Source organism: Streptomyces sp. NBC_01166 (assembly GCF_045039765.1).
Classification (GTDB): Bacteria; Actinomycetota; Actinomycetes; order Streptomycetales; family Streptomycetaceae; genus Streptomyces.
Map to the genome: position 1 here is coordinate 619,839 of NZ_CP108613.1, position 230,686 is coordinate 850,524.

Below are 230,686 nucleotides of genomic sequence, written 5' to 3' on the forward strand. Positions count from 1 at the left end.
CACCCGGTTGAACCAGATCATGATCTCGGTGCGGTTGACGCCGTCCGTACGGGGCGTGGGGTCGAGCCAGATGTCGTAGGCGGCGTCGTAGACCGCGTTGTCGACGTACTTGTACGTGATGCTGGTCGGCGCGCCGCTGACCGAGCTGAGCTGGGCCGGAAGCTTCGTCCCGGGTGAACAGTTCGTGTAGTGGCAGCCGTTGAAGACGGAGGGGTACGACTTCGGCGCCCCGTCGGTCGGCACCGAGCCCTCGGCCCGGGTCACCTCGAAGCCGTTCGCCGTCACGTTGACGCACTGCTCCTCGGCGATGCCCCAGCGGTTGTTCTGCACCACGTACCGGCCCTGGACGACGGCCGAACCGTACTGCTCGCAGAGCAGGGTGTCGGCGTGCGCGGGTGCGGCCGCGATGGCGAGGGCCGCGCACGAGGCCAGTGCCGCGCATGACGCGCCGGCTTTGGTGCCTACGGACCGGAGAAAGCGGATGGGGCTCTTCATGATGTCCCTTCGGTAGGGCCGAGTCGCCCGGGACGACCCGGCAGGGCCGGGCTGGGAGCGCTCCCACTCCATTCCAGCGTGGAACCTATGGGGCTGGTGTGATTCTTCGCAAGGCTCAGTCACCACCAAATGCCAACACCCTGTGCGCGCCGGAGCACCACAAGGAAACACCGCACGGCTCCCGGGCCAGGGCGGGGAGCCGTGCGGTGGCGTGGAGCTCGACGGAACGTCAGGCGGCGGGCGCCTCCACCCCGGCCGCGATCCGGATCTGTACCTGCCGGGTGACGCCGTTGACGGTCACGGCGAGCGTGACGGTGCCCGGCCGGAGGGCGGTGAGCGTGCCCGTGGAGGGATCCAGCGTCGCGATGTGGCGTCGGCGGGCGTCGTCCGCGTCCCCGACGCGGACGTTCGGCGAACCGGTCCAGTCCGCGCTGAGCGGGAAGGCCACGGGCACGGTCCGCGTGCCCTGGGTGATGTGCGCACTCACCTTCGTCCGCTCCCCCGCGACGAGCGTGGAGGGGGCGTCGAGGGTCAGCGCGTCCACGTGCGCGCGCGTCTGCGCGGAGACCCAGTCGGGCCCGCCCCGCCACGGCCGGTGGCGGACCGCCGACTGTTCGCCGGGCGAGACGCGGTCGGCACCGATCAGGGACCAGCCGGTGAAACCGCCCTCGTCCGCGGGGCCTGCCGGCGACTTGCCGGAGTTCCCGTTGACCAGGTACGGGACCCCGTCCACGTGCGAGGCGTGGAAGACCCCGACGTGGCTGCCGATGAGGGCCGCCCCCTTGCCGGTCGTACGCCGGAAGTCCGCGAGCCACCGTTCGACGAGGGCGGCTTCCTTGCGGTCGCTCAGCTGGCTTCCCTTCTGCACGGTCGGGTCGCGCGGGGGCACGTGCTCGATCAGCATCACGGATCCCACGGACCGGTCCTTCGCCGCCGCGTCCAACTGGGCGCGCACCTCCTTGATCTGGGCGAAGCCACCGCCGCGCAGGCTGAGACTCGACGTGTCGAGCGTGAGGAACCTGGTCCCCTTGTGGTCGAACGTCCGCCGGGCCGGGCCGAATTGGGCGATGAAGTTGTCGATCTTCCCGCCCATCACCTCGTGGTTGCCCGGTACGTAGTACCAGGGCAGCGAGTCGCCGAGCTCCTCGTCGAGGACCTGGCGTGCGAAGGCGAGGTCGGCGGGCGACCCCTCGTCGACGAGGTCGCCGTTGACGACCAGGAAGTCGGGCCGCGCCGCCTTGATCTCGCGCAGGGTTCGACGGGCCTGCTGGACGATGGCGCTGTCCGGCTCACGCGCGACGAACTGGGCGTCCGACATCACCGCGAACTGCCAGTCCCGGGCTTCGGTGACGGCCGCGGGGTCGATCAACGGGTCTGCCGCCCGCGGCTGCTCGGGCAGTTCGACGGTGGGCGGCACCTGGGCGGTCAGGCCGTCGATGACGATCTCGCCGGTGTACTGCCTGGCCGCGGCGGTCTCCGCCAGGTAGAAGCGGGACACGGAGAGCGGCATCGCGGCGCCGGCCGGCACGTCGAAGGTGACCTGCCGCCAGCCGGTCCAGGTGATGTACGGCCCCCGTAGCAGCTGGTCGGAGCCTGCGGCGTCCTTGAGGTGCAAGGTCGGCCAGGCGCCGTTGCCGTCTCCCTTGATCCAGAGCGTGTACGCCTGCGGCTGGCCCGGCACGACGACCGGCTGCGGCGGGGCGGCGTAGGCGGCGCGTGTCGCCGTCGAGCGGGTGAAGTCGTAGGTGAGCCGGAGGCCGGTGCCGGTGTGCCCGTCCGGCGTCGCGGCGAGCGAGCCCTCCGCGCGGGCCTGGCTGAACTTCCAGGAAGCGGCGTCCTCGAAGTCCGACACGGTCTGCTCCGTGAGACCGACGCTCACCGCGAGGACCGTGCTGACGCCCGCCACGGTGGCCCTGATCTGTCCCGCTCCGGAGCCGGTGAGTGACCTCACCGTGAAGGACCCGCGGCCGTCGTCGTCGACGGCGAACAGCGTGTGGTCGTAGTCGAGGGTGATGTCCCCCGGCTCGACGGGAGCACTCGTGCCGTGGGCGTCGAGTCCTACGATGCCGAAGACGCCTGTGGCCTCCTTGTCCGCCAGGCCTACACGCCCGGTGGTGGGACGGATCCGGGCCAGCCGGTCGAGGACGGTGAGCCGGGTCACGCCGTGGGCGCCCGCCCGTTCCGCCCGGACGTCGGTCGTGCCGCCTCGGCGTGCGGTGAACGTGCCCCGGGCGTCGACGCTGCCGACCGTCCCGTCGACGGCACGCCAGCGCGGTACACCTGCCGCGGGTCCGTACGTCTCGTCGTATCCGGCCGCGGTGAGCCGGCGGGTCAGGCCGGGGAAGACCCGCTCGGGGTGACCGCCGGCGACCGGGTCGTCGCCGGGCGCGGCGCCGGCCGGCGTACGGGTCTCGACCCAGAACCCTTCGAGCCGCCCGCTGCCGTCGGGGGCGGTCAGGGCGAGGCCGTTGGGGACGGTGCGCTCACTGCCGTCGGACGGGCTGTTCTCCACCTGGAGCGCGTCGCTGCCCGGCTCGCGGGCGACGAGCGTCGATGAACCTCCGCCGTCGAGGTTCAGAGCGCTGTACGAGCCTGCCCTGCGCATCATCTCGCCCAGCTCGGTGAGGGTGACACCGCCGCTGTCGGTCTGCCGGCCGTCGACGGTGATGACCTGCATGGTCCGGCCGTCCTCGGAGAACCCGACAGCGGTGCGGGGCGCCGCGGTGTTGTTGCCCTCGCCGTCGTGGTTCTGCGCCGCCCCGTCGACGACGAGCAGCTCCCGGCCGCCCACGGCGGTGCGTGGCACGGCTCCGCTGTCGGTGCGTGCCCGGTAGGCGATGCCGGCCGGGTCGCCGGGCTCCAGCGCGGTCAGCAGGGCGGCCCCGGCCTCACGGCCGACGAGGACCACCGTGTGCTCGGGCACGGGTCCCGATCCCGGGGTGTCCGACACCGAGACGACCTTGCCGTCACGCACGGCCACTTCGGCGACGGGCAGCGCGTCGTCGACGGTCAGCGCGCGGTCGGCGCTGCCCCAGGCGGAGGTGTAGGCACCCACGCCCTGGGCCGGTACGTTCGCGGCGTTGTACGCGGCCAGTGGGTGCGCTCCCGAGGGGAGGGTCAGCGTGCCGTCGAAGTACAGCTCCAGGATCCGGCCCGCGTTCTGCGGCCCGATACCCACCGCGCGGTTGACGCCAGGGGCCGGGGAGTGGACCGTTCGGCCGTCCTGGACCCCGGGGCCCTGGGGCGCTCCGGTCTGGTTGATGTCGAAGAAGTCCGCGTTGATCGCGGCGACGGTACGGCGGCCCGGCCCCGGATCGTGCCCGGCCGCGAGCTCGGAGACCGTACGCCGGTCCGCGACCTTGCCCGAGGAGAGGTAGTCGGCGCGCACTCCGCTGCCGTCCAGGTCGACGGAGAGGGTGTCGACCCGCAGCCACTTGTCGGACTCGAGCCGGTCGTACGAGCTCAGACGTACGCCGGGGGCGACGGGGCGGGCGGCACGGGCGGTCTCGATGCCGTCGCCGTCCACGACGGATCTCGCCTCGCCGGACGGGCCGCTCGCGGGCGGAGGCGCGACGGGTCTGAGGATCTCGGCGGTGGTGTGCGGGCGGGGGTCCGGGGTGGAGTCGGCTGCCGCGGGTGCGACGGCCCCGAGCGTCGTCGCCGCCACGGTCGCCAGCAGCACGAACGGCCGCAGGGCGCTGCGGAAGGTGCCAAGGCCCACAAATCCTCCTGGTGCAGAGCGGATTACGCGTGGAAAGCGCTGTCGGCGGACAGCATGACGGCGCTCGGTGGGACGCACCAGAGGACAACGGGGACATCAGGAGGAACAGGACGCGGCGAAGGGGTGACCCCGGGAGGCCCCGCGTCGCGCCAACGGCGGGTCTCCGGACCGGTGGCCTTCCGCCCCACCGCCCCCCACACTTGACGACATGTCGACAGTCAAGCGCAGCGCGGGACTTCTGCTCTTCCGGATCGTCGCGGGCGACGACGGCCGGCCGGACGCCGAGGTCCTGATCGGCCATATGGGCGGACCCTTCTGGGCCCGTCGCGAGTCTGCGGCCTGGTCCATCCCCAAGGGCGAGTACGAAGCCGACGAGGAACCCGCCGCTGCCGCGCGCCGGGAGTTCGAGGAGGAACTCGGACTGCCCCTCCCCGACGGCGCCTGGGTGCCGCTGGGAGAGACTCGCCAGTCCGGTGGCAAGACCGTGACCGTGTGGGCCGTGGAGGCCGAGCTGGACCCTGACGAGGCGACCCCGGGCACGTTCACCATGGAGTGGCCGAGGGGGTCCGGTGTGCTGCGGGAGTTCCCGGAGATGGACAGATTCGCCTGGTGCGCACCGGACGAGGCCCTCGAGCGGCTGGTGGCGGGCCAGCGGGTCTTCGTGGAACGGTTGCGTGCCCACGTACGCGAGGGCCGCGCCCACAGGGGCGTGACCTAGGGTCTTTCGTTTGGAGGTCTCGGTGCGCTGGACGTCGAGGCGGTCAGCGGTCCTGCTGACCGGCGGCGCGCAGGTGAGCGATGCCCGCGTCGAGGGCGGCCTCCAGGTGGGTGGAGGCACCCGTGATCATGAGGATCAGCACGCCGCCCTGGATGCCGGCCAGCAGGGCCGCTGCCTCCCGGTCGGCATCCAGGCCAGGGGCGGTCCCGCCCTCGGCCTGCAGATGGCGGATACCCGCGGCGAGCTGCCGCTGCCACCGGTCGAGCAGTTCGCCGGCCACGGCCCCGGTGGCCTCCGTGGCCCCGCCGATCTGGGCGAGGGCGGTGTGCAGGGGGCAGTCGCTGCCCTGGGTGCGGTAGCGCGCGAGGACCTTCTCGCGCCACCGGTCCCAGGCGTCCCAGGACGTGAGGGATCCGAGCTCCGGCTGCTGGTCCTCGATCACCCGGTCGGCCTCGTGCCGGGCCACGGCCAGGAGCAGGTCGTCCTTTCCACCGGGGAAGTAGTGGAAGAGCTGGCTCTTGCTGGTCGCGGTGCGGGCCATGACGTCCTCCAGCCTCACCGCGAACACCCCCTGTTCGCGGATCTGCTCGGCGGCGCCCTCGACGATGCGCTGCCTGGTCGCGGCGCCCTTGCGGGTCAACGGCACGTGTCCTCCCGGAGCGGGATCGTCGGCGACCCGTTCAAGGGCCGGTGGGGCGGTCAGGGCAGCAGCAGCAGTTTGCCCGTGGTGCGGCGCGATTCCAGGTCGGCGTGGGCGCGGGCCGCGTCGGCGAGCGGGTAGCGGCCGGTGACCAGCGGGGTGAGCCGCCCGTCCATGAGCAGGTCGAACACCTCGCCGGTACGTCGCACCAGGGCGTCACGCGTGGCAACGTGGTGATGCACGACGGGGTAGGTCAGCAGGATGCTGTTGGGCAGATCGGTGGGCCTCAGGGTCGGTACGCCCATGAAGGGACCGTAATAGGCGTGCACACCGTGCGGGCGCAGGGTGAGCTGGGAGGAGCGAAAGGTGTCCGCACCGCCGCCGTCGTACACGACGTCGGCACCGCGGCCGCCGGCCAGTTCCCGGATCCGCTTCTCGAAGCCTCCGCCGGTGTGGACCAGGACGTGGTCGGCGCCCGCTTCCTTCGCGATGGGAGCCTTGTCCTCGCGGGAGACCAGCCCGATGACGTTCCCGCCGCGCGCCTTGATCATCTGGGTGAGCAGCCGGCCGACGCCGCCCGCCGCCGCGTGCACCACGGCCGTGTCACCCGGACCGACGGGATAGGTCTCGGTGCTCAGGTGGCTGGCGGTCAAGCCCTGCATCATCACGGCTGCGGCCGTCTCGTCGTCGATGCCGTCCGGCACCTTGACCAGCGAGTGCACCGGGACGGCAAGCAACTCGGCGTAGCTGCCCGGATGGTAGAACCAGGCCACCCGGTCACCGACGGCGAACTCCCGCGCCCCCTCGCCGAGAGCCGCGACGTACCCCATCCCCTCGACGCCGAGGACCGCCGGGGCCGCCCAGCCCGGCCCGCCCTCGGCCCGGGCGCCGACGTCCATGTAGTTCACGCCGGCCGCGCCCAGGCGCACCAGCACTTCGCCGGTTCCGGGGGCCGGGTCGGGCAGTTCGGTCCAGCGCATGACCTCGGGACCGCCGTGCTCCTCGATGCGGATCGCATGCATGGGTGACACCTTCCTGTGTGGGCTCGTCGCCCGGGGGAAACACTCAGCACGTTAGGGAGCCGAAAATGGACCGGCAAGTCCAGGAACCGTCCGTGCGGACGCGAGCCCGTCGACCGAGCCAAGCGGTCACCCCCGAGGTCTGTGCCGGAACCCGCTGCTCGCGCACAGAGCCATGGCTCCGGCCGCCGGACATCCGGTTCATTGACGGGAAGTCAGGCTGTGGCTAGCTTCGAGAGCACGCGCCGACCTGACTCCCTGGCGCGCGCCCGTCTCGTCGCGCCGCCAGTCCCCCACGTCCGATCGGCTCGGGAGCCTCGATGAACCTCAGCAGAACTGCCCTCGGCGTCTTCCTCGTCGTCATGACAACGTTATCCATCGGGATGGCCGCACCGGCGCCCGCCTCGGCGGTTCCCACTGCGCTGTGCAACAAGTACTGCGACGCCCGGGATCCGGGCCTGAGCCCTCAGGACCGGCAGCCGGTAACGGCCGCACTCTCGGGCCGCTCGGTCGTGCTGCACTTCGACGACACCGACGCCATGGGCTGGGCGTCCATCGACAACGGCGCCGCGGGCGACGAGGTCTGGCTCGACCGCAGCTTCGACGGCGGCCGCACCTGGGCCGACGGCAGCCGGCTCGGCAACACGACGGTCCCGTCCGGCCGGAGCGGCTGGCGGACCCAGATGTACAACGTGGACGACTGGAACACCCAGGGCGTCGGAGCTCTGCGGGCCTGCGGGCAGGCATCCGGTGCCATCGCGTGCACACCGTGGGCGCGGACCACCTGGAACGCCGGCGACCGGCGGACCGCGGCGGCCACCGCGCTGATGATGTCGTACGACCGCACCACCAAGCTGTTCGGCGGCAACGGGTGGTGGACCGGCGCCAACGCACTGACGGCGATCATCGACAATGCCCGGATCACCGGCATGGGCAGCTACACGTACGCCATCGCCCAGACGTACGACAAGAACATCGCCGCGCAGGGCGGGCAGTTCAGGAACGAGTACCTGGACGACACCGGCTGGTGGGGCCTGGCATGGGTCGCGGCGTACGACCTGACCGGCGACAGCCGCTACCTCGACACCGCCCGCGCCGACGCCGACCACATGTGGGCCAACTGGAACGGCACCTGCGGCGGCGGAGTGCGGTGGAACACCGGCGGCAACTACAAGAACGCGATCACCAACGAGCTGTTCCTCCAGCTCACCGCCGCCCTGCACAACCGCATCCCCGGCGACACCACGTATCTGGACCGGGCGAGGAGTGAGTGGTCGTGGTTCCGGAACAGCGGCATGATCAACAGCAGCAACATGATCAACGACGGTCTCAGCGACGCGTGCGCCAACAACGGCCAGCCGACGTGGACGTACAACCAGGGCGTGGTACTCGGCGGTCTGACCGAGCTGTACCGGGCCACCGGCGACTCCACCCTGCTGACCACCGCCCGCGCCCTGGCCGACGCCTCGACCGTACGGCTGCAGACCGACGGGGTCCCGCGCGAGCCGAGCGAGAGCGACGCCTGCACCGATGACGGCGCCAGCTTCAAGGGTGCCTACGTCCGCGGACTGGGCCGGCTCAACACCCAGCTCGGCGACCACCCGTACACCGGGACCCTGACGGGCTGGGCGAACACCGCGTACTCCCGCGACCGCAACCCCCTCGACCAGTACGGACCGCACTGGGCCGGCGGCTCCGGCACCACGGGCCACGGCTGCCAGCAGAGCGCCCTCGACCTCCTCAACGCGGCCGGCTGACGGTTCGGGCCCGGCGCAGGGTGGCCGGGCTTCCGGTCATGAATCCGGCCGTGGAGAAGCTCGCGGTGGGCTCTTCTGCCCACGGCCGTGGCGTCGGCCGCCCGCTCCGTCCCCTCACCGCTCTCGCGGGGGCACGCTCATCGCCAGGAGCGCGGTGTCGTCGTCGAGCCCCTCACCGAAGGAGTCCAGCAGTGCGGTGAGCGCCCTGACGGCACCGGGCGCCGAGGTGGGTGCGAGCGACCGCGCGAAGTCCAGGAGTGCTTCGTCGCCGTAGCGTTCATCCGGGTTCCGGGTACGGGCCTCGGTCAGGCCGTCGGTGTAGAGCAACAGGGTGTCACCGGGACGCAGGTCCAGGGTGGCGGTGGTGAACTGCGCGTCCGGTACGACCCCGACCAGCTGGCCGCCCGGGGTGGGCAGGTAGTCGGCGCTGCCGTCGGACCGCAGCAGCACGGCGGGAGGGTGGCCACCGCCGGCCAGGACGACATGGAATCCGGCGTCGTTCTCCTCGGGGGTGAGCAGGCCGAAGATCACGGTGCAGAAGAGTGGTTCGTCCTCCTGGACCTGGTGGTTGAGCGCGGTGTTGAGGTTGGCCAGGACCCTGGCCGGTACGGGATCGGAGACCGCCGCGGCTCGCAGGGTGTACCGCGCCAACGACGTCACCACGGCCGCGTCCGCCCCCTTGCCGCGCACGTCCCCCATGAAGAACCCCCAGCCTCCGGCGGCGAGCGGGAACAGATCGTAGAAGTCCCCGCCCACCTCGTCGGGGGATGCGAAGTGGTAGTGCGCGGCGGCTTCCATGCCCGGGACCGGTTCGATGGCCGGCGGGATCAGGGTGCGCTGCAGGGTGGTGGCGAGACGTTGCAGGCGTTCGCGGTCGTGCTCGGCCTCCTGCCGGGCCCGCAGGAGTTCACGCTCGTAGGTACGCCTGTCCCGGGCGTCGAGGAGGGTGGTGCGGATCAGGAGCGGTTCTCCGTGGTCGTCCCGCTTGACGGTGGAGGTGACCAGGACAGGCAGCCGGGTGCCGTCCGCGGCCCTGAGTTCCAGGGCGATGCCGTTGACCTCGCCCTGCATCCGCAGCAGCGGTGAGAAGTGCGTCTCGTGGTAGAGCCTGCCGCCGATGGTCAGCAGGTCGGAGAAGTGTCTGTGGCCCACCAGGTCCTCGCGACGGTGGCCGAGCCATTTCAGGAGCGTTCCGTTGACCTTGGCGATCCGCCCGTCCATCAGCGTGGAGAGGTAGCCGCACGGCGCGTTCTCGTACAGGTCCTCCACGCTGTCCTCCAGCAGAGCGGAGAACGCCGGCGATTCCTCGTCACGGCCTGCCGCCTGCCACGATCCGTCGGTCCCGTCGCCGCCCGGGTGCACGGTCACGACCCCTGCACGAAGGCGATGATCGCCTCGGCAGTCTCCTCGGGGGCACTCAGCTGGGGGCAGTGGCCCGTCGAGTCCAGAGTGACCAGCTCGCTGCCGGGGATCTGCGCGTGGACGAAGGCGCCCACCTCACGCGGGGCGATCGTGTCGCGCGCGCTCTCGGCGACGAGGGTCGGAACGGTCACCTCGGGGAGATCCGCCCGGTTGTCGGACAGGAAGGTGGCTCTCGCGAAGACCCGGGCGATCTCGGGGTCCGTCCGGCAGAAGCTGTTGGTCAGCTCCTCCCCCAGTTCGGGGCGCTCGGGGTTTCCCATGATCACCGGTGCCATGGTCGCGGACCAGCCGAGGTAGTTGCTGTCCAGTGACTCGAGCAGTTCGTCGATGTCCTGCTCGCTGAATCCGCCCCGGTAGTCGCCGTCGTCGATGTACGACGGCGAAGGGGTGAGGAGGACCAGTTTCTCGAAGAGCCCGGGCTCCTGCACGGCGGCGAGCACACCGATCATGGAACTGACCGAATGCCCGACGAAGGTGACGGGCCCGAGGTTGAGCTCCTGGCAGATGCCGATGACGTCCTGCGCGTAGCCGTCCAGGGTGGAGTACCGCTCGGCGCTCCAGGCCGACGCATCGGAACGGCCCGCCCCCACATGATCGAACAGGACCACCTGGAAGCGCTCCTCCAGCGCCGGCGCGACGAGACGCCAGAGATTCTGATCGCAGCCGAAACCGTGGGCGAGCATCACCACCGGGCCGCTCTTCCGGCCTGTCACCCGTACCCGGTTTCTCCTGCGCACGTCCATACGGACATCCTGACACCCCCTGCACCGCACGGCCTGGTCTGCCGGGCGACCGCCGTCCACCAGCGCGGATCACGATTCCCGGTGGCGGGCAGGCGGTGTCCGTCGCGCGTCTGCGTACCTACGTGCGCGAGCGGCACGCCCCCTCCGAGGCGTGGATTCCCGGGCCCGTCACCGCGCGGCCCGACCGGAGTTCCAGGCGTTCACCGGTGAAGCGGCCGCGGAAGGCCCGGTCGTGCGACACGACCACGACCGCGCCCGCGTACCGGTCGAGCGCGGCCTCCAGCTCCTCGACCAAGTCGAGCGCGATGTGGTTCGTCGGTTCGTCCAGGACCAGCAGGTCCGCCGGTCGGGTAACGAGCCGTGCCAGGGCGAGCCTGCGCTGCTGGCCGATGGAGAGGGCTGCCACGGGCACGGTCAGGTCTTCCGGACGGAAGAGGCCGAGGGCCAGGAGTGCGTCCTCGTACTCCTCGGGGAACCCCGGCCGGCCGGCGGCGAAGGTGGCGAGCAGGGTGCGGCGGGTCGGCCGCAGGGGGAGTTCCTGCGGGAGGTAGCCGATCCTGCCCCGGCGTCGGACCGCTCCGGCGTCCGGTGCGAGGTCACCGGCCAGGACGCGCAGAAGCGTTGTCTTCCCCGCGCCGTTGGGCCCGGTGACCAGGAGCCGCCGGCCCGGCTCGACGCGCAGGGAGGGCAGGTCCAGCCGATCGCCGACGAGGACCGCCTCCAGCTCGGCCAGGGGGGACGGGTTGCCGTCCCCGTCCACCGGGGAGCCGTCCCCACCGGCGAGAGCGAGGTCGGCGGTGAAGCGCAGCGGCCTTGGTGGCGCAGGTACGGGTGAGCGTCGCAGCGATTCGAGGCGGGTCCTGGCGGACCTGACCTGGCCCGACAGCTTGGCCTCGTGCGACCTGCGGTACTTGCCGAAGCCCTGCCCGGGGTCCTTGCCTGTCCCGGCGAGGCGCTGGCCGGCCGCGCTCACGAGTTCTTCGGTACGGGCCACTTCGGCCAGCCACTCCTGGTGATCCTGGGCCCGACGGCGCCGCCCGGCAGCCTTCGCCCTGCGGTAGCCGTCCCATCCGTCGCCGTACCGGGAGACGCTCCGCAGGTCGCGGTCGACCTCCAGGATGACGGTGGTGATCCGTTCGAGGAACGCCCGGTCGTGGGTGACGGCCACCACGGTGCCCCGGTGGGCGCGCAGGTGGTCCTCCAGCCAGGCGACGGCGGCCGCGTCGAGGTGGTTGGTGGGCTCGTCGAGGAGCAGGAGTTCCGGTTCCGCGGCCAGCACGCAGGCCAGGACCAGCCGGGACTGCTCACCGCCGGACAGCGTCCCGAGCGCGCGGCCCCGGGACAGGTGGCCCAGTCCGAGGCCGTGCAGTGCGGCGTCCGTCCGGGCGTCCGCCTGGTATCCGCCGCACTCCTCGTACGCCGTCAGCAGGTCCCCGTACGCGGCGAGCTGCGCGTCGGTGGGGTTCCCTTCGGACATCTGCTCCTCCGCCGCGCGGATCAGCCGCTCGAGGGCCCGGAGACCGGCGAGGGCCGCGTCGACGGCGTCCTGGACCGTGCTGCGGGGGTCGAAGGTGAGGATCTGGGCGAGATACCCGGTGCCGCCGGGGAAGCTGACGGTGATGTCACCGCTGTCCGGGGTCTCGGCTCCGGCCATCAGACGGAGCAGGGTGGACTTCCCGGAACCGTTCTCGCCGATGACGCCGGCCTTCTCCCCCGGCCGGACGGTGAGGGACACGAGGTCGAGGACGGTCCGGTCGCCGTATGCCTTCGAGACGTCGGTCATGGCCAGTTGGGCGCGGGGGTGCTGAAGAGACATGGGTGCTTTCCCTGAGATGACAGGTCCTCGGCAGCGCGCACATCGACGTCACGGACGGAAGCGCGCATGCGGGACAGGGTGTCGGACAGCGAAAGGACTGCGGCCGATGGCGTGACCGGGTAGGTCACGCGGCGACGGTCAGCGTCGCGCGGCGGCGTCCTGGCCGGGAATCAGAGAAAGAAGTAGTACGAACCCATGGCCCCCATTGTAATCATGGCGCGGCGGCCCCCGGTGGACCCGGAACCGCGGTCCACCGGGGGCCGGGCGGGGTCAGCCCGTCGACTCGTCCGGGGTGGGGTGTTCCGGGTGGACGCCGGCGTTGCGGGCGCCGCTGCGGCCCGAGCCGGCCTCGTCGGGGTCCGGCCTTTCGGCGTCGGAACCGGCTTCGTTCTCCGTCTCGGGGCGTTCCGCACCCGGCGGAAGGATCACGTCGAGGGCGTCCTCGCCCTCCTGCGCCTGCTGGTCGGGCATGTCGGCGGGTACCGGCGGCGGGCAGCCCGTCGCCCCCGTGTAGGCGGTTCCCTGGGGCCTGCGGTCGGTCATGTCGTCGCTCCCGTCTGTATGTGCCCATGCTGGTACGGGCGGGCCGGTCTCGCACCCTCGCGTACCCCCTGCGTCCCGCCCGACGCACGCCCGGCCCACCCGTTCCCCGCAGGTCAGCCGCGGCTGATCTCGAAGTGGTCGACGCGCTCTCCCGACTCGGCGAGCGCCGTGACCTTCATCCGGGGGTGCCTGCCGGCCTCCACCTCCACCGCGAGGAAGGAGAAGCCGGTGTAGCGGACCCGGGACCACTCCACGGTCTCGGTCGCCTTTCCGCCGCCCTTGACCACGTGGTAGGTGTTCACGCTCTCGAGGTCCGAGACGTGGCCCTCGTAGCTGTCCGGTGCCGGGAAGTCGTACAGCGCCTTGCCCGCCCCGCCGGCCGTGACGTACACGATGCCGTCCCGCGTCGGGTCGGTGCGCTCCCCGATCGGGACCGCGCGCCGGACCGTGTTCCTGAGGATCGCGTCGGTGCGCTCGTAGACGTGGTTGTGGCCGTTGATGACCAGGTCCACCTGGTGCTTCTCGAAGAGCGGCACCCAGGCGTCGCGCACCCCGCCGTCCGAGGCGTGCGCGTTGGTCGTGGAGAACGCGCAGTGGTGGAAGAACACCACGACGAAGTCGATGTCGTCCCGGGCCCGCAGCTCTCCCAGGCGCCGGTCCAGCCAGCGCGTCTGCTTGCCGTCACTGATACCGAAGTTGGCCGGGATCTCGTACGAGACGTCGTTGGCGTCGAGCGCGATCACTCCCACGTTACCGTGCGTGAAGGAGTAGGCACCGGGCTGGCCGACCGGATCCGGGCCGTTGTCCGGCAGCGTCCAGCGGGCGTTCTGGCCGCCGTAGCCGTCGGGCGAGTACCAGGCCTCCATGTCGTGGTTCCCCGTGGTCACCATCCACGGCACCGTCTTGGACACCGTCTCGGTCTGGGCCAGGAACTGGTCCCAGGTGCGGGCGTCGTAGGAGTCGGTGGCCTGCCCCGAGCCCGACGGGTCGGCGTAGCAGATGTCGCCCGCGTGCAGGTGGAAGGACGGGTTCTGGCCCAGGATCAGCTGGTCGTTGCCGAGCGCGTGGTAGCTGACGCCCTGGTCGCCGAAGGCCGTGAAGGTGAAGGACTCGGCGCGCGCGGGCGCGGTGGTGAGGGTGCCCAGCGAGCCGAGGTTACGGGTGTCGGCCGGGTCGAACCCGTCGTGACCGACGCCGTAGTAGTAGGTCGTGCCGGGCTTCAGCCGCTCCAGGGCCGCGTGCACGTAGAACTGCTCGGCGGCCGCGATCTTGCCGTCGTTGAGCAGAGGCGTCGTCAGGTGCCGCATCTCCGCGTCGATCTTGCGGCTGAGCGCCCACGGCTCGAGGCCGATCCGGATGTACGGCCGCCTCACGGCGAAGGGGACCTGCCAGGCAACCGTCATCTGCGTCTTCGCGTCGGCCCCGTAGGCGAGGTGGCGGCCGAAGGGGGCCACCAGCGATCCGTCCACCTGCGTCGAGCGGGCCCGCGACGTGATCACGTCCGGAGCGGCGGCGTACGCGGGCTGGGAGGCGAGGCCCGAGGCCAGACCGGTGCCCGCCACGGCCGCGGTCGCCATGCTCGTACGGAGAACACCGCGCCGAGTGAGCCGGGCGCGCAGGTATTCGTGCTGCTCGGCCATGCTCATGCGGTCGGCGAGCTTCTCGGGGATTCCGAAACGGGGGATGTCCATGGCCGAAAACATCCACGGAATTCCTGACGGCACGCCATCGGATGAGTGAACGCTACACGTACAGAACCCCATGAGTCCCTATGGTGAACATGACGTGTCGTCGGGTGGGACGAGAGGTGGGACACCCGGCACGGTGACTGCGGTCGGCGCCCCGTGACCTCCCACCACTTTCGAGTGACATTGTGTCACGTTTCATGTACCCAGAGTTAAGGTGTTTCTGCCGGTGAGCGACGCGCGGTTGGCGCGCATGGCGCCAGGCACAGTCGATCAGCCGGTCGTCCATCGTCATGGCTCACCGTAAGGAAATCCCGTGAAGCTCTCCCTGCCCCGTTCCGCTCGTGCGGTCCTCGCACTGACGGCGAGCGCGCTCGTCGCGGCCGCGACCGTGGCGTCCGCGGCTCCGGCCTCCCCTGAATCCGCACGCGGTCCGGAGGTGCGGCAGGCCGGCTCGGCCTCTGCCGCACAGTGCGGTTTCTTCCGGTACAGCGTCCGCGAGTCCCAGTTCGCCGCGTACAACCACTGCGGTGAGACGACCGTGCTGGTCCATGTCGACGTCAGAGGGGGCGGAAGCGGGAACGACTTCCATCTCTGTGTCGGCCCCGGCCCCACCCAGCTGCCCGGTGCCGGTCCGAACTACCTCAACGCGTACTACATCGGCGGCGCCGGATGCCGGGCCGGAGTTCGGAGCGGGCACACGCCGCACTGAGCCGGATCGCGGCGGGGCCCGCCGCGGTGGGCCGGGGCCGTTCAGGCCACCTCCAGGGGGTCAGCCCAGACGAACGGGCAGCGCGCCGAATCCGTACGCGATGAACGACTCCACCTGCGCGACGGGGACGGACGGGTCGGCGAGACGCAGAGAGGGGAAGCGAGCGAAGAGCGCCGGCAGGGCGATGGCCGCCTCGAGGCGGGCCAGCGGTGCGCCGATGCAGTAGTGCACCCCGTGGCCGAAGGAGAGATGGTCCTTGTCGACCCGGGTGGGGTCGAAGTGGTGCGCGTCCCCTCCGTGGCGGCCGGGGTCGCGGCCCGCGGCGGCGTAGGTCGCGAGAATCGCGTCACCGCGGGCGATGGTGATCCCGTCGTGCAGCTCGATCTCCTCGACGGCGTACCGCAGGGGGAGGTTCGCGATCGACGGCGCCCAGCGCAGGGTCTCCTCGACGACCTCGCTCCAGGGGATGTCGCCGGCGCGCACCCGGCCGAGGTGGTCCGGGTGGGTGAGCAGGGCGTGTGCGGCATTGCCGATGAGGTTGACCGTGGTCTCGTGCCCGGCGCCGATGACGAGGAGGAGGGTGTCGACGAGTTCGTCCTCGGTGAGGCCGGAGCCCTCCTCGTCCCGGGTGGCGATGAGCACGCTGGTCAGGTCGTCGGCAGGCTGCTCCCGCTTGGCCGCGACCAGTCCCGCCAGCAGGGCGTGGACCTCCTGCCAGGTGGCGAGGGCCTGTTCGGGCGTCGCCGTGGTATCCATGACCTCGCTGACGAGCCTCGCCGTGTCCGCCCTGCTGTCCGCGGGCACGCCGAAGAGCTCGCAGATGACCTCCATGGGGAGAGGGTGCGCGTAGGCGGCCCGGAGGTCCACGGGTCCGCCGGTGGCCGACTCGGCCATCTCGTCGAGGAGACGGGCGGATATCTCCTCGATGCGAGGGGCGAGTGCGTCGGTGCGCCGCTTGGTGAAAGCGGGTGAGACGAGTTTGCGCAGACGCCGGTGGTTGGCACCGTAGGCGGTGAACATATTGGTCACGCCCACCCATGAGTTGACCCAGGTCTCCCGGAATTCGCCCTCGATCCAGGCCGGCCAGTGCTGGTTGGGGTCCTTCGACACCCGGTCGTCGGCGAGCAGCTGCTTGAGGACCTGGTGGCCGGTCGGGGCCCAGGCCGTGATTCCACCCGGCAGTTCGACCCGTGCGGCCGAGCCCTGGGCACGGAGCGTGTCCGCCTCTCCGTGGATGTCGCAGCCTGCGGGGTCGATCGCGACGGACTGCTGTCCCATGGGTAACTCCTGCGTGTGGGGGTCGGGATGGGACGAGCGTAGGGGCGCGGGAGTTCATGATCCAGACTTTGCGACGGCGTGGTCGGCGCGGTGCCGGCGGCGTGCGGTTCACGGGCCATGGCGGCGAGGCCGGCTGCTTCGCGCGGGTGTTACTCGGTGGAGCTGGTCCTCGCGGGGCCCTGGGGGGACACGGCCGCGCACCCGCCGTCCGGCGGTCTGCTCAGGATCAGCACGGCGACGTCGTCGCGCCGTACGCCGCCGGAGAAGCTCTCCAGGTCGGCCTGGAGCGCTTTGAGGACCTGATCCGGCTCACTCCCCGCCCATAGGCGGAGCCGCTCGTCGAGCGGGTAGAAGGCGCCCGCCACGTCGCGCGCTTCCGTCACCCCGTCGGTGAAGACCAGCAGGGCGGCGTCCGGCGGAAACCCGATCCACTCGGCCGCGCGCGCATCGCCGCTGAGGTCCGCCATCCCCAGCGGCACGGAGGTCCGGTGCAGGGCGACCGCCGACGCCGCCCCCTCGCACAGCAGCCGTGGCGGCAGATGGCCGCAGTTGACGGCGCGCACCCGCTCACCACCGTCGAAACCGAGCAGCAGGGCGGTGACGAAGCGTTCGTCCTCACCGGTCTCGGCGGAGAAGGCGTTGTGCCGGACGACGGCGTCCTCGACGGCGTCGGCCACGGCGGTGAGCTCGGGCTCCCTGACCGCCGCCTCCCTGAAGGCTCCGAGGGCGGCGAATCCCGCCCCGATCGCGGGCAGCCCCTTGCCCTGCACATCGCCGATGATCACGCGGGTCCCATGGGGCGACTGCACGACCTCGTAGATGTCGCCGCCGACGAAGCGGTCCTCCTCGATCGGCTCGTAGAGCCCGTGTGCACAGACCTGCCGTGTGACGACGGGGAGCGGGCGCAGGATCTGGCGCTGGAGTGCGACGGCGGCCGAGCGCAGTCTCGCCACCTCGGTGGCGTGCCGGATGCGTGCGGCACAGGCGACGACGCCCAGGGCGCTGGCGAGGGCGGTGAAGCCGATGAGGAAGACCACGTCCCAGAAGGCCCCGGTCGAGGCGATCCGGGATCCGACGACGACCAGCGTGACCCATACCGCCACGGCCGTGGTCTGGCGCACCGTACAGAAGACCGAGGCCAGCGCCGGCAGCACCACCATGAGCGGGATCAGAGGAAGGTCGTTACCGGTGAGGGCGTCGAGGAGGACGACCGCGACGGTCAGCAGGAGGAGCCACAGAGCGAGCGCCCAGTTCGCGATCCGGGTGGCGCCCGCCTCGGCCTCTCCCGGATCGACGCCGGGCAGCGGAAGGCTGCGCGCCGCCGACGGGCGCCGGAGCCCCATGACCACGGCACGCCTCCCGCCTGTTTCGTCCCTAACGCCCCACGTGTTCCAAGCTACCCGTCTCCTGGCCCCGGGTCCTGGCGTCGGCGTGCGGCTCCGCCTCCGCCGGGACGAGGGCCGAGAGGAAGGCGGTCTTGCGGCGCAGGGTGAAGCCGAGGGATTCGTAGAGCCGGACGGCGGAGGTGTTCGACGCGGCGGCGTGCAGGAAGGGTGTCTCGCCCCGCTCCCTGATGCCGTGGGCGACCGCCCTGACGAGGCGCGTCGCAAGTCCTTGGCCCCGTACGGAGCTGTCGGTGCAGACGCCACTGATCTCGGTCCAGCCGGGCGGGTGCAGCCGCTCCCCCGCCATCGCGACCAGGACTCCGGCGCGGCGGATCCCGAGATAGGTGCCGAGCTCCACGGTGCGCGGCAGGAACGGGCCCGGACGGGTGCGCTCGACCAACTCCAGCATGTCCGGCACATCGGCGGGGCCGAGCAGCACGGCCTCCGGGTCGGGGGCGGCGTCCACCGAGTCGTCCACCAGCTGGACGCCCTCGGCGTGGAAGACGATCTCCCAGTCGGCGGGCGGGGGCTCGCGGAAGGCGGTGAGGGTGACGGGCGCGCCAGGCCCCGCGAGTGCGGCGACGTCGGCCCAGTCCTGCGCGTCGGGCGCGTCCGGCAGAGCGAGCCAGGGGGTGACGTCGGGGCGGTAGCGCAGGATGCGGCCGCGCCGCTCGGCGAAGTGGGAGTGCGGGCCGGTCAGCGAGGCGCGCGCGGGGTTGTCCAGGGGGTGGGGCCCTTCGGTCTCCGCACCGGGGCCGGGCACCCTCGCCGTGGACGGGTCCGTCGTACGCGGCGTGGACGGGTCCGTGCTCCGTGACGTGGGCGGGTTCGTGAGCGGGGATGTGGCCTCGGGCATGGACTCTCTCACTCCGATGGTGTCGGCGGCCGGGGACAGGGATGGAAGGCCGGCGGGCCCGCTTCTATTCCCGGGCGGCCGGACCGTTCACACACATGCAATCAACGCGCTCACCAGGGCGTCCTGCCGCCGTGGTGTCGCAAAGGAGCCCGGCGGACCGGCGGGTGGGGCAGGGCGTACGAACACGCGGCCGGTCCGGCGAATCGCGCACCACTGCGCGGGATACGGCCCCAACGGACCTCGGCCTGTGGCACTCTGGATACGACCGCCCCACCGGGCTCCCCCGTACCGGTGGGGCGGTTCTGCGTGCCCCCCGCGGTGCTCCCGTGGAGTACGGAGCTCCGCCGTCGCGGCCCGAGGGTGACCACGGTCATTCTCGGCCAATCCGGGCATGACTGTGGCTCAAATCAACTTCCGTCGGCATGAGTTGCGGGCCATCGGGAAGGCGCATACACCTCAGGGCCCGCAATCTGAGGAGCGTGACGGGATGACCCTGCACACTGCACAGACCGCCGCTGCGGAACGGGCAGGTGCCCCGGACGGGCTCCCCTGGATCGAGGACGCCGGACAGGTCGCCCCCCGGGACGCACGGAAGCTGTCGAAGCTCTTCTTCGACGCCCTGCGGGAGATCGACGAGGGCACCGCCGAGTACCAGTACACCCGGAACACCCTCATCGAGATGAATCTCTCCCTCGTACGGTTCGCTGCCGGACGCTTCCGCAACCGGGGCAGCAGCGACATGGAGGACATCGTCCAGGTCGGCACCATCGGTCTGATCAAGGCGATCGACCGCTTCGACCTCTCCCGCGAAGTCGAGTTCACCTCTTTCGCCGTGCCCTACATCGTCGGTGAGATCAAGCGCTTCTTCCGGGACACCACCTGGTCCGTGCATGTGCCGCGGCGGCTGCAGGAGTTGCGGGTGGATCTCGCGAAGGCGAAGGAGACGCTCGCGACGGGCCTCGACCGTGATCCCACGGTGCGGGAGCTCGCCGAGTACCTCGGCCTCGACGAGGAGGAGATCACCGAGGGCCTCGTCGCGGCCAACGGCTACACGGCGGGGTCGATCGACCTGCCGGCCGACGCCGCGGAACCGGTGGGCCGCGCGTCGGGCGGGCGCACCATGGCGGACGTCCTGGGCGAGCCCGACCCCGCGATGGAGACGGTGGAGAACCTCCAGACGCTCGCCCCGCTGCTGGGTGATCTCGACGCGCGTGAGCGCCGCATCATCGACATGCGGTTCGGCCAGGAGATGACGCAGGCTCAGATCGGCGAGGAGCTCGGCATCTCGCAGATGCATGTCTCGCGGCTGCTCAGCCGCATGCTCGGCAAGCTGCGCAGCGGGATGTTCACGCAGGACTGACCCACGGCCGACGCCGGGCCGGCCCCGTCCGTGACGGGGCCGGCCCGGCGTGTCTGTTGCGGCGGCATTGCAGCTTCGTGGCCACGTGCGCGACCGGCTTCCGTCCCGGCGCGGGCGGCCTCTACGGTCCGTAACCAGTACGCCGCCGCGTCGCCACCGTGCTCGCGCGGACATCCCGAACGACCGTGCGAGGTATGACATGAGCCAGCCCGTCGACTCCGTCACCGCGGGACACACCCCTGAGGACCACGACCGGCAGGAAGCCGGGGCCGCGTGGTCCTTCGAGACGAAGCAGATCCACTCCGGCGCGGTCCCCGATCCGACGACCGGGGCCCGCGCGGTGCCGATCTACCAGTCGACCTCCTTCGTCTTCAAGGACACCAAGCACGCGGCGGACCTCTTCTCGCTGGCCGAGCCCGGCAACATCTACACCCGGATCCACAACCCCACACAGGACGTCCTGGAGCAGCGGATCGCCGCGCTCGAGGGCGGGGTCGCCGCCGTCGCGCTCGCCTCCGGCCAGGCGGCCGAGACGCTCGCGCTGCTGACGCTGGCGGGCGCCGGCGACCACATCGTCTCCTCCGCCTCCCTCTACGGCGGTACGTACAACCTGTTCCGGCACACGCTCCCCCGCTTCGGGATCGAGGTGTCGTTCGTGGAGGACCCCGACGACATCGAGGCGTGGCGTGCGGCGATCCGGCCCGGCACCAAGGCACTGTTCGCGGAGACGCTGGGCAATCCGCGGGGTGACGTCCTCGACATCCGGAGCGTGGCGGACGTGGCGCACGGCGCGGGGGTCCCGCTGATCGTCGACAACACCGTTCCCACGCCCTACCTCCTGCGTCCGCTGGAGCACGGCGCGGACATCGTGATCCACTCGGCGACGAAGTTCCTCGGGGGGCACGGCACCACGATCGGCGGGGTCGTCGTGGACGGCGGCACCTTCGACTTCGGCGCCCACGCCGGGCGCTTCGCGGACTTCCACACCCCGGACCCCAGCTACCACGGCCTGCGGTACTGGCCGGACCTCGGACACGGCGCGTTCGCCGTGAAGCTCAGGGTCCAGCTGCTGCGTGACCTCGGGCCGGCGCTCTCGCCGCACTCCGCCTTCCTCCTTCTCCAGGGCGTGGAGACGCTGAGCCTGCGTCTGGAGCGGCACACGTCCAACGCCCTGGCGCTCGCCCGCTGGCTGGAGGGCCGCGACGAGGTGTCGGCGGTGCACTACGCCGGCCTGGAGTCGAGCCCTTGGTACGAGACCGGCCGGCGCTACCTGCCACGCGGCGCCGGTGCCGTGCTCGCCTTCGAACTCCGGGACGGGGTGGAGGCCGGCAAGCGGTTCGTGGACGCGGTCGAACTGTTCAGCCACCTAGCCAACATCGGTGACGTGCGGAGCCTGATCATCCATCCGGCGTCCACGACGCACAGCCAGCTGACCGAGGAGCAGCTCGCCGCCACGGGAGCCACCGCGGGGCTGGTGCGGCTCTCCGTGGGCCTGGAGAACGTGGACGACCTCAAGGCGGATCTGGAGGCAGGGTTCCGCGCCGCCAAGGCGGCGTCCTGAACCGCGTCTTCGCGCCGCCCTCGCTCCCTCTCCCGCCGGCTTCCGGAGGCCGGCGGGAGGGGGACCCGCCCGGCCGCCGCTCGTGGGTGACGCTCGACGCTCCGTTCGGCCTCGAGTCCGGTGCCACGCTGCCCGGGGCACGGCTGGCGTACGAGACCTGGGGCCGGCTCACACCGGACGGCGCCAACGCGGTGCTGGTGCTGCACGCGCTGACCGGTGACAGTCACGCGGCGGGCCCCGCCGGGCCCGGGCATCCGTCGGCCGGCTGGTGGGACGCGCTGATCGGACCGGGCCGGGCACTGGACACCGACCGCTGGTTCGTCGTCGCGCCGAACGTCCTGGGCGGCTGCCAGGGCAGCACGGGTCCGTCCTCCCGGCGGCCCGACGGCTCCCGCTGGGGCGGGGACTTCCCCTACCTGACGGTGCGCGACCAGGTGGCGGCCGAGGCGCTGCTGGCCGATGCCCTGGGGATCGGACGGTGGGCCGCGGTGATCGGCGGTTCGATGGGCGGCATGCGGGCGCTCGAATGGGCGGTGAGCCGTCCCGGCCGTACGGGATCGCTGCTGGTGCTCGCCGCTCCCGCCGCGTCCTCGGCCGAACAGATCGCCTGGGGCTCCACGCAGATCGCCGCCATCCGGAACGACCCGGGCTGGGCGGGCGGCGGCTACCACGACGCACCACCCGGTTCGGGCCCCCACCAGGGGCTCGGGCTGGCCCGGCGGATCGCCCATGTCACGTATCGCAGCGAGGCGGAACTGGGCGCACGGTTCGGCCGGCGGCCGCAGCCCGGTGAACTGCCCTCGCAGGGAGGGCGCTACCAGGTGGAGTCGTATCTCGACCATCACGCGGCCAAGCTGGTACGCCGCTTCGACGCGGGCAGCTATGTGGTGCTCACCGAGGCGATGAACGCGCACGACGTGGGGCGGGGCCGTGGCGGTGTCGCGCGGGCACTGCGCCGGGCCGGCATGCCCGCCCTGGTCGCGGGCATCGATTCGGACCGGCTGTATCCACCGGCGCAGCAGGCGGAGCAGGCGGCGCTGCTGCCCGGGGCCGACCGGCTCCGGATCATCGAATCACCTCACGGACACGACGGGTTCCTCATCGAGACCGAGCAGGTGGGCGCTCTCGTGAGGGAGTTGCTGCCCCCGGACGGCTGAACCGGCCCGATCCCGATTCCCGCCCCGACCGACCTGACCGCAGACCTCTTCCCCTGGAGCGCCCATGAGTGCCGCACCGTCCGAAGCCGCGTACGACCGGAGGCGGCTCCGCCAATGGACCCGCGGCGGCGCGAGATCCGCGGGGATCGACCGCCGCGATCTGCTGAAGCTGGTCGCCGCGGCCTCGGTCGCGGCCCCGCTGATCCCGGCCGCCGCCTCCCCCGCGCACGCGGCGCAGTCCCTGGCGGGCGTGGTCAAGCCCCTGCCGCCCGAGCTGTTCACGGTGCGCGGCACCAACGCCGAGACGAACTTCTCGGCGCTGCGGGACACCGGGCTGCTGACCCCCGCCGACCGCTTCTTCGTCCGCAACCACACCGCGACCCCGGTCATCGACGCGGCGGACTGGAAGCTGACGGTCTGGGGCAGCGGCCTGACCGGCGGTCCGGTGGACTTCTCGTACGAGGCCCTGCGCGCCCTGCCGTCCGTCTCCCGCACCGCGTTCGTCGAGTGTGCGGGCAACGGCCGGAGCTACTTCACCTCGCAGCAGGGACAGCAGGTCAGCGGCACCGCGTGGACCCTGGGCGCGATCGGCACGGCGCGCTGGCGTGGAGTGCGGCTCGCCGATGTGCTACGCCGGGCGGGCATCGGCCGGAACGCTGTCGACGTGCTGCCGCGCGGCCTTGACGCGGAGGTCGTCAGCGACGGGACGAACCTGGGCCGGGTGCGCAGACCCCTCCCGGTGGCGAAGGCCCTGGACGACGTCCTCCTCGCGTACGAGATGAACGGCGAGCCGCTGCCGCCCGACCACGGCGCACCGGTCCGGCTGATCGTCCCGTCCTGGGTGGGCATAGCGAACATCAAGTGGGTGGGCGACATCGAGGTGAGCGCGGAGCCGCTGCTGAGCCCGTGGAACACGGGCCTGTACAGGCTCTTCGGCCCCGGGTACCCGCCCGAGGGCAGCGCGCCGCTGACCCGGCAGACGCTCAAGAGCGCGTTCGAGGTCGCACCCGGCGCGACGTTCGCCGCCCACCGCAGGCATCTGCTCACGGGCCGGTCCTGGTCGGGCGGCGCACCGGTGCGCTCGGTCGAGGTCAGCACCGACGGTGGCGTCCGGTGGCGCCGCGCACGGCTGCGCGACGAGCCCCGGGCCGGGAGCTGGGTCCGCTGGACCGCCGACTGGGTTCCGACGGCGCCCGGCCCGGGGGTGCTGCTCGCGCGGGCCACGGACCGGGCGGGACGCACCCAGCCGGAGACGACGGCCCACAACACGCAGGGCTATCTCTTCGACGCGGTGGTGAGGCACCCGGTGACCGTGGTCTGACCGACGAGGGACGTCAGGACCGGCCCGCGTAGTACGTGGCGATCATGTCCTGGCCGCCGTGTCCGGCCGCCTCCGCCCGGGTGAACCGCTCGGCGGAGGCGGCGACCAGGTCGAGCGTCACTCCGGAGGCCTCGGCCGCGTCGAGGATCAGCCGGGAGTCCTTGAGCGCGGTGGAGAGCGCGAAGCTCGGGCTGAGATCGCCGGAGAGCACCGCCGCCGACTTGCCCTGGAGATACGGCGTGTCCAGCGGGCCGCCCTTCATGGCGTCCAGGAAGAGCTGCGGGTCGAGCCCGAGTCCCTCCGCGAGGTTGAGGCACTCCGCCACGCTGTTGACCATGTTGATCACCCAGGTGTTGGCGACGAGCTTGAGCCGAGTGGCGGCCCCCGGTTCCTCACCGACCCACACGGTGCGCTGACCGATGGCCTCCAGGACGGGCAGTGCGGTGGCGCGGGCGCTCGAGGGGCCCGAGACGAACACGGTGAGCGTGCCCTGCTCCGCGGGCTGCTTCGTGCCGGAGACCGGGGCGTCCAGATAGACCAGCCCCAGCCCGGCTGCCCGGTGGGCGAGGTCGGTCGTGGCGTCGAGGCCCACGGTGGCGCTCTGAAGCCAGACCTGCCCCGGACGCAGACCGGGCGTGGCGGCGGTGAGCGTCTCCGCCACGGCTCGGCCGTCGTTCAGGGCGGTGAGGACGACGTCGGCTCCGCGTACCGCTTCCTCGGGCGTGTCCGTCACGGTGGCGCCGTGGGCCGCCAGCGGTTCGGCCCTGGACCGTGTGCGGTTCCAGACCCTGACGGGGAGTTGCTGCCTGAGCAGGCTGCCGGCCATCCCGGCTCCCATGATCCCGGTGCCGAGGACCGCGACGGTCGGCGTGCCGGGGGCGGCGTCGGCGGTGGATGCGGTGGTCATGGGGAGGTTCCCTTCGTCGGTGCGGGCTGGTCTCGGGACCGGTGGGTCTCAAGACTGCCGCAGGGCGCTCTCCAGGGCGGCGCGGTGCACGGCTCTGGCGAGTCGTGCGCCCCAGCGCGAACGCGGTCCGGCGAACGGCTCACCGGGCTGTCCTCCCGGGTCCGGCGCGGCGACGCACACCGCGTCGGTCGGGGTCCCTGAGCAGTCGAGTCCGGCGTCCACGAGCGCCTGGACCTTCGCCTCGGTGGCGGTGGCCACCGCGTTGACCAGGGCGGCATCGGAGAGCGCCACGGGGAGGGTGACGACGATGTTGACGGTTCCCGGCGGCCTCGGCCCGTCGGTGCCCTCGGCCGGGGCCGCGGCCCATCCCCGTACGCCGAGGCCGCTGGTGACGGTCGCGGTCACTCCGCCGTCGTCGGCGACGGTGTACGCGGTGACGTCGGCGGCGGTCATGAGTCCCGCGCCCGGCCCGTCGAGCGCCTCGGCCGCCGCGATCTCGGCGAGGTGCCGGTCGGGGTCGAGCCGGGGGTAGCCGCCGGGCACCTGGGCGTTCAGGATCCAGGCCCGCGGGCCGATCCCGCCGCCGAGCACGGCGCTGCTGCACACCCGCCAGCCGGGCCCCAGCCGCCAGACCAGATGGTGCAGCCCGAGGCCGTCCTCCCGCCGGGCCAGCAGCTCACCCCGCTGCCGAGGCGGACGGATGACTACGGATCCGATGACGCACCCCCGTGAGAAGCCTGCCGACCGTCGGCAGCGGCGTCGATCATACGGGCGGGCCAGGACCGCACAGCAGGCGCACCCGGGCGAGTGCTCACTCGAATGGCGTAACGCCTGCAGTGGGGCCGATAGCCGCGTGGAACGGGGCCACCGCCCCTCCCCGGTGTCCCGGGCCGCTCGCCGCCCAGGCCGGGAAGTTGCACCGTCCAACCGGGTGAGGCGCGATGGAAGCCGGACGCGCCTCCCCTGCTGGACCCAACCGCAGGACGCGCCCGGGCGAGGAGGAATCGGCCATGGGAGCCGCTGACGGTTTCACGGATTCCGGAGAACTCGACGGTCTGACCGTCTACGACAGCGACGGAGAGAAGGTCGGCACAGTGGGGCGGGTGTACGTCGACGACGACACCGGCAAGCCCGACTGGATCACGGTCAAGACCGGCATGTTCGGCATGAAGGAGAGCTTCGTTCCGCTTGCCGGAGCCCGCCGGATTGGCTCCGACCTGCACGTCTCGCATCCGAAGGACCGCGTCAAGGACGCCCCCCGGGTGGACGCGGACGCGCACCTCTCCGTATCGGAGGAGGAGGAGCTGTACCGGCACTACGGGATGACCAGGAAGGCCACCGGACGCGCCGGAGCGGGCGGCGACGCGCGCACGACGTCCGGGACCGGAACGGGAGCCATGGGTGCCGCGGGTGCGGCCGGGGCAGCCGGTGCGGCCGGCACCGCCCGCACGACCTCCGGCGGCCAGGCGAAGACCACCGGTACCACCGCCGGCATGGGCACCACCGGTGCGGGCAGGCACCGCGACACGGAGACCTCCTCCACGTCCCGCCCGCTCGCCGGAGCCGGAGCCGAGCGGTCCGCCGCGGGTGCCGGCGGCCGTGAGGAGATGGTCCGGTCCGAGGAGCAGCTCCAGGTCGGCACGGAGGAGTACGAGAGCGGAAAGGCACGCCTGCACAAGTACGTCGTGACCGAGAGCGTCACGCGGACGGTGCCGGTGTCCCACGAGGAGGTGCGCGTGGTGCGCGAGCCTCTGCAGCCGGGCGAGAAGGTCACAGGTGTGAAGGGCACGAACGACCTCGGCGAACAGGACGTCGAAGTCACCCTGCACGCCGAACGAGCCACCGTCCGCAAGGAGGCTGTCCCCGTGGAACGGGTCCGTCTCGAAACCAGCAAGGTCACCGAGCAGAAGGAAGTCTCCGCCGAGCTCCGCAAGGAGAAGATCGACTACGCGGACGGCAAGGACGACATGGGCAGCGGCAAGGACATGGGCGGCGAGTTCGGCCAGGGACGTCGTCGCTGACCCCTCACACAGCGGCGAAAGGCCGCGCGACAGAAGCGAGGGGCGGACCCGGGTGGTTCACGGGCCCGCCCTCTCGTCGCACTGCCGCCGGTGGACGGCCTCTCCCGGCAGGAACCGCACGGAGGGGCGCCCGTCGGGCCCTTCCGGCGTGACCACCGCGCGTACCCGGTAGACATCGGCGATGAGTTCCTCGGTGATCACCTCCGAGGGCGTTCCGCCGACGACCACCCGGCCTTCCTTCATGACCGTGACCCGGTCGCAGAACATGGCGGCCAGATTGAGGTCGTGCAGCGCGACCACCGCGGTGACGGGCAGCGCGGTGACCAGGGAGAGCAGCTCCAGCTGGTGCTGGATGTCCAGGTGGTTGGTGGGTTCGTCCAGCAGGAGTTCACGCGGTTGCTGGGCGAGGGCGCGGGCGATCTGCACCCGCTGCCGCTCACCACCCGAGAGGGTGTGCCAGGACTGTGCGGCACGGTCGGCGAGCCCGGTGCGCGCCAGGGCCTCGCGCACGGCGGCGTCGTCCTCGGGCCCGGGCGCGGACCAGGCCCGCCGGTGCGGGATGCGGCCGAGGCGTACGACGTCCAGCACGCTCAGGTCGACCTGCGTGACCGCGTGCTGGTCGACGACGGCCACGCGGCGGGCCACGCCTCGCCGGCCGGTCTCGGCGAGCGTGCGGCCGTCGAGGGTGACGACGCCGGCGCCGGGGGCGAGTACGCCCGCCATCACCCGCAGCAGCGTGGTCTTGCCGGAGCCGTTGGGCCCCAGGAGCCCGACGGTGGTGCCGGGCGGCGGCGCGATGCTCACTCCGTCGAGGACGAGCCGCCCGCCGGCCTCCCTGCTGACCCGGTCGGCCCGCAGGCCGTCGCCGGGGACCGCTGTCCGGTTCACGCGCTCCTCCGGGTGCGGTGGAGGATGAAGACGAAGACGGGCACCCCGATGAGGGAGGTGACCACACCGACCGGGACCTCCTGCGGGTCGAGGACGGTCCTGGCAAGGGTGTCGACCCAGACCAGGAACACGGCTCCGGCGAGGGCGGTCACCGGCAGCAGCCGCCGGTGCCCCGAACCCGTCAGCGCCCGGGCGGCGTGCGGCAGGACGAGGCCGACGAAGCCGATGGCGCCCGCCGAGCTGACCAGCGCCGCCGTCAGGAGCGCGGTGGCGCAGAGCAGCACGATCCGGGTGCGCCCCACGTGCACCCCGAGGGCGGCCGCGGCGTCCTGGCCGAAGGCGAAGGCGTCGAGCGTACGAGCGTGGCCGAGGCAGATCAGCAGCGTCACGGCCAGCACGGCCGAGCACATCCATACATCGCTCCAGCCCACCCCGCTCAGCGAGCCGAGCAGCCAGAAGAGCACGCCCCGGGTCTGCTCGGCGTCGGCGGCGGTCATCACGACGAAGGACGTGAGCGCGGAGAAGAGCTGCATGGCCGCGACCCCGGAGAGGACGACCCGGTCGGTGGATCCGCCGAGGGTGTGGCTGAGCAGCAGGACGAGGGCGAACGAGCACAGCGCCCCGACGAACGCGCCGCCGGAGACCGACACCGCTCCGCCGCCGACACCCAGGACGACGACCACGACCGCCCCGGTGGACGCCCCGGAGGAGACGCCGAGGACGAAGGGGTCCGCGAGCGGGTTGCGCAGCAGCGACTGCATCACGGTGCCGCACACCGCGAGCCCGGCCCCGCACACCGCGGCGAGCAGGGTGCGGGGCATGCGCAGGTTCCAGATGATGCCGTCCCGGATCGGGGTCAGCCGCCCGCCTCCCAGGCCGAGGTGCGAGGCCACCGCGGACCAGACGTCCGGGACGGAGATACGGGCGGGTCCGATCGTGACGGCGACCGCGACGGACAGGAGCAGCAGGGCGACCCCCGCGCTCCACAGGACGCCGTCGCGCAGGATCCGGGCTCCGGGGGCGGTCAGCGCCGCGGACGGCTGCTCCGCCCGTACGTCCGGGGCGCGTTCGGTCCTCGTCACCCCGCGAGCCCGAACGAGCGCAGCCCCGCCGCGACGCGCTCCACGCCCTCCACGGTCCGGATGGTCGGGTTCATCGCCTGGCCGCTCAGCAGGACGTACCGCTTGTGCCGGACGGCGTCCATGTTCTTCGTGGCGGGGTTGGACTCCAGGAACTCGATCTTCTTCGCTGCGCTCTCGGCCGTCTGCGACTTCCGGGTCAGGTCCCCTATGACCAGCACGTCGGGGTTCCGGTCGGCGACGGTCTCCCAGTTGATCTGAGGCCATTCCTCGTGGGTGTCGTCGAAGACGTTCTTCGCGCCGAGCTCCTCGGTGATGATGCCGGGGGCGCCGCAGCACCCGGCCAGGTACGGGGCCTCGGAGTTGGCGAACCAGTAGAGCATCGTGGTGCCGGACGCGTCGATGTCCGCGGTCGCCCTGTCGACGCGGCCGCGGAGGCTCTTCACCAGCTTCTCGCCCCGCTCCGGGACGCCGAACACCTTGGCCAGGTCGCGTACTTCGCCGTAGACGCGGTCCATGGTCAGGGGCTCGGAGCGGGAGCCGTCACTGCTGCCGGTGTTGTCCTTGCCCGCGCAGTCGGAGGGTGCGAGGTACGTGGGTACGCCGAGCTCCTCGAACTGGTCGCGGGACGCCACCCCGCCCTTGCCGAGGGTGGATTCGAACGAGGCGCTGACGAAGTCGGGTTCCTCGGCGAGGACCTTCTCGGAGGAGGGCTGGTTCTCGGCGAGGCGCTTCACCGTGGATTCGTCCTTCTCCAGACCTTTCATCACCGGGTCCGTCCAGGTCGCGGTGGCGGCCAGCCTGTCGGCGAGACCCAGGGAGAGCAGGATCTCCGTCGATCCCTGGTTGAGGGAGACGGCGTGACGCGGTGCCGCCTCGACGGTCACCGTACGGCCGCAGTTCTTGAGCGTCACGGGGAAGCCGTCGCCTGCGGCGTCCCGTGCTGCGCCGTCGGGAGTGCTCCCATCTCCGCCGCAGGCCGTCAGAAGGACAAGTCCCGCGATGAGAAGGGCTGTTCGGCGTACGGTGCTGGCTATGAGCGGCACGGAGACCTCGGCGTTCTCTGGGCTCATGCGCGGAGCCCGTACGGAGTTCCGCTCCCGGTGCGGAAGCGGTTGCCAGCAGGTCTTCGGACTCGGGTTCGTCCGGACAGGGCGCCTTCCCGGTGCACCCGAGGGTGTCCCAGTGGCTGTGGCCCCGCCCGTCCCCCTCACCGCTGCGCGTCAGCTCCGGATTCGCACCGGATTCCCTGACTCCACGTGGAGTGTGACTGGCGTCTGCAAGCTATCACGCGGCGCGGGGCGGCCTCGCGGGCCGTGGCCGGTACGGCGGGGGGCTTCTCCCTCTCCGTACCGGCCGGCCGTCAGGCGGGTCAGCCCTTGGGGCGAACCGATTCGCCGCCGTCGGCCTGCGGCTTCCCGCCGCGGCGGGCAAGCACGGACGTCGTGCCCCAGTAGGCGAGCAGGACGGCGCGCAGTCCCAGGATCTCCAGGTGCTCGCCCAGGCGGCAGCAGACAGCCCGCCCCCTGCCTCCGGCGCTCATCGGGCGTCCGCCGGGCGGGTGTTCCACGGGCCCCCGGGATCGTCGTACGCGTCCGCATAGCCGGGCCCGGCGATCGGCCAGTCGGCGAGCAGTTCCTCGGGCAGCGCGAAGGAGTCGGCCAGCTCCGGGGCGTGCGCGGCGACGGCCGTGAGGAGCTCCTCGACGGCCTCGGGCAGGGCGTCCACCTGAGCGGTGCTCAGGAGGCCGGCGGCCAGCAGGTCGCCGCTGTTGCGGGACACCCATTCGAGGGCGAACAGCCGCTCCAGCTCCCCGAGCCGGTCCTTGGCCGCCCCCTCGGGCAACGTCGCGCGGGCCTCGGCGTAGGCCTCGGCGGCCTGCCGGTACGCGTAGGCCTCGACCCCGCGCAGGGCGGGACCCGAGGCCGCGTTCCACCGGCCGAGGGTGTCCGCGTCGGGGGCCCGCAGCGCACGGACCCTGGCCCGGGCGAACCAGATGTCCTGGACCGAGGCGAGGAGCCGGCCCAGGAAGTACGGGTCGGCGAGGTCCCCGGGGTGCGGGGCCCGGTCCGGGGCGTCGTCACCGCCGGGGTCGGCGGCGAAGAGCATGTCGGCCGCCGCCTTGGCGTACAGGGCGATGTTGTCGCCCTCCGCGGTGATGGCCCCCTCCACGCCCGTGACGAGTTCGGTCATGCCGTTGTTCTCCAGCAGCGCCTGCGCGCCGCAGCGTTCACGGCTCTCGACGATGACATCGCGGGCCCGCCAGGTGATCCACGCCTTGGCGACATCGACCAGTCGCACCGCGTCCGTCCGGGCGCGCTCGTCCGTACAGGCTTCCCAGCGTTCCTGCGCCCTGCGGTACAGCAGGCTCATGGCGAAGACCATGGCCATGGCCGAGGCGAGCGGACCGTGGTGCGTCCGGTGGGCGTTCACCGGCACCGGTGGGGCGCCCCGTGAGCCGGAGATCATCCGGTGGCCGCCGTAGCGTACGGCGACCGCCAGGGTCGCGCGGGCCGAGCCCGCCGCGCAGGCGCTCATGGAGATCCGGCCGGGGGTGACCCGCCCGATGGAGGTGAGGAAGCGCCGCCGCCTGTCCCCCGGCTCCGTTCTGAACTCCTCTGGCGCGTCGCCCTCCCCGGCCGGTCCCAGCAGGGCGTCCCGTGGCACGAAGAGCCGGTCGAACGAGGTCAGGCAGTGGTCCACCGGGCTGCCCATCCGGGCCGGGAGCCGCCGCACCCGGATACCGGGCAGCGCCTGCGCGTCGTCGGTGAGCGGCACGAGGAAGAGGCGTACCCCGTGGTCGGAGCCGTCGGCCACCAGACGGGCGGCGACCAGGCCGGACTTCGCTCCGCCCGCCGGGCTGGTGTTGGGCATGAACTTCTGCGCGCCCGGGTTCGGGGTGTGCAGGACGAAGCCGTCCCGCTCACGGTCGTAGGTGGCGGTGGTCTCCATGGCCGCGGCGTTGTTGCCGTGTGCCACTTCCGTGCAGAGGAAGGTGCCGATGCGCCGCATCGACAGATAGTCCGACAGGTCGCGGCGGCCGGCGCAGTCGTGGTCGAGGAGGCTGCCGAGGAAGAGGTTGTAGTGGATGCCCGCCACGGTGGTCAGCGCGGGGTCCACCGGGCCGAGCCAGGCGTGCAGGGCGGCCAGCGCGCGGGGATCGGCGGCGAGGCGCGCTCCGCTGTCGAGGGAGAGGTTGAGGATCCGCAACCGGTCGTAGGCGAGGTCCAGTCGCTCTTCTGGCGTTCCGCCGACGGGGCGGCGGAACGGTTCTGTGCTGATCAGCCGCTGCCAGAATCCGTGCTCTCGGCGGAATTCCGGACCGAGGATGACGCCGGTCAGCAGTTCGGTGGTGGACGGTGGGGCGGTGTCGGTAAGGGTCACGGTCATAACGAAATCAACGACCGTGGTGCGGGCGAGGACACCGCTGGACGGTCTACGGCTCCGGGACCGGCACGCCGGTAAGGGCCGCTGCCAGCTCCTCCTGGTCGGGAGGCAGGGCGCCCGCCCGTCCGACGGTCACGGCGGCCGATGCCACGGCGTGGCGCAGCACGTCGCCCAGGACTGCGGCGTCCAGCGGGCGCAGCCGAGCGCGGGCCTGCCCTCCGAGCAGTCCGTGCGAGGCCAGGGCGTGCAGCGTGGCGGACATGAAGGCGTCGCCTGCGCCCACCGTGTCCGCGACCCTGACGGGTGGCGCGTCGGCGCTCACGGTCCCGCCCGGCAGGAAGGCCGTCGCCCCTCCGGCACCGCGGGTGACCAGGACGACCGCTGGCCCGGAGCGCAGCCACCGCTCGGCGGCCCGCTCCGGCGCCTCGTCCGGGTACAGCCACCGCAGGTCCTCGTCGCTGGCCTTCACGATGTCGCTGAGCGCGACCCAGCGCTCGGCGCGGCGTACGGCACGGGCGTGGTCCCCCATCAGTCCGGGCCGGACGTTGGGGTCGTAACTGACGGTCGCCGCCGCGCGGAGTGACCCGACGAGCTCCAGAACGGTGTCCGCACCGGGGTCCATGGCGGTGGCGAGGGACCCGGTGTGGACGTGCCGGGGCGGCTCCCCGGACCACGCGACCGGGCCCAGCGTCCAGCTGATCTCGAAGCTGTACGTGGCCCGGCCCGCCTCGTCGAGGTCCACCGTGGCGGCGGGAGTGGGCGCGCCGCTGCCGTCGTCGAGGACCCGTACCCCGGCCGAAGCCAGGTGCTCCTCGATCAGCCGCCCGTCGGGGTCCGGGCCGAGCTGGGTGATCAAGGTGGTGCCCCGGCCCAGTCTGGCCAGACCGTACGCGACGTTCGCGGGGCTGCCGCCGGGGTGGGTCCGGTCCGGCGCGCCCGGCAGCCGGACGATGTCGGCGACGCATTCGCCGATGACCAGCAGGTCGGGGCTGTCGGGCATGGGGGCGGGTCTCCTGGAGAACGCGGGCGGTCGTGGTGAGGGGGCGAACCGCCGCCGATTCTGCCCGGGTGCGGGGAGCCGTGGTGACCCGGGGCTCAGGAGGCGCCGTCGCGCCCCTCGTCGCCGTAGCGCCGCTCGAACTTGGCGACCTGCCCCTCGGTGTCGACCACCCTCGCCTTGCCGGTGAAGAACGGGTGGCTCTCGGCGGAGATCTCCACGTCGATGACCGGGTAGCTGTTGCCGTCGTCCCAGTCGATCGTCTGCTCGCTCGACGCGGTGGACCGGGTCAGAAAGGCGTACCCGGCGGAACGGTCACGGAAGACCACGGGACGGTACGACGGGTGCTTGTCCTGCTGCATCTCTGCTCCTGGAGGTACGGGGATCTCGCGTCCCGGCTTCGGGCCAGCGTCCCGAACGGCGGGGGCGGGCGCGATCCGGGACGTCCGTACGGAGCAGCGGATCAGCCCCCGTACCGCTCGGGGGCGGGGGCTGTCGTCGGAGCGGAGGCGGTGCGCCGGGTCCACAGCAGTGCTCCGGACAGCAGCACCACGGCACCGAGCAGCCAGGGCAGCGGCCCTGCGGGCAGTGCGCCGATGACCAGGCCGGCGGCCGCCCCCACGAGTTGCTGGGCCAGCGACTGCACGGAGAGGGCCGTCGCCCGGCCGGAGGTGTCGACGCGGTGGTGCAGGAGGTCGTTCTCGGTAGGCCCTGCGGCGCCCAGGCCCAGATAGACCAGTCCGTATCCGACGACGGCCGTGGTCAGCGCGGGCGCCCCGGTGGCGGACACGGTGACGCCGAGCGCCAGCAGACCGGCCACGCTCGCGCCGAGGCTCGCCAGGACCGCGCGTTCCGCGTCTCCCGCGAGCCGGGCGACGAGCGGCGCCAACTGGCTTCCGAGCGCCGAGCACGCGAATCCGGCGGCGGCGAGGCCTGCGAAGAGGACCGCACCGGACTCCGCGGTCCCGGTCAACGCGGCGGCGCGGCCCGGTGTGAGCAGTTCGAGGGCGGCGAGAGCCGTACCCACGGCGCCCGTGGTCATCAGGATGCGCCGGATCAGCGCGTCCCCGGCGCCGAGCCTGAGCCCCGCGGCGACAGCACCGGGAACGCCCCGCAGGACGCCGCGCAGGGTGGCCGAGGGGCGGGGCGGCTCCGTCAGGGCGGTCAGGACGTAGCCGACGAAGACGATGTCGACGACCACACCGAGGAGCATGGGTACGGAGAGCGGCAGGACCAGATCCGAGGTGAGCGCCCGCAGCCGGGCCCCCGGGTCCGGGCCGAGGCCGAGCAGCCAGGGCAGGGCCCCTCCGAGGAGGACGCCGAGCGCGGCGGCACCGGACGAGGCGGCGCTGCCACGCGCCAGCCCCGTACGGAGATCGGCGTCGGGGCCGGAACGGGCGTGCACGGTGTCGACGTACCAGGCTTCGGCGGGCCCGCTGGACAAGGCGCGGCCCGCGCCCATGAGGGCCGTGCCGAGGGCGATCACCCACGGGGTGGTGCCGAGGCCCATGAGCGTGAGGGCGCAGGCGTTGAGAAGACCGGCGCAGGCCAGGACGGTGCGGCGGCCGATGACGTCGGAGAGGCCGCCTGTGGGGAGCTCCAGAGCGGCGGCGGTCAAGGAGTGTGCGGCGAATGCGGCGGCGACGGCGGTGAGGGCCAGGCCGCGCTCGGTGAAGAGCAGCACCATCGGCGCCATGACGAGGCCTGCGGGGAGCCAGAAGAGGAAGGACACGGCGACGAACCTGCGGCGCGCCGTGCGTTCGTCGGGCGTGGCGGCGGTGGCCTTCCCGCCCCCGGGCGGCGTGGTCACCGGGCTCTTCCGGCATCGGGCGCGGCGTCGGCGTCGGGCGTGGCCGGCCCGTCCGGGGCCAGCGGGAGTCCGGCGGTGAGCAGCACGACCTGCCGGGCACGGGGGTCGTGCTCGTCGCGTGCGGTCAGCTCGGCGAGCTTCTCCGCCATCGCGTCGCGGAGTTCGCGGAGGGACTCCGGCGTCAGCCGCGGCATCAGGTCGTCGATCCCCGAGGGGTCGTGCCATTCCTCGCCGAGGCGGCCCGCGTCGATGTCCGCCTCGTGCCGCTCCATGGACTGCTGCAGGTGCTCGAGCTGACGGCGCCGGCCCAGCACCAGCATCGCCCGGCCCGCGGGTGTCGCCAGCATGGCCGCGTTGTCCGCCGAGGTGACGGAGTGCACGGCCTGCCAGCGGCGCTCACGGCCGTCGCGGTGCTCCGCCTCCGCGACGAAGGCGTACTTGGCGAGCACCCGCAGGTGGTAGCTGGTCGAGGCGGACGACTCCCCCGTGCTGACCGCAAGCTCGCTCGCGGTGGCCGGACCGTGCAGCCGCAGGAGGCCGAGCAGCCTCAGCCGCAGGGGGTGGGTGAGGGCCTTCAGGGCCGCCGGGTCCCGCTCGGGATCGAGCACACGGTGCGTCGCGTCGCTGTCCATGGCGGCAGCCTAAAGCGCGTCCAGCTTTTGCCAAATAGTTTTTGCAGAATATTTTTGGGAAACTTGCTCAGCCTCCTGACGCCCCCTCCACCGCCTCCGCGACGAGCTCGAGGAAACGCGCGTGAGCCTGTGGACTGCACAGCGGTTCGGGGTTCCACGGCACGGTCCGCGCGCCGCGCCCGGCGGCTTCCCAGGCGGGGGCGGTGATCTCGTCGAGCGGGACCGCGTTGGACCGGATGTCCGTCAGGACGATGGCGGGCTCCAGGGCCGCGGCCTCCGCCCAGTCGACGGTGGCCCAGTTGACCCCGGCTCCCGCCGGCGGGGACACCAGGCCGACCCCGAGCTCGGCCAGCACCCGCAGTTCGGGCCACATCTGGGGACGGGCGACATACGCCTGCTCCGGACCCGCGGGTGAAAGGGCCACCACCCTGGGGGCGGCGGGGTTGCGGGCAGCCGCGCGGAGCCGCTCGCGGGCAGCGTGCAGTTCGTCCGCGGCATCGGGGCCGGAGGCACCTCCGAGCGAGCGCGCGAGTGCGGCGAACCGCTCGGCGACCCGGTCCAGGGTGCGCGCCTGGCCCACGTCGATCACGACGACCGGGACGCGCTCCTCCAGGTGCTTGGCGGTGTCCGCGTCCAGTCCGTAGAGCTGGCCGTGGCCGTAGCTGACGGCGACGACCAGGTCGGGCCTGCCGCGTAACAGCGTGTCGACGTCCAGGTCGTCACCCGCGCCCCGGTAGTCCACTGAATCCAGCGGGAGCGTTCCGGTCTTCGCCCGGTCGGGCTCCGCCCCGTCGTGCCCGGAGCCGAAGATCCCCTCCGGGCGTATCCCGTGGTCCCACAGCGTCGCTCCCGCCTGGACGTACGCGAGCACCCGGGACGGCCGTCGGTCCGCCACCACCAGCCGGTCCCGGTCGTCCGCGAAACTCCACGCGTTCTGCTGCGTCATACGACTCACCCTTCCGAACCGGCGGCCCGGGCCCTCTCCCGGGCTCGCCACCCACTACCTGCCCAGCCCGTCGGCTCCACACCCTCCGTGCTGCGCCCCAGATAGGTGAGCGGCCCGGGGTCGGGTACGTCGATCACCTGGAATCCGAGCCGGTCGTAGAACGCCCTGGCAGAGGTGTTCGCCGTGAGCATGGACAGATGGGCGGCCCGGACCCCCTTCCGGTGCAGCGCACCCAGGAAGGCGCCCATCAGCTCCCTGCCGTACCCCCTGCGCCGCCACGGCGGCAACAGGTCGATGTGCAGGTGCGCGGGGTGTCCGGCCAGCTCCGGAAGGATCATGCGCTCCGGGCGGTACAGGAGGGCCGTCATCGCGTCGGTGAGCGTCTCGGGTTCACCCTCCGGCTCGGGGAAACGGTCCGTCACCAGGGGGAGCCAGACCTCCCGGAAGGCACCGGCGAACCACCGCGTGTCCGCGGTCCCCAGGACGTATCCGACCGCGCGCCCGGAGCCGTCGTCCAGGACGAAGGTCAGCTCCGGTTCCAGGTGGGCGTAGGGCTCGGCGAACAGTGCGGGCATCAGCCCCGGATCCGGATAGAGGTGCGTGCTGTCCCCGCCGTTGTCGGCCGTGCGGACACAGATGTCCGCCAGGGCCTCCCGGTCGGCGGGGCGATAGGGGCGTACGTGCGCGGTCGCGGTCATCGCCCCATCCTTCACTCCTGGGAGCGCTCCCACAAGGCCCGGAGGCGCATCAGGGCACCTCACGCTCCTCGCCGTCCGTGCGGGCGAGTTCGACGTTGAACTGGGCGCCGGTCAGGAGCGCCAGGTTGGTGAACCAGATCCAGATCAGGAAGACCACCAGGCCTGCCAGTGAGCCGTACAACCGGCTGTAGCTGGCGATGTGGGTCGCGTAGAGCGCGAAGCCGGCAGAGGCGATCAACCACAGGAGGGCCGCGAGCACCCCACCGGGAAGCGCCAGCCGCACACTTCGCGCGGAGCGCGGACCCGTGCTGAAGAGGACCAGGATGAGGCAGGCGACCAGACAGAGCAGGACGGGCCATTTCAGACCCTCCCACAGTGCCTCACCGGCCTGCGCCAGACCCGCCCGGCGTCCGAGCCAGCGCGCCAGAGGTCCGGTGAGCACGAGGACGAAGGCGCTGGCCATCAGCAGGACGAGCAGCCCGACGGCCGAGACCACGATGATGTGCGCCTGGCGCAGCGGCGGCCTGGTGTCCTTCACCCGGTGCATGGCGTGCATCGCCCTGCGGAAGACCGCCAGATAGCTGGACGCGGACCACACGGCGCTCACGCTGCCGGTGGCGACGAGCAGCCAGACGGCGGTGCGTTCCTGGGTGGCCGCCTCCAGGGGCCGGCGCAGGGCCGCTCCGGACTCGGCCGGCGCGAAGGCCGTGATGTCGGCGATCAGGGCGTTGGTGGCGCCGGGGTTGGCCAGGCCGATGACGGAGACGGTGACGAGGAGGGCCGGCAGCAGCGCCAGGATGGCGTAGTAGGTGAGGGCGGCCGCCCAGTCGGAGAGGTCGTCGTTCCACAGCGATACGGGGGTCCGGCGCAGAGCGGTGCGCCAGTGCCTCCGCGCGGTGCGCCCTGCCGGGGGTGCGGTTCGTTCCGCGACTGGGCCGTCGGTCCTGCTGGGCACGCGGTTACTCCGGGGGACGTGGGAAAGGCGGATGGCCGGGACGCCTCACGGCGGCCCGGCTGCTCCCTTTCTCTCATGCCTCGGCCCCGGGGATGTACTCCGGGCGTGGCTCAGTCGTTGACGGCGGTGAGCAGCACCACCGCGTCCTCCAGGGCCAGCAGTCCGTGCCGCTCCTGGGGGATGGGGTGCAGCCGGCCCGCCGCGAGGTCCACGTCCCCGGATCCCGCGGTGAGCCGGACCGCACCGCGCAGCACCTGGAGTGACGCGGCGGGAGGCGCGTTGTGCTCGTCGAGGGCGGACCCCTCGGTGAGCGCGATCACCGTCTGCCGCAGGGGTTCCTGGCGCAGCAGCAGGTGCGCGCTGCGCCCGTGCGCGTTGGCGCGGGCTGCGGCCAGGTGCTCGTCGGCGAGAGCGTTGAGATCATCCATACGACCACTGTGCCGCAGCCCCCGCTCCCCCGCTATCGCGTCCGGCGCAGCCAGGCCGCCGTATCGGCCGGCAGCAGGCCGGAGGGGTCCAGAGGGCCGCTGGTCAGTAGCGTCTCGTCGTGGTCGGGCAGCGGCACGGGGCTCCCCGAGAGATTGACGACGCAGATCAGGCCGTGGGTCCGCATGAAAACGAGGACGCCCGGTGACGAGGGCAGCCAGTTCAGTCTGCCGTCGGCCGTCTCACCGGGGGCGGCGGCGAAGCCCGGTTCGACGCGGCGCAGTCGCAGCGCCTCCCGGTAGAGGGTGAGCATGGAGCCGGGGTCGGTGCTCTGCCCTTCGGCTGCGTACGACGGCCAGTCCGCCGGCTGCGGGAGCCAGGGTTCGGCCGTGGACCCGAAGCCCGCGTACGGCTCCTCGGCGGACCACGGCAGGGGGACCCGGCAGCCGTCCCGTCCCGGGTCGATACCGCCGGAACGCAGGTGCATGGGGTCCTGGATCCGCTCGCGGGGGATGTCGGCCTCGGGCAGTCCGAGCTCCTCGCCCTGGTAGAGGTAGACGGCCCCCGGCAGCGCCAGGGAGAGGAGGGCGGCCGCCCGTGCCCTGCGGGTGCCGAGCTCCAGGTCGGTGGGGGTGCCGAAGACCTTCGCCGCGAAGTCGAAGCCGGTGGCCTCGCGGCCGTAGCGGGTGACCGTGCGGGTCACGTCGTGGTTGCACAGCACCCAGGTGGCGGGGGCTCCCACCGGGGCGTGCTCGGCGAGCGTGTCGTCGATCGCGGAGCGCAGCAGCCCGGCGTCCCAGGGACAGGCCAGGAAGTTGAAGTTGAACGCGGTGTGCAGCTCGTCGGGGCGGAGATAGCGGGCGAAGCGCTCGGAGTCGGGGAGCCAGACCTCGCCGACGAAGATGCCGTCGTACCCGTCGGCGATGGCACGCCATGAGCGGTAGATGTCGTGGAGTTCGTCGCGGTCGACGTACGGGTGGGGGTCGGTGTCCTTGACGAAGTCGGGCAGGGCGGGGTCCTTGGCGAGCAGGGCCGCCGAGTCGATGCGCACACCGGCGACGCCCCGGTCGAACCAGAAGCGCAGGACGTCCTCGTGCTCCTGGCGGACCGCGGGGTGCGCCCAGTTGAGGTCCGGCTGTCCCGGGGCGAACAGGTGCAGGTACCACTGACCGTCCCCGACCCTGGTCCAGGGGGTGCCGCCGAATTCGGAGACCCAGTCGTTGGGCGGGATCTCCCCCTGGGCGCCGCGTCCCTCCCGGAAGTGGAAGAGCTCGCGCTCGGGGCTGCCCGGGGCGGCGGCCAGTGCCGCCTGGAACCAGCTGTGCCGGTCGGAGACGTGGTTGGGGACGATGTCGATGATGGTGCGGATGCCCAGCTCACGGGCCTCGGCGATCAGCTTCTCCGCCTCGGCGAGATGGCCGAAGGCGGGGTCGATGGCGCGGTAGTCGGCGACGTCGTAGCCGCCGTCGGCGAGCGGGGAGAGGTACCAGGGGGTGAACCACAGCGCGTCGACGCCCAGTTCGACCAGGTAGGGCAGCCTGGCCCGTACTCCCGCGAGATCGCCGGTGCCGTCTCCGTCGCCGTCGGCGAAGCTGCGTACGTAGATCTGGTAGATGGCGGCGTCGCGCCACCACGGTGCGGTGGCCTCGGTCGGAGGGTTGGCTGCCACGTGGCGTTCCTTTCGGGCAGGAGGTACTCCGCCCCCGGCCCGTGAGCGGGGCGTGCGATGGCAGGGCCGGCGGCGGAGTGCTGGTGGGAGGCGGTGGTTCGGAGGGGCGTCGTCAGCCCTTCAGGCCGCCCGCGGTGAGGCCGCTCATGATGTTGCGCTGGAAGAGCAGGAAGATGAGCAGCGTCGGGACGGACGCGATGGTGAGCGCGGCGATGAGGACGTTCGTCGGCACGCCGTTGGACAGCGAGTAGATGCCGACGTTGAGGGTCTGCTTTCCCGGGTCGGGCAGGGTGAGCATGGGCCAGAGGAAGTCCTTCCAGACTCCGACGACCGCGAAGATGGAGACGACGCCGAGGATCGGCCGGGAGATCGGCAGGATGATGGAGCGCAGCGTGCGCAGGGGCGACGCGCCGTCGATGGCTGCCGCGTCGAGGAGTTCGCCGGGGATGGAGTCGAAGAACCGCTTCAGCAGGAAGATGTTGAAGGCGTTGGTGACCGACGGCAGCCAGATCGCCCACGGCGAGTTGAGCAGGTTGCGCTCGAAGATCGGTACGTCGAGGACCGTGAGGTACTGCGGTACGACCAGGACGGTCGCCGGGATCATCAGGGTGGCGAGCATCATGCCGAGGATGACCTTGCCGAAGATCGGACGCAGCTTGGAGAGCGAGTAGGCGGCGGCCACGTCGAGGACCAGCTGGAAGGCGAGTGCCCCGAAGGCGTAGTAGAGCGTGTTGAAGAGCAGTCGGGCCAGGTCCATCACGTTCCACGCCTGGGAGTAGTTCTCCGTGTGGACCGAGGAGGGGAAGGCGGTGGGCGGGCTCTGGACGACTTCCTGGGTGGTCTTGAGGCCGCCGGTGACCATCCAGTACAGCGGGCCGAGGAACGCGAGGGTGAAGGCCGCCGCGACCAGGGCGAAGACGATCCAGTAGACCGCCTTCCCCCGGGGCCGGCCGAGCTGGGCCGGTGAGATCAGGGTCCGCTGGCGGCCCTGGTCCGCGTCCCGGCGACGGGCCTTACGGCTGCCGGGACCGCCGGGTCCGCGCCGGGAGACAAGCGTGTTCGATGCCATCGTCGTGCTCCCGTCTAGTCTTCGCTGCTGCGGCTGAGGCGTACGTACACCGCGGAGAAGCCCGCGAGGACGACGAGCAGGAGGAGGCCGAGGGCCGCCGCTCCGCCGTAGTTGTTGAAGTTGAAGGCGTATTGGTAGATGAGGTAGACGACGGTCGTGGTGGAGCCCTCGGGGCCGGCGCCGTTGGTGAGCAGGAACGGTTCGGTGAAGACCTGCATCGTCGCGATGATCTGCATGAGCAGCAGGAGCGACAGGATCAGCCGGGTCTGCGGGATGGTGACGTGCCAGATCTTGCGCAGGAGTCCCGCGCCGTCGAGCTCGGCCGCCTCGTAGAGCTCGCCCGGGATGCCCTGGAGCGCGGCGAGGTAGATCAGCGTGGCCCCGCCCATGTTCATCCAGGTCGACGCGATGACGACGGAGAGCATGGCGGTGTCGGGGTCCTGGAGCCATTGCTGGGCGGGCAGATGGAGGAACTCCAGGATGCGGTTGAAGAGTCCGTAGCCGGGGTCGTAGAAGTACTTGAAGAGCAGCACGGAGGCGACCGGCGGCAGCATGACGGGCAGGTAGACCAGCAGGCGGAGATAGCCCTGCGCGTGCCGGAATTCGTTGAGCACGACGGCGACGACGAACGGGACCGCGAAGCCCAGCAGGAGCGCCAGCACGGTGAAGAGCAGGGTGTTGCGCCACGCCTGCCAGAACGCGGGGTCGTTGAAGACGTAGGTCAGATTGGACCAGCCGGCCCAGGTCGTCGTGCCGTCCTCGGTCTTCTGGAAGGCGAGGAGGAATTCCCTGACCATCGGATACCAGGAGAAGAAGGAGAAGCAGAGGACGGCTCCGATCAGGAAGCCGTGCGCCGAGATGTTGCGGCGCAGGGCGCGCAGGAACTCCTCGCGGGCGGAGTCCGGCCCGCTGGGGCTCTGGTGGTGGTGCCCGGGGGGCGGTGCGCTCGCCTTCCCGGTGGACAGGGTGGGGGCCGACATGGTCTCTCCTCGGTGCCGGTGCAGTCGCTCGCAGACGGACGGTCCGGATGCGGGGCCGGGCCCGCCCGGCCCGGCCTCCGTACGTCCGCTACTGGTTGGCCAGGACCTGGTTGACCTGCTGCTCGGCGGTGTCGAGCAGCTTGTCGATGTCGGCGTCCTTGTTGGTCAGGACCGCGGACATCGCGTTGTCGAGGATCTTGTAGATCTCCTGGGCCTTCGGCGGCTCGGCCTTGCCCTGGACGGGCTTGTCCATGAAGGCCTTGAAGTTCTCGACGGGCATCGTGGCGTTGGCGACACGTTCGGCGTCGTCCGTCGTCTTGCTCTCGCCGAGGAAGAAGTTGGGCTGCGGAAGCCCGACGGGGAGGTTGTCGGCCTTCCTGCGGCCCCAGTCGAACTGCCCCTTCTTCGGCGTGAGGTTCTGGAAGTTCAGCCAGGCGACGGCGGCCTTGATCTTGTCGGGCGAACTGCCCTTCTTGATCATGTAGTTGTTCCCGCCGAAGAGCGTGCCCTCGGCACCGGGGATCGGGCCCATGCCGAAGTTCTCGTACTCCGCGCCGAGCTGCTGCACCATGTACGTGATGTCGTCGGGCGCGGCGAGGAACATGCCGAGCTTGTCGGTGGCTATCTGCTTCTGCAGATCACCCCACTTCAGAAGCTGGGTCTTGCCCATGCTGTCGTCCTCCCAGCGCATGTCGTGCAGCTGCTGGAGGACCTGCTTGCCCTTGTCGTCGTTGAACGCGGCCTTCTTGCCGCTCGCGTCCACGACGTCGCCACCCAGGCCGTACTGCGTGGCGGTGAAGTGCCAGCCGCCGTTGTTGCCGGCGCTGTACTCGCCGAATCCGGCGATGCCGTTGCCCAGTGCCGCGATCTTCCTGCTCGCGGCGCGGACCTCGTCCCAGGTCGCCGGCGGGGTGTCGGGGTCCAGACCGGCCTGTGTGAACAGCTTCCGGTTGATCATGAGGCCCATGGTGTAGTTGCTGGTCGGCAGCGCGTAGAGCTTGCCGTCCTTGCGGGCCACGTCGAGCACCTGGGGCTGGATGTCCTTGAGCGCCGGGACGGACGTGTCGTTGACGTACGCGGAGATGTCCTCGGCGCCGTCGTTGTCCAGCACCTGCTGGAGGTCGGTGAAGTACGCGTAGAACACGTCAGGTTGCGACTTGCCCTTGAGCATGGCCGTGAAGCGCGGCGGCTCCAGGCACTGGCCGGGCGTCGACTTTCCGTTGATCCTGACGTTCGGGTACTTCTTGTTGAACGTCTTGACGTCCTCGTTCCACTCGCGCAGTTCCGCGGCCTTCGCGGCCGGCGGCATACAGTCGATCGACAGCGTCACCTCGGCCTTCGGGTCGAGCGGCGCGGTCGGATAGGAGGAGCCGCTGCCGGAGTCGTCGTTCCCGTCGCCGCTGCTGCTCGTGCCGCAGGAGGCAAGGGCGGTCAGGGCGAGCGCGGTGACGACGGCGGCCGCGGAGGCACGGCGGGTACGGCGAAACCCAGCACTTCTCATCGGTGGTCCCCTTCGGGCATGAGCACGGAAGGCCTCGGCCGACTGTCTGCCGGGGCGCGGCATACTCAACCACCGGCGACAAGTGAGCGCAATATCTCGCGCAGTTTTCGTAAATGTTTGACAGCGCTCCGCATGTGATGAGGCGCCGGGCAACAGCATCCCGGCGCCTCGATGGAGCACTCCTGTGCGGCCCAACCCGGACGAGCCGGGCACAGGACGCGGCTCGGCCGACCTGCGGCGTAACGACCCGTCAGGGACCGTCCGACGGTGATCCGCGAGCCGCAGTCCGCAAGAGACGGACTTATGGCTGCAAGACGTTACGCGGCTGCGGGGCGTCTCCCGGGGGCCGTTTCCGGAACCCGGGGAACGCCCCGCCCGCTTCAAACCGCCTTACGGGTTGATATTGATCTTGAACGTGGAGGTGGTGTTCTTCACGTCCTGGGCGTTGCCGCTGAACTTCAGCCCGTTGAAGGTGACCTCACCGACGGCAGGTCCCTGCCCCGCCTCCGGCATCTCGTTGGCCCACAGACCGAAGCCGGACTTCGCGTCGAACGCGTCACCGCTCTTGCGCGCGCCCGAGATCGTGATGTCGGTGAGCACGGTGTCCTTGATGGGGAACTGCGGCTGGCCTCCCACGTAGTTCGTCTGGAACATGATCCCGCTGTACGTCGGGTCGACGATGTCCACGTTCGAGATCCGTATGCCCTGGAAGACCTTGGAGGCCGAGAACAGCCAGATCCCGGGGAAGGTCTGCGTCCCCCAGAAGTGACCGCCGGCCCGCACGACCGAGACGTTCTCGATCGCCGTGGGGCCGGTCCCGAACCCGTTCATCGGGTAGCCGAAGTCCAGTGAACTCACGGTGATCCCGGAGTACACCAGGGTGTCGGCGATGTGGATGTTGCGGAAGGTGTTGTCGTAGCCCCCGTACACGGCCACTCCCGCCGCCCGCCACGTGAGGATCGACGTCAGGTTCTCGTACACGTTGTTCTTCATGTCCGCGCCGCCGGCGTCGATCGCCGAGAACAGCGCGAAGCTGTCGTCCCCGGTGGCCCGCGCCTCGTTGTTCGTGACGTGGTTGTCCGTGGAGCCGTTGGTCATGTTGATTCCGTCGGCGAACATGTTGCGGATCCGGGAGTTCTTGATGGTGACGTTGTCGGTGTTGGCCCCCCAGTAGAGGCACACCATGTGTTCGTTCCAGATGTTGTCGATCACGATGTCCGAGACGTTGGAGAAGTCGAACACCTTGCCCGGCCCGTCGATCCGGGACGTGTAGTTGCCGAAGTACGCGAAGTCGGAGAACGACGAACCCTTCGCACTCGCCTCCGCACGGAATCCGATGTCGGTGTTGTCCTGGGTGGACGGGGCGTGGAACCGGGTGAACCAGGGCCCGGCGCCTGCCACCTTCACGGCCTTGCCGTAGACCTGGAACTTGCTCGAGGTGGAGTAGTCACCGGCCGGGAGGTAGACGCCCACCAGGGTTCCGGTGGTGTCCATCCGGACCTTGTCCAGGGCGTTCTGCACGTCCTGGTGGGTGAAGCCCGCGGGGACGGCGTACCGGGCGGGATCAGGGTTCGCCTTCTGCGCGACCTGCTCCAGGCTGACGAAGTCGATCGCGTACGTGCTGGTGTTGGCCGCGTCCTTCTGCAGCCGGATCCTGCTGCCCGCCGGGACGGTCTTCCCCAGCATGACGTTCGCCTCGTCGTAGATGTGCCGGGGCGCGCCGGAGCCGGGGTCGTTGCCCGGTCCGGTCTCGTTCCCGTACAGCCAGGCGTACTTCGAGGTGAGGTCGATCGCCTTGAGGAAGGTGCCGTCCACGTAGACGTTCAGCTTCGAGTCGATGCCGCCGCCGCCCGCGGAGTCCGGGACGGAGAACCGGGTGACCAGGGTGTTGGTGGTCGCCCGCGTCGTGAACTCGACGTAGTTTCCGGTGCTGTCGAGCGTCACGGCCTTGCGGCCGGACGCCTCGCCCGCGATGTCACCGACGGTCCTGTTGGGGCCGACGACCTTGGCCCCGCCCCCGGTGACACCGTCCTCCGCCTCATACATGTCGTACGGCATGTTGGCGCCGCGCCCGACGAAGAGCGATTCGGTGCTGGTGTTGTTCGCGCGCTTCACCGGCAGTTCGTTGGCGTCGTCGGCGAGCACCACCTTGACCGTGTACGAGCCGTTGGCAGCCGTCCAGGTGCCCAGGGAGACCGGTGACGTCGTGGAACCCGCGGCGACGGCGCCGTTGTGCGCACCGGTGAGGGTCTTGACCGTCGCCCCCTTGGAGTCGATCAGGCTGAGGGTGATCCCGTGGCTGCCGCTCGCGGACGCCACGGAGCCCTGGTTCTTCACGGCGACGGAGAAGGTGACCGTGTCGCCGGCCGAGGGGCCCGACGGGGAGGTCGTGACCGCGCTCGCCACGAGGTCGGAGCTGGACACCGGCTTCACCACCAGCGGGGTGCCGCTGGTGAAGCGGTTGTTCGTCTCGTTCTGCTCGATGATCTCGCCTGCCGGGTCGACGACCGCCCCGAGCGTGTAACTGCCGGCGTCGCGGGCCCCGACGGACGCGGTGACCTGGGCGGATGCGCCTGCGGCAAGGGCACCCACCGAAGCGGTGGCGACCTTGGATCCGCCGAGCTCGAAGTCCAGCTTCCCGGCGGGAGAGGCGACCGCACCGGAGTTGCGGACGGTGGCCGACAGAGTGATGGCGTCCGATTCCACGGGGGCCGAGGGCGAGGCGGCGACCGTCGTGACCTGCAGGTCCGGGTTGGGGGCCGGAGCGCCCAGTACCTGGAACTCGGCGACCTGACCTGCGCCGGATCCGGTGTTGGAGGTGAACTTCAGCTGGACGTCGGCCACCCGGGCGGTGACCGGGATCGTCACTGTGTTGCCCGTCGCCGGGCTGAACGCGTAGTCCTTGGCGGCGGCCAGGCTCGCGAAGGAGGCGGCGTCCTGCTCCCGTCCGAGTACCTGGATGTTCTGGGTGCGCGCTCCCCAGCTGCTGTCGGGGTTCAGCTTGACGACGACGCTCTCCGTGTCCGCGTCGGCACCCAGCTTGACCGTCAGCGTGTTGGGGTAGCTACCGCCCGCGCCCTCCCAGTACGTGCTGAGGGAGTTGTCGTTGGCATTGGCCGCGACGAACGTGTGGACCACCGAGGACGCGGTGATCGGCTTCGAGACGGCGAGGTTGGAAGCGGCACTCGTGGATCCGTTGCGCGTCACGGTGTTGCTGGCGCCGGAGGCGTTGCCCGCGGCGTCCTTGGCCCGCACGACGTAGCTGACGGTCGTGGCGGCGGACTGGGTGTCGGTGTACGTGGTGACGTCCCCGGCCACGCTCCTGCGGAGCACGTTGTTGGCATAGACGTCGTAGCCCGTGACGCCCTTGTTGTCCGAGGAGGCAGTCCAGGTCAGCTTGATCTGCCCGGTCGACGGTTCCGTGAAGGCCAGACCGGACGGCGCGGTGGGCGCCTGCGTGTCCCCGGAGTCGCCGGTGCGGGTGACGGTGTTGCTGTTGCCCGACTGGTTACCCGCCGCGTCCTTGGCCCGGACGTAGTACGAGACGGTCTCGCTCGCCGGGCGGGTGTCGGTGAAGGTGGTGACGCCGCCCGCCACGCCGGTCAGCAGCGTGTTGTCGGCGTAGACGTCGTAGCCCGTGACGCCGGTGTTGTCCGAGGAGGCCGTCCAGGTCAGCTTGATCTGCCCGGTCGACGGTTCCGTGAAGGCCAGACCGGACGGCGCGGTGGGCGCCTGCGTGTCACCGGAGGCCGGGCCGTAGACCTCGAGTTCGGAGAGCTGGGCGGCCGGCTGGACGGAGTTGGCGGTGACGAGCACCCGCACGTATCGGGTCGTGGTCGCGTCGAAGGAGATCGTCGCCGACTGCCCGCCCGCGGCGTTGAAGGTGTACGCCTTGGACGCGGTCAGGTCGCTGAAGTCCGTGCCGTCGGGGCTGCCCTGGATCTTCAGCGTCTGGGTCCGCTGCTCCCAGCCGTCGGGCAGCCGGAGCACGACCCTCTCCACCCGGACCGAGGAACCCAGGTCGGCCTGGATCCACTGCGGGAGCTCGTTGTTCCTGCTCTCCCAGTAGCTGGCCCGGTTGCCGTCGTTGCCGTTGGAGGCCACATACGTCTCGGTGTGGCTGCTCGCCCTGAGCGTCCTGCCCGCGGCGAGATCGGCCGAGGACTCTCCTGCGGCCCTGACCTCCAGCTCGGACAGCTGCGCGTTCCGCCACCCCGTGTTGGCCGTGACGTTCACCCGCACGAAGCGGGCCTGCGTGGCCGGGAACGAGATCTTCACCTCGTTGGAGGTGCCGGGACCGAAGGTGTACGCCGCCGAGCTCTTCAGTGTCGAGAAGCTGGTGCCGTCGGCGCTTCCCTGGAGCGAGAGGGTCTGCTGTCTGCTCTCCCAGCCGGCGGGGAGCTTAAGGGTCACCTCGTCGACCCTGGCGGCCGAGCCGAGGTCGGTCTGCACCCACTGGGGCAGGGTGCCTCCGGCGCCCTCCCAGTACGTCGACCGGTCGCCGTCCGTCACGTTCCTGGCGACGTACTCGCCGCCGGCACTGCTCGCCGCCGCGGTCCGGCCTGCGGCGATGTTGGGGCCGTCGGCCGCCGCGGCGGTGAGCGACGGCCATCCGATCATCAGAAGACTGGTGGCGACCATGGCGGAAAGCGTCCGCCACCTCCAGCGTTGGGCTCTCATAAGTCCCCGATCTCCAGCCTCGGCGCGGGACACGCCGAGAGTGCGGCTCTGTCGGCACAGCTCTGCGGCAGTTGTTTCTGCACACGCCGAGCTGAGTTTTGCGCTTGGCGGTCAGAGAGTTGCAGAGAAATGCGAGAGCGTCCACGGTTGCGACAGAAACCGGAGCACGGCGGGGCGTTACGGGGAGACGCGCAAGCGCCTTTCGATGAGGCGCATTTCAGGAGGGCGGCATCGCAGTTCGCCCACCCCCTGACGCACCCTCAATCAACGTAAGCTTTTTGCGTAAAACTGCAAGCTGACCGAAAGTGCCTGTTCCACGGCACAGCGAAAAGCGGGGCCCGCAGGACGCGGACCCCGCTCGGTGGAGCCGGCCGGGAGTCAGAGACCGCCGACGTGGAGGAGCCGGTCGGGCGAGCCGGCACCCAGGCCGGTCAGGACGTCAGGGGTCGCCTCCGCGGCGAGCCAGTCGGAGACCTCCTGCGGCGCCGCGTCGGGGTGCTGCTCCTTGTAGAGTGCGGCGGCACCGGCGACGTGCGGACTGGCCATGGACGTTCCGCTCAGGGTCGTGGAGCCGCCGCCGAGGTTCGCGGACACGATGTCCACGCCCGGGGCGTACAGCCACACACAGGTACCCCAGTTGCTGAACGTCGCCTGCCGGTCCTGGTCGTCACTGGCCCCCACGGCGAGTACGCCGTCGGCGCGCGCCGGGGAGACGTCACAGGCGTCCTGGTTCTCGTTGCCCGCCGCGACCACCGGCAGGGTGCCCTCCGCCGCGAGTGCGTCGAACGCGTCGTCGACGGCCGACGACGCGGGTCCGCCGAGGGAGGCGTTCACGACGGCCGGCTGCTCGGCGTTCTGGGCGATCCAGTCGAGGCCGGCGATGATCCCGGCCCACGTACCCGAGCCTTCGCAGTTGAGCACCCGCACCGGCACGAGGGAGGCCGCGGGCGCGACCCCGTACGTCGTACCGGCCACGGTCCCGGCCACGTGCGTGCCGTGGCCGTTGCAGTCCTCACCGTTGCGGCCGTCACCGATCGCGTCGTACCCGGCACCCACCCGGCCGCCGAACTCGCTGTGGGCGGATTCGATGCCGGTGTCGAGGATGTACGCGGTCACGCCCTGACCCGTGCCGTCCACGTCGTACGTGCCGTCCAGCGGCAGGTTCCGCTGGTCGATGCGGTCCTGGCCCCAGCTCCCGGCGACGGCCCGCTTCCCGGCCGCCCCGGCGGCGGGCGGCGAGACGGAGGCCTCGCTGTTCTCCTCGACCGCCTGGACGCCCGTCGCGCCGCGCACCTTCTCGAGCTGCGCGGGCGTCAGCGAGGCAGCGAACCCGTGCAGGACCTTGCTGTACGTGAAGAGGGTGCTGACCCCGATCTGCTCGGCCATGGCGGCCGGCTTCTGCTCGGGTGAGACGGTGACGATGTACTGACCGGGGACGGCCCGGGCCGACCTCTGCACCGGCACGAGAGTCTCGCCGGTGTCCGCCGTGGCCGTGGTGGTGCCGATCAGGGGGGCGATCAGCAGTAGAGCGGCTGGTGCCCAGCGGGCGCGCAGGCGCATGCGTTCTCCCTTGAGGTGGAGGAGCGGATCGCGGACCTGTCAGGTCCGCGAAGTGCGAACACCTGACCTTTCGTCCACATCTCCGGCGAGCCTGAGCCGCGTCAGCCGGACAGCGCAACGATCGGCGCCGGGGCAGGCCCATTCGGCGCATCGCATGAAAGGTTTCAACTCCTCCTTGCGAGCGAAGATAGACCCGGCCCAGGAGGGCGTCAATGCCCCAGGCGGCAGGCATACAACTATCAATCCAGAAATGGCATTATCGCGAAAGAACTCTTGACAGTGAGCGGTCAAAACCCTAGCTTCACCGAAACTGAAACGATTCACCACTGCATCGTTACGGAGCCGCGTTGTGATCAGCAGAAGACGACTGCTCAGCACCACCGCCGCCACCGCCGCGCTCGCCGCGGTGTCCGCACCTCCCGCCGGTGCGTCGGGCCCCGCGCGGGCCGGGGCGGGCGGCCGGGCTCGCGTCACCGAGCCGACCGTCGAGTACGTACGCAATCCGCTGGGCCTGGACACCCCGCGTCCACGACTGAGCTGGCCGGTCGCGTCGGACAGCCCGGGCCGGAGCCAGACCGCCTACCAGGTGCGCGTGGCCACCGCCCCCGACCGTCTGGGGAAGCCCGACGTCTGGGACAGCGGCAGGGTCGAGTCCGCGCAGTCCATGCTGGTCCCGTACGCGGGCCCCGAGCCGGCGTCCCGCACGCGCTACTTCTGGTCCGTGCGGATCTGGGACGCGGACGGCCGGGCCTCCGCGTGGAGCGAGCCGTCCTGGTGGGAGACCGGTCTCATGGAGGCCTCGGACTGGTCGGCCGGGTGGATCGCCGCACCCGAGGCACTGACCGGCACGCCCGCTCTGGACGACGCCTCGTGGATATGGTTCCCGGAAGGGGATCCCGCCGTCGAGGCGCCCGCCGCCACACGGTGGTTCCGCGGCCGGGTGGAGATTCCGGAGGGCGTCACCCGCGCCCGGCTGGTCATGAGCGCCGACGACGGGTTCACCGCCAGGGTCAACGGCGTGGAGGTGGCGCACACGGAGGCCGACGGCCCCGCCGAGAACTGGAAGCGTCCTGTCCTCGTCGATGTGTCGGACCATCTCGCCCCCGGGGCCCAGGTGATCGCCGTGTCGGCGACGAACGCGGTCAGCGGCCCTGCCGGGCTGCTCGGAGTGCTGGAACTGACCACCGCCGACGGCGTGGTCACGTCCGTCACCGACGCGGGGTGGCGGGCCACCGACAAGGAACCGTCGGGAGACTGGCACTCCCCCGGCTACGACGACACCGCCTGGCCCGCCGCCAAGGCCCTCGCCCGCTGGGGCTCCGGTCCCTGGGGCGAGGTGAAGGTGGCGTACTCCCCCGCCACCCAGCTGCGCCGGGAGTTCACGCTGGGCCGCAGGCGGGTCGCGCGGGCCAGGCTCTACTCGACCGCCCTCGGCCTGTACGAGGTGTCCCTCAACGGCGAGCGCGTCGGTGAAGACCGGCTCGCCCCGGGCTGGACGGACTACGACAAGCGCGTCCAGTACCAGACGTACGACGTGACCGGTCTGCTGGCGCGGGGCGGCAACGCGCTCGGGATCACGCTCGCGGCCGGGTGGTACGCGGGGAACATCGCCTGGTTCGGGCCGCATCAGTACGGTGAACGGCCCGCCGCGCTCGCCCAGCTGGAGGTCACCTACACCGACGGGTCGACCGAGCGCGTGGTGTCGGGGAGCGACTGGCTCGCCGCGGCGGGGCCGGTCACGGGGGCGGACCTCATGGCGGGCGAGGACTACGACGCCCGGCTGGAGACCGCCGGATGGACACGTGCCGGCTTCGACGCGGCCGGCTGGCTCGCCGCCGACAGCGTCGACGGGGTGACCGCGGCGCTCGTGGCCGAGGTGGACGGCCCCTGCCGTGTGGAGCGTGAGCTGACCACCCGTGAGGTGTCCGAACCGGAGCCCGGTGTCTTCGTGTTCGACCTCGGCCAGAACATGGTGGGGACCGCGCGCCTCACGGTCTCCGGGCCGGCCGGCACCACGGTGCGGCTCCGGCATGCCGAGGTGCTGAACCCGGACGGCTCGATCTACACGGCCAACCTGCGCACCGCCCGCGCCACGGACACGTACACGCTCAAGGGAGGTGGCCGGGAGACCTACGAGCCCCGCTTCACCTTCCACGGCTTCCGCTACGTCGAGGTGACGGGATATCCCGGCACGCCGGGCCGCGACGCGATCGTGGGCCGTGTCATCCACACCTCGGCGCCGTTCACCATGGACTTCACCACCGACGTCCCCATGCTCGACCAGCTCCACCGCAACATCACCTGGGGGCAGCGCGGGAACTTCCTGTCCATTCCGACGGACACCCCGGCCCGCGACGAACGGCTCGGCTGGACCGGCGACATCAACGTGTTCGCGCCCACCGCCGCGTACACGATGGAGTCGGCGCGCTTCCTCACGAAGTGGCTCCACGACCTGCGCGACGCCCAGACCTCCGACGGCGCCTTCACCCATGTCGCCCCGGACCTCCCGGGCGTCGGCAACGGCGCGGCGGGCTGGGGCGACGCCGGGGTGACCGTGCCGTGGGCCCTGTACCAGGCGTACGGGGACGTGCGGGTGCTGGAGCAGGCCTGGTCCTCGATGACCGACTGGCTGGAATATCTGGAGGCGCACAGCACCGGGCTGCTGCGCCCTGCGGACGGGTTCGGCGACTGGCTCAACATCGAGGACGAGACACCCAAGGACGTCATCGCCACGGCCTACTTCGCCCACAGTGCCGACCTCGTGGCACGGACGGCCGAGGCGCTGGGCAAGGACCCCGCCCCGTACCGGACGCTCTTCGGCCGGGTGCGCGACGCGTTCCGCGCGGCGTACGTCTCCGCCGGCGGCCGGGTGAAGGGCGACACGCAGACGGCCTACGTGCTGGCCCTGTCCATGGACCTGCTGACGGAGAACGACCGGGGACCGGCGGCGGACCGCCTCGTGGCGCTCATCGAGGCGAAGGGCTGGCATCTGTCGACGGGGTTCCTCGGCACCCCTCGGCTCCTTCCGGTGCTCACGGACACCGGCCACACGGATGTCGCCTACCGGCTGCTGCTCCAGCGGACGTTCCCGAGCTGGGGCTACCAGATCGACCGTGGTGCCACCACGATGTGGGAGCGCTGGGACTCGATCCGGCCGGACGGTTCCTTCCAGGACGCCGGGATGAACTCCTTCAACCACTACGCGTACGGCTCGGTCGGTGAGTGGATGTACGCGAACATCGCGGGCATCGCCCCGGGCGCCCCCGGCTTCCGCAAGGTCCTCGTGCGGCCGCGGCCGGGCGGCGGGGTGACGCGGGCCGAGGGCCGGTTCGACTCACGGTACGGGCCGGTCGCCACGCGCTGGAAGAAGGACGCGGACGGCTTCGTCCTCAGCGTCACACTGCCGGCGAACACGACGGCCGAGGTGTGGGTACCGGGCAGCGACGAACGGAGTGCGGACCGGGGCCAGGCGGACTTCCTGCGGCTGGACGACGGGTGTGCGGTCTTCGCCGTGGGGTCGGGCACCCACCGGTTCACCGCCTCCGGCTGAGTACACGCGTGCCCTGTGGGACCCGTCCCACAGGGCACGCGGGGCGCTCTCCGTCAGTCGGCGGCCTCGGTGAACGGCGTGGTCCCGGCGGCCACCCTGAGCACCGCGACCCCCCGTGACGGAAGGACCAGGCCTCCGCCGGCGGCCGGCGCGGGCCCGGCCAGGATCTCTCCCGTCACCGGGGCGAACGCGACGGGCTCGTCCGTACGGTTGACGAGGAACCAGTACGCGTGGGTGCCGTCGGTCCGCACGGTCGGCTCCACCAGCCCCCGCACGTCGGAGGGAAGCTCGCTGAGCACTCCGGCGCCGGACAGCAGGGGTCCCAGCACGTCGGGCAGCCCGTGGGAGCCCAGCCGGGTGGAGACGTAGGCGGCGGAACCGCCGCCCGCCAGGGCGCGCCGGGTGACGGCGGGGCGTCCTGCCTGGTCCCCGGTCGTGTAGCGCGCCTCCACCGTGACCTCGGGGTCGGTCAGGTCGATCCGGTCGGTCCACAGCGTTCCGGTCAGGCCGTTGTCGAGCCGCACGTCCTCGCCCTCCCGCAACGGGCCGAACTCCTCGATGCGGATGCCCAGCAGATCGCGCAGCGCGCCCGGGTATCCGCCGAGGTGGACGTGGTCGTTCTCGTCGACGACACCCGAGTAGTAGGTGGTGGCGAGGTGACCGCCGCCGCGCACGTAGGAGTCCAGGCGCCCGGCGAGCTCCCGGGGGACGACGTGCAGGAGGGGGGCCGCGACGAAGTCGTAGCCGGTGAGGTCGGCCGCGGTCGTGACCACGTCCACGCGGACGCCCAGGGCCAGGAAGGCCGAGTACCAGTCGAGAGCCTCCTGCCGGTAGCGCACCAGGGAGGACGGCTGGGAGTCTCGTTCGACGGCCCACCAGGATTCCCAGTCGTACACCAGGGCGGCGCGAGCCGGCTCCCGCACGGAGCCGGTGACCGGTGTGAGGGAGTCCAGCGTCCGGCCGAGGGCGGTCACCGAGCGGAACAGCTCACTGTCCGGGCCGGCGTGGGGCACCATCGCGGAGTGGTGCTTCTCGGCGCCGGCGGCGGACTGGCGCCATTGGAAGAAGCAGACGGCGTCGGCCCCGTGGGCGACGTGGACGAGGGAGTCGCGGGCGAGTTCCCCCTGGCGCTTGGCGACGTTGACGGGCTGCCAGTTGACCGCGCTCGTCGAGTGCTCCATCAGGAACCAGGGCCTGCCCCCGGCGATGGAGTGTGTGAGGGCGGCGGAGAAGGAGAGCTCGTCCAGGCGCTGCGGACCGGGATGGGCGTAGTGGTCGTTGGAGACGAAGTCGATCTCCTTGGCCCAGTCGGGGTAGTTCATGCCCTGGGTCCCGCTCATCACCATGAAGTTGGTGGTGGCGGGGATCTCGGGGGTGATACGGCGCAGGATCTCGCGTTCGGCCCGGAGGTAGTCCTTCAGCGCGTCCGAAGAGAAGCGCTTGAAGTCGAGCTGCTGGGTCGGGTTGGCGTGGCTGGCGGCCAGTCGCGGCGGCTGGATCTGCGCCCAGTCCCCGTAGTGCTGCGACCAGAAGGAGGTGGCCCAGGCCCGGTTGAGCTCCTCCAGGGTGACGTACCGGGCGCGCAGCCAGTCACGGAAGGCCTGGGCGGCGTCGTCGGAGTAGTCGTAGATGTTGTGGCAGCCGAGCTCGTTGGAGATGTGCCAGGCGACCACGGCGGGGTGGTCCGCGTAACGGGTGGCCATGGCCTCCACCAGCCGCAGGGCGTAGCTGCGGAAGACGGGCGAGGTGGGCCGCCAGTGCTGCCGCGCGCCCTGGGAGAGGGTCTCCCCCGTGCGGGTGACCGGCAGGATCTCCGGGTGCAGGGTGGTGAGCCAGGGCGGTGGCGAGGCGGTGGCGGTGGCGAGGTCCACGTCGATGCCGTTGCTGTGCAGCAGGTCGAGCACCTCGTCCAGCCAGTCGAAGTCCCAACGGTCCTCGGCCGGCTGGAGACGGGCCCAGGAGAAGATGGCGACGGAGACGATGGTGACCCCGGCCTCGCGCATCAGCCGGACGTCTTCCTTCCACACCTCGCGCGGCCACTGCTCCGGGTTGTAGTCGGCCCCGTAGGCGAAGCGCGCGGGGCGGTCGTCGGAGGTCGGGCGCAGCCAGTGGCGCTCGGAGGCGGGGGTCATGAAGATCCTTTCGGATGCGAGGTGCGGGTACGGCACGGGGCGGCCGCCCGTCGGAGGGCGACCGCCCCGTGCCGGTTCAGCGGCCGGAGGTCACTTGTTGACGCTGAAGCCCTGATCGTTGCCGTAGGTGACGGCGGCCTTCTGCCACTGCTTCAGACCGTCGGCCAGGGTGGTGTCGGAGACGTACGCCTTGCCGACGGAGTCGTTGAAGACGGAGTTCGCGTACACCTGGAAAGGCAGGTAGGACCAGTCCTCGGGCACCTGGCTGGCGGACCGGGCGAAGATCTCGTTCGCCTTCTGGCCACCGAAGTACGGGAAGGAGGTGTCGAGGAACGACGGCGAGGACAGGTCTGCCGTGGTGGCGGGGAAGGCACCGCCCTTGAGGCGGGCCTGGACGCCCTCGGAGTGGTTGGCGTACTCGTTGAACGCGTACGCCAGGTCCTTGTTCTTGCCGGCCTTCATCACCGCGAGGGCGCTGCCGCCGTTCTCCGAGCTGACCTCCTCGCCCTTCTTCCACTGCGGGAGCGCGGCCGCGCGCCAGTCACCCGAGGCCGACTCGACGCCCGAGACGAAGTTGGCGGGCATCCAGGCGCCGGTGGAGAGGGTGGCGATGGTGCCGTCCGCCAGGCCCTTGTACCACTCGTCGCTCCAGTTGGTGACGGGCGCCAGGAGCTTCTCGTCGATGAGCTTCTGCCAGACCTTGGTGAAGGCGACGACACCCTTGTCGGCGACGAGGTCGACCGTCACGTCGGTGTCGCGGTTCTTGAACGGCGTCCCGCCGGCCTGCCAGATCATGCTGGTCGTGAACCCGGCGTCGCCGGTGTCGTTGGTTATGTAGGCCTTCGGGTCCGCGGCGTGCAGGGCGCGGGCCGCCTCGAGGTACTCGTCCCAGGTGGTGGGGACGGCGATCTGGTGCTTGTCCAGCACCTTCTTGTTGTAGAAGAGCGCCATCGGGCCGGAGTCCATGGGCAGCGCGTACACGGCCTCGTCGACGGCGACGGAGTTCCACGGTCCCGGCGAGTAGTCGTCCTTGAAGTCCCCGGCGCCGTAGCGGCTCAGGTCCTCGAGGGACTCGCCGAGGGCGAACTGTCCGACTGCGTAGTACTCGACCTGCGCGACGTCCGGCACTCCGGAGCCTGCCTGTACGGCGTTCTGCAGGGCGGTGTACTGGTCGTTGCCCGTACCGGCGTTGACCAGCTTGACCTTGACCTTCGGGTACTCCTTCTGGAAGTCGCTGACCACCTGCTTCAGCGTCGGCTCCCACGCCCACACCGTGATGGAACCGCCCTCCTTGAGGGCTGCCCGGAGCTCACCTCCCGATACGGTCTTGTCCGACGAGGCGGAATCGCCGTCGGAGGACCCGCACGCGGTGAGACTCAGCGCGGCCGCGCACAGCAGGCCGACGCCACGCATCGCGCGTCTGGTCATGGTTCTCATAATTGCTTCACTCCGTTGTGGTGAGGGTGGTGCACGAACCGTGGAACGTCCGCACGGGGGTGCGGGGCTGGAGAGGGGTGGGACGCCGCGCCGGTCGAGGGCCGGGGGGAACCGGTCCCGGAGCGCGGAGATTCGGTGGCCGAGGGGGCCCGGGTGCCGTTCACCCCTTGACGCTGCCCGCGGCCAGGCCGGACTGCCAGTAGCGCTGGAGCAGCAGGAAGGCGATGACCAGCGGCACGATGGTCAGCAGCGAACCCGTGATGACCAGGTTGAAGACCGGCTGGCCGCCGGCGGTGGACGCCTGTTCGTTCCAGGCGTTCAGGCCCAGGGTCAGCGGATACCAGTCCGGATTCTTGATCATGATCAGGGGCAGGAAGTAATTGTTCCAGGTCTGCACCATGGTGAACAGCAGGACCGTCACGATGCCCGGCGCCAGCAGCGGGAGCGCGACGCGGAAGAACGTCCGCAGCTCGCCGGAACCGTCCATCCTGGCCGCTTCCAGGAGCTCGGTGGGGACGGCCTCGGCGGCGAACACCCACATGAGGTAGAGCCCGAACGGTGAGATCAGGGACGGGATGATGACGGCCCACGGTGTGTTGGTGAGCCCCATCTTGCTGAACATCAGGAAGGTCGGCACAGCCAGCGCGGTGGCGGGCACGGCGACCGCGCCGATGACGGTGGCGAAGACGGCGCGCTTGCCCGCGAAGTCGAACTTGGCCAGGCCGTAGCCGCCGAGGACCGCGAGGAAGGTGGCTCCGCCCGCGCCCACCACCACGTACAGCAGGGTGTTGAGGAACCAGCGGACGAAGATGCCGTCGTCATAGGTGAGCGTCTGCGAGATGTTGTCCCAGAGGGCGAAGTCGCCGCTGAACCAGAGCCCGAAGGAGCCGAAGAGGCCCTTCTGCGTCTTGGTCGCGTTGACGACGAGCCAGGCCAGCGGCATGAGGGCGTAGAGCGCGGTCACGCCCATGAGCACCGTGAGCAGCACGCTGCGGCGCGGCCGGTCGGCGGAACGGCGTCTGCCCCCGGCTCGGCTCGGCGGCTGTGCACGGTGGGTGGACCGCCGGGGCGTCTGTTCGGCGGTGAAGGAAGGGGCGCTCATCGTTCACGCCTCCTTTCGCATGCCGCGCAGCTGGACCGCGTAGGCGATGATCATCGTGACGACTCCCATGACGAGGGAGACCGTGGCCGCGTAGTTCTGCTGCCGCCCGGAGAAGGACAGCGTGAAGGTGTAGAAGTTGGGCGTGAAGTAGGTGGTGATCGCGTTGGGAGCCAGGTTCTGCAGGATGCTGGGCTCGTTGAAGAGCTGGAAACTGCCGATCACCGAGAAGATCGTGGCGATCACCAGCGCACCGCGGATCGCGGGGATCTTGACCGCGGTGATGATCCGCCACTGTCCCGCTCCGTCGATCTCGGCGGCCTCGTAGAGGGACTTGGGGACGACGCGGAGCGCGGAGTAGAAGATCAGCATGTTGTAGCCGATGAACTCCCAGGTGACGATGTTGCCGATGCTCGCCAGCACCAGGGAGGGGGAGAGCGGATCGGGCAGCGACACGCCGAAGGCGTCGTTGATGTTCCCCACCAGCCCGAAGCGGGTGCCGTAGATGAAGCCCCACATCAGCGTGGCGACGACGGCGGGTACGGCGTACGGCAGGAAGACCGCGATCCGGAAGAAGCTCTTCCCGTAGATCCTGCCGCTGTCGAGGGCCAGGGCTATGAGCAGGGCGAGGCCGAGCATGACGGGCACCTGCACCGCGAGGAAGAGGGTCACCCGGCCCACGGCCGCCCAGAACTGTTCGTCCTCGAAGGCCCGTCGGAAGTTGTCCAGGCCGACGAACGACGTGCCGCCCACCAGCTGGTCCCGGAAGAAGCTCAGATACAGCGAGTAGGCGATCGGGGCGAGGAACACCAGGGCGAACACGGCCATGAAGGGCCCTACGAAGATCCAGCCGACGCGCCCACGCCGGCTGCGGGAGCTTCTGGCCGGTGGGCGGCGTCCGGTCGTGATCGGCGTAACGGCCGTCATGGGTACTCCTGTTGGTCCGGCGTTGTGCATGGCCCCGGCCGGATGGAGACACCGGACATCGTGGAGGCGCTGTGCTTGAGGAGGCCGATGTCCACGCGAACACCTGTACTGATGTTTACGTAAACATTTATCGGTGAAGTGATGTCTACACGTCTCTCACCCCATGGTCAAGGCTCGGTTTCCCTGCTACGCAGACCAGTTGGGTCCCGGCAGGTCCTCCGGCGACCCGAGCGGCAGCCTCCGCGCGTGCCCGTGTGTCGGCGCCGGGCGTCCGGAGTGGTAGAAATGCCGTTGGTCCGAGCCCTCGGTCCGCACGCGATAACGAGCCACACGCGCAGCAGAGACAGGGCCGGCCCCGATCGCAACACCCTCACGACGCGCGGCCGAGGACGGCCCCGCGCCAGAACAGCGCGCCCACACGGCGAAAGGCTCACACGACCACGACGGAGGCGGACGTAGTGCAGGGAAAGGAACAGGCCATGGACCGGCCACCCCGCAAGGAGGCCTCGATGGCCGACGTCGCACGCCTGGCCGGAGTCTCCTCGCAGACGGTCTCCCGTGTCTCCAACGGGCACACGGTGGTGTCCGAGGAGACCCGCGAACGCGTGCTGAACGCCATGAAGGAGCTGAACTACCGCCCCAACAGCGCCGCGCGCGCCCTGAAGAGCGGGAAGTTCCGCACGCTGGGCGTCATCCTGTTCACCCTGGCCACAACGGGCAACGTCCGCACCCTGGAGGCCATTTCCGCTTCCGCCGCGGACGAGGGCTACGCGATCACCCTGCTGCCCGTCGCGACGCCCACCAGCACCGGAGTCAGGGGCGCCGTGACCATGCTCGGCGAGCAGGTCGTGGACGGAATCATCGTGATCATGGAAGTCCGTCTCCTGGACGCCGCCATCTCGCTGCCGCCGCACACCCATGTGGTGGTGGCCGACTCCGACGCGGGCGACCGCTACAGCGTCGTGGACACCGACCAGTCCGGGGGCGCCAGGGCAGCCGTGCAGCATCTCCTCGACCTCGGGCACCGCAGCGTGGCGCATGTCGCCGGCCCGCCCGAGTCGTTCGCCGCACAGCGCCGCGCCCAGGCCTGGCGGCAGGCCCTGGAGGAGGCGGGACGCCCTGTCCCGCCTCCGGTGGACGGCGACTGGTCGGCGGCCTCGGGGTACGAGGCGGGCCTCGCGCTCGCGGCGGACCCGTCCTGCACCGCGGTCTTCGCCGCCAACGACCAGATGGCGCTGGGCGTCCTGCGCGCCCTCCAGGAACGGGGCAGACGCGTACCCGAGGACGTCAGCGTCGTCGGCTTCGACGACATCGCCGACTCCGCCTCCTTCCTCCCGCCGCTGACCACCGTCCACCAGGACTTCGCCGAGATCGGCCGGCGGTGCGTGGACGGCGTCCTGCGGCAGATCCGTAACGAGACGACGGAGCGGGGCACCACCCTGGTCCCGACCCACCTGGTCGTCCGGGGGAGCACGGGCCCGCCGCCTCACGGATGACCGGGCACCCCGGCGCGCGCCTGCAGGACAGAAACTGTCCTGCAGGGGTTCTGGCGTCGGTTCCATGACCTCATCGCGATCACGGGAACGGACGGAGAACGCTGTGGCCGAGGACGGGAAGGCTGCCACCGGGAAAGCGGGCGCGGAGCCTCTGTTCTTCGAACGGGTCGAGCTGCTGGAGGCCTGGCTGGAGGAGCATCACGGGGAGCGGACGGAGCTCTGGCTGAAGATCGCGAAGAAGAGCTCGGGCATCACCTCCGTCACGGCGTCCGAGGTCCTGGACGCCGCGCTCTGCTCCGGATGGATCGACGGCCGGCGGAAGTCCCTCGACGAGACGTACTACCTCCAGCGGATCTCGCCCCGCCGGCCCGGCAGCCCGTGGTCCCTCGTCAACGTACGGAAGGTGGAGGCGCTGACGGCGGCCGACCGGATGCGGGAGCCAGGACTCGCCGAGGTGCGGGCGGCGCGCGAGGACGGGCGATGGGAGACGGCGTACCCCTCGCAGAAGGAGGCCACCGTGCCCGCCGACCTCGCCGCCGCGCTGGCCGGCGCCCCACGGGCCGCGGAACGCTTCGAGCGGCTCGGCAGGACGGACCGGTACCTCGTGATCCTGCAGCTCCTCAAGGCGAGAACCCCGGGGCTCAGGGCCACCCGTCTGGAGCGCCTGGTGACGAAGCTGGTGTCGGGCGAGAAGGTCCCCTGACCGCTGCACCGCGCCTCAGGCGCCGCGGAGCCCGAGGAGCTCCGGCTTCGTGGCCGAGGCACGCTCGCGGTCCCGGCGCCGGGCAGGGGCGATCTGCGGGTGTACGTCCTCGATCTCGGCGGGAAGACGCCGCCGCGGGAAAGACCGGTGCGGCGGGCCCCTGTCCGAAGTGAGCCAGGGTGTGACGGACGCGCGGGGGCACGCGTCCGTCACACCGGCCCTGCTCTCACCGGCCGGAGTCCACCCGGCGCAGGGTGCGCAGGAGGTACTCCTTGCGGTTCAGCGGATCGCGGTCGGTCCTGGGCCTGCGCGGAACCGGTCCGTCGACCGGCCTGTAGTCCTCGAACGCCGACTCCAGCACCCCCTCGCCGCGCGTCATCCCCGGCAGCAGCTGCTGCAGCTCGTGCACCCGTGCGGCGGGGATCACCCCCTCCACCGTGCAGACGCCGTCCTGCGTCTCCGGGGGCCCGGGGACGGCGCGCAGCCGTGCGAGGACCGGCACGAGCGGGCCGAGGGCGTCGGCCGGGAGCTCGGCACGGAAGCGGTGCATGGGCTCGTAGACCGTGGTCCCGGCCTGCTTCAGCGCGTCCATCAGCACCAGTGGCGTCAGGTTGCGGAAGTCGCCCGCGGTGCTGGACATGCTCTTGTCGAACACCGCGTGCGCGTGGCTCTGCCGGGGCCAGTATCCGGAGTGGGTCATGGTGACCGTGCAGTCGGTGACCTGCCATCCGTGAATTCCCTGGCCGAGTGTTTCCAGCACGGTGTCCTCCACCGCCCGCATCAGGGAGTACGGCATGGAACCGAGCTCCACCTCCCGGCGGAATTCCACTCCGCTGCCGAAAGCGGCGGGCTCCACCCGGAGTCCGACGGTGGCGAGAAAGGGATTCGGCTCTTTGTCGATGAACTCGACGGCCTCCCCCGTCCCGGACGGCCGTTCCAGACAGATGGTCGTCGTCTCCCGGAAGCCGACCTCGATGCCGTACTCGTCCGCGAGGGTCGCCTGGATGACCTCCTTCTGCACCTCGCCGTAGAGCGACAGCGACACCTCCTGCCGGAGGTCGTCGGTGCGTACGCCGATCAGCGGGTCCTGCTCCGCCAGGTGTCCGAGCGCGATGTGCAGCACTCCCCTGTCCTGACGGCGGCGAGGGGTGACGACGGTCTCCAGGGTCGGCGGAGCGAAGTGGGCGCGCGCCGGCCGCGCGGTTCCCGGTCCGCCGATCCTGTCCCCGATCCGGACGCTGTGGAGACCTCGCAGCCTGCCGATCCGGCCGGCGGGGAGCGAGGACCCGCGGACATCCGCGCCCTGGTCGAAGACGGTGATGGCCGAGATCTTGCCCTCACGGCCCTCCTTCTCGCCGTCGCCCCGCAGCCGGACGCGTTCACGGGTGCGTACCGTCCCCGAGAACATGCGGGCGTACGCGATCTTCTCCCCCGCCGGGCCGCGTTCGACCTTGAAGACCGCTCCCGAGGCCGGGCCTTCGGTGTCCTGGTCCGTCACCGGCAGGAACTCGGCGATGCCGGCCGTCAGTTCGGCCACGCCCGCGCCGGTGGCCGCGGAGCCGAAGTAGACGGGGTGCACCAGCGCCTGCCGGGTCTGCACCGCCAGCCGGTCACGCAGCCGGTCGTACGGCAGGCCGGCCGCGCCTTCGACGTAAGCCGCGAGGAGTTCGTCGTCGTGCGTGGTGAGCAGGTCGGTCAGCGCGGTGGTGAAGCCCCGGTCCGCGGCGGTGAACGGTCTGGTGCGGGCCCGCCTGGTCCCCAGGCCGTCGGCCGGGCCCATGGCGACGACCGCGGGTGACAGCCGGCGCGCGATGTCGGACAGGACGCCTTCGTACCGGGCACCGGCGCGGTCGGTCTTGTTCACGAACACGAGCGTGGGGATCCGCAGGCGGCGCAGCGCCCTCATCAGGATCCGGGTCTGCGCCTGGACGCCCTCGACGGCGGACACGACGAGTACCGCGCCGTCGAGCACGCCTAGGACCCGTTCCACCTCGGCGATGAAGTCGGGGTGTCCGGGGGTGTCGATGAGGTTGACCGTGACGCCGGCGACGGTGAAGGACACCACGGCGGATTTGATGGTGATGCCGCGCTGCCGCTCCAGGGCGAGGGTGTCGGTCTGTGTGCTGCCGTCGTCGACGCTGCCGACCGCGTCGATGACTCCGGCGGTGTGGAGCAGCCGCTCTGTCAGGCTCGTCTTACCGGCGTCGACGTGCGCCAGAATTCCCAGGTTCAATGTGTGCACTGAGCTTCGGGTCCTCGAGATAGGTGTGAATTCCTGTCTGGGTGGACACAGAAGCTCGGCGCATGAACATCTCCCTGTTCGGTCGTTCGGTGCCGGAATTACAGCAGGGCGCCTCTCCGAGGGGCAATCGATTAATTCAGCAGGTGCGGGAATCGCAGTTCGGTGCGGCTGCGCGCGGTCTCGCCGGGGCGCAGCACGGTGGTGGGCAGGTCCGGCCGGTTGGGTGAGTCGGGCAGGTGCTGGGTCTCCAGGCAGATCGCGCCGTGCCGTTCGTGGCGGCGGCCGGTGCCGTCGGTGAAGGAGCCGTCGAGCTGGTTGGCGGTGTAGACCTGGATGCCGGGCTCCGTGGTCCACACCTCCAGGACCCTGGCCGCGTCCGGGGCGGTGAGGCGTGCGGCGCGTCGCAGGCCGCCGCCGGCGTCCCGGAGCACCCAGCAGTGGTCGAAGCCGCCCGCGGCGCGCAGCTGTGCGTCCTCGGCGCCGAGGCGTTCCCCGAGGAGCCGGGGTGCGGTGAGGTCGAACGGTGTTCCGCGGACCTCGGCCGGCGGTCCCAGCGGGATGCCGTCGTCGTCCACCGGCAGATAGGCGTCGGCGTCGACTTCGAGGTGGTGGTCGAGGATGCCGTCCTGGCCGGACAGTTCGAAGTAGGCGTGGTTGGTGAGGTTGACGACCGTGGGGCGGTCGGTGACCGAGACGTAGTCGACGGCGAGGGTGCCCGCGGTGTCGAGGGTGTACGTGACCGTGGTGTCCAGCGCCCCGGGGAAGCCCATGTCGCCGTCGGGGCTGTGCAGGGTGAGCCGTACGGACACGGTGTCGCCGGTCCGGTCCGGGGCCGCTTCCCACACCTTGGTGTGGAAGCCGTCGGGCCCGCCGTGCAGGGCGTGGCCACGGTCGTTGGCGGGGATGTGGTGTGCGGTCCCGTCCAGGACGAAGCGGCCGTGGGCGATGCGGTTGGCGTAACGGCCGACGACGGCGCCGAAGTAGGGGTGCTTGGCCGTGTAGTCGTCGAGCGTCGCGAGCGACCGGACGACGGAGGCGGCTGCGCCCGTGGTGTCCGGCACGGTGAGGCGGTGCAGGGACGCGCCGTAGGTCAGGACCTCGGCTCGGACCCCCGTACCGCTGTCGAGGGTGTACAGGTCGGTGCGGGTCCCCTGGACGGAGCCGAAGGGGGTGCGGTGCACGGTGGGGCGCGGCATCAGAGATCCTCGGTGTGGCCGGAGTCGGGGCCGGCCGTGGTGGATTCGCGGACGACGAGGCGGTAGCCGGGGCGTGGCCTGCGCGGTTCGGCGACGGGCTCCCCCGAGAGCTGTTCGACGAGGCTGTCGACGGCGAGGCCGGCGATGGCTTCCTTGTCGGGGGCGATGGTGGTGAGCGAGGTGGTGGTGTAGCGGCTCTCCTCGATGTCGTCGAAGCCGACGACGGCGATGTCGTCCGGGATCCGCAGGCCGCGTGCGGTGATGGTCCGCATCGCGCCGATGGCGATGAGGTCGTTGTACGCGAACACGGCGTCGGGCCGGTGCCCCTGGTCGAGGAGCTGCGCCATGCCGGTGGCACCGTCCTCGCGGCCGTAGCCGTCGGTGACCACGACGAGGGATTCGTCAGGTGTGATGCCTGCGGCCTCGAGTTCCTCGCGCCAGCCCCTCAGGCGCAGGTGGGCCGGCTGGCGTTCCTGGCCGGTGCGCGACCCGAGGAAGGCGATGCGCCGTTTGCCCTGGTCGACGAGGTGGCGCACGGCCTCGCGGGCCGCCGCCACGTTGTCGATGGCGATGTGTTCGTAGGGCGCCTCGTACTCGCGCTCGCCCAGCAGGACCAGTGGCGCGGTCTCGGTGCGCGCCATGAGGTCCTCGGTCTCCAGATGGATGGGGCTGAGGATGAGACCGTCGATCACATGGGACCGGAATCCCTGACTGACCAGGAGTTCCTTCTCCCTGAGGCCGGCGGTGTGGTCGACCAGGACGGTGTAGTCGTGCCGGGCGGCCGCGTCGATGACCGCTCCGGCGAGCTCCGCGAAGTACGGGTTGCCGAATTCGGGGACGGCGAGGGCGATGATGCCGGTGCGGCCCTTGCGCAGGTGGCGGGCGGTGAGGTTCGGCCGGTATCCGAGTTCGTCGATCGCCTGTTGCACCTTGGCGCGCATGGCGGGTGTGACGTGCTGATAGTTGTTCACCACGTTCGACACGGTCTTGATGGACACGCCCGCCCGTTGTGCAACGTCCTTGAGGCTGACGCCCACGGCACTCCTTGGTTCGGCTCGGCTTGGCTCTTGGTCCGGCCTCAACGGCCGGCTCGTCGTCAGGTGCTTCTGCGACTGCGCGCGAGATAGCGCTGGGCCACCACGACAACGATAAGGAAACCGCCGCTGACGACCGACTGGTAGGAGGAGTTGAGCGAGCCGATCTGGTTGATCAGGTTCTGGATGACGGCCAGCAGCAGGACGCCCCACAGGGTTCCACTGATGGATCCCGCGCCGCCGATGAGCAGGGTGCCGCCGATGACGACGGCGGAGATCGCGTCGAGTTCCATGCCCACGCCGACGATGGTGACGCCGGAGGACAGCCTGGCCGCGTTGAGGGCGCCGGCGAGTCCGGCGAGCAGGCCGCTGAGCGTGTAGACGAGGATCTTCGTGCGCGCGACGGGGAGGCCCATCAGCGTGGCGGCGTCGCTGCTGCCGCCCACGGCGAAGAGGGTCTGCCCGAACGAGGTGCGCTGCAGGACGAGTCCGCCGGCGCCGAAGAGCACCAGGGCGATGATGATCGGGTAGCCGAAGCCCCAGACGCTGCCCTGGCCGAGTTCGCCGAAGGCTGAGTCCTTGGGCACCAGATAGGTGGTGGCGCCCTCGTCGGTGAGGGCGAGCAGCAGGCCGCGGGCGCCCAGAAGCGTGGCGAGGGTGACGATGAAGGGCGCCATGTTGCCCCGGGCGATCAGGAAGCCGTTGAGCAGGCCGATCCCGCCGCAGACGACGAGGGGGAGCAGGAGCGCGGCGAGGAAACCGTACTGCGAGGCCCAGGCGGCGAGGACTCCCCCGAGGGCGAAGACCGAGCCGACGGACAGGTCGATCCCGCCGGTGATGATGACCATCGTCATGCCGAGCGCGACCACGGCGAGGAACGATGCCTGGATGGTGACACCGCGGGCGTTGTCCAGGGACGCGAACGTCGGGTAGATGAACGAGGCGGCGATCACGACGGCGAGCAGGACCGCGAGGACGCCCTGGCGTTGCAGGAGTTCCGCGGCGCGCTGCCGGCCGGTCTGCTCGGGGCCTGCGGCGGGAGGGGCCTTGGGCGCTTTCGGCGCGGCCGGGACCGGGGCGGCGGTGACGGGCTTGGTTTCGTTCATCGGGACCGACGCTCCCGGGCGACGTAGACGGCGGCGATGATGATGGCCGCCTGGGCGATCTGTGCGGTGGAGTCGGGCAGGTCGTGCTTGACGAGCGTGGCGCGCAGGAGCTGCATGAGGAGGGCGCCGGCCACGGTGCCGAGCACCCGGACGGAGCCCCCGTTGAGGGGTGTGCCGCCGACCACGACCGCCGTGATGGCGGAGAGTTCCATGAGGGTGCCGAGCGAGGACGGGTCACTCGCGGTCAGCCTGGCCGTGGCGAGGACGCCGGCGAGAGCCGCGAGCACTCCGCAGAGCACGTACACGCCGATGAGGACCCGCTTGACGGGCAGCCCGGCGAGCGCCGCGGCGGAGCGGTTCCCGCCGACGGCGACGATCTGCCGGCCGAAGGTGGTGCGCTGCACCAGGAAGGCGACGGCGAGGGCGAGTATTCCGGCGATCCAGACGACGAGTGGAATGCCGAGGAAGGAGCCGGTGCCCAGCGACAGCAGGTCGGGGTTGACGATCTGCTTGAGCTGGCCGTCGGCCATGACGAGGGCGAGCCCGCGGCCTCCGACGAAGAGTGCGAGCGTGGCCACGATGGGCTGCAGTCCGACGAGGGAGACGAGGGCGCCGTTGACGGCTCCGACGACCGCGCCTGCCAGGAGGGCGACGACGAGCGCGGGGACGAGCCCGTATCCCAGGTAGAGCGGGAGGAAGGCGGCGGCGAGCGCCATGGTCGAGCCGACGGACAGGTCGACGCCCTCGGTGCCGATGACCAGGGCCATGCCCAGGGCGACGATGATGATGGGGGCGACCTGGACGAGCTGGGTGCGGAAGTTGTCGGCGGTCATGAAGTGGTCGGTGAACAGGGCGTTGAAGAGCAGCACCACGGCCACGGCCACGTAGACGCCGTAGCGCTGGTACCAGGCGGGGTCACGCAGCCGGGCCAGTGGGCTCACGGACTTCCGGGGCTTGTCGCTCTTCGCGGGCGGGGCGACGGCGGTCTGGGTCATCGGGGGTCCTCCTGGGCGGCCGGGGCCCGGTCCGCCGGCTCCGGTGCGTGGTCGGCGAGCACTTCGAGCAGCCGGTCCTCGGCCACGTCGTCGCCCGACAGCTCACCCGCGACCGCTCCGCCGCGCAGGACGACGATCCGGTCGGCGCCTTCGATGAGCTCCTCGATGTCGGAGGAGATGAGCAGGACGGCGAGGCCTTCGCGGGCGAGGTCGTCGATGAGGCTCTGGACCTCGGCCTTGGCTCCGACGTCGATGCCCCGGGTGGGTTCGTCGAGCAGCAGGACCTTGGGCTCCAGGCAGAGCCAGCGGGCCAGCAGGACCTTCTGCTGGTTGCCGCCGGAGAGTTCCCCGACCTTCTGCTCGGGGCTCGACGCCTTGATCCGCAGGCGCTTCATGAAGATGTCGACGATCCGGTCCTGCTTGGCGCGCGAGACGACACCGGCCCGGGAGAGGCGGGGCATGGCCGCCAGGACGATGTTCTCCCGGACGGAGAGGCCGGGCACGATGCCCTCGGCCTTGCGGTCCTCGGGCAGCAGGCTGATGCCGGCGCGGATGGCGGCCGCCGGGGTGAGGCGCTTCAGCGTGGTGCCGTCGACGGTGACTTCGCCGGCGTCCAGGGGCAGGGCTCCGGACAGCGCCTTGGCCGTCTCGCTGCGGCCGGATCCGAGGAGGCCTCCGAGGCCGAGCACCTCGCCCGCGTACAGCGACACGGATATGTCGTGGAGCTGGAGACGGCTGGAGAGGCCGGTCGCGGTGAGTACGGGGGTGCGGGCCGCCTCGTGGCCCTCCGCCGCGAAGTTGGTGACGCCGGAGCGGCGCACCTCGGAGAGGTCGCGGCCGAGCATCATCGACACGAGCTGCATCCGGTCGAGGTCGGCGAGCTCGCCGGTGTGGATGTGCCGCCCGTCGCGCAGGACGGTGACGCGGTCGCAGATCCGGTAGAGCTCGTCCATGCGGTGGCTGACGTAGAGCACGGCGATGCCCTTGTCCCGCAGGTTGTCGATGACCCGGAAGAGGGTCTCCACCTCGCGTGGTTCGAGCGAGGAGGTCGGCTCGTCCATGATGACGACCTGCGCGTTGACGGACACCGCCCGTGCGAGGGCGACCATCTGCTGGGTGCCGACGCCGAGGGTGTGCAGGGGGCGCCGGGGGTCGACGCGTACGCCGAATCCGTCGAGCAGTTCGCTCGTCTCCCGGTGCATGCGGGAGAAGTCGATGAGGCCGAACCTGTTCCGCGGTTCGCGGCCCAGGAAGATGTTCCGCGCCACGCTCATCAGCGGGACGAGGTTGACCTCCTGATAGATCGTGGAGATACCCGCCTGCTGTGCTTCGAACGGCCGGGCGAACCGTACCGCTTCACCGGTCATCCGCAGTTCGCCGCCGTCCGGCCGGTACACACCGGTCAGCACCTTGATGAGGGTGGACTTGCCCGCGCCGTTCTCCCCGACGAGCGCGTGGGTCTCCCCCGCGCGCAGGGAGAAGCTGACGTCGTCGAGGGCGACGACACCGGGGAACCGTTTGCTCACCGAGCGGGCTTCGAGCACGGTGGAGGCGGTGTCTCCGGCCGCCTCCTGTGCCTGCGGTACTGCTTCGGGTGGTGCCATGGGTCTCTTGGCCTTCCGCTGTCCAAGGGTGAGGGCCCGGGAGCCGCCGGGGCCCGGTGCGAGCGCCGCGGCGGCCGGGGGCCGATGCGTTCAGGAGCGGATCAGTACGCCCCGCCGAGCGATTCCTTGGCGTTGGTCTCGTCGTAGGCGCGGTCGGTGATGATGACGTTCTCGGGGATCTCCTCGCCGCCGTAGAACTTCTGGGCGGTCGCGAAGGCCAGGGGGCCGAAGCGGGGGTTGGACTCGATGACGGCGTTGTACTCGCCGTTGACGAGGGCCTGCACCGCGTTGCGGGTGCCGTCGACCGAGACGATCTTGACGTCCTTGCCCGGCTTCTTGCCGGCGGCCTTCAGCGCCGTGACGGCGCCGAGGCCCATCTCGTCGTTCTCCGCGTACACGGCGGTGATGTCGGGCTTGGACTGGATGAGCTGCTCCATGACCTGCTGGCCCTTGTCACGGGCGAATTCGCCGGTCTGCTGGGCGACGATCTCGATACCGGGCGCCTCGGCCTTGATCTGGTCGACGAAGCCCTTGGTCCGGTCCGTGGTCACGTTGTTGCCGGAGGCGCCGAGGAGGATCGCCACCTTGCCCTTGCCGTCCGTCGCCTTGATCATCGCGTCGGCGGCCCGCTTGCCCTGCTCGACGAAGTCGGAGCCGAGGAAGGCCACATAGTCCTTGCAGGCCGTGGAGTTGACCTTGCGGTCGACGGTGAGGACGGGCACCTTCTTCGCCGCGGCCGCCTTGAGCGCCGGCTCCAGACCGTCGGAGTTCAGCGGCGCGACGATGAGGAACTGGGCGCCCTGCGAGAGCATGTCCTGGATGTCGCTGATCTGCTTGGACAACTGCGACTGCGCGTTGGTGGTGAGCAGCTTCTTGACGCCGATCTTCGCCGCCTCGTCCTTGATCGACTGGGTCTCCGCGATACGGAACGGGTTGGCCTCCTTCTCCGACTGGGAGAAGCCGACCACGGCGTTCTTGAGGTCGATCTTGGGTGCGCCGTAGCTCTGCAGCGAGCAGCCGGGGCCTGATGCGGCCTCGGGGGACTTGGCCGCCTGTGCTCCCTGGCTGCTGTCACCGCCCGCGCTGCCCGAGGTCTCCGACTTGGAGCAGCCGGAAACGGCCAGCGTGGCGGTGGCGGCGATCAGGCAGGCCGCGGCGAGGGTACGGGATCGACGCTGGATCATCATGCGCGGGACGCTCCTTGGCGAGGTGACGGCACACCGTTCGGCGTGCGGTCGGGCATGGCGGGACGATGCGTCAGCCGCTCGGCGGCGGATGACGCTGTATCCCTCACGACCCGTTCCGAGCTGCGAAAACTGCGGTCGTGAGGGCTTGTGCGGCCTCTCGGCGGCTCGGTTTACAACGTTATATAGGCGAGGCGCCGCAGGCGGCAAGAGAGTTGTCGATGCGTTTCCAAAATGTGTCGCCCCAGGGTGCGCGCCCACCCCCACCGATCGCCGGGCCGGTTCCGCGCCAGGTGCTGCGCCACCTCTGGACACCGGCTTGACCGCGTGCTGTCATACCGCCGACATCAATTTTCCAACGTTGCACATGAGGTGTCGTTCCGTCAGCTGCGGACGCGACGCCCACCTTCGCCATGCGCCGGCCTGCCCGGGCCGGTCCCCCACCCCTGTCCGGCAGAGCAGAAGCGGAGTCCCCACACCATGCCCTTGAACCGCCGACGACTCATGACCGGTGCGCTGGCCACCGTCGCCGCGACCACAGCCGCGGGCCGCTGGGCCACCACGGCGACCGCCGCCGAGGGCGTGACGGCCGCCGCACGTGGGGGTCACTACTCCCCCAACGCCGCCCCGCTGCACCCGACCGCGTTCCTGAAGCTGCCGCCGGGGCGTGTCACCGCCGAGGGCTGGCTCGCCGGCCAGCTCCGGCTCCAGCTGGACGGCCTCTGCGGCCGCTACGAGGAGTTCTCGCACTTCCTCGACTTCGAGAACTCCGGCTGGGTCCGCCCCGACCGGGGCGGCTGGGAGGAGGTCCCCTACTGGCTGCGCGGATACACGGACCTGGCGATCGTCACGGGCGACGCGAAGGCGCTGGCCGCCACACGCCGGTGGATCGACGCGATCCTCGCGACCCAGCAGTCCGACGGTTTCTTCGGCCCGAAGGCCCTGCGCACCTCGCTGAACGGCGGCCCCGACTTCTGGCCGTTCCTGCCCCTGATCCAGGCGCTGCGCTCCTGGCAGGAGTACGACGGGGACAACCGGATCATCCCGTTCCTCAGCAGGTTCTTCCGCTACATGAACGCGCAGGGCCCCGGCGCCTTCGACACCAGCTGGATCGCCCTGCGCTGGGGCGACGGTCTCGACAGCGTCTACTGGCTGTTCAACCGCACCGGCGACGCCTTCCTGCTCGATCTCGCGGACAAGATCCACCGGCACGGCGCCGACTGGGGCGACAACCTGGTCAACCCGCACAACGTCAACATCGCGCAGGGCTTCCGCGAGCCCGCCCAGTACGCCCTGCGCAGCGGCTCACCGCAGGACACTCGGGACACGTACGGGACGTACGCCAAGGCCATGGACGCGTACGGGCAGTTCCCCGGCGGCGGATTCGCCGGGGACGAGAACGCCCGGCCCGGTCACGGGGACCCCCGGCAGGGCTTCGAGACCTGCGGGATCGTCGAGTTCATGGCGAGCCACCAACTGCTCACCCGGATCACGGGCGACCCGCTCTGGGCGGACCGCTGCGAGGAGCTGGCCTTCAACTCACTGCCCGCCTCGCTGGACCCGTCGGGGAAGGCGATCCACTACGTCACCAGCGCCAACAGCGTCGACCTGGACAACGTGCCCAAGCGGGACAGGCAGTTCCAGAACGGCTTCGCCATGCAGGCCTACCTTCCGGGCGTCGACCAGTACCGCTGCTGCCCGCACAACTACGGCATGGGATGGCCCTACTTCGTCGAGGAGCTCTGGCTCGCCACCCCGGACGGCGGTCTCGCCGCGGCGATGTACGCGCCCTGCGCGGTCACCGCGAAGGTCGCGGACGGCACGGAGGTCACCTTCACCGAGGAGACGGGCTACCCGTTCACGGACACGGTCACCCTCTCCCTCGCGTCCCCGAAGGCGCTGCGCTTCCCCCTGGTCCTGCGCGTCCCCGCCTGGTGCGACGAGCCGGACATCAGGGTCAACGGGCAGCGCGTCACCGCACCCGCCGGCCCCGCGTTCACCAGGATCGAGCGGACCTGGTCCGACGGCGACCAGGTCACCCTGCGCCTGCCGCAGCGGACCACCGTGCGCACCTGGGCGGACAACCACGGCTCGGTCAGCGTGGACCACGGCCCCCTCACGTACTCCCTGCGCATCGGGGAGTCGTACGAACGCATCGGGGGCACCGACCAGTTCCCGGAGTACGCGGTCCACGCCACCACTCCCTGGAACTACGGCCTCGTCCTGGACGGCGCGCGGCCCCCCACCGCCCTGCGCCGCCGCTCCCCCGGCGCCAACCCCTTCACGCTGGAGGGCACCCCGCTCTCCATGACCGCCCGCGCCCGCCGCATCCCCGAGTGGAGCGCCGACGACGAGCACGTGGTGGAGCCGCTCCGGCCGAGCCCGGCACGCAGCACCGAGCCGGTCGAGGAGGTCACGCTCGTCCCGATGGGCGCGGCACGGCTGCGGATCACATCCTTCCCGACAGCGGGCCCGGGCGGGTCCCCGTGGCTCGCGGACCGGTGGTACCGGATGGCCAACCGGAACTCCGGCAAGGTGCTGGGCGTGGACCTCATGTCCACCGCGAACAGCGCCCACGTCGTCCAGTTCGCCGACACCGGGACCGCCGACCACCTGTGGCGGCTCGTGGCCAACGGCGACGGCTGGTACCGCATCCGCAACCGGCACTCGGGCAAGGTGCTCGGCGTGGACCTCATGTCGACGGCGAACAGCGCGCACGTCGTCCAGTTCGACGACAACGACACGGCGGACCATCTGTGGCAGCTCGTACCGGACGGGGACGGCTGGTACCACATCCGCAACCGCAACTCGGACAAGGTGCTGGGCGTGGACGGCATGTCCACCGCCGACAGCGCCCACGTCGTCCAGTACGACGACAACGGGACCGCGGACCACCTCTGGCAACTGCTCTGAGCAGCGGTACGCCGACGTGCCACCCCACGCGCCGGCCGGCGCGGGGGGCTCCTCCTCCTGAAGGAGTACCTGGAATGCGATCCGCACCCGCACCGCGCCGCAGTACCTTATGGAGACGATTGACCGCCGGCAGCGGCCTGCTGGCACTGCTCGTCACCGCGCTCGTGGGAGCCGCCACCGGCCCGGCCGCCGCCGCGCCCACGGCCTGGGCACCGAAGCCGGCGCCGATGACGACACCCTGGACCAACCAGGTGTCCGTCGACAACCCGCTCCCCGAGTATCCGCGCCCGCAGCTGACCCGCCCCGACTGGGCCAATCTCAACGGCGTCTGGGACTTCGCGGTGACCGGCCGCGACGCCGGGCAGCCCGCGGCGTTCTCCGAGCAGATCAGGGTCCCGTTCGTCGCGGAGTCCTCGCTCTCCGGCATCAAGCGCAAGATCACCGAGAACGACAAGCTCTGGTACAAGCGCACCTTCACCGTGCCGTCGGACTGGAACGGCCGCCGCACCGTACTCAACTTCGGTGCCTCCGACTGGCAGAGCACCGTCTGGGTCAACGGCACCCAGGTCGGCGCCCACAAGGGCGGCTTCGACTCGTTCTCGTACGACATCACTCCCCAGCTCAACGGCGGTACGAACACCGTCGTGGTCTCCGTGTACGACCCGACGCAGACCGGTGGCCAGGCCGTCGGCAAGCAGCGGATCAACGACGTGAACCCGCACCCGGGCGGCGGGATCTTCTACACAGCGGCCTCGGGGATCTGGCAGACGGTCTGGCTGGAGCCCGTCGCCGCGTCGCACGTCACACGCCTGGACATGACCCCGGACCTCGGGAACAGCACCCTGCGGGTGAAGGTGCAGGCGGCAGCAGCAGCCGGCCGGAGCGCGAGGGTCACCGTCTCCAGCGGTGGCACGGTCGTGGGTACGGCGACGGGTGCCCCCGGCGCGGACATCTCCGTACCGGTGCCGAACCCCCGGCTGTGGAGCCCCGACGACCCGTTCCTCTACGACGTGCGCGCCGAACTGCTCGACGGGGCGGCCGTGGTGGACACGGTGGGCGGCTACGCGGGCATGCGGTCGGTCGGAATCGCGAAGGTCGACAACATCCTGCGACCGGTCCTCAACGGGAAGTTCGTCTTCCAGACCGGGACACTCGACCAGGGCTACTGGCCCGACGGCATCTACACGGCGCCCACCGACGCCGCTCTGAAGTCCGATCTCCAGGCACACAAGGACCTCGGCTTCAACATGGTCCGCAAGCACATCAAGGTCGAACCCCAGCGCTGGTTCTACTGGGCGGACAAGCTGGGGCTCCTCGTCTGGCAGGACATGCCCGCCATGGACACCGGGAAGACCCCCGGCGCCGCGGCACGGACCCAGTGGGAGGCCGAGTACCACGCGGTCATCGACCAGCACCGCAGCTCCCCATCGGTGGTCATGTGGGTGAACCAGAACGAGGGCTGGGGCCAGTACGACCAGGCCAGGATCGCCGACGAGGTGAAGGCGTACGACCCGTCGCGGCTCGTCAACAACATGAGCGGGGTCAACTGCTGCGGTTCGGTGGACGGCGGCAACGGCGACGTGATCGACAACCACATCTACGTCGGTCCCGGGAACACCGCGCCGACCGCGACCCGGGCCGCCGTCCTCGGCGAGTTCGGCGGCCTGGGCTACAAGGTGCCGGGCCACGAGTGGTATCCGGGCGGTGGCTTCAGCTACGAGGACCAGGCGAGCCTCTCCGCCCTCGGCGACCGTTTCGTGGGCCTCCTCGACGCCATCCGAGTCGGCCAGTTGCCCGCCGGGCTCTCCGCTTCGGTCTACACGGAGATCACGGACGTCGAGAACGAGGCGAACGGGCTGCTCACCTACGACCGCCAGGTGGTCAAGGTGGACACCGCCCGGGTGAAGGCCGCCAACCAGGCCCTGATCCAGGCGTCGAGGACTCCCCCGGCGCCGGTCACCCTGCCCACCGGGAACAGGTCGCTCCGGGTCACCACTCCGGGGCACACGAACAAATACCTGCGCCATTCCCAGGAGCTCGCCTACACGGCCGTCGTCGACAGCGGCAGCACCGCGCTGCTGAAGAACGACGCCACGTGGAAGGTCGTCACCGGCCTGGCGAACAGCAACTGCTATTCGCTCGAGTCGCGCAACTACCCCGGTGAGTACCTGCGCCACCGGGACTTCCGGGTCCGCCGCGACGCGAGCGACGGCTCGGCCCTCTTCAAGGCCGACGCCACCTGGTGCGCGGTGGCGGGTCAGGGCGGCGTGCGGCTGTCGAGCGCCAATCTGCCCGGCAGCTATCTGCGCCACATCGGCTCGGAGGTGTGGCTGGCCACTCCGGGCGGCGGTCACGCCTGGGACAACGCGGCGACCTTCACCGAGGACACGACGTGGGCGGTGGACGCCCCCTGGGCACCCTGAGGTGAGGCCCCGGGCCCGGCGGGCCGGCCGCCGGGCCCGGTGGTGTCACGCATCGCCCATGACCAGGCCTTCGATGGTGTGCTTCTGCACGATGGGGGTCAGCTCCTCCACGACCGGGCAGTGCAGGTGGGCGCGGACCCGCCCGGGCAGCGACGCCCAGTATTCCCTGGTCACCGCCATGTCGTGCTGCGCGTCGTTGCCGGCCCCCGGTGCGTCGATGCCGAGCACCAGGACGGGCCGGGCGTCGGGCGAGTGGTTGGCCGTCCCCCGGTGGATCGTCAGGGCGGAACGGGCCGAGACGTCCCCACGCCTCGGGTACTTGCGCTCGGCGAGGGAGGCATAGCGCGGGTAGGAGTCCCGGGGAGGGAACATGCCGTGACCGAAGCGCGGGTCGTCGTCCCACTGGGTGCCCGGAGCGATCTCGAACGGCCCCATGTCGTCGCGCGTGTCCACGGCGGTGAGGTTGAAGGCCAGAGATGTCAGCCGGCGCCGGTTCCGGGTGGCCTCCGGCATGGGGAAGTCCCGGTGCCAGGGCTGGTTCACCGCTCCGGCCAGCGGGACGTCGAAGCCCAGCTCGACGATGCGGTAGTCGGCCCCCAGGACGGCCTCGGCCACCCCACGCACCCACGGATGGTCGACGAGGTCCACGAAGCCCCGCAGTTGCTCGGGGTGTATCTCCACGTAGAAGCGGTGCGGTCCCCGGCCGACCGCCCCGCCCTCCCGGCCGCGCGCCTCGGCGAAGGCCTTCTCGATGTCGTCCCGCATCGCGTCGGCCCACTCCGGGGTGAAGGCACCCCGGCACGCGGTGATCCCGGCCGTGTAGAGATCCTGGACGGCCGCGTCGAGGTTCGGGGCGAGGGAGGTCTCGGGCATGGCAGTGGTCCCTTTCAACGGCGGGAAGCGGGCACAACAGGCGGGCACAGGCGCGGTGTCGCTCTCCTGCGGCCCTGTCGACGCGCCCATATTGCAACGTTGCAAGCAACGTGGCAAGAGGTAGCACGCGATGTCGGAGGGCAGGCCTGTTACGGTGCACAGCGCAGAGGGCACGGTCCGCCGACCGCCCCCGCAGGCAGAGGGACGGGAGCGCACCGGCTGTGGCAGCGAGACTCAAGGATGTCGCCGCACTCGCAGGCGTGTCGGTCAGGACCGTCTCCAACGTCGTGAGCAACGCCGCGGCCGTCGCCCCGGCCACGCGCGCCCGGGTCGTGGCGGCCGTGGAGGAGCTGGGGTATCGCCCCAACCTCGCCGCCCGCAATCTCCGTCAGGGGCGTACGGGCCTCATCGGGGTCGTCGTGCCCGAGATCCACTCCCCGTACTTCGGCGCACTGACGGGCCTTCTCATCGACGCGGCGCAGGAGCGCGGCTGGACGGTTCTCCTGGAGCGGACGGGAGGGCGGGCGGATCTGGAGCGGCGGCTCCTGGACGGGTCCGAGGGCCACCAGGTCGACGGGATGATCATCAGCCCCTGGTCCACGTCTCCGGCCGGTCTCGCGTCACTCGCCGGTGGCCTGCCACTGGTCGTCCTGGGCGAGCTGGAGCCGGACGGGTCGATCGACCATGTGGCTCTGGACAACGTGGGGGCGGCGCGGGATGCCGCTCGTCATCTCGTCTCGCTGGGCCGTCGGCGTGTCGCGGCGATCGGCCTGCAGTCGGGGCTGGGCCACGGAACGGCCGAGCTGCGTGCCGAGGGCTTCCGGCAAGGGCTGCGGGAGGCCGGTCTGCGTCCGGTGGCCGAGGTGGAGGTGGCCGACCTGCACCGGGCCGAAGGGGCGCGGGCTCTGCGTGAGCTGCTGGAGGCACCCGGTTCCGTCGACGCCGTCTTCTGCTTCAGCGACGAACTGGCCCTCGGGGCGCTGCGCGTGGCGGCGGAACAGGGCGTGCGGGTGCCGGAGGATCTGGCGCTCATGGGGTTCGACGACATCGAGGACGGCCGGTTCGCCGTCCCCTCCCTCACCACGATCGCCCCGGACCGGGAGCAGATCGCCGAACGCGCGGTGCAGTGCCTGACCGAGCGTGTCCTGGGGAGGTTCGAGGCGCTGGCCGGCCGCAGGATCGTGGTCCCGCACCGCGTGGTGGTCCGGGAGAGCACCGGAGCCGCGGTCTCACCGGTGTGACCACCGCGGCGCGCCGCGCCGACAGGTTGAGCGGCGGAACCGGGGGACAGCGCGGAGCTCCCGGCAGCGCGGCCTGTGCGCACGCTGCCGGGAGCGGTTCCGCGGGGTTGCTCCCTACGGCTGTTCGCCGTCGTGGAGCGCGGTCACCTCTTGGTCGGTGAGCGCCTTGTCGTACACCTTCACCTGGTCGACGGAGCCGTTCCAGAAGTCGGTGTTGCCGCCGGACCACTTGGCGCGGCCCACGGACAGCGCGCCGCTGCTGACGTCGGCGCTGCCGGCCGCCGCGGTGGAGGCGAGCTTGCCGTCGACGTACAGCTTGATCTCGTCACCGCTGCGCACGCCGACCAGGTGGTACCACTGGCCGAGCTCGGGCTTGATCTCCAGCCGGGCGCGGTGGGCGCCCGGGGTGGAGAAGGCGAACCCGCCCTGTCCGTACTGGAGGTAGAACGGGTTCTCCTGGCGTCGGCCGTCCTGGCTGACGACGGTGCCGTAGTTGCCCGGAAGCGCGTCGAGCGACGCCCAGGCCGACACGGTGTAGTCACCGGTGGTGTCGACGACCGGGCCGTCGGTCTGCGCGTACTGGCCTTCGCCGTTGAACTTCAGCGCCGAGCCCTGCACTCCCGGTGCCCAGGACGCCCCCTCGGAGAGGGTGAGGTCCTTGTGGTTCGGGCCGCTGTCGGCGGCCTTGGTGCCCTTGTTCTCGTCGAGGGACCAGGCACCGCCGCCCTTGACCTCGTCCCGCTCGCCCGCTGCCGCGCCGGCGGCGATGACCTCCTGGTTGATCTTCCGCACCTTGGCGGCGTCGACCTTGATCTCCCGGCGGTCGTACGTCCAGAGGCCGTTGAGCTCGTTCTCCAGGTCGGTCACCTGGGTGTAGATGGAGCCGGAGAGTTCGGCGCCGGCCGCCTCCAGGTAGTACGTACGGGTGTTGTCGACGTACTTGGCGGTCAGGGCGTCCTTGTCCGCGACACCGCTGTAGATCGCGGTGGGGGCACCGGGCCACATGTGGCCGGGGATCCGCAGGGTGAAGCCGCCGTGCTCACCGTCCATCGCGGCACGCGTCTCGTCGGGGAAGGCCGGGTCGGTGTTGTTGTAGTCGTGGTGGTCGATGATGTCGCCCTTGCCGGAGTCGCCCTTGGAGTTGCAGCAGTTGACACCGCTGTGGGCGCTGACGACGCGGGAGGGGTCGGCGGCCTGGACCTTCTCGGTGATCTTGCCGGTCTCGGTACGGTCCCACTCACCCCAGCCCTCGTTGAAGACGATCCACGCACCGATCGAGGGGTAGTTGTGCAGCTGCTCCATCATCTCGGCGCCCTGGTCGAGGAAGGCCTTCTGGCCCTTCTCGCCGGTGAGGTTGCCGGAGACGAAGTCCTGCCACACCAGAAGGCCCAGCTGGTCGGCGTGGTAGTACCACCGCGCCGGCTCGACCTTGATGTGCTTGCGGACGGAGTTGAAGCCGAGGTCCTTCTGCGCCTTCAGGTCGAAGACCAGGGCGTCGTCGCTGGGCGCCGTGTTCAGACCGTCGGGGTAGAAGCCCTGGTCGAGCTGGGCGAGGGAGAAGAACGGCTTCCCGTTGAGCACCAGCTTCTGGTAGCCGCCGACCTCGGCGACGCCGAAGGAGCGCATGCCGAAGTAGCTGTCGACGGTGTCCTTGGAGCGGCCGTCCTTGAGGGTGACCTCGAGGTCGTACAGGTAGGGGTCGTCCGGGGTCCACAGGTGCTGCTCGGCGACCGGCAGGCTCAGCTCGCTGTTGGCACGGCCGGTGACGGTGCCGACGACCTTGCCCTTCTTGTCGCGGGCGACGGCCGTGACACGGGCGGACTTCGAGGCGTCCTCGGAGTTGACCGTCAGGGCGAGACGGCCCTTGTCGATGTCCGGCGTGGTCGTGAGGGAGTCGACGGCGGCCGGGGCGACGGGCTCCATCCAGACGGTCTGCCAGATACCGGAGGAGGCCGTGTAGAAGATGCCGCTGGGGTTCGAGGACTGCTTGCCCGTGGGCTGGTCGGCTCCGGTGGTGTCGGTGACCGCGACGACGATCTCCTGGGGGCCGCCGCCCTTGACGGCGTCGGTGATGTCGGCGCTGAAGGCGGTGTAGCCGCCGGTGTGCTCGGCGACCTGCTTGCCGTTGACCCAGACCCGCGCCTGGTAGTCGACGGCGCCGAAGTTGAGCTTCAGGCGGTCGTCGTCGCCCCGCTTGCCGACCGACCAGCTCTTGGGCACGGTGACGAGCTTGCGGTAGAACATGTGGTCTTCGTGGCGCTCGAGTCCGGAGAGCTGCGACTCGACCGGGTAGGGCACGGTGATCCGCTCGTCGAGCTTCTTGCCGAAGACCGGCTTCTCACCGGCGGTGGCTCCGGCGAACTCCCACTGCCCGTTGAGGTTCTTCCAGTCGTCGCGCACCTGCTGCGGGCGGGGGTACTCGGGCATCGGGTTCTTGCGGTCGACCTTGTCGCCCCACGGCGTGGTCAGCCGGTGCGTGGAGAGGTTCTTCGCCCTGCGGCTGATCTCCGGTACGGTCTCGTCGCCGTTCTTCAGGCCGCCCTCGCCGTCGTAGACGACCTTGAGCTGCTGGCCCTTCTGGACCGCGGCGCCCAGAGTGACGACGAGCGCCTTGCGGTTGTTCGACGCCTTGGCGACCGACTTCACCGGCATCGGTGTCGTGTCCGCCTCGATGGCGAGGTGGTCCTTGACGTCCTTGATGCCGCTGACCTCGTGGTCGAAGGTCGCCTGCACCTTGAGGCCGTTCTCCGCGACGGTCAGCCCGACCGGGTACACCTCGAAGTCGGACGGCGGGGTGAAGGCCGACTCCGGCACGATCTGCTTGGCGAGCTTCGCGCTCGACCAGCGCAGGAACATGTTCGCCCCGCCGGTGTCCTGGAACATCTCCAGCCGGAACGTGTGCGCCTCTCCGGCCTTCAGTGCGACCGGAGCGCTGGTCTGCTCCTTGTCCCAGTCCGGCTCCCAGTGGTCGATGACCGCCTTGTCGTCGATGAAGAGCCGGAAGCCGTTGTCACCGATGGCGGAGAAGGTGTAGTCACCCGTCTCCGGGGCCTCGATCTGTCCCGTCCAGCGGGCGGTGGTGTGCTCGGTCTGCCCCGTGGCCGACTCGAAGGCACCGGTCAGACCGGGGAAGTTGATGTCCGGGTCGAGCGCGGTCGCGCCGAGCTTCGCGAAGTCGCGGGCGCCCGGGGCGGACATGGCGAAGTACTCGCCCTTGAGACCGTGCACCTCGGTGGACGGGTCCTCCTTGGTGAACGCCGCGGCGGTGGCGGCGTCCGCCGCGGGGGCCGCGGGAGCCGCGGCGGCGGTCGGCACCAGGGTGGCCCCGAGCGGGAGCAGCAGCGCCGCCGTACAGGCGAGTGATCTGAAAAGCGTGCGGGGGCGGGCTAGTTGTCGTATCAAGGCGTCGTCCTCGTCGAAGAAGCCGGAGTGCCCCGAACCGCGGAGCACTGCACATAGTCGAACATTGAGCCACAGCCTCAAACAGCTGACAACGGTCGTGCACGCAGATTTTTCAACGATAGAAAATTGAGACCCCTCCCGCCCGCCACGGCGGGCAGGCGGAGCCCGGCGAGCGGCGTCGCGCCGCCCACCGGGCTTCGGGCCAGGGCCGGTCGGTGCGCTACCGCGGAAGTCCCGCAGGTCCGGTGGCCCAGGATGTGTTCGGCCGGTCGGCGAGCCGGTAGGTCAGCGTCCCCCCGCGGGTGACCAGCCGGGCATCCGTCCACGACCTGTCGGCAGTCCGTCCGTCGACCTTCACCGCGTCGATGTACGGATGTGTCGCATCGGCCTCCGGGGCGCTGATCCGGATGTCACCGCCCTGCGGCCGGTGCAGCACCGCGGTCGGGAACAGCGGCGCTCCCAGCAGCATGGTGGCGCTGCCGGGTGTCTGCGGGTAGAGGCCGAGGGCCGAGAAGACGTACCAGGCCGACATGGTGCCGAGGTCGTCGTTGCCGGGCAGGCCTCGCGGGCCGGTCCCGTAGACCGTGTTCACGATCTCCCGTACGGTCTCCTGGGTCTTCCACGGCTGCCCCAGCGCGTTGTAGAGCCAAGGGGCGTGGATGCCCGGCTCGTTGGTCGGGTCGTAGCGCAGCGCGTCGCCGCCCTTGACCGACCAGGAGCCGTCCGCCTTGTGGAAGAAGCCGTCCAGCCGCCCGGCCGCCACGTCCCGGCCACCCATCGCCTCGGCCAGCCCCCGCACGTCCTGCGGGACCATCCAGGTGTACGTGGCACTGGTGCCCTGTGCGAAGCCCCGGTCGCTGCCCGGGCTGAAGGGTGTCACCCAGGAGCCGTCGAGGTTGCGTGCCTGGATGTAGCCGGTGGTCCCGGCGCCGTCGCCGGCCTCGGGGTTGAAGACGTTGCGCCACCAGAGGCCGCGTTCCTCGAATGCGTCGGCCTCCTCGTCGCGCCCGAGCAGCCGGGCCCAACGGCCGAGTGCCGCGTCGGCGACCGCGTCCTCCAGCGTCTCGGCGGCACCGCCCCAGCAGTGGCAGACGTCCTGGGCCGCGTAGTGGGACTCCAGGTACTGCGCGAGATTGGGCCGCTGGCCGGTGCACTGGCCGGGGCATCCCGCGTCGGAGAGTCCGTCCGGGTGGGGCACCGTGGCCTGCCGTGCCAGGGATTCGAAGGCACCCTCGTAGTCGAAGTTGCGTACTCCCATCGCGTAGAACGTGGCGAGGGTGGCGGCCGTGGGATCGCCCGTCATCACGTGTGTGGCGCCGTTGACGTGCACCCATCGGTCCCAGACGCCGCCGTTCTGCCGGGCGAAGTTGTAGAGCGACTGCGCGAAGTCGCCCGCGATCCTCGGTTTGAGGAGGGCGAGGAGCTGGATCTGGACGCGGTACTGGTCCCAGCCGGAGAAGTTGCTGTACTGGGCCTTCTGACCGCGCGTCACGCGGTGCGGCTTGCCGTCCATGCCCGGATAGCGGCCGTCCCTGTCGCTGATCAGGTTGGGCTGCATCAGCGAGTGGTACAGCGCCGTGTAGAACGCGGTGCGCTGCGCGTCGCTGCCGCCGCCGATGCGCGCGGAGGCGAGCTCGCGGTCCCAGGCGGCGGATCCCGCGCGGGCCACGTCGTCGACGCTCGCCCTCGGGGCGATCTCCTGGCGGAGGTTGGCCTCGGCGCCCGCCTGGCTGACGTAGGAGATCCCGATCCGCATGCGGACGTCGTCGTCGGCCGCGGTGTCGAAGCCGACCCAGCCACCGGAACCGCGCCCGGCGCGGTCGGCCCCGGTGGCGTATCCCTCGCCGCCGCTCCCACCGGTGGCGCCCGGAGCGAGGGTGCCGTCGCGCCAGGTGCCCGTGGTGGAGAAGGCGCGGTCGAAGGAGGCGCTGAAGTAGAGCCGGTAGTAGCTCTTGCGGTTGTTGGTTCCGCCGTTGGCGCGCCTGCCGCAGAACGCCCCGGTGAGCACCGAACCGGTCACCTTGCGGTGGGCGGTGTCGATCTCGATCTCGGCATCCTCGCTGCCGTTCAGGGAGTTGGACACCCGGAAGAGCAGATTGGCGGGCTTGTCCGCCGGGAAGCTGAAGTCGGCCACTCCGGCACGCTCGCTGACGGCCAGGTCGGCGGTGGCTCCGGAGTCCAGTCCGACGGTGTAACGGCCGGGAACGGCACGCTCGTTATCGTGCGAGAAGCCGGACGCGTAGACGGCGTCCTTCGTGTCGGCGGACGGCGAGGAGGTGACGTCGCCGACGAACGGCATGATCGGCACGTCGCCCGCGGCGCCGGGGTTGCACCCGGCCCCGTTGACATGGGTGAGGCTCAGCCCGCGCATCCGGGTGACCCCGTACTCGTAACCGTTGGCCGCCCCGGTGCTCGTCTGGTCACCCGTGGTGCTGGTGGGGGACCAGGCGATCATGCCGTACGGACGGACCGCGCCGGGATAGGTGTTGCCGCCGTTCGCCGTACCGATCATCGGGTCCACGTGGGCGGTGGGGCGCGCGACCAGCGCCTCGGCCTCGGCGGCCGGCGGCACGACTGCGCCGGCGAGCGCGCCGGTGAGGGCGATCGCGGCGGCCCGTGCGGCGAGACGCCGGGCCGGGGTCGGTCTGGAGGGCATGTTCTCGGATACCTCCGACAGAGGGGGACAACGTTGTCAGCGCCGTTCGGACCACGGCGCCACAGCGTTGATCGATTCGCCGCCGAGCGTAGGTGCCCGCGGCGTGCCAGGGAATGCCGCGGACGGATCCGACCGGTGAACGCGTGATGAACGGGGCCCCGGGGTCACGCTTTGACACGATGGAGACTGCCGGAAGAAGCACCGAGCCGTAGCAGAGGAGCACCGTGATCCGCTGGACGTACGCCTTCATCGACCGGCCCGCAGCAGCCGCCGGTCGCGCCGCCGCCTTCTGGAGCGCGGTCACCGGCACCCAGGTCTCCACGCCGTGGGGAGAGCGGAGCGAATTCACCACCCTGCTGCCGGGCGGGGCCGACGCCTGCCTTGCGGTGCAGGCGGTGGGAGGGGAGGCAGGGGCCCATCCCGATCTGGCGGTGGACGACATGGCCGCCTTCACCGCACAGGCCCTCCGGCTGGGCGCCCTGGAGGAGACCCGGCACCCGGAGCTGACCGTCCTGCGCTCCCCCGGCGGCCAGCCGTTCTGTGTCGTGCCCTGGCGGGGCCAGCGGGCGCGGCCGCCGGTCCTCACCGGCCCCGGCGGCGCCACGAGCAGGCTGGACCAGATCTGTCTCGACGTGTCACCGGCCGTGTTCGACGCGGAGGTCGCGTTCTGGGCGGCGCTGACCGGCTGGGAGGCGCGCCCGGGCGTCCACCGGGAGTTCCATATGCTCCGCCCGTCGCAGGACCTGCCCGTCCATCTGCTCGTCCAGCGCCTGGACGAGCCCCGCCACGCCTCGGCGCATCTGGATCTCGCCTGCTCGGACCTGGCGGCCGAACGGGCGCAACACGAAGGGCAGGGCGCCGAGTTCGTGCGCGACGGCGACGGCTGGACGGTGATGCGGGACCCTGCGGGCGGGGTCTACTGCCTCACCGGGCGCGATCCCGTGACCGGCGAGTAGGGCCGGGCGGTCCCGCCCGCCGCCTCGGAGGGGAGCCGGGGTGTCCGCCCTTCACTCCACGTGAACTGTCAGGTAGCCTGACGTTTCAGTCGGAGCCGATCCCGGAGGTTCACCATGACCATGGAGTACGCCACCCAGTACCGCACCCGCTCCCACATCCCCCCGGAGCCGGGCAAGCCGTATTTCATCGAGAAGGGCATGGGCGACCGGGCCCACCTCTTCGGTGACCTCGTGACCGTCTACGCCGGTGGCGAGCAGACCGAGAACGCCTTCAACTTCTTCACCGTCGAGGGGGTGAAGGGCGACATCATCCCCGCGCACATGCACACGGACACCTACGAGGTGTTCTACATCGGCAGCGGCGCGGCCCGGCTCTTCGTCGAGGACCAGGAAGGTGAGCAGTACGAGAAGCTGCTGACCACCGGCGACTTCGGTTTCGTGCCCAAGAACTGCCCGCACGCCTACCGCATCGAGCGCCATCACAGCCAGATCATCGGGGTGGCCGCGGGGCCGGGCGGTACCTTCGAGCGCTTCTTCGAGAACCTCGGGACGCCGACCGAGGAGCTGACCCTGCCGCGCGAGCCGTACGTCCCCGAGCCGCAGAAGTTCGGCACGGTGCCGGAGCAGTTCGACGTCCGCTTCATGCCCGGCCAGCAGTGGCGCACCCGGGACTGACCGGCCGTTCGCTGCCCGCTCCCGCCCTGAGGAACGCCCGCACCCCACGAAAGTCAGGTCCATGCCGCTGCCCTCCGATCCCCCCTCCTCCCCCTTCGTGCCTCCCGCCCCGCCGGACCCGGCCACGCTTCCGCTCCCGTCCCCCTCACGCCCCGCGCCCGGCGTGAGGCTGCTGCGCGGAGCGGTCTACCAGCTGCTGGAAGGACGCAGGGCGCTGGAGCTGGACGTATGGCTGCCGGAGGACGCCGGTGCTCACGTCCCCCTCGTCGTGTTCGTGCACGGAGGCGGCTGGCACACCGGTCTGCGGGACAACCTGGGGCCCCGCTTCCGCTCCTGGCGGCCGGGGCCGTTCGCCCGTCTCGTCGAGGCCGGATTCGCCGTCGCGTGCCTCGACTACCGGCTCAGCGGCGAAGCCCACTTCCCCGCGCAACGGGACGACGTCACCGCCGCTCTGCGCTGGCTGCGCACCCGCGCGGACGAGCTGGGCGTGGACGCGTCCCGCACCGTCCTGTGGGGGGAGTCGGCGGGCGCGCACCTGGCGGCCCACGCCGCTCTCTCGGCGCCGGCCGAGGGAATCGACCCGGTCCGCGGCTGCGTGTGCTGGTACGTCCCCAGCGATCTGGTCGCCCTCGCAGAGGACCACGGGGGCGGCTACGACGCCCACGACCCGGCCACCTACGAGGCGCGCCTCCTCGGAGCGGCGGCCGGCGCCGACCCGGAGAGGGCGAGGGCTGCGAGTCCGGTGGCCCACGTCACCGCGCAGGCCCCTCCCTTCCTCCTCCTGCACGGGACGGCCGACACGGCCGTCCCCACCCGGCAGAGCGTCCGGCTGGCCGACGCGCTGCGGGAGGCGGGGACGCCCGTGGAGCTCCGCCTGATCGAGGGGGCCCAGCACCTGTGGCTGGGTGTTCCCGACGAGCGGGTCACCGAGTGTTTCGAGCGTTCGGTGGAGTTCACCCGCGCGCGTACCCGCTGATCACGGGCACGCGGGGGTGCCGGGCCGACGCGGCCGGTCGTTATGCTCGGAGCTCCGCCTGCCCATCGAGGAACCATGACCGCCGACGCCGCACCGAACATGCCCCAGCTCCTCAGCGAGGCCAAACGCTGGTTCGACGACGCCCTGCTGGCCGGCATGACGGCCGCCGGTGAGCAGCCCGTGACCGCCGCGCAGGCCGCGGTCTTCGCGACGCTCGATCCGGACGGAAACTCGATCTCCGAGCTGGCGCGGCGGATGGGCGTCACCCGTCAGACGACGCACCAGGCGGTGCACAGCCTGATCGGCCTCGGCCTGCTGGAGCAGACGCCCGATCCGTCGTCCGCCCGGTCGCGGATCGTCCGCACCACCCCGGAAGGTGCCCGGGCGCACGAGCGGGCACAGATCATGCTCTCCCGCATAGAAGCCGTCCTGGCGGAGCGCATCGGTCCGCAGGCCGGGCTGCTGCGCGACATCCTCACGCGGTCCTGGGGCGAACCGCCCCTGCTGTCGACGGGCCCCTGAACCTCGGCCGACGGGCCGTGCCCCTGGGCAGGGGCACGGCCCGCCGGTACGTCACGGCGTGGTGATGCTCGGCCGCGGCGCGGTCGCCATCCCGCTGCCGATGGCGAAGCTGGGGTGCGGCGGCTGATTGTAGGCCGTGTTCTGCCAGGCCAGCGCGGTCCGGTACATGGTGTCGTGGAGCAGAGTGGTGATCTTCGTACCGGTCTCGTGCGGCGTGGAGTAGATCCGCAGCGCGGTGTTGTTGGTGGTCGGCCAGACGACTTCCTCGCGCCAGTCGCCGAAGAGGTCGCCGGAGATCGCGGGCGTGGCCTTGGTGCCGTTGCCGGAGTGGACGGAGGCCCCGGTCAGCAGGCGGGTGTCGGCCGAGGTGCCGTACTTGTCGATGTGGGTGCCGTCGAGGAGTTCACGGGTCGTGTCGCCGTCCCACCAGGACAGGAAGTTGGAGCTGGACGGCTTACGGCTGGTGACCACGTCACCCTTCGGTCCGCGCACGCCGGAGACGGCGGAGGACCAGGACTCGGCGCCCGCGCTGCCGGACCAGATGTCACCGGACACGCCGCGTCCGTTGTCCCCGCTCGCCGGAGTGGACCAGAGGATCTGGCCGGACTTGGCGTCCGCCATCCATGAGGACGGCTTGGAGCTGTCCTCGTCGACCTTGAACTCCTCCAGGCCCGCCCTGGAGGGGTCGAGGTCCCCCACGTGCATGGCGTCGCCGTGGCCGTTCTTCGTGGTCCACAGTCCGCTCCCGTTGTCGTCCACGGCCATGGCGCCGTAGATGATCTCGTCCTTGCCGTCACCGTCGGCGTCGGCGATGGACAGCTGGTGGTTGCCCTGGCCGTCGTATCCCTTGCCGGAGTTGGTCGAGCTGTTCGTGTCGAAGGTCCAGCGCCGGGTGAAGGTGCCGCCCCGCCAGTCCCAGGCGGCGATGACGCTGCGCGTGTAGTAGCCGCGCGCCATGATCAGGGACGGCCTGGCGCCGTCCAGATAGGCCGTGCCGGCGAGGAAGCGGTCGACCCGGTTGCCGTAGGAGTCACCCCACGAGGACACCGTGCCGCGCGCGGGGACGTAGTCGACAGTGCCCATCGCCGCCCCGGTTCTCCCGTTGAACATCGTCAGGAACTCGGGGCCGGACAGGATGTATCCGGAGGAGTTGCGGTAGTCGGCGGAGGAACTGCCGATCACCCTGCCGGCACCGTCGACGCTGCCGTCGGCGGTCTTCATGGCCACCTCGGCCTGGCCGTCACCGTCGTAGTCGTACACCTGGAACTGGGTGTAGTGCGCGCCCGAGCGGATGTTGCGTCCGAGGTCGATCCGCCAGAGCCGGGTGCCGTCGAGGCGGATCCCGTCGATGACCGTGTTGCCCGTGTAGCCGGACTGGGAGTTGTCCTTGGCGTTGGTGGGCTGCCACTTCAGTACGAAGTCGAGGGCGCCGTCGCCGTCCAGGTCACCGACGGACGCGTCGTTGGCCTCGTAGGTGTAGGCGACCCCGTCGGGTGTCGTCCCGCCGGCGGGCGGGCTGATGGGCACGTCCTTGTATCCGGTGCGGAACTGGATCGCGTGCACGGAGTCGCTCTGCTCCACGCCGTCGACGACCGCGCGGACCGTGTAGTCGGCGGTGGCGGGCGCACCGGAGTGGAAGTAGTTCGTCGAGGCGGTGACCGGCGAGGCGTTGACCTTGGTGCCCGCCCGGTAGACGTTGAACGCCACGTTGTCGGGGTCGGTACCGAGCCAGCGCCAGCTGACGAGGTTTCCGCTGTCGGTGTGCACGCTGACGACGCCGCGGTCGAGCGCCTCGGCCTGCCGCGCTGTGGCGGCCTGCGAGGCGGGGCCGAGGGCTACGAGCCCGCCGGCGGCGAGCAGCCCGGCCGCCAGGGCGCCGACCAGCGCGCGGGTACGGGTGATGCGGCGTCTGCGGCGGGGGCGGGAAGCGGTGTGGGGAAGCAGAGGCTCCACGGGAGGCACCTTCCGGCAGGGGACGGCTTACGCCCCCTCAGTTGCTCCCGGGTGCCGAAAGGTTGCCGCGGGTCTCCTTCTCCGTCATGGCGGGCCGCCCCCGCACCGCACCCGCCGCGGCGTGCAGTGAGCGCAGGGCCAGCAGCAGGAACCCGATGTCGTCGAGGTAGACGGGGTCCGGCAGAAGGTCCACGGGCGACACGGTGTAGATCACCGCCGCCCAGACGAGCGCCTTGTTCCGCAGGGGGATGCCGGCGTCGATGAGGAGTCTTCTGGCCCGGATCACCCGTACCAGCAGGACGAGGGCGGCACCTGCCATGAGCAGGAGTACGAGCGCGCCGATGATGAGCCAGACCGAGGTGTCCATGGCTCATCGTCTCCCGGCCGGGCGGCCGGAGCGCGGAGGCTTCACCCGTGGCTCCTGGCCTGTTGACGGGCGCGACGGCGCTTCAGGGCACGGCGCTCGTTCTCGTCCATGCCTCCCCACACACCCGAGTCCTGTCCGTTCTCCAGCGCCCACTCCAGGCACTGTTCCCGCACGGGGCAGGTCCCGCAGACGGCCTTGGCCTCCTCGGCCTGCACGAGTGCGGGCCCGGTGCTGCCGATGGGGAAGAACAGGTCGGGGTCCTCTTCGCGGCATGCCGCGTGCATGCGCCAGTTGTCCATCTCTCTCACTCCTTCTCGCTGGGAACGGTCCGTCGGTCTCTGCTGGATCGCGCCTGGTTTTCGGGTACCGCACTGTGCGCGTGACCGTCATACGGCGATCGAAACCCCAACGGGCCCGGCCTTCAGGGGTTTCCGGAATCCGGTCCGCCTTCCGGCAGCGGCGTGCCCGGGTGCGGGGCAGCCGCGCACGCGCTGTCCAGCCGGATGCGGTAGTGCATGACGGCGGCCGGGTCGTCGATGACGTCCACCCGCGCCCCCGCGGTCTCCAGGACAGCGCGGTCACCGATCTCCGGGGCCGGTACGCGCAGCAGATGCAGCGGTGGCACACCGGTCATCGGGTGCGGTGGGGCGTCGAGGGGTACCACCTGCACCGTGAGGTGCCGGCGGTGGGCCGCCTCCTCCAGCACCGCCCGTTGTCCGGCCATCACGGAGGGTCCGCCGACCGTCGTACGGAGGGCCGCGGCGGGGAACAGGGCCCAGAGGGCCGCGCCGCGCGCCTCCAGGCGTCGCTGCCGCTCCGCCAGCAGTTCGAGGTGCCGGTCGCGCCGAGGGGGCGGATCGGCGGTCAGGCTGCGGCACAGGGCCGCCTCGTAGGCCGGGGTGCGCAGGAGCTCGGGGACCAGAGCGGGGTGCCAGGTCCGGACGAGCGCGGCGGAGGACTCGATGCCGATGACCTCCTGCTGCCACGGGTCCATCGCGTCCCGCCACGCGTGCCACCAGCCCGGCAGGTTCGCGGCCGCGATGCCGGCCATGATCGGCTCGGCCTCCTCGTCGGACACGGCGTAACGCTCCAGGAGGACCCGGACCTGATGGGCGTCGAGCCCGGTCTCGGCACGCTCGATTCGCCGGACGGTGGCGGGATGGGCACCGAGTGCCACCGAAGCCGCCTGGAGGCTGACGCCCGCTCGCTCCCGGAGCATCCGCAGGCGCGCCGCCAGGACACGGTGTTCAACGGTGGGGCCGGACCGGGGCCTCATCCACGTCCCTTCTCACAAGCTCCGACGGGCGCGGTCGCAGCGGTCCCGGCGCCGATTCGGAACCATCCTGACATTCTGCCTCTTGCAAAGTATGCACTTTGCACGGACAGTACGTACATGTCGGAAATAGTTGCGTGCGCGCGTTCCGCCCCGGAGGAATCGGGCGGGCGGAGCGCACAGAGCTGGTGGATTCCCCGCCTTCCCCGGGCCGTCCCGGTGGCGAGGCACCGCGTGCAGGAAGCCATGCGGAGCTGGGGAGAACCCGACGAACGCGTCGAGACGGCGGCCCTGGTCGTGACCGAGCTGGTGACGAACGCGGTGGAGCACACCGCGGGCCGGCGGATCCGGTGCCGTCTCCTGCGGACGCCCGGCCGGCTGCGCATCTGCGTGTGGAACCGCGGGCGGCGCCACGTGCCGAAACTCCCCGGTCCACGGGACCGGCCGCCCGGCACCCCGGCGGAGAGCCCGCACGGCGCGGAGGGCCCCGGCCCGGTGGCCTTCGGCGGGCCGGACGGCACGGACGACGGCTTCAGTCTCGCGTCGGTGCCCGAGGACGGCCGGGGCCTGATGCTCGTGGACGCGCTCGCGGCGCGATGGGGCACGCGCAGCAGCGTGTCCGGCCGACTCGTCTGGGCCGACATCTGAGGCGTCGGGACGCGGGCGGGTGGTTCACCCGTGCCGGATCGCTGTATCGGCCCGTCGGACGAGGAGCCGGGTGAGGCAGGCCGGCCCCGCAGATAAATGCCTCGACATGGGTCGCGCTGATCAGGGACGCTTCGCGCGATGACCAGAATCGATGACACACCGCCCGCATGGGACGAGCGCACCCAGCTCACCACGTTTCTCGACTACACACGTGACACCGCACGCGCCAAGTGCGAGGGCGTTTCGCCGGAGAACGCCCGCAGGGCGCTCCTGCCGGGCTCACCCCTCATGACCATGAGCGGAGTGATCAACCACCTCCGCTGGGTCGAGTACTACTGGTTCCAGGTGGTCTTCCTCGGCGAGGAGGACCGGGGGCCCTGGACCGAGGAGGACCCCGACCGCGAGATGCGTATCGCCGTCGACTTCCCGCTTGCGCAGTTGCTCGACGAGTACGCCGGACAGAGCGCCCTCCACCGCGAACTGGTCGACGGGAACGACCTGGACAAGCAGGCCCAGGGAGCCGTCCGCGACGGACTCCACGTCGATCTGCGCTGGATCCTGCACCACCTCATCGAGGAGACGGCCCGCCACAACGGCCACCTGGACATCCTGCGCGAGATGCTCGACGGCACGACCGGGGACTAGGACAGGTCCTGGAAGTCGTACACCGCGAAGTCGGCGACCGGGCGGTACCCGAGCCGCTGGTAGAGACCGTTGCCGGTGGGATTGGCCAGGTCCGCGAAGAGCAGGACGATTCCGGGGCCGCTTTCTCGACCAGCGGGCCGATCAAGGACTCGAAGACGTCGTCGACCGGCTGACCGGACTGCGTCGCCCGTCGGAGCTCGGCGCGGGCCTGCTCGTCGGCGGCGGAACGGGGCCGGTCGCCGCACCCGGCGGCATCGATGGAGGCCACCGCGTAGCCGCACGCCGCGGAGTACCGGGCCCTGGCCACCGGCCGGGGTTCGCCCTTGGGCAGGCCGTTGTTGTGGGCCATGAGGATCAGCGGAGCCGGTTCGGCGGACAGGGGCGTCCATAGAGTGCCGGGAATCCGATTAACAGCCGGTCGCCGTGGTTCGCCATCGGTTTTCGCGCGGGCTCCGTGGCCCGGATGCCACGGAGCCACTCCCCCGGCCGGGACCGCTCAGGCCGGCGCCGTCCGGCACTCCGGGTGGCCCCAGCCGTTCGGGTTCTTGGCGATCATGTCCTTGGCCGCGTACGGCTTCCCGCAGTGGCACCGGCCCGCGAATTTCGCCCTGATCGTGGCGGCGGAGCGCGCCCGGCCCGTGGAGCCGCCGGTGGACCCGCTCGTGGACCCGCCCTTGGCCGCGCCCGCCGTCCGGCTCTTCGTCGAGCGGGCGGGCGCGGGCACCGGCATGTCCGCCGTGCCGTACGCGGTCCCCGCCGCCTGCTGCGAGACGGCCACCTCGCTCGCGGCCTGGTCGGCCAGAGCGTTGAGCGGGTCGCCGTCCACCTGGTGCGCCGGCACGTAGCGGAAGGTCACCGCGCGGCTGCTCAACAGCTCGTCGATGCCGACCACCAGCTCCCGGTTGGCGACCGGCTTGCCAGCCGACGTCTTCCAGCCGTTGCGCTTCCACCCCGGCAGCCACTTGGTCACCGCGTTCATCGCGTACTGCGAGTCCATGCGCACCTCGACGGGCACGGCCGGATCGGTCGACCTCAGCAGTTCCAGCAGGGCGGTGAGCTCGGCGACGTTGTTGGTTGCGGTGCCCAGCGGGCCCGCTTCCCACCGCTGGGGGTTCCCCTGGTCATCGGCCACGACCCACGCCCAGGCGGCAGGTCCCGGATTGCCCTTCGATGCCCCGTCACACGCGGCGATGATGCGCTCGTCCATGCCCCTGATCATGCCAGCCCGGAAGCTCAGGGCACGATCGAGTCGATGTATCCGCCGTCCACCCGCATGGCCGCGCCCGTCGTGGCGGAGGCCTGGGGGGAGCTGAGGTAGACGACGAGGTTCGCGATCTCCTCGGGCTCGATCAGGCGCTGGAGGAGGGACTGCGGGCGGTGCCGGCGCATGAAGACGCGCTGGGCCTCGTCCCAGGGGAGGTCATCGCCCACCAGCTCGTGGACGAAGTCCTCGACCCCGCCGGTGTGCGTGGGCCCGGCGATCACGGAGTTCACCGTCACCCCGGTGCCCGCGGCCTCCTTGGCGAAGCCTCGGGAGACGGCGAGCAGAGCGGTCTTCGACATGCCGTAGTGGATCATCTCGGCGGGGATGACGATCGCGGAGTCGCTCGCGATGTTCTGCACCCGGCCCCACCCCCGCTCGGTCATGCCGGGCAGGTAGCGGCGGATCAGACGCACCGCGCTGAGGACGTTGGTGTCGAAGTAGGCGCGCCACTCCTCGTCGGTGATCTCCAGCGGCGGCCGGGAGCCGAAGATGCCGAGGTTGTTGACGAGGATGTCCGTCGCGGGCACGGCCTCGTGGAGCTCCGCCGCCCCCTGCTCCGTGGCGAGGTCGCAGGCGACCGTGAGGACATCGGCGTCGGGCTCGGTGCCACGCAGCGCGTCCGCCGCCGTGACGAGCCGGTCCCGGCCCCGTCCGGTCAGCACGACGCGCGCTCCGGCACCGGCCAGCCCGGTGGCGATGGCGAGCCCGATGCCCTGCGAGGAGCCGGTCACGACAGCGGTCCTGCCGGCGAGATCGATACGCACCTTGCGGTCCTTCCGTCCCATGTCGGTGTGCGGGGTCGAAGAATCACCACCCTGTCACTCCCCGGCCCGGGACGCCTTCCGGCCGCCGTGCACTCCACCGCGCCCCGTCCGGATCAGGCCGTGGCGCGGCAACGGGGCTCCCGGCCCGTGGGAACGGCCGGGAGCCCCGTCGGGTGACTCAGAGAACGCCGGACTCGGAGACGGCGATCTTCGCCTTGGTCTTGCCGGTCGAGGAGCCGTACGACTCGATCTTGCGGACGAGCTCCATGCTCGCCTCGTCGGCGACCTCGCCGAAGACGACGTGCTTGCCGTCCAGCCACGGGGTGACGACGGTGGTGATGAAGAACTGCGAACCGTTGCTGTTCGGGCCCGCGTTGGCCATCGAGAGCAGGCCCGGCTTGTTGTGCTTCAGCGTGAAGTTCTCGTCGGCGAACTTCTCGCCGTAGATGCTCTTGCCGCCGGTGCCGTTGCCGTTGGTGAAGTCACCGCCCTGGAGCATGAAGTCCGGGATGACGCGGTGGAACGGCGAGCCCGCGTAGCCGAAGCCCTGCTCACCGGTGGCCAGCGCGCGGAAGTTCTCCGCGGTCTTGGGGGCCACGTCGTCGAAGAGGTTGAACACAATCCGCCCAGCGGGCTGGTCGTCGATGGTGATGTCGAAAAACGCCTTGATGGTCATGGGTCCATCCTGACATCACCCGGCGCCTCCCGGTGCACAGGCCCCGCCCCACGACGGCCGCGCGCCGCACGCGTACGGCGTACCACGGGGGTGAGCCGTGGTACGCCGTTTCAGTCAGGGAGAACGCCGCTTCCCCCTACCGGTGCCGCTCAGCGGTTGCCGTGGTGGCCGCCGCCACGGTGGTGCCGGCCCCAGGACTCGGAGTCGACCTTGTGCCCGCGGTTGTCGCGGAGCGTGGCGGTGTCCCTGCTGTCCCACACGTAGTGGCGGCGGTCCTGGTACACGTCGTGCCGGGTGTCACGGCCGACACCGGTGTGGACGCGGACGGAGGAGCGGCCGGGCAGCCGCAGGTCGAACGTGTACGAGCGGCGGCTCTCGTCGGTGAGCGTCCAGCCGCGGAGGTTGACGGAGTGGCGGCTGGTGTTGGTCACGGTGACCCACTCGGCGTTCAGGCTCCGGTTGGAGCCGTTGTCGCGGCCGGGGCTGTCGTACTGGATCTGGCCCAGGACGACGGCCGAGCGCTGTGCCGGCCGGTCGTGGCCGTGGTCCCGGCCATCGGCCGTTGCCGGAAGGGCCGCTGCGGCGAGCAGGGCGCCGGAGGCGAGGACGGTGGCGGTGATCCGTCGTGCGGAACGGGACATGGAAACCCCTCATCATGCGGGCCCGGGATGGAACTCCGGGCGTTTTTCCGACCCCGGCGTAGTGCCGGGAACGCAAACTTTGTCCCGCTTTCGAGGTGGCCGAAAGGCGCCCTGCTTCGTGTGACGAAGTGCGGACATTTCTGTCACACACAACTGCATGCGGCACGGATTGCGGCAGTCGTAGACCTGTCAACCGTTGATCGTTGCACCGACCCTTTCGGGGGGCCGTTCACCTGGTCGTGGCGCCCTGTTCACCCCGGCCCCGCTCCCCCGGGCGCCCCTGTCGGGAGCTCATCGATCCGTGTAACAGGAGCGACAGCGCTTACCTGGACAGACGTTCCGTTACCGCCTGGAAAGGAGCTCGCGCGTTCGAGCCTTCAGCATCCATCGCGAAGGGGCGAGCCGGATCCGCTGACCTCCACCGGTGACGAAAGCGTTCACGGGTGTCATCGGATCCAGCGCCATCGTCCTGGCCATCAGGACACCGACGGCCAGCGGGAGGAGCGTCACGGCCAGCGCCGTGCCGGCGCTGGCCAGGTTCTGGATGCGGGGGCGCGTCGGCGCTTCGGGGAGCATGGTCCCCATTCGACCAGCGGGGGCACGTGCCGGGATCGGGTCACGTACTCAGACGTCCCCCTCCCCGTACTCAGTCCGGCCCGTGTCCGCGCCGGGCGGAGCGGGTTTCAGCCGTCCGGACCCCGCCGGCCCGAGGCGTCGGCCCGGCCGCCGGCCCCGAGGAGACCCGTGGCCTCGAACGGAGCCGTCCGCGCCAGTCTGGGCAGCTCGCGCTTCGATAGCGCCGTGACGACCGGAGGCATCGCGGCGCGCACCAGCTGTGTGGCGCGGAGCCACGCCGGCATGTACGCGGCGGCACTGCGGCGCTCGACCGCCCGCACCATGTGGCGCGCCACGGTCTGTGCCGGGTAGACCTTGCGCGCGGGCCTGGGCATGTGCCCTCTCAGCTCGCGCAGCACGGGGTGCTGGTCGGCATCGCGGATCATGTCGGTGTCGGTCCAGTTCAGGTAGCCGATGCCCACCCCGACGTACTCATGGGCGAGCTCGGCACGCAGCGAGTGGGCGAACGACTCCACGCCGGCCTTGGAGGCGCAGTACGCGCTCATCATGGGCGCGGCGCCGATGGAGGCCAGCGATGCGATCTGGAGGTAGTAACCCCGTGTGACGCGCAGCTGGGGCAGGAAGACCCGTGCCGTGATCGCGCTGCCGATCAGGTTCACCTCGATCACGCGCCGCCAGGTCGCCGGGTCGGACTCCGCGAAGGGGCCGCCCTCGGCCAGGCCGGCGTTGGCGACCACGACCGAGACGGGACCGAGCCGCTCCCGTACGTCGTCGGCCACCCGCGCCATTCCCGCGTCGTCGGTGACGTCGGCCTCCCAGCATCGCGCCGGGCCCGGAAGCGAGTCCCGCACCGCGGCAAGGCCGGCTTCCTCCCGGCCGATCAGGGCCAGGGTGGCGCCGCGGTCCGCCAGCTCGCGTGCGATGGCCGCACCGAGGCCCCGTGCGGCGCCGGTCACCACGGCGACGCGGCCTTCCAGAGGACCAGGGGTGCCCGTCATACGCGTCTCCTCGGAATCGACCGCGTCGGCGCCGTACCGTCGGCTCGCGGACGGTGTTCCCACCCAAGCACTCCTGTCGGCCCGGCGCTCGGCGAGACGGACCGGCCTGCCTCTTACTCCGGCGAGGAGGGCGGGCCCCAGTGGGAGAACCGGGGCAGCCACTGCACCCGGTAGTCGGGGTGGCCGGCATGCTCGGCGGCCATCTGCCGGACGACGAAGCCCAGGCCCACGGCGCGGCCCGAGGTGAAGTCCTGGGCAGGGCGGTCGGTGTCGAGGACCGCGATCTCCTCGTACTCGTCCAGGAGCACCCTGGTGGTCTCGATGCGTCGCAGGGTGCGTGCCGGGTCCTGGAAGGCGATGTGCCGGTCGTAGGCACGCGACCGTACGACGAACGCGATGCCGCTCGTGCGGTCGTGCACCTCACCGGGTGCCTCGGCCGGAGTCCGCCAGCCGTCGCCGCCCGCTTCCCGCGCGATCTGCTCCTCCTCGGCGAGGCGTGCCCGCACGAAGGCCAACAGGTCCGAGTTGTCTGCCATCTGGTTCCGAATCCTTCTCCGTCACAGACCGTGGCGGAGATCCACTCACCGCCACGGACCCGTTCTGCCCGACCAGCAGAGGATGCCTCACCCGCGTGCCGGGGGCGCAGTCGGCACGGGGCGCGTCCGCATGACGGACACCGCACGGGGCTGTGACCGGCCGGATTCAGCGGGACGGATCCCGCCGGGCGGCCATGAGCAGCGCGATGTCGTCGGGCCGGTCCTCGTCCTGCCGGGCCTGTCCGATGATGCGGTCGGCCGTCTCGGCGAGCGGCATGTGTCCCACCGCGTCCAGGGTGCTGCGCAGCCGCTCGATGCCCTCGTCGATGTCCGTGCCCGCCTTCTCCACCAGCCCGTCCGTGAAGAGGGCGAGAACGGCTCCCGGGGCGAGACGCAGTTCCGTGACGGGGTAGGAGGCCTTGGGGTCGACGCCGAGCACCACACCTCCGGGGAGGTCCAGGACCTCGGTCCTGCCGTCCGGGTGCCGCAGGACGGGCTGGGGGTGGCCGGCGCGTACGGCCCGGGTGGCACCGGTCGCGGGGTCGAGCAGCACGTAGCAGCAGCTGGCGAACTGCCCGGGGTCGAGGCCGATGAGCAGCCGGTTGGTGGCGCTCATGATCTCCTGCGGTTCGTGCCCGATGAGCGTGAAGGCCCGTACGGCGCTGCGCAGTTGCCCCATGGTGGCCGCTGCCGCGACACCGTGCCCCTGGACGTCCCCGATGACGAGGGCGAGTCCGCTGCCCGTCTCGATGACGTCGTACCAGTCGCCCCCGATCTCGATGTCCTGGGTGCCCGAGAGGTAGCGCCCGACGGTGTCGACGTGGTCGACGACGGGCAGCCGGTGGGGCAGGAGGGCGTCCTGGAGGCCCCGGGCGAGCGCGGCCTCGGTGTCGTAGCGCTGGGCGCGCTGGAGTGCCTGGGCGATGAGCCCCGCCAGCGCGGTGAGCACGGTGCGTTCCTCGGGGCTGAAGCCGCGGGCCTGGTCGAATCCGAGGATGCACGAACCCACGGGCCGGCCCGACGCGATGAGCGGCAGGAAGGCGCGGGCGCCGACGCTGGCGTCCATGGGGATGCCGGGGTAGGCCTCGGCCAGCTGCTCCATGGACTCGAAGAACAGCGGCCTGCCCGTCGTGAGCGTCTCCACCCCGGGGATGCGGGCGTCGAGACCGACTCCGTCGAACTGGTCCAGGAACCCCTTGGGGAAGCCGGTCTCCCAGGCCAGGTAGAGGCGGCGCTCGTTCTGGAGGTAGATGGCCAGCTGTCTGCCGCCGAAGGCCGGCAGCAGCTCCTCCGTGACCACGGCCGAGACCTGACGCGCCGTGACTGCCTCCGTCAGTGCGATGGCCAGGGCGACCGGCCGGTACAGGACGGCCGAGCGGTCGGCCGGGGAGCCGAGCTCCCCTCCCGGGGTGGCGCCGGACTCCGGTGTGCGGCCGGGCCGCCCCGAGGGGCTGAAGGTGACGGTGACCCCGTCACGGCCGGGGAACATCGCGACGGACAGCCAGTCCTCCGGGGTGCGCCTGGCGAGGAAGTACACGGGGTCGTCCGAGAAGAGCGCGGCCCGCCGCTGGTCCTCGTAGGCGGGGCTCGCGAGCCAGGGCAGCGCCTCGCCGAGAGGCCGGCCGGTCAGTTCGGCCCTGGTGTGGCCGAGGAGCTGCTCCGCAGGGCGGTTGACGTAGGTGATCCGTCCGAGCCGGTCGTACGTGAGCATGCCGCGCGGGATCCGGTCGGCCGCGTCCGGTACGACCGGTCCGGCCCCCTGGTCGAACAGGACACCGGTCAGCCGGCCCGTGCGGCCGTCCAGATCCCCGGTGCCGGAGAGCTCGACCAGGAGCGGACGGCCGTCGGGGCTCCAGAGCCGCATCCGGCGCACATGGGGCTCCGCCGACCGCGCGGCTCTGCTCGCCAGCGTCCACAGCCCGTACACGTCCTCGGGCAGCAGCCCGGCCGTGAGCGCCTCCATGGAGCGCGCCGGCCCGTCCGTGGGCTCATGGCCCAGGATCGCGTGCGTACGCTCGTCCGCGGTGACCGTCCCGCTTTCCATGTCCCACGCGAAGTGTCCGACGCGCATCTGCCGCGCCGTGTTCGAGGGAAGCCGCAGGGGCATGGGCTCGCCGTCCCACTCGGCCGGCCCGTCCTGCGCGGCGATCTCGGCGCCGAGCTGCCGGGCGAGTGTCTCCAGCCGACGGCGGTCCGCGCCGCCGACCGGCACGCCCCGGGTGGCGTAGCGCAGCACCACGAGCACGCCCGCGGGTGTGGTCCCGCCCGGCACGGGCACGTAGAGGGACCCGAACGGGAACGGGAGGCCGGCCATCAGCTGCGGGAACCGGCGCATGGCCTCCTCGGCGTCGCCCAGATACACCGGCCGGTTCGACCGGTAGGCCTCGGCGACCGGGAAGGGCCGGTTCACGTGCATCCGCCACCAGGGGCGCAGCAGCGGGACGGGCAGCCCCGCGAGCACTGCCATCAGGAGGAGCCCCGGGGCCCGGGAGCGCAGATAGACGCCGCCCGCGTACCCCCCGACGGCGTCGACGGCGCTCACCACGGCCCGGGCGAGCACCAGCGACAGTCCGTCGGGCGTTCGGCTGCCATCGGGGCTCCAGGTCACACAGCCAGGATGCGCACCCGTGCGCGGGTGCGCATGTCCACCCCGGCGGCGCGCCCCGTCAGATGCCGGCGGGGGCCGAGGGCTCCGTGCCCGCCCGTGCGCACACCGAGGCGGCCGTCTCGGAGGCGAACGACAGCATGTCCCTCACCTCCTCCGGATACGGCGTCGCCGTGAAGGAGCCCAGGGCCCCCATGCGGCTCAGCAGTCCCGCGGTGAACGCGTCCCCCGCACCGATCGTGTTGACCACCTCGACCGGTGTGGCCGCGACGGAGACGGGCGGTGCGGTCGCCGTGTACGCCGTGCTGCCCCGGGCGCCACGGGTGAGGACCACCAGCCGTCCTCCCGCCGCCAGTTCCCGGCAGGTCTCCTCCGGATCGGCTCCGGGCCACAGCGTCTCCAGGTCCTCGTCGCTGACCTTCACGACGTGGGCCAGTCGGCACAGTTCGCGCAGAGCCGCCGAGCCGTGGTCCGCGCCCAGGGTGCGGTCCCGGCGGACGTTGGGGTCCACGACGAGCAGGGAGTGCTCGGCGGCCGCGGCGGCGGTGGCCCGCACGGCCGATGCCGCGGGCCCGACGACGGCCGCGAGCCCGCCCGCGTACACGGCACCGAAACCGGCGGCCCGCGTGGACAGGTCCGGCAGCCGGAAGGTCGCCGTGTCCTGGAGGTGGAAGTGGTAGCCCGTTCCCTCGGCCCCCGGCTCGGCGACGGCCAGCGCCGTGGGCAGGCCGGAGCGTTCGCAGAGGGTGAGGTCCACCCCGGCCGCCCGCAGCCGCTCCTCGATCGTGCGGGCGAAGCCGTCGCCACCCAGCCCTCCGGCGAACGCCACCGGGGTGCCGAGCCCGGCCAGCCCGATGGCGACGTTGGCCGGGGCCCCGCCGAACTGCGCGGCCCGCAGACCGCCGTCCCCGGCCACGGGCACGAGGTCGACGAGGGCCTCTCCGAGTACGAGGACGGCTCCGGGTCCGCCCGTCACGGCTCGACCACGATCTTGCGGCCGATGCCCGCCTTGAAGCGGTCGATGGCCTGCGGGTACTGGTCGAGCGGCAGCCGGTCGCTGATGAAGACGGCAGGGTCGAGGACCCCGGTGGCGAAGAGCGCGGCGGCGCGTTCGTAGCTGTGCAGGACGGCCATCGAGCCGGTGATGGTGATCTCCTGGTTGTAGATGCGGTACGGCTCGATGACGGCCGTCGTCGCGTAGTCGGCGACCCCGAACTGGAGGAAGGTCCCGCCCTTGGCGACGCGTCCCAGGCCGTCCTGGATGGCGGCCGCGTTGCCCGTGGCGTCGATGACGACGTCCCAGCCGCCGGGCCGCTCGAGCTCGTCGGCCCCGGCCGCCGACCGGGAGCAGCCGAGGAGGCCGGCCGTGGCGAGACGGTCGGGGTTGACATCCAGGATGTCCACGCCCGCCGCGCCGGTGCGCTTCGCGAGCTCCAGCATCATCAGGCCCATGGTCCCGGAGCCGTAGATCAGTACCTCGGCACCGAGGGTGCTGCTCAGTACGTCGTAGCCACGGACTGCGCAGGACAGCGGTTCGATGAGGGCCGCCTCCTTCACGTCGATGTGCTCGGGCAGCCGGACGCAGTTGGCGACGGGGGCCACGGCGTACTCGGCGGCGCCGCCGGAGACGGTGACGCCGATGGCGGCCCAGCGTTCGCAGAGGTTGCCGCGTCCACTGCGGCAGTAGCGGCACTCGTGGCAGTGCAGCGAGGGGTCGACGGCGACGCGGTCGCCGATGGCGAGCTCCGTGACGTCACGTCCGACGCCCACGATCTCCCCGGCGAACTCGTGGCCCGGGACGAGCGGCAGGGAGGGCGCGAACTCGCCCTGCAGGATGTGCAGATCGGTGCCGCACAGCCCGCAGGAGGCAACGGACACGACGACCTCGCGAGGGCCGGGCGTGGGGTCGGGGACGGTGGTGACGGAGATCTTCCCGGGTGCTTCGACGATGGCTGCCCGCATTATTTCACTGCTCCGAGAGACAGGCCCTGGACGAGTTTGTCCTGGGCGGCGTAGCCGGCGGCGAGCACCGGCAGGGACACGACGACGGACGCGGCGCACAGCTGGGCCAGGAAGAGGCCCTGGCTGGTGACGAATCCGGTGAGGAAGACGGGTGCCGTCTGGGCGACGACGCCTGTGAGCACCCGGGCGAAGAGCAGCTCGTTCCAGCTGAAGATGAAGCAGATCAGCGCGGTGGCAGCGATCCCGGGGGCGGCCATCGGTGCGACGACCCGGGCCAGGACGGTCGGCAGCCTCGCGCCGTCGACCTGGGCGGCCTCGATGACCGACACCGGCACGTCCGCGAGGAAGGACTGCATCATCCAGACCGCGATCGGCAGGTTCATCGAGGTGTAGAGCAGGACGAGGAGCCAGATGTTGTCCAGCATCCCGGCGTTCTTGGCGAACAGGTAGACCGGGAGGAGCCCCGCGACGACGGGCAGCATCTTCGTGGAAAGGAAGAAGAACATCACGTCCGTCCACTTCCGCACGCGCCGGATGGAGAGGGCGTACGCCGCCGGGAGCGCCAGCAGGAGCACCAGGACCGTGGAGAAGAAGGAGGCCCCCAGGGAGTTGAGCAGGGGTGGCCATGGGGTCACACCGGTGTCGGCTCCGAAGAAGGCGCGGTATCCGTCGAGGGTGAGCGGCGCGAAGAGGGAGGGCGGGTTGGTGGCGGCGTCGGACTCCGCGTGCAGCGAGGTCAGCAGCATCCAGAGCGCGGGCAGGCAGAAGGCGAGTCCTGCCGCCCAGGCCAGCAGGCCGAGTGCGGCGGAGCGCCGTCGGGCCCGTCGCAGGACGCGTCGCGCGGACGGGGCGGGCGCGGGGACGGTGGCGGTGGTCATGCGCGGTTCGCCTCCTCACTGAAGAGGGACGAGACGGTCCGGAGCGCGAAGGTGGCGATGATGATCGTGCCGATCACCACCACGACTCCCGCTGCGGACGCCAGTCCGTATTCGTGGGCCTGGTAGAAGGTCTGGTAGATCGTGTAGGGAAGGTTGGCGGTGTCGAGTCCGCCCGCGGTGATCGTGAACACCGCGTCGAAGTTCTGCACGATGTAGACGGCCCCGAGCAGCACGCCGAGTTCGAGGTACCTGCGCAGGTGCGGCAGGGTCAGGTAGCGGAAGGTCTGCCAGGCGCTCGCCCCGTCCAGACGCGCGGCCTCGACGACCTCCGCGGGCCGGCTCTGAAGCCCCGCGAGCAGGATCAGCATCATGAACGGCGTCCACTGCCAGACCAGTGCGGCGATGACCGCGAGCAGCGGCATGTCCGCGATCCAGTCCGGTTGGCTCGGGCTCGTGTCGCCGAAGAGGTCTCCCACCCAGCTGAGCGCGCCGTTGAGGAGGCCGTACTCCGGGTTGTACAGCGCGTGCTTCCACAGGAGCGCGGCGGAGACGGGCACGATCAGGAACGGCGTGATGAGCAGGGTACGGACCATGCCCCGGCCGAAGAACGTACGGTCCAGGAGCAGCGCGAGGGCCAGTCCGATGACGACGGTGGCGAGGACGACGCCCACGGTCAGCAGGATCGTGGTGAGGACCGAGTCGCGGAGCGCGGCGTCGGTGAAGACGGACGCGTAGTTGTCGAGCCCGTTGAAGGCGCGTTTGTCGGGGCTGAGGGAGTTCCAGTCGAAGAGCGAGATCACCAAGGTCGCCACGAACGGCAGCTGGGTGACGACGATCAGGAAGACCAGTGCGGGGAGCAGCGGAGCCCTCGTGGCCCACGCCCGGGCGCCGTTCCTCCTGCGGGCCGGGGCCGCGGGTGGCCGGGGTGGTGACTGGGGTGTGGTGCCGACTGCTGTGGTCATCGGTACTCCTTGGCAACCTGTTCGGCCAGCTTCTGGGAAGCGGCCAGCGCCTTGTCGACGGACTGGCGGCCGGCGATGGCCGCGCTGATCTCCTGCGCGACCCTGGTGCCGAGATCGGTGAACTCGGGGATGCCGACGAACTGGATCCCCGGCACGGGGCGCGGCTGGGTGCCCGGGTTCTTCGGGTCGGCCCCGGAGATGGCCTGCTCGGTGACGTCCGCGAAGGCACCTGCCGCCTTGCGGTATTCGGGGTTCTCGTAGGTGGAGGCGCGTTTGCCGGCCGGCGCGTTGGACCAGCCGCTGGTCTCGCCGACGAGCGACTCGTACTCCTTGCTGGAGGCCCAGGAGACGAACTTCCACGCGTCGTCCGCCTTCTTGGACGCCTTCTGGATGCCCCAGGCCCAGGTGTAGAGCCACCCGGAGCTCTTGGTCTCCTCGACCGGCGCGGGCACGTAGCCGATCTTCCCCTTGACCGGGGAGCCCGCCGCCTCCAGCGAACCGGCGCCCGCCGTGGCGTCGTACCACATGGCGGTCTTGCCCTGCGTCATGTTGTTGAGGCACTCGGCGTATCCGGACTGGGAGGCGCCGCGCTCGCCGTGCTTGCGCACGAGGTCCACGTAGAACTGGGTGGCCTTCTTGAACTCGGGTGAGGTGAGCCGGGGTTTCCAGTCCTCGGTGAACCAGGTGCCGCCCATGGTGTTGACCACGGTGGTGAGCGGGGCGACGAGCTCGCCCCAGCCGGGCAGTCCGCGCAGGCAGATGCCCTTCATGCCGGACTCGGCGCCGTCCGCCCTCGCCGCGAGCTCCGCCACCTCGGTCCAGGTGGGGTGCGCGGGCATGGTCAGCCCCTTCGCGTCGAAGACGTCCTTGCGGTACATGAGGAAGGACGACTCGCCGTAGAAGGGTTCGGCGTAGAGCTTGCCCTCGGCGGTGAGTGACTCCCTCAGCGGTTCGAGGATGTCGTCCTGGTCGAAGGCGGTGTCCTCGGCGGCGTAGGTGTCGAGGGGGTGCAGCCACTCGTTCTTCGCGAAGAAGGGCACTTCGAAGTTGCTGATGGTGCCGACGTCGTACTGTCCCGCCTGGTTGGAGAAGTCCTGACTGATCTTGTCGCGGACGTCGTTCTCCGGGAGCACCGTGAAGTGGACCTTGATGCCGGTCTCCTCGGTGAAGTGCTCGGCGGTCAGCTTCTGCAGCTCCAGCATCTGGGGGTTGTTCACCATCAGTACGTTCAGTGCGTCACCCCCTCCGAACGCGGTACCGCCTGCTCCGGCGCACCCGGCGGCGAGGAAGGCCATCACTGCCGTGCCCGCGACCGCACGCACGCGGGTCCCACGGCGTCGTTGCTGGTGGGGCATAGATTCTCCTGATCGGTCGTAGCGGCTCACGGATCGGTGCCCGTGCCCTCCGGCTCTCCTGACGGTTCCGGGCATGGCGGGGCTGCCCTCCGTCCCCGGCCTCGCTGGGGACGGCGGGGACGGAGACGGGGGCGGTGTGACGTTGTGGGGGCGGGGGTGTTCAGACGCGGATGACGTTCGGGCCTAGCAGGGAGTAGCGCTGGGCTTCCGCCGAGGGCAGACCGGTGTCGGTGACGACGGCCTCGAAGTCTCCGACACCGGCGAAGCGGCAGAAACTCACCGCTCCGAACTTCGAGTGGACGCCGGCGAAGACACGGCGGCGGGCGCTGCGCATGGCCTGCGCCTTGACCTCGCCGACCGCCGGGTCCGGGGTGGTCAGCCCGTACTGGCGGGAGATGCCGTTCGCACCGACGTACGCCAGGTCGATGACGAAGTCGGCGAGCATACGGGTCGCCCAGTGGTCGACGGTCGCCATGGTGCTGCCGCGCACCCGCCCGCCGAGGAGGAGCACGGCGGTCTTCTCCGAGTCCGCCAGGACCGTGGCGACGGCCAGGGACGCCGTGACCACCGTCAGCGGCCGGTCGCGGGGAAGCGCTTCGGCGATGAGCTGCGGGGTGAAGCCCTCGTCGACGAAGACCGTCTCGGCGTCACCGAGCAGCTCGGCGGCGGCCGTCGCGATCCGTGACTTCTGCGGTACGTGGTGCGTGGTGCGCATCGCCAGGGTGGTTTCGAACCCGGCGCTCTCGACCGGGTACGCACCACCGTGCGTGCGCCGGACGAGCCCGTGCTCCTCCAAGGTGTGCAGATCGCGCCTGATGGTCTCCTTGGCCACCTCGAACCGTTCGGCCAGCCGGTTCACGTCGACCGAACCGTCCCGTCGGGCCGTCTCGAGAATTCCCCGGCGGCGTTCCTCGGTGCCCACGACACATCCCTGCGCTAGTGCGAATCAGCCGTGGGCCCGGCGTCCGTTCGGGCCCACGCATTGTTTGTACAAGCAGAAACGGCTGTACGACCAGCTTCTTCGCGCCTCGGCCTCTGCCCGTTCATGCCCGTTTCCCCACAGGCTCCCACGCAGGTGGTCCGCGCTCCGGCGGCGACGGGGCGCCCGCGCAACGCCTGCTTCGCCCCGCGAGGTGCCCGTTTCGTGCCCGTCAGCGGTCACACAGGTGTGGGAGCCACTAGCACAACCGTGCCGTGATCGCGGCGAGAACAGCAGAGAAATGTCTGATTGCACACCTCAAGGCACGATTTCGGCCAACATTCCGGGCCTCGGGAGCCCGCGGACAACCTCCGGCCGTGTTCGCCCTCTCTCATGGGCAAAGCGACTCCACCGCCCCGACGGGGCACCCGGACATCGGAGAACGATGAGCAGCAGAACCCCCCGCAACCGCCTGTGGCGTCCGGTTGTCGCCGCAGCCGCGGCGATCACCGTGACCGCCGGCGTCGTCGCCGCGGCGCCCGACAGCGAGCAGGCGACGTCTGTTCCCCAGCTCGGTCTGGTCGCCGCCTCGAAGTCGGTGACGCTCGACTCGTGGAAGGAGGACCCGGGCGTCTACCTGGACCTCGGGACGTATCTCACCTCTTCCGGAGCCCCGCTGGAACTGCGGGTGACCCGTAAGAGCTACAAGGACCCGGTCATCGCCACCCAGGTCATCCACGAGGGGAACAAGACCCGGACCAAGGCCCTGCCCAAGGGCCTGGTGAAGGACTTCTCGGGGCTGCCGGACTTCGTCCGGATCACGGTCCGGGACGCCGCGGGCAAGGCTGTGGTGAACCGCACGGAGTCGTTCTGCCCGAACAACGCGTCGGGCCGGATCCTGCCCGACGCCCCGTCCACGTCGAAGTATCCCGAGAGCTGCCCGACGAACCCCTTCACGCTCGGATCGGTGTGGGGCGTCGAGAAGGGCTGGGCGTCCAACACCTATGCGGGCTACTACGCGGCGCCGGTCGCCCTGCCGGCCGGGACGTACACCGCGGAGGTGGCCGTCACCCAGCGCTACCGCGATCTGTTCAAGATCGCTGACGAACCGCAGACCGTCAAGGTGACCGTGCGCGAGCGCAGTTGGGAGGAGGAGAGCCCCGCCGGCGCCGCGGGCGCCCGTTCCGCGTCGGAGCACGCGGCCCACGGGGCCGGGCACTCGGGCCACGCCGGCCACACCGCCGTGCGGACTCCCGCCCCGGTGTCGGCGACCACCGGTGCGGGTCCCTCGTACAACGTGGGCCACGGCCCCCACCCGCCGGCGCCCGCCGCCGTGCCGTGGGCGGCCAAGCGCGAAGGCCTCCGGTCGGCGCAGGGCGACGGGCCGGGGCGTACGGACGGCTCCCGGCAGGCGCCCGCGGCACAGCCGAACGCGCAGCGGCCGACGGGCCGGGCCGCCGTTCCGGACGTCCCCAAGCCCGACCTGCGCTCCCTGCCCGCCTACGGGATCACCATCGGACAGGGCGACGCGGACGCGCCGGGCAAGGACTATCTGGCCTTCAGCGCCAACGTGTGGAACGCGGGCCCCGCACAGCTGGTCGTGGACGGCTTCCGCAAGCCGGGCAACGAGCTGATGGACGCCTACCAGTACTTCTACGACGCCTCGGGCAAGCAGGTCGGCTACACCCCGACCGGCACCATGGAATGGGACCCCCGCCCGGGTCATGAGCACTGGCACTTCACCGACTTCGCCAGCTACCGGCTGCTGAAGGCGGACCAGAAGGAGACCGTGCGCAGCGGCAAGGAGGCCTTCTGCCTGGCCAACACCGACGCGGTCGACTACACGGTGAAGAACGCCAACTGGCACCCGGACAACACCGATCTGTCCACGGCGTGCGGCCAGGAGAACTCCATCTCCGTACGGGAGGTGCTCGACGTGGGTTCCGGTGACACGTACACCCAGGACCTTCCGGGCCAGTCCTTCGACATCACCGGCCTGGCGAACGGCACGTACTACATCCAGGTGCTGGCCAACCCGGAGAACCGGCTCAAGGAGACCGACCTCGGCAACAACAGCGCCCTGCGGAAGGTGGTCCTGGGCGGCAAGCCCGGTGCCCGCACGGTGACCGTACCCAAGCACGACCTGGTCGACGCGCCCTGAGACCCGGCCTGCCGCGCGGCCCCCGGGACATGCTCCCGGGGGCCGCCGTCGTCGCCCGTGCGAGGGCAACCGCTGCCTCCCACCAGCGAGTTGCTGTGGCAGACTTCGCAGGCGGAGCGGTTCACCTCATCTGCGACGGAGCGCGTCATGACGACTGGGACACCCCGGCCCCCGATCGACACCAGCAGGCCTCACTCGGCTCGCGTGTACGACTCGCTGCTCGGCGGCAAGGACAACTACCCGGTGGACCAGGCGGTGGCACAGCAGCTGCCGGCCGAGGCGAAGGCCGGTGCGTTCCAGAACCGTGCCTTCATGAACCGGGCGACGGCCTGGCTGGCCGGCGAGGGGATCAGCCAGTTCCTCGACATCGGCACGGGGATCCCGACCGCGCCGAACCTGCACCAGATCGCCCAGGAGATCGATCCGCGGTCACGGGTCGTCTACTGCGACAACGACCCGATCGTCCTGCGCCACGCGGAGGCACTCCTGATCAGCAGTCCGGAAGGGGCCACGGACTACGTCCACGCGGACGTGCTCGAACCGGCCACGATCATCGCGGCGGCGCGCAAGGTCCTGGACTTCGACCGGCCCATCGCCCTCTCGCTCCTGGGTCTTCTCCACTTCCTCCCGGACGACCAGGACCCGCGGGCCATCGTGCGCACTCTGGTTTCCGCCCTGGCACCGGGCAGTTACGTGGTGCTGTCGCAGGGCGCCTCGGACGTGAACCCCGAGCGCGGCGAACAGGGTGCGGCCGAGTACGGCAAGGGGGGTATCCGGCTCGCTCTGCGCACCCGCGCCGAGTTCGCCGGCTTCTTCGAGGGCCTGGACATCGTCGAGCCGGGTCTGGTGACGGCTCCCGAGTGGTTCCGCGGCACGTCGGCCCCCGAGCAGGAGTTCAGCGGCGTATACGTCGCGGTCGCCCGCATCCCGTAGTCACGGTCCGGAAGGGGACGTGTCCATGACCGAGGACCACCAGCACGCGGCGGCCGAGGCGTTCGACGCCATCGGGGCCGACTACGAGACGGCCTTCGCCGGCTCGGCCGCGCACCACGACTCGCTGGACCGGCTGCTGGAGCGGCTGGCGCCGCACAGCAGGATTCTGGATGTCGGCAGCGGGACGGGCCGGCCGACCGCCCACACCCTGGCGGCCGCCGGGCACGAGGTGCTGGGTGTCGATGTCTCGCCCGTCATGGTGGACCTGGCGTCCCACCGGGTCCCCGGGGCGTCGTTCCGCCGGGCGGACATCCGGGAGGTCCCCCTGGAGAAGGAGAGCTTCGACGCCGTCTGCGTCTATTTCTCGCTCCTGCAGATGTCGCGCGACGAGCAGCGCGCGCTCGTGCACCGTCTGGCGGAAGCGCTCAGGCCGGGCGGTCATCTGGTCCTGGCGACCGTGCCGCTGGACGTGGAGGGCGTCAGCACCGTCTTCATGGGCCAGGAGGTGCGGGTCACCAGCTTCGGGCCCGAGGCGCTCAGGGCGCTCGCGGCCGATGCCGGGCTGACCGTCGTGCACGAGACCGGGGCGGTCTTCACTCCGGACCGCGCCGGAGCGGTGCCGGAGCCTCATCTGTTCCTGGACTGCCGTCGGTGACCCGCCGGGTGTCGCGTCACCCCGGCCCGTCGATCTCGGGCTGCAGCAGCTGTTCCGTCCAGATGACCTTGCCGCCGTCGTCGGTGTAGCGGGTGCCCCAGCGTTCGGCCAGCTGGGCGACGAGGAAGAGGCCCCTTCCCCCCTCGTCCATGCTGGCCGCCTGGCGCAGATGGGGTGAGGTGCTGCTGCGGTCGGACACCTCGCAGATCAGCGTCCTGTCGCGGATCAGCCGTACGCCGATCGGGCCGTTGGCGTAGCGGATGGAATTGGTGACCAGTTCGCTGAGGATCAGCTCGGTCGTGAAGGCCTCCTCGACCAGATTCCACTCGTTCAGCTTGCGGGACACGTCGGAGCGCACCCGCGCGACCGCGGAGGGATCGGAGGGCACGTCCCACTCGGCCACGTTCTCGGGGGCGAGACAGCGGGTGCGTCCGACGAGCAGCGCGATGTCGTCGCGGGCCTTGGCGGGCACCAGGACACGGAGAACGGCCTGGCAGGTCTCCTCCGGTGTCCGGTCGGGGTGTCCGGACAGGGTCTCGCGCAGCATCTCCAGCCCCTCGTCGATGTCGCGCTGGCGGTCCTCGACGAGCCCGTCCGTGTAGAGCACCAGACGGCTGTTCTCCGGAAGCTCCAGGTCGAGGGTCTCGAAGGGCATGCCGCCGAGCCCCAGGGGCGGGCCGCCCGGGACGTCGGCGAACACGGCCTCGCCCTCGGGGCTGACGATCACCGGCTGGAGGTGGCCCGCGCGGGCCATGGTGCAGCGTCCGGACGCCGGGTCGTAGATCGCGTAGAGGCAGGTGGCCCCGGTGACGCCGCCGCCTCCCTCCGAGCCCTCGGCCGACTCGTCCTGGTCGATGCGGGCGACGAGCTCGTCCAGGTGCCACAGCAGCTCGTCGGGCGGCAGGTCCAGCGTGGAGAAGTTGTGGACCGCCGTGCGCAGGCGCCCCATGGTGGCCGCCGCGTGGAGTCCGTGCCCGACCACGTCCCCCACCACGAGGGCGACCCGGGCGCCGGGCAGCGGGATGATGTCGAACCAGTCGCCGCCGACACCGCCCAGCCCGCCGAGCCCGGCCTGCGCGGGGAGGTACCGGTAGGCGGCGTCGATGGCGCTCTGGTCGGGAAGCCCCTGCGGCAGCAGGCTGCGCTGCAGGGTGACCGCCACGTTGTGCTCACGGGAGTAGCGGCGCGCGTTGTCTATGCTCACCGCGGCGCGGGCGACCAGCTCCTCCGCGACGGACAGGTCCTCGTCCTCGAACGGCTCGGGGGTCTCGGCCCGCCAGAACAGGGCAGCGCCGAGAAGCACGCCCCGGGCCCGCATCGGGACGGCCATCATCGAGTGGAATCCGCTCTCCACGATGCGCGCGGCGCGTTCCGGGTTCTGCTGCTGCCAGCCGGCGCGCCGCGCCAGATCGGTGTCGAGGACGGCTTCGCCCCTGAGCAGGGCGGCCCCGATGTCCGTGGTCTCGAGGAAACGGATCACCGAGCCGAGCGGGTGGAGCCCGGTGTCGTCGCGGGGGCCGCTGAAGGCCGAGCGGCGCAGGCCGTCGGTGGTGGCCCGGGCGGTCGTGGGTTCCTCGCCGCGCAGCACGCCTTCGGCCAGGTCCACGGTGGCGTAGTCGGCGAAGCGAGCCGTGGCGAACTCCGTCAGCTCCTCGCACGTCCGTACGACATCCAGGGCGGTGCCGATCTCCGTGCCCGCGTCGTAGAGGAGCTTCAGCCTGCCGCGCGCCATGGCCGCGCTGCCCGTGAGCGCCTGCAGCTCCGTGGTGTCACGCAGGGTCGTCACGCTCCCGGGCGGCCCGCCGTGCCTGTCCGTGGCCCGCTGGCTGATGGCCAGGATGCGGTCGCCCACGGAGTGCACCTCGTCGGTCGCGCTGCGCCCCGAGGTCAGCAGTCGGGTGGTCACCGGGTCGAGCCCGAGCTCCTCGACGGGCGTGCCCTCGATGTCCGGGGGCAGGTGCAGGAGCCTCCGCGCCTCGTCGTTGGCCAGCAGGAGCCGCCCGTCGCCGCCGACGATGAGCACGCCCTCCCGCACGGCGTGCAGAACGGCGTCGTGGTGCTCGTACATCTGGGTCATCTCGGTCGGGCCGAGCCCATGGGTCTGGCGTTTCAGGCGTCTGGTGACGAGGGCGGTGCCTCCCATGGTGAGCAGCAGGATTCCCGCGGCCGAGCCGAACAGGAGGGGGAACTGGTCCTCGGCGGCCCCGCTGACGCTCTTGATGGTGATGCCCGCGGACACCAGGCCCAATACCTGGCCGTTCGCGCCCTGCACCGGCACGACGGCCTGGACGAGCGGTCCGATGGTTCCGTCGACCTTCTCGGTGACGACACGGCCCTCCAGGGCGGGCTCCACGGTGCCGACGAACTTCTTGCCGATCCTGTCGGGCAGGGGATGCGTGTAGCGGACGGAATCGAGGTTCATGACGACGATGAAGTCGACTCCGGAGCCCTTGCGCGCCGCCTCGGCCTTGGGCTGGAGTACGGCGGTGGGATCGGGGCTCCGCAGAGCCGCGTCCACGCCGGGGGCGTTCGCGAAGGTCTCGGCCACGGCGACGGAGCGATTACGGGCTTCCCGTTCGCTGTCGGCCCGGGACTGCAGCACAAGCGCGGCCACGGATGCAGCGACGAGCAGCACCACGATCGCCACCTGCAGGAGAAAGACCTGACCAGCGAGGCTTCTCATCCGGAGAAACGAACGCGGGCGGCCGTAGCGTCCGGCCATGTCCCCCTTTCTACACGGCTTCCCGCTTCCTCGCCGCCCCGCCGTACGCGCGGGCACGTGGATGAGAGAGGTGACCGTGGAACCAGGGCGGGGCGGCACCCGGAGAGGGTGGCAGGGGCGGCCGGAGCCCCGTCAGGGCCAGCGGCTACTGCAGGGCGCGCACCGCGGCGGCGAAGAGCCGGGGCATCCGGTGGGCGGCGGGCACGATCAGTCCGGCGGTCCAGGGGTGTCCCGCGGCGCCCAGCAGCGCTCCGGTGAGCAGGCGGTGCCGTCGTGTCAGCCGCGCCCACTGCGCGGGGTAGGCCTCTGGCCGGCCCGAGGCGAGGCAGTCGACGGCCGCCGAGGCGGTCGCCGCGGCCAGGGCGATGCCCTCGCCGGTGAGCGCGTCGACGTAGCCCGCCGCGTCACCCGCCAGCAGGACCCGGCCGGCCCTCGGTGCGCTCGCGCTCCGGCGCAGCGGGCCGGCGCCGCGCACGGGGCCAGCCTCAAGTCCGCGGAGCCTGCCGGCCAGGGCGGGGAAGGCGGAGAGGTGCTGCTCGTAGGAACCCTGGTGGCGGCTGAGCACGGCCACTCCCACGAGCCCCTCCCCCACCGGTGTCACATAGGCCTCGCCGAGCCGCGACCAGTGGACTTCCACGAGGTCCGTCCAGGGGGCGGTCCGGTAGTGCCGGCGCAGCCCGTATCTGCGGGGTGCGGAGCAGGGGCGTTCCAGGCCGAGCGCACGGCGCAGCGGTGAGTGCAGGCCGTCGGCGGCGATCAGCCATCGGGCGGTCAGCCCCGCCGCCGTGACGCTGTCGGGCCCCTGGCGCACCTCCGCCGCCCGGCCGGCGACGACGCGTACCCCGAGGTCCTGGGCGCGCCGGTGCAGGACGGCGTGGAGCTCTGTGCGGCGGACGCCGAGCCCGGAGCTGCCCCGGAAGGCCGCCTCGGCCTGTCGGGGGCCCTCGACGTACCGGATCCCCCGGAGTTCGCTGCCGGCCGGAGTGACCCCCAGGGCGCGCAGGGCCGCCACTCCGCTGGGCATGATTCCCTCGCCGCAGGCCTTGTCCACGGGCATGGGCCGTGGTTCGACCACGACGGCCTCCAGGCCGGCCGCGGCGGCCCGGATCGCCGCCGCGAGGCCGGCCGGTCCGCCGCCCGCCACCAGGATGTCGATCACGCGCGTGCGTCCGCTCCGACGAGGCGGGCCAGCGCGCCGTCCTCGCACCGGATGCGTACGGTCATGAGCGCCGCGTTGCCCACGGTGAACAGGACGGCGGTCACCCAGGCGCCGTGGACCAGCGGAAGGGCGGCTCCCTCGGCGGCGACCGCCACGTAGTTCGGATGGCGCAGCCACCGGTAGGGGCCGCCGGTCACCAGTGGCAGGCCGGGGACGACGATCACCCGGGTGTTCCAGCGGCGCCCCAGCGTGCGGACGCACCACCAGCGCAGTCCCTGCGCGGCGGCCACCACCGCGACCATGGCCCAGCCGGACCAGGGCACGAACGGGCGGCCGGCCAGCCATGTCTCGGCGAGACACGCGGCGAGCAGCCCGGTGTGCAGGGCCACCATCACCGGGTAGTGTCCACGCCCCGCTTCGGTGCCGCCCCGGGCCAGGCTCCAGCGGGCGTTGCGTAGCGCCACCGCGAGCTCGGCCAGGCGTTCGGCGGCGACGGCCAGCACGAGGGCCGTGTACCAGATCATGTGTTCCTCCGGACTACCAGCGCAGCAGCACCAGTTCGCAGCAGAAGCCGGGGCCCATGGCCATCAGCAGACCGGGCGTTCCGGGCTCGGGTCTCCGCTGTTCCATCGTGTCCCGCAGGACGTGCAGGACCGAGGACGACGACAGGTTGCCGACCTCGGCGAGCGAGCGCCAGGTGACGTCCAGGGCGCCCTCGGGCAGGGACAGGACGTCGGCGACGGCGTCCAGGACCTTGGGGCCGCCGGGATGGCAGACCCAGCGGGCGACGTCCTTCGGTTTCAGCCCGTGCTCCTCCAGGAAACCGCTGACGTCCTCGGCCAGATATCGGCGTACGACGTCGGGGACGGCCGGGTCGAGGACCACTCTGAAGCCGGAGCCGCGGATGTCCCAGCCCATGACGTGCCCGGTGTCCGGGTACAGGCGGCTGCGGGTGTCCACCACCTCCGGGCCGTCCACCGACGTCCGGTGGCCGTCGCCGACGAGGACCGCCGCCGCGGCGCCGTCGCCGAACAGCGCGGTGGCCACCAGGTTGGCGGGGCTCGCGTCGTCCCGCTGGAAGGTCAGGGAGCAGAGCTCGACCGAGAGCAGCACGGCCACCTGGCCCGGCCGGCCGTGCAGGTAGTCGTGCAGCCGCGCCACCCCGGCGGCTCCGGCGACGCAGCCCAGCCCGAAGACCGGAAGCCGCTTCACGTCGGGCCGAAGACCGAGACGCCCGACGAGCCGTGCGTCGATGGAGGGGGCGGCGATCCCCGTGACCGAGGTGAACAGCAGCAGGTCCACGTCGGCGGGGCGCAGTCCGGCCTTGCGCAGCGCGCCTCGGACGGCTTCGGCTCCGAGGTCGACGGCCGCTCCGATGAACACGTCGTTCGCGGCCCCGAAGCCGTCCAGTTCGCCGTAGCGCTCCAGGGGCAGCACCGTGTTCCGGTTGTGCACGCCCGCGTTGGCGTGGATCCGGTCGAGCACGCGGCGGTCGGTGCCCGCGGGCAGACAGGTGCGCGCCACCATGTCGGTGACGTCGCCCTGGGTGTGGCGGTGCGGCGGCAGGACTCCGTGCACGGCCGCGATCCGGGTCACCCTGGCCACCGCTTCGGAAAGGTCATGCCCACATCCTGCCTACAGAATGGGGCAAATCTGAGCACATGTGACGCGCGGCTGCCGTGTTCGTACGCCTCGGCGTCCTTACGATCGCCCCGTGGACACCACGGACCGGCCCTCGGCGCACGCGCCCTCCCTCCGCCTGTCCGGCCCGTGGCCGGGGCTCGCACTGTCCTGCCATCCGGGTCCGGTGGTGGCGGTGACCGCGCTCGTCACCGCGCTGGCCGTGAGCTCGGGGCCGGGGAGCGGCCGTCCGGTGCTGGTCGCCGGCGCCGTGCTCACCGGGCAGCTCTCCGTGGGGTGGTGCAACGACGCGTTCGACGCCCTGCGCGACGCCGAGGCCGCGCGGCCGGGCAAACCGGTGGCCCGGGGCGCGGTGAGCCGAAGTGCCGTGTGGGGCGCGGCGTTCACCGCGCTGTTCCTGTGCGTGGTGCTGTCGCTCGCGTGCGGTGGAGCGGCGGGTGCGGCGCATCTGGCCGGGGTCGTCGCGGCGTGGGCGTACAACCTGAGGCTCAAGGGGACGGTGGTGTCCTGGCTGCCGTACGCGATCGGCTTCGGCGCCCTTCCGTGTCTGGTCACCCTGAGCCTTCCCGGGAGCCCCTGGCCCGCGTGGTGGGCGGTGACGGCGGGTGCGCTGCTCGGCGTGGCGGCCCATCTGGGCGACGTGCTGCCGGACATCGAGGAGGATCTGCGGGCGGGTATCCGCGGTCTGCCCCAGCGGCTGGGCCCGGCCCGCACCCGGTTCCTGCTGCCCCTCCCGTTGGTGGCGGCCACCGCGGTGCTGGTCCTGGGCCCCGCGGGGCCGCCGGGCGGACTGGGTGTCGCCGTTCTCTCCGGTGTGGCTCTCTGCGCCGTGGCGGCGACGACGGTGTACGCGGGTCCACGGCCGGTCAGGGCGTGGCGCAAGACCGCGCTCGCGGGGACGGTGGCGGTGGCGGCGGCGGATGTTGCACTGCTGCTCGCCCGCGGTACGGAGATCGCCTGACGGCCCGTACGGACGTGCTGCCGTCCGTACGGGCCGTCAGCTCCGGCGTGACCGTTACTGGCCGGCGAGACCGGTGTGCGCGATACCGCGCACGATCTGCCGCTGGAAGAAGGCGAAGACGATCAGGAGCGGCATCCCGGCGATCACGAGCGAGGCCATGATCTGGGCGTACCGGACCCCGAAGGACGACTGGACGTTGACGAGGCCGACGGGCAGGGTCATGCCGCCCGGGTCGGTGGTCACGAGGAACGGCCAGAGGAAGTTGTTCCAGGTGGAGATGAAGGTGAAGATCGCCACGGCCGCCAGCACGGGCCGGGACAGCGGGATGACGATCGTCCAGAACACCCGCCAGCGGCCGGCGCCGTCGCAGAAGGCGGCCTCCTCCAACTCCCGGGGCACACCCTCGAAGAACTTCACCAGGATGAAGACCATGGCGGGCACGGCGACCTGGGGCAGGATCACACCCCAGTACGTGTCGACGAGGCCGAGCTGGACCATCTCGCGGAACAGGGGCGCGATGAGCACCTGCGGGGGCACCATGATGCCGGCGAGCACGAGCCCGTAGAGCAGTCGCCGGCCGCGGAAGTCGGTGCGGGTGAACCCGTAGGCGGCCATCGCGCACGTCACGACGGTCAGCAGCGTGGTCATGAGGGAGATGTACGCCGAGTTCATGAGCCAGACCATCAGGTCGCCGGACTCCCAGACCTTGGTGTACGCGTCGAAGGTGACGCGCGAGCCGATCCAGGAGAACGGTGTCTTCGTCGTGTCGCCCTCCGGCTTCAGGGAGGTGGCGACGGCCCAGGCGAGCGGCAGGAGCCAGGCCGCGGTGAGGAGCAGGGCGATGACGAGGAGGACGACCCTGCCGGGCGTCCAGCGCGGGCGGCGGCCCCCGGCGTCGGCGGACCGCTCCCGGCGTGGGGTGGGTCGGGTGGTGACGGTGGTGGAACCGCTCACTTCGCGGCCTCCTCAGCTCGGCGCCGGGACAGCAGCGGCTGCACCAGGGAGACGGTCAGGATCAGGGCGAAGAAGATGTACGAGACGGCGGAGGCGTAGCCGATGCGGTAGCCCGTGAAACCCTGCTGGTAGACGTACTGGAGGATCGGACGGGTGGAGTCGTCGGGGCCGCCGCCGGTCATGATGTATACCTGGTCGAAGATCTTCAGCGAGGCCAGTACCTGGAGGACCACGACCAGCCCCGTGGTGCGGCTGAGCATCGGCAGGGTGATGTGCAGGAGCCTCTTCCCGGCGCCCGCGCCGTCCAGTTCGGCGGCCTCGTACAGATGCGCCGGAATGGCCTGGAGGGCGGCGAGGTACAGCAGGAAGTTGAAGCCGACGGTCCACCAGACGGTGGTCGCCACGATGCTGAGCATGGCGTACCGCTCGTCCGTCAGCCATCCGATCTCCGGCGTCAGCCCGACGGCGGCGAGCAGCTGGTCGGCGAGGCCGAAGTCGGACGGCAGGATCATGTTCAGGAAGAGCAGGCAGACGACCCCGGACGGCAGCAGGAACGGCGCGAACCAGCTGAGCCGCCACAGCCACTGCACCACCCGCAGCTGGTGGGCGAGCAGCGCGAGCACGAGGCCGACGAGGACGAGGGGGACGGTGGACAGGACCGTGAACCAGACGGTGTTCCACAGCGAGGACCACACCTCGGGGTCGCGCACGGCTTCGGCGTAGTTGTCGAGGCCGACGAACTCACCTCCGGTGCCGGTGATGTTCTCGCTGGTGAGGCTCATGTGCAGGCCGGATATGAGCGGCCAGATGAGGAAGCCGGCGTAGACGAGGAGGAAGGGCGCGATGAACACCAGGCCGTGTTCGGTCCACTTCCTGTGCACGGCGCGGGCCGGGCGCCCGGCCGCACCCTCGGCGGGCTTCGCCACGGGTGCCGGCGCCGCCGCGGTGGTGGAGGTCATGACGCGGCTCCCGGGAGGGGGTTACGGGTGTCGAGGAGTGTCCGCAGCCGGGCCTTGGCCTCGGCCAGGGCGTTGCGCGGGCTCCTGGAGCCGGTGAGGACCCCGGAGAACACGGCTCCGAGCTCGATCCACAGCCGGGAGGCGGAGCCGGCGAACCACGCGGGTTCGTCCAGCGCCACGTCGTCGATCACAGTGCGGTACTCGGACTGCGGCTTCAGGGCGAGGTAGGCCGGATCATCGAGCACCGGCAGATAGGCGGGCACGTGCCCGCCCTCGGCCCAGGCCACGGAGTGCTTCAGCATCCAGGCGACGAGCGTGTGGGCCGCCTCGTTCGGGGCTCCCCCGCGGTCCGCCTGGTGCGGCAGGACCAAGGCGTGGCAGTCGGCCTGCGTGGCCGCGGTCCCGAAGAGCGCGGGAATGCGGGTCATGGAGAACGGCAGCCCGGTGGCCTTGAAGGTGGTGATCTCCCATTCGCCGTTGAGATGGAAGGCGGTCTTCCCGCCGTTGAAGACGCCGACGGATCCGGCGTAGTCGACGCGGCGCACCATCAGCCCTTCCTCCACGAGGCGGGCCAGGTACTCCAGCACCTGCAGCGCCTTGGCGTCGTCGAGCGCGAGGCGCTTGCCGTCCGCGGAGAGCACCGTGCCGCCGGTCTGCGCGTAGAAGCTGGAGAAGAGACGCCAGGGCGTGATGCAGTCGGGCCCGAGCGTCTCGGTCACCAGGCCCGGCTGTCCGGTCGCCTTCTTCGCGGCGCGCAGTGCGTCGGCGAAGTCGTCGGCACCGCTGATCGGCTTGAGCCGGCCGCCCGACATGAGTCCGGCCTTCTCGCAGATCTCGGTCTGGTAGTAGAGGACGAAGGGATGGGTGTCGAGCGGGACGGCGTACTGCTTGCCGCCCACCTGGCCCCGGCGCCAGATGTCCGGCGGGAAGTCCTTCTCCCGTATGCCGCGTTCGGCCAGCAGGTCGAGGTCGAACGGGTCGAGGAGCCTGCCGGGGGCGAAGCCCGCGAGCCGGGCGAGGTGGAGGGCGGCGAGCTCGGGCGCCCGCCCCCCTGCGCCGGCCATGCCGAGCTTCGTGTAGTACGGGGCGCCCCACTGCAGGGTCGAGGCTTCCAGCGCGATCTCCGGGTGCCCGGACCGGAAGCCGTCCAGCATTCCCTGCATGTTGACGCCGTCGCCGCCGCCGAACAGGTGCCAGTACCGCAGCAGGGTCTGTCCCGGACCCGCGGCGGTCGCCGGTGCTGCGCAGCCGGACAGGGAGCCCAGGGCTCCGGCGGCGGCCAGGGCGCCGGCACCGCCCGCGAGGGCTCGGCGCCGGCTGAGGAGGGGTGGTTGCATGGCGGCTCGTCTCGGCTCGTCTCTGAGGTGCGGGGACGCGTGAAGGGAGGCGGCACGTTCGATATTTCGACGCGTGACCGCTACTTCGGACGGGACCGTAGGCGCGGGAAAACGTCGCGTCAATGACTCACGCTGAAATTGCGAACAATGTTCGACACCACGAACAAGCCCCCGTCCCTGGCCCCTTGGAACCGGCGGACCGGAACGCTCACGCGAGGAGATATCGCGGGGATGCCCACACATTTCTTACTGGGGGGTAGGCCTGCCCGGCAGCCTTGCTATACCTTCCGTCTAACAAGGAGGACGGAGGGCGGCCCGGCCGGGACCGGAGCCGGTCCCTTGCTCACGGCTGCCGCCGTCTCCGGTCGGCAGCACGGGATATGACCACCCGTCACCGACATTCGCATGTGACAGCGCCAAGGAACATCACTGACGAACCGAGGAGCCGCACCATGGCAAGCAGCACTGTTCGGCCGGATGCCGAGGACCGGCCGCCCGAGGACCACCTCACCCGGCGCCTGCTCGAGTCGGCGGCCACGCTGGCGTACGACCCCGCCACCGAGGTCGACTGGGACACGCCGCTGGACAAGGACTTCCACGGTGCGAGCCCCGAGTGGAGCACTCTGTACGGCACCGCGTACTGGGGCGAGCTGACCGAGGACCAGCGCAAGGAACTGACGCGCCAGGAAGCCGCCTCGGTGGCCAGCACCGGCATCTGGTTCGAGATGATCCTCCAGCAGATGGTCCTGCGCGACGTCTACGCGAAGGACCCCACCAGCGCGGACGTCCAGTGGGCACTGACCGAGATAGCCGAGGAGTGCCGGCACTCGATCATGTTCGCCCGCGGCGCCCAGAAGCTGGGCGCCCCGCCCTACCGGCCGCACCGGCTCGCGGTGGAGCTCGGGCGGGCGTTCAAGACACTCGCGTTCGGCGAGGCGGCGTACGCGGCGATCCTCGTCGCCGAGGAGGTCCTCGACGTCATGCAGCGCGACTGGATGCGGGACGAGCGGGTCGTGCCTTTCGTCCGCACCATCAACAACATCCATGTCGTCGAGGAATCCCGGCACATGAAGTTCGCCCGCGCGGAGACCCGCAAGCACCTCAGCGGCGCGGGCCCGGTACGACGGCGGATCAACGCCCTGGTCATCGCCATCGCGTCGTACGTGATCGTCACCAGCATGGTGAACAAGGACGTGTACGCCAACGCCGGACTCGATGGGAAGCGTGCCATCGAGGAGGCGAAGGCCAACGAGCACCACAAGTCGATGATGCGCTCGAGCTGTTCGGGCCTCATGGAGTTCCTGGCCTCGGCCCGGCTGCTCACCAAGCCCGCCCTGGCGTTCTACAAGCGTGCCCATCTGATCTGAGCGGACGAGATGACCTACGCCATCACCCAGACGTGCTGCGGCGACGCCACCTGTATCTCGGTGTGTCCCGTGAACTGCATCCACCCGACCCCGGAGGAACCGGACTTCGGCCGGACGGAGATGCTGTACATCGACCCGAAGTCCTGCATCGACTGCGGTGCCTGCGCCGACGCCTGCCCGGTGGAGGCCGTCTTCCCGGTGGACAGCCTCCCCTCCTCGCAGCAGGAGTACGGCCCGCTCAACGCGGCGTACTTCGCGGACCGGGAGCCCGCGCGGGCCCCCGAGGGGCCGAACTTCCACGTGTGGGGCGAGCCGTCCTTCGACCGCAGCCTGCCGTCGGACTTCGGACCGCTCCGGGTCGCGGTCGTGGGCACGGGGCCGGCCGGGATGTACGCGGCCGAGGACCTGCTGCTGCACACGGGCGCCGAGGTGACGCTGATCGACCGGCTGCCGGTCGCGGGCGGGCTCATCCGCTACGGTGTGGCGCCCGACCACCTGTCCACGAAGAAGGCCGGAGACACGTTCGCCAGGTTCCACACGCATCCGAGGGTGCGCATGTGCCTCGGCCTCGAGGTGGGCAAGGACATCACTCCGGAGGAACTCGCCGCACACCACGACGCGGTGATCTACGCCGTCGGCGCGTCGGCCGGCCGCCGGCTCGGGATACCCGGTGAGGAGCTGCCCGGCAGCATCTGCGCGACGACGTTCGTCTCCTGGTACAACGCCCACCCCGAGGTCGCTCCGGACGCCGTGGACCTGTCCGCGGAGCGGGTCGTCGTCGTCGGCAACGGAAACGTGGCCCTCGACGCGGCGCGGATCCTGGTCTCGGACCCCGACGCGCTGGCGGCCGGGGACATCGCCGGCCACGCGCTGGAGGCCCTGCGCGCGGGCTCGGTGCGCGAGGTGGTGCTGCTCGGGCGACGGGGGCCCGAGGACGCGGCGTACACCAGGCCGGAGCTGCTCGCGCTCAAGCACCTGCCCGGCGTGGAGCTGGTGGTCGACGGCCACGACCCGAGGACCGGTGCGGCGATCGACGCGGCGGAGCCCGGTGACAGGGCCGCGCTCCTGGCGGATGTGGCCCGCGAGGAGGTGGACTGGTCGCGCCCGCCGCCGACGGGGCGCCGTATCGTGTTCCGCTTCCACTCCGCGCCGGTGGAGGCGCTCGGTGACGGCGGTGTCCGCGCGGTGCGGGTGAGCGGCGGCGACGACGGCCGGGAGATACCGGCCGGGCTGCTGTTGCGGGCCGTCGGTCAGCGTGGACTGCCGGTCGCCGGGCTGCCGTTCGACGAGGCGACGGGGACCGTTCCGCACGAGGGCGGCCGGGTGACGGGCCGGCCGGGGACGTACGTCGTGGGATGGATCAAGCGCGGCCCCTCGGGCGGCATCGGGGCCAACCGGACCTGCGCCGCCGAGACCGTGGGCACGCTGCTCGACGATGCCGTCGGAGGCTCCCTGCCCGCACCGGAGCAGGGGGCGAAGGCTTTCCGGCGCCTCGTGCGCCGCCGTAACCGGCGGATCGTGGACGCCCGCGGCCTGGCGGAGATAGAGCGTGCCGAGCTCGCCCTGGGCCGCCGCGACGGCCGCCCCCGGGTCAAGCTGGCGACGCTGCCCGAGCTGGTGGCGGCGGCGCGGGGTGGCCGACGGCGCATCCCGGGCTGAACACCCTTCCCGGCCCGTCGGGTTCACCGACGGGCCGGACGGCCGTGGAGCCGGACGGCCGTGGAGCCGGACGGCCGTGGAGCCGGCCCGCCTCAGAGCGGAGCGCCCACCCCTCCGACCGCGTCGTGAGGCCGGCCGGGCGCGTCCCTCTGCCCGCGTTCCACGACCGAGTCGAGGATCTCGCCGACCCTGATCGCGGTGTTCGACAGCAGGGATGACGTGATGCCGTGGGTGTGCTCCGTACCGCCCTGCAGATAGACGCCGCACCGCAGTCCCGGATCGGTCGCCACGCGGTAGTCGCGCTCGACACGGACCCGGCCCTGGTCGTCGAGCAGGCAGTGCTCCGCGATGTCGCCGAGCAGGCCGAGCGCGTCGGCGGGCTGGTAGCCGGTGGCGTAGACGACCACATCGGCGTCCAGCGTCGTCCGTTCCCCGGTGACCAGCGATTCGACCGTGGTGCGGACCGCGTCGGGTGTCTCGACGGCGTCGACGACCCGGGAGACGTTGAGGAAGCGCAGCCGCTCGGTTCCGAGGACCTTCTCCTGGTACGCCGTGCGGTAGAGGTCGTCGATGAGGTCGATGTCCACCACGGCGTAGTTGGTGTTGCCGTGATAGCCCATCAGTCTGCGTTTGGTCTCGTCCGGGGCGGTGAAGTACTCGTCGACCGCGTCCGGGTCGAAGATCCGGTTGGCGAAACCGCTGTCGTCGGCGGGGCTGTAGCCGTAGCGCGAGAAGACCGCGCAGACCTCGGCCTCCGGGAAGCGGCGGTGCAGATAGGCCACGTTCTCGGCCGCGCTCTGCCCCGCCCCGACGACGACGAAGCGGGACGGCGGCTCGGCCCCGTCCAGGCCGTCCACCCGGGCCAGCAGGTCGGAGGTGTGCCAGATCCGGTCCGTACGCTTGATCCCCTCGGGCATCTGCGGCCGTAGACCCGTGCCGATCACGAGGTTCCGCGCCCGGTGGACCACGGTCTCGGACCCCGAGCGGGAGGTCACGTCCACGTACTCCACGACACCGTCGTGCACCACCGGCCGGACATCGATGACCTCGTGCCCGTAGGACACCATGTCGTCCACCTGGGCGGCGGCCCATTCGAAGTAGGCGTGGAACTCGACCCGCAGCGGGAAGAGGCTCTTGCCGTTCACGAAGTCGACCAGACGCCCCTGGCTCTGCAGGTAGCAGAGGAAGCTGAACCCGCTCGACGGGTTCCGCAGCGTCACCAGGTCCTTGAGGAAGGACACCTGCATCGTGGCATCGTCGATCAGCATCCCGCGATGCCAGCCGAACCGCGGCTGCTTCTCGAAGAAGTGAGCGGTGACGGCCTGCTTCCTGCCGACGCGTTGGTTGCGCTCCGTGAGCGCTATCGCCATGGCCACATTGGACGGTCCGAAGCCGATTCCTATGAGGTCGTGGACCGGTGGTGCGTCGTCGGGTGAAGCCTGTGACATGTCACTCCCATCGTGCGGGGGCAGCCGCTTTGGCGGACGTGGGGAAAGCGGAACAGAGCACACCGACTGAGCGGCAGCCGGGGTGAAACTTAGGTAAAGCTAACCTCATCATTGCACGCTGTCGACAGGGCAATCCGGACGGATGCCCGGCAAGCCGCAGTCAACTCACCCTGAAGCGACAGACATTGCATGCTTAGGTTAGGCTTGCTTTACTAAGCATCATCGTCGTTCCGAGGAGGAACCTGTGCGGGTCGTCATGTTCGGCTATCAGACCTGGGGGCACCGGACCCTGCGAGCTCTCCTGGACTCCGCACATGACGTGGTGCTGGTGGTGACGCACCCCAGGAGCGAGCACGCGTACGAGAAGATCTGGAGCGACTCGGTCGCCGACCTCGCCGAGGAGAACGGCGTACCCGTCCTGATCCGCAACCGGCCCGACGACGAGGAGCTGCTCACCCGTCTCAAGGAGGCGGAGCCGGACATCATCGTGGCCAACAACTGGCGTACGTGGATTCCCCCGCACATCTACGGGCTCCCCCGGCACGGCACACTCAACGTCCACGATTCGCTGCTCCCGAAGTACGCGGGCTTCTCGCCCCTGATCTGGGCGCTGATCAACGGCGAGCGCGAGGTGGGCGTGACCGCGCACATGATGGACGCCGAACTCGACGCCGGCGACATCGTGGTGCAGCGCGCGGTGGAGGTCGGACCTGCCGACACGGCGACGGACCTGTTCCACAGGACCGTCGAACTCATCGCCCCCGTCACCACGGAGGCGCTCGACCTCATCGCCTCCGGACACACGGAATTCACCCGGCAGGACCGGTCCCTGGCGAGCTTCTTCCACAAGCGCGCCGAGGAGGACATCCGGATCGACTGGAACTGGCCGGCGGAGGACCTCGAGCGTCTCGTGCGCGCGCAGTCCGCCCCGTACCCCAGTGCGTTCACCCACCACAGGGGCCGGCGTCTGGAGATCGTCACGGCGGTCGTGTCCGAGGGCCGCTACGGCGGCACGCCCGGCAGGATCTTCTACCGCGAGGGTGACGGAGTGGTGATCGTCGCCGGGGCGGACGCCCGGACGGGCCGCAACCGCGGTCTGGCCGTCACCCGGGTGCGTACGGAGGACGGCCAGGAGCTGCCCGCGGCCGAGTACTTCACCTCGATGGGCGGCTACCTCACCGGCCGGCCCTGACCTCCCGGCCCCCTGCCGGCCGTCGCCACGTTAGGAAGAACCATGCACCAGCCGAGCGTGCCGGGGACGGCACCCGGGCCCCGGGCCGCGGGCGTGACGCCGGCGGGCGTGCTGAGCCTCAACGCCTATCTCATGTACGCGACGGGCAAGGCCGCACGCCGCAGGCTCACCGGCACGCTGACGGCTCACGGGCTGCGGCTGTGGCACCTGACCATCCTGGCCATGCTGGACGAGACCGGCCGGCTGTCCAAGGGCGATCTCGCCTCGCGACTGGACATGAACCAGAGCGATCTGACCAGGACCGTCACGGACCTGGACGCGGCCGGATACGTCGTGTGCGCCCGCGATCCATCGGACCGCCGCCGGATCGAGGTCGCCCTGACAGCGGCGGGCAGATGCGCTCTGGCACGTCTCGACGCCGAGGTGTCCGCCACCGAGGCGGACCTGCTCGCCCCGCTGAGCCCCGGGGAACGCGAGCTGTTCGCCTCCCTGCTGCGCCGCGTCCACTCGCACCTGGAACGGGACCGGGCGGCCGACGGCCCCACGGACACCGTCGCCGGACCGCGGGGATCGGGGCGGGACGGCGGGCACGACACGCATCCGGGCGCCCTTCGGCGCATGGAGTCCCGCCCCTCCGGATGAGGTAGACGCCCTGTTCCGGATCGAGGACGAGCGGGGCTTCGACGCGGCGCTGCCGGTGCGCACGTGACCGCAGCGGCGGTGGCGCTCGCCGCTGCGGTCACGGGGACGTACGGGCGGTCGGTCCCTCAGGCTCCGGCCGTCGACTGCGCCTCGGCCGCCGCACGGTAGAGGCGGCGCAGCCGCACCACGCCCAGGTCGTGCTGGTAGAGGTTCTCCTGCTGGTCGGCGTCCGTCGGCATGGCCTCCAGCATGACGCGGTCCTGTTCCAGGACGTCCCAGTGGCGCTGCTCGATCAGCGTCCGGTACAGGAAGCGCCAGGAGGCGCGCTGCCAGTCCTCGACCCGGCGGTAGCGCCAGAAGAAGACGCCGCTGCGCCGCTCGTCCACCGGGCAGACCATGCCGACGATGCCGAAGGGACCACCGGGACCGGCCGACGGCGGGTACGGGATCGAGAGGTCGACCCAGTCCACTCCGGTGCGGCAGAGCTCCACCCAGTCGAAGTTGACGCCGCGCTGGTCGGTCTTCTCGAAGAAGTAGCCGCGGTCGGTCTCCCGGATGCGGAACTTGGCCGTCGTGTCGCCGTCGAACATGGTGTGCGAGTCGTGGTGCAGGAATGCGCCGTGCATGGGGTCGAGCAGGTTCTCCACGGCGTACCGCCAGGGCGCGTCCCATTCCGCGTAGCAGAGGAACGCGTCCACGCCGGGGTCGGTCAGTGGCTCCGGCAGGGTCAGCTCGACGGGCTCGGGGTGCTCCTCGTCCCCGAAGTAGGCGAGGATCGCGCCCGCGACCTCGCGGACCGGCAGCGAGGTCACCAGCTTCTTGCCCTCCAGGCTGCAGCCCGGCAGCCCGGGCACGGAGGAGACGGTGCCGTCGGACTCGACCTCGACGCCGTGATACCAGCAGGCGACCCGGTCACCGAGGTGCTTGCCGAGCGAGAGCGGGGCACCGCGGTGCGGGCAGCGGTCGGCGAGCATCGACAGGGCGCCGTCGGAGCGCCGGAACAGCAGCCACTGCTCGCCGAGCGCGGTCACCTTGCGCATCGCGCCGGGGGCCACGAAGTGCGAGGGGACGACCGGGTGCCACTGGTTGCGCAGACCGGTGGCGTAGATGTGGTCCGCGGTGGCGGAGGACGACAGCGTCATGGTCAGGCTCCCAGTCGGTTCATCTCGGCGCGGAAGGATTCCTCGGTCCACGGGCTGCCGTCGGCGGCGTGGACCTGGCGGGCGTTGAGCCCGCGCACGACGTCGGCGAGCTCGTGGCCCTCGCGGGTGTAGACCTCTTCGAGGGTGGCGGCGAGTTTGTGCTCGTACGGGGTCGGCTCGTGCGTACGGGACTGGTGGACGTCCAGGTAGGGCCAGGTGTCGGTCACGGTGTCTCCTGAAAGTGCGGGGGGAAGGTGTCAGAGGTCGAGGACGAGCCGGCCGGAGGCGCACCGTGAGACGCAGATCATCATGGTGGTGTTCGCGGCCCGTTCGGCCTCGCTGAGCAGGAAGTCGCGGTGGTCCGGCGTGCCTTCGAGGACCCGGGTCTCGCAGGAACCGCAGATGCCGTCGCGGCACGAGTTGTTCACGGTGAGTCCGGCGCTCTCGGCGGCCTCCAGGACAGAGGTCCCGGCACCGACGGTGAGCGTCGTCCCGGAGGTGCGGCACTCGACCTCGAACGCCTCGTCGTCGCCGGTGCGTTCCACCGTCGGCGCGGCGAACCGCTCCAGGCGCAGCCGGTCAGCGGGGCAGCGCTGTTCGACGGCGGCGAGCAGGGGCTCGGGGCCGCAGGAGTACACCAGGGTGCCCTCGGGCAGCCCGGTGAGCGCGGAGTCCAGGTCGATGTGGCCGTGTTCGTCCTGCGGGACGAGCGTGACGTCGCCGCCCAGCGCGTCGAGTTCGCCGGTGAACGCCATGGAGGCCCTGCTCCTGCCGCCGTACACCATGCGCCACCGGGCTCCCCTGCGGGCAGCCGCCCGGGCCATCGCCAGCAGCGGGGTGATGCCGATTCCGCCGGCGACGAACACGTAGGAGTCAACGTCTTCCAGCACGAAGTGGTTACGCGGCTCGGAGACCGTGATCTCCTGGCCCGGCCGCAGCTGGGTGTGCACGAAGCGTGAACCGCCCCGCGAGGCGGGCTCGTTGAGCACGCCGATGCGGTAGACGTCCGGGGTGTGCGGGTCGCCGCACAGGCTGTACTGGCGGATCTGGCCGCCGGCGTGGACGTCGAGGTGCGCGCCGGGGGTCCAGGCGGGCAGGGGTTTGCCGTCGGGGTGGGTCAGTTCGACGGACAGGACGCCCTCGGCCTCCCAGGTCATACGACGGACGGTCAGCCGCAGCGAATCCTCGCTCATGGTCTGTTGCCTCCTTGCCGGCGGTTCGGTCGGCCGGGCTACTGGCCCGGGATCCTGACGGGCGGGGTGAACGGGTTCTTCATCGGGCCGAGGGCGTCGAGGTCGACCTCGACGAGCGTGGGGCCGGCCGAGGCGATGGCTCGGTCGAGCACCGGGCCGGCGTGTTCCTCGGCGGAGATGCGGGCGTACGGCAGGCCGCAGGCGCGGGCCAGGAGCTCGAAGTCGGGGGTGGTGAGGTCGACTCCCGAGCGGCGCTCGCTGTGGTGGTCCTGCATGTTGCGCAGGACTCCGTAGCCGCCGTCGTTGAAGACGATCAGGGTCAGACGGGGCCGTTCCTGGGCGAGGGTGAGGAGTTCGCCGAGGTGGACGGCGAGTCCGCCGTCGCCCGCGATCACGACGGTGGGCGCGTCGGGCCGCGCGAGCGCCGCGCCGATGCCCATGCCCAGTCCCTGGCCGATGCCGCCGCCGCGCGGGAAGACGTTGTCCTTCGGGTCGTACATCTCCAGGAGCCGGTTGCCCCAGCTGCTGGAGGGGATGGTGACGTCGCGGGCGACGACGGCCTCGCGGGGAAGCGCGGCGCGGATGGCGTCGCAGATCGCGGCCTGCGGTCCGATGTTGTCGTGCAGGATCGCGCGTACCTCGGTGCGTACGGCTCCGACGCGGTCCATCCAGCCGGGCTCGGCGGTCACGGCGTGCGGAAGCAGGGCCGTCAGGGCGCCTGCCGCTTCACCGTGCAGCGCGTGGGTGACCGGGTGGACCCTGCCGAGGGCAGCCGCGTCAACGTCGATCTGGATGTGGGCCCCGGGGAGTTCCAGGGTGTATTCCGCGGTCTCGTTCGACCGGAAGTGCGTGCCGATGGTCAGGAGGACGTCCGCGTCCTTGAGGAGGGCGCGCACCGCCGGTGTGGTGGCGAAGTTCCCGATGACCTGCGGGTGGTCCTCGGGGACGCTGCCCCGGCCGGAGTTCGAGGTGATCAGTCCGGCGCCGGTCGCCTCCAGCAGCCGGGCCAGCTCGCCGCGGGCGGTGTTCGCGCCGCCACCTGCCCAGACGAGCGGGCGGCGGGCGGCGGCCAGGAGGGCTCCCGCGGCGGCGAGTTCGCCCTTCGTGGGGGCCACGGGGGCGCTCTCCGCGTGCTCGGCGGCTTCGTCGGTCTGCGCGGCGTACTGGAGGTCGATCGGCCACTCCACGCTGGCGGGGCCGCCGGGCGCGGTCAGGGCCGAGCGGGCGGCCTCGCGCAGGATCCGGCCCGCCTGTGCGGCGTCCGGCACGCTCGCGGCGTACGCGGAGACGGCCTGGAGCATGCCGAGCTGGTCCTTGGTCTCGTGGATGAATCCCCGTCCGCTTCCCAGGAACTCGCTCTCCACCTGACCGGTGACGTGCAGCACGGAGCTGCCCGCGCTGAGCGCCTCGATCAGCGATCCGGCGGCGTTGCCCGCGCCGGTGCCGGTGGAGGTCAGGGCGCAGCCGAGGGAGCCCCGGGCGCGGCCGTAGGCGTCGGCGGCGTTGACGGCTGATGCCTCGTGCCGCACGGGCACGAAGCGCAGCTCGCGGTCGACGGCTTCGACGAGCGGCAGGTTGTGGACGCTGACGATGCCGAAGACGGTGTCGATGCCGAGTTCGCGCAGGACGGTGACGAGGAGATCGCCTCCGTTGTCGTGACGCATGGTGGTCTCCTCAGAGGATGGAGCGGCCGACGCCGCCGCAGACGTCGATGCTGGTGCCGGTGATGTAGGAGGCGCGGGGTGAGAGCAGGGTGACGACCGCGTACGCGACCTCCTCGGCCCGGCCGAGGCGGCCCAGTGCGATGCCCCGGTCCTCGGCCAGTTCCGTCTGCCATTCCTCGTACGACAGGCCGGAGTCCGCGGCCGCGTGGCGGCGGGTCCACTGGCCGGTGTCGACGAGTCCGAGGCATACGGAGTTGACCCGGATGCCGTCGGCGGCCAGTTCGACGGACAGGGACTTGGAGAGGTTGAGGATGCCGGCGCGTGCGGCACTCGTCGTGATCAGCCGGGTCTCGGGCTGCTTGGCCAGGACCGCGTTGATGTTGACGACGCTCGCCGCTCCGGACGCGGCCAGATGGGGGCGCGCCGCCTGGAGGGGGTTCAGCACCCCGGCGAACTTCAGCTCCAGTTCGTCGCGCCAGTCCTCGGCGGTGGAGTCGTCGAGCCCCTTCATGCGGGACTGTCCGGCGTTGTTGACCAGCCCGTCGAGCCCGCCGAACTCCTCGGCGGCGCGGCGGACGAAGCCGCGCACCGCGTCGGCGTCCCGTACGTCGCAGACGCCGGTCAGCAGGCGGCCGTTCGCGGCGCCGAGGCCGGCGGCCGCCTCGGCGAGCCGGCCGGCGTCCCGGCCGCAGGTGGCGACGCGCGCGCCCTCGTCGAGCAGGGCGCGGACCGTGGCCAGGCCGACGCCCGAGCTGCCGCCGGTGACCACGATGGTGCGGTCGGCGAGGCCCAGATCCATAACTCGTGTCTCCTGCGGTTCAGTTCATGGTGAAGCCGCCGTTGACGGCGATCACCTGTCCGGTCAGATAGCGGGATTCCTCGCCGAGCAGGAAGGAGACGATCCCGGTGAGGTCGTCCGGCTGCTGCGGGCGGGAGATGGCCCGGTTCATGCGGTAGAGGTCGTGCCGTTCGGCCGGCACGGTCTCGGTCGCCTCGCACTCGGTGAGGCCGGGGGCCACCGCGTTCACGGTGATCCCCCTGTCTCCGAGTTCGCGGGCCATGGCGCGGGTCAGCGCGATGACCGCGCCCTTGGAGGCGATGTAGTGGGCGAGCCGCGGGGAGCCGTACAGGGCGGCGTCCGAGGCGAGGTTGACGATGCGGCCCGGCTCGGTGAAGAGCGGGTACAGGGCCTTCGACACCAGCCAGGGGCTACGGGCGTTGACCGCCATCAGCCGGTCCCACACCTCGATGTCGATGTCCTGGAACTCCTTGCCGCCCACGCCGTTGGCGAGCGCCGCGTTGTTGACCAGGCCGTACAGCGGGCCGAGCTCGCGGACGGCGTCGGCGAGCGCCTCCACGGAGGCGGGGTCGGCGACGTCGCAGCGTACGAAGTGGGCGTCGATCCCCTCCGCGCGCAGCTCCGCCGCGGCGCGCTCGCCCCGCTCCCGTTCCAGTTCGGCGAGGACGACCCGGAAGCCGTCGGTGCCCGCCCGGCGGGCCATGGCCAGTCCGAGGCCACGGCCCGCTCCGGTGACGACGACGGTGCGCCGGCCTGCCGGGGGCTGGTCAGCCACGGGTGACGCCGTGCATCGGCGAGTACTCGGGGTAGGACGGCACCTGCGGCTTCTGCGTGCCGATGACGACGCAGAACAGGGCGTCGGTGTCGCCCTCGTTCTTGAGCGACCGGGTGACACCGGCGGGGACGACGATCATGTCGCGGTAGCCCAGGGTGCGGTACTCGGCCTCGTCGGCGCCGCGGTGGATGCCGACCTTGACCTCGCCCTCCAGGACGAAGAAGGCCTCCTCGACGTCGTGGTGGGTGTGGGCCGGGCCCTCGGCGCCGGGCGGCAGCAGCATGTTGGAGAAGGTGAACCCGCCGGAGGGGAGGATCCGGCTGTCGCTCTCGTGGTTGCCGGTGGCGCCGGAGCCGACGTAGCGGATCTGGCCGCGGCGGAACTGCGGGCCGGCCTTCTCCTGGAAGGACAGGGTGTCGAAGTCGGCGACCCGGGAGGCCTTGGTGGCGATGAGGGAGTCGGTGTACGCGGAGAGGTCGTCGCCGTTGTCGTACGCGTCGGTGGTCAGGGGCATGGTGGTGGCTCCTATTCGGGGATGGCCGCGGTGATGCGGAGGTGGGAGAGCACCCAGGCGTCGAAGTGGCCCGGCTGCTCCTGATTGGCCAGGTGACCGGCGTCCTTGACGATCACGTAGGCGGTCCTGTGGATGGCCCCGGCGATGGCCTGGCTCGCCTCGATGCCGGTGACCCGGTCCTGTTCGCCGCAGAGCACGAGGGTGGGGGCGGCGATCGAGGGGAGTTCGGCGCGCAGGTCGGCGGAGGCCATGGATTCGGCGGCGTGGGCGTAGCCCGGCAGGCGTACCGAGGCGGCCATGGTGTCGACGACGCGGGCCACCAGTTCGTCCGGCGCGTCGGGCGACACCAGCCGTGGGCCACGTGCTTCGGCGAAGGCGCGGGGGCCCAGCTCGGCGAGGTCGGCGGCCCTGGCGCGCATGCCGGCCGCCCTGGCCTCGTCGGTGCCCGAGCCGGGGCTGGAGTCGGCGATGATCAGTGAGGCGACGAGCTCCGGGTGGCGGGTGGCGAGGCGCAGCGCGATCACACCGCCCCAGGAGACGCCGAGGACGTGGGCGGTGGTGGCGCGCTCCCGGATGAGGGCGGCCGCCGCGTCCGCGTAGCCGTCCAGGTCGAGGGGGGCCTCGGGATCGGGCGACCTGGCGTACCCGGGGGCGTCCCAGGCCACGACCCGTACGTACGCGGAGAGTTCGGCGAGCTGCGGGGCGAAGGCGGCCGAGGACGAGCCGATGCCGTGCAGGCACAGCAGCAGCGGTCCGTGGTCGCCCGCCTCCTCGACGTGGACGTGGGCGGCGCTCACAGGATCTGCCCGGTCCGGCCGGCGAGTGCGGCGAGGCTGCGCAGCACGGCGTACGGCACCACCTGGCTGGTGGCCGGGTTGACGGGGTCGGGCAGGTGCGCGACCTCGAAGCGGTAGGAGCCGTGGCCGCCGGACGCCTCGATCACATGCCGCGTGTGCTGCGCCGCCGGGTCGGCGACGACCTGGACCCGCACAGCGTCCAGGTCGCCGACGGCCAGCGCGACCGAGGCGGCCACGTTCGTCGACTTGGGGAATTTGACCGGGACGTCGCGGGCGGTCCCGGACATGACCTCGACGGGGCCGGTCGCCGTCCGCATGCGTCCCAGCAGCTCCTCGTCCATCCAGGGCTGTTCGAGGGTGGAGGGCAGCTTGGTGGTGGTCAGCCGGACCTCGTCGAGCGGGCCGAGGGTGCGCACCGCCTGGAGCAGGTCGAGTCCGCCGACCGCGCCGCCCGTGAAGTACACCCGGCCGGGGCCGGCCGCCAGCAGCCGCTTGGTGAGCTCGTCGTCGGTCAGCGCGCCGGTGGAGGCGATGAGCAGGTCGGTGCCGGAGGCGAGGACCCGCTCGCCCCATTCTCGTACGACGCCCTGTCCTGCGGCCTCGACGACGAGGTCACAGGACTCCATCGCCTCCTCGAAGGTGGCCTGCCGCACGGGGGCGGCCTCGCCGAGCGGGCGGTTGTCGACGACGCAGACCAGCTCTGCGCCGGTCACACGCCCTTCGGCGAGCGCGGTGCCGACGACGCGGCCGATGGCGCCCCAGCCGACGACGGCGACCTTGCGTACGGTGCTCATGCGGTGGCCTCCTGGGCGTCTACGGGAACGAGCGGGCCGGGGCCCCGGTCGTCCGGGGTGGCGAGCGGGCCGGGGTCCGGGGAGCCGGCCATGCTGCAGCGGATCTCCTTCGACGGCGCGCCGGCCGTCCCCCACAGGTCGGAGAGCTCGGGGACCCGCCGCCACACCCGGGCGATCCAGGCGTCCTCGACGATCTGGGCCACCTCGGAGGTGTATTCGCAGACCAGCCCGGAGGGGTCGGTGAAGTAGGAGAAGGTGTTGTTCCCCGGGCCGTGCCGGCCGGGGCCCCACTGGGGGGTGATGCCGTGGTGGCGCAGCCGTCCGAGGCCCCGCATGAAGTGGTCGACCGAGGTCATCTCGTAGGCCACGTGGTTGAGCGAGGTCCACTCCGCCTGGTTGAAGGCGATGCAGTGGTGGTCGCTGTTGCAGCGGAGGAACGCCATCTGGTGCTCGGACCAGTCGGAGACGCGCAGCCCGAGCACGTCGCAGTAGAAGGCGACCGCGGCGTCGATGTCGGTCGTGTTGAGCACGGCGTGCGTCACCCCGACGGGGACGGCGCCGTCCCTGCCGCGCGGCACGACGGCGTCGACCTGGGCGCTGATCTCGATGAGGCGGCCCTCGGGGTCGGTGAACCGCAGTCCGTAGCCGCCGCCGGCCTGGTCCAACGGTCCGGGTCCGGTGACGGGCACCAGGGAGCGCGCTTCGAGGTGGCGCGCCGCCTCGTCGACCTCGGCGGGTGTGGCGACGGCGAAGGCGATCCTGCCGAGGCCGACCCGGTCCCGCTCGGTCAGGTGCAGGACGTGGTGCTCGTCGCTCGTGCCCCGGAGCCAGCGGGCGCCGGTGTCGGACTCGACGGTCTCGAGGCCCCAGACGTCCTCGTAGAAGTCGGCGGCCTCGGTGAAGGCCGGGGTGTGCAGCTCGACGTAGCGGAGCGAGCGGAGCCGGGCGATCGGACCGGGCGGTATCGGGTGCATGGGGTCCCTCCAGGACTGGCAGGTGTGCCGGGTCAGTTGGCCCACGGAAGCGGGTGGTCCGAGATGCCCCAGTACAGGGACTTCTGGCGCTGATAGGCGCGGATCGCGTCGCGGCCCTTCTCCGTGCCGAGGCCGCTGTCCTTCCACCCGCTGAAGGGGGTGGAGGCGCTGAACTGCTTGTAGGTGTTGATCCAGACGGTTCCGGCCTCGATCCGGCGCGCCAGCACCCCGGCGGCGCGCAGGTCGCGGGTCCAGATCCCGCAGGCCAGGCCGTAGACGGAGTCGTTGGCCTGGCGGACCAGGTCGTCCTCGTCGTCGTAGGGCAGGGCGACCAGGACCGGGCCGAAGATCTCCTCCTGACAGGTGCGCGAGGTGTTCGGGAGGCCGTCGAGGACGGTGGGCAGGTAGTACGCCCCGTCCTCGTACAGCTCTCCCTCGGGCGCCGCACCGCCGCACAGCACGCGGGCCCCTTCGGACCGGGCGAGGTCGACGTACGCGGCGACGGAGTCGCGGTGGCGGTGGTGCACCAGGGGGCCGACCTGGGTGGCCGGGTCGGTGCCGGGGCCGACGCGCAGCTTGCGTACGCGCTCGACCAGTTCACCGACGAAGGAGCCGTAGATCTCGCGTGCCACGAAGAGCCGGGACCCGGCGATGCAGGACTGGCCGCTGGACGAGAAGATCCCGAACAGCACGCCGGCCAGGGCCTGTTCGATGTCGGCGTCGGCGCGCACGATCGTCGGCGACTTGCCGCCCAGCTCCAGCGAGGCGGGGATCAGCTTCCGGGCGGCGGTCTCGGCGATGGACCGCCCCGTCTCCGTGCCCCCGGTGAACCCGATGCGGCCGACGAGAGGGTGGCGCACGAGGGCGTCCCCGACCACCCGGCCGCTGCCGGGCAGCACGGAGAGCAGTGCGGCCGGCAGCCGGAACTCGTCGAGCGCCTGGAAGACGATCCGCCCGAGCGCCAGGGAGACCAGGGGGGTCCAGGCCGCGGGCTTGAGGATCACCGCGTTGCCGGCGGCGAGCGCGGGAGCGATCTTCTGCGCGTCGCTGGCGACCGGGGAGTTCCAGGGGTTGATCGCGCCCACGACGCCGATGGGCTCGTGCGTGCTCACCGTGACGTACGGGCCCCGGGACGGGGTCACCGACTCCTCGGCCGTCTCCAGGACGGCCGCCATGTAGCGGAACGTGCCTGCCGCGCTGAGTGCGAGGGCCCTGGTCTCGGTGAGGGTCTTGCCGGTGTCGGCGGTCTGCAGGGCGGAGAGCTCGTCGGCGGCCCGCTCGGTGAGCTCGCCGATCCGGTGCAGGAGCCGCGCCCGCTCATGGGCGGGCAGGTCGCGCCAGGCCGGATCCGCCACGGCCTGCGCGGCGGCTTCGGCCGCTTCGGCGACCTCGTCCGCCGAGGCGGAGTGGACGGTGGCGAGGACGCGGCCGGTCGCCGGGTCGACCGTGTCGACGGGCTCGCCCGCACCGCGCCGCCACTGGCCCGCGATCAGGATTTGGGTGGGGAACTGCAGCACGGGTGGACCTCCGGACGAGGCGGAAAGGGGGGTGGACTCCGGGTGCGGACAGGCTCGTTGGGTTACCGCCACCGGACTGCCGAAGTGCTAGAAATCTAAGCGCTTAAGTTTCTCGACACAAGACCCTGAGGTGAAATCGTTGCCCGGGAGGTCTTGAGCACCACTTCCACGCGATCGATGATGGTGGCCGAGTCGCGGGGAGCAAGCTTCCTAAGCTCTTAACTATTGACCGCTTAGATATAGCCCCCTACTGTCTCCGCAACTCATCTGCCCGCGGAAGGACCCCCTCCATGACGACTGTGGCCGGCAAGCCCGCTCTCGGCTCGATCGCCGCGAGACTCGAACGACTGCCGCACTCGCGCTGGCACATCAAGGTCCGGTTCCTGATCGGCGCCGTCACCTTCTTCGAGGCGTTCGACCAGCTGCTGGCCGCGTCCGCACTGCCCGTCCTGATGAAGGAGTGGCACCTGTCCACCGGGCAGGCCACCTTCGCCGTCACCTCCGCCTCCATCGGCATGCTGCTCGGCGCCCTCGCGGCGGGCTGGCTGGGCGACCGCATCGGACGCGTGCGCACCGTCGCCCTGGGAGTCGGGGTCACGGGCCTCGCCAGCCTCGCCGTGGCCTTCTCCGGCAACATCGAGACGTTCTCGCTCTTCCGCTTCCTCCAGGGCCTCGGGATCGGCGGCGTCGTACCGGTCGCGGCGACGTACATCAACGAGATCGCCCGGTCCGACAAGCGGGGCCGCTTCGTCCTGCTGTACGAGATGATCTTCCCGGCCGGACTGGCGGCCGCCACCCTGCTCGCCGTCTGGGTGGTGCCGGCCTTCGGCTGGCGCGCGATGTTCCTCGTGGGCGCGCTTCCCGTGGTGATCGCCGCGCTGCTGCCGCGCCACGTCGAGGAGTCCCCGCGCTGGCTGCTGTCCCGTGGGCGTACGGCCGAGGCCGAGGCCGCGATCTCACGGATCGAGGCGGAGGTCGCCCGCGCTACCGCCGAGGAGCTCCCCGCGCCGGCTCCGTCCGTGGACACGCCGGACGGGCCCAAGGGCACCCTCATGGACCTGTTCCGGGGACGCTATCTGCGGCGCACGGCGGTCCTGTCGGGGCTGTGGTTCGTGGCGTACTACGTGAACCACGGCATCTCCACCTGGCTGCCCTCCCTCTACACGAAGGAGTTCGGCCTGGACCTCACCACGGCGCTCGTCTACACCCTGGTCAGCAACGTCACCGGCCTGCTGGGCACCTTCGTGGTGGCCATGCTGATCGACCGCATCGGCCGCAGGCCCGCCCTGATCGGCGCCTTCGTCGGCACCGTGCTCTCACTCGCCGTACTGGCGCTCGCCGGCGCGACCTCGGGAGGCCAGGTGGCCCTCTTCGCCTCGTGCACGACGTTCTTCCTGTACGCGATCAACGCGGGGCTCTACCTCTACTCCCCCGAGCTGTACCCCACGTCCAACCGGGCCAGGGGCGCGGCGTTCGGTGGCCTGTGGAACCGCTGCGGCGTCATCCTCGGCCCGGTGGCCGTCGGCGCGGTCATCGGGGCAGGCGGCGGGCTGGGGCTGGTCTTCGCGCAGCTCGCCGTCGTGGGCGCGGTGGGCGCCGTGATCGCGTGGTTCGCGGTCGAGACCAAGGGCAGGACGCTGGAGGAACTCAACGCCTGATCACGCCGGTGCGGGGCCGGTGGCCGGGAGCAGCGCTCACTGCTCCGGGCCACCGGCCCCGCGCGTCTGCGCCAGGGTCCCCAGGAGAGCCGCGAGCCGCCGGCGTTCCGCGTGCCCCAGGCCGGCCAGCAGCTCCCGCTCCCGCTCGGACCGCACGTCCGACACCCGGTCGGTCAGTTCGAGGCCCTCGGGGGTGAGGCACAGCCGGACGATCCTGCGGTCGCCGGTGTCCCGCTCCCGGCGGATCAGTCCGGCCTCCGCCAGCCGGTCGGCCTGCTGGGTGAGCCCGCCCGCCCGGGCGGAGCCCGCCGCCGCGACCTCGCCCGTCGTCAGCCGGTACGGGGCACCCGCCTCGCGCAGCGTCGCCAGGACGTCGTACGCGGGCAGGCTGATGCCGTACGCGCGCACCGCCCTGCCGACGACGAGCTGATGGCGCGCGGTGCAGTCGTTGAGCGCCCTGGTCAACGCCGGCAACGCCACCCACCGTGCCGGACTGCTGGTCCGCGAGAAGATCATCGACGCTGCCGCCCGCCGGCTGGGCGTCCCTGCCAGCCGCCTGGACCTGCGTGACGGCGTGGTGGCGGCGAAGGAGCCGGGCGGCCCGTCGATGGACCTGGCGGAGCTGGCCGGCCGGGCGCCGCTGCCCGGCGCGCCGGAACCCTCCGACGGCCGGCACGGCACCGAACTCAGCGAGACCGTGCACTTCCGGCCGCCCGGCTTCGCCGTCGCGAGCGGAGCACACGCGGCCGTCGTGGAGGTGGACGAGCACACGGGCGTCGTGGAGATCCTGCACTACGTCGTCGTCCACGACGCGGGTGTCATCGTCAACCCGATGATCGCCGAGGGCCAGGTCACGGGCGGGTCGCCCAGGGCATCGGCGGCGCCCTGTACGAGGAGATGGTCTACGGCCCCGACGGTCAGCCCAGGACCGGCACCTACATGGACTACCTGGTGCCCACCTCCTCGGAGATCCCCGACCTCGACATGGACGAACTCTTCACCGCGAGCCCGATGAACGACCTCGGGGTGAAGGGACTCGGGGAGGGCGGCGCGATCGCCCCGCAGGCGGTGCTCGCCAACGCCGTCGAGGACGCGTTGCGCCCCTTCGGCGTGGTCGTACGCCGCGGTCCGCTCTCGCCCAGCCGGGTGCGCGACCTGATCCGCACCGCGACCGCCGACGGCTGACCGGCCCCGAAGTCCGCTCCGAACCCAAGGATGGGAAAACCATGCAGCTCGACCACACCTTCACCGTTCCCGCCGGCCCCGATGACGCGTGGAAGCTCTTCCACGACCTCGCCCGGGTCGCGCCCTGTATGCCCGGTGCCGTGCTCGACACGCTCGACGGCGATTCGTTCACCGGCCGGGTCAAGGTCAAAATCGGTGCGGTGCAGATGAGTTACCGCGGCGAGGGCACCGTCACGCGCGACGAGACCGCTCGCTCGATGCACCTCGACCTCAGCGGCAGCGAGACCCGGGGCGCGGGAACCGCGTCCGCGACGGTGACCGCGCCCCTGGCCGAGGGCCCCGAAGGCACCCGGGTGCGCGTGCGGACCGACCTCGACATCACCGGACGTCCGGCGCAGTTCGGCCGCGGGATCATGACCGAGGTCGGGGACCGGCTGGTGCCGCAGTTCGCGGACCGACTCGAGGACCTCCTGCGGGCCCCGCCGGATCCGCGGACCCGGCGCCGGTCATGTCCCCGGCCGAGCCGGAGGCCGTGGACCTGGGCGCGGCGGCCCTGCCCGTGCTGCTCAGGAAGGCCGCCGTACCCGCGGCTGCCGTGCTGTTCGCCGTCGTGCTGGTCAGGGCGGTGAGGCGGCGGTCCCGCGGCTGAGTCTCCCATCACCTCAGCGGTAAGATTCTCAGTGCCGTGAGAAGCCGGGGGGACTCCGGCCGACGCCGTACGAGGGGATGAGATGGCAGCATCAAGGCCTGGGGACCAGGACGCCGTGGCGAAGGTGGTCGAGGACTGGGCGCGGGAGCGGCCGGAGCTGGACACGAGCCCGCTCGAGGTCCTCGCCCGGCTCCACCGCTCCTTCCTGCGCTACAGCACCGGACTCACCGAATCCGTCGAGCGGCACGGCCTGTCCGTCGCGGGCTTCGACGTCCTCACCGCGCTGCGCAGGTCCGGGGAGCCCTACCGGCTGACGGCCGGGCAGCTCGCCGACTCCGGGCTGGTGTCGTCGGCGGGGGTGACCCTGCGGATCGACCGTCTGGAGAAGGACGGCCTCATCGTCCGCGAGCGGGACACCCAGGACCGCAGGGTCGTCTACTCCCGGCTGACGGAGAAGGGCCTCGCGACCGTGGACACCGCGTTCACCGAGCACCTGGACAACGAGAACCGGATGCTCGGAGGACTGTCCCCCTCCGAGCGCCGGCAGCTCGCGCGGCTGCTCCGCAAGCTGGAGATCTCGATCCTCGACGCCGACGAGGAGCGGGCCGGCGCGGTGGAATGACCGCCGGGCCGGCATGGCTCCACTCCCCCGCCCTGGCAGGGGCACATCAGGATCTGAGGGGCGCGGAGAGTGCGCTCGCTCAGCGCGGAAGGCCTCGTCGGGCCACGATGAGCCGGGTCCGGCCGTCAATCGTTCGTGTGGGAGCACCGGCTGCCCTCGGCCCGCCTCGGCACCCGCATCCGGCGCATGAGGTCGCGCGTCCCGCGCCGATCGAGCGTGGTGCGCCAGACGACTCCCGGATACCGGGCCCGCAGGTGGGAGAGCGCTCTGGTGCCCAGCCCGCTGCGATGGAACTGCTTCTCGATGAGCACATCGGTGATGACCGCCTCCGCGCAGGAGGCGCAGAGGCGGAAATCCACGTGGCCCACCACCTTGCGCACGTGTACCAGGAGCAGACACTGCGTGTCACCGGCGCCCCGGCCGGGCGACTGCACCAGCTCGACCTCGCTGTAGGCGAGCATGCGCCGGTGCCAGTCGCCCTTGCGGTGCCTGAGCAGTCGGTGGCGGCCCCTGCCACCGTGGCGCGCGGGGTGTTCCACGTCGTCCGGCCCGCGGAGGGGCGCACCGTGGAGCGTGTCCGTCCTGGCCTGTGCGTAGCTTCCCTGCATGACACACGCCTGCCCCGCCTGCCGCGACCGATGCGTCCCTGCGGCCGGACGGCCTTCAGGTGCCGGGACCGGGGTCCGGCCGGACGGGCTCGGTGATACCCGCTCTGGCGGCCTCCAGCTGTGCCGCGAACGCGATCCCGAGGAACAGGACGATGCCGGTCAGGTTGGCCCACAGCAGCAGCGCCACGAATGCGGTCAGTGGCCCGTAGACAGCACCGAACGAACCACTTTTGCCCACGTAGAACGTGAGCAGCCAGGTGGCCGCGACCCACAGGACCAGATGCACGGCGGATCCGAAGACCAGCCACGTGTAGCCGGGCTGCACACGCCGGGGTGACCAGCGGAAGATCACCGCGGAGGCCAATGCGGCGCAGACCGTTCCGACCGGTATTTCGAGGACATCCCACCAGCCGAGCCAGGACCGCGACCAGCCGAGGGCCTCCACCACCGAGTCCCCGACGGCTTCGCCGGCGACCAGCACGAGGAACCCCAGCATCAGCGGCAGCCCCGCGGCGACTGCCAGCAGCAGGCCGCGACCGTACTTGGCGAGGAAGGGGCGATCGCGCTCGATGCCGTAGATGCGGTTACAGCCTCGTTCGATCTGGCCCATCGCCGAGGCGAGATTGAGCACGGCGAAGCCGAGGCCGAACCACATCGCCAGCGCCCCTGCCGTCGTGGAACCCGCGCTCCGGCGGGTGTCCCGCAACGCTCCCTGCACGAGTTCCACGCTGGCGCCGGGCACGATCCTTCCGAGCGTCAGCTCGATCACTCGGCCGATGCTCTCGGTGTGCACCGTCGTGGCCACGCCCACCAGCGCGATCACGAAGGGCACCATGCCCACGACCACCTGAAATCCGAGGGACCTCGCGAAGGAGAATCCGTCGGCATACCGGAACCGTGCGAAGGCGTCGAGGAGCAGCTTGCGCCCGCCGTAATGGCGCAGCGCGCTGAGAGCTTCGTCCCCCGAAAGCTCCTCCCCGATCATGTCCCGCGTCTGCGGCACATGGACGACTGTCCCCATGGCACCTCTCCTACGACTGTCGGTTCTGCTGTCCCGACCCGCCCGCACAGTAGTTCGTGCAGGGACAGCAGAGCCATCAGCCCCTGGACCTGCGCACCACATGGGCGGACGGCAGAGGCGGGGTGGTCATCGTCGGACGGCTCCGTGGTCCGTCCGCCGCGGGAAGAGAGGGGCCAGTTCCTCGGCCAGGGCGGTGAGCTGGGCGCGTCCGGGGTGTCCGGCGAAGGCCGCGATCTGGAGGAGGGATCCGCCCCCGCGCACGGTCAGCAGCTCGGTGTCGAGCAGCCCTGGGACGATCCGGCGGATCGCGTCGGTGGCGGCGGGTTCGGCGAGCAGCTCCGCCAGAGGCGTACGGAGACCGAGGGCCCCTTCGGGGAACTCGCCGGAACGGGCGGCCGGTTCACGGGCCGCCTCGGCACGCTCGCGCCGGCCGGCCACCAGCAGGTGGGCCTCGGTCACCTCGTCGGGGTCCTGCGTCAGGCCGAGCCGCTCGTACTGGTCGTCCGGCGCCTCGCTCGCCTTCAGCCGCTCCACCAGCAGCCCCACGCCCTTGGTGAAGCCGAACGGTTCGGCGAGGTTCGGATCGGACAGCTCTCCGGAGGTGAAGCGGCAGGCGTGAGCGGGCCGAGCCCACGGGCGGCACCGATTGCGTGATCAAAATCTGGTGCGGTTAACATATGAGCACCGCCTAGCTCGAAAGATGGACTTGTGACTGCCACCGAGGACTCGTTCACCAATTGGAAGACCCGCGAGGAGATCGCGGAGTCGATGATCCCGATCATCGGGAAGCTGCACCGGGAGCGGGACGTCACGATCCTGCTCCACAGCCGCTCCCTGGTGAACAAGTCGGTGGTCAGCATCCTCAAGACCCACCGTTTCGCCCGGCAGATAGCCGGCGAGGAGCTCTCGGTCACCGAGACGCTGCCGTTCCTGCACGCCCTCATGGCGCTCGACCTCGGCCCGTCGCAGATCGATCTGGGCATGCTCGCCTCGACGTACCGGACGGACGACCGCGGCCTGTCGGTGGGCGACTTCACCGCCGAGGCCGTCGCCGGCGCCACGGGCGCCAACAAGACGGAGCGCCGCGAGGCGCGCGACGTGGTGCTCTACGGGTTCGGCCGCATCGGCCGCCTCCTGGCCCGCCTGCTCATCGAGAAGACCGGTTCCGGCAACGGCCTGCGCCTGCGCGCCATCGTCGTACGCCAGGGCGCCGGGCAGGACATCGTGAAGCGCGCCTCGCTGCTGCGCCGGGACTCCATCCACGGTCAGTTCCAGGGCACGATCACCGTCGACGAGGCGAACAGCCGGATCATCGCCAACGGCAACGAGATCCAGGTGATCTACTCCGACGACCCGACTGCGGTGGACTACACGGCGCACGGCATCAAGGACGCCATCCTCATCGACAACACGGGCCGCTGGCGCGACCGCGAGGGGCTGTCCAAGCACCTGCGCCCCGGCATCGCGAAGGTCGTCCTGACGGCGCCCGGCAAGGGCGATGTCCCCAACATCGTGCACGGGGTGAACCACGACACGATCAAGCCGGACGAGCAGATCATCTCCTGCGCCTCCTGCACCACCAACGCGATCGTCCCGCCGCTGAAGGCGATGGCGGACGAGTACGGCGTGCTGCGCGGTCACGTGGAGACGGTCCACTCGTTCACCAACGACCAGAACCTGCTGGACAATTACCACAACTCGGACCGTCGGGGCCGCTCGGCGCCGCTCAACATGGTCATCACCGAGACGGGCGCCGCCTCCGCAGTCACCAAGGCGCTGCCCGACCTCGACGCGAAGATCACCGGCAGCTCGATCCGGGTCCCGGTGCCGGACGTCTCGATCGCGATCCTGAACCTGCAGCTCGCGCGCGGCACCGACCGCCAGGAGGTCCTCGACTACCTCCGCAACGTGTCGCTGACCTCGCCGCTCAGGCGCCAGATCGACTTCATCACCGCTCCCGACGCGGTCTCGAGCGACTTCATCGGCTCGCGCCACGCCTCGATCGTCGACGCAGGAGCCACCAAGGTCGAGGGCGACAACGCGATCCTCTACCTCTGGTACGACAACGAGTTCGGCTACTCCTCCCAGGTCGTCCGGGTCGTCCAGCACGTCTCCGGGGTCGAGTACCCGACCTACCCGGCACCGGCGGTCTGATACGGGCGGAAGACCCTACGGCTCCCGGGGCCACGAGGCGGCACCGGGAGCCTTCGCCATGGCCCGGTCAGACGGTCCCGCTGCGGACGGCGGTGACCGCCACCGTGGTGGAGGCCATCGTGAATCCGCCGCCCATCGCGTCGATCGCGGCCCCGACCTCCTTGAGCACCTTCGCCAACGGTTCCGACGGGAGCCGGGTGAGGGGACCTTGGGTCGGCAGCAGGTCCAGCCATTCGTCCCGGGTGTAGGCGCGCTCCCAGTCGAAGCGCCACCGCTCGGCGTCACCGAAGCCGCCTGCCTCACGGATCCCGTCCGCGGCCCTGTCGAGGATCGCCTCGTACGCGCCCCCGGACCGCTCGGCCGCCGGCCGGCTGAACGGTGAGTCGGGCACCTCCCGCCGGTAGGCCGTCACGAAGGCGTCGGTCACCTCGGGCGGAGGCTCGAAGACATGCCAGAACGCCGCCAGCCGCCCGCCGGGCCGCAGCACCTGCGCGACCTTGGCCGCACCGGCGACCGGGTCGATCCAGTGCCAGGCCTGCCCGGCGACGACCATGTCGAACCGGCGGTCACCCGGATCCCAGGCCTCCAGCGTGGCCACCTCGACCTCGATGCCGCTGTGCCGCGCGATGTCGGCCATCCGCGCGTCGGGGTCGACGCCGAGCACGGTGCAGCCGGCCGCCCGGAACTGCCGGGCTCCGATGCCGGTGCCGCAGCCGACATCGAGGACGCGGGTACCGGGGCAGGCGGCGATCACGGCCTGCACCAAGGCGTCGGGGTAGGGAGGACGGGCCCGGTCGTAACGCTCGGCGTCCGAGCCGAACGACTCCGCCACCTCCCGGGCCCGATGGGGCTCACCCCCGGAAGGCGCTGTCTGCTTGTTCGGTAGAGTGGGCATGCGCCCACCTTAGTGGGCACATGCCCACTCGCTCAAGAGGCCGGATGAGAAACGGGGAGCACGATGCCGACAGGGGTGCACATCCACGACGCGCGTCAACAGCTGTTCGACGCCGCGGAGCGTGTCCTGCTCCGGGACGGACCGAGCGCACTGACCAGCAGGGCGGTCACCACGGAGGCAGGGTGCGCCAAGGGCGTCCTGCACCGCCACTTCACCGACTTCGACGCCTTCCTCGCCGCACTCGTCGTGGAACGGACCGGCGAGGTGGAAACCCAGGCAGCCGCCCTGCGGGACTCCGCGGGGACGGGCACGGTCACGGGCAACCTCACCCCCGCGCTGACGGCCCTCTTCGGCTCCGTCGCCGTGGCGATCATCCCCCTCATCACCTTCCGCGACGAGCTGCGCGCCAGACTGCGCCGGACCTGGCCGTCCGGCGTCCCCGTCCTGTCGGAGGGGGTGACGATGGTCGCCTCCTACCTCTCCGCGGAGCGCGACCTGGGCCGCATCGACGCGGACGCCGACATCGGCACGCTCGCCCCCACCTTGATCGGGGCCGGGCATCTGCTGTTCGCCGACCGGGACAACCCCACGCCGGGAGCCGACGCGGTGCACAGGATGGTGGCCACGGTCCTCGCGGGCGCCATGAGTGAACCGGCATGACCGGAGCCCGGACATCCGCACGGGGTCGGTGACGGCGTGCGGCCCGTTTGCCGTCGGCCACGCCCCTCCCTCGTACGGGAACACCGGTGCGTGTCGCGGGGGCCCTTCACCAAGGGCAGCGCTGAGCCGGCACCCACGCGCGCGGCGGGCCGGTCTCAGACCGGGTCCGCCGCCTCCGCCTCCGGCAGCGGCTGTTCGGCCCAGATGGTCTTGCCGGTGCTCGTGTAGCGGGTGCCCCAGCGCTCGGTGAGACTCGCGACGAGCAGGAGGCCGCGTCCGCCTTCGTCGAAGATCCGGGCACGGCGCAGATGGGGGGCGGTACTGCTGCCGTCGAAGACCTCGCAGATGAGCGCGGTGTCCCGGATGAGGCGGAGCCGGATCGGTTCGGCGCCGTAGCGGATGGCGTTGGTGACCAGTTCGCTGACGACCAGCTCGGTGGTGAACACCGCGTCGTCCAGGCCCCACTCCGTGAGCTGGGCGGCGGCACGCTTACGGGCGTCCGAGACGACGGACGGGTCGGCGGGGAGGTCCCACGCGGCGTAGTGGCCCGCGTCGAGCCTCCGGGTACGGGCCATCAGCAGGGCGACGTCGTCGTTCGGCTGTTCGGGAACCAGCGCGTCCACGACGGTGTCGCAGGCTTCTTCGAGGGAGTACGTGGAGCGGCCGAGGAGGTCGCGGAGCTCGGCGAGGGCTTGATCGACGTCCCGGCCCGCCGTCTCGATCAGGCCGTCCGTGTACAGGGCGAGCCGGCTGCCCTCGGGCAGCTCGAACTCGGTCCCCTCGAAGGTCAGGCCGCCCACGCCGAGCGGTGGCCCGGAGGGCAGCGGCAGCTGTCTGACGGTGCCGTCCGGGGAGGCCAGCATCGGCTCGGGGTGGCCCGCCCTGGCCATGGTGCAGAGCCCTGTCGAGGGGTCGTAGACGGCGTAGAGGCAGGTGGCACCGGCTACCTGCGCGCCCTCGGAACTGTCCGTCGGCTGTTCACGGTCGAGCGTGAGCACCAGGTCGTCGAGCTGGGTGAGGAGTTCCTCGGGTGCGAGGTCGACATCGGCGAGGGTCCGTACGGCGGTGCGGAGCCTGCCCATGGTGGCCGAGGCGTGGAGACCGTGGCCGACGACGTCACCGACCACCAGCGCGACCCGCGCCCCGGAGAGCGGGATCACGTCGAACCAGTCCCCTCCGATGCCCGCCCCGGTGGTGTTCGGGAGATAGCGTGCCGTGACCTCGACCGCCTGCTGCCGGGCGGCCCGGCGCGGCAGCAGGCTGCGCTGCAGGGCGAGCGCCGTGGCCCGCTCCCGGGTGTACCGACGGGCGTTGTCCACGCATACGGCCGCACGCGAGACGAGTTCGGCGGCGAGCTGCAGATCTGCGGCGCCGAACCCGCCGGGGGTCCGGTGCCGGCAGAACATGGATGTGCCGAGAGTGATGCCACGGGCCCGCAGCGGAACCACCAGAATCGAGTGGATCCTGTTCTCACGCAGGCTCCGGGCCCGTGCGGGATCGACCATTCTCCAGCGTTGCAGCGTCTCCTCGCCGACGGTGAAGCGCACCGGCTCCCCGAGGACCAGTGTGCGGCCCACCTCGGAGTCCCGGTCGTACGCATGGGTCTCACCGAGGGGGACGACCGACTCGGGGCACCCTTCGAGCACGGACTGCTGGGCCACCCGGTGGAAGCTGATCGTGTCCCCGTGGAGCACCGAACGCGCCTCGTCGCCCGTCAGCACCTCGGAGAGCAGGTCGACGGTCACGAAGTCGGCGAAGTCCTCGACGGCGAGCTCCGCCAGCTCCTCGGCGGTGCGCCCCACATCGAGCGTGCTGCCGATGCGCCCGCTGGCCTTGCTCAGCACGGCCAGCCGCCTGCGCGCCATGAACTGCTCGGTCGTATCGAGTGTCACGACGGACACTCCCTGGACCTCGCCGGCGGCGTTCCGTACGGGCGACATCGCCGCCTGCCAGATGTGCTCGCTGCCCGCCACCACGAGATGCGTCTCGTACGGCTCGCCCTCGCCCGTCCTCAGCACCCGGTCGATGGCTTCGGTGAGCCCTTTCCCGCCTTCGAGGAACAGTCCGGGCTCGATCTCCCCGGGCAGGAGCCCGATCAGGGAGGCTTCGGTCTTGCTGACCGAAGCGGCCGCTGCCGCATTGGCCATGGCCAGCACCTGGTCCCGCCCGAAGTAGGCCACGGGCACCGGCAGCTGCTCCAGGATCTGGCGGCGCACCTCGTCGGACGGCACGCAGGCGGGCCTCTCCTCACCCACGGCCTCCGGTGTGGGCTCACCACTGCCGGCCGACGGGCCCGCTCGGCCCGTCCCGTCCATGCTCATGGGCTCATCACTCGTCCTCCCCGCCTAGGCAGGTCGCCCACGAACACCCATATGCGACCTTTGTTCAAGAATGCCTTCGCGGGTTCCCGCTCTCAACCGCCGACTCCCCCCGGCGCAGCCGATTGGCTCAGCGGACCCCGACGGCGAGCGGGCCGCCCGCGTGGAACGCCAGCTTCGCGAAGCGTTCGCCTATGCGACGGTGCGTGGCGGCGTCGGGGTGCAGGGCGTCGGGGAGCGGCAGCTCCGCGGAGTCGGCCTCGCCGTAGAGTTCGCGGCCGTCGAGGTGGTGCAGATTCGGGTCCTCGGCCGCCCGCTGCTCGACGATGCGGGCGAGTTCGTCCCTGATGATGCCCAGCGTGAGCTTGCCGGCAGCCGTTTCGGCCGGGTCACCCGCGGCGCTGAACTTCAGCTTCCCCTCGCTGAGGGCGCTGTGGTCCGGTGCGCTGGGGCCGGGGGTCTCCTCGTGGATGGGACAGAGGATGGGCGAGACGACCAGCAGCGGGGTGGTGGGGTGTCCTTCGCGGATCGTGTCGAGGAAGCCGTGGACGGCCGGGGTGAAGGCGCGCAGGCGCATCACGTCCGTGTTGACCAGGTTGATGCCGATCTTGACGCTGATCCGGTCGGCGGGTGTGTCCCGCAGGGCGCGGGCGGTGAACGGGTCGAGCAGGGCACCGCCACCGAACCCCAGGTTGACCAGCTCCACCCCGCCGTGGGCGGCGGCCAGCGCGGGCCAGGTGCCGGTGGGACTCGCGACATCGGAGCCCTGACTGATGGAGCTGCCGTGATGGAGCCAGACCGTCCGGCCCCGGTCCGGGACCGGCTCGACCGGGGCGTCGGTGCGCAGGGCCACCAGCTCGGTGGTCTCGTTGTGCGGCAGCCAGATCTCGAGTTCCTTCAGGTCCGCGGACAGACCGCTGAAGCGGAGGGTGCCCACCGGTCCCGGCCGGAACCCGGCCGATCCGGTGGCCATGTCGATGGTCAGGGTGTTGCCCCCCGTCACGGTGGCCTGGTCCGCGAGGCGGCCGTCGACCAGCAGGTCGTAGACGCCGTCCGGCCGGGGCGGGGCCCCCGCGTACGCCCTCTTGGTGGGCAGGGTGTCCAGCTCCACGACGGTCGCCCGCGTACGCACGACGAGGCGCACGCCGGAGGGCTGGGCCTCCGCCATGGCCAGCTGGCCGTCGGTGTTCCGGGCGCGCGCACGGGCGGGCAGCCGGTGCGGCAGCAGGCCGCGCTCGGTGCGCTCCAGGTCGAGGGCGCCCCGCAGGAGGTCCTCGGTGAGGGGGGTCGTGCTCAGCTGGGTGCTCATTGTTCGTACCTGTTCCGTCGTGCGTCGGCTCGGCCGGGTGGGGCCTGCCGGATTCAGGGCGCGGGCCAGTTCCGCAGCAGGGCGTCGAGGGCGTCCAGGACCCGCGACCAGGTCTCCTGCGTGCCGGGGGCGCTGTGGCTGAAGCTTCCGCCCGATTCCAGGCTGATGTAGCCGTGGAAGACGCTGCCCAGCAGCCGGACCGCATGTGTCTGGTCGGGCTCCGTGAGGTCGTAGCCGCGCAGGATCGCCCGCGTCATCTGGGCGTGCCTCGGGCCGGCACTGGCGGCGGCCGCCTCCGGGTCGAGCCTGAGCTGCGCCGCGGCGTAGCGGCCGGGGTGCTCCCGGGCGTAGTCGCGGTAGGCGTTGGCGAACGCCTCCAGCGCGTCCTTGCCGGCTCGTCCGGCCAGAGCGGCGGCGACGCGGTCGGCGAGTTCTCCCAGGGCCAGCAGGGCGATCCTCGTCCTGAGGTCCTGGGAGTTCTTCAGATGCGAGTAGAGGCTCGCGTCCTTGACGCCGAACTGCCGGGCGAGTGCCGCGACGGTCACGTTGTCGAAGCCGACCTCGTCCGCCATGTCCGCTCCGGCCTGCGTCAGGCGTTCTGCGGTCAGTCCTGCTCGTGCCATGGTCACCCTTCCTCCGCCGGATTCGATTATGCATTTACCTAGAGGCATTAGGCAAATGATCGAGGCTTCTAGGTAAGCGTTCACGGAGCCGCGCAGACGCCGTCGCCACCGCGTGCTCAGCCGCCGTGGACACGAGCCGCGGGGAGGCCGGCCAGGATCGCCGCGACCGTCTCGTCCGGTGTCTGCCGCGAGGTGTCCAGCCTGAGGCCGATGCCGGGCGTCTCCTCCCGGAGACTGTGGTCGAGCGCCTCGACCGTCCAGGCGCCGTAGCCGGTCTTCGGGCGCGCCGCTTCCCTGTCCCGCACGACCTCGGCGGAGGGAGCCAGCACGACGACGTACAGGGGGCGTGTGCGCACCCTCCCGACGTAGCGCTCCAGGTCCGCGCCGAGGACGATGTCCTGGACGATCGCGGTCCACCCGTCGCGCGCGTACTCGTCGGCCACGAGCGCGGAGAGCCGTTGGCGGAGCTCCAGTTGGGCCCTGGCCTCCGCGGTCTCCTCCGGCATCAGTTCCTCCCGGCCCGAGACGGTCATGCGGCGGAACACGTCACCTCGCACATGCGCCGCGCGGGGCAGACGCTCGGCCAGGAGCTGGGCCACGGTCGACTTCCCCGACGCCATCACACCGGTGATCAGGACGACGGCCGGGCCGGGTTCGATGTCCACACGGCTCCTCTCGCTCACATACGCCAGACGCTGACGCGAGAGCGTACCCGCGCGGGGAGCGGGGCGCGGCCCGGGATTTCGGCCGCTGAAGCCCGCCCTCGCGTACGGACCGCGTCAAGAAATGCACCCCTCCCGTATGGAGCCCGTCAACGGCGCTCAACACCCGGCAGGCCATGCGGTTTGCTTTTCTTCGGCCACACCGGCCGATTCCATTCATTCCACTTCATACAGGAGCTCACGATGGCCGATCTGGCCTTCGTCGCCACCACGATCGCGGTTTTCGCACTGGTGGCTCTCATAGCAAGGGGGGTGACGAAACTGTGACCGCCGAGACCATCGCCGGCCTGGTCGTGGCCGTCTCCCTGCTGGTGTACCTCGTCCTTGCGCTCGTGTACCCGGAGAGGTTCTGAAGCTCGATATGAGCCCTGTAACAGCTGGTGTGCTTCAGTTGCTCGCGCTGATTTCCGCGCTTGCCCTCGCATACCGTCCGCTCGGTGACTACATGGCCCGGGTCTACTCCTCGGAAAGGCATTACCGGCCGGAGAAATGGATTTACCGTGCCGTCGGAGCCGATCCGTCGGCATCGATGCGCTGGCCCGCCTATCTGCGCGGAGTACTCGCTTTCTCCGCGGTGAGCGTCCTCTTCCTCTACGCGCTTCAGCGTCTGCAGGGGGCTCTGCCCGGTTCGCTCGGCTTCGTGTCGATCGACCCGGACCAGGCGTTCAACACCGCGGCGTCCTTCGTGGCGAACACCAACTGGCAGTCGTACTACGGCGAACAGGCCATGGGCCACCTCGTACAGACCGGCGGCCTCGCGGTGCAGAACTTCGTCTCGGCCGCTGTCGGCATGGCCGTGGCCGTGGCCCTCGTACGCGGGTTCTCGCGCTCCCGCACCGGCGAGCTCGGAAACTTCTGGACGGACCTGGTGCGCGGCACCGTACGCATCCTGCTGCCGATCGCCGTGATCGGCGCCGTTGTCCTGGTGGCGTGCGGTGTCATCCAGAACTTCTCCGGCATCCACGAGGTCGGGCAGTTCACGGGCGGCGCGCAGCAGTGGAACGGGGGCGCGGTCGCCTCGCAGGAGGTCATCAAGGAGCTGGGTACGAACGGTGGCGGCTACTTCAACGCCAACTCCGCCCACCCTTTCGAGAATCCGACCCCTTTCTCCAACCTGTTCGAGATCTTCCTGATCCTCCTGATCCCGTTCGCGCTGACCCGCACCTTCGGCCGCATGGTCGGCAACCTGCGGCAGGGCTACGCGATCCTAGCCACGATGGCCACCATCTGGATCGGCTTCACGGCCCTGATGATGTGGACGGAGTTCGCCCACCACGGCCCGGCTCTCGACATCGCCGGCGGTGCCATGGAGGGCAAGGAGACACGGTTCGGCATCGGCGGATCGTCGGTATTCGCCGTGGCGACCACTCTCACTTCGACCGGTGCGGTGAACTCCTTCCACTCCTCGTACACGGGGCTGGGCGGCGGCATCACCATGCTCGGCATGCAGTTGGGGGAGATCGCGCCCGGCGGTGTCGGATCCGGTCTCTACGGCATGCTGGTCATGGCGGTCATCGCCGTGTTCATCGCCGGCCTCATGGTCGGCCGTACACCCGAGTACCTCGGGAAGAAGATCGGCACCCGGCAGATCAAGCTCGCGGCGTGCTACATCCTGATCACGCCGGCGCTGGTGCTCTGCTTCACCGCGGTGGCGATGGCGCTGCCGACTCCGGCCGACTCGATGACCAACAGCGGTGCGCACGGGTTCTCCGAGATCCTCTACGCCTACACCTCCGGCGCCAACAACAACGGCTCCGCCTTCGCCGGGCTCAACGCCGACACCCAGTGGTTCAACACCACCATCGGCATCGCGATGCTGCTCGGGCGCTTCCTGCCCATCGTGTTCGTCCTGGCACTGGCCGGCTCGCTCGCCGAGCAGCACCCCGTCCCCGCCACAGCGGGCACCCTGCGGACCGACAAGCCCCTCTACGCGGGCCTGCTGGTCGGCACGATCCTCATCCTCACCGGTCTGACCTACTTCCCGGCCCTGGCGCTGGGGCCGCTCGCCGAAGGACTCTCCTCATGAGTACCGTCACCCCCACCCGTGCCCCGCACGAAGACCTGTCCGGCGACGGCGCCGCGTCCGGGCGCGTCGGCGGGGGGCTCTTCGACCCGAAGCAGCTGCTCAGGTCCTTCCCGGACGCGGTGCGGAAGCTCGACCCGCGCGTCATGATCAAGTCCCCGGTCATGTTCGTGGTGTTGGTCGGCTCGGTGGTCACCACCCTGCTGGCACTCCAGGATCCGGGGGACTGGTTCGGCTGGGCCATCACGGCCTGGCTGTGGCTGACCACGGTCTTCGCCAACCTCGCCGAAGCCGTCGCCGAGGGACGCGGCAAGGCTCAGGCCGACACCCTGCGCAAGGCGAAGACCGACACGGTCGCCCGCCGGCTGAACGGCCGTGACGAGGTGGAGGTGCCCGGCACCGAGCTGCGCGTCGGCGATCTGGTCGTCTGCGAGGCCGGTGACATCATCCCCGGCGACGGTGATGTCGTCGAGGGCGTGGCGTCCGTGGACGAGTCGGCCGTCACCGGGGAATCCGCCCCGGTGATCCGGGAGTCGGGCGGTGACCGCAGTGCCGTCACCGGTGGCACGAAGGTGCTCTCCGACCGGATCGTCGTGAGGATCACCACCGAGCCGGGGAAGACCTTCATCGACCGGATGATCGCTCTGGTCGAGGGCGCCGCCCGGCAGAAGACCCCCAACGAGATCGCGCTCAACATCCTGCTCGCCTCGCTGACCATCGTCTTCCTGCTCGCCGTCGTGACCCTCCAGCCGTTCGCGATCTACGCCGGCGCCAGGCAGTCCATGATCGTGCTGGTCGCGCTGCTGGTCTGCCTGATCCCGACGACCATCGGCGCCCTCCTCTCCGCGATCGGCATCGCGGGCATGGACCGTCTCGTCCAGCGCAATGTGCTGGCCATGTCGGGGCGCGCGGTGGAGGCGGCGGGTGACGTCTCGACGCTGCTGCTCGACAAGACCGGCACCATCACGCTCGGGAACCGGCAGGCGGCGGAGTTCGTGCCGGTGAGGGGAGCGACCGAGGCGGAGCTGGCCGATGCGGCGCAGCTGTCCTCGCTGGCCGACGAGACTCCCGAAGGCCGCTCGATCGTGGTCCTCGCGAAGGAGAAGTACGGTCTTCGCGAACGCCACCAGGGTGAGCTCACCCACGCCGCATGGGTCGCCTTCACGGCTCAGACCCGTATGTCCGGGGTGGACGTGGACGGTCTCAAGGTTCGCAAGGGGGCGGCCGGTTCGGTCGTCGCGTGGGTACGGGAGCGGGGCGGCCACGTCGCCGACGACGCCGGTGCGCTCGCCGGCCGGATCTCGGAGGCCGGCGGCACCCCGCTGCTCGTCGCCGTCGAGGATGCGAAGGGCGCCCGGATCCTGGGCGTCATCCATCTGAAGGACGTCGTCAAGGACGGCATGCGGGAGCGGTTCGACGAACTGCGGCGGATGGGCATCAGGACCGTCATGATCACGGGCGACAACCCGCTGACCGCCAAGGCGATCGCCGACGAGGCGGGAGTCGACGACTTCCTCGCCGAGGCCACCCCCGAGGACAAGATGGCCCTCATCAAGCGGGAGCAGGCGGGCGGCAAGCTCGTCGCGATGACGGGGGACGGCACCAACGACGCCCCGGCACTCGCCCAGGCGGACGTCGGCGTGGCGATGAACACCGGCACCTCGGCCGCCAAGGAGGCCGGGAACATGGTGGACCTGGACTCCGACCCCACCAAGCTCATCGAGATCGTCGCGATCGGGAAGCAGCTCCTCATCACACGGGGCGCCCTGACCACCTTCTCCATCGCCAACGACGTCGCGAAGTACTTCGCGATCATCCCGGCCATGTTCGCGGTGGTCCACCCGGGCCTGGACAAACTGAACATCATGGGTCTCGCGTCACCCGAGTCCGCGATCCTGTCCGCCGTCATCTTCAACGCGCTGATCATCATCGCCCTCGTACCGCTGGCCCTCAAGGGGGTCAGGTACCGGCCGGCCGGCGCCGACAGAATGCTGCGGCGCAACCTCGGGGTCTACGGACTCGGCGGCCTGATCGCCCCGTTCATCGGCATCAAGATCATCGACCTGCTCCTCTCCCTCGTTCCCGGGCTCTCCTGAACCAGAAACGGCTGATCAGCCATGAACACCTCTCTCAAGAACACCGCCCGCCTCGTCGGCGCGGGGTTGCGCGCCCTGCTCGTCCTCAGCGTCATCTGCGGCGTCCTCTACCCGCTCGCCGTGACGGGCGTCGCCCAGGCGCTCTTCAGCGAAAAGGCCAACGGTTCCGAGATCACTGACGGGGACGGCCGGACCGTCGGGTCGTCCCTGATCGGGCAGACCTACAACCTGCCGAAGCAGAACCCCGACGACCCGGACGAGGTGGCGAAGCCGGACCTGAAGTGGTTCCAGCCCCGCCCGTCGAACGGTCTGGGCAGCAACAGCGTGAATCCTCAGTACTCACTGGTCCTCTCAGGTGCCACCAACCGTTCGGCGGACAACGCCGACCTGGTCACGTGGGTCACCGAGGCGAAGGCGGCGGTCGTGGCGGACAACTCCACCCCGTCCTACAAGGTGCGGCCCCAGGACGTGCCGGCCGACGCGGTCACCTCCTCCGGCTCGGGGCTCGACCCGGGCATCTCCCCGGCGTACGCGGAACTCCAGGTCCACCGGGTCGCCGAGAGGAACAACCTCCCCGTCGAGCGGGTCACGAAGCTGGTGGCCGATCACACCGAGGGCCGCACCCTCGGATTCATGGGCGAGCCCCGGGTCAACGTCCTGGAGCTCAACACCGCCCTCAAGGACGTGAGCAAGGGCTGACACAGCTCGGCGGTCAGCGGCGGCGGTTCCGGCGGGAACCGCCGCCGCTCACGTTCCGGCCTCCCCCGCCCGGGCCGCTTCGCCGTTCGGCCTCGGTCGCCCCCGAGTTCACCTCTCTTCCGAAACTTTCGAAAACTTCGGACGTGAATTCCGAACCACTTCTCATGGAGTACGACCATCAACTCCATGCCGATCGAGTGCGACTACCACTGAACTGGTAAAACAGCCCTCAGGGCATCCAATCCCCCGATCGACGGTTTCGTAATCCTTGCCGAAACTATTGACACCCGCCGGGGCCAGTTCAACACTGTTCGCCGTCGACAGACCTCAATCACTGTCGATCCGGGTCCCCCCGACCCGGCACCCCAGGCCGGTCGCCGAACACGACGGCCGGCCCAGTCCGGCCGGGACGCGCGACACCCACACGCCATCGCGTCATCGCCCGTGCACCGCACCCCCCACAGAGGGCGTCTCGCGCTGCCCGGAACCCCCACCCGGCCTCACGAGGACGAGGAGGAAAGCACGCACATGAACGACGCACCCGCACAGTCGACGAGCCGCAGACGCGGCCGACTCAGACGGTCCATCCGCAATGTCATCGCCATGGCGACGGCAGCCGTGGCCGTGCTGGCCCTGCCCGGCAGCGCGAGCGCGGACACGGTCGTCAACTCGAACCGGACCGGCACCGACAACGGCTACTACTACTCCTTCTGGACCGACAGCCCCGGCACCGTCTCGATGAACCTGTCATCCGGCGGGGGGTACAGCACGTCGTGGAACAACACCGGCAACTTCGTCGCAGGCAAGGGATGGAGCACCGGCGGACGCAGGAGCGTGACGTACTCGGGCTCCTTCAACCCGTCCGGCAACGCCTATCTCACCCTCTACGGATGGTCGACGAACCCGCTCGTGGAGTACTACATCGTCGACAACTGGGGCACCTACCGCCCGACGGGCACGTTCAAGGGCACCGTCACCAGCGACGGCGGAACGTACGACATCTACGAGACGACCCGCGTCAACGCCCCGTCGATCGAGGGCACTCGCACGTTCAAGCAGTTCTGGAGCGTCCGGCAGTCGAAGCGGACCGGCGGAACCATCACCACCGGCAACCACTTCGACGCGTGGGCCCGGCAGGGGATGAACCTGGGCACCTTCAACTACATGATCATGGCGACCGAGGGCTACCAGAGCAGCGGAAGCTCCAACATCACCGTGGGCGGCACCTCCGGCGGCGGCGGTGACGGAGGTGGTGGTGGCGGAGGCTGCACCGCCACCGTGACCGCGGGCGAGAAGTGGAGCGACCGTTACAACCTCAACGTCTCGGTCTCCGGCGCCGCCAACTGGACCGTCACCATGAACGTCCCCTCCCCCGCCAAGGTCATCTCCACCTGGAACACGAGCGCCAGTTATCCCAGCGCCCAGGTACTGAGTGCCAGGTCCAACGGCAGTGGCAACAACTGGGGCGCCACCATCCAGGCCAACGGCAACTGGACCTGGCCCACCGTCAGCTGCGCCGCCGGCTGACACCCGGCGGCCGGTACGTCCCGGCCGTGGGGCGGCGGTCCCTGCCCGCCGCCCCACGGCCAACCGTCTCTCCCCCATGCCCCCTGTCCACCAGGACGAGAAAGGACTCACCGCATGCGCATCACACCACGCCTGTCCCTGCGGCCGGCGGTCACGGCACTGGCCGTCGCCGCGATGGCCGCGACCGCCACGGTCGCCGTGGACACCACGCCCTCCCACGCCGCGGCGGGCGCCGCCTGCAGCGGATACGTCGGGCTCACCTTCGACGACGGCCCGTCGGGCAGCACCCCGGCCCTGCTCAACGCCCTCAGGCAGAACGGGCTGCGGGCCACGATGTTCAACCAGGGCCAGTACGCCGCAGCCGACCCGGCCAAGGTGCGGGCGCAGGTGGACGCCGGCATGTGGGTCGGCAACCACAGCTACACGCACCCGCACCTGACCCAGCAGAGTCAGGCGCAGGTCGACTCGGAACTCTCCCGGACCCAGCAGGCCATCGCCGCCGGGGGCGGGGGTACGCCGAAGCTGTTCCGCCCGCCGTACGGTGAGACCAACTCGACGGTGCAGGCGGCCGCGGCCAAGTACGGCCTGACCCAGATCATCTGGGACGTCGACTCGCAGGACTGGAACAACGCGAGCACCGACGCGATCGTGCAGGCCAACGCCCGGCTCACCAACGGCCAGATCATCCTCATGCACGACTGGCCGGCCAACACGCTCGCGGCCATCCCGCGCATCGCGCAGGGCCTGGCGAGCCGAGGGCTGTGCGCCGGCATGATCTCGCCGCAGACCGGCCGAGCCGTCGCTCCTGACAGCGGTAGCAGCGGTGGGGGCGGTGGCAGCGGCGGTTGCACCGCCACCGTGACCGCGGGCCAGAAGTGGAGCGACCGTTACAACCTCAACGTCTCGGTCTCCGGGGCCGACAACTGGACCGTCACCATGAACGTCCCCTCCCCCGCGAAGATCCTCTCCACCTGGAACACCAGCACCACCTACCCCAGCGCGCAGGTACTCAGCGCCAAATCCAACGGCAGCGGCAACAACTGGGGGGCCACCATCCAGGCCAACAGCAACTGGACCTGGCCCACCGTCACCTGCTCCGCCGGCTGACACCCGGGCGCGTCCCGGGCCGGTGGGGTGGTGGCCCTGCCCGCCGCTCCCACCGGCCCGGCCGCGTCTGCGAACAGCCCTGCCAGGGACTCACCCGGTACGTAGGCGACATCACCGGCGAAGTGCCCTTGTCCGACAGCGGAGTTGCGCTCCATCCGACTCCCGGGCACTCCCGTTGCCTATTCTGGTCGCAAGCTGATCATCCGCTGCCCCGCACACCCAGGAGTTCGCCATGTCCCGACCGGAGAACGATGCCCCCGCCCTGCGCATCGACACCAGCAGACCCCATCCCGCCCGGATGTACGACTGGTTCCTCGGCGGCAAGGACAACTACCCGGTGGACGAGGCCATGGGCAGGCAGATGCTGGCCGTCGAACCCTCGGTCCCGGTCATGGCGAAGGTGAACCGGGCGTTCATGCACCGCGCCACCCGGTGGCTGACCGAGCAGGGGATCCGGCAGTTCCTCGACATCGGCACGGGGATACCCACCGAGCCGAATCTGCACCAGGTGGCCCAGCAGGCGGCGCCGGCCGCCCGGGTCGTCTACTGCGACAACGATCCCATCGTCCTGGCGCACGCCGAGGCCCTGCTGAAGGGCACTCCGGAGGGCGCCATCGACTATGTGCAGGCGGACGCCCGCGAGGTGGACGCCATCCTCGAACACGCCGGCAAGACCCTGGACTTCAGCCGGCCGGTCGCGCTCTCGTTGATCTCGTTGCTGCACTTCGTGAGCGACGAGGACGGGGCCTACGAGCTGGTGGCGCGGCTGACCGAGGTGCTCGCGCCGGGCAGCCATGTGGTGATCTCGCACCTCACCGCCGACTTCCACCCGGCGGAGGCGGGCAAGGTCAACGAGATGTACAAGGCCAACACCCTCACCCTGGCACCCCGCACGCGAGTTCAGTTCGCCCGCTTCTTCGACGGACTCGACATCGTCGAACCGGGCATCGTGGCAGCGGAAGCCTGGCACCCCGGACTCGGTGAACCCGTCCCCGGCCAGGACGACATCGTCAGCGCGGGCTATGTGGCGGTCGGCCGCAAGCCGTAGGCCGTCCCATGGAGCCGGGCCGTCGCTCCGCGGGGGGTGACGGTCCGGTATGGCTGACAAGGCGTTGTTGACCTCGTCGGCGGCCCCGCCTGATTCTCGGATGATCCGCTCGTACGCCGAGAACCAGGGAGGCAACACCATGACGGCCACAGCCGGAGAGACGCCGGTTCCCTATCCCTTCAACGAACCGGACGGGATCGGTCTGGCGGACGCGTACCACGAAGCTCTGGAACGGCCCGGCCTCGTGCGCGTACGCATGACGTACGGAGACCCCGCCTGGCTGGCCACCCGGTACGCGGACGCGCGCCTGGTCCTCGGCGACCGCCGCTTCAGCCGGGCCGAGGCCCTCCGCCACGACGAGCCGCGCCAGTCGGAGGGGAGCCGGGACAGCGGCATCCTGAGCATGGACCCTCCGGGGCACACCCGGCTGCGGACCCTGGTGGCGAAGGCGTTCACCGTGCATCAGGTGGAGAAGTTACGCCCCTGGGTACGGAAGCTGGCCCATGGCCTGCTGGACGAGCTGGAGGCCCAGGGGCAGCCGGCCGACCTGGTGGAGCACTACGCGCTGCCGATTCCCGTCGCGGTCATCTGCCGCATGCTCGGCGTACCGGAGGAGGACCGCCCGAGGTTCCGGGCCTGGAGCGACGCCGCCCTCTCCACCAGCTCCCTGACCGCCGAGGAGTTCCTTCGCAGCCGTGAGGAGCTGCGCGCGTACATGGGTTCGCTGATCGACGAGCACCGGCGCAGCCCGCGGCAGGATCTGATGACGGGGCTGATCGAGGCCCGCGACACCGGGGACCGGCTCACCGAACTGGAACTGGTCGACCTCTGTGTCGGCATCCTCGTCGCCGGCCATGAGACCACCGCGACCCAGATCCCGAACTTCGTGTACGCGCTGCTCGAACACCCCGATCAGCTGAAGCTGCTGCGGGAGCGCCCCGAGCTGATCCGCGGCGCGGTCGAGGAGCTGATGCGGTTCGTCCCGCTCGGCAGCGGCGCCGGCTTCCCCCGTTACGCGACGGAGGACGTGGAGGTCGGCGGCACGCTCGTCCGGGCCGGCGAGCCGGTGCTCGTCGCGGTCGGTGCCGCCAACCGCGACGCCCTGAAGTTCGAGGGCCCCGGACGCCTCGACGTGGCCCGGACCGGTGTCCAGCATCTGGGGTTCGGGCACGGGGTCCACCACTGTCTGGGCGCGCCGCTCGCCAGGCTGGAGCTTCAGGAGGCGCTGGAAGCGCTGCTCGGGCGCTTCCCCGCCCTGCATGTGGCAGGGGACCTGAAGTGGAAGAACCAGATGCTCGTGCGCGGTCCGCGTGAGATGCCGGTGGGGTGGTGACCGCCGTGGCGTGGACGACCGAGGTGGACCGCGAGCTGTGCATGGGTTCGGGCATGTGCGCGGGTATGGCGTCCGATCTGTACGCCCTCGACGACGAGGACCGGGCCAGGCCAGTCCGGGAACGGATCGCTCCTGACGAACGCGCGCTGGACGCCGCGGACTCGTGCCCCGCGGCGGCGATCCTGGTCCGCGACGGGGACCGGGCGATCGGGCCGCGTCCCTGAGAGGGGGGAGGCCGGGCTGCCGCGTCAGCCGTCGGCCCGGCCCCCTGCCTCGGACCCGTCTTCCCGCACCCGGACGCAGGACAGGACCACGACGAGAGGCCAGAACGACTGCGCGAACGTGAGGACGCGCTCGGCCGCACCCGCGGTGTCGAGCACGAGGAGGGCGAGCAGGAACCAGGCACCGCCGAGCCATATCAGCGCGGCCGCCACGATGGACGGCCCGGCCCGCAGCCCCCAAGGCGGAACCGTACGCGGCACGCCGGCGGCACCTGGCCCGGACGAGGCTCCCCGGCCGGCGGTGGAGCGTCGCACGGCCAGGACCGGCCACACCGCGAGCAGCGAGAACCCCACGGCCACGACGGCGCCGTGCGAGAACGAGCCACCACTGCTCGGTGCCGGGAACAGAGCCAGCAGCATCGCCGAGACCCCACCGCCGGCCAGGGCCACCCGTCCGAACGGCGCGGCGGGTCGCAGTCCGCACGCGGTCACCACGTGGCAGGCTCCGAGGGCGAGCAGAGCGGACGTCATCACCCAGTAACCGGCGGCGCCGTCGGCGGCCAGGATGCTGATCGTCGCCGACGCGGGATCGTAGCCGGACCCCTGGAGCACCGCGGAGACCGCCCAGCCGCCGACGAGGAGGACCGGGGCGCACACCGAGGAGAACAGGACCCACCAGGAGACAGACCGCATCGGTGAACGGTAGAGCGCCCGGACCGGCAACGGGCGGTGCACACGCAGGAGAGCGCGTACTCCGCTCGCAAGCGGGTACACGCGTGACGGTGGGTCACACGACGGCGTGTGCAGCCGCACCGCTAGGCCGGGCCGGACGAAGGCCCCCGTGTCCCGGCGCCCCGCACCGGACGTGGATCTGAACAGAACAGAGGAGAACCTGCTGTGCTGACACCCAGTCCTCAGGACCTGAGAGTCGCTCTGGCCCGCTACGCCGACGCACGGATCGAGGACGCGCGCCGCTCCACCGACGCGACCGCCCGTGCCGCGGAGGACGCCGCCTACACCCTGTGCGTGATGACCGGCACCCAGACGGTTCCGCAAGCCCTCCATGTCGCCGACACCATGCTCGGCATGCGGACAGCGGTCTCCCCCGCCCTCCGCCGGACCGTCGGTACGCAGCGGGACGACAAGCTCCAGGCCGTCTGACCCGCGGCTGCACTCCGGCTCGCCCCGCGTTGCCCTTCGCCCGCCGTGCCCGCCGTCGGCCTAATCCCGCCCGGCGTCGCCTCACCCCCGCGACGCTGGTCGGGTGGACGACAGCCGAGCGGGAACGGGCGAGGAGAGGAACGCGGAACGGCTGACCGCCCTGTCCGACGGAATCTTCGCCATCGCCATGACCCTGCTGGTGCTCGATGTCCGGGTGCCGCCGGGACTGACCGCGGACGGCTTCCGGGAAGCCGTCCGCGAGGTGGTGCCGGATCTCGGCGCCTACGCGTTGAGCTTCACGATCCTGGCGGGCTTCTGGCGGGATCACCGCCGGATCGTGGAGCTGGTCCCGCGGTTCGAGGGGCGGTCGCTGAAACTCGCGCTCGCCTGGCTCGGCACCATCGCGCTCATCCCCTTCCCGACCGCCTTGCTGTCGGAGTACGCATCCGAACCACTGGCGGTCGCCGTCTACGCGGGCGCGGTATGCCTCACCAATCTGCTGGAACTGGCAGTGCTGCGGACAGGACTGCACGGGACATGGCCCTCCGATCCCGCCACGGAGCGGACCGCCCGCTTCGTGGCCGCCGATCTGGGGAACACCGCCCTGGTCTTCGGCGCCACCGCCCCGCTCGCCTACGCCGTGTCACCCTTGGCCGCCATGCTGTCCTGGCTGGCCCTCCTGCCGCTCAAGGTGACGCTCGGCCGCCGGTACCGCCGCGCCAGGTCCTCCTGACGCGGGGCCGGACAGCGGTCCGGCGCCGTCGTCGTCCCTCGACGGCGCCGGACCCGCTCACCTGTGGGCAGCCGTCAGCGATTCGTAGTACGCACCGAGCTGACGCAGATAGAAGAGGTCCCCGGTGTCCTGATCACGCTCGAAGCGCGGGGCCTCCTTGATCTGCTCCTTGGTGCACCCGACCTTGATCACACGCTCGACGTCGTCGACGCCGGTCACCATGCCGGCGGGCACGACGACGCTTCTCCCGAACTTCCAGACTCCCGCGTCGATCACCAGATGGTCGAACCCCGGGACCGGCGAGAGCCTGACGACGGTGCCCACGCTCCCGTCCGGTGCTTCCACGTCGTACCCGATGACGCCGTCACCCAGTGCGCCGTCCGCCTGTGCCCGCCCCGCCCAGACCTTTTCCATGGTCACCTCCTTGCCTGGCAGCCGGCCGTTCCGGCTGCCGGACCTTCCATATGCCCCTGCGAGCGCGAGCGATGCGGGCCGGGCCGGCCTGATACCCGGACGACGTCACAAAGCCATCTCGTACGCCCCGGACAGGGCCTCGACCCGGTCCCAGACCCGTGCCGACCGGGCGTCGTCCACGACGGGACGCCGCACCGCGCCGATGGCCCAGCGCTGCTGTCCCTCGGTGGCCGAGTCCTTGCCGTGCAGCTCGACGGCGTTCGCGGAGAAGTCGCGGACGAGTACGGAGAACAGCTCGTCGAGCACGTCCTCGTCCAGTCCGGTCAGCCTGGCCTGCTCCAGGATCAGCTGCCCGTGCACCACCAGGGCGAAGAGCTGGCCGACGGACAGCAGGAAATCGAGGTCGCGGCTCTGCTCCTCGTCGGGCGCGGAGTCGGACACGAAGTCGCACAGCGCGTCCGCCTGCTCCCGGAAGCGGGCGACGTTGGGGAGCGCGGCGTAGGCGTCGTAGGCCGGACGCCAGTCGTGGAAGCGTACGGAGCCGAGGCCGCGGGCCGGTCCCTGCCGGAAGAGGAACGCGTCGTCCGCGGCGTCCAGACGCGTCGTCACGGGTTCGTACCCGGCGGGGTCCAGCAGGTGGTTGCGCATGAACTTCAGGATGAGGGCGAGATTGACGTGGACCGTGCCCTCCAGCTTGGGCAGGCTGCGGATCTCCACGGCCGCCTGGGCGAAGTACGTGTCCTTCTCGAAGCCCTTGGCGGCGATGACGTCCCACATCAGGTCGATGACCTTCTCGCCCTCCGTGGTCACCTTCATCTTCGTCATCGGGTTGAACAGCAGGTAGCGGCGGTCGTCGGGACCGGCCGAGCGGAAGTAGTCGACGGCGCGGTCGCTGAACAGCTTCATGCCGACGAGCCGGACGTAGGCGTCGGCCAGCTCGCGGCGGACGTGGGGGAAGGCGGTGACGGGGCGGCCGTAGAGGATGCGGTTCTGCGCATGGGTGACGGCCTCGTACATCGCGTGCTCGCAGATGCCGATCGAGGCGGTGCAGAGGTTGAACTTGCCCACATTGACGGTGTTGAGGGCGGCGTCGAAGGCGGCGCGGCCGGTGTGCAGGACGTCGTCGGGGCCGACGGGGTAGCCGTCGAGGCGGAACTCGCTGACGTACTTGGAGGAGTCGACGACGTTCTTCACCAGGTGGTAGGCGGGGTGGCGGCTGTCGGCCGCGAAGAAGACGTAGCCCTCCGGACCCTCGACGTCGGTGCGCCTGCCGAAGACGGAGACGAGTCCGGCGGCGTTGCCGTTGCCTATGTAGTACTTGGAACCGGTGGCCAGGAAGCCGCCGTCGCTGTCCGGCTCCAGGAGCATGTCCGTGGAGTAGATGTCGGCGCCGTGCGCCTTCTCCGAAAGGCCGAAGGCGAACACCTCGCCCTGGCTGAGGAGTCGTGCCGCGCGGCTGCGGGCGGCGGCGTTGTCGCTCTGCCAGACCGGGCCGAGACCGAGGATGGTCACCTGCCAGGCGTACCAGTAGTCGAGTCCGTAGAACCCGAAGATCTCGTTGAGCGCGGCGATCCGGGCCGTGTCCCAGCGCTGGCCGTCTCGCTCCGCGGCGGAGGCGGGGGTGAGGAAGGTGGCGAAGAGGCCTTCCTTCGCGGCGAATTCGAGGAAGTCGCCCAGCCAGGCGCGCGTCCGGTAGTCCTCGATCAGCCGGCGCTTGCCGCGGGCCTCGAACCAGTCGACGGTGGCGCGCAGCAGCCTGCGGGTCTCCGGGTCGAAGTGTGCCGGGTCGTAGGTACGAGGGTTGAACAGCAGCGGGTCGGCCATGGTGGCACGCCTTCCGGGAGGTTGTGGGCGGGAGGATGCGGTAGCGGGTTCAGCTGCGCGGATGGTCCGCGCCGAGCCGGTGGAGAGTGGCGAGTACGTCGTCGAGCCAGGCGACCGTCATGCGCTCGTAGGCGATGCCGCCGCGCAGCACGACGTGCTGCAGCTCCTGCCCCGCGTCGAGCGGCGCGGGGGCGCCGGGGCCGGTGAAGTCACGCAGTTCCCCTGCGAGGTAGTGCGCGAGCCGGTCGCTGTGCACCCGGTGGTGCCGCTCGACCTCGTGGAGCAGCGCGGCCGGGTCGTCGAAGGCCGCACCACGGATCTTCACGGCGAGGTCGTGGCGGAGGCTCTCGGGTTCGATCGGTTCGTGCAGCCAGCCGGAGAGGGCGGCGCGGCCCGGGCCGGCGACGGAGTACTCCTTCTTGTCCGGCCTGCGCTCCTGCGGGACGTCGCGGACGTCGAGCAGGCCGTCGCTCTCCATGCGCTTCAGGACGCGGTAGATCTGCTGATGGGTGGCGGTCCAGAAGTAACCGATGGACCGCTCGAACCGCCGGGCGAGCTCATAGCCCGAGCCCGGCTGTTCCAGCAGGGAGACGAGGATCGCGTGTTCGAGCGCCATGCCCCGATCGTTCTATGCAACTGGTTGCATAGCAAGCGGCGGCGGGCGGGTGAGACGCTCCTCACCCGTCCGCCGCCGTGTGGACGACCTCAGTGCTCACCCCACGGCGAGTCGTACTTCACACCGAGCGCGCCCGCCTCTTCGGGCGTCAGCAGCCGCGGCGCCCGCTCCCCCAGGGCGAGGAGCAGGGCGGACACCTCCTCCAGTTCCACCGCCGCGTCGACGGCGCGGGCCATCGTGGGCCCGGCGAGTACGGGGCCGTGGTTCTGGAGGAGCGCGGCGCGGAGCGGGAAGGGCAGCCGGGCCAGGCCCTCGGCCTGGTCCGCGTCGCCGGGCGGGGCGTACGGGACGAGCGGGGTCTGGCCGACGCGCATCACGAAGTACGGGGTCAGCGGCGGCACCGCGCTCCTCACCGACCACGGGGGGAGGCATGACACCGCGGTGGCGTTCCGGGCGTGCAGGTGTACGACGGCGCGGTTGCCGGGGTCGCGCCGGTAGAAGGCGCTGTGCAGGGGGAATTCCTTGGACGGCCGCGGTCCGTCGAGGTGGGTGCCGGCGAGGTCGAGCACGCTGAGACCGTCGGGGTCGACCTCGGCGAGGTCGGCGCCGGTGGGGGTGATGAGGATGCGGTCGTCGACCCGGACACTGAGGTTGCCGGAGGAACCGGGGCTGAGCCCGAGGGCCGCGAGCCGGGCGCCGGCGACGGCGAGGTCGGTGCGGGGGTCGGTCATGCCAGTGCGCTCCAGGCTTCCGTGAAGATGGTGGTGTCGCCGAAGTTGCCCGACTTGAGGGCGAGATCCACGGTGTGGTCCCGGCCGTACGCCCGGCCTTCGGCACGTGCCCAGGTGACGCCGGCGGCGATGGGCGAGCCGATGGACAGGGTGCGGACACCGAGGGCTGTGACGACGGCTCCGGAGGTCTCACCGCCGGCCACGAGGAGGCGGCGCGCACCGGCTCCCACCAGGTCGGTGGCGCAGGTGGCGAGGGCCCGCTCGACGAGCTCGGAAGCGGCGGGGCCGTCGTGCGGCGCCGCGTGTTCGAGGTCGCCGAGGTCGTCGACGGCGTAGATGAGAGGCGGCTTCGCCGGGTCGTCGTCCCAGGCTCGGCGCGCGAAGGCGACGAGTCCGGCGACCGTCCCCGCGAAGTCGGCGCGCAGGGCGGCCAGGTCGAGCTTGCGGTGGGGCAGGTGGGCGCGCGCGTGGGCGACCTGGGCGCGTGTGGCCGACGACGCGCTGCCGGAGAGGACGACGCCGGGGTCGCCGGGGCGGGAGGCGGGCTCTGCGCGGGCGGCTTCGGCGTGCGGGCCGGTGAGACCGAGGGCGAGTCCGGCCGCGCCGGTGACGAGGGTGAAGTGGGCGGTGGCCGCGCAGACGGTCACCAGGTCCTCGTCGCTCACGGCGTCCACCACGACCAGGGCGCCGGCGAGGTCAGGGGCGTCGAGAGCGGCACGCAGCGCGTCGCTGCCCTTCCGCACGGTGTCGAGCCCGACGAGGCGCACCGGGTGGCCGGTCTGCGGGGTGAGCAGCCGGCCGACGTGGGAGTCCCGCATCGGCGTGAGCGGGTGGTGCCGCATGGGGCTCTCGTCGAGGAGTTCGTCGTGGACGAAGAGGCGGCCCTTGTAGACGGTGCGTCCGGTGGCGGGGAACGAGGGGACGACGACCGTGCGGCATTCGCCCAGTTCCGCGAGGAGTGCGTCGGCCACCGGGCCGATGTTGCCGCGCGGGGTGGAGTCGAAGGTGGAGCAGTACTTGAAGTAGAAGCGCTCGCAGCCGGACCCGCGCAGGGCGCGCAGGGCGGCGAGTGACGTACCGACGGCCTCCTCGACCGGCGCGGTGCGCGACTTGAGGGCCACCACCACCGCGTCGGCGTCACGCACAGCCGCCGCCCCCGGGCCCTCGGAGAGGGCGTCCGGTCCCACGGTCACCACGGTCCGGTGGCCCCGGGCGACGAGCATGGTGGCGAGATCGGTTGCTCCGGTGAAGTCGTCGGCGATGGCCCCGAGGGTCGGCATCGGACCTCCTTGCGTTGGGGGGTGCGGTACCGGGTGGAGTTCCCCGGCAGCCTGTGTGTGAAAAAATGTTAACAGACTTTACGCAGACGAGATCTGCTGATACATCTTGTTAACACGCTCCCCTGTGGTGCTCGTGCCGTAGCCGAGACCGCGTCTGCCGGAGCCGTTGAACCGAGCCGTGTGCCCGTCTAGGAGAGCCCATGAACCTGCATCACCTGTTCGCCGGAACCGGCGACCGGACCGTGCGCTACGCACTGTCCGGAGCCGGCGGCGGCTTCGCCCGGACCCTGCTGGCCCAGACCCCGCGCATCGGGCGTCTGGCTCCTGCCGTCCTGTGCGACCGTGACGTGGAGCGGCTGCGCGGCATGCTCGTCGAGCTCGGCTACCCGGCGGAGGGCCTGGCCGTCTGCGCGGACGCCGACGAGGTCGCGCGGGCCGCGGATCAGGGGGCCGTCGCCCTGGTCGCGGACGGCGCGCTGCTCTCCGCCGCGCCCTGGGACATCCTCGTCGAGGCGACCGGAAGCCCGGCCGACGGATACGCGATGGCCCGCGAGGCGCTGACCGGCGGCCGTCACGTCGCCATGGTCAGCAAGGAGGTCGACTCCGTCGCCGGGCTGCACCTCGCGGACCTGGCACATGACAACGGCGTCGTCTACACCACGGCGGACGGCGACCAGCCCGCGAACCTCATCGCGCTCGTGACCTGGGCGGAGCTCCTCGGCCTGGACATCGTGGCGATCGGCAAGTCCAGCGAGTACGACCTCGTGTACGACCCGGAGACCAACTCGGTCACCCAGCTCGACACCACGGTCCCCGCGCCTGAACTGACCGGGCTCCTGAGCCTCGGATCCGACGTGCGCGCCACGCTCGCCGCACGCGCGGCCGCCTTGACCGCTCTGCCGACCGGCGCCACCGCCGACTACTGCGAGATGGCGGTGGTCGCGACCAACACGGGCTTCCGGCCGGACGTCGAGCGCCTGCACTACCCGGTCGCCCGGATCGCCGAACTCGCCGACGTCTACGCCCTGCGTGAGGACGGCGGTGTCCTGCACCGCGCCGGGACCGTCGACGTGTTCAGCGCGCTGCGGCTACCGGACGAGGCCTCGTTCGCCGGCGGTGTCTTCGTCGTCGTACGCACCGGTGACCCGGTCACCTGGGAGACGCTGCGCGGCAAGGGCCACGTCGTCAGCAGGGACGGGCGCTACGCGGCGATCTACCTGCCGTACCACCTCATGGGCGTCGAGACACCGGTCTCGCTGCTGTCCGCCGTGCTCCACGACCGGCCCTCCGGCGGCGCCGACCCGCGCGCCCACGCCATGCTCGCAGGCCGCGCCCGGCGCGACCTCCCCGCGGGCACCGTGCTGGACATGGGCGGCCACCACCACGACGTCACCGGCGTCCAGGCCGTCCTGCTCCGCGACGAGGACGCTCCCGCCGACGCGGCACCGCTGTACCTCGCGGCGCACACCACCCTCGGGCGGGATGTCCGCGCCGGCGCCCTGATCACCCTCGGCGACCTCGCCGACCCGGACGCGGACCTGCTGCACGCCTGGACCTCCGGGCGCGCCTCGCGCGCCACCGACGCCCCCGCCCCCTACGCGAGCCGATGATGAGTACCGACCTCCAGAACCTCCTGCTGGGCGCGGCCGCGGTCGTCGTCCTGATCCTGCTGATCACCAAGGCCAAGCTCCATCCGTTCCTGGCGCTGGCGCTGTCGGCCCTGGGCCTGGGTCTCGCGGCGGGCCTCGGTCCCGGCGACACCGTCGAGCACTTCCAGGACGGTTTCGGCGACGCGCTGAAGAGCACCGGACCGACGATCGGGCTGGGCACCATACTCGGCGGCATCCTGCTGGGCTCCGGCGGAGCCGACCGGATCGCCACCGTCTTCATCGGCGCCCGCCCGGTCAAGTGGATCCCGACGGCGATCACCGCCGCAGCCCTGCTCATCGGGATGCCGCACCTCTTCGACGTCAGCTTCGTGATGCTGGTGCCGCTGGTGTACGCCGTCGCCAAGCGCACCGGCACGCACCTGCTGTACGTCGGGCTGCCCCTCGCCGCGGGTCTCTACATCTCGCACGGCCTGCTCCCGCCGCACCCCTCCCCCACGCTGGCGGTCTCGGCGTACGGGGCGAACACCGGGCTGACCATCATGTACGGCCTGATCATCGGCATCCCGATCGCGGTGATCAGCGGACCGCTGCTGACCAAGTTCGCCTCGCGGTGGTTCGGCCCGGCCCCGGACCTCGACAAGGGCCCGATCCCGGAGACGAGCCCCGAGCCGGAGAACCGGAAGCGGCCGGCCTCCTTCGTGCTCGCCCTGATCACCGTGCTGCTGCCGCCCGTCCTGATGCTGATCGGGACCATCGGCACCGCGAACACCGCTGAGGGCTCCCTGCCCTACGCGGTCTTCGAGGCGTGCGACTCCTCGGTCATATCCCTGCTGGCCGCGGTGATCTTCGCCTTCTTCGCGCTGGGACTGCGCTCCGGCTTCGGTCTGAACCAGCTCCAGAAGATGGCGGGCAAGGGCCTCGGCCCGGTCGGCGGGATCGTGCTGATCCTCGGCGCCGGCGGCGGTCTCAAGGCGATGCTCACCGCGACCGGCATCGACAAGCTGATCTCCGACTACGCGGTGGACTGGTCGATCCCGCCGCTGCTGCTCGCCTGGCTGGTCGCCGCTCTGCTGCGCATCTGCCTCGGATCGGCGACGGTGGCCACCGCGGCCGCCACCGGTATCGTCGCTCCGCTGATCGGCGCGTACCCGGGCCTCTCCCCCGAACTGCTGGTGCTGGCGACGGCGTCGGGAGCGGTGATGCTGTCGCACGTCAACGACTCCGGATTCTGGCTGTTCAAGGAGTACTACCAGCTCTCGGTGGCCCAGACGTTCCGCACCTGGACCCTGATGCTGTCCCTGCAGTCGCTGCTCAGCCTCGGCGGAGTGCTCCTGCTCAGCACGTTCGTGGGGTCCTGACACCGCGCCGTGTTGGGACGCGGCGGGCGGGGACGGCACAATCGAGCAGCGACCGCGGTGGTCGCGCGAGGAAAGGTAAGAAGCAGTGGCCGACGAAGAGCAGTTGCCCCTGATCCCCGATCAACGGCGCGAGCTCCTGTTGAAGCATCTGCGGCGCGACGGAGTACTGAGCGTGCAGCAGATCACCCAGCTCTTCGGCGTCTCCCACATGACCGTCCGCCGCGACATCGCAGAACTGGAGCGTCAGGGACTGGTGTTCTCCGTGCCCGGCGGGGCACGGATCGCCAGTCACCTCCAGAGCGAGCCCAGCTTCCAGGCCAAGTCGGTGCTGGAGCAGCCCGAGAAGCAGGCCATGGCCACGGCCGCCGCCGGGCTCGTGCGGGAGGGCATGACTGTCTACCTGGACGCGGGGACGACGCTGCTGGCCATGGTGCCGCTGCTCGCGCGCCACGAGTCGCTGACGGTCGTCACCAACGACTTCACGACCGTCGACCGGCTGATGGCCTCCTCGCACCTCGACGTCATACACATCGGTGGCCAGGTGGACCCGTCCAACCGGTCGAGTGTGGGCCGGCTCGCGGCCACGACGCTGCGTCAGCTCGCACTCGACATCGCCTTCATCAGCACCAGTTCCTGGGACCTGCTGCGCGGGGTGACCACCCCTTCGGCGGCGAAGGTGGAGGTCAAGCAGGCGGCGATGGAGTGCACGGGGTCGAGCGTGCTGGTCGCCGGCGCGTCGAAGTACGGGACGTTCGGCAAGTTCCGGGTGGCGCCGCTCAGCGCGTTCGACACCATCGTCACCGACGACTCCCTGGCCGAGGCCGCTGCCGAGGGGCTGCGGGCCGGCGGCGCGGACCTGCGGCTGGCGGCCGTCTGAGCCCTGCCCCTCCCCGGGTCTCCGGTGAGGGGCAGGGCTCAGAGGGCGTCGGCGGCTGTTCCGGTGAGGCGCGCCGATTCGTCCTGAAGAACCCGCGCCGTGTTCATGTCCTGAGCCCGGGCCGACATGTGGGCGGGTGCGGGGCCTCCCCGTGTCCCGTCCAGCAGTCGCTGGCCGTAGTAGCTCCCGCCGTCCCGTCCGGCCATCCGCGGTCCCGCCTGTCCGAGGTCCGTCGCGGCGAGGCCGGGCTGGGCCGCGAGCGCGAGCACCTGCTTGCCGGCCGCGTCCGCCCTGCGCTGGAGTTCCGCGGTGAAGAGCAGGTTGGCCGGCTTCGACTGCGCGTACGCACACCACTTCTCGTAGCCCCGCTCGACGTTGAGGTTGTCGAAGTCGATACGCCCGATCCGGTGCGCCGGCGATGACACCGCCCATGAGTGCATACGTCACGCCTCACCGGGGAGCGCCGCTCCACACCCGTGGCCGCAGGGCCGTACGGGTGGGGCACGCACCGTCAGCCGTCGGCTTCCCGTCCGCCCCGCCCCGGCTGCTCGGGAGGCTCGGTGGGCGAGACTCCGGTCACCCGTGTCCCGGGATGCCGGATCGCGCACAGGTACCCGATACCGAGCGCGATGGCCATCCCGTAGAACACCCACTGGTTCGCCTCGGCGAAGTCCATTCGGACCGCGTCCATCGAGTCCCTCATGAGGGTGGCGACCCGGCCTCCGCCGGACGGCTCCTGTGCGTCCGGATTTCCGGTGACGGCCTCCGCGACCGATCTGGCGGCGTCGTTCGCCGCGCCTGCCGGCACGCCTCTGGACGTGAGGGTCTCCACGACCCTGTCGGTGGTGACGTGGGTGAGGATCGTCCCGAAGACTGCGATCCCGATGCTCGCCGCGTAGTTGCGCACGGTCTGGGTGAGGCCGGTGACCTCGCCGTACGAGGCGCCGATCGACCGGTTGACCGCGTCGGTGGACGCCGGGGCGAGGAGGAAGCCGATGCCCGCTCCGGCGAGCGCGGCGTACGGCCACTGGTCGTGCATCGACAGGTCCGTCAGCTTGTTCGCCCACAGGGCGAACCCGACGGCGCCGAGCGCCGTGCCGATCTTCATCGCCGGACGGGCTCCGCGCCGGTCCAGGATGCGGCCGCCCCACTGGGACGCGATCCCGAACCCGATGAAGAAGTAGAGCAGGTACAGGGCGGCCTGGTTCGGCGAGGCGCTCAGCGAGACCTGTGCGTAGACGGACGCGAAGAAGAAGACCGGGACGAAGGCCAGCATCGCGAGGAAGAGGACGAGCATGTCGACGGTGAACGCCCGGTCGTGGAAGACACGCAGCTTGATGAGCGGTTCCGCCACCCCGAGTTCGTAGCGGCAGAACACCGCCAGGACGACGAGCCCGCCCACGATGCACACCCAGGTGGCGACGCTGCTCCAGCCCCACGCGGACGCCTGCTGGAACCCGAACACGCTCAGCCCCATGCCCACGGCCACCAGGACGGCACCGGGCACGTCCAGCTTCTCGCGCCGGCGGATCTCGGGGATGTGAGCCATGACGGCCAGGACGAGGGCGATGACGGCGATCGGCACGTTCACCCAGAAGATCGCCCGCCAGGTCCAGGCCGTCAGCCAGCCGCCGAGCAGCGGCCCGACCGCGGTGAGCGCTCCGGAGAGACCGAAGAACAGCGCGAGCGCACGGCCGCGCTTCTCCACGGGGAAGACGGCGATGACCACGGCGAGCGCGGCGGGGAACATGAGCGCCGCGCCGAGTCCCTGGGTGGCACGGAAGATGATCAGCCAGGCCTGTGCGAAGTCACCTTCCGGGACGCAGCCGCACAGCACGGAGGAGACGACGAACAGGAGCGTGCCGATCACCATCACCCGGCGGTGGCCGAAGATGTCGGACAGCCTCCCGCCGAGCGCGAAGAATGCGGCGAGGGCGAGCAGGTAGGCATTGACGACCCATTGCATCCCGGAGGACGAGAGCCCGAGTTCCTCGATGATGCTCGGCGCGGCGACGGCGACGATCGTCTGGTCGATGAACGTCATCGACACGGCGAAGAGCATCGCCGCGAGGGCCAGCGTCTGGTTGGCGGCTCCCCCTGCGGCAGGGGGGCCGGCCGTGTCCGGGCCGGGAGTGTCGGTGCGCATGATCCGAGTGTGAACCGGATGGGAGAAGCCCGCACATCCAGGTCGCGGCCGTCGTACGGCGGATGGCGGTGCCTCAGCTCCTCCGCTCCTCTGCTCTTCCGCGGCCGGACCGGCCGTCAGCTCGGAGGGCCCGCCGTGGCCCGCGGAGCGGGTTCGTCCTCGGTGCGGGAGCGGTGCAGGGCCAGCATGGCCTGGTCGTCCTGCGGCCGGCCGCCGACGTGGCGCCGGACGTCCTGGATCAGCGTGTCCAGGATCTGCCCCGGAGCGAGGCGTCCGCCGGAGCGCGCCCGTCTGCCGAGGACGAGAGGCAGGCGTGCGACGGGGTCGTAGAAGCGCCCGGCGGCATCGCGCGACTCGGTGACGCCGTCGGTGAAGCAGAGCAGGGTGGAGCCGGCGGGAAAGGGGAAGCTGTCGACCGGGGAGCTCCACGCGCCCAGATCGCTCATCCCCAGTGGGGGCGCCTCCTCGGACGCACCGAGGAGGGTGGCGCGGCCCTGTGCGTCCAGGAGTACCGGAGGCGGATGGCCCCGGTTGACCAGGCGTACGGTCTCCAGGTCCGTGGAGAACTCGGCGATGAGCGCTGTCGTGAAGCCCTCCGACTGTTGCTGGCCGCCACGCCGGCCGCCCTCGCGCAGGAGGGCCCGCTCCAGCCGGGTCACGAGCTGCGGGAGGTCCTCGGCCTCGTCCGCCGCGTACCGGAAGGCGCCGAGGTCGGCGCTGACGGCGCTGACCGCCCCGAGGCCCTTTCCCCGAACGTCCCCGACCATGACCCGGATCCCGTACGGGGTGCTCTGCACCACGTACAGGTCGCCGCCGATCAGTGCCTCGCTCTCGGCGGGCACGTACCGGGCGTCGACGTGCAGGTCCCCCAGCCGCGACGGGGGCCTGGGCAGCACGGCCCGCTGGGCGACGGCCGCGACGTGCTGGGCGCGCCGGGCGCGGGCGTCCTGTCTGCGCAGCGTGCGGTGGATCAGGACGGCGAGGGCGGTGACGGCCGCCAGGGTGATCTGGTTGGCGATGCCCGCGCGCCAGCCGAAGGTCCCGTCGAGCCGTGCGAGGAACGCGTGGACGACCATCGCCGTGAGCCCGATGCCGATGATCGCGCGGATGCCGCAGAGCGGCGCGGCGGCGACGGGTGCAGCCATGAGCAGCGGCGCGGACGTCACGTCGTGCGGGGTGACCAGGTCGACCACCACGGCCAGCACGATGAGGCCTACGGGGATCCACTGGGTTCTCAGCAGCTGCGGCACTCCCCCACGCTGCCCGCAAGCACGGCCCTCCGCATCCCCGGCGTCACGGTCCGGCGTACATGACGGGGCTTCTGACGGGCATGAGCCTCTTGTGGTCGCGGGGCGGGCCGGTGTTCCTCCCGACGTCATGATCTTCGGTCCGGCGCACACCCGTTCGCGGGACAGTCGCGTGCATTGCCCACGTAAGTGCTCGTACGGAGCAGCCGGTGCCTCATCACAGGGGACGTCATGCGCCTTCGGAAGACATCCGTCGTCATCGCCGCCGCAGTGGCGGCCGCCCTCGCCCTCACCGCCTGCGGCGGTGAGGGCGGCAGCGGCACGGGCGCGGCGGCGCCCGCGCGGGGGGAGACGTCCGCCGACTCCGGCAGCCGGAGCGGCGCCGGTGCCACGACCGCCACGGAGGGTTCCGGCGTAGGGGACGGCCGGGCCTCGGCATCAGCCCCGGCCTCCGAGGCCCCGTCCGCCTCCTCGGCCGGGGGTATCTGCCGGACGGCGGACCTCTCCTTCAGCAGTTCCGGCGGCATGGCGGAGGGCGAGGTGCTGATCAACCTGGAGAACACCGGCTCTGCGTCCTGCTCGATGCACGGGTTCCCCGGCCTGGACCTCACGGGCAAGGACGGCACCGTGAGCGCCGAACGCAACGGCGGCCGGTCGGTACCGACGGTCACGCTGGCCCCCGGGGAGCGCACGAACTTCTCCTTGTACTTCCCGCCGAACACCGGCGGAGGCTCGGGCGTCACGTTCACCTCGGCGGTCGTGACGCCGCCGGACGAGACCCGTTCGCACACCATGTCCCTCTCCGTGAACATCCCCGCGGGGTCCGGCTCCGCTTCCCGCGTCACGGTGACCCCGGTCGGCTCGGGCAAATAGGCGTGACGGCACCTCAGGGCCGGGGTACGGCGGGCTGCTAGGCTCGCCGTGGACATCGCTCTCTCGGTGAGGAGACCGGACATGGTGGGAGACGACGACATCTCCGGGTGACACCCGGATGTGATCGCCCGTGGGCAGGTGCGCGACAGCGCCGTTGCCGCGAGGCCCTGTGTCGTTCCCGTTTCCCCCTGCCCGCCCCGGGCGGAAGCCTGTCCGCCCGTACGCACACGAGGTCATCTCCCATGTCCGACGCCTCCGCAGCCCTGCTCGCACGCGACATCGTCCGTTCCTTCGGCGACGGGCGCGTGGTCGACGGTTTCTCCCTCACGGCGCCCCCCGGCCACCGCATCGGACTGATCGGGGAGAACGGCGTCGGCAAGTCGACATTGCTCCGTCTGCTCGCCGGGGCCGACGAACCGGACGCGGGAAGCATCACCCGCCCGGCCGATCTGGGCTTCCTGCACCAGGAGATGCCGTTCGCCGCCGCCGCCACGATCGCTGACGTGCTGGACGAGGCGCTGAGCGAGGTCCGCGACGATCTCGCCGAGATCGAGCGCCTCACCGGGGAACTCGCCCGCGCCGACGAGGACTCCCCCGGGTACGCCGCGCTGCTCGACGCCTACGGCCGGCGGCTGGAGCGCGCCCAGGAGCAGGAGGCGTGGGACGCCGACCGGCGCGCCACGATGGTGCTGGAAGGCCTCGGCCTCGGCGGGATCCGGCGGGACCGGACACTCGGTTCCCTGTCCGGTGGGCAGCGCGGGCGGCTGGCCCTGGCTTCCCTCCTGGTCCGGAGGCCTTCCGCGCTGCTGCTGGACGAGCCGACCAACCATCTCGACGACCGTGCCGCGGAGTTCCTGGAGGAGCAGGTGTGCGGCCTGCCCGGCGCCGTCGTCGTGGCGAGCCATGACCGGGCCTTCCTCGACGCCGTGTGCACGGACCTGGTCGACCTCGACCCCGCCATGGACGGGCCGGTGCGGTACGGCGGCAACTACACCGCCTACCAGGCCGAGAAGCGGGCCGAACGGGAACGCTGGGAACGGCGTTTCGCGGAGGAACAGGAGGAGCTGGAGGCATTGCACCGGTCGATCGGCACGACCACGCATCGCGTCGCCCCGGACCGTGGACCGCGTGACAACGAGAAGATGGGTTACGGCGTCCGGGCCAACCGGGTGCAGAGCCAGATCTCGCGCCGGGCGCGCAACGCCGCCCGCCGGCTGGACGAACTCGAACGGCACCGGATCGCCGAGCCTCCGCAGCCGCTGCGGTTCCGGCGCACCGCCCTCGCCGGACCTTCGGCGGACGGGCTCCTCGTCTCCCTTCGGGACGTGCGGGTGCGGGGCCGCCTCGCCGTCGACCGCCTCGACGTGGCGGCGACCGAACGGCTGCTCGTGACGGGTGACAACGGGGCGGGGAAGTCGACGCTCCTGGCCGTGCTCGCCGGACGTCTCGCGGCGGACGGCGACGTGCGGCGCAAGGGCGGCCTCTCGGTGGGGATGCTGGCCCAGGACACCGTGTTCGCGCGGCCGGACCGCACCGTCCGGGACACCTACGCACACGCCCTCGGGAGCGAGCGTGCGGAGGCCGTACCGCTGGGTTCGCTGGGGCTGATGAGCGAGGCGGACCTGGGCAAGCAGGTCGGGCGCCTCTCCGTCGGCCAGCGCCGCAGGCTCGCGCTGGCCCTCCTGGTGGCGCATCCGCCCGAGTTGCTGCTGCTCGACGAACCCACGAACCATCTGTCCCCCCGCCTCTGCGACGAACTCGAGGCGGCCATGGGTGCGGGCCCCGGAGCGATCGTCCTGGCCGGTCACGACCGCTGGCTGCGGAGGCGATGGCAAGGGCGCGAGCTGCGCCTCCGGCCCTGGTAGGCGGGGACTGCGAGCGGACGCATCCTGGACATCGCGTCCATATGGTGAGACGCGCTTGCGAAGGCCCATGCCTGCGGCGTCTCATCGCGCCTGTGCAAACCGAACAGATATCCCCTGATCAACCGGCCTCCGACGACAAGGCGGCGAGGCGCGCCGTCACGGTGTTCCCCGTCCTCGTGCTTGCGGCGGGCGTAGCCGGTCTCGTCACCCCCGGCACGTTCGACGGCTGGACGGAATCGGTTCCGTACCTGCTGGGGATCGTCATGTTCTGCATGGGCCTGACGATGACTCCGCTCGACTTCAGGGGCGTGGCGAAGCGCCCGTGGGCCGTGGCCATCGGGCTGGTCGCGCACTACGTGATCATGCCGGGGCTGGGCTGGGCCATCGCCCACCTGCTCGGGCTGCCGCCGCAGCTGGCGGCCGGACTGATCCTGGTCGGCTGCGCGCCGAGCGGTACGGCGTCGAACGTGGTGACCTTCCTGGCCCGCGGCGACGTGGCGCTGTCGGTCTCCGTCGCCACCGTCTCCACCCTGGTTGCCCCCCTGGTGACGCCCCCGCTCACGCTGCTGCTCGCGGGTGCGTACCTGCCGGTGGACGCCGGCTCGATGATCACGGACATCCTCAAGACAGTGCTGCTTCCGGTCCTCGGCGGCCTCGCGGTGCGGCTCGTCGCGGGCAAGCTCGTCGACCGGGTGCTGGGCCTCATGCCCTGGCTGTCGTCGCTGGCCATCGCCGCGATCGTCTGCGCCGTCGTGGCGGGCAGTGCCGGCACGATCAAGTCGGCCGCCGTGACCGTGCTGATCGCCGTCGTGCTGCACAACGGCCTCGGACTCGCACTCGGTTACGGTGCGGGCAAGATCTCAGGACTCGGCCGGCCCGCAAGCCGCGCCATGGCCTTCGAGGTCGGCATGCAGAACTCCGGGCTCGCCGCCTCGCTGGCGACCGCTCACTTCAGTCCGCTGGCCGCCCTGCCGGCCGCGGTGTTCTCCGTGTGGCACAACATCTCGGGCGCGCTGGTCGCCGCATGGATGGCGCACCGGTCACGGCGGGACGAGTCGGCACCGGCGGTCGCCGCCCCGGCACCGAGGACCGCGGCCGCCGAGGAATCCTGACCTCGGGCCGCAGTTCACCGCCGAAGGCGTTCGTCCGGGGTTCCGGACGAACGCCTTCGGGCGTTCCACAGGGTTCACACCGGCCCGGCCGCCATGCTCCGTATCAGGCTCTTGGGCCGCAGGTCCGTCCAGTTCTGCTCCACGTAGTCGAGGCAGGCCTGACGGGTGTCCTCCTGATGGGCCACGGTCCAGCCGCCGGGCACCTCGGCGAAGGCAGGCCACAGCGAGTGCTGTCCCTCGTCGTTGACGAGCACCAGGTAGGTGCCGTTCTCGTCCTCGAAGGGGTTGGTCACCGGAACTCCTTGAACTTAGGTAAGGCTACCTTCACTTAATTGCTGTCACCTTACCCGGATCACCCACGGCTGACGCACCCCGTTCCGTAACTCGCCTCCGCCCCTCCCGATCGCCTCGCCCACCTCCGCCGACGAGATGAGCCAGGGGCGACGCTGTGCGCGAGGGCGCCCAGGACGCCTGGGGGCTGTGCGGGATCCGCCGAGCTCTCATGGACGGTCGTCAGGCTCCGCCGGCCTGCCGACAGGGCGGCCGGAGCCCTGCTCGGGCGTCCCTCGCACGGAGGACCGCGCCCCGGCGCGCGTGGCCCTCAGGGACGACCCCATGACCAACACGGAGAGGGATTCGTGGAACCCCCGGTCGCTCGTACCGTCTTGATCAGGGACGGCGGCCGGCCGACGGCCGGTGACCAGGACCCGAAGACAGGCGAGACGGTGAGGGTGGCACGGGTGACTCAGCAGAATCGGCCGATGGACAAGGCGTTCGCTCCCGAATACCAGGGGGCGCTCGGCTCGTTGTCGGTGAACTCCTCCCTCACCGAGGTGCTGGCGAAAGGGATCGAGGAGTTGCGGGCAGCGGAACGTGCCGGGCAGCAGCGGGAAATGGCACGCTGCGGGCTCGCTGTCGCGGAGGCGCACCGGCGGCTGGGGCACGTGACGGATGCCGACACCGCGTGGAAGTCGAGTTACCGTGCGGCGCGTGAGGCCGAGGATGTCGGAGCCATGGCGTGGGCGCTGTGGAGCGGCGGCACGCTCGCCCGCCAGCGAGGCTCGCTGGCTCTGGCCTACCGGCTGCTCGGGCTCGCGGCCGACATGGGCGAGCGAGGGGGCGACGTGGTGGTACGCGGCTACTCGCTCGCCGGTCTCGCGGAGACCGGGCGCATCCAGGGCGACTATCAGGCCGTCGGCAAGCTGCACGAACAGCTTCTCGCCGAGGCCCGCAGGCGCGGAGAGGCCAGGCACACGGTCTGGGCGCTGGAAGGCATAGCCCAGATGCACCGGAACACCGGCTCGTACGACAAGGCGCTCGCGCTCTTCGAGGAGGCGGCCGAGACCGCGGGTGACGCCGACGACCGGCGAGGCCGCGCCTGGGCGCTGCGCGGCATAGCGGACGTGGTGTCCGTACGCGACGGTGAGGTGGAGCGTGCCCTGGCGTTGCTCACCGAGGCCGAATTCATCTGCCGCGAGATGAAGTTGTCCAGCGCGCTGGCGTACAACCACAAGATGCGCGGCAATGTGCACTACCGGGCGGGGCAGTACGCACAGGCCCGCGACACCTACGCGCAGGCGCTCGCCGAATTCCAGGAGATGAACGAGCCACGGGGGACCGCGCTGTCCCGGCTGGGGCTCGCCAAATCGCTCGCCCGGCTCGGCCGGAACCCGGCGGAGACAGTCGTGGAGCTGTCCGGTCTCCGCCGGACCCTGGACCGCATCGGCCTGAGGCACGCACGGGAGATGGTCGACAAGGCCGCGGCCGAGCTGGGGCTGGGCCCGCTGCCCGACGCAGGCCACCGCGTCGAGGAGGCGGCGACGCGATGACCTCCCCCACGACCGTCTCCGCACCCGCCGGGGCAGCCGCGACCTCGGACACCGGGCCACCTGAGGCCGCGGCCTCCGCTCCCCGCGTACTGGCGCGCTGTCGCGATCTGGTACGTCCGTCCTTGTCCGCCGCGATAGAGCGCCTCCACCCGTGGCCGGGTGAGATGGCCGCGTTCTCACTCGGCTGGTGCGAGGTCGGCGGTGCGCCCGCCGACGGGTCCTTCGAGGGCAAGGGCGTGCGCCAGGCCCTCGCCGTGCTGTGCGCCGAGGCGGCGGGCGCACCCGGGAAGAGCGCCGTGCCCGGGGCGGTGGCGGTCGAGCTGGTCCACACCTTCTCGCTGCTGCACGACGACATCATGGACGGGGACGGGACCCGGCGGCAGCGCGAGACCGTGTGGAAGGCGTACGGCACCGGGCCGGCCGTGCTCGCGGGCGATGCCCTCTTCGCACTCGCCGTGCAGACGCTCGCCGAGACAGCGGGCCCGCACACCGCCGGGGCCGTGTGCAGGCTGTCCGAGACACTGAGCGGTCTCGTACGCGGCCAGGCGGAGGACCTGCTCTTCGCGGCCCGGCCCTGGACCGGGCCCGGCGCCGTCCGGACCGACGAGTACCGTTCCATGGCCGAGCTCAAGACCGGCACCCTCCTGGGCTGCGCCGCGGCGCTCGGCGGCCTTCTGGGAGGCGCACCCGCCCGCACCGTCGCCGCCCTTGACCGGGCCGGACGGCACCTCGGGGTGGCCTTCCAGGCCGTCGACGACCTGCTCGGAATCTGGGGTGACCCACTGGTGACGGGCAAGCCGGTCCACAGCGATCTGAGGCAGCAGAAGAAGACCTATCCCGTGCTCGCCGCCCTTGCCGGGGACGGGTTCCACTCCAGGGAACTCGCCGCTCTTCTGAACTCACCGCTTCCCCTCGACGACGCCGGTACGGTTCGCGCGGCCGCGCTGGTCGAGGCGTGCGGCGGCCGCGCCGCCACCTTGGAAGAGGCCCGCCACCACCTCGACGCCGCCCGTGGCTGCCTACGGAGCGTGCCCCTCGTCCCACGTGCGGCGCGCGAGATCGAGCTGCTGCTCGAGTTCCTGCTGCACCGCAGGGTGTGAATGCGCCCGCCGTCGCGAGGGGGTGACACAAGCATCACCGCACCGGGGGACGCCGGTGTGTGGCCCAGTATTCGGCGGCGGTGATGCCGAGCAGCACCACGTCGTGGTGGCCGCCGGCGAAGAACTCATGCTCGCGGAGCCTGCCCTCCTCGACGAAGCCCAGCTTGCGGTAGAGCGCGAGTGAGCCGTCGTTGAAGGCGTAGACCTCCACCTCGCACTTGTTGTAGCGCTGCTCGGCGAACATATAGGTGAGGACGAGTTCCGTCGCCTCGGCCGCGTACCCTCTGCGGCGGTGGGCGCGGCTGATCTCGACGCCGGTCCTGAACCGTCCCGCACGGCTGTCGGTCTCTCCGACTGTCACGGACCCCGCGAAAGCCCGGTCCGCCAGCCCCTCGACCACCAGGCGGAAGGCTTCGCCTCCCGGCGGGCGCCCCGCCCGCTCGGCGGTCCAGGACCGGAAACTCTCGGCGGAGCGCGGGGGTTCGACCAGATCCGCGTTACGGACGTCGAGCGTGTTCCGGGCCAGGTCGAAAAAGCCTTCCCAGTCATCGGGCTCGACACCTCGCAGGCGTACCTTCTCCCCGGTCCACATGCCGCTCATCGCGCCCACCTGTCCTGTGTCGGTTGCAGGGCGCTCACGGCCATGCCTGTCGGACGGGACACACTAGCGGCGGCGCGCGGTCGACGGCCCGGCTATCCCAGAAGCGCGGCAACGATGATCAGTACGGGGATCGAGGCCACGGTGGACAGCAGGATGGACTCCCGGGCGATTTGTTCGCCGACCCGGTACTGCGAGGCGTAGGTGTACAGGTTCTGCGCCGCGGGCAGCGCCGAGGTCACGACGACGTCGAGGAGAGCGGCGCCCTGCAGATGGAAGACGCCCGCGCCGATGGCCCAGGCGATGAGCGGCTGGACGGTCGTCTTGAGGGTGGCGGAGAGAACGATGGCGGGCCGGTTGTCCCCCCGGGCGGGTATGCCGCTGCCGCGCAGGGAAATCCCGAAGGCCAGCAGGACCGCGGGGACGGACATGTTGCCGATGAGGGTGAGGGGTTCGAGGGCCGGCGACGGGACGGTCCATCCGCTGGCGGCCACGACGACACCCGAGAGCGAGCCGACGGCCATCGGATTGCGGAGCGGTGTGGTCAGGCGCTGCAGGAGAGGGCGGGGCTCGCCGGGCCGGTTCAGGTCGAGGATGGTCAGGGCCAGCGGGGTGACGACGATCTGCTGGAAGAGCAGGACGGGGGCGACCAGGGAGGCGTCCCCCAGCACGTAGACGGCGATCGGGATCCCGAGGTTGCCGGCGTTGACGTAGCTGGAGCACAGGGCGCCGATGGTGATCTGTCCCGTTCCCCATCGTCGTAGGAGTCCTACGGTGATGAAGAGGGCGGCCGCGGAGGCGGTCCCCGCGGCGGTGACGAGGAGCCGTTGGGAGAAGATGACCGACAGGTCCGCGCCCGCCAGGGTCGTGAAGAGCAGGGCGGGGGTCGCCACGTTGAAGGCGAGCCTGGTCAGGACCGTCCGGCCTTCGTCTCCCAGGTGTCCGCGGCGCCCGAGGACGTAGCCGATGCCGATGACGACGGCGATCACCGCGAAACCCGTGAGAACTCCCCGCATGGACTTCCTTGCTGATGGATCGTATGCGTCCGGTCAGCGAGCGGCGATGGCCGGCCTGTGCCGGAACCGCGCGGGGCTCAGGCCCCCCGCTTCCGCCCGGAAGCCGCCCGCCGATGCGTTGACCAGGGCTTAGCCTACGGTCACCGTGGCGCGGTGCTCAGCGACCGGTCGCCCGGAGCGGGGCTCTGCGCGCGCCCCCGGCCCCTGCGGCCGCGAAGCGGGACGGCGGCGTGCCGAAGGCACGCGTGAAAGCCGCGGTGAACGCGGCGGGAGAGGCGTAGCCGAGGCGGCCACCGACCTCACTGACCGACGCGGAGCGCAGGAGCGGCACAGCCGCGAGCAGACGGGCACGGGCCCGCCAGACGGCCGGGCTCTCACCGGCCTCAAAGCGGAAACGCCGGGTGAAAGCCCGCTCGCTCATGTTCGTCGCGGCGGCCCATGCGGCGTTGGTGACGCCGGCGTCGGGGGCGGCCAGATAGGCGCGGCAGAGCCTCGCGAGATCGGTGGAGGCCGGAATCCCCACGTGGAAGGGCAGGGGGGCGCGCTCGGAGATCTCATGCAGGAGGAGCGCGGCGATGGTTCCCTCGCGCCCCGACAGGCTGTAGTCGGGCTCGAACTCCACGGCGGCCAGCAGCAGTTCACGCAGGAGGGGCGGAACGTCGACGACCGTGCAGGTGGCGGGCCACCAGGGGACGGCGTCCGGCTCGATGTACAGACTCCGGGTGCTCACCCCGAGCATGCGGACACGGTGCCGGGTAGCGGCGGGAATCAGCACGGCACGCTCGGGCGGGACGGTCCAGGTCCCGTCGGCGGTGTCCACGACCATGACCCCTGTGGCTCCGTAGAGGAACTGCGCACGGCGGTGTTCGTGCAGGTCCAGTACGTGACCGGGCGGGTAGTCGGTGCCGATCGGCAGGACGACCCGGTCGACGTGGTCGACCTCGGCCAGCGGGACGTTCTTCACCCCTCCACCGTACTGGCTGGGACGCGAAAGAAGTGCGCCGACCATCGCATGCGGGACGCCCCCTGCGGCTGGTGGAGTAGGGCGCATGGACGTGGTGATGCTGACAGGGGTCGGGCTCCTCACCGGGGTGACGACGGTGCTGTTCGGGTTCGGCGGCGGATTCGTCGCGGTGCCGGTCGTGGTGTGGGCCGACGCCGCGCTCGGCGGGGATGCGATGCGGGTGGCGACGGCCACCTCGGCCCTGGTGATGGTGGTGAACGCGGGATTCGCCACAGCGGTCACACCGCGACGGGTACTCGTCGCCCTCCGCGGCAGCCGTCCGCTGCTGCTCCTCCTGTCGGCCGGCGCCGTGGCCGGCGCTCTCGCAACGCGCCTCGCCCCGGCCGGTCCGACGCGCTGGGCGTTCGTCGCCTACGTCGCTCTCACCGTCGCCGACCTGCTTCTGCGCCCCGGCTTCCTGCGTACGGCCGCCCGGGCCCGGGCGGCCGCGGAAGCGCCACGGCCCCTGCCCGCCGTCCTCGGCGCGCCGGTCGGTGCCGTCGCGGCGTTCCTCGGGGTGGGCGGCAGCGTCATGACCGTCCCCGCCATGCGGCGGGCCGGACACACCATGCACACGGCGACCGCGCTGGCCAACCCTCTGACCCTCGCCATCGCACTGCCGGCCACCGCGGTGTCCCTGGGCGCCGCCGCTGTCCCCGCCGCCATCGACGCGCACGTGCACCTGGTGGGGCTCATCGACGTCCGCGCCGCCTCGGCGCTGCTCCTCGGGGCTCTGCCGGTCATCGCGGTACTGCGTCGCCGCCCGCCGCGGATCCCCGACCGCGCCCACGCATGGGCCTACATCGGACTGCTCATCGCCGTGACCGCGGCGATGGTGGGGTCGGCGTAGAGGAACGCCTCCCCCACGGCTCTCCCGGTCCCGCGGGCGCGGGTATGTCGAGGGCCCGCGCGAGGGCGGCGGTGACGGGGGCCCGGTGGTCGGGCAGATGCTCGGACACCCAGCTGGAGGCCACTGCGAGGAAGCCGGCCAGGTCACGCTCGGCTTCGTCCGTCAGGCGGCGGAGCTCCGTCACGGGCAGCTCGATCACCGGGCTGTCGCACCGCTCGGCGTCCACGGTCAACCGGACGGTGTCGCCGCGAACTTCGACGAGCGGGTCGGGGTCATGGCCGCATTCGACGTGTCCGTCGCCGTCGAGGGCCTTGCGCCAGTCCCGCCAGTCCTCAAGCCCGCTGCAGCACCCCGGCAGGAAGGTGATGCCTTCGGAGCTGTCCGTGACCCGCATGCCACCGGCCGCGAAGAGGTCGTCGAACGTCAGCAGCCCGTGCAGGAACGAACCGAGCGGGTCGACGGGCCGTGGCGGGCGGTCGCCGTGTTCGGGTTCGATGTCGTTGCACTTGGCGATGCTCATCACCGCTGCGCCGGCCTCGGCAGCGGTGAGCTCCCCGTCGAGTGCCAGGTAGCCGAACGACTTGACGTCGGCGACCGGCCAGAAGCCGAAGCCGTCGGCCGGGTAGATCTCCAGGACGGGCTGCATAACGATCACCCCCGGAGTATTCCGCGCACCGGCCGCGTCGGCACCCGGTTTCGCACCGGGCGGACCGGCCGGTGCGGAGCCGCAGCCGACGTCAGCGGAGCTCGGAGCCCTCCGTGCTCTCACGCAGGACGAGACGGTGAGCCACCACGCGGTCCTGAGGTGCCTGGACACCGGAGCCCTCGGGGTCGTCCGTCCGCGGAGTCAGCGCGGCTGCTTCCTCGATGCGGTGGTTCAGGAGCTGGACGGCGACCCTGGCCACCGCCGCCTTGTCCGGCGCCACGGTGCTCAGCGTCGGGACGCTGAACCGGCCCCCCTCCACGTCGTCGAAACCGATCACCGCCACATCCTCGGGCACGCGGAGCCCGTGTTCGTGGAGCGCCCGCAACGCCCCCAGGGCGAGCTGGTCGTTGAGGCACAGCAGAGCGTCCGGGCGCAGGCCGGCATCGAGTGCCCGGGTCACCGCCCGGGCGCCGGCGGGCATTCTGAAGTCGTCCACCGCCAGGAGCGCGTCCGGGTGGTGGGTGAGTCCCTCCTCGGCCAGGGCCGCGAGGTAGCCACGCGTGCGGGCCTCCGCGGTCCCGAGGCCGGGGGCCTCGTGTCCACCGACCGCGAGGATGTTCCGGCGCCCGAGGGCGATCAGATGCTCGGTGGCCTGACGCGCGGCCTTCTCGTTGTCGATGGCGACATGGTCGGCCCCTTCCTCCAGCAGCTCCCCGAGCAGCACGGTCGGCGGAACACCGGCCCGCTGACGCAGGTCGTCCGCGGTGAGGGCGAGCGGGCTGAGGATGATCCCGTCCACGAAGTCGGAGCCGAAGCCGGCGAGTGCGGCCAGCTCGTGCTCGCGGTCCGCTCCGCTCTGATGGATCAGCACCGTGAGGGAGAGCTGCTCCGCCTCGCGGATCACGTGCCGGGCGAGCTCCGCGAAGTAAGGGACGTCCAGCTCCGGAACGACGAGGGCGATGATGCCGGTGCGCCCCTTCCGCAGATGTCGGCCCGCCAGGTTCACCCGGTACCCGAGGTGCTCGATGGACTCGCGGACCACGCGCCGGGTGCGTTCGGAGACGTGGACGTAGTCGTTGATCACGTTGGAGACCGTCTTCTCCGACACCCCCGCGTGCCGTGCGACGTCCTTGATCCTGGGCCGTGCCACGGCCGACCTCCCTGCCATCGAACGCTGCCGATTCTATGTCCCCGCGTTCCGGGGGCCGTCGGAGGCGTCGGACACGGTACGAGGCGCGCTCCGCAGGTCTCGAACACCCGTACCGCTCGAACTCTTTACAGCCAATGTACATCGATGTAAAAACATGTGACCGCACCGTTTCAGCCAGTGCGGCCACCCACCTGTCGTGTGCGGTGGACCCGCCCGCACGGGCGGGTCCACCGCCGATCCGGCATGAGCGTCCGGCCGTCGAAAGGTCCGCGATGAGTTTTTCGTCCTCCGCCCACGAGGCGTCGGCCGTGCCCGGCTCCGGCCCGGCACCCGGGATCGGCCGCCGCCGGTTCCTGCGTCACGGAACAGCCGGGGCGGGCGCACTGCTCGCCATGGGCCCACTGGCCGGGTGCTCCTCCCCGGCCTCCGCCTCCGATGCCTCGGCGCTCAGCGTCTGGGACCTGTTCCAGGGCGGTGACGGCATGCTGATGAACGACATGATCAAGGCCGTCTCCCAGGGCCCCGAGGGCTTCCGGATCGACCGCACGATCCTCGACTGGGGGCCGTCGTACTACACGAAGCTCGCCATGTCCGCCGCGGGCGGACGCGCCTCCGACGTGGCGGTCCTGCACCTGTCCCGGCTTGCCGGCTACGCGCCGGGCGGACTGCTGGACCCCTTCGACCTCGATCTGCTGGCCGAGTTCGGCGTCACCGAGAAGGACTTCACACCGGCGGTCTGGTCCCGCACGAAACATCAGGGGCGCGTCTACGCCATCCCTCTGGACGTCCACCCGTTCATCGTCTTCTACGACCGGAAGGCCGCGGGCGAGGCCGGCCTCCTCGACCCCAAGGGCGAACTCGCCCCCATGGGTTCACCGAAGGCGCTCCTGGAGGCGGGCAAGGCCCTGGCCGACGTCACGGGGGAATCCGGCATCCTCTTCGGCCATGTCACCGACACCGCTCAGAGCTGGCGGCAGTTCGCCGCGCTCTACGCGCAGACCGGTGCGGCCTTCACCCTGCCGGACGGCGGCCCGGCCGAGATCGACACCGACGCGGCGGTACAGGTCGTGTCGTTCATGCAGCAGCTCTTCGACGGCAGGACGAACCCCAACAACCTGGACTACAACAGCGCGCTGGCCGGTTTCCTGGGCGGTCGCGGGGGCATGGCCATGCTCGGGGAGTGGGAGCTGCCGACGCTCCAGAAGTCCGGGATCCCGCTCGGAGCCGCGCCCTTCCCGCAGGTGTTCGGCCGGCCCGCCGTCTACACCGACTCCCACAGCTTCGTCCTGCCGCACCAGAGCAGCCCGGACCCGGCCCGCCGCAGGGAAGCGCACCGCTACGTCGCCCAGATACTCAAGCAGAGCCTGACCTGGGCGAGCGCGGGTCACATCCCGGCATACCAGCCGGTGCTCGCCGAGCCGGAGTACGCGGCGCTGAAGCCGCAGTCCTCGTACGCCGACGCCGGGAAGGTAGCGGTCCTCGATCCGCCGAACTGGTTCGCCGGGGCGGCGTCGAACTTCCAGAACCGCATGTGCCAGCCGCTCCAGTCGGCGTTGCTCGGCAACACCTCCGCCGAGAAGGCGGTGCGGCAGATGGTCCGTGAGGCGAACACGCTGCTGCGGCAGCCCAATCCGGTGGCCTGACCGAGCAGAAGGAGTTACCGACGTGACCACCACCACGCCCGTCGCCGCCCCCGCGCCCACCGGCGAACGGCCCCTCTCCCCGTCTCCCCGCCGCGGCTCCCGCCGGCGCGGCCCGGGCCTGCTCTTCGTCCTGCCCTTCGCGGTCCCCTTCGTGCTCTTCCTGGTGTGGCCCGTGGTCCAGGGCGTTTGGATGAGCCTCACCGACAGTTCTCTCGCGCTGCGCGACACGTCGTTCGTCGGGTTCGACAACTACGCCGAGGCTTTCGGGGACCCGGACGTCTGGAGCAGTCTCGGCAACACGGTCCTCTTCACCGCCCTCTCCAGCATCCCCCTGGTGCTGGTCGCTCTGGTCATGGCGCTCCTGGTGCACAGCGGGCTGGCCGGCCAGTGGGTGTGGCGGCTGTCCTTCTTCGTGCCGTACCTGCTGCCGGTGACCGTCGTGACCCTCATCTGGACCTGGCTCTACCAGCCGGACATCGGCCTCGGCAACGAACTGCTCAGGACACTCGGCTTCGAACCGGTCGGCTGGCTGTCCGACGAGGCCGTCGCGATGTGGTCGGTGGCCGCGCTCACGGTGTGGTGGACCGTCGGCTTCAACTTCCTGCTCTACCTCGCCGCTCTGCAGTCCCTGCCGACGACGTACGACGAGGCCGCCGCACTCGACGGTGCCGGCGCATGGCGCCGCCTGTGGTCCGTCACCCTCCCCCAGCTGCGCAGGACCACCGTCCTGGTCTCGATGCTCCAGATCCTCGCGTCGCTCAAGGTGTTCGACCAGATCTACATCCTCACCAAGGGCGGCCCCAACGGCTCGACCCGCCCCATCCTCGAGTACGTGTACGACGTCGGGTTCACCGGTTACCGGCTGGGCTACGCCTCCGCGGTCTCCTACGTCTTCTTCGCCCTCGTGATCGTCGTCTCGCTCTTGCAGCTCCGTCTCTTCCGCCAGGAGGACTGACCGATGTCCACCACCGCAACCACCGTGCGGACCCGGCGCCGCCCACCCAGGGACTCGGCCGGATCCCCCCTGCTCCTCGGCCACGGCCGGCTGCCGCGCGTCCTGGCCGGTACCGCGCTCACCGTGCTGGCGGCCGTCTGGGTGCTGCCGTTCCTCTGGGCGGTGGCCACGTCTCTCCAGAGTGAGCAGGACGTGTCCAAGCCGGGACTGTCCCCGTTCAAGGGCGCCTTCACCCTGTCCGCCTACGAGCAGATCCTCGAACGCGGCAACGTGGTCCTCTGGGCGGCGAACAGTTTCCTGGTGGCCGGACTGGTCACCCTGATCACCGTCGCGATCTCCACCCTGGCCGCCTACGGCTTCTCGCGCGGGACGTTCCGCGGCCGCCGTGGACTGATGGCCGTGACCGTCGCAGCGGTCATGGTCCCGCCGCAACTGCTCGTCGTGCCCCTGTTCGAGCAGATGCTGATGTTCAACCTGGTGGACACCTACGCGGCGATGATCCTGCCCCAGGTCGTGGCGCCCATGATGGTGTTCATCCTGAAGCGGTTCTTCGACGGCATACCCCGGGAGCTGGAGGACGCGGCCCGGCTCGACGGCGCGTCCGAGGTGCGCGTCTTCCGGTCGGTCGTGCTGCCGCTCTCCCGGCCGATCGTGGCGGCCGTGTCGATCTTCGTGTTCATCGGTGCGTGGAACAACTTCCTGTGGCCGTTCATCGTCATCAACGATCCCGACCTGATGACGCTCCCGGTGGGCCTGGCCACCGTCAAGGACGCCTTCGGGATCCAGTACGCCCAGGCCATGGCATCGGCCCTGCTGGCGGCGCTGCCGCTGGTCGTGGTGTTCCTGCTCTTCCAGCGCCGCATCGTCAGCTCGGTCGCCACCACCGGGCTCGGCGGATCCTGATCCGCCCCGCACTCCCCTTTCTCCGTACCACCCCGGGGCCGGCGGTCCGCCGCCGGTCCGACGACTCACTGGAGCATGTGTGCCCACTCACTCCGTACCCCGCCCGGAGTACCCGCGACCGCAGTTCGTCCGTCGCGACTGGCTCAACCTGAACGGCCTCTGGCAGTTCGAGACCGACAGAGGCGACAGCGGTCTCGAGCGTGGTCTCCTCACCCGTGAGCTGGACGGGGAGATCCTCGTCCCCTTCCCGCCGGAGTCCGAGCTGTCAGGGATCGGCGACACCGACTTCCTGGAGGCCGTCTGGTACCGACGGGTTCTCCAGCTGCCGGCCGCGTGGGCGGGACGCCGGGTCCTGCTGCACTTCGGGGCCGTCGACCACGACACGACCGTCTGGGCGAACGGCACCGAGGTCGCACGTCATCGCGGCGGCTTCACCCCGTTCTCCGCCGATCTCGGCGACATCGCCGGTTCCGGGGAGGACGTGGTCGTCACCGTCCGGGCCCGCGACCCCCGCTCGGGCCCGCAGGCACGTGGCAAGCAGGCGATCAAGTACGCCAACCACGACTGCAACTACACGCGTGTGACCGGCATCTGGCAGACCGTCTGGCTGGAGCCCGTCCATGAGGTGCATCTGAGGCGTCCGCGCATCACCCCTGACCTGGCCGGTTCCGCATTCCACCTGGAACTCCCGCTGTCCGGAATCCTTCCGGGCCACCGCGTGCGGGCCGTCCTGAGCGACGGGGACGGAGAGGTGTGCCGGGCCGAGGCACGTGCCGACCTCGACCTCGCGCCCCGCCTCCACCTCCCGGTCCCGGAGGAGCGGCGGCGCGAGTGGGGTCCGGACGACCCGCACCTGTACGCCCTCCGGCTCGAACTCACCGACGAGCGGGGCGAGGTGCTCGACTCGGTGGAGAGTTACGCCGGGCTGCGCGCCGTCGGCGTACGGGGCAAGGCGGTCACTCTCAACGGGCGCCCGCTCTTCCAGCGGCTCGTCCTCGACCAGGGCTGGTATCCGGACGGGCTGATGACCGCGCCGACCGACGAGGCGCTGGTCCGCGACATCGAACTCGCGATGGAGGCGGGCTTCAACGGGGCCCGGCTCCACCAGAAGGTCTTCGAGGAGCGCTTCCTGTACCACGCGGACCGCCTCGGTTATCTGGTCTGGGGCGAGTTCGGCGACTGGGGCTGCGAGACGGGCGGTTCGTCGGGGAACAACCAGCAGCCCGACGCCTCCTACGTCAGCCAGTGGCTGGAGGCCGTGGAACGCGACTACTCGCACCCCTCGATCGTCGGCTGGTGCCCGCTCAACGAGACGTACCAGAAGCTGCACGACCGAATCACCGGGCTCGACGACGTCACCCGGGCCATGTTCCTCGCCACCAAGGCGCTGGACACCACCCGTCCCGTGATCGACGCGTCCGGCTACGCCCACCGGGTCGCGGAGACCGACATCTACGACGCACACAACTACGAGCAGGATCCGGAGGCCTTCCGGCAGCTGATGGCCGGTCTGGCCAAGGGCGAGCCGTTCGTCAACGCCTACGAGAACGGGGCCGCCTACTCGCAGCCCTACCGGGGGCAGCCCTACTTCGTCAGTGAGTTCGGCGGCATCTGGTGGAACCCTGAGGCCGCGGCCGAGCTGTCCGGCGAGGACCGCACCGTCTCCTGGGGTTACGGCGAGCGGGTGCGCAACGAGGAGGAGTTCCACGAGCGCTTCAGCGGCCTCACCGGCGTGCTGCTGCAGGATCCCGCGATGTTCGGCTACTGCTACACACAGCTGACCGACGTCTTCCAGGAGGAGAACGGCGTCTACCGCTTCGACCGCTCCGCCAAACTCGACGTGGAGCGTATCCGGGCAGCCCAGACACGCCCCGCCGCCATCGAGGAGCAGGACGGCCACTGACACACGGCCCGGGCCCTCGCGGCGGCGTGCACCGCGAGGGCCCGGGCGGTGCTGCTTCAGCCCGTGTAGGAGGCGAGGACCCGGGTGAAGTCCCACGGCTGCTGGGAGACTCCCGAGCAGGTGTCGGCCCCGCCGCCGGTGCAGGGCCGGTCACGGTTGACGGACCAGAAGGTGAGCCGTGCGAGGTGGCGCTGCTGTGCGTAGCCGAGGATGGTCCGGAAGTCGGCCACGGTCACGGTCTCGCCGTTGTCGGTGATGCCGTTCATCGACGAGATACCGGTGTGCCGGTAGGCCTGGTCGTCCGAGTACCCGTAGGCGTTCTTCACGGCGGTCTTGAGGCCTTCGGCCGCGCGGACGGTGAGCTGGCCCATGTTCTGGCCGGCCCCGCCGAAGTTGAACGGCATGATGGTCCAGCTGTCGACCGTGAGACCGGAGGCTGCGGCCTTCGAGATCAGGCTGGAGTCGGGACCGTTCTGTCCGGTGCCGAAGGTGACGTACACCTTGATCCCGGGGTTGTTCGCCCTGATGGTCTTCAGCGCGTCGACCGTGCGCTGCTGGACCGCGGGGCTGTCGTACGCGGCGGCCTCGATGTCGATGTCGATGGCCTTGAGCCCGTAGGCGTTGACGACCTTCTGGTACGCGGCTGCCAGCTCACCCGCGCTGGAGCAGGAGCTCTCCAGTTTGTTGCCGCTCCAGCCCCCGAAGGACGGGATGACATCTCCGCCGGCCGCGCGCACGGTGTTGATCGTCTGCTGGTCGACGCCGCCGGTCAGCGGGCGGCCGCCGTCCCACTGCGGGTTGCAGTAGCCGTTGCTGAGGACGAAGGCGAGGGTGAACCACTTGACGCCGGTCGCGTTCATGACGGTGGTGGGGCTGGGCGGGCTGCCCCAGCCGTTGTAGAGGTACGGGGCCACGGCCATGGCTCCCGGGCCGGGGGTTCCGCCGCCCGCGCTCGGCGCGGTCCACTTCTGGTTGGCGGCGCCGGTGCAGGTCCAGATCTGCAACCGCGACCCGTTGGCACTGCTCCCACCACTGACGTCCAGGCACTTGTCCGCCTGCGGATTCACGATGTCCCGCGCGGCCGGAGTCGCCCACTGCTGCGCCGCCGAACCGTTGCAGTCCCACAGCTGCACCTGCGTACCGTCCGCCGTACCACCCGACGCCACATCCAGGCACTTCCCCAACGCCCGGATCGTCCCGTCACCACCCACCGTCCACTGCTGCGCGGCCGTGCCGTTGCAGTCGTACAACTGCACCGCCGTACCGTTCGCAGCCGAACCGGCCGCCACATCCACACACTTCCCCGCCAGACCCGTGATGGGGCCGGTGGCCGTCGCGGCGCCGTTCGCGGGTGTGGCGGTCAGGCCGGTGAGCAGGGCGGCGGTCGCGGCCACCGCGCTCAGCAGGCCCCGTACCCCGGGTCTCGCCATGGGCCTCGTCTTCATCGGGTCACCGTCCACTTCTGGTTGGCGGCGCCGGTGCAGGTCCAGATCTGCAACCGCGACCCGTTGGCACTGCTCCCACCACTGACGTCCAGGCACTTGTCCGCCTGCGGATTCACGATGTCCCGCGCGGCCGGAGTCGCCCACTGCTGCGCCGCCGAACCGTTGCAGTCCCACAACTGCACCTGCGTACCGTCCGCCGTACCACCCGACGCCACATCCAGGCACTTCCCCAACGCCCGGATCGTCCCGTCACCACCCACCGTCCACTGCTGCGCGGCCGTGCCGTTGCAGTCGTACAACTGCACCGCCGTACCGTTCGCAGCCGAACCGGCCGCCACATCCACACACTTCCCCGCCAGACCCGTGATGGGTCCTCCGCCGCCGCCCGGCTGGCCGCTGTCGGAGCTGACCCGGACGTAGTCGACGAGGAGCTGCTGCGGGAAGGACGTGCTCGCGTCGGGGTCGCCGGGCCAATAACCGCCGACCGCCAGGTTGAGGATCACGAAGAACGGCTTGTCGAAGACCCACTGCCGTCCGCCGAGGTCGGCGGGGGTGCGCCGCTGGTAGACGGTGCCGTCGACGGTCCACGTGATGGAGTTCGGACTCCAGTCGACGGCGAAGGTGTGGAAGGCGTCGGCGAACGTCTGTCCGCCGGGCAGGCTGTAGCCGGCGCCTATACCTCCGCTGCCGGAGTAGCCGGGGCCGTGCAGGGTGCCGTGGACGGTGCCGGGTTCGAAGCCGACGTTCTCCATGATGTCGATCTCACCGCTGTTGGGCCAGCCCACCTGGCCGATGTCGTTGCCGAGCATCCAGAAGGCGGGCCATATGCCCTGCCCGCGCGGAATCTTCATCCGGGCCTCCACCCGGCCGTACGTGGTGGTGAACTTGCCGGCCGTGTTCAGCCGGGCGGAGGTGTACTCGCACCGCCCGTACCAGCACTGGTAGTTGCCGGGGTTCTCCTTGCGGGCGGTGATGACGAGGTTGCCCTGGCCGTCGAGGGCGGCGTTGTTGCTGCCCGCCGTGTAGTACTGCCGTTCGTGGTTGCTGACGTTGTCACCGGTCTCGATCTGCCACTTGGAACCGTTGACGGCGGACCCGGCCGGACCGTCGAAGTCGTCCGAGAACGTGACGGCTGCCGGCGCAGCGGCGGCGGCCGGGGTCACCGGCGCCGGTGCGCTCCGCGCCGGGACGGTGACCAGCGAGGCGAGGCCGAGCGCCATGACGAGGGACAGAACCAGACGCCGAGGCGAACGCGGGGAACTCATGCCTTCTCCCTTCGGGGAGCGTGATGGACTGACGCGCGCATGTCAGATCCGAGCGAGTCGGGCAGGCACCACATCGAACACTCCCCGTACGCCCCCGAATCGATCGGAAAGGGCGGGCGGAGGGGCGGGAGCACTTAGTTCACCCCTTGATATAAGGAGTGAACACGGAGTGTGTCAAGGGTTTGGTATAGACCGGAGATACGTACGCCGGAGCGGCTCCGGTGATCAGCACGGCAACGCCCCCGCAGTACCCGCCGCACACCGCCCTCCCGAACTATGGTGAACACCGAGCACGGACGTATGAGGAGGGACACGATCGACACCGCCGAAATGGGCCGGCCCCCGCTGGACCCCGCCAGCGTCCTGAACGCGAAGAACACCCTCTTCGAGCTCCTCGGCCGCGCGGGAGTGTTCCGGGGCGAGGCGGAAGAACTGATCGCGCTCGTGGAGGCCGGCGCCGTCGTGGACGCGCACGACGAGGCCGGGAAGGCGCAGAACGCCCCGGCCGGCTCCGAGGGGCCGCCGTACGGCGCCGGCTGGCACGACGGCGCCCGGGCGGTCGGGGACGAACTCCTCCGCGTCGCCGAGCGGGCACTCGAGCGTGCCATCGGCCCGGCATCCGGCTCGGCAGGGGGCACAGCACAGGGCCATCACCTCGTCGGACGGGTGGACGTGGAGCGCGCGAAGGTCGCGGTGACACCGCTCTACCTCGCGTTCAGCGCTACCTCGGACCTCGACCCCGAGGTGTCGGACGAGGTTCTCACCGCGGTGCTCGGCACGATGAGCGTCGTGGGCCGGGTCGGGTACGCCGGACAGCTGGAGCGGTTCACCGAGCCCCACCGGCAGCGGCTGGACCGGTTGTACGCGCGGTTCGGGCCGGGCAGCCACATCGCCGTCCACGGCCGTTACTCCCTCCTCCACTCCCCCACGAGCATCGCCGTGCTCGAACGCCTCGTCGGCGCGCCGGAGGCGCTCCGGGCCGAGTGGGAGCGCGCGGAGCTCCCGCCGGCGTGGCTGGAGGGACTCGCGACCGCTTGGCGCGCGTCGGAGGCCCCGGCCGGCTGACGCGGGGCACCCGCGTGGTCCGCAGGTGCCCCGCTGATCCGAACGAAAGGCGCTAGCTCAGCGGCTCGATGCGGATGTCACGGAACCGCACCGTGTTGCCGTGGTCCTGGAGACGGATCGCTCCGGCCGAGGGGCTCTCCGGCGCACCCGCACCGGTCGGTCCGTCGATCGCGACGTCGTCGTGGACCTTCTTGCCGTTCCACACCACCGTGACGCGCGCGTCGGCGGTCTTGCGGCCGCTGTCGTCGAAGCGCGCCGCGCGGAAGGTGATGTCGTACTTCTGCCATGTCTCCGGGGCGGTGGCCGCGTTGACGTCCGGCGCCCTCTTCTCGTAGATCGCACCGGCCTCGTTCGTGTCGAGGGTGGTGTCGCCGTACGAATCGAGGATCTGCAGCTCGTACCGGTCCTGGAGGTAGATCCCGCTGTTGCCGCGGTCCTGGCCTGTCACGTCGTCCGGCAGCAGTGGCACCCGGAACTCCAGCCGCAGCCTGAAGTCCTGGTAGGCGTCCTTGGTGCGGATGTCACCGCAGCACACCTCCATGGACTGCTCGGCGGCCTGCGGCCATTCGACCGTCCGGCCGTCCGTGTGCTGCCACTGCGCCTGGGAGGCGGTGGTCCCGTCGAAGAGGGCGACGGGAGCTCCGTGCGGGCGCACGGTGATCAGGTCGAGGTTGACATGGCCGGTGTCACCCGGGTCGAAGCGGTACGAGACGGTGTTCGGCCCCGCGTGCAGACGGACCCGCTCGGTCTGCGTCGACCAGGCGTCCCAGGTGCCGGTGGAGGCGAGTCTCGTCTGTCTCACCTTCTTCCCGTTGACGTAGAGGGAGAGTGACTTGGTGCCCTGGAAGGGGTTGGGGCCGTTGGAGTAGCGCAGGTTCACGTCGTAGTCGCCGACCTTGGGGGCTGTCACGTCGAAGGTCGTGGCGGCCTGGCCCTCGGTGGCGTAGCGGTCGACGAAGCCGCTGCCCGAGTAGCCGGTGTGGTCGGTGTGGATGCCTGCCGTACCGGTGAGCCGTGCCTCCTCGGCCTCGTACAACGTGGCCGGCGGCGGCTGTTTCCCCGGCAGGGCGTTGAGCGTGTACCAGGCCTCCGTGCTCCACAGGGTCTCGCCCGACTCGGAGGCGAAGGGGCGCGGTGAGCGGAGGTGTACGACACGGTCGGGCTTGAGTCCGTCGAGACGCAGCCGCACGGTGCGGCCGTCCTCGGAGAGGGCCGCCGAACTCACGGCGAGCTGTTCCTCGGCGATCTTCGGGCCGCCGTAGTCGGACGTGGGTGTGTAGCGCCACTGCTCCGCCTGGTAGTGCGACGTCAGCTCCGCTGCCGTGGCCTCCGACAGGGGCTGGGTGTATTCCAGGTCGAAACCGCCGGGAACCGCACGCATCTCCTTGATGTCGAAGGTGTTGCCCCCGTTCGGCGTGAGTTTCTGCAGGCCGAACTTAAGCTTCCCTTCCTGGCCCCAGTTGCCGTCGGCGCCGAGACCGCCCGTGTAAATGGCGCCGTCGGGTCCCATGGTGATGCGGTTGACGCCGGCTTCGAGCCCCTGCGTGTAGCGGAACACCGCGCCCTGGTACTGGCCCTTCACCTTCTCCAGGTAACCGCGCTGGAGCCCGCCGTAGGTGACGTCGCCGAACAGCATCTGACCGGCGAAGCGGCCCTCCGTCAGATACAGCGGCGTACTGGGAGAATTGGCGATCTCGTTCTGCGGCAGCCAGAGCACCGGCTGGGTCACGGGCTGGTTGTCGAATTTGCCCGTCGGCTGGGTGTAGTGGTTGAAGAAGCGGTCCTGCTTGATCTGGACGAGCTTCGACGCGGGCAGCCAGCCGCCCTGGTTGTCGGTGGTGAAGATGGAGTTGCCGGGGCCCCATCCGATGCCGTTCGGGGTCCGCAGCCCGCCCGCGATCGCATGGATCTTGCCCGTCTTCTTGCTGACCTTGTACGTCGTGCCGCGGCCCTGCGCCGGCTGCGGGGTGGTCGTCGCACCGCCGTAGTTGATGGCGACGGACAGGTTCACATAGAAGTAGCCGTCACGGTAGAGCAGTCCGAACGCGAACTCGTGGAAGTTCCCGCCGTACGGCCAGGTGGCGACCGTGCGGTACTCGTCGGTCACGAAGTCCTTGTCGGAGTCGACGAGTTGCGTCAGCTCGTGTTTCTGCGAGACGTACAGCGATCCGTCGACGTACTTGATGCCCATCGGCTCGCGCAGGCCCTCGGCGACCTTCGTCACCGTCACCTTGTCGCGGCTGGTGTCACCGGTGACATGGCCGAGGAGGTAGACCTCGCCGGTCACGTTCTCGGAGCCACCCCAGGTGGAGAGCGCCAGGCGGCCGTCGGGCAGCCAGTCCATTCCGGTGACCTGCGGCTCGAAGCCGTCCGGGCGCAGATCGGTGAGGTCGAGGTCGGGGCGTACGTCGGTGAGCGGCAGTCCGTCACCGGGGCTGTCCGCGCCCGATTCGCACTCCTTGCGGCCCGGCGCGGTGACCCGGACGACCCCGGCGTCGGTGCTCAGGGACTCGTTCGGAATGACGCCGAAGTCGTCCGCGCCCGGCGGCTTCCACGCGAGGGTCAGCTGCTGCTCGCCCCCGCGCTCGAAGTAGTCGACGCGGAACGGATGCGAGCCCGCGGTGAGTTGGACGGATCCGTCCTTGGGCTCGGCACCGTGCAGACCGTCGTGGTCGATGACCTCCCGGTCGTCGATGGTCAGCCGGGAGCCGTCGTCGCTGTTGAGCCGGAAGGAGTACGTTCCGTCGGCCGGGACGACCAGGTAGCCGGACGCCTCCGCCACGAAGTTGTCGGCGTAGCCACCGAAGTCGTCGGCCGTGGACCAGTCCACGGTGGGCATCAGCTTGTCGTGGTTGGGCGTCTGGCCGGGCTTCAGCGTGCACAGCTTGCTGAGTGGCACCTGGGTGTCGAAGACGCGCAGGGTGACGCCGGGTTCCTGGGGCGGGATGTCGTCGGGCGCGGCGGCGGCCGGGTGGCCGGCCCAGACGCCGCCCGCGAGGAAGGTGCCGACGAGCAGAGTGGTGAGCCGTCTTCGGGCACGTGACAACAGCCGTGGATGCATCGGTCCTCCAGCAGGGGGTGGCACTCCGGTCGGGCTGTACTGATCCGCGAATTAGCACTACGCCTACGGTGGCGCCGCCACGCTAGGGGACTTCTGCCGGGGAAGTCCATACTTTGTCATCTGCGAGTTCAAAGTTCGGCACGCGCCCCGGCGACCCCGGAAGTCCGTAACTGACGAAACGTCAAGATCCGTTCACCGGGGCGCTGACGGAGTTCTGGCGTGCGTACGGGGAAGCCTCGTGGCCCCTGCCGCGGCGAGCAGGCAGAAGCCGAGCACCCACCAGAAGGTGTCGGCGAACGCCGAGGAGATGTCCTGGCCACGGGCGGAGAGCCGCCCTTGGAGGACCACGGCGAGAGCGGCGGTACCCACCGAACCGCCCACGGTGTTGAGCAGGTTGAGCGCTCCGGACGCACGGGGGAGCTGCTCCGGCTCGATCCGGCTGTAGACGATGTTCATCACCGGCGCTCCGACCATCGCCATCCCGAGGCCGCGCACGGCGAGCGCCGTGGCGATCACGGCGTCCGGGATGCCGTGGCCGAGCTGGGTGAACGGAACGGTGCCCGCGAGGATCAGCACGATGCCGGTCACCACCAGGGTCCGCGGTGCCACCTTGTCGATGGTGCGGTTGACCAGGACCGACCCCGCGGCCGCGCCCAGCCCCTGGGGGGCCAGGAGCAGCCCGGCCTCCCATGCCGAGAGGCCGCGGCCGGTCTGGAAGTACAGCGGCAGGAGGAACATCGTGCCGAAGACCGAAGCGCCCAGCACCACCAGTGCGAGGGCGGCCGCGCCGAAGGGCGGCCGGGTGAAGAGCCGGGGGTCGACCAGCGGTGTGGCGCGGGTGCGTAGCCCGTGCACGGTGAAACCGGCCAGCATCGCCAGTCCCGCGGTCACTCCGACGGTGGCCGGAAGTGTGTGGTTGTTGGCCACCTCGGTCAGGCCGTACACCAGCACGGCCAGGCCGGGCGAGAGCAACGCGGCGCCCCGCAGGTCGAACGGCGTCCGCCGCGGTGACGGCGGCACCGTGGGCACGTGCCGACGGGCGAGCAGAGCGGCGACCGCCCCGATCGGCAGGTTGACCAGAAACAGCCACGGCCAGGGCGCCACACTGAGGACGGAGCCGCCCGCGAGCGGGCCGAAGACCGGTGAGAGCAGCGGGACGACCGCGACGACGCTGATCACCCGGCCGGTACGGTTCGGTCCCGCGACGCGGGCCAGCAGTGCCTGCCCGGTCGCGGGCAGCAGCCCGCCTCCGAGGCCCTGGATCACCCGGAAGACGATCAGGCTGGTCGCCGACCATGCGAGCGCGCACAGAAGCGAGCCGAGCAGGAAGACGCCCACGGCGGCGAGCCATGTCCGCTTACCGCCGAACCGGTCGGCCAGCCAGCCGGACGCGGGCACGGCGGCGACCACGGCCAGGAGGTAGGCCGTGCTGACCCACTGGATCTCCGCGACCGACGCGCCGAACTCTTCGGTCAGGGCGTCGATTCCGACACTGACGATCGTGGCGTCCAGGGTGGCCATGAAGGTGCCGAGCACCAGGATGAACGCGACCCGCAGCAGCTGTCGGTCCACTCGCTCGGCGGGAGGCGCGACGTCCTTGCTCATCGGCTCTCCAGGAGATCGAGCACGTCGGCGTCGAGGTGCTTGTCCAGGTTTCGGAGCAGGTCGAGCAGCTCCTCCGCGAGCCCGTCGACATCCACCCCCGCCCGGTGGGCGAGCACGCCGGTCCAGCCGTCGCCGTCCGGCATGACCGTCAGGGTCGCCGGGTGGTGCGTGGCCTCGCGGAAGCGGGTGCCGACGACCGTGAGCCCCGGGGCGGGTTCGCGGAGGCGTTCCGGGTCGACGGGGTAGTTCTCGAAGACCACCATGCTGTCGAACAGCCGGTTCCGCCCGGTCAACCGTTCCAGGTCGGACAGGGCGACATGCTGGTGCTCCACCAGGGCCCGCTGCCGGGTCTGGATGTCGGCCAGCGTGTCGGCGAGTGTTCCGGCGAGCCGTGCCCGCACGGGCACGGTGTTGGCCAGCAGCCCGATGATCTCCTCGACACCGTCCAACTCAGGGGGACGGCAGGCGACCATGGCCCCGAAACAGACGTCCGTCCGGCCGGAGCGCCTGGCGAGCAGCACCGACCAGGCGCCCTGCACCAGCGTGTTGCGTGTCAGACCGCGGCCCGCGGCGAGGCGGCTGAGATCCGCCACCAGGGCGGCGTCGAAGTCGATGACCTCGGGTGCCTGCCATGCCGGGCCCGGCACGCCGCCGCCCAGGTGGTCGCCCTCGGGCAGGCCGTCGAGCTCGGCCTTCCACGCCCCGAGGTCGGGCTCGTGCTCGGCGCACCAGCTCAGGTAGTCGGCGAACGGTACGGGGGCGGGCAGCTCCGGGGCCACGCCTCGCACCCGCGCCGTGTAGAGGGCGAACAGCTCGGTGAGGATGCGCGGGGCCGACCAGCCGTCGGAGAGGACGTGATGGGTGGTCAGGACCAGGTCGGAGCGCTCGGGGCCGCACCTGATCACGGTCAGGCGCACCAGCGGGCCTGCCGTGAGGTCGAAGGGCTCGGCCAGGTCTGCGGCCAGCACCTCCTCGGCCGGCTCGTCGGTCACCCGGAAGTCCGGCCTGGGCGACATGGGGATCACCGCCAGGGCGGCGGGAAACACGGCGCCCAGGTTCGGGTGGCGGGCCAGCAGTTCGTCGCCCGCGGCGCGCAGGGCGTCGGTCTCGAGCGGGCCGGCGAGGGAGAACGCCGACTGCACGGTGTACGGGTCGGGCCGCTCGGTGCGCGAGTGCCGCAGCATCACCTCCTGCAACGGGGTGAGCGGCTGTATGCCGGCGACCGGACGGTCGGGGCCGAGCGCCCTGATCTCCGGCGCGGCCGCGGTGCTCAGGAGCGTGGTCCGCAGATGTCCGCCCAGGTCCTCGATCTCGGCGGCGGTGAACAGCGCGGAGGGCCACGTGATCCGTACCCCGAGCACGTCGTCGCGTACGAGGGCGTTGACCATCAGGCTGTGCGGAAGGGGCATGGCGTCGGAGCCGCCCGAGCCGAGCGGGTCGGCGTCCGGGGGTGCCTGCCACGGCGTCTCGTCCACCGGGGCGCCGGGGTACTGGCCGAGGTAGTTCCAGGCGACCTCCGGTTGCACGGGGTCCAGCAGGCCGGCAGCGGTGAGAATGCCGTGGCCGAGGCCGTCGCCCTGCGCGCGCAGCCGCTCCCTGACGGCCTTGACGTCGTCGTCCGCGTCGAGCAGCACGGGGTGGACGGCCGTGAACCAGCCGACGGTCTGCGACAGATCGACCTGCCGGGGGCGGCCATGGCTCTCCAGCGCGACCAGGAGCCTCCGCGTCCCGCGCCAGTCCCGTACCGCCTGGGCGAGCGCCGTCAGCAGCACGGCGTCCGGGGTGGTGCGGTAGGCGGCGGGCAGGGTCGTGATCAGGGCGCGCGTCGATTCGGCGTCGAGCCGGATCTCGTGGTGCGTCGCCGTCGCCACGGTGTCCCGGGCGGGGTCGAGCGGGCGAGTGAGAGCCTGTGTGGCGCTCATCCGCTGCCAGTGCGGCAGTTCGGCTCGCCGGTCGGCGTCGTGCAGTGAACGCGCCCAGCCGAGGAACGACTCGCCGTGCCGGGCCAGTGTTCCACCGGAGTAGGCGTGTTCCACGTCGTCCAGCAGGACGCGCCAGGACACACCGTCGACGACCAGGTGGTGGGCGATCAGGACGAGCCGGCCCGGCCTGGCCGGCCCGGCGTCCACCCATACCGCGCGCAGCAGCGGACCGGTGCGCGGGTCCATCGCGCCCCGGGCCGCCTCCGTCCCGGAGTCGGACGCGGCCCGCAGGTCGTCCGCCGCCGGTACTCGGGTCAGCACGTCGGCTCCGGTGACCGTGCCGACGGGCGGGATGCGCAGCACGTCCCCGGCCAGCCGGGCACGCAGTACGTCGTGCCGGGCCAGGAGCGTGTCGAGCACGCCCCGCCAGGCCGTCTCGTCGCCGCCGGGCGGGACACAGATCTCCACCCACTGGCAGAACCCGTCCGCGGCCGCCCCCGCACGGCGCAGCAGGTCCCGCATGACCGGGGTCAGCGGCGCGTCCCCGACCGCGGGTGCGTCGCCGGCGTCGAGGTCCCGGGCCCGCGCCGCGATGCCGGCGACGGTCTCCCCCTCGAACACGTCGCGCGCGGCCAGTCCGAGCCCTTGGCGCCGGGCACGAGAGACCACTTGCAGCGCGACGATGCTGTCTCCGCCGACGGCGAAGAAGTCGTCGTCGAGGCCCACGTCGGCGGTGCCCAGGACGTCCCGGAACACCGCGAGCAGCAGCGCTTCGGCCTCGGTGGCGGGCTCACGCCGTGCCGCGGCCGTGATCTCGGGGGCCGGCAGTGCCGAGGTGTCGAGCTTGCCGCCGGGGCTCAGCGGCAGCCGGCTGATCGGCACGAGCGCCGTGGGCACCATGTGGTCGGGCATCTCCCCGGCCAGGTACTCCCGCAGCCGCGCGGTGTCGAGGTCGGCGTCGTCGGTGGGGATGACGTAGCCGACGAGCCTGCCCTCCCGCATGATCACGGCACAGGCGCGGACATCGGGATGGCTGGTGAGGGTGGACTCGATCTCGCCCAGTTCGACGCGGAAGCCGCGGATCTTGACCTGGTGGTCGGCGCGGCCGAGGAACACCAGTTGGCCGTCCGGCCGCCACCGCACCAGGTCGCCGGTGCGGTAGATCCGCTCCCCCGGCGGGCCGAACGGAGAGGCCACGAACGCCGCGGCGGTCAGGCCGGGACGGCCGAGGTAGCCACGCGCCAGGCTCGGCCCGCCGAGGTACAGCTCGCCCGTCACGCCGACGCCGACCGGCTGGAGTCCGCCGTCGAGGACGTAGGCGCGGACGTCGGGGTCCGGGCGTCCGATAGGCAGCGGTCCGGTGTCCTCCGGGTCGTACCGCCACGTCGTGGAGTTGATCGTGACCTCGGTCGGCCCGTAGGCGTTGAAGAGTGCTCTGCGGCCCTCGCCCCAGCGCCGCGCCAGCTCGGGGTCGAGGCGCTCGGCGCCGACGACGAAGAAAACGTCGGGATCGACGGTGCGGTCGTCGGGCATGGCGGCCAGGAACGAGGGGAGCAGGTTCACTCCCGTCACCCGGTGCTCGACGATGTAGTCGAGGAGTTCGTCGCCGGGAACGCGCACCTCCTCGGGTGCGATCACGGACGTGCCGCCCGAGAGCAGGGGCACCATGGTCTGCCAGAACGCGACGTCGAAGCTGGTCGACGCGAAGTGCAGGTACCGGTCGTGCTCGGTGACGCCTACGACCTCTTCCTGGAGCGCGATCAGATCGGGCACGCCCCGGTGCGTCACACCTACGCCCTTGGGGCGCCCGGTGGTGCCGGAGGTGTAGATGACGTAGGCGAGCGCGTCGTCGGTGAGCGTGGCGCGTGCGTCGGCCGGGTCGGTGTCCGGCGCCGACGCGAGCGTGCTCGGGTCGTCCAGCCGCAGCACCGGGATCTCGCGTGCGACGGGCAGTTCGGCGCCGGTCGTCACGACTGCGGCCGGTTCGATGTCGTCGAACATGTAGGCCAGCCGCTCGCGCGGGTAACTCGCGTCCATCGGTACGTACACGGCGCCGGCCTTGGCCACGCCGAACAGCGCCACGGTCATCTCGATGTCGCGTCCGAGCAGGACCGCCACCGGGTCCTGGGGCCGTACGCCGTTCGCGATCAGCGCGTGGGCGAGCCTGTTGGCCTGCGCGTCCAGTTCGGCGTAGCTGAGGCTTCGGTCCCGGCAGACCAGCGCCTCGGCGTCGGACTTGCGGTCCACCCAGGCGGCGAACTCGTCCAGCCAGTTGCCGCGGGCCCTGGCGGCGACGACCTCGGTGCCGGTGCGGAGCATCCGCGCCCGCTCGTCGGCGTCGAGCGCGGGCAGCCGGATCGCGGGCCGTGCCGGGTCGTCGACGATCTCCCGCAGGAGGTTGCGCAGCCAGCGGCCGTAGTCGCGTACGGCCGACGCCTCGAAGGCGCGTGGCTGGTAGCCGAGGCCGATGGTGATCTCGTCGTCGGGGATCACGATGACGGTCAGCGCGTAGTGCGTGGCGTCGGTGATGTCCACCCCGGCCAGGTCGAGGCCGGGGGCGAGGGGGGTGCGCTTCCGGCTGGACAGCGGGAAGTTCTCCATCACGAGCATCGTGTCGAACAGTTCGCCGATGCCCGTGGCCCGCTGGATCTCGGGCAGACCGACGTGGTGGTGCTCGGCCAGGGTGACGCTCTCGGAGTGCACCCGGGCCATGAGCTCACGGGCCGTCATGTCCCGGCTGTGCCGGACACGTACGGGGATCGTGGTGCCGAGCTGGCCGATCATCGACTCGACTCCGTCGACCTCGGCGGGCCGCCCGGAGACCGGGCAGCCGAACACGACGTCGAGGCGTCCGGTGAGCCTGCCCAGCAGCAGTCCCCACGCGGTCTGGAGGACCGTGGTCAGGGTGACGCCCTCGTCGCGGGCGAACGCGCGCAGCCGGTCGCTGAACCCGCGGCCCAGCCCGATGGTTTCCCGGCCCGGCCGCTCGATGCCTGTCTCGGTGCGCGCGGGGGCCAGCCTGGTCGCGTCGTCGACGCCGGCCAGGGCGTCCCGCCACGCGCCGAGCGACGCGTCCCGGTCCCGTCCCGCCAGCCACCGGAAGTACTCCGACAGCGGCTGACCGGCGGGGGCGGCGGGCCCGCCGCCCAGTTCGGCGTAGATGGCGAGGAGGCTCCGGCCGACCAGGGGCATCGACCAGCCGTCGAGCAGGGAGTGGTGATTGGTGATCACCAGCTTGTGCTCGGAGGGCCCGACACGGGACAGCAGGAAGCGGATCAGCGGCGGCCTGCCCGGGTCGAACGGGCGCTCCAGATCGGCGCGTGCGGCCTCGGGGAACCGGTCGTCCTGCCGCCAGTCCAGGGTGATGTCGGCGGGGATCACCTGCACCACGTCGTCGCCGGCCGTGCCCAGGTACACGCGCAGAGCGGGGTGCCGGCGCAGAAGTTCGCGTGCGGCCTCCGCCATCCGGTCCGGGATCAGCTCGCCGGCCAGGGTGGTCACGGCCTGGACGACGTAGACGTCGGTCTCGTCCTCGTCGCGGACCAGGGTGTGGAAGGACAGCCCGACCTGGAGCGGTGTGGCGGGCAGTACGTCGGCGATGCGGCCGGTGCGTTCGAGGGCGTCGATGGCTGCCTGGTCGAGGTGGACCAGGGGGAGGTCGGACGGGGTGAGCCCGCCCCGGGTGTGAAGCGCGTGTTCGGTCAGTGTGTCCAGGGCCGCGGCCCAGGCCGTCTGCAGGGCCGCCACGACGTCGGTGCCGAGCACTTCGGTCGCCGCGGTCCACTCGACGGCGAGCCGGGGCGCGTCTCCCTCGTGGACGAAGCAGTTGAGGGCCAGGACCTGTTCCAGGGCCTTGGCGCCGGGCTCGATCACCGAGAAGGCGTCGTGTTCCGGCAGACGCCATCCGGTCGCGGACAGCGGGGCGAACCGGCCCAGGTAGTTCAGCAGTACGTCCGGGGGCGGGGTGGCCGAGAGCTCGGTACCGGCCTCCGGGTCGAGGTGGCGCAGGACGCCGTATCCGATGCCGGCGTCGGGGACGTGGCGCCTGGCCTCCTTGGCGGCGCGCAGGGCACGGCCCGCGTCGTCGGAGGCGGGAACGCGCACGGGGTACTCGCTGGTGAACCAGCCGACCGTGCGGGAGAGGTCGAGGTGTTCGCGGCCGTGGCCCTCCATGGAGACCGTGATGTCGTCACCGGGCAGGCCCCAGCTCCGCAGGGCGAGCACGAGCGCCGCCAGCAGCACCTCGTCCACGCCGGCGCGGTAGGCCGCGGGCAGCGTCGTCAGGAGCGCCTCGGTGGCCTCGGGCGAGGCCACGGTGACCGAGCGGTGGGCGGTCGACACCGTGTCACGCGCCGGGTCCAGCGGCCGGGTGCCCAGACGGGACGCGGTCGCGAGCGCCTGTCGCCAGTGGTCGAGTTCGCCCCGTCGCGCGCCGGTCGCCCCCTGTTCGGCGAGCAGCAGGGAGTGCCGCCGCCATGATGCTCCGACCGGGTCGAGGGCGCCGCCCGTGCACGCCGTGTGCAGGTCGGGCAGGAGGACGCGCCAGGACACGCCGTCCATGGCGAGGTGGTGCACGACGACGACGAGGCGGTCCGCGGTGTCGTCACAGCTGCGGAGGAGGGCGGCCCGCAGGAGGTCGCCCGTCCTGGGGTCGAGTTCTCCCGCCAGTCGCCGGGCCAGGGCGGTCGTGCCCTCGCCGCGTACCTCGTCCACGACGGCCCGTACCGTGCCCCGGGGCAGCACCTCCAGGCCGTCGGCCACCCGCAGCCGCAGGGCGTCGTGGTGGTCGAGCACGGCCTGCACGCCGGTGACCAGAGAGTCGCGGTCCAGTTCGTCCACGCTCAGGGCGGTCCACTGGGCGTATCCGGCGACCACGTCCACATCGGGATGCGGGTCGAGCAGGCCGCGCACGATCGGCGGCGCGGGCACGGCTCCGGCCGGGTCGTCCACCGGCTCGGGCACGTCCTGCAGCAGTTCGGCGGAGGCGGCCAGGGCGGCGAAGCTGCGGCGCCCCAGCAGGTCTCGCGGCCGCAGCCCGAGACCCACGGCCCGCAGCCTGCTGCTGACGGTGATCGCGGTGATGCTGTCCCCGCCGAGGGCGAAGAAGTCGTCGTCCACACCGACTCGTTCGACATCGAGCGCGTCGGCGAGTACGGCGCAGAGCAGGCGCTCCCGTTCGGTGCTCGGTTCCCGTCCGCCGCCTGCGGCCGCGGGCGCGGGGAGGGCGGCGCGGTCGAGCTTGCCGTTGGGCGTGACGGGCAGTTCGGCGAGCACCACCACCGCCGCGGGCACCATGTGGTCGGGCAGCCTCTCGGCGAGGTGCGCGCGCACCGCGTCCCCGGTGACCGAGCCCGACACGACGTAACCGACCAGCCGGGACGAGAGCACCCTGGCGGCGGCCGCCGTGACCCCGGGCACCGCCGCGAGGGCCGCTTCGACCTCGCCGGTCTCCACCCGGTGTCCGCGGATCTTGACCTGTCCGTCGCCCCTGCCCCCGTATTCGAGACCCCGGCCGGGAACCCATCGGGCCAGGTCGCCGGTGCGGTACATACGATCGCCCGGCGCACCGTACGGGTCGGCGACGAAGCGGTCGGCGGTGGCCCCCGGCCGGCCGAGGTAGCCGCGGGCCAGGTGCGGCCCTGCCAGGTACAGCTCGCCCGTCGTGCCGTAGGGGACGGGTTGCAGGGCACTGTCCAGCACGTAGGTCCGGGTGCCGGCGAGCGGGTGGCCGATCGTCGGCACCCCGTCGTCGATCCGGGCGGTGGTGCTGTCGACGGTGGCCTCGGTCGGGCCGTAGATGTTGCGCGCGTTCGTCCCCGACCCGGCGACCTTCCGCCAGAGCGCGGGCGGGGTGGCCTCCCCGCCGAGGACCAGCAGCGTCGGACGCAGGTCCAGCAGACCGCCCTCGATCAGCGGCGCGGCCATCGACGGCGTGGTGTCGACGATGTCGATGCCGTCGCGGGTGTACGCGGCGAGCAGGGCGTCGGCGTCACGGATCGTCTCGGCGTCGTAGACGTGCAGTTCGTGGCCGCACAGCAGCCACACCAGGTGGTCGAACGCGGAGTCGAAGGCGAACGAGTAGGTGTGAGCGGCGCGCAGCCGCCTGCCCGCGGCCTGCTCGGCCTCCGCGACGACGGTGGACCGCTGGTGGTGCAGCAGCTGGGCCAGACCGCCGACGCGGCCGAGCACGCCCTTGGGCCGTCCGGTCGACCCGGAGGTGTGGATCACGTAGGCCAGGTGCTCGGGGTGCCGAGGCGCGGCCAGTTCACCGGACGTCAGGGGCGCGCCCGGAAGGACGGCGGCCTCCGCGAGCAGGGTGTCCCACGGCAGCCCGTCGATCGCGCCGGACGTCACCACCAGCGCGGGGCGGGTGTCGTCGATCAGCTCGCGCAGTCGCTCGGGCGGGTACGCGGCGTCCAGGGGCAGGAACGCGGCGCCCGCGTCCAGCACGGCCAGCAGGGCTACGACCGAGTCGGCGGAGCGTGGCAGCGCGAGCGCCACGACGTCGTCGGCCCCGATCCCGCGGGCCCGCAGTGCGCGGGCCAGCCGGTGCACCCGGTCCGCGAGGTCCGCCGCGGTCAGCCGCTCCTCACCGCAGACCAGGGCCGTACGCCCGGGTCCGGCGGCGGCCATCGCGTCGAACGCGGTGGGCACGTCCACGGGGGTGCCGGGCAGCGGAGGCGGGCACCAGGCCTCCATGAGCCGGTCCACGTCGCCGGTCATGGCGATCCGCCCGACGGGCCTGCCGTCGACGAGCGCGGTCAGCAGGGTGCGCAGCCCTGACAGCAGGCTGTCCACCGCTGCCTGGTCGTTGGTCCGCGCGTCGACCTCGAAGCCGAGCAGCAGCCCGCCGTCCCGGGTCGGAAGGACGCTCAGGCCCATGTCCTCCGGGGGGCCTCCCGCGACGTTGCGCATCACACCACCGGCCCCGGCGAAGTCGATCGCCAGGTCGAACGCCTTGAGGTTGATCCCGCGTCCGTGCAGCAGAGCGCCGGCGCCGGGCACGCCGAGGTCCTGCGGAAGGTCCTCGCCCCGGTACCGCTGGTGGTCGCGCATCTCGCGCATCGCGGAGGCCACCCGCCGGCTCAGGTCGCCGAGTCCGTCGCCGCCGCGCACGGTGACCCGCAGCGGCAGTACGTTGACGGCCATGGCGGGCGTACGCAGCTCGACGGAGCCGGCCCGGCACATCAGCGGCAGCGCGAACACGACGTCCGTGCGGGCCAGCATGCGGTGCAGGAAGGCGGCGTACCCGGCGATCAGCGCCTCACCCCAGGTGACGCCCTCGGTGTCGGCGAACGCGCGCAGCCGGGCCGTCTCCTCGGGTGTGAGGACGGTACGGGCGGTGAGGGTGCGGTCGGGGGCGCCGACGGCGGCGTCGGGCCCGTCGAGGGAACCGAGTTCGGGCAGCGGGGTGAACCGCTCGACCCAGTACGCCCGGTCCTCGGCGAACCGGTCGCTGTCCCGGTAGGCCTGGTCGGCGGCGACGAGGGCGGCGAAGCTGCCGAACGTCGACCTGGCGGGCTCGCTCCCCCGCACCAGGGCGGTGTAGCGGGCGCCGGTGCGGCGGGCGAGCATCGCCGCGGTGTAGCCGTCGAAGACCAGGTGGTGGCCGAGCTGGGTGTACCAGACCTCCCGGTCGGAGAGCCGGATGACGGTGCGTGAGTAGAGCGGCCGGTCCACCATCCCCCGGCACTGCTCGGCCGCCCGCGCTCGCTCGGCGTCGACCAGTGCCTGGGCGGCGGCCACGGGATCGGCCGCTCCCCTGACGTCGATCACCTCGGGGGGCTCGACCGGCTCCTCGCTGACCGCCTGTCGGGGGCCCTGGGGGGTGTCGTACACCCGCAACCGCAGCGTCTCGGCCTCCTCGGTGGTCGCCCGGACGGCCTCGACCAGCGCCTGGACGTCGACCGGCTCGCCGCCGGATATCTCCACGACGTCGCCGACCACGTAGTACGGCGAGTCCGGCTCCAGACGCTGCGCGTTCCAGATGCCCAACTGGGCCCGGGTCAGGGGGAGGAGGCCGTCGGAGGAGACGCTTGCGGTGCTCAACTTACTCTCCTTGAAGTGTGGGGACGACCATCGGTGTGCCGGTCACGGGGTCGGGGACGATGACACTCGGCAGGTCGAATACGTCCTTCATGAGGGCGGCGTCCACGATGTCTCCGGGGACGCCCTCGGCGACCACCCTGCCGTCCCTCATGGCGACCAGGTGGTCGGCGAAGCGGCACGCCTGATTGATGTCGTGCAGGACGGCGACGACTGTGCGGCCCTCGTCGCGCAGCCGGGCCAGCAGGCCGAGCAACTGGTACTGGTGGGTGATGTCCAGGAACGACGTCGGTTCGTCGAGCAGCAGGTAGGGAGTCCGCTGGGCCAGCACCATGGCGATCCACACCCGCTGCCGCTGCCCGCCGGACAGTTCCTGCACCGGCCGGTCGGCGAGGTCCTCGACACCGGCGGCGGCCATCGCCTCGGTGACGGCCTCCTCGTCGTCCGGCGACCACAGGGCCAGCAGGGACTGGTGCGGGAACCGTCCCCGGCTCACGAGCTGCCGGACCTTGATGTCGTCGGGGGCGAGCGGGTCCTGCGGCAGGAAGCCGAGTTGCTTGGCCAGTGCCTTGGGCGCGTACCCGCCGACCTCACGGCCGTCGAGTTCCACGTGCCCGGCTTCCGGGCGCAGCAGCCGCACCAGGGCGCGCAACAGGGTCGATTTGCCACAGGCGTTGGGGCCCACGACGGCGGTGAACGCGCCGTCGGGGACGTCGAGGCTCAGCCGTGTGGACACGACCCGGTCTCCGTAGCGCAGGGTGATGTCCCGCGCGGTCAGGCGTGCGGTCACGCGCGCCTCACCTCCTTGGTCAGCAGCCAGATCAGATAGCAACCGCCGATCGCGGTGCTCACCACTCCCACGGGCAGCGCGACGGGCGCCAGCAGCATCTGGGCGAGCAGATCGGCGCCTTGGAGCAGAACCGCCCCGGTCAGCGCGGCCGGGAGCAGTGGCACGCCGGCCGCGCCGGCGAGCCTGCGGCCGATCTGCGGGGCGGCCAGGGCGATGAACGCGATCGGTCCGGCCACCGCGGTCACCGTGGCCGTGCAGCCGACGCCGACCAGCACCATCAGCAGCCGGAGCCGGTTGAGTCCGACCCCGGTGGTCGCCGCGACCGCGTCGCCGAGCGATGCCTGGTGCATGGCGTGCGCCCGCGTGGTCATCAGGATCAGCAGTACGGCGATCACCGCGAACGGGATCTGCACGTCGCCCCACCCGACGCCGTTGAGTGAACCCGCGCTCCAGCCGACTGCGGCGATGGCCACCTCCAGCTCGGCGCGCAGCACGATCCACGAGTTGATCGCCGTCACCATCGCGTTGACCGCGATGCCGATCACCACCAGCCGCAGTCCGGAGAAGCCCCGTTGGTAGGCCAGCAGGTAGATCGCCGCCGCGACGAGCAGTCCGCCGAGCACGGAGCCGGCGGCCAGCTGCAAGGACGTGCCCGAGAGCACGGTGATGGCGACGAGGGCACCGGTGTAGGCGCCGGCGTCGAGGCCGATCACGTCCGGGCTGCCCATCGGGTTGCGGGTGAGGTTCTGGAAGATCGCCCCCGCCACACCGAGTGCGGCGCCGAAGACGAGCCCGGCCAGCACGCGCGGGAGCCGCCAGTCCGAGATCACCACGGAGTGTTCCGCCCCGGTCAGTACCGCGAACACCTTGCCCGGGGACGCCCAGGAGGCGCCGTAGCAGAGCCCGAGCAGTCCGAGGCCCAGCATCAGGGCGGCCATGACCGACACGAGTACGGTCGTACGGCGTTCGATTCTCAGTCCGAGTGTGTTCACAGTGACCCCGCCCCGTAGCGCCGGACGGCCCAGATCAGCATGGGGCCGCCGAGGAACGCGGTCACGATGCCCACGGGCACCTCGCCGGTCGGCAGCAGCAGCCGGGAGCCGATGTCGGCGGCCACCAGCAGGACGGGACCCAGCACCATCGAGTAGAGGATCAGCCAGGGCACCGAGCCCGCCGCCGGCTTGCGTACCAGGTGCGGCACGATCAGCCCGACGAACAGGATCGGCCCGGCCACCGCCGTAGCCGCTGCGCAGAGCACGGTGATGAGCACGAGCGCGGCTGCCCGCACCCGGCCCACTCCCGCGCCCAGGGTGTGCGCCACGCTCTCGCCGAGCGCCAGGGCGTTGAGCGCCCTGCTCAGCAGCAGCGCGCCGCACAGACAGACCACGATCGCGGCCAACGGGAGTGCGAGCGGCGCCTGTTCGCGGGCCGCCAGCGATCCGACCGACCAGAACCGGTACATGTCGAAGACATCCGGGAGCATCAGCCGCAGGCCGAGCGCGACACCGCTCAGCACCGCTGTCAGGGCCACTCCGGTGAGTACGAGACGGAGCGGCGAGCGGCGCCCCACGGCGGCCACCAGGAGCGCCGCGAGCACGGATCCGATCACGGCGAAGCCGAGCTGGCCCGCCTGCCCGGCGGCCAGTCCGAGCGCCGAGCCGACGGTGATGGTGAACCCGGCACCCGCGGTGACCCCGAGGATGCCGGGCTCGGCCAGCGGGTTGCGGGCCAGCGTCTGGATCAGCGCGCCCGACACCGCGAGGGCGGCGCCCACCGCGACGGCGAGCAGTGAGCGGGGCCCTCGGACGTCACGCACGATCACGTGGTCGTCGGTGCCCTGGTAGTCCAGCAATGCGCGGACGACCTCGGCCGGCGGGACCGGGCGGGCGCCTATGCCCATGCTGAGCACGGCGACGACCGCCAGCAGCACCAGTCCCCCGACGAGCAGGCCGATCTGCGGCAGGGCGGCCCGCGTCTTCACCGCCGGCCCCGACGCGCGACCCGCGGCGGTCACGACTTCAGCAGCGGAGCGAACGACGTGTCGATCGCGTCCAGGGTGTTCATGGCCGACCCGTAGGTCGCGGCCTCGGTGTAGCGGAGCGGGAAGGTCTTGCCGGCCTTGACGGCGGGCAGGTTCTTCCACAGCTTGGAGTCGAGGACGTACTGGACCGCTTCGGAGACGGTGCCGTCGGCGTTGACGGAGTACGTGATGGCGTCGGCCTCGGCGAGCGACGCCGGAAGCTCCTCGAGGGAGGGGTACTCGCTGACCGCGCTCGATCCCTTGCCGGGCTTCTTGACCTTGCCGTAGTACTTCGCGCCGATGTCCTGGGCGATGTTGGTCCCCCACGAGCCGTCGAACTCGCGATGGAAGTTGCCCTTGGCCACCTCGCCGTACGCTCCGACGTGGCCCAGCTTGAGCTGGGGCAGCACGTCCTTGTACTTCGTCGCCAGCTCGGCGGCCTTGGCCTCGTACGCCTTCTGACCGGCGTCGAACTTGTCGAGGGCGCCGGCCGCGTCGGCCTGCTTGCGGGACAGGTCACGCCAGGCGGAGGGCAGGGTCGGGCCGATGGCCACGACGGGGGCGATGGTCTCCAGCCGCTTGACGTCGATGTCGCCGAGCACGGGGGCGGGCACACCGATGACGATCAGGTCGGGCTCGGCCTCGGCGATGGCCTCGTAGTTGGTCTCGGCCGCCTGCTCACCCGCCACCTTGGTGAGCTTCTTGTACTCGGCGAGGTCCTCCTTGCTCATCATCGGCTCGCCGCGCTTCCACGACGAGATCCCGACGAGCGGCGCGTCGGCCTCGATCAGGGCGGGCACGGCATAGCCGGTGGCCACCACACGCTTCGGGTCCGCCGGAATGGTGATCTTCCCGTTGTCCGCGGCGAACACCCGGGTCTTGGCCTCCCCTGAGGCGTCCGACCCGCCCTCACCCTCCGACGAGGACCCGCATCCGGCCAGGATCAAGGCCAGCGACACGGCGCCGACGAGGCCGGAGGTTCTGCGTATGGACATGCGATGCTCCTCGAAATTTAGGTAAGGCTTACCTTAGTTCAAAAATTCACGTCAAGACACCCAGGAGCGGCATCAAGTCCGCTTCCCGACCTGCCCGTCGGTCAGTGGTCGTCCTCGTCGAAGTCGGCGACCCCGCGCTTCCAGTAACCGGTGATGTCGTGGTCGGCCTTGCCCAGACGCAACTCGTCGCGGACCCAGCGGCGCAGGGGCTTGATCTGCCCCGCCTCGCCCGCGACCCACACGTACACCCGCTCACCCTCGGGCACGGTCACCGAGGTCACGGCCCGTACGAACGCCTCGTCGGCCGCCGCCGACCGGTCGTCGCGGTGCAGCCAGCGCACCTCGACGCCCTCGGGCGCGAAGAGCTCGATCTGCTCTGCGGCGTCAGGGACTTCGACGAACGCCCAGCCCTTCGCACTCCTGGGCAGCTCCTCCAGCCGGCGCGCGATGGCGGGGAGGGCCGTGATGTCGCCCGCGAGCAGGTACCGGTCGTAGGAGTGCGGGACGATCAGCCCGCCGGGCGGACCCGCCAGATGCATCACGGCGCCGGGCCGGGCCTCGCGCGCCCAGTCGGAGGCGAGACCGCCGTCGTGGAGGGCGATGTCGATATCGATCTCACCGGAGACCGGGTCGTAACGCCGCACCGTGTACTGACGCGAGCGGAGCACCGATCCCGCCCAACGCAGCATCGTCCCGTTCGGCTCCGGCAGTCGCAGGGTGCCGTCCGAGTCCGGGAAGAGCAGTTTCACGTGTTCGTCCGGCGCATGGGCCTCGAACCCCTCGGTGCCCTTCCCGCCGAGGGTCACCCGCAGCAGACCGGCCCCGACCATGACGGTCCGTACGACCTCGGTCTCCCGGACGCCGATCGGGTAGCCCACCTTCTCGGCGTGGAGGCCCGCACGGACTTCTGCGATCCGGTCCAGGTGACGGGCCCGGTGGTCGGCCAGGCTCATGCGGCGCCACCCGTCAGGAGCTCCGTCCAGTGTCCCAGTTCGGGCTGTTCGGCCAGGTCTGGGTACTCCAGCGTGTCCGCCCCCGCTCCGCGCCAGCGCTCGATCAGGACCATCGTCCGCACCGAGTCGAGCCCCAGGTCGTTCAGGTTGTCGTCGAGCTCGATCTCGGCGGGGTCGCAGCCGATCAGTTCCGCGACGTCGGCACGAACGCGCTCGGGCGTCAAGGTCTGCTGGTTCATGGGATGACTCCTGAGGGGATGGACACCGGCTGCGGGGTAAGCGCCGGCGATGGTGGTCACGACGCCCCATCGCGGGGGCGACGTACGCGCACGCCCGACCGGGGCACCAGCCCCGTCCGAACCTAGGCGAGGCTAACCTAACTTCAAGTTCCTTGGGGCAGAATACACAGTGCGGATCGCTGTGATGCGGCCCTCCCACCACGTGATTCCGCCGGTCGTGACCTGCCATCAGAGCCCCGCGCGGTCAAGCCGGTTGATCTTGAGCAACCGGCGACCGGCGACCGGCACGAAGCTCCCGTTGGACCGGCGTGGGCCGGTCCCTCATCGGAGCCGCGCTTCCCCGGAACCGTCCTGCCGATCATGGTTGGTAGCCTCGAAGGATGACTGCGATCTTCGACGAAGCCGTCCGCGCCCGGCTGCAGGCTCCCCACATCTGGTACGTCGGCACCGTGTCAGCCGACGGTGCGCCGCAGGTCAGCCCGATGTGGGTGGACCTGGAGGGCGAGGGCGAGCTGACGTTCAACACCTCGGTGGGCCGGGTGAAGGAGGAGAACCTGCGCCGCGACCCGCGCGTCTACCTCTCCCACGCGGACGCCGCCGATCCCTTCGACCGCGTACAGATCAGCGGTGAGGTGGCCCGCTTCATCGAGGGCGAGGAGGCGCACACACGGATGGACCGGCTGGCACAGAAGTACCTGGGCAGCGAGCGGTTCGAGTGGCTCATGCCGGAGGAGCAGCGGGTCGCCGTGATCGTCCGCCCGCTCAAGGTGCGGCACATCGTCGGTGTCGAGCGGTTCCGGCCCGGCGGCCCGGTCCCTGAACAGCCCGTCGACGGATCCCCGTACGCCTGACCCATGGACAAACCGTACGGCCGAGGCCGTGACCCCGCGCCGGGTCACGGCCTCGGGCGTACGACGACGGCTCACCGGGGTGCCCGCGCGGTTGATCCCCGGGGAGTGAGCGACAGGGTGGGATGCGCGATCCGGCACAGCTGGGACTCGCCCCCACACGCCGGCGACGAGGAGCTCCTCGACCGTGCCCCCGGCCGGCACCATCTCGCCGGGGGCCGGGAGCCGGGAACCGCAGGACGGAACGCGGGGCGACGGTCATCTCGACGAGTGGTGCGGGTCCCTTCGCTGCTGCGCCTGCTCAACGCAACGGGAGGAGGAGCGCCGGGACTTCAGGCTTACGGCTGCGACGACTCGGGCAAGGTGAGGATCTCGGCTCCGTCCTCGGTGATGGCGATCGTGTGCTCGCTGTGCGCCGTCCGGCAACCCGTCGCGCTTCGGAGCGTCCACCCGTCGGCGTCGGTGACGAGTTTCGCGGTGTCCGCCATGACCCACGGCTCCAGCGCCAGCAGCAGTCCGGGGCGCAGTTTGTATCCACGGCCGGGCCGGCCGGTGTTCGCCACGTGGGGGTCCTGGTGCATCGTCGACCCGATGCCATGCCCTCCGAATTCGGTGTTGATCTCGTACCCGGCCTGGCCGAGGACCGTGCCGATGGCGTGGGAGATGTCGCCGATACGAGCTCCGGGCCCGGCGGCGGCGATCCCTGCGGCCAGCGCGCGCTCGGTCGCCTTGATCATCGCGATGCTCTCCGAGGGCTGCGCATCGCCCACGACGAAGCTGATGGCGGCGTCCGCGGCGATTCCTCGCTTGGAGACGGCCAGGTCCAGCGTCAGCAGATCCCCGTCGGCGAGTGTGTAGTCGTGGGGCCGACCGTGGAGCACGGCATCGTTGACGGCCGTGCAGATGTAGTGGCCGAACGGGCCTCGCCCGAAGGACGGCGCATAGTCGACGTAGCAGGATTGCGCCCCCGCCTCGGCGATCATCGCCTTGGTCCACCGGTCGATGTCCAGGAGATTCGTGCCGACCGTGCTCCGGCTCTTCAGTGTCTGCAGGATGCCTGCGACCAGGGCGCCTGTGTCTTTTGCCCGGGCCAGCAGGGCGGGGTTCAGGATCTCGATCATGTGCCACTTTCCTCACGGAACCAACAACTATACCGGTCAAACTATACCGGTATTAGAATCGTGGTCGTGGTCGGACTGCCGCCCGGTCCCGCAGAGGTCGCACGTGCCGTCAATTCGGCACCCTTGCGCGTCAGGCCCGGAGAGAACGCTTGATGAACTCGACGGCCAAACCTGCATGCGAGCGCGGCGGCAGGACACGCCGGGCGGTCGGGCACGTCGGGCGGTCGGGCTCGTCGGCCTCACCACGCGGCGGCGTTCAGCGGGGAAGCACCCAGTCCGGCGCCCAGGTTCCGGCGGCACCGGCGCCGGTAGCGCCGGAGGCGAGGTGAGCTCGGAGGGTGGCCAGCGCCGGGTGGGGGTTGTCGCGGTGCCAGAGGAGTGAGTGCGGGTACACGGGCGTCGGGCCGGTCACCGGGATGCGGCGCAGGCCGTGGCCGGCGGGCCAGACGAGGCGCGTCCGCCCTCCCATGAAGGTGGCCAGGGCCGGTGTGTCGGCGACGGTGTCCAGGAGGGCGTCGGAGCCGAAGTTGGGGCCGGTCGCCTCGATGGTGAGGCCGAACGCGGCGACGAGGTCGTCGTAGTACGCGGCCCACTCCGTTCCGGGCACGATGCCGGGCATCCAGATACGGTGCCCGGCGAGCTGGGCGACGGTCACGGACCGGGCGCCCGCCAGCGCGTGGGCGGGGCCCGTGAGAAGTTCGAGCGGCTCGTCGAGCACCCGGACGGACTCGATGTCCTCCGGGAGGGGCCGACCGGGCACGGCGACGGCCCGGAAGGACGCGTCGATCGCACCGGACCGGATGGCGGCTACGGCCGTCTCGATTTCGAACAGCATCACCACGTCGAGGTCGATCTCGGGGTGCGCCCGGTGGAAGTCGCGCATCAGGCCCGATACCCCACCACGCGAGTTGATCACGTCGACGCGGAGCGGACGGCTGCCGGTGTGCACGGACGCGACGGCGCGCTCGGCGACGCGCAGCAGCTCGCGTGCATGGGGCAGGAACGCCTGCCCGTCGATAGTGAGCCCGGCTCCGCGCGCGGTGCGGGTGAACAGTCGCACGCCGAGGGTTCGCTCCAGCGCGGCGATGCGTTTGGAGACGGCCTGCTGGGTGACCGCCAGCTCGGTGGCGGCCTCCTGGAACTGCCCCGCGTCGGCGGCGGCGACGAAGGTCCGGACGGCGTCGAGGTCCATGCCCGGCACTCTACGGCCACAACTGTTGGTTGTGGATTTCGGCCCTGTGGTTGTTTGACCCCCGGTCACAGGGCTCGCTTTGATGATGCCGATCGCGGATCGGTTGTACGGGTGAGGGGCGAGGGGCCGGGCATGGGGAGCGGGCACCGACTGGGCCGACGGTTCGGGTGGCTCTGGGGAGCGTACGGAACCAGCGCGCTCGGCACGTGGCTCGCCTTCGGCGCGTTTCCGCTGATCGCCGTCCAGGTGCTGCACGCCGGACCGGCCGAGGTCGCGGCCCTGTCCTCCGTGGGGGCGGCGGTGGGCGCGGCGGTCGCGGTGCCGCTCGGCCCGTGGGTGGAGTTCCGCCGCAAGCGGCCGGTGCTGATCACGATGGACCTGATCCGGTTCGCGGCGCTGCTGACGGTCCCCGCCGCGTTCGCGCTGGGCGCGCTCACCTTCGTTCAGCTCCTGCTGGTCACCGTCGTCGTCTCGGCAGCGGACATCACCTTCCGCGCCGCCTCGGGCGCGTATCTGAAGACGCTTCTGCCGCCCGAGGACCTGCTGATCGCCAACGCCCGGTTCGAGTCCACGAACTGGACGACCACGATCATCGGACCGCCGCTGGGCGGCGGGTTGACCGGGCTCCTCGGTCCCGTGGCCACGCTGGTGGCCGACGCGGTCAGCTATCTGCTCTCGGCCCTGGGCATCCGCGCGACGGGTGGGCAGGAGCCGCTGCCCGGACGACGGGAGGCCGCCCGTATGCGGGCAGGGGACCTGCTCGACGGCTGGCGGTACATCCTCGCGGACGCGACACTGCGTGCCCTGTTCTTCAACACCGCCTTGTTCAACGGCCTGGTGATGGCCACCCAGCCGCTGCTCGCCGTTCTCATGCTCGGCCGGCTGGGGTTCGCACCGTGGCAGTACGGCCTCGCGTTCGCCGCTCCCGCGGTCGGCGGCCTGCTCGGTTCACGGCTTGCCCGGCCGCTGGCCACCCGGTTCGGGCAGCATCAGGTCCTGGTCGTGTCGGGGACGCTGCGGGCGGTCTGGCCCGTCGGCCTGGCCTTCCTGGGGCCGGGCACCGGCGGGCTGCTGCTGGTGATGGGGGTCGAGCTCGGGCTCATCTTCTGCTGCGCCGTCTTCAACCCCGTCCACGCCACCTGCCGCCTGGAGCGCACCGCCACCGACCGGGTCACCCGCACCCTGTCCGCCTGGGCGGTGACGACCAAGGCTTCGGCCGCGCTCCTGACGGCCCTCTGGGGAGTGCTGGGCAGCCTGCTCGGCCCTCGCACAGCCATCGGCCTGGCCGGTGTACTCGTGCTGGCGACCCCGTTGCTGCTCCCCCGACAGGAATCCGGACGAACTTCGAGGCGCAGATCAGAAAAATCAATTTTTCTTCGTTGATAACTTAAAAAACTCAAGCTAAAAATAAAGAGCGAAAGTCACCAAGAGTGAGGGGCCGAGGGTGGACTGGCAGGAACTGACGGACCTGACGCGTGGACAGCCGTTCGTGGTCGAGCGTGTCCGCCTCACGGGCAGCGGCGTGGCGGTCGAGGGGCAGTTCGAGCCGCCGCAGCTTGCTCAGCTCGGCATCGACGACCAGGTGTTCGTCGCCGCGTTCGTACGGTCGCACGGTTCGATCAAGGAGATGGAGCGGATCTTCGGGGTGAGCTACCCGACGATCAAGTCCCGGCTGAAGCGGATCGCGGAGCACCTCGACTTCGTCGACACCGACCCGGCGCCCACCGGCGCCGCCGACGTCGTCGACCGGCTTCGACGCGGGGAGATCAGCGCCCAGGAGGCGCTGGCCGAGCTGGAGAAGCCTCGGTGATCCCGTTGGTGACGGTACGCCGCCGCCGTCGGGACGGCCGATGGCGACGGCTGCACGTCCCGGTCCTGCCGCTCCTGCTGGCGTTGTCCCCGCTGCTGCTGCTCGCCGTGGCGGCCGGAGTGTTCGTCTGCCGCGCCACCGGCGTGAGCCCGGGAGGCGCACTGCGCGGCGCGGGGCAGCTGGTTCGGGCTCTGCCCGGCACCCGGTTCGAGCTCGAGTACGACGGAACGGCCGTCATGGTAAGCGTCAGATGAGTCGGAGGAGCAGTAGATGAACGAGCAACGCCGCCAGATCCTGGAGATGCTGGCCGAGGGCAAGATCACCGCGGACGAGGCCGAGCGCCTGATCGGCGCCCTCGAGCGCGAGCAGCCCGAGTCGCCGACGGGAGCCGCGTCCCGCCCGAAGTCCCGGCCCAAGTACCTGCGCGTGGTCGTGAACGCGGCAGACGAATCCGGCAAGGAGGGTGGGAGCCGGGTCAATATCCGGGTCCCGCTGCAACTGCTGCGCGCCGGGGTCCGGCTCACCAGCCTCCTCCCCCCGCAGGCACTGACCAAGGTCAACGCGGAGCTGGACAAGGCAGGGGTGCCGATCGACCTCAGCGAGCTCAAACCTCAGCACCTCGAAGACCTCATCGAGCATCTCGACGACGTCAGCGTCGACGTCGACGACCCCGACGCCAAGGTTCAGGTGTTCTGCGAGTGACACCGCCCCGGTCGGGCCGCCCGTCCGGGCTACGGGGACGGGGCCGCCCGGCCGGCTGACGGCCGCGGACGCTCGGCCTCTCCCGGCGGGTGCCCGGGATCCCGCGGCCGATATCGCGGCGGCCGTTACCCCGCCGGGGGCGACCGATCACCCGATCCGCGCACCGCCGCCGCGGTGAGCCCGCGGTCCGACCGCGCTCGGGGCCGCTTCCGGTGCCCGGAGGCGGCATCGCCGCCGCCCAATCACACGCCGGCCGGGCGCGCGCAGCACGACCGATGCCTCCGACGCCTCGGAGCAGACGGAGAACACCATCCGGCGCGCGGATCCCGGCGTGTAGGGGCCGGCGCTCCGCCCTGTGTCACGCCGGCTCAGCTCGCTTCGGTGCCATCCCGCAGGGCGGCGATCCTGCCCTTCAGGGCCCAGGGCACCTCGGACGCGTCGACGCGTACGTCGATCACCGTCGGGCCGTCGGTGGCACTCAGGGCACTCGTCAGCTCCGCCTCGAAACGCGGCAGGGTACGCACCGTCACGCCGTGGGCCCCCAGGCCTCGCCCGATGGTGGCCGCATCCATCGGGGTGCGGTACATGGCTCCGTGGGAGTGGCCGAACACGCCGTCCTGGACGTTCTGGACCATGGCGTTGCCGCCGTTGTTCAGGACGACCCAGATCACCGGCAGACCTTCCTCCGAGGCCGTGTGGGTCTCCATCCCGCTCATCGCGTACGCGGCGTCACCCGTGAGCGCCACGACCGGGCGTCCAGCAGCGGCGAGCGAGCCCCCCACGGCGGCGCCGGCGCTGTAGCCCATGGAGCCGACGTTCAGGGAGACATGGACTGCCCCGGGGGGCCGGCTGACGTAGTACTGGCCCAACCAGCTCAGGCAGTTGCCGTTGTCGACGAAGAGCTGTGTCCCGGCCGGTGACAACCTGCTCATCGACGCGACGACGGCCGAGGCGCGCAGTCCGCTTCCTCCTGTGTGCGGTTCCGCAGGCTGCGGCTGCCACGTCGGCCTCTCCGGACTCCGGCCGTGCTGCGGTCGCCCGGTCCCCAGGACTTCGAGCACGGCGGTCAGGGTGGCGGCGGCGTCGCCGACGACTTCGATGTCCGCCGGGAAGCCCGCATCCATGCGCAGCGGGTCGATGTCGACCCGGCACACGCGCCTGCCCGCCGTCAGTCCCGGGTGCCAGTTGGCGGTGGAGAGTTCACCCAGCGCGCTGCCCAGCACGAGGAGCGTGTCGACGGCAGGGTCGAGAACCACCTCATGTGCCCGTGGAGAGCCGGCGAACCCGAAGACGCCGGCGGAGAGAGGATGGTCCTCCGGGAAGACGCTCTTCCCCTTGATCGTGGTGGCGACCGGCCACCCCAGCCGTTCGGCCAGGCGGGTCAGAGGCTGCGTGGCACGGGCGATTTTGGCTCCCTGACCTGCGAGTACCACTCCCTTTCCGGCTTCCCCCAGCAGGTCCGCCATCTGCCTCACCGCAGCCTGAGCCGGCTCGGTGACAGAAGCGGAGCGCAAGCGTTCCAGGGTCCGTATGCAGGAGCCCGTATCGGTCGACACAGACTTCGTGAGGAAGTCGGTCGGCACCGAGAGGTGCACGGCCCCGGGGCGGCCTGCCCGTGCGGTCCGCATGGCATGGGCGAGCAGCCTGGGTGTCTGATCGGGGTGGAGCACGAGAGCCGACAGTTTGGTGGCCGAGCGGAAGGCGGCGACGGTATCGACGGACCAGTTGCCGCCGCTGCTGTCCTGCAGGCTTCCACGGCCCGCCAGCGACGTTCCTGTCTGGGCCGTGATGACCAGTATCGGCACTCCGTCGCTGGTCGCGCTCGCCGCAGCGGTCAACGCGTGCAGGGCGCCGGGCCCTGCGGTGGTGCACACCACCCCTGGGCAACCGGTCGCCTGTGCGGTCCCCTCTGCCATGAAGCCGGCACCTTCCTCGTGCCTGGCCAGCACCATGCGTATGCCCGGCTCGCGGTCCACGGCCTCGTACAGGGAGAGGAGCGGCCCTCCCGGGACGCCGAAGACATGGCGTACGCCGAGTGCGCGAAGGCCCCGTACGAGCAGTTCGGCGACCGTGGGCGGCTGGGAGGCAGAACTGCCGCCCGGTATCGGGCAGCTGTCGGATGTCATCTGAACGATCCTCGCTTACCGTGATGAGAGCAGTGGGTCCTGCGGACGGACTCCGGGCGCCGAAAGGAGCCGAGGATGGAGAACGACCCCTCCCGTTCACCGGCGGACCGGAACGAGCCCGAGCCGGTCACGCTCGACCTCGCACAGGCCGTCGTTGCCGGTTCCCTTCGCGGAATCTCGCTGGACGCCACACATGTCACTGTCAGCAAGACCGTCATACCTCCGCACGGCAGCACTGGTTGGCACTACCACCCGGGCCCGGTCCTCGTGCTGGTCGCTGAAGGTACCCTCACTCACACATATGCCGACGGGAGCACCGATACCGTCGGCGCCGGTTCCTGCTTCGTGGAGTTGTCGGGCCCGGAGAACGCCCACGTGGGGGTCAATCCGGCAGCGGTTCCGCTCGTTCTGCACGCGGTCTATTTCCTGCCCGACGCGTCATCCCCACGGGCCGTGCCGGTTCCCGAACCTCATTGAGGAAAGCCACCGAGCGGATCCCTGACGGACGGGAACGAAATCTCGGACGGCTCTTCCACGAACGCCGCGCGATGAACGAGCTCACTCTCTTCACCCGCCGCCATGAACGCACGGGTTCTGTGCGCGCTGATGATTTCCGCCAGGACAAAGGGATCATTCATGGGCCCATCATCAACTCGATCCGCCCGGTTGCGCCTTTTCGCCTGCTCCACTCGGTGCCGAGGCATCAGCTCCGTCGGCACCGGTCACCCGGGCGCGTAACGGTGCCCCCGTTCACACCTGAGTTACCCGTCCGCCTGGGACGGAACACGACGGGCGCCGCTGAATACGTGAATGTGTTGAAGACTCACCCGGTCCGGTCCGGTCCGTGCGCAGCCGGGGATTCGGCGGTCAGGGGTCGCCCAAGCCGGTGCGCACTTCCTCGAGCAGCGCGCGGACGGCAGGCTGCGCACGGTAGGCGAGGAACAGGCGCCGCAGTTCGCGGTCGACGCGGCTCACCTGGGCGGACCGAAGACCGGACTTGGCCAGCAGGAATTCGCGCCAGCTCGCACTCGCCTCTTCCACATGCCCCTGACTCATCAGCAGACCCGTCCGGGCCCCGTGTGTGAGTGCGCACCCGCGTCGGTCTTCCGGTGGCCGGTGAAGTGCGCAGGAGTCCAAGGCCGCGACCGCGCCCGGCAGGTCCCCCAGCCGGTGCAGTGTCTGCGCCTGCTGGTACTTGAGTGCGGCAACGGGGTAGCTCGCGAAGGGGCCGGTGTCGGATGCGTCTGCGTCGGATGCCTGCTCGGCTTCGCCCAGGGCCCGCAAGGCCGCGCGTCTGTTCCCCACCGCGGCCTGAGCGACCGCGAGCTGGGCGGTGACGAAGGCCCGTGCAGGTGCCGGCGCTGACGGTGGTAAGGCCAGAGAAGCGCGCTCCCCGTGGGCCAGCGCGGCACGGCGGTGGTCCAGGAGGAGAGCCTGACAGCTCATCCCCCGCTGCACCACGGCCCAAGTGGTCCGGTCGTCAGCTTCGTTCGCAAGCCCGAGCGCTGCGACGAAGTAGCGCTGAGCGACTCCGTGAAGGGCGCTGTCCGCGTACTTGCGGGCGAGCAGGAACACCAAGTGCGCCGACTCCGTGAGCAGTTCGCGGTGGACCGACTCGCTTGCCGGGCTTCGGAGCCACGGGGCGACGTCGTCGGCCAGGTAGACACCGAGTGCGGTACGGGCGTAGCCGCCGCCGTGCCGATCCAGCCCGGTGGTGAAACCGAGGACCGCCAGTTTCAGCGTGTCGACCTCCGGCCGGCCGACCCTCGCCCCCGCCCGGGGGCCGGTGTTGCCGCCCGGAGGATGTGCCGGATCACGCCACTCGGGTATGTGACGTAAACCGGACCTGTACGGCGTCCGGTGGAGCGGAGCCCGCTGCAACGGGTGGGCGTCCAGGCCGGCCAGTTGAGCGAGATGCGCGACCGCACCGTCCTTCGTGGGCGGACCGGCGGGTGAGTTCCCCTTTTCCGGGAACCCGGCAGTGGCCGCTGTGACGCTCCGGCCCAGTCTGCGGGAGAGCACTTCCCCGACGAGCTGAGGCACAGGGTGGCGTGGACGGGTTCCGGAAAGCCAGTGGGCCACGGATGTCCGGTCGTAGGAAAGCTCGATACCGACCTCCGCGCCCGCCGCGTTCACTGCGCGGGCAAGCGCCGAAGCGGTCCAGGCCGCCTCGGTCAGAAGCATCCGAAGGTCTCTGTTGGGCCCGCGCCTACTCGCCATCCGTGCGCTTCCTCTCCTACGCACGTCGCCCATCGCCCTGGGATCCCCACACGAGGAGCCGACGCCCTGCTTCAGCCCAGCTTCCCCTGATCGACGGGAAGATACCGGCGAATCCCGGCCCCGGGGCCGGGCCGGGCGTTCAACGCGTTCACACATCGGTCGCCGCGAGGCCAGGTAGTACACCGGCTCGGGGGCACCTTCCCGTGACGGAACCAACCGCATTTCCACGAAGGGGCGGCTGCCCCTCTCAGGAAGGAAGGTGTCCTCGTGACAGGAATTCCCTATCCCCCCTCACCTCAGGCCGACGCGAATCTGGAGGAGCTGCCGACACCGCTCAACGTGTTCCGCATGCTCAATCACGCGCCCCCGCTGACCGATCCCGCGGTGCGCCTCGGAAGGGCGATTCTCGCTTCCACGGCATTGAGTCCACGATTGCGCGAGATGGCCGTCCTTACGGTCGCTGCACGCACGGGTTGCCGGTACGAACGCAGCCAGCACACACCGGTCGCCCGGGCGGTCGGAGTGACCGGAGACCAGATGGACGTCCTCGCATCGGGAGAAATCACCGAAGGCCTTTTCACCGAGCAGCAACGGACCGCTCTGACAGCGGTGACGGAATTGCTGACCGGCCACACGCTGGAGCCGGCGACGCTGAAATCCCTCCAGGAACAGTACAGCGACCAGGAGATCGTCGAACTCATCGCTCTCACCGGGTACTACACGATGCTGGCCGGGCTGGCCAACGGCCTGGACGTGGACGTGGACCCCGCGGGTGACCTTCTCACCCCATTGGTCAACCAGCAGGAGCCGAGCCCCACCGTCGCACCCGGCCCTCCCGGGCCGCCGCACGTCAGGGAGACCTCATGAACCACCATCAGGGAAACCACGCGAACATGCATCTGTTCCCCGGTCAGGGCACGTTTTCCGTGACATCACTGACCGCCGCCCTGAGCCGTAGCCGCCTCCTGCGGGACGCGTTCGACGAGGTGGCCGGCCAGACCGACCCGGTGGCCGTCGCACACGATCAGGAACCGCTGGGACCCGAACTGACGGGACCTACTCCGCCGTCCACGACCGATCTGGCCCGTGCCGGCAGGGTCGAGCTGGCCATGTTCACTGCCGCCATGGCGGCCCACCGAGCCCTGAGCCAAGTGTACGGACCACCCGCAGCCGTGGTGGGGGTCAGTCTGGGGGACCTCCCCGCCCTCACCGCCGCCGGCGCCTTCACCGTGTCCGACGGGGCCCGGATGACGCTCGCCGCCGCGCCCATCCAGAGGTCGTGCCCCGGCCGGATGGTCCATCTCGCCTGTTCCGCGCGTGTGGCGGACGAGATCATCGACCGGTCCGGCGTGCGGAATGCCGCTCCCGCTCTCGTCAACGACGACCGGTCGGTCGTCGTGACCGCGCCCCGGAGCGGCGTCGACGCGATTCAGGCTGCGGCAGCCGGACAGGACGTTCCCGCGGCGCTGGTGCCTGTGCCGTTCGGCTCCCACCACCCCGGACTCGGGGAGTACGCGGAAGAGGGTTACGAGGCGATCCGGCCGTTCGAACCCATGCCCGCGCGCATCCCCGTCTACTCGGCCGCGGGGGCCCGCCGTTACTGCTTCCGAGGTGACATCGCGCGCCAGATCTCGGACAACCTGGTCACCAGGGTCGAGCTGCCCACCGTCCTGGATCGCGGCATGCGGCACCGGCCGGACGTCGTCCTCGACCTCGACACCAGCGGCAGCCTGGCATCGAGCGCACGCAAGGTGCTGCCGGACGACCGCTCCGTCGCCGTGTGCGCACCGTTCCAGGAGGAGAGGTTCCCGTGGTGAGTGGTGAGCGCGTGGTCGGCGTAGCGTCCGCGCGCACACCGTTCACCCGAACTATGGTGTCCCGCCACATACGCCCCTGACCTGCCCCTTCCTACGGTATGGCGACACGGAAACGTCCCCGCCAACTGTCCGGAAGTGGTGTCCATGGCCGCCCCAGCAACCGCTCCCCCGCCGCCGTCCAACCTCCGCCGCATCGTCGCCGCGAGCCTCGTCGGGACCACGGTGGAGTGGTACGACTTCTTCCTCTACGGCTCCGCCGCCGCGCTGGTCTTCAACAAGCTGTTCTTCCCCGGGTCCGACCCGCTCGTCGGTACTCTCCTCTCCTTCCTCACCTACGCCGTGGGCTTCGCCGCCCGCCCGATCGGGGCCCTGGTGTTCGGGCACTACGGCGACCGGCTCGGGCGCAAGAAACTGCTGGTGCTGAGCCTCCTGATGATGGGCGGCGCGACCTTCGCGATAGGGCTCCTGCCGACGCACGCCACCATCGGTTCCGCCGCACCCGTCCTGCTCACCGTCCTGCGGCTGGTGCAGGGGTTCGCCCTCGGCGGCGAGTGGGGCGGTGCCGTGCTGCTCGTGTCGGAGCACGGCGACGCGAAACGGCGGGGGTTCTGGGCGTCGTGGCCTCAGACGGGGGCGCCCGCGGGCCAGTTGCTCGCGACCGCGGTGCTCTCCGCCCTCACGGCGCTCATGTCCGAGTCCGCCTTCGAGGCCTGGGGCTGGCGGATACCCTTCCTCCTCTCCGGGGTGCTCGTGATCCTGGGTCTGTGGATTCGTCTCTCTGTCGATGAATCGCCTGTCTTCAAGGCGGCCCTGGCCCAGGCCGAGCAGCGGAAGGCTACGGCCGCCCCCGCCGAGAAGATGCCTCTGGTCGCGGTTCTGCGGCATCACTGGCGCGATGTGCTGATCGCCATGGGCGCGCGGATGGCGGAGAACATCAGCTACTACGTGATCACCGCGTTCATCCTCGTGTACGCGACGACATCCGCGGACCTGAGCAAGCAGACGGCGCTCAACGCCGTACTCGTCGCGTCCGCCGTGCACTTCGCCGTGATCCCGCTGTGGGGGGCGCTGTCCGACCGGGTGGGGCGCAGGCCCGTCTATCTGGTCGGCGCCATCGGTGTGGCGCTGTGGATGTTCCCGTTCTTCGCGCTGATCGACAGCCGGAGCTTCGGGAGTCTGCTGCTGGCGGTCACCGTCGGACTGATCTTCCACGGCGCCATGTACGCGCCGCAGGCGGCCTTCTTCGCGGAGATGTTCGCGACGCGGATGCGTTACTCGGGCGCGTCGATCGGCGCCCAGTTCTCCTCGGTCGCCGCGGGCGCCCCGGCGCCCCTCATCGCCACGGCGCTGCTCGCCGACTTCGGCAGCTCGACGCCGATCTCGTTGTACGTCATCGCCGCCTCGCTCCTCACCGTGCTGGCGATCGTCTGCGCGAAGGAGACCAGGAGCCGGGACCTCGCCGACATCGAGCCGGACGCCGGCCGGCAGGCCGCGGACACCGCGACGCTGCCCGCCGACGCCCGTAGCGTCTGAACCGGCCGTACCGAAGGGCCCGTCTCCGCCGGGGAGCCGGGCCCGTCAGGCCTCGGGAGTCCGCTCGAACCAGGTGGGGCCGTCCGTGAGGGACTGCTTGATCCGGAAGACCGAGAATTCGCTCAGCGGCGGCAGCGCGTCGACGTCGAACCACGCGACTTCCAGCGACTCGTCGTCGTTCACCCGCGCCTCGCCGCCGGTGGCCCGGCACCGGAAGGTGATGTCGACATACTGGCAGCGGTCTCCGTTGGCGTACTGCACCGGCTTCAGCGCCTGGGTGAGCACCACCCGCTCCGCGACGCAGTGCACCGCGGTCTCCTCGTACACCTCGCGCTCCGCTGTCGCCGCGGGCTCCTCGCCCGGCTCGCCGATCCCGCCGATGACCGACCACTTGCCGGTGTCCGACCGCCGGCCGAGCAGCACCCTGCCCTGGTCGTCGAAGACGACGGCGGTGACTCCCGGCAGCAGGAGCAGCTGGTGGCCGGCGGTGGCACGGATGTCGCGGATGAAGTCTGGAGTAGCCATGCGGCCGAGCCTACGTGGCGGCCGGAACGTCCTCCGGACCGGCCGGCCCGTCCTGCCGGACCTTCCTCGCACGCACCGAACGGGCTGTCGCCCAGCCGAGACCGGCGACGGCGAGCAACGCCAGGACGCCCTCGGGCAGGGTGCCCAGACGAGTGGCGGGGGTGAGTGAGGACCGCAGCGGCACCTCGTCGACCAGGGCGTCCGGGGTGAACATCTTCGTCTTCTCCACGATCGTCCCGTCCGGCCGGATCACCGCGCTGACACCGCTGGTGACGGGCACGACGACGGACCGCCCGTGCTCGACCGCCCGCACCTGGCTCATCGCCAGCTGCTGGTAGGTCATCTCGCTCCGCCCGAAGGTCGCGTTGTTGCTCGGTACGGCGATCAGCTGTCCGCCGTTCTTGACGGTGTCGCGTACGGCGTCGTCGAACGCGGCCTCGTAACAGGTCACGAGCCCGACCTTCGTGCCCGCCAGGTCGAACACGCCGACCTTGCTGCCGGGGCCGAAGTCCCGCTGCACCCGGTCGACGTCCTTGCTGAAGATCCGTGCCACCGACCTCATCGGCATGTACTCGCCGAACGGCTGGATGTGCCGCTTGTCGTAGGTGTCCACAGGGCCGCTCTCCGGGTCCCACTCGATCAGGGTGTTGCGGAGCGGTCCGGTGTCGGGGGTGAGGACGGCGCCGATGACGGTGGGGGCGCCGATGGCCCGCACGGCCCGGTCGATGGCCTCGCGGGCGTCGGCGTT

The 230,686-nt window shown here is 71.1% G+C and carries 192 protein-coding genes, 5 pseudogenes and 1 riboswitch (2 of these 198 only partly in view); of the genes and pseudogenes, 69 read left to right on the forward strand and 128 right to left on the reverse strand.

What is annotated here, in order from left to right:
* Nucleotides 1-495, reverse strand: a pseudogene (locus OG379_RS03130) (GH12 family glycosyl hydrolase domain-containing protein) (its annotated part extends 288 nt beyond the left edge of the window); the annotation flags it as partial.
* Between the two features lie 229 nt (nt 496-724).
* The gene (locus tag OG379_RS03135; protein WP_405659008.1) at nt 725-4,216 is read right to left on the reverse strand and encodes a phosphodiester glycosidase family protein; all 3,492 of its coding nucleotides are present in this window, start codon (nt 4,214-4,216) and stop codon (nt 725-727) included.
* A 208-nt stretch (nt 4,217-4,424) separates the two neighbouring features.
* Between OG379_RS03135 and OG379_RS03140 the strand changes: the two genes are divergently transcribed.
* Nucleotides 4,425-4,934 (forward strand): NUDIX domain-containing protein, encoded by a 510-nt coding sequence (locus OG379_RS03140; protein ID WP_405659010.1) that lies wholly within the window; start codon nt 4,425-4,427, stop codon nt 4,932-4,934.
* A 43-nt stretch (nt 4,935-4,977) separates the two neighbouring features.
* Here the strand turns inward: OG379_RS03140 and OG379_RS03145 are convergent, their stop codons facing one another.
* The gene (locus tag OG379_RS03145) at nt 4,978-5,580 is read right to left on the reverse strand and encodes a TetR/AcrR family transcriptional regulator (protein WP_405659012.1); all 603 of its coding nucleotides are present in this window, start codon (nt 5,578-5,580) and stop codon (nt 4,978-4,980) included.
* A 53-nt stretch (nt 5,581-5,633) separates the two neighbouring features.
* The gene (locus OG379_RS03150) at nt 5,634-6,596 is read right to left on the reverse strand and encodes a quinone oxidoreductase family protein (protein WP_405659014.1); all 963 of its coding nucleotides are present in this window, start codon (nt 6,594-6,596) and stop codon (nt 5,634-5,636) included.
* Between the two features lie 359 nt (nt 6,597-6,955).
* Between OG379_RS03150 and OG379_RS03155 the strand changes: the two genes are divergently transcribed.
* The gene (locus tag OG379_RS03155; protein WP_405668390.1) at nt 6,956-8,350 is read left to right on the forward strand and encodes a glycoside hydrolase family 76 protein; all 1,395 of its coding nucleotides are present in this window, start codon (nt 6,956-6,958) and stop codon (nt 8,348-8,350) included.
* A 114-nt stretch (nt 8,351-8,464) separates the two neighbouring features.
* On the opposite strand, the gene OG379_RS03160 is transcribed toward OG379_RS03155, so the two are convergent.
* The 5 genes from OG379_RS03160 to OG379_RS03180 form a co-directional block, all read right to left on the reverse strand.
* Nucleotides 8,465-9,718, reverse strand: coding sequence for a PP2C family protein-serine/threonine phosphatase (locus tag OG379_RS03160; protein WP_405659016.1), 1,254 nt, complete (start codon nt 9,716-9,718; stop codon nt 8,465-8,467).
* Nucleotides 9,715-10,515, reverse strand: coding sequence for an alpha/beta fold hydrolase (locus OG379_RS03165; RefSeq protein WP_405659019.1), 801 nt, complete (start codon nt 10,513-10,515; stop codon nt 9,715-9,717). Before OG379_RS03165 ends, OG379_RS03160 begins: the two co-directional genes overlap by 4 nt.
* A 118-nt stretch (nt 10,516-10,633) precedes the next feature.
* Nucleotides 10,634-12,331 (reverse strand): ribosomal protection-like ABC-F family protein, encoded by a 1,698-nt coding sequence (gene abc-f, locus OG379_RS03170; protein WP_405659022.1) that lies wholly within the window; start codon nt 12,329-12,331, stop codon nt 10,634-10,636.
* A 270-nt stretch (nt 12,332-12,601) separates the two neighbouring features.
* Nucleotides 12,602-12,874, reverse strand: a complete 273-nt coding sequence (locus tag OG379_RS03175; protein WP_393754588.1) for a hypothetical protein — start codon at nt 12,872-12,874, stop codon at nt 12,602-12,604.
* 113 nt (nt 12,875-12,987) lie between these two features.
* Complete coding sequence (locus tag OG379_RS03180; RefSeq protein ID WP_405659025.1) at nt 12,988-14,565, reverse strand: purple acid phosphatase family protein; 1,578 nt, start codon at nt 14,563-14,565, stop codon at nt 12,988-12,990.
* Nucleotides 14,566-14,875: 310 nt separating this feature from the next.
* Here OG379_RS03180 and OG379_RS03185 point away from each other — a divergent pair, with 310 nt between their 5' ends.
* Entirely contained in the window at nt 14,876-15,271 is a 396-nt protein-coding gene (locus OG379_RS03185; RefSeq protein WP_405659027.1) for a DUF6355 family natural product biosynthesis protein, read from the forward strand.
* A gap of 60 nt (nt 15,272-15,331) precedes the next feature.
* Here the strand turns inward: OG379_RS03185 and OG379_RS03190 are convergent, their stop codons facing one another.
* From OG379_RS03190 to OG379_RS03200, 3 genes are all read right to left on the reverse strand, one after another.
* Entirely contained in the window at nt 15,332-16,549 is a 1,218-nt protein-coding gene (locus OG379_RS03190) for a cytochrome P450 (RefSeq protein WP_405659029.1), read from the reverse strand.
* A gap of 149 nt (nt 16,550-16,698) precedes the next feature.
* Complete coding sequence (locus OG379_RS03195) at nt 16,699-17,898, reverse strand: PP2C family protein-serine/threonine phosphatase (protein ID WP_405659031.1); 1,200 nt, start codon at nt 17,896-17,898, stop codon at nt 16,699-16,701.
* 25 nt (nt 17,899-17,923) lie between these two features.
* A complete protein-coding gene (locus OG379_RS03200) occupies nt 17,924-18,790 on the reverse strand; it encodes a GNAT family N-acetyltransferase (RefSeq protein WP_405659033.1) in 867 nt (288 codons plus the stop codon).
* Nucleotides 18,791-19,277: 487 nt separating this feature from the next.
* Here OG379_RS03200 and OG379_RS03205 point away from each other — a divergent pair, with 487 nt between their 5' ends.
* The 4 genes from OG379_RS03205 (at nt 19,278) to OG379_RS03220 (ending at nt 24,189) form a co-directional block, all read left to right on the forward strand.
* On the forward strand, nt 19,278-20,150 hold the full coding sequence (locus OG379_RS03205; protein ID WP_393754600.1) for an RNA polymerase sigma factor SigF: 873 nt from the start codon (nt 19,278-19,280) through the stop codon (nt 20,148-20,150).
* 199 nt (nt 20,151-20,349) lie between these two features.
* Complete coding sequence (locus tag OG379_RS03210; RefSeq protein ID WP_405659035.1) at nt 20,350-21,711, forward strand: bifunctional o-acetylhomoserine/o-acetylserine sulfhydrylase; 1,362 nt, start codon at nt 20,350-20,352, stop codon at nt 21,709-21,711.
* Complete coding sequence (locus OG379_RS03215; protein WP_405668392.1) at nt 21,708-22,868, forward strand: homoserine O-acetyltransferase; 1,161 nt, start codon at nt 21,708-21,710, stop codon at nt 22,866-22,868. Before OG379_RS03210 ends, OG379_RS03215 begins: the two co-directional genes overlap by 4 nt.
* 64 nt (nt 22,869-22,932) lie before the next feature.
* Complete coding sequence (locus OG379_RS03220) at nt 22,933-24,189, forward strand: sulfite oxidase (RefSeq protein ID WP_405659037.1); 1,257 nt, start codon at nt 22,933-22,935, stop codon at nt 24,187-24,189.
* Nucleotides 24,190-24,202: 13 nt separating this feature from the next.
* Here OG379_RS03220 and OG379_RS03225 read toward each other — a convergent pair whose 3' ends face one another.
* Both OG379_RS03225 and OG379_RS03230 read right to left on the reverse strand, forming a co-directional pair.
* On the reverse strand, nt 24,203-25,096 hold the full coding sequence (locus OG379_RS03225; RefSeq protein WP_405659040.1) for an NAD(P)-dependent oxidoreductase: 894 nt from the start codon (nt 25,094-25,096) through the stop codon (nt 24,203-24,205).
* A gap of 48 nt (nt 25,097-25,144) precedes the next feature.
* Nucleotides 25,145-25,768: an adenosylcobinamide amidohydrolase gene (locus OG379_RS03230; protein WP_405668394.1), complete on the reverse strand. Its 624-nt coding sequence runs from the start codon at nt 25,766-25,768 to the stop codon at nt 25,145-25,147.
* 338 nt (nt 25,769-26,106) lie between these two features.
* Between OG379_RS03230 and OG379_RS03235 the strand changes: the two genes are divergently transcribed.
* A complete protein-coding gene (locus OG379_RS03235) occupies nt 26,107-27,117 on the forward strand; it encodes a PRC and DUF2382 domain-containing protein (RefSeq protein WP_405659042.1) in 1,011 nt (336 codons plus the stop codon).
* 57 nt (nt 27,118-27,174) lie between these two features.
* Here the strand turns inward: OG379_RS03235 and OG379_RS03240 are convergent, their stop codons facing one another.
* The 19 genes from OG379_RS03240 to OG379_RS03330 all read right to left on the reverse strand — a co-directional run bounded on the left by OG379_RS03240 (nt 27,175) and on the right by OG379_RS03330 (nt 50,394).
* Entirely contained in the window at nt 27,175-28,005 is an 831-nt protein-coding gene (locus tag OG379_RS03240) for an ABC transporter ATP-binding protein (protein WP_405659045.1), read from the reverse strand.
* On the reverse strand, nt 28,002-29,033 hold the full coding sequence (locus tag OG379_RS03245; protein WP_405668396.1) for a FecCD family ABC transporter permease: 1,032 nt from the start codon (nt 29,031-29,033) through the stop codon (nt 28,002-28,004). The genes OG379_RS03240 and OG379_RS03245 overlap by 4 nt, the downstream gene beginning before the upstream one ends.
* 50 nt (nt 29,034-29,083) lie before the next feature.
* Entirely contained in the window at nt 29,084-30,157 is a 1,074-nt protein-coding gene (locus OG379_RS03250) for an ABC transporter substrate-binding protein (protein WP_405659046.1), read from the reverse strand.
* A 29-nt stretch (nt 30,158-30,186) separates the two neighbouring features.
* Nucleotides 30,187-30,374, reverse strand: a riboswitch (cobalamin riboswitch).
* Between the two features lie 82 nt (nt 30,375-30,456).
* Complete coding sequence (locus OG379_RS03255) at nt 30,457-30,627, reverse strand: hypothetical protein (protein WP_405659049.1); 171 nt, start codon at nt 30,625-30,627, stop codon at nt 30,457-30,459.
* The gene (locus OG379_RS03260) at nt 30,624-32,474 is read right to left on the reverse strand and encodes an acyl-CoA dehydrogenase (RefSeq protein WP_405659052.1); all 1,851 of its coding nucleotides are present in this window, start codon (nt 32,472-32,474) and stop codon (nt 30,624-30,626) included. Before OG379_RS03260 ends, OG379_RS03255 begins: the two co-directional genes overlap by 4 nt.
* Before the next feature lie 46 nt (nt 32,475-32,520).
* Complete coding sequence (locus tag OG379_RS03265; protein ID WP_405659054.1) at nt 32,521-33,471, reverse strand: carbohydrate kinase; 951 nt, start codon at nt 33,469-33,471, stop codon at nt 32,521-32,523.
* Between the two features lie 95 nt (nt 33,472-33,566).
* On the reverse strand, nt 33,567-33,830 hold the full coding sequence (locus OG379_RS03270) for a type B 50S ribosomal protein L31 (protein WP_104791069.1): 264 nt from the start codon (nt 33,828-33,830) through the stop codon (nt 33,567-33,569).
* A 101-nt stretch (nt 33,831-33,931) separates the two neighbouring features.
* Nucleotides 33,932-35,278, reverse strand: coding sequence for an MFS transporter (locus tag OG379_RS03275; RefSeq protein WP_405659058.1), 1,347 nt, complete (start codon nt 35,276-35,278; stop codon nt 33,932-33,934).
* The gene (locus OG379_RS03280) at nt 35,275-35,910 is read right to left on the reverse strand and encodes a helix-turn-helix domain-containing protein (RefSeq protein WP_405659060.1); all 636 of its coding nucleotides are present in this window, start codon (nt 35,908-35,910) and stop codon (nt 35,275-35,277) included. Before OG379_RS03280 ends, OG379_RS03275 begins: the two co-directional genes overlap by 4 nt.
* Before the next feature lie 67 nt (nt 35,911-35,977).
* Entirely contained in the window at nt 35,978-36,856 is an 879-nt protein-coding gene (locus OG379_RS03285) for an ABC transporter substrate-binding protein (RefSeq protein WP_405659062.1), read from the reverse strand.
* A gap of 5 nt (nt 36,857-36,861) precedes the next feature.
* A complete protein-coding gene (locus tag OG379_RS03290; protein ID WP_405659064.1) occupies nt 36,862-37,554 on the reverse strand; it encodes a GNAT family N-acetyltransferase in 693 nt (230 codons plus the stop codon).
* Between the two features lie 49 nt (nt 37,555-37,603).
* Nucleotides 37,604-38,509: a YihY/virulence factor BrkB family protein gene (locus OG379_RS03295; RefSeq protein WP_393754632.1), complete on the reverse strand. Its 906-nt coding sequence runs from the start codon at nt 38,507-38,509 to the stop codon at nt 37,604-37,606.
* 110 nt (nt 38,510-38,619) lie between these two features.
* Entirely contained in the window at nt 38,620-38,937 is a 318-nt protein-coding gene (locus OG379_RS03300) for a cupin (RefSeq protein WP_104791065.1), read from the reverse strand.
* 32 nt (nt 38,938-38,969) lie between these two features.
* Nucleotides 38,970-40,604, reverse strand: coding sequence for a glycoside hydrolase family 13 protein (locus tag OG379_RS03305; protein WP_405659066.1), 1,635 nt, complete (start codon nt 40,602-40,604; stop codon nt 38,970-38,972).
* A gap of 112 nt (nt 40,605-40,716) precedes the next feature.
* Complete coding sequence (locus OG379_RS03310; protein ID WP_393754639.1) at nt 40,717-41,673, reverse strand: carbohydrate ABC transporter permease; 957 nt, start codon at nt 41,671-41,673, stop codon at nt 40,717-40,719.
* 14 nt (nt 41,674-41,687) lie between these two features.
* Nucleotides 41,688-42,653 carry a carbohydrate ABC transporter permease gene (locus OG379_RS03315; RefSeq protein ID WP_405659068.1) on the reverse strand — a complete coding sequence of 322 codons (966 nt, stop codon included), beginning with the start codon at nt 42,651-42,653 and terminating at the stop codon, nt 41,688-41,690.
* A gap of 88 nt (nt 42,654-42,741) precedes the next feature.
* Complete coding sequence (locus tag OG379_RS03320) at nt 42,742-44,154, reverse strand: extracellular solute-binding protein (RefSeq protein ID WP_405659070.1); 1,413 nt, start codon at nt 44,152-44,154, stop codon at nt 42,742-42,744.
* Between the two features lie 390 nt (nt 44,155-44,544).
* Nucleotides 44,545-48,834 carry a discoidin domain-containing protein gene (locus OG379_RS03325; protein WP_405659072.1) on the reverse strand — a complete coding sequence of 1,430 codons (4,290 nt, stop codon included), beginning with the start codon at nt 48,832-48,834 and terminating at the stop codon, nt 44,545-44,547.
* 378 nt (nt 48,835-49,212) lie between these two features.
* Nucleotides 49,213-50,394 carry a S8 family serine peptidase gene (locus tag OG379_RS03330; RefSeq protein ID WP_405659074.1) on the reverse strand — a complete coding sequence of 394 codons (1,182 nt, stop codon included), beginning with the start codon at nt 50,392-50,394 and terminating at the stop codon, nt 49,213-49,215.
* 349 nt (nt 50,395-50,743) lie between these two features.
* Between OG379_RS03330 and OG379_RS03335 the strand changes: the two genes are divergently transcribed.
* Nucleotides 50,744-53,944, forward strand: a complete 3,201-nt coding sequence (locus OG379_RS03335) for an alpha-L-rhamnosidase (RefSeq protein WP_405659076.1) — start codon at nt 50,744-50,746, stop codon at nt 53,942-53,944.
* Between the two features lie 53 nt (nt 53,945-53,997).
* Here the strand turns inward: OG379_RS03335 and OG379_RS03340 are convergent, their stop codons facing one another.
* The 4 genes from OG379_RS03340 to OG379_RS03355 form a co-directional block, all read right to left on the reverse strand.
* Entirely contained in the window at nt 53,998-56,076 is a 2,079-nt protein-coding gene (locus OG379_RS03340) for a beta-galactosidase (protein ID WP_405659079.1), read from the reverse strand.
* Nucleotides 56,077-56,166: 90 nt separating this feature from the next.
* Nucleotides 56,167-57,513, reverse strand: coding sequence for an ABC transporter substrate-binding protein (locus OG379_RS03345; protein WP_405659082.1), 1,347 nt, complete (start codon nt 57,511-57,513; stop codon nt 56,167-56,169).
* Nucleotides 57,514-57,673: 160 nt separating this feature from the next.
* On the reverse strand, nt 57,674-58,615 hold the full coding sequence (locus OG379_RS03350) for a carbohydrate ABC transporter permease (RefSeq protein ID WP_405659085.1): 942 nt from the start codon (nt 58,613-58,615) through the stop codon (nt 57,674-57,676).
* A gap of 3 nt (nt 58,616-58,618) precedes the next feature.
* Nucleotides 58,619-59,539: a sugar ABC transporter permease gene (locus OG379_RS03355; protein WP_362929664.1), complete on the reverse strand. Its 921-nt coding sequence runs from the start codon at nt 59,537-59,539 to the stop codon at nt 58,619-58,621.
* 479 nt (nt 59,540-60,018) lie between these two features.
* On the opposite strand from OG379_RS03355, the gene OG379_RS03360 reads away from it, so the two are divergent.
* Complete coding sequence (locus OG379_RS03360; RefSeq protein WP_405659089.1) at nt 60,019-61,035, forward strand: LacI family DNA-binding transcriptional regulator; 1,017 nt, start codon at nt 60,019-60,021, stop codon at nt 61,033-61,035.
* A gap of 103 nt (nt 61,036-61,138) precedes the next feature.
* A complete protein-coding gene (locus OG379_RS03365) occupies nt 61,139-61,738 on the forward strand; it encodes a YdeI family protein (protein WP_405659092.1) in 600 nt (199 codons plus the stop codon).
* A gap of 226 nt (nt 61,739-61,964) precedes the next feature.
* Here OG379_RS03365 and OG379_RS03370 read toward each other — a convergent pair whose 3' ends face one another.
* The 7 genes from OG379_RS03370 to OG379_RS03400 form a co-directional block, all read right to left on the reverse strand.
* Nucleotides 61,965-63,980, reverse strand: a complete 2,016-nt coding sequence (locus tag OG379_RS03370; RefSeq protein WP_405659094.1) for a GTP-binding protein — start codon at nt 63,978-63,980, stop codon at nt 61,965-61,967.
* A 131-nt stretch (nt 63,981-64,111) separates the two neighbouring features.
* Nucleotides 64,112-65,176 carry an aldose epimerase family protein gene (locus OG379_RS03375; protein WP_405659096.1) on the reverse strand — a complete coding sequence of 355 codons (1,065 nt, stop codon included), beginning with the start codon at nt 65,174-65,176 and terminating at the stop codon, nt 64,112-64,114.
* Nucleotides 65,176-66,213 (reverse strand): LacI family DNA-binding transcriptional regulator, encoded by a 1,038-nt coding sequence (locus tag OG379_RS03380; protein WP_393754671.1) that lies wholly within the window; start codon nt 66,211-66,213, stop codon nt 65,176-65,178. The genes OG379_RS03375 and OG379_RS03380 overlap by 1 nt, the downstream gene beginning before the upstream one ends.
* A 59-nt stretch (nt 66,214-66,272) precedes the next feature.
* Entirely contained in the window at nt 66,273-67,316 is a 1,044-nt protein-coding gene (locus OG379_RS03385) for an ABC transporter permease (protein WP_393754673.1), read from the reverse strand.
* Entirely contained in the window at nt 67,313-68,311 is a 999-nt protein-coding gene (locus tag OG379_RS03390; protein WP_405659100.1) for an ABC transporter permease, read from the reverse strand. The genes OG379_RS03385 and OG379_RS03390 overlap by 4 nt, the downstream gene beginning before the upstream one ends.
* Nucleotides 68,308-69,915, reverse strand: a complete 1,608-nt coding sequence (locus tag OG379_RS03395) for a sugar ABC transporter ATP-binding protein (protein WP_405659103.1) — start codon at nt 69,913-69,915, stop codon at nt 68,308-68,310. The genes OG379_RS03390 and OG379_RS03395 overlap by 4 nt, the downstream gene beginning before the upstream one ends.
* A 101-nt stretch (nt 69,916-70,016) precedes the next feature.
* Complete coding sequence (locus OG379_RS03400) at nt 70,017-71,102, reverse strand: ABC transporter substrate-binding protein (RefSeq protein ID WP_405659105.1); 1,086 nt, start codon at nt 71,100-71,102, stop codon at nt 70,017-70,019.
* Between the two features lie 477 nt (nt 71,103-71,579).
* Here OG379_RS03400 and OG379_RS03405 point away from each other — a divergent pair, with 477 nt between their 5' ends.
* Nucleotides 71,580-74,012 carry a beta-L-arabinofuranosidase domain-containing protein gene (locus OG379_RS03405; protein ID WP_405659107.1) on the forward strand — a complete coding sequence of 811 codons (2,433 nt, stop codon included), beginning with the start codon at nt 71,580-71,582 and terminating at the stop codon, nt 74,010-74,012.
* Between the two features lie 74 nt (nt 74,013-74,086).
* Entirely contained in the window at nt 74,087-76,435 is a 2,349-nt protein-coding gene (locus tag OG379_RS03410) for an AbfB domain-containing protein (RefSeq protein WP_405659109.1), read from the forward strand.
* 45 nt (nt 76,436-76,480) lie between these two features.
* On the opposite strand, the gene OG379_RS03415 is transcribed toward OG379_RS03410, so the two are convergent.
* Nucleotides 76,481-77,308, reverse strand: a complete 828-nt coding sequence (locus OG379_RS03415) for a phytanoyl-CoA dioxygenase family protein (protein ID WP_405659116.1) — start codon at nt 77,306-77,308, stop codon at nt 76,481-76,483.
* A 221-nt stretch (nt 77,309-77,529) separates the two neighbouring features.
* Here OG379_RS03415 and OG379_RS03420 point away from each other — a divergent pair, with 221 nt between their 5' ends.
* Nucleotides 77,530-78,549: a LacI family DNA-binding transcriptional regulator gene (locus OG379_RS03420; protein ID WP_393754688.1), complete on the forward strand. Its 1,020-nt coding sequence runs from the start codon at nt 77,530-77,532 to the stop codon at nt 78,547-78,549.
* Between the two features lie 114 nt (nt 78,550-78,663).
* Here the strand turns inward: OG379_RS03420 and OG379_RS03425 are convergent, their stop codons facing one another.
* Nucleotides 78,664-81,999, reverse strand: coding sequence for a LamG-like jellyroll fold domain-containing protein (locus OG379_RS03425; protein WP_405659118.1), 3,336 nt, complete (start codon nt 81,997-81,999; stop codon nt 78,664-78,666).
* A 172-nt stretch (nt 82,000-82,171) separates the two neighbouring features.
* Nucleotides 82,172-84,607, reverse strand: coding sequence for a GH92 family glycosyl hydrolase (locus OG379_RS03430; RefSeq protein ID WP_405659120.1), 2,436 nt, complete (start codon nt 84,605-84,607; stop codon nt 82,172-82,174).
* A 224-nt stretch (nt 84,608-84,831) separates the two neighbouring features.
* On the opposite strand from OG379_RS03430, the gene OG379_RS03435 reads away from it, so the two are divergent.
* From OG379_RS03435 to OG379_RS03450, 4 genes are all read left to right on the forward strand, one after another.
* Nucleotides 84,832-85,563 carry a VOC family protein gene (locus tag OG379_RS03435; RefSeq protein ID WP_405659122.1) on the forward strand — a complete coding sequence of 244 codons (732 nt, stop codon included), beginning with the start codon at nt 84,832-84,834 and terminating at the stop codon, nt 85,561-85,563.
* A gap of 114 nt (nt 85,564-85,677) precedes the next feature.
* Complete coding sequence (locus OG379_RS03440; RefSeq protein ID WP_405659124.1) at nt 85,678-86,238, forward strand: quercetin 2,3-dioxygenase; 561 nt, start codon at nt 85,678-85,680, stop codon at nt 86,236-86,238.
* 61 nt (nt 86,239-86,299) lie between these two features.
* Entirely contained in the window at nt 86,300-87,214 is a 915-nt protein-coding gene (locus tag OG379_RS03445) for an alpha/beta hydrolase fold domain-containing protein (RefSeq protein WP_405659126.1), read from the forward strand.
* A 75-nt stretch (nt 87,215-87,289) separates the two neighbouring features.
* Nucleotides 87,290-87,736: a MarR family winged helix-turn-helix transcriptional regulator gene (locus OG379_RS03450; RefSeq protein ID WP_405659128.1), complete on the forward strand. Its 447-nt coding sequence runs from the start codon at nt 87,290-87,292 to the stop codon at nt 87,734-87,736.
* 51 nt (nt 87,737-87,787) lie between these two features.
* Here the strand turns inward: OG379_RS03450 and OG379_RS03455 are convergent, their stop codons facing one another.
* From OG379_RS03455 to OG379_RS03470, 4 genes are all read right to left on the reverse strand, one after another.
* Nucleotides 87,788-89,689, reverse strand: coding sequence for a rhamnogalacturonan lyase (locus OG379_RS03455; RefSeq protein ID WP_405659130.1), 1,902 nt, complete (start codon nt 89,687-89,689; stop codon nt 87,788-87,790).
* Between the two features lie 37 nt (nt 89,690-89,726).
* A complete protein-coding gene (locus OG379_RS03460; protein ID WP_393754704.1) occupies nt 89,727-90,056 on the reverse strand; it encodes a YkvA family protein in 330 nt (109 codons plus the stop codon).
* A 41-nt stretch (nt 90,057-90,097) separates the two neighbouring features.
* On the reverse strand, nt 90,098-90,355 hold the full coding sequence (locus OG379_RS03465) for a WhiB family transcriptional regulator (RefSeq protein WP_393754706.1): 258 nt from the start codon (nt 90,353-90,355) through the stop codon (nt 90,098-90,100).
* Nucleotides 90,356-90,477: 122 nt separating this feature from the next.
* Nucleotides 90,478-91,332: a helix-turn-helix domain-containing protein gene (locus tag OG379_RS03470; protein ID WP_405659134.1), complete on the reverse strand. Its 855-nt coding sequence runs from the start codon at nt 91,330-91,332 to the stop codon at nt 90,478-90,480.
* A 189-nt stretch (nt 91,333-91,521) separates the two neighbouring features.
* On the opposite strand from OG379_RS03470, the gene OG379_RS03475 reads away from it, so the two are divergent.
* Nucleotides 91,522-91,977 carry an ATP-binding protein gene (locus tag OG379_RS03475; RefSeq protein ID WP_393755026.1) on the forward strand — a complete coding sequence of 152 codons (456 nt, stop codon included), beginning with the start codon at nt 91,522-91,524 and terminating at the stop codon, nt 91,975-91,977.
* A gap of 138 nt (nt 91,978-92,115) precedes the next feature.
* Nucleotides 92,116-92,622, forward strand: a complete 507-nt coding sequence (locus OG379_RS03480; protein ID WP_405659136.1) for a DinB family protein — start codon at nt 92,116-92,118, stop codon at nt 92,620-92,622.
* Here OG379_RS03480 and OG379_RS03485 read toward each other — a convergent pair.
* From OG379_RS03485 to OG379_RS03560, 16 genes and pseudogenes are all read right to left on the reverse strand, one after another.
* Nucleotides 92,619-92,735, reverse strand: a pseudogene (locus tag OG379_RS03485) (GNAT family N-acetyltransferase); the annotation flags it as partial. The gene OG379_RS03480 and the pseudogene OG379_RS03485 sit on opposite strands and share 4 nt — an antisense overlap.
* A pseudogene (locus OG379_RS03490) lies at nt 92,732-93,028 on the reverse strand (alpha/beta hydrolase family protein); the annotation flags it as partial. The pseudogenes OG379_RS03490 and OG379_RS03485, both read right to left, overlap by 4 nt.
* 90 nt (nt 93,029-93,118) lie before the next feature.
* Entirely contained in the window at nt 93,119-93,829 is a 711-nt protein-coding gene (locus OG379_RS03495; protein WP_405659138.1) for a ribonuclease H, read from the reverse strand.
* A gap of 26 nt (nt 93,830-93,855) precedes the next feature.
* Nucleotides 93,856-94,650 carry an SDR family NAD(P)-dependent oxidoreductase gene (locus tag OG379_RS03500; protein WP_405659141.1) on the reverse strand — a complete coding sequence of 265 codons (795 nt, stop codon included), beginning with the start codon at nt 94,648-94,650 and terminating at the stop codon, nt 93,856-93,858.
* A gap of 178 nt (nt 94,651-94,828) precedes the next feature.
* Nucleotides 94,829-95,326 (reverse strand): peptidylprolyl isomerase, encoded by a 498-nt coding sequence (locus OG379_RS03505; RefSeq protein WP_362929614.1) that lies wholly within the window; start codon nt 95,324-95,326, stop codon nt 94,829-94,831.
* Nucleotides 95,327-95,475: 149 nt separating this feature from the next.
* Nucleotides 95,476-95,967: a lamin tail domain-containing protein gene (locus tag OG379_RS03510; protein WP_405659143.1), complete on the reverse strand. Its 492-nt coding sequence runs from the start codon at nt 95,965-95,967 to the stop codon at nt 95,476-95,478.
* 342 nt (nt 95,968-96,309) lie between these two features.
* Nucleotides 96,310-96,543: a hypothetical protein gene (locus tag OG379_RS03515; protein WP_405659145.1), complete on the reverse strand. Its 234-nt coding sequence runs from the start codon at nt 96,541-96,543 to the stop codon at nt 96,310-96,312.
* Between the two features lie 107 nt (nt 96,544-96,650).
* A complete protein-coding gene (locus OG379_RS03520; protein ID WP_405659147.1) occupies nt 96,651-97,541 on the reverse strand; it encodes an SDR family oxidoreductase in 891 nt (296 codons plus the stop codon).
* Nucleotides 97,542-97,654: 113 nt separating this feature from the next.
* Nucleotides 97,655-98,077, reverse strand: a complete 423-nt coding sequence (locus OG379_RS03525; RefSeq protein WP_405659149.1) for a DUF6221 family protein — start codon at nt 98,075-98,077, stop codon at nt 97,655-97,657.
* Between the two features lie 166 nt (nt 98,078-98,243).
* Nucleotides 98,244-100,685, reverse strand: coding sequence for a SpoIIE family protein phosphatase (locus OG379_RS03530; RefSeq protein WP_405659152.1), 2,442 nt, complete (start codon nt 100,683-100,685; stop codon nt 98,244-98,246).
* 58 nt (nt 100,686-100,743) lie between these two features.
* Complete coding sequence (locus OG379_RS03535) at nt 100,744-101,658, reverse strand: PfkB family carbohydrate kinase (RefSeq protein ID WP_405659154.1); 915 nt, start codon at nt 101,656-101,658, stop codon at nt 100,744-100,746.
* Nucleotides 101,655-102,644: a zinc-dependent alcohol dehydrogenase family protein gene (locus OG379_RS03540; protein ID WP_405659156.1), complete on the reverse strand. Its 990-nt coding sequence runs from the start codon at nt 102,642-102,644 to the stop codon at nt 101,655-101,657. Before OG379_RS03540 ends, OG379_RS03535 begins: the two co-directional genes overlap by 4 nt.
* Entirely contained in the window at nt 102,644-103,522 is an 879-nt protein-coding gene (locus OG379_RS03545) for a carbohydrate ABC transporter permease (RefSeq protein ID WP_104791018.1), read from the reverse strand. Before OG379_RS03545 ends, OG379_RS03540 begins: the two co-directional genes overlap by 1 nt.
* Nucleotides 103,519-104,484 (reverse strand): carbohydrate ABC transporter permease, encoded by a 966-nt coding sequence (locus OG379_RS03550; RefSeq protein ID WP_393754739.1) that lies wholly within the window; start codon nt 104,482-104,484, stop codon nt 103,519-103,521. The genes OG379_RS03545 and OG379_RS03550 overlap by 4 nt, the downstream gene beginning before the upstream one ends.
* Nucleotides 104,481-105,839: an ABC transporter substrate-binding protein gene (locus OG379_RS03555; protein WP_405659158.1), complete on the reverse strand. Its 1,359-nt coding sequence runs from the start codon at nt 105,837-105,839 to the stop codon at nt 104,481-104,483. Before OG379_RS03555 ends, OG379_RS03550 begins: the two co-directional genes overlap by 4 nt.
* Nucleotides 105,840-105,999: 160 nt before the next feature.
* On the reverse strand, nt 106,000-106,761 hold the full coding sequence (locus OG379_RS03560; protein WP_393754743.1) for a DeoR/GlpR family DNA-binding transcription regulator: 762 nt from the start codon (nt 106,759-106,761) through the stop codon (nt 106,000-106,002).
* Nucleotides 106,762-107,203: 442 nt separating this feature from the next.
* Between OG379_RS03560 and OG379_RS03565 the strand changes: the two genes are divergently transcribed.
* The 3 genes from OG379_RS03565 (at nt 107,204) to OG379_RS03575 (ending at nt 110,507) form a co-directional block, all read left to right on the forward strand.
* The gene (locus OG379_RS03565) at nt 107,204-108,919 is read left to right on the forward strand and encodes a lysyl oxidase family protein (protein ID WP_405659160.1); all 1,716 of its coding nucleotides are present in this window, start codon (nt 107,204-107,206) and stop codon (nt 108,917-108,919) included.
* Between the two features lie 147 nt (nt 108,920-109,066).
* A complete protein-coding gene (locus tag OG379_RS03570) occupies nt 109,067-109,852 on the forward strand; it encodes an SAM-dependent methyltransferase (RefSeq protein WP_405659162.1) in 786 nt (261 codons plus the stop codon).
* A 25-nt stretch (nt 109,853-109,877) separates the two neighbouring features.
* Complete coding sequence (locus OG379_RS03575) at nt 109,878-110,507, forward strand: class I SAM-dependent methyltransferase (protein WP_405659164.1); 630 nt, start codon at nt 109,878-109,880, stop codon at nt 110,505-110,507.
* A 16-nt stretch (nt 110,508-110,523) separates the two neighbouring features.
* On the opposite strand, the gene OG379_RS03580 is transcribed toward OG379_RS03575, so the two are convergent.
* From OG379_RS03580 to OG379_RS03595, 4 genes are all read right to left on the reverse strand, one after another.
* Nucleotides 110,524-113,229 carry a SpoIIE family protein phosphatase gene (locus tag OG379_RS03580; protein ID WP_405659166.1) on the reverse strand — a complete coding sequence of 902 codons (2,706 nt, stop codon included), beginning with the start codon at nt 113,227-113,229 and terminating at the stop codon, nt 110,524-110,526.
* 145 nt (nt 113,230-113,374) lie between these two features.
* Nucleotides 113,375-114,388, reverse strand: coding sequence for an NAD(P)/FAD-dependent oxidoreductase (locus OG379_RS03585; RefSeq protein WP_405659169.1), 1,014 nt, complete (start codon nt 114,386-114,388; stop codon nt 113,375-113,377).
* Nucleotides 114,385-114,912 carry an isoprenylcysteine carboxyl methyltransferase family protein gene (locus OG379_RS03590; protein WP_362929582.1) on the reverse strand — a complete coding sequence of 176 codons (528 nt, stop codon included), beginning with the start codon at nt 114,910-114,912 and terminating at the stop codon, nt 114,385-114,387. The genes OG379_RS03585 and OG379_RS03590 overlap by 4 nt, the downstream gene beginning before the upstream one ends.
* 13 nt (nt 114,913-114,925) lie before the next feature.
* A complete protein-coding gene (locus OG379_RS03595; RefSeq protein WP_405659171.1) occupies nt 114,926-115,984 on the reverse strand; it encodes a type III polyketide synthase in 1,059 nt (352 codons plus the stop codon).
* 118 nt (nt 115,985-116,102) lie between these two features.
* Between OG379_RS03595 and OG379_RS03600 the strand changes: the two genes are divergently transcribed.
* Entirely contained in the window at nt 116,103-116,990 is an 888-nt protein-coding gene (locus OG379_RS03600) for a UbiA family prenyltransferase (RefSeq protein ID WP_405659173.1), read from the forward strand.
* 54 nt (nt 116,991-117,044) lie between these two features.
* Here the strand turns inward: OG379_RS03600 and OG379_RS03605 are convergent, their stop codons facing one another.
* The 3 genes from OG379_RS03605 to OG379_RS03615 are packed head-to-tail and all read right to left on the reverse strand — an operon-like array spanning nt 117,045 to nt 120,240.
* Nucleotides 117,045-117,944, reverse strand: a complete 900-nt coding sequence (locus OG379_RS03605) for a carbohydrate ABC transporter permease (RefSeq protein WP_405659175.1) — start codon at nt 117,942-117,944, stop codon at nt 117,045-117,047.
* Nucleotides 117,941-118,903: a carbohydrate ABC transporter permease gene (locus OG379_RS03610; RefSeq protein WP_405659177.1), complete on the reverse strand. Its 963-nt coding sequence runs from the start codon at nt 118,901-118,903 to the stop codon at nt 117,941-117,943. Before OG379_RS03610 ends, OG379_RS03605 begins: the two co-directional genes overlap by 4 nt.
* Nucleotides 118,900-120,240: an extracellular solute-binding protein gene (locus tag OG379_RS03615; RefSeq protein WP_405659179.1), complete on the reverse strand. Its 1,341-nt coding sequence runs from the start codon at nt 120,238-120,240 to the stop codon at nt 118,900-118,902. Before OG379_RS03615 ends, OG379_RS03610 begins: the two co-directional genes overlap by 4 nt.
* A 452-nt stretch (nt 120,241-120,692) precedes the next feature.
* Between OG379_RS03615 and OG379_RS03620 the strand changes: the two genes are divergently transcribed.
* Complete coding sequence (locus OG379_RS03620) at nt 120,693-121,607, forward strand: diiron oxygenase (protein ID WP_405659181.1); 915 nt, start codon at nt 120,693-120,695, stop codon at nt 121,605-121,607.
* Between the two features lie 9 nt (nt 121,608-121,616).
* A complete protein-coding gene (locus OG379_RS03625; RefSeq protein WP_405659183.1) occupies nt 121,617-123,266 on the forward strand; it encodes an FAD-dependent oxidoreductase in 1,650 nt (549 codons plus the stop codon).
* A 92-nt stretch (nt 123,267-123,358) separates the two neighbouring features.
* On the opposite strand, the gene OG379_RS03630 is transcribed toward OG379_RS03625, so the two are convergent.
* Complete coding sequence (locus OG379_RS03630) at nt 123,359-124,714, reverse strand: lysine N(6)-hydroxylase/L-ornithine N(5)-oxygenase family protein (RefSeq protein WP_405659184.1); 1,356 nt, start codon at nt 124,712-124,714, stop codon at nt 123,359-123,361.
* A gap of 244 nt (nt 124,715-124,958) precedes the next feature.
* Here OG379_RS03630 and OG379_RS03635 point away from each other — a divergent pair, with 244 nt between their 5' ends.
* Together OG379_RS03635 and OG379_RS03640 are read left to right on the forward strand one after the other, a co-directional pair.
* Nucleotides 124,959-125,906, forward strand: a complete 948-nt coding sequence (locus OG379_RS03635) for a methionyl-tRNA formyltransferase (RefSeq protein ID WP_393754774.1) — start codon at nt 124,959-124,961, stop codon at nt 125,904-125,906.
* A gap of 42 nt (nt 125,907-125,948) precedes the next feature.
* Nucleotides 125,949-126,548: a MarR family winged helix-turn-helix transcriptional regulator gene (locus OG379_RS03640; RefSeq protein WP_405659187.1), complete on the forward strand. Its 600-nt coding sequence runs from the start codon at nt 125,949-125,951 to the stop codon at nt 126,546-126,548.
* Between the two features lie 125 nt (nt 126,549-126,673).
* Here OG379_RS03640 and OG379_RS03645 read toward each other — a convergent pair whose 3' ends face one another.
* The 11 genes from OG379_RS03645 to OG379_RS03695 are packed head-to-tail and all read right to left on the reverse strand — an operon-like array spanning nt 126,674 to nt 136,717.
* Nucleotides 126,674-127,690 carry a Rieske 2Fe-2S domain-containing protein gene (locus OG379_RS03645; protein WP_405659189.1) on the reverse strand — a complete coding sequence of 339 codons (1,017 nt, stop codon included), beginning with the start codon at nt 127,688-127,690 and terminating at the stop codon, nt 126,674-126,676.
* Between the two features lie 2 nt (nt 127,691-127,692).
* A complete protein-coding gene (locus tag OG379_RS03650) occupies nt 127,693-127,917 on the reverse strand; it encodes a recombinase-like helix-turn-helix domain-containing protein (RefSeq protein WP_393754780.1) in 225 nt (74 codons plus the stop codon).
* Between the two features lie 30 nt (nt 127,918-127,947).
* Nucleotides 127,948-128,883, reverse strand: coding sequence for a PDR/VanB family oxidoreductase (locus tag OG379_RS03655; protein ID WP_405659192.1), 936 nt, complete (start codon nt 128,881-128,883; stop codon nt 127,948-127,950).
* 38 nt (nt 128,884-128,921) lie between these two features.
* Nucleotides 128,922-130,547: a thiamine pyrophosphate-binding protein gene (locus tag OG379_RS03660; protein ID WP_405659195.1), complete on the reverse strand. Its 1,626-nt coding sequence runs from the start codon at nt 130,545-130,547 to the stop codon at nt 128,922-128,924.
* 10 nt (nt 130,548-130,557) lie between these two features.
* The gene (locus OG379_RS03665; protein WP_405659197.1) at nt 130,558-131,346 is read right to left on the reverse strand and encodes an SDR family oxidoreductase; all 789 of its coding nucleotides are present in this window, start codon (nt 131,344-131,346) and stop codon (nt 130,558-130,560) included.
* Nucleotides 131,347-131,365: 19 nt separating this feature from the next.
* Complete coding sequence (locus OG379_RS03670) at nt 131,366-132,121, reverse strand: SDR family oxidoreductase (protein ID WP_405659199.1); 756 nt, start codon at nt 132,119-132,121, stop codon at nt 131,366-131,368.
* On the reverse strand, nt 132,114-132,635 hold the full coding sequence (locus OG379_RS03675) for a cupin domain-containing protein (RefSeq protein ID WP_033304764.1): 522 nt from the start codon (nt 132,633-132,635) through the stop codon (nt 132,114-132,116). Before OG379_RS03675 ends, OG379_RS03670 begins: the two co-directional genes overlap by 8 nt.
* A gap of 11 nt (nt 132,636-132,646) precedes the next feature.
* Nucleotides 132,647-133,432 carry an alpha/beta fold hydrolase gene (locus tag OG379_RS03680; protein WP_405659201.1) on the reverse strand — a complete coding sequence of 262 codons (786 nt, stop codon included), beginning with the start codon at nt 133,430-133,432 and terminating at the stop codon, nt 132,647-132,649.
* Nucleotides 133,429-134,226, reverse strand: a complete 798-nt coding sequence (locus tag OG379_RS03685; RefSeq protein WP_405659203.1) for an aspartate dehydrogenase domain-containing protein — start codon at nt 134,224-134,226, stop codon at nt 133,429-133,431. The genes OG379_RS03680 and OG379_RS03685 overlap by 4 nt, the downstream gene beginning before the upstream one ends.
* A complete protein-coding gene (locus tag OG379_RS03690) occupies nt 134,223-135,200 on the reverse strand; it encodes a VOC family protein (RefSeq protein WP_405659206.1) in 978 nt (325 codons plus the stop codon). Before OG379_RS03690 ends, OG379_RS03685 begins: the two co-directional genes overlap by 4 nt.
* A 32-nt stretch (nt 135,201-135,232) precedes the next feature.
* Nucleotides 135,233-136,717, reverse strand: a complete 1,485-nt coding sequence (locus OG379_RS03695) for an aldehyde dehydrogenase (protein WP_405659209.1) — start codon at nt 136,715-136,717, stop codon at nt 135,233-135,235.
* A 290-nt stretch (nt 136,718-137,007) separates the two neighbouring features.
* Between OG379_RS03695 and OG379_RS03700 the strand changes: the two genes are divergently transcribed.
* Complete coding sequence (locus tag OG379_RS03700) at nt 137,008-138,375, forward strand: MFS transporter (RefSeq protein ID WP_405659210.1); 1,368 nt, start codon at nt 137,008-137,010, stop codon at nt 138,373-138,375.
* Between the two features lie 36 nt (nt 138,376-138,411).
* Here the strand turns inward: OG379_RS03700 and OG379_RS03705 are convergent, their stop codons facing one another.
* Complete coding sequence (locus OG379_RS03705) at nt 138,412-138,840, reverse strand: MarR family winged helix-turn-helix transcriptional regulator (protein WP_405659212.1); 429 nt, start codon at nt 138,838-138,840, stop codon at nt 138,412-138,414.
* Here OG379_RS03705 and OG379_RS03710 point away from each other — a divergent pair.
* The 4 genes and pseudogenes from OG379_RS03710 to OG379_RS03725 form a co-directional block, all read left to right on the forward strand.
* Nucleotides 138,815-139,290 (forward strand): annotated as a pseudogene (locus OG379_RS03710) (molybdopterin cofactor-binding domain-containing protein); the annotation flags it as partial. The gene OG379_RS03705 and the pseudogene OG379_RS03710 sit on opposite strands and share 26 nt — an antisense overlap.
* Before the next feature lie 96 nt (nt 139,291-139,386).
* Nucleotides 139,387-139,560, forward strand: a complete 174-nt coding sequence (locus tag OG379_RS03715) for a hypothetical protein (protein ID WP_405668838.1) — start codon at nt 139,387-139,389, stop codon at nt 139,558-139,560.
* A gap of 41 nt (nt 139,561-139,601) precedes the next feature.
* Nucleotides 139,602-140,189: an SRPBCC family protein gene (locus OG379_RS03720; protein WP_405659215.1), complete on the forward strand. Its 588-nt coding sequence runs from the start codon at nt 139,602-139,604 to the stop codon at nt 140,187-140,189.
* A 102-nt stretch (nt 140,190-140,291) separates the two neighbouring features.
* Nucleotides 140,292-140,831, forward strand: coding sequence for a MarR family winged helix-turn-helix transcriptional regulator (locus tag OG379_RS03725; protein WP_405659217.1), 540 nt, complete (start codon nt 140,292-140,294; stop codon nt 140,829-140,831).
* Between the two features lie 125 nt (nt 140,832-140,956).
* On the opposite strand, the gene OG379_RS03730 is transcribed toward OG379_RS03725, so the two are convergent.
* From OG379_RS03730 to OG379_RS03740, 3 genes are all read right to left on the reverse strand, one after another.
* Complete coding sequence (locus OG379_RS03730) at nt 140,957-141,439, reverse strand: hypothetical protein (RefSeq protein ID WP_405659219.1); 483 nt, start codon at nt 141,437-141,439, stop codon at nt 140,957-140,959.
* Between the two features lie 55 nt (nt 141,440-141,494).
* Nucleotides 141,495-142,460, reverse strand: a complete 966-nt coding sequence (locus OG379_RS03735) for a YihY/virulence factor BrkB family protein (protein WP_405659221.1) — start codon at nt 142,458-142,460, stop codon at nt 141,495-141,497.
* Nucleotides 142,461-142,586: 126 nt separating this feature from the next.
* On the reverse strand, nt 142,587-143,006 hold the full coding sequence (locus OG379_RS03740) for a hypothetical protein (protein ID WP_405659223.1): 420 nt from the start codon (nt 143,004-143,006) through the stop codon (nt 142,587-142,589).
* A 162-nt stretch (nt 143,007-143,168) separates the two neighbouring features.
* On the opposite strand from OG379_RS03740, the gene OG379_RS03745 reads away from it, so the two are divergent.
* On the forward strand, nt 143,169-144,614 hold the full coding sequence (locus OG379_RS03745) for a glyceraldehyde-3-phosphate dehydrogenase (RefSeq protein ID WP_393754829.1): 1,446 nt from the start codon (nt 143,169-143,171) through the stop codon (nt 144,612-144,614).
* Between the two features lie 67 nt (nt 144,615-144,681).
* Here OG379_RS03745 and OG379_RS03750 read toward each other — a convergent pair whose 3' ends face one another.
* Nucleotides 144,682-145,509 carry a class I SAM-dependent methyltransferase gene (locus tag OG379_RS03750; protein WP_405659226.1) on the reverse strand — a complete coding sequence of 276 codons (828 nt, stop codon included), beginning with the start codon at nt 145,507-145,509 and terminating at the stop codon, nt 144,682-144,684.
* A gap of 63 nt (nt 145,510-145,572) precedes the next feature.
* Here OG379_RS03750 and OG379_RS03755 point away from each other — a divergent pair, with 63 nt between their 5' ends.
* On the forward strand, nt 145,573-146,169 hold the full coding sequence (locus OG379_RS03755) for a TetR family transcriptional regulator (protein WP_405659229.1): 597 nt from the start codon (nt 145,573-145,575) through the stop codon (nt 146,167-146,169).
* A gap of 155 nt (nt 146,170-146,324) precedes the next feature.
* Here the strand turns inward: OG379_RS03755 and OG379_RS03760 are convergent, their stop codons facing one another.
* The 4 genes from OG379_RS03760 to OG379_RS03775 form a co-directional block, all read right to left on the reverse strand.
* A complete protein-coding gene (locus tag OG379_RS03760; RefSeq protein WP_405659231.1) occupies nt 146,325-148,490 on the reverse strand; it encodes a SpoIIE family protein phosphatase in 2,166 nt (721 codons plus the stop codon).
* Between the two features lie 127 nt (nt 148,491-148,617).
* Nucleotides 148,618-149,796: a GDSL-type esterase/lipase family protein gene (locus OG379_RS03765; protein WP_405659233.1), complete on the reverse strand. Its 1,179-nt coding sequence runs from the start codon at nt 149,794-149,796 to the stop codon at nt 148,618-148,620.
* A gap of 53 nt (nt 149,797-149,849) precedes the next feature.
* Nucleotides 149,850-150,419: a TetR/AcrR family transcriptional regulator gene (locus OG379_RS03770; protein ID WP_405659236.1), complete on the reverse strand. Its 570-nt coding sequence runs from the start codon at nt 150,417-150,419 to the stop codon at nt 149,850-149,852.
* A gap of 116 nt (nt 150,420-150,535) precedes the next feature.
* Complete coding sequence (locus OG379_RS03775) at nt 150,536-151,084, reverse strand: AAA family ATPase (protein WP_405659239.1); 549 nt, start codon at nt 151,082-151,084, stop codon at nt 150,536-150,538.
* 320 nt (nt 151,085-151,404) lie between these two features.
* Here OG379_RS03775 and kdpF point away from each other — a divergent pair, with 320 nt between their 5' ends.
* From kdpF to OG379_RS03820, 9 genes are all read left to right on the forward strand, one after another.
* Entirely contained in the window at nt 151,405-151,494 is a 90-nt protein-coding gene (gene kdpF, locus OG379_RS03780; protein WP_351274347.1) for a K(+)-transporting ATPase subunit F, read from the forward strand.
* A gap of 8 nt (nt 151,495-151,502) precedes the next feature.
* Nucleotides 151,503-153,167, forward strand: coding sequence for a potassium-transporting ATPase subunit KdpA (gene kdpA, locus OG379_RS03785; RefSeq protein ID WP_405659242.1), 1,665 nt, complete (start codon nt 151,503-151,505; stop codon nt 153,165-153,167).
* Entirely contained in the window at nt 153,164-155,260 is a 2,097-nt protein-coding gene (gene kdpB / locus OG379_RS03790) for a potassium-transporting ATPase subunit KdpB (protein ID WP_405659245.1), read from the forward strand. The genes kdpA and kdpB overlap by 4 nt, the downstream gene beginning before the upstream one ends.
* A gap of 21 nt (nt 155,261-155,281) precedes the next feature.
* Nucleotides 155,282-155,959, forward strand: a complete 678-nt coding sequence (locus OG379_RS03795; RefSeq protein WP_405659247.1) for a potassium-transporting ATPase subunit C — start codon at nt 155,282-155,284, stop codon at nt 155,957-155,959.
* A 528-nt stretch (nt 155,960-156,487) separates the two neighbouring features.
* Complete coding sequence (locus tag OG379_RS03800; protein WP_405659249.1) at nt 156,488-157,486, forward strand: glycoside hydrolase family 11 protein; 999 nt, start codon at nt 156,488-156,490, stop codon at nt 157,484-157,486.
* A gap of 114 nt (nt 157,487-157,600) precedes the next feature.
* Nucleotides 157,601-158,593 (forward strand): polysaccharide deacetylase family protein, encoded by a 993-nt coding sequence (locus OG379_RS03805; protein WP_405659252.1) that lies wholly within the window; start codon nt 157,601-157,603, stop codon nt 158,591-158,593.
* Between the two features lie 232 nt (nt 158,594-158,825).
* On the forward strand, nt 158,826-159,641 hold the full coding sequence (locus OG379_RS03810) for an SAM-dependent methyltransferase (RefSeq protein ID WP_393754855.1): 816 nt from the start codon (nt 158,826-158,828) through the stop codon (nt 159,639-159,641).
* Nucleotides 159,642-159,780: 139 nt separating this feature from the next.
* Complete coding sequence (locus tag OG379_RS03815; RefSeq protein ID WP_405659255.1) at nt 159,781-160,974, forward strand: cytochrome P450; 1,194 nt, start codon at nt 159,781-159,783, stop codon at nt 160,972-160,974.
* Nucleotides 160,971-161,198, forward strand: a complete 228-nt coding sequence (locus tag OG379_RS03820; RefSeq protein WP_393754859.1) for a ferredoxin — start codon at nt 160,971-160,973, stop codon at nt 161,196-161,198. Before OG379_RS03815 ends, OG379_RS03820 begins: the two co-directional genes overlap by 4 nt.
* Before the next feature lie 24 nt (nt 161,199-161,222).
* Here the strand turns inward: OG379_RS03820 and OG379_RS03825 are convergent, their stop codons facing one another.
* Nucleotides 161,223-161,888 carry a DUF998 domain-containing protein gene (locus OG379_RS03825; protein WP_405659257.1) on the reverse strand — a complete coding sequence of 222 codons (666 nt, stop codon included), beginning with the start codon at nt 161,886-161,888 and terminating at the stop codon, nt 161,223-161,225.
* Between the two features lie 204 nt (nt 161,889-162,092).
* Here OG379_RS03825 and OG379_RS03830 point away from each other — a divergent pair, with 204 nt between their 5' ends.
* Nucleotides 162,093-162,356, forward strand: coding sequence for a DUF5133 domain-containing protein (locus OG379_RS03830; RefSeq protein WP_405659260.1), 264 nt, complete (start codon nt 162,093-162,095; stop codon nt 162,354-162,356).
* A gap of 103 nt (nt 162,357-162,459) precedes the next feature.
* Nucleotides 162,460-163,089, forward strand: coding sequence for a TMEM175 family protein (locus OG379_RS03835; RefSeq protein WP_405659263.1), 630 nt, complete (start codon nt 162,460-162,462; stop codon nt 163,087-163,089).
* Nucleotides 163,090-163,146: 57 nt separating this feature from the next.
* Here OG379_RS03835 and OG379_RS03840 read toward each other — a convergent pair whose 3' ends face one another.
* The 5 genes from OG379_RS03840 to otnK all read right to left on the reverse strand — a co-directional run bounded on the left by OG379_RS03840 (nt 163,147) and on the right by otnK (nt 167,954).
* The gene (locus OG379_RS03840) at nt 163,147-163,503 is read right to left on the reverse strand and encodes a hypothetical protein (protein ID WP_405659266.1); all 357 of its coding nucleotides are present in this window, start codon (nt 163,501-163,503) and stop codon (nt 163,147-163,149) included.
* Nucleotides 163,504-163,608: 105 nt separating this feature from the next.
* Nucleotides 163,609-165,327, reverse strand: a complete 1,719-nt coding sequence (locus tag OG379_RS03845) for an acyl-CoA dehydrogenase family protein (RefSeq protein ID WP_393754869.1) — start codon at nt 165,325-165,327, stop codon at nt 163,609-163,611.
* Nucleotides 165,328-165,376: 49 nt separating this feature from the next.
* Nucleotides 165,377-165,943, reverse strand: a complete 567-nt coding sequence (locus OG379_RS03850) for a PadR family transcriptional regulator (protein ID WP_405659269.1) — start codon at nt 165,941-165,943, stop codon at nt 165,377-165,379.
* Nucleotides 165,944-166,032: 89 nt separating this feature from the next.
* Complete coding sequence (locus OG379_RS03855; RefSeq protein ID WP_405659272.1) at nt 166,033-166,674, reverse strand: class II aldolase/adducin family protein; 642 nt, start codon at nt 166,672-166,674, stop codon at nt 166,033-166,035.
* Nucleotides 166,671-167,954, reverse strand: a complete 1,284-nt coding sequence (otnK, locus tag OG379_RS03860) for a 3-oxo-tetronate kinase (protein ID WP_405659275.1) — start codon at nt 167,952-167,954, stop codon at nt 166,671-166,673. The genes OG379_RS03855 and otnK overlap by 4 nt, the downstream gene beginning before the upstream one ends.
* Before the next feature lie 200 nt (nt 167,955-168,154).
* On the opposite strand from otnK, the gene OG379_RS03865 reads away from it, so the two are divergent.
* From OG379_RS03865 to OG379_RS03875, 3 genes are all read left to right on the forward strand, one after another.
* Nucleotides 168,155-169,564 carry a homoserine dehydrogenase gene (locus OG379_RS03865; RefSeq protein WP_405659278.1) on the forward strand — a complete coding sequence of 470 codons (1,410 nt, stop codon included), beginning with the start codon at nt 168,155-168,157 and terminating at the stop codon, nt 169,562-169,564.
* A complete protein-coding gene (locus OG379_RS03870; protein ID WP_393754880.1) occupies nt 169,564-170,922 on the forward strand; it encodes a gluconate:H+ symporter in 1,359 nt (452 codons plus the stop codon). The genes OG379_RS03865 and OG379_RS03870 overlap by 1 nt, the downstream gene beginning before the upstream one ends.
* A gap of 85 nt (nt 170,923-171,007) precedes the next feature.
* Nucleotides 171,008-171,799: a DeoR/GlpR family DNA-binding transcription regulator gene (locus tag OG379_RS03875; protein ID WP_405659280.1), complete on the forward strand. Its 792-nt coding sequence runs from the start codon at nt 171,008-171,010 to the stop codon at nt 171,797-171,799.
* Between the two features lie 38 nt (nt 171,800-171,837).
* On the opposite strand, the pseudogene OG379_RS03880 reads toward OG379_RS03875, so the two are convergent.
* From OG379_RS03880 to OG379_RS03890, 3 genes and pseudogenes are all read right to left on the reverse strand, one after another.
* Nucleotides 171,838-172,224: pseudogene (locus OG379_RS03880) on the reverse strand (short-chain dehydrogenase); the annotation flags it as partial.
* Between the two features lie 86 nt (nt 172,225-172,310).
* On the reverse strand, nt 172,311-173,945 hold the full coding sequence (locus OG379_RS03885) for an MFS transporter (RefSeq protein WP_405659283.1): 1,635 nt from the start codon (nt 173,943-173,945) through the stop codon (nt 172,311-172,313).
* 116 nt (nt 173,946-174,061) lie between these two features.
* Entirely contained in the window at nt 174,062-175,195 is a 1,134-nt protein-coding gene (locus OG379_RS03890) for a PP2C family protein-serine/threonine phosphatase (RefSeq protein ID WP_405659286.1), read from the reverse strand.
* Between the two features lie 228 nt (nt 175,196-175,423).
* Between OG379_RS03890 and OG379_RS03895 the strand changes: the two genes are divergently transcribed.
* From OG379_RS03895 to OG379_RS03905, 3 genes are all read left to right on the forward strand, one after another.
* The gene (locus tag OG379_RS03895; protein ID WP_405659289.1) at nt 175,424-176,065 is read left to right on the forward strand and encodes a DUF4232 domain-containing protein; all 642 of its coding nucleotides are present in this window, start codon (nt 175,424-175,426) and stop codon (nt 176,063-176,065) included.
* Nucleotides 176,066-176,307: 242 nt separating this feature from the next.
* A complete protein-coding gene (locus OG379_RS03900; protein WP_405659292.1) occupies nt 176,308-177,930 on the forward strand; it encodes an ABC-F family ATP-binding cassette domain-containing protein in 1,623 nt (540 codons plus the stop codon).
* 41 nt (nt 177,931-177,971) lie between these two features.
* Nucleotides 177,972-179,042, forward strand: a complete 1,071-nt coding sequence (locus tag OG379_RS03905) for a bile acid:sodium symporter family protein (protein WP_405659295.1) — start codon at nt 177,972-177,974, stop codon at nt 179,040-179,042.
* A 74-nt stretch (nt 179,043-179,116) separates the two neighbouring features.
* Here the strand turns inward: OG379_RS03905 and OG379_RS03910 are convergent, their stop codons facing one another.
* Complete coding sequence (locus OG379_RS03910) at nt 179,117-179,335, reverse strand: MbtH family protein (RefSeq protein WP_405659297.1); 219 nt, start codon at nt 179,333-179,335, stop codon at nt 179,117-179,119.
* Between the two features lie 468 nt (nt 179,336-179,803).
* On the opposite strand from OG379_RS03910, the gene OG379_RS03915 reads away from it, so the two are divergent.
* Both OG379_RS03915 and OG379_RS03920 read left to right on the forward strand, forming a co-directional pair.
* Entirely contained in the window at nt 179,804-180,871 is a 1,068-nt protein-coding gene (locus OG379_RS03915; protein WP_405668398.1) for a tetratricopeptide repeat protein, read from the forward strand.
* Nucleotides 180,868-181,971, forward strand: coding sequence for a polyprenyl synthetase family protein (locus tag OG379_RS03920; protein WP_405659300.1), 1,104 nt, complete (start codon nt 180,868-180,870; stop codon nt 181,969-181,971). The genes OG379_RS03915 and OG379_RS03920 overlap by 4 nt, the downstream gene beginning before the upstream one ends.
* 34 nt (nt 181,972-182,005) lie before the next feature.
* Here the strand turns inward: OG379_RS03920 and OG379_RS03925 are convergent, their stop codons facing one another.
* From OG379_RS03925 to OG379_RS03935, 3 genes are all read right to left on the reverse strand, one after another.
* Entirely contained in the window at nt 182,006-182,572 is a 567-nt protein-coding gene (locus OG379_RS03925) for a GNAT family N-acetyltransferase (protein ID WP_405659302.1), read from the reverse strand.
* A gap of 92 nt (nt 182,573-182,664) precedes the next feature.
* On the reverse strand, nt 182,665-183,585 hold the full coding sequence (locus OG379_RS03930; protein ID WP_405659304.1) for an AEC family transporter: 921 nt from the start codon (nt 183,583-183,585) through the stop codon (nt 182,665-182,667).
* A 157-nt stretch (nt 183,586-183,742) separates the two neighbouring features.
* Nucleotides 183,743-184,549, reverse strand: a complete 807-nt coding sequence (locus OG379_RS03935; protein ID WP_405659306.1) for an AraC family transcriptional regulator — start codon at nt 184,547-184,549, stop codon at nt 183,743-183,745.
* 85 nt (nt 184,550-184,634) lie between these two features.
* Between OG379_RS03935 and OG379_RS03940 the strand changes: the two genes are divergently transcribed.
* Nucleotides 184,635-185,438, forward strand: a complete 804-nt coding sequence (locus OG379_RS03940; RefSeq protein WP_405659308.1) for a TSUP family transporter — start codon at nt 184,635-184,637, stop codon at nt 185,436-185,438.
* Here OG379_RS03940 and OG379_RS03945 read toward each other — a convergent pair.
* Both OG379_RS03945 and OG379_RS03950 read right to left on the reverse strand, forming a co-directional pair.
* Nucleotides 185,401-186,084 (reverse strand): hypothetical protein, encoded by a 684-nt coding sequence (locus OG379_RS03945; RefSeq protein WP_405668400.1) that lies wholly within the window; start codon nt 186,082-186,084, stop codon nt 185,401-185,403. The genes OG379_RS03940 and OG379_RS03945 overlap by 38 nt on opposite strands.
* Nucleotides 186,085-186,175: 91 nt before the next feature.
* Nucleotides 186,176-187,234, reverse strand: a complete 1,059-nt coding sequence (locus OG379_RS03950; RefSeq protein WP_405659311.1) for a LacI family DNA-binding transcriptional regulator — start codon at nt 187,232-187,234, stop codon at nt 186,176-186,178.
* Between the two features lie 272 nt (nt 187,235-187,506).
* Here OG379_RS03950 and OG379_RS03955 point away from each other — a divergent pair, with 272 nt between their 5' ends.
* The 4 genes from OG379_RS03955 to OG379_RS03970 all read left to right on the forward strand — a co-directional run bounded on the left by OG379_RS03955 (nt 187,507) and on the right by OG379_RS03970 (nt 192,638).
* Nucleotides 187,507-188,877: an extracellular solute-binding protein gene (locus OG379_RS03955; protein ID WP_405659312.1), complete on the forward strand. Its 1,371-nt coding sequence runs from the start codon at nt 187,507-187,509 to the stop codon at nt 188,875-188,877.
* Nucleotides 188,878-188,899: 22 nt separating this feature from the next.
* Nucleotides 188,900-189,832, forward strand: coding sequence for a carbohydrate ABC transporter permease (locus OG379_RS03960; RefSeq protein ID WP_405659315.1), 933 nt, complete (start codon nt 188,900-188,902; stop codon nt 189,830-189,832).
* A 3-nt stretch (nt 189,833-189,835) separates the two neighbouring features.
* The gene (locus tag OG379_RS03965; protein WP_393754922.1) at nt 189,836-190,735 is read left to right on the forward strand and encodes a carbohydrate ABC transporter permease; all 900 of its coding nucleotides are present in this window, start codon (nt 189,836-189,838) and stop codon (nt 190,733-190,735) included.
* A 79-nt stretch (nt 190,736-190,814) separates the two neighbouring features.
* Nucleotides 190,815-192,638, forward strand: a complete 1,824-nt coding sequence (locus tag OG379_RS03970) for a glycoside hydrolase family 2 protein (protein WP_405659318.1) — start codon at nt 190,815-190,817, stop codon at nt 192,636-192,638.
* Nucleotides 192,639-192,694: 56 nt separating this feature from the next.
* Here OG379_RS03970 and OG379_RS03975 read toward each other — a convergent pair whose 3' ends face one another.
* Both OG379_RS03975 and OG379_RS03980 read right to left on the reverse strand, forming a co-directional pair.
* The gene (locus OG379_RS03975) at nt 192,695-194,083 is read right to left on the reverse strand and encodes a lectin (protein WP_405659320.1); all 1,389 of its coding nucleotides are present in this window, start codon (nt 194,081-194,083) and stop codon (nt 192,695-192,697) included.
* A complete protein-coding gene (locus OG379_RS03980) occupies nt 194,080-195,348 on the reverse strand; it encodes a lectin (RefSeq protein WP_405659323.1) in 1,269 nt (422 codons plus the stop codon). The genes OG379_RS03975 and OG379_RS03980 overlap by 4 nt, the downstream gene beginning before the upstream one ends.
* A gap of 300 nt (nt 195,349-195,648) precedes the next feature.
* Here OG379_RS03980 and OG379_RS03985 point away from each other — a divergent pair, with 300 nt between their 5' ends.
* A complete protein-coding gene (locus tag OG379_RS03985) occupies nt 195,649-196,413 on the forward strand; it encodes a hypothetical protein (protein ID WP_405659325.1) in 765 nt (254 codons plus the stop codon).
* Nucleotides 196,414-196,465: 52 nt separating this feature from the next.
* Here OG379_RS03985 and OG379_RS03990 read toward each other — a convergent pair whose 3' ends face one another.
* The 9 genes from OG379_RS03990 to OG379_RS04030 all read right to left on the reverse strand — a co-directional run bounded on the left by OG379_RS03990 (nt 196,466) and on the right by OG379_RS04030 (nt 216,044).
* Nucleotides 196,466-199,474, reverse strand: a complete 3,009-nt coding sequence (locus tag OG379_RS03990; protein WP_405659328.1) for a family 16 glycoside hydrolase — start codon at nt 199,472-199,474, stop codon at nt 196,466-196,468.
* A gap of 192 nt (nt 199,475-199,666) precedes the next feature.
* Nucleotides 199,667-201,079 (reverse strand): MDR family MFS transporter, encoded by a 1,413-nt coding sequence (locus OG379_RS03995; protein ID WP_405659331.1) that lies wholly within the window; start codon nt 201,077-201,079, stop codon nt 199,667-199,669.
* A complete protein-coding gene (locus tag OG379_RS04000; protein WP_405659333.1) occupies nt 201,076-211,050 on the reverse strand; it encodes an amino acid adenylation domain-containing protein in 9,975 nt (3,324 codons plus the stop codon). The genes OG379_RS03995 and OG379_RS04000 overlap by 4 nt, the downstream gene beginning before the upstream one ends.
* 1 nt (nt 211,051) lies before the next feature.
* Nucleotides 211,052-211,837, reverse strand: coding sequence for an ABC transporter ATP-binding protein (locus OG379_RS04005; RefSeq protein WP_405659336.1), 786 nt, complete (start codon nt 211,835-211,837; stop codon nt 211,052-211,054).
* The gene (locus tag OG379_RS04010) at nt 211,834-212,775 is read right to left on the reverse strand and encodes a FecCD family ABC transporter permease (RefSeq protein WP_405668402.1); all 942 of its coding nucleotides are present in this window, start codon (nt 212,773-212,775) and stop codon (nt 211,834-211,836) included. The genes OG379_RS04005 and OG379_RS04010 overlap by 4 nt, the downstream gene beginning before the upstream one ends.
* 50 nt (nt 212,776-212,825) lie before the next feature.
* Complete coding sequence (locus tag OG379_RS04015; RefSeq protein ID WP_405659338.1) at nt 212,826-213,851, reverse strand: FecCD family ABC transporter permease; 1,026 nt, start codon at nt 213,849-213,851, stop codon at nt 212,826-212,828.
* The gene (locus OG379_RS04020) at nt 213,848-214,852 is read right to left on the reverse strand and encodes an ABC transporter substrate-binding protein (RefSeq protein WP_405659341.1); all 1,005 of its coding nucleotides are present in this window, start codon (nt 214,850-214,852) and stop codon (nt 213,848-213,850) included. The genes OG379_RS04015 and OG379_RS04020 overlap by 4 nt, the downstream gene beginning before the upstream one ends.
* Before the next feature lie 101 nt (nt 214,853-214,953).
* Nucleotides 214,954-215,805 (reverse strand): siderophore-interacting protein, encoded by an 852-nt coding sequence (locus OG379_RS04025; RefSeq protein ID WP_405659343.1) that lies wholly within the window; start codon nt 215,803-215,805, stop codon nt 214,954-214,956.
* Nucleotides 215,802-216,044, reverse strand: coding sequence for a phosphopantetheine-binding protein (locus OG379_RS04030; protein ID WP_322986379.1), 243 nt, complete (start codon nt 216,042-216,044; stop codon nt 215,802-215,804). Before OG379_RS04030 ends, OG379_RS04025 begins: the two co-directional genes overlap by 4 nt.
* A gap of 380 nt (nt 216,045-216,424) precedes the next feature.
* Between OG379_RS04030 and OG379_RS04035 the strand changes: the two genes are divergently transcribed.
* Nucleotides 216,425-216,895 (forward strand): PPOX class F420-dependent oxidoreductase, encoded by a 471-nt coding sequence (locus OG379_RS04035; RefSeq protein WP_405659345.1) that lies wholly within the window; start codon nt 216,425-216,427, stop codon nt 216,893-216,895.
* A gap of 335 nt (nt 216,896-217,230) precedes the next feature.
* On the opposite strand, the gene map is transcribed toward OG379_RS04035, so the two are convergent.
* Both map and OG379_RS04045 read right to left on the reverse strand, forming a co-directional pair.
* Nucleotides 217,231-218,013: a type I methionyl aminopeptidase gene (gene map, locus OG379_RS04040; RefSeq protein ID WP_405659347.1), complete on the reverse strand. Its 783-nt coding sequence runs from the start codon at nt 218,011-218,013 to the stop codon at nt 217,231-217,233.
* A 256-nt stretch (nt 218,014-218,269) separates the two neighbouring features.
* Nucleotides 218,270-219,205 (reverse strand): LysR family transcriptional regulator, encoded by a 936-nt coding sequence (locus tag OG379_RS04045; RefSeq protein WP_405659349.1) that lies wholly within the window; start codon nt 219,203-219,205, stop codon nt 218,270-218,272.
* 132 nt (nt 219,206-219,337) lie between these two features.
* On the opposite strand from OG379_RS04045, the gene OG379_RS04050 reads away from it, so the two are divergent.
* The 4 genes from OG379_RS04050 to OG379_RS04065 all read left to right on the forward strand — a co-directional run bounded on the left by OG379_RS04050 (nt 219,338) and on the right by OG379_RS04065 (nt 221,717).
* Nucleotides 219,338-220,588 carry an MFS transporter gene (locus tag OG379_RS04050; protein ID WP_405659350.1) on the forward strand — a complete coding sequence of 417 codons (1,251 nt, stop codon included), beginning with the start codon at nt 219,338-219,340 and terminating at the stop codon, nt 220,586-220,588.
* A gap of 61 nt (nt 220,589-220,649) precedes the next feature.
* Nucleotides 220,650-221,015: a DUF2089 domain-containing protein gene (locus OG379_RS04055; RefSeq protein ID WP_405659352.1), complete on the forward strand. Its 366-nt coding sequence runs from the start codon at nt 220,650-220,652 to the stop codon at nt 221,013-221,015.
* Complete coding sequence (locus OG379_RS04060; RefSeq protein ID WP_405659354.1) at nt 221,012-221,269, forward strand: hypothetical protein; 258 nt, start codon at nt 221,012-221,014, stop codon at nt 221,267-221,269. Before OG379_RS04055 ends, OG379_RS04060 begins: the two co-directional genes overlap by 4 nt.
* A 16-nt stretch (nt 221,270-221,285) precedes the next feature.
* Nucleotides 221,286-221,717, forward strand: coding sequence for an SHOCT-like domain-containing protein (locus tag OG379_RS04065; protein ID WP_322986375.1), 432 nt, complete (start codon nt 221,286-221,288; stop codon nt 221,715-221,717).
* 368 nt (nt 221,718-222,085) lie between these two features.
* Here the strand turns inward: OG379_RS04065 and OG379_RS04070 are convergent, their stop codons facing one another.
* The gene (locus tag OG379_RS04070; RefSeq protein ID WP_405659357.1) at nt 222,086-223,843 is read right to left on the reverse strand and encodes a thiamine pyrophosphate-binding protein; all 1,758 of its coding nucleotides are present in this window, start codon (nt 223,841-223,843) and stop codon (nt 222,086-222,088) included.
* A gap of 75 nt (nt 223,844-223,918) precedes the next feature.
* Between OG379_RS04070 and OG379_RS04075 the strand changes: the two genes are divergently transcribed.
* Nucleotides 223,919-224,320 carry a cupin domain-containing protein gene (locus tag OG379_RS04075; RefSeq protein WP_405659359.1) on the forward strand — a complete coding sequence of 134 codons (402 nt, stop codon included), beginning with the start codon at nt 223,919-223,921 and terminating at the stop codon, nt 224,318-224,320.
* Here the strand turns inward: OG379_RS04075 and OG379_RS04080 are convergent.
* A complete protein-coding gene (locus OG379_RS04080; RefSeq protein ID WP_405659361.1) occupies nt 224,314-224,481 on the reverse strand; it encodes a hypothetical protein in 168 nt (55 codons plus the stop codon). The genes OG379_RS04075 and OG379_RS04080 overlap by 7 nt on opposite strands.
* A 229-nt stretch (nt 224,482-224,710) precedes the next feature.
* Nucleotides 224,711-226,027, reverse strand: a complete 1,317-nt coding sequence (locus tag OG379_RS04085; RefSeq protein ID WP_405659362.1) for a hypothetical protein — start codon at nt 226,025-226,027, stop codon at nt 224,711-224,713.
* A gap of 303 nt (nt 226,028-226,330) precedes the next feature.
* Here OG379_RS04085 and OG379_RS04090 point away from each other — a divergent pair, with 303 nt between their 5' ends.
* The 3 genes from OG379_RS04090 (at nt 226,331) to OG379_RS04100 (ending at nt 229,413) form a co-directional block, all read left to right on the forward strand.
* The gene (locus OG379_RS04090) at nt 226,331-226,930 is read left to right on the forward strand and encodes a carboxymuconolactone decarboxylase family protein (protein WP_405659365.1); all 600 of its coding nucleotides are present in this window, start codon (nt 226,331-226,333) and stop codon (nt 226,928-226,930) included.
* Nucleotides 226,927-227,880, forward strand: a complete 954-nt coding sequence (locus OG379_RS04095; RefSeq protein WP_405659368.1) for an acyltransferase domain-containing protein — start codon at nt 226,927-226,929, stop codon at nt 227,878-227,880. Before OG379_RS04090 ends, OG379_RS04095 begins: the two co-directional genes overlap by 4 nt.
* Before the next feature lie 144 nt (nt 227,881-228,024).
* Nucleotides 228,025-229,413, forward strand: a complete 1,389-nt coding sequence (locus tag OG379_RS04100) for an MFS transporter (protein WP_405659370.1) — start codon at nt 228,025-228,027, stop codon at nt 229,411-229,413.
* Nucleotides 229,414-229,458: 45 nt separating this feature from the next.
* Here OG379_RS04100 and OG379_RS04105 read toward each other — a convergent pair whose 3' ends face one another.
* Together OG379_RS04105 and lnt are read right to left on the reverse strand one after the other, a co-directional pair.
* Complete coding sequence (locus OG379_RS04105) at nt 229,459-229,938, reverse strand: NUDIX hydrolase (protein WP_405659373.1); 480 nt, start codon at nt 229,936-229,938, stop codon at nt 229,459-229,461.
* 10 nt (nt 229,939-229,948) lie between these two features.
* Nucleotides 229,949-230,686: the end of an apolipoprotein N-acyltransferase gene (lnt, locus tag OG379_RS04110; protein ID WP_405659376.1), read on the reverse strand. It continues 894 nt past the right edge of the window; only the last 738 of its 1,632 coding nucleotides appear in the window; its start codon lies beyond the right edge, outside the window; its stop codon occupies nt 229,949-229,951.

What these genes read in the sequence shown, in the direction of transcription:
- OG379_RS03975 (WP_405659320.1), bottom strand. Translation starts at nt 194,083, where the DNA reads ATGAAGACGAGGCCCATGGCGAGACCCGGGGTACGGGGCCTGCTGAGC.
- OG379_RS03180 (WP_405659025.1), bottom strand. Translation starts at nt 14,565, where the DNA reads ATGGACATCCCCCGTTTCGGAATCCCCGAGAAGCTCGCCGACCGCATG.
- OG379_RS03845 (WP_393754869.1), bottom strand. Translation starts at nt 165,327, where the DNA reads ATGGCCGACCCGCTGCTGTTCAACCCTCGTACCTACGACCCGGCACAC.
- OG379_RS03430 (WP_405659120.1), bottom strand. Translation starts at nt 84,607, where the DNA reads ATGCCCTCCAGACCGACCCCGGCCCGGCGTCTCGCCGCACGGGCCGCC.
- OG379_RS03330 (WP_405659074.1), bottom strand. Translation starts at nt 50,394, where the DNA reads ATGCGCCTGCGCGCCCGCTGGGCACCAGCCGCTCTACTGCTGATCGCC.
- OG379_RS03515 (WP_405659145.1), bottom strand. Translation starts at nt 96,543, where the DNA reads ATGCTCCCCGAAGCGCCGACGCGCCCCCGCATCCAGAACCTGGCCAGC.
- OG379_RS03540 (WP_405659156.1), bottom strand. Translation starts at nt 102,644, where the DNA reads ATGCGGGCAGCCATCGTCGAAGCACCCGGGAAGATCTCCGTCACCACC.
- OG379_RS03805 (WP_405659252.1), top strand. Translation starts at nt 157,601, where the DNA reads ATGCGCATCACACCACGCCTGTCCCTGCGGCCGGCGGTCACGGCACTG.
- OG379_RS03640 (WP_405659187.1), top strand. Translation starts at nt 125,949, where the DNA reads ATGCACCAGCCGAGCGTGCCGGGGACGGCACCCGGGCCCCGGGCCGCG.
- OG379_RS03265 (WP_405659054.1), bottom strand. Translation starts at nt 33,471, where the DNA reads ATGCCCGACAGCCCCGACCTGCTGGTCATCGGCGAATGCGTCGCCGAC.
- abc-f (WP_405659022.1), bottom strand. Translation starts at nt 12,331, where the DNA reads ATGTCTCTTCAGCACCCCCGCGCCCAACTGGCCATGACCGACGTCTCG.
- OG379_RS03645 (WP_405659189.1), bottom strand. Translation starts at nt 127,690, where the DNA reads ATGACGCTGTCGTCCTCCGCCACCGCGGACCACATCTACGCCACCGGT.
- OG379_RS03980 (WP_405659323.1), bottom strand. Translation starts at nt 195,348, where the DNA reads ATGAGTTCCCCGCGTTCGCCTCGGCGTCTGGTTCTGTCCCTCGTCATG.
- OG379_RS03140 (WP_405659010.1), top strand. Translation starts at nt 4,425, where the DNA reads ATGTCGACAGTCAAGCGCAGCGCGGGACTTCTGCTCTTCCGGATCGTC.
- OG379_RS03945 (WP_405668400.1), bottom strand. Translation starts at nt 186,084, where the DNA reads ATGCAGCCCGTCCTGGAGATCTACCCGGCCGACGGCTTCGGCTTCTGG.
- OG379_RS03225 (WP_405659040.1), bottom strand. Translation starts at nt 25,096, where the DNA reads ATGACCACCGCATCCACCGCCGACGCCGCCCCCGGCACGCCGACCGTC.
- OG379_RS03825 (WP_405659257.1), bottom strand. Translation starts at nt 161,888, where the DNA reads ATGCGGTCTGTCTCCTGGTGGGTCCTGTTCTCCTCGGTGTGCGCCCCG.
- OG379_RS03720 (WP_405659215.1), top strand. Translation starts at nt 139,602, where the DNA reads ATGCAGCTCGACCACACCTTCACCGTTCCCGCCGGCCCCGATGACGCG.
- OG379_RS03840 (WP_405659266.1), bottom strand. Translation starts at nt 163,503, where the DNA reads ATGGAAAAGGTCTGGGCGGGGCGGGCACAGGCGGACGGCGCACTGGGT.
- OG379_RS03895 (WP_405659289.1), top strand. Translation starts at nt 175,424, where the DNA reads ATGCGCCTTCGGAAGACATCCGTCGTCATCGCCGCCGCAGTGGCGGCC.
- OG379_RS03715 (WP_405668838.1), top strand. Translation starts at nt 139,387, where the DNA reads ATGAACGACCTCGGGGTGAAGGGACTCGGGGAGGGCGGCGCGATCGCC.
- OG379_RS03955 (WP_405659312.1), top strand. Translation starts at nt 187,507, where the DNA reads ATGAGTTTTTCGTCCTCCGCCCACGAGGCGTCGGCCGTGCCCGGCTCC.
- OG379_RS03255 (WP_405659049.1), bottom strand. Translation starts at nt 30,627, where the DNA reads ATGAGCGCCGGAGGCAGGGGGCGGGCTGTCTGCTGCCGCCTGGGCGAG.
- OG379_RS03850 (WP_405659269.1), bottom strand. Translation starts at nt 165,943, where the DNA reads ATGGCGCTCGAACACGCGATCCTCGTCTCCCTGCTGGAACAGCCGGGC.
- OG379_RS03915 (WP_405668398.1), top strand. Translation starts at nt 179,804, where the DNA reads ATGGACAAGGCGTTCGCTCCCGAATACCAGGGGGCGCTCGGCTCGTTG.
- OG379_RS03730 (WP_405659219.1), bottom strand. Translation starts at nt 141,439, where the DNA reads ATGCAGGGAAGCTACGCACAGGCCAGGACGGACACGCTCCACGGTGCG.
- OG379_RS04100 (WP_405659370.1), top strand. Translation starts at nt 228,025, where the DNA reads ATGGCCGCCCCAGCAACCGCTCCCCCGCCGCCGTCCAACCTCCGCCGC.
- kdpB (WP_405659245.1), top strand. Translation starts at nt 153,164, where the DNA reads ATGAGTACCGTCACCCCCACCCGTGCCCCGCACGAAGACCTGTCCGGC.
- OG379_RS04070 (WP_405659357.1), bottom strand. Translation starts at nt 223,843, where the DNA reads ATGACATCCGACAGCTGCCCGATACCGGGCGGCAGTTCTGCCTCCCAG.
- OG379_RS03310 (WP_393754639.1), bottom strand. Translation starts at nt 41,673, where the DNA reads ATGGCATCGAACACGCTTGTCTCCCGGCGCGGACCCGGCGGTCCCGGC.
- OG379_RS03235 (WP_405659042.1), top strand. Translation starts at nt 26,107, where the DNA reads ATGGGAGCCGCTGACGGTTTCACGGATTCCGGAGAACTCGACGGTCTG.
- OG379_RS03270 (WP_104791069.1), bottom strand. Translation starts at nt 33,830, where the DNA reads ATGCAGCAGGACAAGCACCCGTCGTACCGTCCCGTGGTCTTCCGTGAC.
- OG379_RS03615 (WP_405659179.1), bottom strand. Translation starts at nt 120,240, where the DNA reads ATGCAACCACCCCTCCTCAGCCGGCGCCGAGCCCTCGCGGGCGGTGCC.
- OG379_RS03660 (WP_405659195.1), bottom strand. Translation starts at nt 130,547, where the DNA reads ATGCGTCACGACAACGGAGGCGATCTCCTCGTCACCGTCCTGCGCGAA.
- OG379_RS03290 (WP_405659064.1), bottom strand. Translation starts at nt 37,554, where the DNA reads ATGACCGCGACCGCGCACGTACGCCCCTATCGCCCCGCCGACCGGGAG.
- OG379_RS03260 (WP_405659052.1), bottom strand. Translation starts at nt 32,474, where the DNA reads ATGACCGTGACCCTTACCGACACCGCCCCACCGTCCACCACCGAACTG.
- OG379_RS03470 (WP_405659134.1), bottom strand. Translation starts at nt 91,332, where the DNA reads ATGAGGCCCCGGTCCGGCCCCACCGTTGAACACCGTGTCCTGGCGGCG.
- OG379_RS03755 (WP_405659229.1), top strand. Translation starts at nt 145,573, where the DNA reads ATGCCGACAGGGGTGCACATCCACGACGCGCGTCAACAGCTGTTCGAC.
- OG379_RS03735 (WP_405659221.1), bottom strand. Translation starts at nt 142,460, where the DNA reads ATGGGGACAGTCGTCCATGTGCCGCAGACGCGGGACATGATCGGGGAG.
- OG379_RS03175 (WP_393754588.1), bottom strand. Translation starts at nt 12,874, where the DNA reads ATGACCGACCGCAGGCCCCAGGGAACCGCCTACACGGGGGCGACGGGC.
- OG379_RS04035 (WP_405659345.1), top strand. Translation starts at nt 216,425, where the DNA reads ATGACTGCGATCTTCGACGAAGCCGTCCGCGCCCGGCTGCAGGCTCCC.
- OG379_RS03445 (WP_405659126.1), top strand. Translation starts at nt 86,300, where the DNA reads ATGCCGCTGCCCTCCGATCCCCCCTCCTCCCCCTTCGTGCCTCCCGCC.
- OG379_RS03400 (WP_405659105.1), bottom strand. Translation starts at nt 71,102, where the DNA reads ATGATGATCCAGCGTCGATCCCGTACCCTCGCCGCGGCCTGCCTGATC.
- OG379_RS03150 (WP_405659014.1), bottom strand. Translation starts at nt 6,596, where the DNA reads ATGCATGCGATCCGCATCGAGGAGCACGGCGGTCCCGAGGTCATGCGC.
- OG379_RS03580 (WP_405659166.1), bottom strand. Translation starts at nt 113,229, where the DNA reads ATGGCCGGACGCTACGGCCGCCCGCGTTCGTTTCTCCGGATGAGAAGC.
- OG379_RS03505 (WP_362929614.1), bottom strand. Translation starts at nt 95,326, where the DNA reads ATGACCATCAAGGCGTTTTTCGACATCACCATCGACGACCAGCCCGCT.
- OG379_RS04010 (WP_405668402.1), bottom strand. Translation starts at nt 212,775, where the DNA reads ATGGCCGCCCTGATGCTGGGCCTCGGACTGCTCGGGCTCTGCTACGGC.
- OG379_RS03320 (WP_405659070.1), bottom strand. Translation starts at nt 44,154, where the DNA reads ATGAGAAGTGCTGGGTTTCGCCGTACCCGCCGTGCCTCCGCGGCCGCC.
- OG379_RS03870 (WP_393754880.1), top strand. Translation starts at nt 169,564, where the DNA reads ATGAGTACCGACCTCCAGAACCTCCTGCTGGGCGCGGCCGCGGTCGTC.
- OG379_RS03920 (WP_405659300.1), top strand. Translation starts at nt 180,868, where the DNA reads ATGACCTCCCCCACGACCGTCTCCGCACCCGCCGGGGCAGCCGCGACC.
- OG379_RS04080 (WP_405659361.1), bottom strand. Translation starts at nt 224,481, where the DNA reads ATGAATGATCCCTTTGTCCTGGCGGAAATCATCAGCGCGCACAGAACC.
- OG379_RS03210 (WP_405659035.1), top strand. Translation starts at nt 20,350, where the DNA reads ATGAGCCAGCCCGTCGACTCCGTCACCGCGGGACACACCCCTGAGGAC.
- OG379_RS03385 (WP_393754673.1), bottom strand. Translation starts at nt 67,316, where the DNA reads ATGAACGAAACCAAGCCCGTCACCGCCGCCCCGGTCCCGGCCGCGCCG.
- OG379_RS03550 (WP_393754739.1), bottom strand. Translation starts at nt 104,484, where the DNA reads ATGACCACAGCAGTCGGCACCACACCCCAGTCACCACCCCGGCCACCC.
- map (WP_405659347.1), bottom strand. Translation starts at nt 218,013, where the DNA reads ATGATCGAGATCCTGAACCCCGCCCTGCTGGCCCGGGCAAAAGACACA.
- OG379_RS03940 (WP_405659308.1), top strand. Translation starts at nt 184,635, where the DNA reads ATGGACGTGGTGATGCTGACAGGGGTCGGGCTCCTCACCGGGGTGACG.
- OG379_RS03495 (WP_405659138.1), bottom strand. Translation starts at nt 93,829, where the DNA reads ATGGACGAGCGCATCATCGCCGCGTGTGACGGGGCATCGAAGGGCAAT.
- OG379_RS03900 (WP_405659292.1), top strand. Translation starts at nt 176,308, where the DNA reads ATGTCCGACGCCTCCGCAGCCCTGCTCGCACGCGACATCGTCCGTTCC.
- OG379_RS03480 (WP_405659136.1), top strand. Translation starts at nt 92,116, where the DNA reads ATGACCAGAATCGATGACACACCGCCCGCATGGGACGAGCGCACCCAG.
- OG379_RS04095 (WP_405659368.1), top strand. Translation starts at nt 226,927, where the DNA reads ATGAACCACCATCAGGGAAACCACGCGAACATGCATCTGTTCCCCGGT.
- OG379_RS03200 (WP_405659033.1), bottom strand. Translation starts at nt 18,790, where the DNA reads ATGCCCGAGGCCACATCCCCGCTCACGAACCCGCCCACGTCACGGAGC.
- OG379_RS03395 (WP_405659103.1), bottom strand. Translation starts at nt 69,915, where the DNA reads ATGGCACCACCCGAAGCAGTACCGCAGGCACAGGAGGCGGCCGGAGAC.
- OG379_RS03855 (WP_405659272.1), bottom strand. Translation starts at nt 166,674, where the DNA reads ATGACCGACCCCCGCACCGACCTCGCCGTCGCCGGCGCCCGGCTCGCG.
- kdpA (WP_405659242.1), top strand. Translation starts at nt 151,503, where the DNA reads ATGAGCCCTGTAACAGCTGGTGTGCTTCAGTTGCTCGCGCTGATTTCC.
- OG379_RS03285 (WP_405659062.1), bottom strand. Translation starts at nt 36,856, where the DNA reads ATGACGCAGCAGAACGCGTGGAGTTTCGCGGACGACCGGGACCGGCTG.
- OG379_RS03465 (WP_393754706.1), bottom strand. Translation starts at nt 90,355, where the DNA reads ATGGACAACTGGCGCATGCACGCGGCATGCCGCGAAGAGGACCCCGAC.
- OG379_RS04025 (WP_405659343.1), bottom strand. Translation starts at nt 215,805, where the DNA reads ATGAGCCTGGCCGACCACCGGGCCCGTCACCTGGACCGGATCGCAGAA.
- OG379_RS03300 (WP_104791065.1), bottom strand. Translation starts at nt 38,937, where the DNA reads ATGGATGATCTCAACGCTCTCGCCGACGAGCACCTGGCCGCAGCCCGC.
- OG379_RS03220 (WP_405659037.1), top strand. Translation starts at nt 22,933, where the DNA reads ATGAGTGCCGCACCGTCCGAAGCCGCGTACGACCGGAGGCGGCTCCGC.
- OG379_RS03800 (WP_405659249.1), top strand. Translation starts at nt 156,488, where the DNA reads ATGAACGACGCACCCGCACAGTCGACGAGCCGCAGACGCGGCCGACTC.
- OG379_RS03795 (WP_405659247.1), top strand. Translation starts at nt 155,282, where the DNA reads ATGAACACCTCTCTCAAGAACACCGCCCGCCTCGTCGGCGCGGGGTTG.
- OG379_RS03340 (WP_405659079.1), bottom strand. Translation starts at nt 56,076, where the DNA reads ATGACCCCCGCCTCCGAGCGCCACTGGCTGCGCCCGACCTCCGACGAC.
- OG379_RS03770 (WP_405659236.1), bottom strand. Translation starts at nt 150,419, where the DNA reads ATGGCACGAGCAGGACTGACCGCAGAACGCCTGACGCAGGCCGGAGCG.
- OG379_RS03815 (WP_405659255.1), top strand. Translation starts at nt 159,781, where the DNA reads ATGACGGCCACAGCCGGAGAGACGCCGGTTCCCTATCCCTTCAACGAA.
- OG379_RS03685 (WP_405659203.1), bottom strand. Translation starts at nt 134,226, where the DNA reads ATGAGCACCGTACGCAAGGTCGCCGTCGTCGGCTGGGGCGCCATCGGC.
- OG379_RS03165 (WP_405659019.1), bottom strand. Translation starts at nt 10,515, where the DNA reads ATGGACGTGCGCAGGAGAAACCGGGTACGGGTGACAGGCCGGAAGAGC.
- OG379_RS03750 (WP_405659226.1), bottom strand. Translation starts at nt 145,509, where the DNA reads ATGCCCACTCTACCGAACAAGCAGACAGCGCCTTCCGGGGGTGAGCCC.
- OG379_RS03280 (WP_405659060.1), bottom strand. Translation starts at nt 35,910, where the DNA reads ATGGACAGCGACGCGACGCACCGTGTGCTCGATCCCGAGCGGGACCCG.
- OG379_RS03355 (WP_362929664.1), bottom strand. Translation starts at nt 59,539, where the DNA reads ATGACGGCCGTTACGCCGATCACGACCGGACGCCGCCCACCGGCCAGA.
- OG379_RS03620 (WP_405659181.1), top strand. Translation starts at nt 120,693, where the DNA reads ATGGCAAGCAGCACTGTTCGGCCGGATGCCGAGGACCGGCCGCCCGAG.
- OG379_RS03810 (WP_393754855.1), top strand. Translation starts at nt 158,826, where the DNA reads ATGTCCCGACCGGAGAACGATGCCCCCGCCCTGCGCATCGACACCAGC.
- OG379_RS03990 (WP_405659328.1), bottom strand. Translation starts at nt 199,474, where the DNA reads ATGCATCCACGGCTGTTGTCACGTGCCCGAAGACGGCTCACCACTCTG.
- OG379_RS03630 (WP_405659184.1), bottom strand. Translation starts at nt 124,714, where the DNA reads ATGTCACAGGCTTCACCCGACGACGCACCACCGGTCCACGACCTCATA.
- OG379_RS03375 (WP_405659096.1), bottom strand. Translation starts at nt 65,176, where the DNA reads ATGCCGCGCCCCACCGTGCACCGCACCCCCTTCGGCTCCGTCCAGGGG.
- otnK (WP_405659275.1), bottom strand. Translation starts at nt 167,954, where the DNA reads ATGCCGACCCTCGGGGCCATCGCCGACGACTTCACCGGAGCAACCGAT.
- OG379_RS03510 (WP_405659143.1), bottom strand. Translation starts at nt 95,967, where the DNA reads ATGTCCCGTTCCGCACGACGGATCACCGCCACCGTCCTCGCCTCCGGC.
- OG379_RS03360 (WP_405659089.1), top strand. Translation starts at nt 60,019, where the DNA reads ATGGACCGGCCACCCCGCAAGGAGGCCTCGATGGCCGACGTCGCACGC.
- OG379_RS04050 (WP_405659350.1), top strand. Translation starts at nt 219,338, where the DNA reads ATGGGGAGCGGGCACCGACTGGGCCGACGGTTCGGGTGGCTCTGGGGA.
- OG379_RS03905 (WP_405659295.1), top strand. Translation starts at nt 177,972, where the DNA reads ATGGTGAGACGCGCTTGCGAAGGCCCATGCCTGCGGCGTCTCATCGCG.
- OG379_RS03450 (WP_405659128.1), top strand. Translation starts at nt 87,290, where the DNA reads ATGACCGCCGACGCCGCACCGAACATGCCCCAGCTCCTCAGCGAGGCC.
- OG379_RS03325 (WP_405659072.1), bottom strand. Translation starts at nt 48,834, where the DNA reads ATGAGAGCCCAACGCTGGAGGTGGCGGACGCTTTCCGCCATGGTCGCC.
- OG379_RS03700 (WP_405659210.1), top strand. Translation starts at nt 137,008, where the DNA reads ATGACGACTGTGGCCGGCAAGCCCGCTCTCGGCTCGATCGCCGCGAGA.
- OG379_RS03610 (WP_405659177.1), bottom strand. Translation starts at nt 118,903, where the DNA reads ATGACCTCCACCACCGCGGCGGCGCCGGCACCCGTGGCGAAGCCCGCC.
- OG379_RS03625 (WP_405659183.1), top strand. Translation starts at nt 121,617, where the DNA reads ATGACCTACGCCATCACCCAGACGTGCTGCGGCGACGCCACCTGTATC.
- OG379_RS03520 (WP_405659147.1), bottom strand. Translation starts at nt 97,541, where the DNA reads ATGACGGGCACCCCTGGTCCTCTGGAAGGCCGCGTCGCCGTGGTGACC.
- OG379_RS03555 (WP_405659158.1), bottom strand. Translation starts at nt 105,839, where the DNA reads ATGCCCCACCAGCAACGACGCCGTGGGACCCGCGTGCGTGCGGTCGCG.
- OG379_RS03995 (WP_405659331.1), bottom strand. Translation starts at nt 201,079, where the DNA reads ATGAGCAAGGACGTCGCGCCTCCCGCCGAGCGAGTGGACCGACAGCTG.
- OG379_RS03590 (WP_362929582.1), bottom strand. Translation starts at nt 114,912, where the DNA reads ATGATCTGGTACACGGCCCTCGTGCTGGCCGTCGCCGCCGAACGCCTG.
- OG379_RS03155 (WP_405668390.1), top strand. Translation starts at nt 6,956, where the DNA reads ATGACAACGTTATCCATCGGGATGGCCGCACCGGCGCCCGCCTCGGCG.
- OG379_RS03415 (WP_405659116.1), bottom strand. Translation starts at nt 77,308, where the DNA reads ATGCCCGAGACCTCCCTCGCCCCGAACCTCGACGCGGCCGTCCAGGAT.
- OG379_RS03965 (WP_393754922.1), top strand. Translation starts at nt 189,836, where the DNA reads ATGTCCACCACCGCAACCACCGTGCGGACCCGGCGCCGCCCACCCAGG.
- OG379_RS04085 (WP_405659362.1), bottom strand. Translation starts at nt 226,027, where the DNA reads ATGCTTCTGACCGAGGCGGCCTGGACCGCTTCGGCGCTTGCCCGCGCA.
- OG379_RS03525 (WP_405659149.1), bottom strand. Translation starts at nt 98,077, where the DNA reads ATGGCAGACAACTCGGACCTGTTGGCCTTCGTGCGGGCACGCCTCGCC.
- OG379_RS03655 (WP_405659192.1), bottom strand. Translation starts at nt 128,883, where the DNA reads ATGAGCGAGGATTCGCTGCGGCTGACCGTCCGTCGTATGACCTGGGAG.
- OG379_RS03930 (WP_405659304.1), bottom strand. Translation starts at nt 183,585, where the DNA reads ATGCGGGGAGTTCTCACGGGTTTCGCGGTGATCGCCGTCGTCATCGGC.
- OG379_RS03345 (WP_405659082.1), bottom strand. Translation starts at nt 57,513, where the DNA reads ATGAGAACCATGACCAGACGCGCGATGCGTGGCGTCGGCCTGCTGTGC.
- OG379_RS03725 (WP_405659217.1), top strand. Translation starts at nt 140,292, where the DNA reads ATGGCAGCATCAAGGCCTGGGGACCAGGACGCCGTGGCGAAGGTGGTC.
- OG379_RS04045 (WP_405659349.1), bottom strand. Translation starts at nt 219,205, where the DNA reads ATGGACCTCGACGCCGTCCGGACCTTCGTCGCCGCCGCCGACGCGGGG.
- OG379_RS03760 (WP_405659231.1), bottom strand. Translation starts at nt 148,490, where the DNA reads ATGAGCATGGACGGGACGGGCCGAGCGGGCCCGTCGGCCGGCAGTGGT.
- OG379_RS03675 (WP_033304764.1), bottom strand. Translation starts at nt 132,635, where the DNA reads ATGCCCCTGACCACCGACGCGTACGACAACGGCGACGACCTCTCCGCG.
- OG379_RS03460 (WP_393754704.1), bottom strand. Translation starts at nt 90,056, where the DNA reads ATGGACACCTCGGTCTGGCTCATCATCGGCGCGCTCGTACTCCTGCTC.
- OG379_RS03565 (WP_405659160.1), top strand. Translation starts at nt 107,204, where the DNA reads ATGAGCAGCAGAACCCCCCGCAACCGCCTGTGGCGTCCGGTTGTCGCC.
- OG379_RS03570 (WP_405659162.1), top strand. Translation starts at nt 109,067, where the DNA reads ATGACGACTGGGACACCCCGGCCCCCGATCGACACCAGCAGGCCTCAC.
- OG379_RS03315 (WP_405659068.1), bottom strand. Translation starts at nt 42,653, where the DNA reads ATGTCGGCCCCCACCCTGTCCACCGGGAAGGCGAGCGCACCGCCCCCC.
- OG379_RS03665 (WP_405659197.1), bottom strand. Translation starts at nt 131,346, where the DNA reads ATGGATCTGGGCCTCGCCGACCGCACCATCGTGGTCACCGGCGGCAGC.
- OG379_RS03440 (WP_405659124.1), top strand. Translation starts at nt 85,678, where the DNA reads ATGACCATGGAGTACGCCACCCAGTACCGCACCCGCTCCCACATCCCC.
- OG379_RS03350 (WP_405659085.1), bottom strand. Translation starts at nt 58,615, where the DNA reads ATGAGCGCCCCTTCCTTCACCGCCGAACAGACGCCCCGGCGGTCCACC.
- OG379_RS03405 (WP_405659107.1), top strand. Translation starts at nt 71,580, where the DNA reads ATGCCCTTGAACCGCCGACGACTCATGACCGGTGCGCTGGCCACCGTC.
- OG379_RS03390 (WP_405659100.1), bottom strand. Translation starts at nt 68,311, where the DNA reads ATGACCCAGACCGCCGTCGCCCCGCCCGCGAAGAGCGACAAGCCCCGG.
- OG379_RS04020 (WP_405659341.1), bottom strand. Translation starts at nt 214,852, where the DNA reads ATGTCCATACGCAGAACCTCCGGCCTCGTCGGCGCCGTGTCGCTGGCC.
- OG379_RS03250 (WP_405659046.1), bottom strand. Translation starts at nt 30,157, where the DNA reads ATGAGCCCAGAGAACGCCGAGGTCTCCGTGCCGCTCATAGCCAGCACC.
- OG379_RS03190 (WP_405659029.1), bottom strand. Translation starts at nt 16,549, where the DNA reads ATGGGACAGCAGTCCGTCGCGATCGACCCCGCAGGCTGCGACATCCAC.
- OG379_RS04065 (WP_322986375.1), top strand. Translation starts at nt 221,286, where the DNA reads ATGAACGAGCAACGCCGCCAGATCCTGGAGATGCTGGCCGAGGGCAAG.
- OG379_RS03925 (WP_405659302.1), bottom strand. Translation starts at nt 182,572, where the DNA reads ATGAGCGGCATGTGGACCGGGGAGAAGGTACGCCTGCGAGGTGTCGAG.
- OG379_RS04075 (WP_405659359.1), top strand. Translation starts at nt 223,919, where the DNA reads ATGGAGAACGACCCCTCCCGTTCACCGGCGGACCGGAACGAGCCCGAG.
- OG379_RS03885 (WP_405659283.1), bottom strand. Translation starts at nt 173,945, where the DNA reads ATGCGCACCGACACTCCCGGCCCGGACACGGCCGGCCCCCCTGCCGCA.
- OG379_RS03410 (WP_405659109.1), top strand. Translation starts at nt 74,087, where the DNA reads ATGCGATCCGCACCCGCACCGCGCCGCAGTACCTTATGGAGACGATTG.
- OG379_RS03545 (WP_104791018.1), bottom strand. Translation starts at nt 103,522, where the DNA reads ATGACCACCGCCACCGTCCCCGCGCCCGCCCCGTCCGCGCGACGCGTC.
- OG379_RS03865 (WP_405659278.1), top strand. Translation starts at nt 168,155, where the DNA reads ATGAACCTGCATCACCTGTTCGCCGGAACCGGCGACCGGACCGTGCGC.
- OG379_RS04030 (WP_322986379.1), bottom strand. Translation starts at nt 216,044, where the DNA reads ATGAACCAGCAGACCTTGACGCCCGAGCGCGTTCGTGCCGACGTCGCG.
- OG379_RS03690 (WP_405659206.1), bottom strand. Translation starts at nt 135,200, where the DNA reads ATGCACCCGATACCGCCCGGTCCGATCGCCCGGCTCCGCTCGCTCCGC.
- OG379_RS03985 (WP_405659325.1), top strand. Translation starts at nt 195,649, where the DNA reads ATGAGGAGGGACACGATCGACACCGCCGAAATGGGCCGGCCCCCGCTG.
- OG379_RS03575 (WP_405659164.1), top strand. Translation starts at nt 109,878, where the DNA reads ATGACCGAGGACCACCAGCACGCGGCGGCCGAGGCGTTCGACGCCATC.
- OG379_RS03205 (WP_393754600.1), top strand. Translation starts at nt 19,278, where the DNA reads ATGACCCTGCACACTGCACAGACCGCCGCTGCGGAACGGGCAGGTGCC.
- OG379_RS03765 (WP_405659233.1), bottom strand. Translation starts at nt 149,796, where the DNA reads ATGAGCACCCAGCTGAGCACGACCCCCCTCACCGAGGACCTCCTGCGG.
- OG379_RS04105 (WP_405659373.1), bottom strand. Translation starts at nt 229,938, where the DNA reads ATGGCTACTCCAGACTTCATCCGCGACATCCGTGCCACCGCCGGCCAC.